This is a genomic window from Gordonia sp. NPDC003429 (genome assembly GCF_053588575.1).
Genome location: NZ_JBSFQF010000003.1, coordinates 56184 through 285429, shown reverse-complemented (window position 1 = coordinate 285429; position 229246 = coordinate 56184). Strand labels below are relative to the sequence as shown.

General features: G+C 67.4%; 190 protein-coding genes, 5 tRNA genes, 1 other RNA gene and 3 pseudogenes. 111 read left to right on the top strand and 88 right to left on the bottom strand.

Translation table 11 applies throughout. The annotated features are described in order from the left end of the window. Positions 1-426: pseudogene (locus ACWDSI_RS06560) on the top strand (hypothetical protein); the annotation flags it as partial. A gap of 18 nt (positions 427-444) precedes the next feature. Here ACWDSI_RS06560 and ACWDSI_RS06555 read toward each other — a convergent pair. From ACWDSI_RS06555 to ACWDSI_RS06540, 4 genes are all read right to left on the bottom strand, one after another. After that, positions 445-987, bottom strand: a complete 543-nt coding sequence (locus ACWDSI_RS06555) for a ferritin (RefSeq protein WP_449748447.1) — start codon at positions 985-987, stop codon at positions 445-447. Positions 988-1076: 89 nt separating this feature from the next. Further along, positions 1077-2363, bottom strand: a complete 1287-nt coding sequence (locus ACWDSI_RS06550; RefSeq protein ID WP_449756032.1) for an LCP family protein — start codon at positions 2361-2363, stop codon at positions 1077-1079. A 456-nt stretch (positions 2364-2819) separates the two neighbouring features. Then, complete coding sequence (locus ACWDSI_RS06545; protein WP_449748449.1) at positions 2820-3644, bottom strand: CPBP family intramembrane glutamic endopeptidase; 825 nt, start codon at positions 3642-3644, stop codon at positions 2820-2822. A 39-nt stretch (positions 3645-3683) separates the two neighbouring features. Continuing rightward, a complete protein-coding gene (locus tag ACWDSI_RS06540; protein WP_449756031.1) occupies positions 3684-5018 on the bottom strand; it encodes a hypothetical protein in 1335 nt (444 codons plus the stop codon). A 75-nt stretch (positions 5019-5093) separates the two neighbouring features. Between ACWDSI_RS06540 and ACWDSI_RS06535 the strand changes: the two genes are divergently transcribed. Continuing rightward, positions 5094-5714, top strand: coding sequence for a TetR/AcrR family transcriptional regulator (locus ACWDSI_RS06535; RefSeq protein ID WP_449756030.1), 621 nt, complete (start codon positions 5094-5096; stop codon positions 5712-5714). 53 nt (positions 5715-5767) lie between these two features. Here the strand turns inward: ACWDSI_RS06535 and ACWDSI_RS06530 are convergent, their stop codons facing one another. Beyond that, positions 5768-6544, bottom strand: a complete 777-nt coding sequence (locus ACWDSI_RS06530; RefSeq protein ID WP_449756029.1) for a DUF2470 domain-containing protein — start codon at positions 6542-6544, stop codon at positions 5768-5770. 140 nt (positions 6545-6684) lie between these two features. Here ACWDSI_RS06530 and pheA point away from each other — a divergent pair, with 140 nt between their 5' ends. Both pheA and ACWDSI_RS06520 read left to right on the top strand, forming a co-directional pair. Further along, positions 6685-7686, top strand: coding sequence for a prephenate dehydratase (gene pheA / locus ACWDSI_RS06525; RefSeq protein WP_449748453.1), 1002 nt, complete (start codon positions 6685-6687; stop codon positions 7684-7686). Next, positions 7686-8372 (top strand): histidine phosphatase family protein, encoded by a 687-nt coding sequence (locus ACWDSI_RS06520; protein WP_449756028.1) that lies wholly within the window; start codon positions 7686-7688, stop codon positions 8370-8372. Before pheA ends, ACWDSI_RS06520 begins: the two co-directional genes overlap by 1 nt. A 518-nt stretch (positions 8373-8890) precedes the next feature. Here the strand turns inward: ACWDSI_RS06520 and ACWDSI_RS06515 are convergent. Beyond that, positions 8891-9241 carry a metallopeptidase family protein gene (locus ACWDSI_RS06515; RefSeq protein WP_449748516.1) on the bottom strand — a complete coding sequence of 117 codons (351 nt, stop codon included), beginning with the start codon at positions 9239-9241 and terminating at the stop codon, positions 8891-8893. A gap of 16 nt (positions 9242-9257) precedes the next feature. Continuing rightward, positions 9258-10373, bottom strand: coding sequence for a septum formation family protein (locus ACWDSI_RS06510; protein WP_449748455.1), 1116 nt, complete (start codon positions 10371-10373; stop codon positions 9258-9260). A gap of 118 nt (positions 10374-10491) precedes the next feature. Here ACWDSI_RS06510 and serS point away from each other — a divergent pair, with 118 nt between their 5' ends. From serS to ACWDSI_RS06495, 3 genes and pseudogenes are all read left to right on the top strand, one after another. Continuing rightward, positions 10492-11748 (top strand): serine--tRNA ligase, encoded by a 1257-nt coding sequence (gene serS / locus ACWDSI_RS06505; protein ID WP_449748456.1) that lies wholly within the window; start codon positions 10492-10494, stop codon positions 11746-11748. Positions 11749-11766: 18 nt separating this feature from the next. Then, on the top strand, positions 11767-12750 hold the full coding sequence (locus ACWDSI_RS06500; RefSeq protein ID WP_449756027.1) for an EamA/RhaT family transporter: 984 nt from the start codon (positions 11767-11769) through the stop codon (positions 12748-12750). Continuing rightward, positions 12747-13338: pseudogene (locus tag ACWDSI_RS06495) on the top strand (hypothetical protein). Before ACWDSI_RS06500 ends, ACWDSI_RS06495 begins: the two are co-directional and overlap by 4 nt. A 48-nt stretch (positions 13339-13386) precedes the next feature. On the opposite strand, the gene ACWDSI_RS06490 reads toward ACWDSI_RS06495, so the two are convergent. Further along, entirely contained in the window at positions 13387-15138 is a 1752-nt protein-coding gene (locus ACWDSI_RS06490; protein ID WP_449756026.1) for a glycerol-3-phosphate dehydrogenase/oxidase, read from the bottom strand. A gap of 133 nt (positions 15139-15271) precedes the next feature. Between ACWDSI_RS06490 and ACWDSI_RS06485 the strand changes: the two genes are divergently transcribed. After that, complete coding sequence (locus ACWDSI_RS06485) at positions 15272-16279, top strand: sugar-binding transcriptional regulator (protein WP_449748460.1); 1008 nt, start codon at positions 15272-15274, stop codon at positions 16277-16279. On the opposite strand, the gene glpK (ACWDSI_RS06480) is transcribed toward ACWDSI_RS06485, so the two are convergent. Together glpK (ACWDSI_RS06480) and ACWDSI_RS06475 are read right to left on the bottom strand one after the other, a co-directional pair. Further along, the gene (gene glpK, locus ACWDSI_RS06480; RefSeq protein WP_449748461.1) at positions 16246-17763 is read right to left on the bottom strand and encodes a glycerol kinase GlpK; all 1518 of its coding nucleotides are present in this window, start codon (positions 17761-17763) and stop codon (positions 16246-16248) included. The two genes, ACWDSI_RS06485 and glpK (ACWDSI_RS06480), sit on opposite strands and share 34 nt — an antisense overlap. Positions 17764-17821: 58 nt before the next feature. Then, the gene (locus tag ACWDSI_RS06475; protein ID WP_449756025.1) at positions 17822-18691 is read right to left on the bottom strand and encodes an MIP/aquaporin family protein; all 870 of its coding nucleotides are present in this window, start codon (positions 18689-18691) and stop codon (positions 17822-17824) included. A 233-nt stretch (positions 18692-18924) separates the two neighbouring features. Here ACWDSI_RS06475 and ACWDSI_RS06470 point away from each other — a divergent pair, with 233 nt between their 5' ends. From ACWDSI_RS06470 to ACWDSI_RS06455, 4 genes are all read left to right on the top strand, one after another. Beyond that, positions 18925-19686 carry an IclR family transcriptional regulator gene (locus tag ACWDSI_RS06470; RefSeq protein WP_449756024.1) on the top strand — a complete coding sequence of 254 codons (762 nt, stop codon included), beginning with the start codon at positions 18925-18927 and terminating at the stop codon, positions 19684-19686. Continuing rightward, the gene (gene glpK, locus ACWDSI_RS06465; RefSeq protein ID WP_449748464.1) at positions 19683-21176 is read left to right on the top strand and encodes a glycerol kinase GlpK; all 1494 of its coding nucleotides are present in this window, start codon (positions 19683-19685) and stop codon (positions 21174-21176) included. The genes ACWDSI_RS06470 and glpK (ACWDSI_RS06465) overlap by 4 nt, the downstream gene beginning before the upstream one ends. Positions 21177-21340: 164 nt before the next feature. Next, the gene (locus ACWDSI_RS06460; protein WP_449756045.1) at positions 21341-22576 is read left to right on the top strand and encodes a lipase family protein; all 1236 of its coding nucleotides are present in this window, start codon (positions 21341-21343) and stop codon (positions 22574-22576) included. Between the two features lie 99 nt (positions 22577-22675). Next, positions 22676-24976, top strand: coding sequence for a hypothetical protein (locus ACWDSI_RS06455; protein WP_449756023.1), 2301 nt, complete (start codon positions 22676-22678; stop codon positions 24974-24976). Between the two features lie 33 nt (positions 24977-25009). On the opposite strand, the gene ACWDSI_RS06450 is transcribed toward ACWDSI_RS06455, so the two are convergent. From ACWDSI_RS06450 to ACWDSI_RS06440, 3 genes are all read right to left on the bottom strand, one after another. Further along, on the bottom strand, positions 25010-26260 hold the full coding sequence (locus ACWDSI_RS06450) for an arginine deiminase (RefSeq protein WP_449756022.1): 1251 nt from the start codon (positions 26258-26260) through the stop codon (positions 25010-25012). A 136-nt stretch (positions 26261-26396) separates the two neighbouring features. Further along, positions 26397-27995 carry a Rieske 2Fe-2S domain-containing protein gene (locus ACWDSI_RS06445; RefSeq protein ID WP_449756021.1) on the bottom strand — a complete coding sequence of 533 codons (1599 nt, stop codon included), beginning with the start codon at positions 27993-27995 and terminating at the stop codon, positions 26397-26399. A gap of 84 nt (positions 27996-28079) precedes the next feature. Next, a complete protein-coding gene (locus ACWDSI_RS06440; RefSeq protein WP_449756020.1) occupies positions 28080-28217 on the bottom strand; it encodes a hypothetical protein in 138 nt (45 codons plus the stop codon). Between the two features lie 50 nt (positions 28218-28267). Between ACWDSI_RS06440 and ACWDSI_RS06435 the strand changes: the two genes are divergently transcribed. The 4 genes from ACWDSI_RS06435 to ACWDSI_RS06420 all read left to right on the top strand — a co-directional run bounded on the left by ACWDSI_RS06435 (position 28268) and on the right by ACWDSI_RS06420 (position 32539). Further along, on the top strand, positions 28268-29035 hold the full coding sequence (locus ACWDSI_RS06435) for a lysophospholipid acyltransferase family protein (RefSeq protein WP_449756019.1): 768 nt from the start codon (positions 28268-28270) through the stop codon (positions 29033-29035). A 37-nt stretch (positions 29036-29072) separates the two neighbouring features. After that, the gene (locus ACWDSI_RS06430; protein WP_449756018.1) at positions 29073-29888 is read left to right on the top strand and encodes a lysophospholipid acyltransferase family protein; all 816 of its coding nucleotides are present in this window, start codon (positions 29073-29075) and stop codon (positions 29886-29888) included. Continuing rightward, entirely contained in the window at positions 29885-30754 is an 870-nt protein-coding gene (locus ACWDSI_RS06425) for an HAD hydrolase family protein (RefSeq protein WP_449748470.1), read from the top strand. Before ACWDSI_RS06430 ends, ACWDSI_RS06425 begins: the two co-directional genes overlap by 4 nt. Positions 30755-30973: 219 nt before the next feature. Further along, entirely contained in the window at positions 30974-32539 is a 1566-nt protein-coding gene (locus ACWDSI_RS06420) for a SpoIID/LytB domain-containing protein (protein ID WP_449756017.1), read from the top strand. 97 nt (positions 32540-32636) lie between these two features. Here the strand turns inward: ACWDSI_RS06420 and ACWDSI_RS06415 are convergent, their stop codons facing one another. Both ACWDSI_RS06415 and ACWDSI_RS06410 read right to left on the bottom strand, forming a co-directional pair. Further along, the gene (locus tag ACWDSI_RS06415; protein WP_449756044.1) at positions 32637-33308 is read right to left on the bottom strand and encodes a GAF and ANTAR domain-containing protein; all 672 of its coding nucleotides are present in this window, start codon (positions 33306-33308) and stop codon (positions 32637-32639) included. A gap of 41 nt (positions 33309-33349) precedes the next feature. Continuing rightward, on the bottom strand, positions 33350-34156 hold the full coding sequence (locus tag ACWDSI_RS06410) for a PIG-L deacetylase family protein (protein ID WP_449756016.1): 807 nt from the start codon (positions 34154-34156) through the stop codon (positions 33350-33352). A 186-nt stretch (positions 34157-34342) separates the two neighbouring features. Here ACWDSI_RS06410 and glf point away from each other — a divergent pair, with 186 nt between their 5' ends. The 13 genes from glf (at position 34343) to ACWDSI_RS06345 (ending at position 56714) form a co-directional block, all read left to right on the top strand. Next, positions 34343-35569 (top strand): UDP-galactopyranose mutase, encoded by a 1227-nt coding sequence (gene glf / locus ACWDSI_RS06405; protein WP_449756015.1) that lies wholly within the window; start codon positions 34343-34345, stop codon positions 35567-35569. Further along, complete coding sequence (locus ACWDSI_RS06400) at positions 35570-37642, top strand: glycosyltransferase (protein WP_449756014.1); 2073 nt, start codon at positions 35570-35572, stop codon at positions 37640-37642. Beyond that, positions 37623-38249 carry a phosphatase PAP2 family protein gene (locus tag ACWDSI_RS06395; protein WP_449748475.1) on the top strand — a complete coding sequence of 209 codons (627 nt, stop codon included), beginning with the start codon at positions 37623-37625 and terminating at the stop codon, positions 38247-38249. Before ACWDSI_RS06400 ends, ACWDSI_RS06395 begins: the two co-directional genes overlap by 20 nt. Then, positions 38246-39163, top strand: coding sequence for a decaprenyl-phosphate phosphoribosyltransferase (locus ACWDSI_RS06390; protein WP_449748476.1), 918 nt, complete (start codon positions 38246-38248; stop codon positions 39161-39163). Before ACWDSI_RS06395 ends, ACWDSI_RS06390 begins: the two co-directional genes overlap by 4 nt. Before the next feature lie 364 nt (positions 39164-39527). Then, the gene (locus ACWDSI_RS06385; protein WP_449756043.1) at positions 39528-41627 is read left to right on the top strand and encodes a hypothetical protein; all 2100 of its coding nucleotides are present in this window, start codon (positions 39528-39530) and stop codon (positions 41625-41627) included. Positions 41628-41936: 309 nt separating this feature from the next. After that, the gene (locus ACWDSI_RS06380; RefSeq protein ID WP_449756013.1) at positions 41937-42986 is read left to right on the top strand and encodes an alpha/beta hydrolase; all 1050 of its coding nucleotides are present in this window, start codon (positions 41937-41939) and stop codon (positions 42984-42986) included. A gap of 366 nt (positions 42987-43352) precedes the next feature. After that, positions 43353-44738, top strand: a complete 1386-nt coding sequence (locus tag ACWDSI_RS06375; RefSeq protein ID WP_449756012.1) for an alpha/beta hydrolase-fold protein — start codon at positions 43353-43355, stop codon at positions 44736-44738. 160 nt (positions 44739-44898) lie between these two features. Then, positions 44899-45441, top strand: coding sequence for a DUF732 domain-containing protein (locus ACWDSI_RS06370; protein ID WP_449748479.1), 543 nt, complete (start codon positions 44899-44901; stop codon positions 45439-45441). A 2-nt stretch (positions 45442-45443) separates the two neighbouring features. Beyond that, positions 45444-46448 (top strand): cutinase family protein, encoded by a 1005-nt coding sequence (locus tag ACWDSI_RS06365; RefSeq protein ID WP_449756011.1) that lies wholly within the window; start codon positions 45444-45446, stop codon positions 46446-46448. Positions 46449-46536: 88 nt separating this feature from the next. Then, positions 46537-47532, top strand: a complete 996-nt coding sequence (locus ACWDSI_RS06360) for an LLM class F420-dependent oxidoreductase (protein WP_449756010.1) — start codon at positions 46537-46539, stop codon at positions 47530-47532. A gap of 273 nt (positions 47533-47805) precedes the next feature. Then, complete coding sequence (gene fadD32 / locus ACWDSI_RS06355; RefSeq protein WP_449756009.1) at positions 47806-49707, top strand: long-chain-fatty-acid--AMP ligase FadD32; 1902 nt, start codon at positions 47806-47808, stop codon at positions 49705-49707. Between the two features lie 36 nt (positions 49708-49743). Continuing rightward, positions 49744-55101 carry a polyketide synthase Pks13 gene (gene pks13, locus ACWDSI_RS06350; RefSeq protein WP_449756008.1) on the top strand — a complete coding sequence of 1786 codons (5358 nt, stop codon included), beginning with the start codon at positions 49744-49746 and terminating at the stop codon, positions 55099-55101. A 59-nt stretch (positions 55102-55160) separates the two neighbouring features. Further along, the gene (locus tag ACWDSI_RS06345; RefSeq protein ID WP_449756007.1) at positions 55161-56714 is read left to right on the top strand and encodes an acyl-CoA carboxylase subunit beta; all 1554 of its coding nucleotides are present in this window, start codon (positions 55161-55163) and stop codon (positions 56712-56714) included. A gap of 7 nt (positions 56715-56721) precedes the next feature. Here ACWDSI_RS06345 and ACWDSI_RS06340 read toward each other — a convergent pair whose 3' ends face one another. From ACWDSI_RS06340 to ACWDSI_RS06320, 5 genes are all read right to left on the bottom strand, one after another. After that, positions 56722-57963: a DICT sensory domain-containing protein gene (locus tag ACWDSI_RS06340; protein WP_449756006.1), complete on the bottom strand. Its 1242-nt coding sequence runs from the start codon at positions 57961-57963 to the stop codon at positions 56722-56724. 73 nt (positions 57964-58036) lie between these two features. Next, positions 58037-58795 carry a VIT1/CCC1 transporter family protein gene (locus ACWDSI_RS06335; protein ID WP_449756005.1) on the bottom strand — a complete coding sequence of 253 codons (759 nt, stop codon included), beginning with the start codon at positions 58793-58795 and terminating at the stop codon, positions 58037-58039. A gap of 95 nt (positions 58796-58890) precedes the next feature. Beyond that, a complete protein-coding gene (locus tag ACWDSI_RS06330) occupies positions 58891-62178 on the bottom strand; it encodes an arabinosyltransferase domain-containing protein (protein WP_449756004.1) in 3288 nt (1095 codons plus the stop codon). Further along, entirely contained in the window at positions 62168-65587 is a 3420-nt protein-coding gene (locus tag ACWDSI_RS06325; protein WP_449756003.1) for an arabinosyltransferase domain-containing protein, read from the bottom strand. The genes ACWDSI_RS06330 and ACWDSI_RS06325 overlap by 11 nt, the downstream gene beginning before the upstream one ends. Positions 65588-65612: 25 nt before the next feature. Beyond that, positions 65613-68945, bottom strand: coding sequence for an arabinosyltransferase domain-containing protein (locus tag ACWDSI_RS06320; RefSeq protein ID WP_449756002.1), 3333 nt, complete (start codon positions 68943-68945; stop codon positions 65613-65615). 84 nt (positions 68946-69029) lie between these two features. Here ACWDSI_RS06320 and aroQ point away from each other — a divergent pair, with 84 nt between their 5' ends. Then, positions 69030-69506, top strand: coding sequence for a type II 3-dehydroquinate dehydratase (gene aroQ, locus ACWDSI_RS06315; protein ID WP_449756001.1), 477 nt, complete (start codon positions 69030-69032; stop codon positions 69504-69506). A 621-nt stretch (positions 69507-70127) separates the two neighbouring features. Here the strand turns inward: aroQ and ACWDSI_RS06310 are convergent. Then, on the bottom strand, positions 70128-70433 hold the full coding sequence (locus tag ACWDSI_RS06310; protein WP_449748491.1) for an antibiotic biosynthesis monooxygenase family protein: 306 nt from the start codon (positions 70431-70433) through the stop codon (positions 70128-70130). A gap of 133 nt (positions 70434-70566) precedes the next feature. On the opposite strand from ACWDSI_RS06310, the gene ACWDSI_RS06305 reads away from it, so the two are divergent. Both ACWDSI_RS06305 and ACWDSI_RS06300 read left to right on the top strand, forming a co-directional pair. After that, positions 70567-71016: an SRPBCC domain-containing protein gene (locus ACWDSI_RS06305; RefSeq protein WP_449756000.1), complete on the top strand. Its 450-nt coding sequence runs from the start codon at positions 70567-70569 to the stop codon at positions 71014-71016. Further along, a complete protein-coding gene (locus tag ACWDSI_RS06300; RefSeq protein ID WP_449755999.1) occupies positions 70997-71341 on the top strand; it encodes an ArsR/SmtB family transcription factor in 345 nt (114 codons plus the stop codon). Before ACWDSI_RS06305 ends, ACWDSI_RS06300 begins: the two co-directional genes overlap by 20 nt. A gap of 21 nt (positions 71342-71362) precedes the next feature. Here ACWDSI_RS06300 and ACWDSI_RS06295 read toward each other — a convergent pair whose 3' ends face one another. The 7 genes from ACWDSI_RS06295 to ACWDSI_RS06265 all read right to left on the bottom strand — a co-directional run bounded on the left by ACWDSI_RS06295 (position 71363) and on the right by ACWDSI_RS06265 (position 80176). Then, positions 71363-72106, bottom strand: coding sequence for an MBL fold metallo-hydrolase (locus ACWDSI_RS06295; RefSeq protein ID WP_449755998.1), 744 nt, complete (start codon positions 72104-72106; stop codon positions 71363-71365). A gap of 10 nt (positions 72107-72116) precedes the next feature. After that, the gene (locus tag ACWDSI_RS06290; RefSeq protein ID WP_449755997.1) at positions 72117-74111 is read right to left on the bottom strand and encodes a galactan 5-O-arabinofuranosyltransferase; all 1995 of its coding nucleotides are present in this window, start codon (positions 74109-74111) and stop codon (positions 72117-72119) included. A gap of 20 nt (positions 74112-74131) precedes the next feature. Then, entirely contained in the window at positions 74132-75727 is a 1596-nt protein-coding gene (locus ACWDSI_RS06285; RefSeq protein ID WP_449755996.1) for a DUF222 domain-containing protein, read from the bottom strand. 79 nt (positions 75728-75806) lie between these two features. After that, entirely contained in the window at positions 75807-76235 is a 429-nt protein-coding gene (locus ACWDSI_RS06280; RefSeq protein WP_449748497.1) for a TetR-like C-terminal domain-containing protein, read from the bottom strand. Positions 76236-76360: 125 nt separating this feature from the next. After that, a complete protein-coding gene (locus tag ACWDSI_RS06275; protein WP_449755995.1) occupies positions 76361-77122 on the bottom strand; it encodes a decaprenylphospho-beta-D-erythro-pentofuranosid-2-ulose 2-reductase in 762 nt (253 codons plus the stop codon). Between the two features lie 44 nt (positions 77123-77166). After that, positions 77167-78591, bottom strand: a complete 1425-nt coding sequence (locus ACWDSI_RS06270; protein ID WP_449755994.1) for an FAD-binding protein — start codon at positions 78589-78591, stop codon at positions 77167-77169. A gap of 22 nt (positions 78592-78613) precedes the next feature. Next, positions 78614-80176, bottom strand: coding sequence for a phytoene desaturase family protein (locus ACWDSI_RS06265; RefSeq protein WP_449755993.1), 1563 nt, complete (start codon positions 80174-80176; stop codon positions 78614-78616). A gap of 143 nt (positions 80177-80319) precedes the next feature. Between ACWDSI_RS06265 and ACWDSI_RS06260 the strand changes: the two genes are divergently transcribed. From ACWDSI_RS06260 to ACWDSI_RS06235, 6 genes are all read left to right on the top strand, one after another. After that, entirely contained in the window at positions 80320-81150 is an 831-nt protein-coding gene (locus ACWDSI_RS06260; protein ID WP_449755992.1) for an aldo/keto reductase, read from the top strand. A gap of 58 nt (positions 81151-81208) precedes the next feature. Continuing rightward, positions 81209-81706 (top strand): GtrA family protein, encoded by a 498-nt coding sequence (locus ACWDSI_RS06255; RefSeq protein WP_449755991.1) that lies wholly within the window; start codon positions 81209-81211, stop codon positions 81704-81706. Positions 81707-81710: 4 nt separating this feature from the next. After that, positions 81711-83177, top strand: coding sequence for a phytoene desaturase family protein (locus ACWDSI_RS06250; RefSeq protein ID WP_449755990.1), 1467 nt, complete (start codon positions 81711-81713; stop codon positions 83175-83177). Positions 83178-83396: 219 nt separating this feature from the next. Beyond that, positions 83397-85301 (top strand): glycosyltransferase, encoded by a 1905-nt coding sequence (locus tag ACWDSI_RS06245; protein ID WP_449755989.1) that lies wholly within the window; start codon positions 83397-83399, stop codon positions 85299-85301. Next, positions 85288-86793 carry a glycosyltransferase family 39 protein gene (locus ACWDSI_RS06240; protein ID WP_449755988.1) on the top strand — a complete coding sequence of 502 codons (1506 nt, stop codon included), beginning with the start codon at positions 85288-85290 and terminating at the stop codon, positions 86791-86793. Before ACWDSI_RS06245 ends, ACWDSI_RS06240 begins: the two co-directional genes overlap by 14 nt. Positions 86794-86981: 188 nt before the next feature. Next, on the top strand, positions 86982-88163 hold the full coding sequence (locus tag ACWDSI_RS06235; RefSeq protein ID WP_449755987.1) for an arylsulfotransferase family protein: 1182 nt from the start codon (positions 86982-86984) through the stop codon (positions 88161-88163). Between the two features lie 30 nt (positions 88164-88193). Here the strand turns inward: ACWDSI_RS06235 and ACWDSI_RS06230 are convergent, their stop codons facing one another. The 5 genes from ACWDSI_RS06230 to ACWDSI_RS06210 form a co-directional block, all read right to left on the bottom strand. After that, complete coding sequence (locus ACWDSI_RS06230; protein WP_449755986.1) at positions 88194-89072, bottom strand: TIGR03619 family F420-dependent LLM class oxidoreductase; 879 nt, start codon at positions 89070-89072, stop codon at positions 88194-88196. Positions 89073-89215: 143 nt separating this feature from the next. Beyond that, positions 89216-90151 carry a galactofuranosyltransferase GlfT1 gene (glfT1, locus tag ACWDSI_RS06225; RefSeq protein WP_449755985.1) on the bottom strand — a complete coding sequence of 312 codons (936 nt, stop codon included), beginning with the start codon at positions 90149-90151 and terminating at the stop codon, positions 89216-89218. After that, on the bottom strand, positions 90148-90966 hold the full coding sequence (gene wzt / locus ACWDSI_RS06220; protein ID WP_449755984.1) for a galactan export ABC transporter ATP-binding subunit Wzt/RfbE: 819 nt from the start codon (positions 90964-90966) through the stop codon (positions 90148-90150). Before wzt ends, glfT1 begins: the two co-directional genes overlap by 4 nt. Positions 90967-91002: 36 nt before the next feature. Further along, a complete protein-coding gene (gene wzm, locus ACWDSI_RS06215; RefSeq protein ID WP_449748510.1) occupies positions 91003-91866 on the bottom strand; it encodes a galactan export ABC transporter permease subunit Wzm/RfbD in 864 nt (287 codons plus the stop codon). A gap of 30 nt (positions 91867-91896) precedes the next feature. Continuing rightward, positions 91897-92478 carry a bacterial proteasome activator family protein gene (locus ACWDSI_RS06210; RefSeq protein WP_449748511.1) on the bottom strand — a complete coding sequence of 194 codons (582 nt, stop codon included), beginning with the start codon at positions 92476-92478 and terminating at the stop codon, positions 91897-91899. A gap of 96 nt (positions 92479-92574) precedes the next feature. On the opposite strand from ACWDSI_RS06210, the gene ACWDSI_RS06205 reads away from it, so the two are divergent. Both ACWDSI_RS06205 and ACWDSI_RS06200 read left to right on the top strand, forming a co-directional pair. Further along, on the top strand, positions 92575-93771 hold the full coding sequence (locus ACWDSI_RS06205; RefSeq protein WP_449755983.1) for a cysteine desulfurase-like protein: 1197 nt from the start codon (positions 92575-92577) through the stop codon (positions 93769-93771). An 81-nt stretch (positions 93772-93852) separates the two neighbouring features. Further along, positions 93853-94368: a MarR family winged helix-turn-helix transcriptional regulator gene (locus ACWDSI_RS06200; protein WP_449748513.1), complete on the top strand. Its 516-nt coding sequence runs from the start codon at positions 93853-93855 to the stop codon at positions 94366-94368. A gap of 26 nt (positions 94369-94394) precedes the next feature. Here ACWDSI_RS06200 and ACWDSI_RS06195 read toward each other — a convergent pair whose 3' ends face one another. Further along, positions 94395-95366 carry an NAD(P)H-quinone oxidoreductase gene (locus ACWDSI_RS06195; protein ID WP_449755982.1) on the bottom strand — a complete coding sequence of 324 codons (972 nt, stop codon included), beginning with the start codon at positions 95364-95366 and terminating at the stop codon, positions 94395-94397. Between the two features lie 78 nt (positions 95367-95444). Here ACWDSI_RS06195 and ACWDSI_RS06190 point away from each other — a divergent pair. Next, positions 95445-95530, top strand: a tRNA-Ser gene (locus tag ACWDSI_RS06190). A gap of 64 nt (positions 95531-95594) precedes the next feature. On the opposite strand, the gene ACWDSI_RS06185 is transcribed toward ACWDSI_RS06190, so the two are convergent. From ACWDSI_RS06185 to ACWDSI_RS06170, 4 genes are all read right to left on the bottom strand, one after another. Then, a complete protein-coding gene (locus ACWDSI_RS06185; protein WP_449748515.1) occupies positions 95595-96755 on the bottom strand; it encodes an IS481 family transposase in 1161 nt (386 codons plus the stop codon). Positions 96756-97156: 401 nt separating this feature from the next. Further along, entirely contained in the window at positions 97157-98635 is a 1479-nt protein-coding gene (locus tag ACWDSI_RS06180) for a hypothetical protein (protein ID WP_449747251.1), read from the bottom strand. Between the two features lie 431 nt (positions 98636-99066). Further along, entirely contained in the window at positions 99067-99717 is a 651-nt protein-coding gene (locus tag ACWDSI_RS06175) for an Abi family protein (protein ID WP_449747396.1), read from the bottom strand. Positions 99718-100074: 357 nt separating this feature from the next. Continuing rightward, complete coding sequence (locus ACWDSI_RS06170) at positions 100075-100458, bottom strand: DUF5997 family protein (protein ID WP_449747397.1); 384 nt, start codon at positions 100456-100458, stop codon at positions 100075-100077. A 49-nt stretch (positions 100459-100507) separates the two neighbouring features. Here ACWDSI_RS06170 and ACWDSI_RS06165 point away from each other — a divergent pair, with 49 nt between their 5' ends. After that, positions 100508-101272 (top strand): LysR family substrate-binding domain-containing protein, encoded by a 765-nt coding sequence (locus ACWDSI_RS06165; protein WP_449747252.1) that lies wholly within the window; start codon positions 100508-100510, stop codon positions 101270-101272. A gap of 73 nt (positions 101273-101345) precedes the next feature. On the opposite strand, the gene ACWDSI_RS06160 is transcribed toward ACWDSI_RS06165, so the two are convergent. Next, positions 101346-103154 (bottom strand): ABC transporter ATP-binding protein, encoded by a 1809-nt coding sequence (locus tag ACWDSI_RS06160; RefSeq protein WP_449747253.1) that lies wholly within the window; start codon positions 103152-103154, stop codon positions 101346-101348. Positions 103155-103234: 80 nt separating this feature from the next. Between ACWDSI_RS06160 and ACWDSI_RS06155 the strand changes: the two genes are divergently transcribed. Together ACWDSI_RS06155 and ACWDSI_RS06150 are read left to right on the top strand one after the other, a co-directional pair. Continuing rightward, entirely contained in the window at positions 103235-103708 is a 474-nt protein-coding gene (locus tag ACWDSI_RS06155; RefSeq protein ID WP_449747254.1) for a MarR family winged helix-turn-helix transcriptional regulator, read from the top strand. Between the two features lie 71 nt (positions 103709-103779). Further along, positions 103780-104124 (top strand): hypothetical protein, encoded by a 345-nt coding sequence (locus ACWDSI_RS06150; protein WP_449755981.1) that lies wholly within the window; start codon positions 103780-103782, stop codon positions 104122-104124. Positions 104125-104200: 76 nt separating this feature from the next. On the opposite strand, the gene ACWDSI_RS06145 is transcribed toward ACWDSI_RS06150, so the two are convergent. From ACWDSI_RS06145 to ACWDSI_RS06135, 3 genes are all read right to left on the bottom strand, one after another. Further along, entirely contained in the window at positions 104201-104686 is a 486-nt protein-coding gene (locus tag ACWDSI_RS06145; protein WP_449747256.1) for an SRPBCC family protein, read from the bottom strand. 5 nt (positions 104687-104691) lie between these two features. After that, positions 104692-105012 (bottom strand): ArsR/SmtB family transcription factor, encoded by a 321-nt coding sequence (locus ACWDSI_RS06140; RefSeq protein ID WP_449747398.1) that lies wholly within the window; start codon positions 105010-105012, stop codon positions 104692-104694. 66 nt (positions 105013-105078) lie between these two features. Continuing rightward, complete coding sequence (locus tag ACWDSI_RS06135) at positions 105079-110235, bottom strand: HAD-IC family P-type ATPase (RefSeq protein WP_449755980.1); 5157 nt, start codon at positions 110233-110235, stop codon at positions 105079-105081. 227 nt (positions 110236-110462) lie between these two features. Between ACWDSI_RS06135 and ACWDSI_RS06130 the strand changes: the two genes are divergently transcribed. Then, complete coding sequence (locus ACWDSI_RS06130) at positions 110463-110849, top strand: hypothetical protein (RefSeq protein ID WP_449755979.1); 387 nt, start codon at positions 110463-110465, stop codon at positions 110847-110849. A gap of 24 nt (positions 110850-110873) precedes the next feature. Here the strand turns inward: ACWDSI_RS06130 and ACWDSI_RS06125 are convergent, their stop codons facing one another. Continuing rightward, positions 110874-112445 (bottom strand): ATP-binding protein, encoded by a 1572-nt coding sequence (locus ACWDSI_RS06125; RefSeq protein ID WP_449755978.1) that lies wholly within the window; start codon positions 112443-112445, stop codon positions 110874-110876. Between the two features lie 14 nt (positions 112446-112459). Beyond that, positions 112460-113119 (bottom strand): hypothetical protein, encoded by a 660-nt coding sequence (locus tag ACWDSI_RS06120; RefSeq protein WP_449755977.1) that lies wholly within the window; start codon positions 113117-113119, stop codon positions 112460-112462. Between the two features lie 170 nt (positions 113120-113289). Here ACWDSI_RS06120 and ACWDSI_RS06115 point away from each other — a divergent pair, with 170 nt between their 5' ends. The 5 genes from ACWDSI_RS06115 to ACWDSI_RS06095 all read left to right on the top strand — a co-directional run bounded on the left by ACWDSI_RS06115 (position 113290) and on the right by ACWDSI_RS06095 (position 118597). Continuing rightward, on the top strand, positions 113290-113937 hold the full coding sequence (locus tag ACWDSI_RS06115) for a response regulator (RefSeq protein ID WP_449755976.1): 648 nt from the start codon (positions 113290-113292) through the stop codon (positions 113935-113937). A gap of 544 nt (positions 113938-114481) precedes the next feature. Continuing rightward, positions 114482-115600 carry an Ig-like domain-containing protein gene (locus tag ACWDSI_RS06110; protein WP_449755975.1) on the top strand — a complete coding sequence of 373 codons (1119 nt, stop codon included), beginning with the start codon at positions 114482-114484 and terminating at the stop codon, positions 115598-115600. After that, positions 115540-116703: an Ig-like domain-containing protein gene (locus ACWDSI_RS06105; protein WP_449756042.1), complete on the top strand. Its 1164-nt coding sequence runs from the start codon at positions 115540-115542 to the stop codon at positions 116701-116703. The genes ACWDSI_RS06110 and ACWDSI_RS06105 overlap by 61 nt, the downstream gene beginning before the upstream one ends. Next, positions 116700-117821 (top strand): beta-propeller fold lactonase family protein, encoded by a 1122-nt coding sequence (locus tag ACWDSI_RS06100; protein ID WP_449755974.1) that lies wholly within the window; start codon positions 116700-116702, stop codon positions 117819-117821. Before ACWDSI_RS06105 ends, ACWDSI_RS06100 begins: the two co-directional genes overlap by 4 nt. A 110-nt stretch (positions 117822-117931) precedes the next feature. Then, positions 117932-118597 carry a hypothetical protein gene (locus ACWDSI_RS06095; RefSeq protein ID WP_449755973.1) on the top strand — a complete coding sequence of 222 codons (666 nt, stop codon included), beginning with the start codon at positions 117932-117934 and terminating at the stop codon, positions 118595-118597. Between the two features lie 400 nt (positions 118598-118997). On the opposite strand, the gene ACWDSI_RS06090 is transcribed toward ACWDSI_RS06095, so the two are convergent. Continuing rightward, positions 118998-120065 (bottom strand): magnesium transporter CorA family protein, encoded by a 1068-nt coding sequence (locus ACWDSI_RS06090; protein ID WP_449755972.1) that lies wholly within the window; start codon positions 120063-120065, stop codon positions 118998-119000. A gap of 69 nt (positions 120066-120134) precedes the next feature. Here ACWDSI_RS06090 and ACWDSI_RS06085 point away from each other — a divergent pair, with 69 nt between their 5' ends. Next, positions 120135-121256 carry an acyltransferase family protein gene (locus tag ACWDSI_RS06085; protein ID WP_449755971.1) on the top strand — a complete coding sequence of 374 codons (1122 nt, stop codon included), beginning with the start codon at positions 120135-120137 and terminating at the stop codon, positions 121254-121256. A gap of 89 nt (positions 121257-121345) precedes the next feature. Then, on the top strand, positions 121346-122596 hold the full coding sequence (locus ACWDSI_RS06080; protein WP_449747399.1) for a hypothetical protein: 1251 nt from the start codon (positions 121346-121348) through the stop codon (positions 122594-122596). Positions 122597-122634: 38 nt separating this feature from the next. On the opposite strand, the gene ACWDSI_RS06075 is transcribed toward ACWDSI_RS06080, so the two are convergent. Further along, positions 122635-123081, bottom strand: a complete 447-nt coding sequence (locus ACWDSI_RS06075; protein WP_449756041.1) for an acyl-CoA thioesterase — start codon at positions 123079-123081, stop codon at positions 122635-122637. A gap of 165 nt (positions 123082-123246) precedes the next feature. Between ACWDSI_RS06075 and ACWDSI_RS06070 the strand changes: the two genes are divergently transcribed. Beyond that, positions 123247-124236 carry an alpha/beta hydrolase gene (locus tag ACWDSI_RS06070; RefSeq protein ID WP_449747267.1) on the top strand — a complete coding sequence of 330 codons (990 nt, stop codon included), beginning with the start codon at positions 123247-123249 and terminating at the stop codon, positions 124234-124236. Between the two features lie 355 nt (positions 124237-124591). Here the strand turns inward: ACWDSI_RS06070 and hisC are convergent, their stop codons facing one another. Beyond that, the gene (gene hisC, locus ACWDSI_RS06065; RefSeq protein ID WP_449755970.1) at positions 124592-125656 is read right to left on the bottom strand and encodes a histidinol-phosphate transaminase; all 1065 of its coding nucleotides are present in this window, start codon (positions 125654-125656) and stop codon (positions 124592-124594) included. Positions 125657-125818: 162 nt separating this feature from the next. Here hisC and ACWDSI_RS06060 point away from each other — a divergent pair. Then, positions 125819-125910: transfer RNA gene (locus ACWDSI_RS06060), tRNA-Ser, on the top strand. A 39-nt stretch (positions 125911-125949) separates the two neighbouring features. Next, positions 125950-126025: transfer RNA gene (locus tag ACWDSI_RS06055), tRNA-Arg, on the top strand. A 285-nt stretch (positions 126026-126310) separates the two neighbouring features. Here ACWDSI_RS06055 and nuoN read toward each other — a convergent pair. The 14 genes and pseudogenes from nuoN to ACWDSI_RS05985 form a co-directional block, all read right to left on the bottom strand. Continuing rightward, a complete protein-coding gene (gene nuoN, locus ACWDSI_RS06050; protein ID WP_449755969.1) occupies positions 126311-127990 on the bottom strand; it encodes an NADH-quinone oxidoreductase subunit NuoN in 1680 nt (559 codons plus the stop codon). Next, positions 127987-129627 carry an NADH-quinone oxidoreductase subunit M gene (locus tag ACWDSI_RS06045; RefSeq protein WP_449755968.1) on the bottom strand — a complete coding sequence of 547 codons (1641 nt, stop codon included), beginning with the start codon at positions 129625-129627 and terminating at the stop codon, positions 127987-127989. Before ACWDSI_RS06045 ends, nuoN begins: the two co-directional genes overlap by 4 nt. After that, the gene (nuoL, locus tag ACWDSI_RS06040) at positions 129624-131522 is read right to left on the bottom strand and encodes an NADH-quinone oxidoreductase subunit L (RefSeq protein ID WP_449755967.1); all 1899 of its coding nucleotides are present in this window, start codon (positions 131520-131522) and stop codon (positions 129624-129626) included. The genes ACWDSI_RS06045 and nuoL overlap by 4 nt, the downstream gene beginning before the upstream one ends. Before the next feature lie 31 nt (positions 131523-131553). Further along, positions 131554-131853: an NADH-quinone oxidoreductase subunit NuoK gene (gene nuoK / locus ACWDSI_RS06035; RefSeq protein ID WP_449747272.1), complete on the bottom strand. Its 300-nt coding sequence runs from the start codon at positions 131851-131853 to the stop codon at positions 131554-131556. Continuing rightward, positions 131850-132602, bottom strand: a complete 753-nt coding sequence (locus tag ACWDSI_RS06030; RefSeq protein ID WP_449755966.1) for an NADH-quinone oxidoreductase subunit J — start codon at positions 132600-132602, stop codon at positions 131850-131852. Before ACWDSI_RS06030 ends, nuoK begins: the two co-directional genes overlap by 4 nt. Then, a complete protein-coding gene (gene nuoI, locus ACWDSI_RS06025) occupies positions 132599-133177 on the bottom strand; it encodes an NADH-quinone oxidoreductase subunit NuoI (protein ID WP_449755965.1) in 579 nt (192 codons plus the stop codon). Before nuoI ends, ACWDSI_RS06030 begins: the two co-directional genes overlap by 4 nt. Beyond that, positions 133170-134501: an NADH-quinone oxidoreductase subunit NuoH gene (gene nuoH, locus ACWDSI_RS06020; RefSeq protein ID WP_449755964.1), complete on the bottom strand. Its 1332-nt coding sequence runs from the start codon at positions 134499-134501 to the stop codon at positions 133170-133172. Before nuoH ends, nuoI begins: the two co-directional genes overlap by 8 nt. Continuing rightward, complete coding sequence (locus ACWDSI_RS06015; RefSeq protein ID WP_449755963.1) at positions 134498-136921, bottom strand: NADH-quinone oxidoreductase subunit G; 2424 nt, start codon at positions 136919-136921, stop codon at positions 134498-134500. Before ACWDSI_RS06015 ends, nuoH begins: the two co-directional genes overlap by 4 nt. Further along, positions 136918-138959 (bottom strand): annotated as a pseudogene (gene nuoF, locus ACWDSI_RS06010) (NADH-quinone oxidoreductase subunit NuoF). Before nuoF ends, ACWDSI_RS06015 begins: the two are co-directional and overlap by 4 nt. Further along, positions 138956-140320, bottom strand: a complete 1365-nt coding sequence (nuoD, locus tag ACWDSI_RS06005) for an NADH dehydrogenase (quinone) subunit D (RefSeq protein WP_449755962.1) — start codon at positions 140318-140320, stop codon at positions 138956-138958. Before nuoD ends, nuoF begins: the two are co-directional and overlap by 4 nt. Beyond that, on the bottom strand, positions 140320-141012 hold the full coding sequence (locus ACWDSI_RS06000) for an NADH-quinone oxidoreductase subunit C (protein WP_449755961.1): 693 nt from the start codon (positions 141010-141012) through the stop codon (positions 140320-140322). Before ACWDSI_RS06000 ends, nuoD begins: the two co-directional genes overlap by 1 nt. After that, the gene (locus ACWDSI_RS05995) at positions 141009-141563 is read right to left on the bottom strand and encodes a NuoB/complex I 20 kDa subunit family protein (RefSeq protein WP_449747279.1); all 555 of its coding nucleotides are present in this window, start codon (positions 141561-141563) and stop codon (positions 141009-141011) included. The genes ACWDSI_RS06000 and ACWDSI_RS05995 overlap by 4 nt, the downstream gene beginning before the upstream one ends. 53 nt (positions 141564-141616) lie before the next feature. Beyond that, on the bottom strand, positions 141617-142027 hold the full coding sequence (locus tag ACWDSI_RS05990; protein WP_449747280.1) for an NADH-quinone oxidoreductase subunit A: 411 nt from the start codon (positions 142025-142027) through the stop codon (positions 141617-141619). 144 nt (positions 142028-142171) lie between these two features. Further along, positions 142172-142585 (bottom strand): hypothetical protein, encoded by a 414-nt coding sequence (locus ACWDSI_RS05985; RefSeq protein ID WP_449747281.1) that lies wholly within the window; start codon positions 142583-142585, stop codon positions 142172-142174. A gap of 265 nt (positions 142586-142850) precedes the next feature. Here ACWDSI_RS05985 and aqpZ point away from each other — a divergent pair, with 265 nt between their 5' ends. The 4 genes from aqpZ to ACWDSI_RS05965 all read left to right on the top strand — a co-directional run bounded on the left by aqpZ (position 142851) and on the right by ACWDSI_RS05965 (position 147073). Then, a complete protein-coding gene (aqpZ, locus tag ACWDSI_RS05980; protein WP_449747282.1) occupies positions 142851-143612 on the top strand; it encodes an aquaporin Z in 762 nt (253 codons plus the stop codon). Between the two features lie 107 nt (positions 143613-143719). After that, positions 143720-145420 (top strand): cation:proton antiporter, encoded by a 1701-nt coding sequence (locus ACWDSI_RS05975; protein WP_449755960.1) that lies wholly within the window; start codon positions 143720-143722, stop codon positions 145418-145420. A 408-nt stretch (positions 145421-145828) separates the two neighbouring features. Continuing rightward, complete coding sequence (locus tag ACWDSI_RS05970; RefSeq protein WP_449755959.1) at positions 145829-146341, top strand: hypothetical protein; 513 nt, start codon at positions 145829-145831, stop codon at positions 146339-146341. Between the two features lie 183 nt (positions 146342-146524). After that, on the top strand, positions 146525-147073 hold the full coding sequence (locus ACWDSI_RS05965) for a putative glycolipid-binding domain-containing protein (RefSeq protein ID WP_449747401.1): 549 nt from the start codon (positions 146525-146527) through the stop codon (positions 147071-147073). 12 nt (positions 147074-147085) lie between these two features. Here the strand turns inward: ACWDSI_RS05965 and ACWDSI_RS05960 are convergent, their stop codons facing one another. Beyond that, complete coding sequence (locus ACWDSI_RS05960) at positions 147086-148057, bottom strand: prephenate dehydrogenase (RefSeq protein ID WP_449755958.1); 972 nt, start codon at positions 148055-148057, stop codon at positions 147086-147088. 110 nt (positions 148058-148167) lie between these two features. Between ACWDSI_RS05960 and ACWDSI_RS05955 the strand changes: the two genes are divergently transcribed. From ACWDSI_RS05955 to ACWDSI_RS05945, 3 genes are all read left to right on the top strand, one after another. After that, a complete protein-coding gene (locus ACWDSI_RS05955) occupies positions 148168-148710 on the top strand; it encodes a tRNA adenosine deaminase-associated protein (protein WP_449747286.1) in 543 nt (180 codons plus the stop codon). A 56-nt stretch (positions 148711-148766) separates the two neighbouring features. After that, positions 148767-149219 carry a nucleoside deaminase gene (locus ACWDSI_RS05950; protein ID WP_449747402.1) on the top strand — a complete coding sequence of 151 codons (453 nt, stop codon included), beginning with the start codon at positions 148767-148769 and terminating at the stop codon, positions 149217-149219. A gap of 522 nt (positions 149220-149741) precedes the next feature. Then, entirely contained in the window at positions 149742-149903 is a 162-nt protein-coding gene (locus ACWDSI_RS05945) for a hypothetical protein (protein WP_449747287.1), read from the top strand. A gap of 22 nt (positions 149904-149925) precedes the next feature. On the opposite strand, the gene ACWDSI_RS05940 is transcribed toward ACWDSI_RS05945, so the two are convergent. After that, positions 149926-150873 carry a zinc-binding dehydrogenase gene (locus tag ACWDSI_RS05940; protein ID WP_449755957.1) on the bottom strand — a complete coding sequence of 316 codons (948 nt, stop codon included), beginning with the start codon at positions 150871-150873 and terminating at the stop codon, positions 149926-149928. A gap of 68 nt (positions 150874-150941) precedes the next feature. Between ACWDSI_RS05940 and ACWDSI_RS05935 the strand changes: the two genes are divergently transcribed. From ACWDSI_RS05935 to ACWDSI_RS05915, 5 genes are all read left to right on the top strand, one after another. Next, the gene (locus ACWDSI_RS05935) at positions 150942-151568 is read left to right on the top strand and encodes a TetR/AcrR family transcriptional regulator C-terminal domain-containing protein (protein ID WP_449747289.1); all 627 of its coding nucleotides are present in this window, start codon (positions 150942-150944) and stop codon (positions 151566-151568) included. Between the two features lie 103 nt (positions 151569-151671). Further along, positions 151672-151881, top strand: coding sequence for a hypothetical protein (locus ACWDSI_RS05930; protein WP_449747290.1), 210 nt, complete (start codon positions 151672-151674; stop codon positions 151879-151881). Positions 151882-152001: 120 nt separating this feature from the next. Further along, positions 152002-152211 (top strand): CsbD family protein, encoded by a 210-nt coding sequence (locus tag ACWDSI_RS05925; protein WP_449747291.1) that lies wholly within the window; start codon positions 152002-152004, stop codon positions 152209-152211. A 69-nt stretch (positions 152212-152280) separates the two neighbouring features. Beyond that, positions 152281-152368: transfer RNA gene (locus ACWDSI_RS05920), tRNA-Ser, on the top strand. A 276-nt stretch (positions 152369-152644) separates the two neighbouring features. Further along, complete coding sequence (locus ACWDSI_RS05915) at positions 152645-153814, top strand: Fic family protein (RefSeq protein WP_449755956.1); 1170 nt, start codon at positions 152645-152647, stop codon at positions 153812-153814. Positions 153815-153933: 119 nt separating this feature from the next. Here ACWDSI_RS05915 and ACWDSI_RS05910 read toward each other — a convergent pair whose 3' ends face one another. After that, positions 153934-155010, bottom strand: coding sequence for a D-alanine--D-alanine ligase family protein (locus ACWDSI_RS05910; RefSeq protein ID WP_449755955.1), 1077 nt, complete (start codon positions 155008-155010; stop codon positions 153934-153936). A 77-nt stretch (positions 155011-155087) separates the two neighbouring features. On the opposite strand from ACWDSI_RS05910, the gene ACWDSI_RS05905 reads away from it, so the two are divergent. Further along, positions 155088-156404, top strand: coding sequence for a UDP-N-acetylmuramoyl-tripeptide--D-alanyl-D-alanine ligase (locus ACWDSI_RS05905; RefSeq protein ID WP_449755954.1), 1317 nt, complete (start codon positions 155088-155090; stop codon positions 156402-156404). Positions 156405-156501: 97 nt separating this feature from the next. On the opposite strand, the gene ACWDSI_RS05900 is transcribed toward ACWDSI_RS05905, so the two are convergent. After that, positions 156502-156939 (bottom strand): hypothetical protein, encoded by a 438-nt coding sequence (locus ACWDSI_RS05900; RefSeq protein WP_449755953.1) that lies wholly within the window; start codon positions 156937-156939, stop codon positions 156502-156504. Positions 156940-156956: 17 nt separating this feature from the next. Here ACWDSI_RS05900 and tgt point away from each other — a divergent pair, with 17 nt between their 5' ends. From tgt to ACWDSI_RS05885, 3 genes are all read left to right on the top strand, one after another. Beyond that, complete coding sequence (gene tgt, locus ACWDSI_RS05895) at positions 156957-158324, top strand: tRNA guanosine(34) transglycosylase Tgt (RefSeq protein ID WP_449755952.1); 1368 nt, start codon at positions 156957-156959, stop codon at positions 158322-158324. A 172-nt stretch (positions 158325-158496) separates the two neighbouring features. Continuing rightward, positions 158497-159891 carry a hemolysin family protein gene (locus ACWDSI_RS05890; protein ID WP_449755951.1) on the top strand — a complete coding sequence of 465 codons (1395 nt, stop codon included), beginning with the start codon at positions 158497-158499 and terminating at the stop codon, positions 159889-159891. Continuing rightward, positions 159888-160907: a hemolysin family protein gene (locus ACWDSI_RS05885; protein WP_449755950.1), complete on the top strand. Its 1020-nt coding sequence runs from the start codon at positions 159888-159890 to the stop codon at positions 160905-160907. The genes ACWDSI_RS05890 and ACWDSI_RS05885 overlap by 4 nt, the downstream gene beginning before the upstream one ends. A 167-nt stretch (positions 160908-161074) precedes the next feature. Here the strand turns inward: ACWDSI_RS05885 and gluQRS are convergent, their stop codons facing one another. The 3 genes from gluQRS to ACWDSI_RS05870 are packed head-to-tail and all read right to left on the bottom strand — an operon-like array spanning position 161075 to position 164157. Beyond that, positions 161075-162022, bottom strand: coding sequence for a tRNA glutamyl-Q(34) synthetase GluQRS (gene gluQRS, locus ACWDSI_RS05880; protein WP_449755949.1), 948 nt, complete (start codon positions 162020-162022; stop codon positions 161075-161077). A gap of 55 nt (positions 162023-162077) precedes the next feature. Next, positions 162078-163397 carry a sensor histidine kinase gene (locus ACWDSI_RS05875; protein WP_449755948.1) on the bottom strand — a complete coding sequence of 440 codons (1320 nt, stop codon included), beginning with the start codon at positions 163395-163397 and terminating at the stop codon, positions 162078-162080. Positions 163398-163437: 40 nt separating this feature from the next. Then, on the bottom strand, positions 163438-164157 hold the full coding sequence (locus tag ACWDSI_RS05870; protein WP_449755947.1) for a response regulator transcription factor: 720 nt from the start codon (positions 164155-164157) through the stop codon (positions 163438-163440). A 113-nt stretch (positions 164158-164270) separates the two neighbouring features. On the opposite strand from ACWDSI_RS05870, the gene ACWDSI_RS05865 reads away from it, so the two are divergent. Continuing rightward, positions 164271-165077 (top strand): hypothetical protein, encoded by an 807-nt coding sequence (locus ACWDSI_RS05865; RefSeq protein ID WP_449755946.1) that lies wholly within the window; start codon positions 164271-164273, stop codon positions 165075-165077. 67 nt (positions 165078-165144) lie between these two features. Here the strand turns inward: ACWDSI_RS05865 and ACWDSI_RS05860 are convergent, their stop codons facing one another. Further along, complete coding sequence (locus tag ACWDSI_RS05860) at positions 165145-165417, bottom strand: hypothetical protein (RefSeq protein ID WP_449747302.1); 273 nt, start codon at positions 165415-165417, stop codon at positions 165145-165147. Positions 165418-165650: 233 nt separating this feature from the next. On the opposite strand from ACWDSI_RS05860, the gene ACWDSI_RS05855 reads away from it, so the two are divergent. From ACWDSI_RS05855 to ACWDSI_RS05815, 9 genes are all read left to right on the top strand, one after another. Then, complete coding sequence (locus ACWDSI_RS05855) at positions 165651-166703, top strand: ATP-dependent DNA ligase (RefSeq protein ID WP_449755945.1); 1053 nt, start codon at positions 165651-165653, stop codon at positions 166701-166703. Position 166704: 1 nt separating this feature from the next. Next, complete coding sequence (locus ACWDSI_RS05850) at positions 166705-167799, top strand: DNA polymerase domain-containing protein (RefSeq protein ID WP_449755944.1); 1095 nt, start codon at positions 166705-166707, stop codon at positions 167797-167799. Positions 167800-167868: 69 nt separating this feature from the next. Beyond that, positions 167869-168774: a DUF5996 family protein gene (locus ACWDSI_RS05845; RefSeq protein WP_449755943.1), complete on the top strand. Its 906-nt coding sequence runs from the start codon at positions 167869-167871 to the stop codon at positions 168772-168774. Positions 168775-168840: 66 nt separating this feature from the next. Then, positions 168841-169482, top strand: coding sequence for a trypsin-like serine protease (locus ACWDSI_RS05840; protein ID WP_449755942.1), 642 nt, complete (start codon positions 168841-168843; stop codon positions 169480-169482). 69 nt (positions 169483-169551) lie between these two features. Beyond that, positions 169552-169640 (top strand) — tRNA-Ser (locus ACWDSI_RS05835). A gap of 149 nt (positions 169641-169789) precedes the next feature. Then, positions 169790-169884, top strand: an RNA gene (gene ffs / locus ACWDSI_RS05830) — signal recognition particle sRNA small type. Between the two features lie 67 nt (positions 169885-169951). Beyond that, complete coding sequence (locus tag ACWDSI_RS05825; RefSeq protein WP_449755941.1) at positions 169952-171232, top strand: aminotransferase class I/II-fold pyridoxal phosphate-dependent enzyme; 1281 nt, start codon at positions 169952-169954, stop codon at positions 171230-171232. A 6-nt stretch (positions 171233-171238) separates the two neighbouring features. Continuing rightward, complete coding sequence (locus tag ACWDSI_RS05820; RefSeq protein ID WP_449755940.1) at positions 171239-172525, top strand: glycosyltransferase 87 family protein; 1287 nt, start codon at positions 171239-171241, stop codon at positions 172523-172525. Between the two features lie 163 nt (positions 172526-172688). Beyond that, positions 172689-174854, top strand: coding sequence for a DNA polymerase III subunit gamma and tau (locus ACWDSI_RS05815; protein WP_449755939.1), 2166 nt, complete (start codon positions 172689-172691; stop codon positions 174852-174854). Positions 174855-175348: 494 nt separating this feature from the next. Here ACWDSI_RS05815 and ACWDSI_RS05810 read toward each other — a convergent pair whose 3' ends face one another. Together ACWDSI_RS05810 and ACWDSI_RS05805 are read right to left on the bottom strand one after the other, a co-directional pair. Continuing rightward, positions 175349-176671 carry a class I SAM-dependent methyltransferase gene (locus ACWDSI_RS05810; protein WP_449755938.1) on the bottom strand — a complete coding sequence of 441 codons (1323 nt, stop codon included), beginning with the start codon at positions 176669-176671 and terminating at the stop codon, positions 175349-175351. Next, positions 176668-178065, bottom strand: a complete 1398-nt coding sequence (locus tag ACWDSI_RS05805; protein ID WP_449756040.1) for an FAD-binding oxidoreductase — start codon at positions 178063-178065, stop codon at positions 176668-176670. Before ACWDSI_RS05805 ends, ACWDSI_RS05810 begins: the two co-directional genes overlap by 4 nt. A gap of 96 nt (positions 178066-178161) precedes the next feature. Here ACWDSI_RS05805 and ACWDSI_RS05800 point away from each other — a divergent pair, with 96 nt between their 5' ends. The 8 genes from ACWDSI_RS05800 to ACWDSI_RS05765 all read left to right on the top strand — a co-directional run bounded on the left by ACWDSI_RS05800 (position 178162) and on the right by ACWDSI_RS05765 (position 184154). Next, complete coding sequence (locus ACWDSI_RS05800; RefSeq protein WP_449755937.1) at positions 178162-178602, top strand: SRPBCC family protein; 441 nt, start codon at positions 178162-178164, stop codon at positions 178600-178602. 44 nt (positions 178603-178646) lie between these two features. Next, entirely contained in the window at positions 178647-179615 is a 969-nt protein-coding gene (locus ACWDSI_RS05795; RefSeq protein ID WP_449755936.1) for a pseudouridine synthase, read from the top strand. Positions 179616-179620: 5 nt separating this feature from the next. Next, positions 179621-180001, top strand: coding sequence for a hypothetical protein (locus ACWDSI_RS05790; RefSeq protein WP_449755935.1), 381 nt, complete (start codon positions 179621-179623; stop codon positions 179999-180001). 23 nt (positions 180002-180024) lie between these two features. Next, a complete protein-coding gene (locus ACWDSI_RS05785; RefSeq protein WP_449747314.1) occupies positions 180025-180399 on the top strand; it encodes a YbaB/EbfC family nucleoid-associated protein in 375 nt (124 codons plus the stop codon). 42 nt (positions 180400-180441) lie between these two features. Then, positions 180442-181053, top strand: coding sequence for a recombination mediator RecR (gene recR / locus ACWDSI_RS05780; RefSeq protein ID WP_449747315.1), 612 nt, complete (start codon positions 180442-180444; stop codon positions 181051-181053). A 171-nt stretch (positions 181054-181224) separates the two neighbouring features. After that, positions 181225-182787, top strand: coding sequence for an alpha/beta fold hydrolase (locus ACWDSI_RS05775; protein ID WP_449747316.1), 1563 nt, complete (start codon positions 181225-181227; stop codon positions 182785-182787). Positions 182788-182902: 115 nt separating this feature from the next. Continuing rightward, entirely contained in the window at positions 182903-183400 is a 498-nt protein-coding gene (locus ACWDSI_RS05770; protein ID WP_449756039.1) for a uridine kinase family protein, read from the top strand. 16 nt (positions 183401-183416) lie between these two features. Then, the gene (locus ACWDSI_RS05765; RefSeq protein ID WP_449755934.1) at positions 183417-184154 is read left to right on the top strand and encodes a uracil-DNA glycosylase; all 738 of its coding nucleotides are present in this window, start codon (positions 183417-183419) and stop codon (positions 184152-184154) included. Between the two features lie 184 nt (positions 184155-184338). On the opposite strand, the gene ACWDSI_RS05760 is transcribed toward ACWDSI_RS05765, so the two are convergent. Both ACWDSI_RS05760 and ACWDSI_RS05755 read right to left on the bottom strand, forming a co-directional pair. Further along, entirely contained in the window at positions 184339-185061 is a 723-nt protein-coding gene (locus tag ACWDSI_RS05760) for a type 1 glutamine amidotransferase (protein WP_449747318.1), read from the bottom strand. Beyond that, positions 185058-186413: a MurT ligase domain-containing protein gene (locus ACWDSI_RS05755; protein ID WP_449755933.1), complete on the bottom strand. Its 1356-nt coding sequence runs from the start codon at positions 186411-186413 to the stop codon at positions 185058-185060. The genes ACWDSI_RS05760 and ACWDSI_RS05755 overlap by 4 nt, the downstream gene beginning before the upstream one ends. A gap of 83 nt (positions 186414-186496) precedes the next feature. Here ACWDSI_RS05755 and ACWDSI_RS05750 point away from each other — a divergent pair, with 83 nt between their 5' ends. Continuing rightward, positions 186497-187567, top strand: coding sequence for an alpha/beta hydrolase (locus ACWDSI_RS05750; protein WP_449755932.1), 1071 nt, complete (start codon positions 186497-186499; stop codon positions 187565-187567). Here ACWDSI_RS05750 and ACWDSI_RS05745 read toward each other — a convergent pair. The 4 genes from ACWDSI_RS05745 to ACWDSI_RS05730 form a co-directional block, all read right to left on the bottom strand. Further along, positions 187555-188676 carry a MinD/ParA family ATP-binding protein gene (locus ACWDSI_RS05745; protein WP_449755931.1) on the bottom strand — a complete coding sequence of 374 codons (1122 nt, stop codon included), beginning with the start codon at positions 188674-188676 and terminating at the stop codon, positions 187555-187557. The two genes, ACWDSI_RS05750 and ACWDSI_RS05745, sit on opposite strands and share 13 nt — an antisense overlap. 35 nt (positions 188677-188711) lie before the next feature. Further along, positions 188712-190034 (bottom strand): MinD/ParA family ATP-binding protein, encoded by a 1323-nt coding sequence (locus ACWDSI_RS05740; RefSeq protein ID WP_449755930.1) that lies wholly within the window; start codon positions 190032-190034, stop codon positions 188712-188714. Positions 190035-190156: 122 nt separating this feature from the next. Beyond that, complete coding sequence (locus ACWDSI_RS05735; protein WP_449755929.1) at positions 190157-191110, bottom strand: EamA family transporter; 954 nt, start codon at positions 191108-191110, stop codon at positions 190157-190159. 108 nt (positions 191111-191218) lie between these two features. Then, the gene (locus tag ACWDSI_RS05730) at positions 191219-192238 is read right to left on the bottom strand and encodes an LLM class flavin-dependent oxidoreductase (protein ID WP_449755928.1); all 1020 of its coding nucleotides are present in this window, start codon (positions 192236-192238) and stop codon (positions 191219-191221) included. 102 nt (positions 192239-192340) lie between these two features. Between ACWDSI_RS05730 and ACWDSI_RS05725 the strand changes: the two genes are divergently transcribed. After that, positions 192341-193225 carry a LysR family transcriptional regulator gene (locus ACWDSI_RS05725; protein ID WP_449747323.1) on the top strand — a complete coding sequence of 295 codons (885 nt, stop codon included), beginning with the start codon at positions 192341-192343 and terminating at the stop codon, positions 193223-193225. A 19-nt stretch (positions 193226-193244) separates the two neighbouring features. Here the strand turns inward: ACWDSI_RS05725 and ACWDSI_RS05720 are convergent, their stop codons facing one another. After that, positions 193245-194621 carry an FAD-dependent oxidoreductase gene (locus ACWDSI_RS05720; RefSeq protein ID WP_449755927.1) on the bottom strand — a complete coding sequence of 459 codons (1377 nt, stop codon included), beginning with the start codon at positions 194619-194621 and terminating at the stop codon, positions 193245-193247. A gap of 263 nt (positions 194622-194884) precedes the next feature. Here ACWDSI_RS05720 and ACWDSI_RS05715 point away from each other — a divergent pair, with 263 nt between their 5' ends. The 6 genes from ACWDSI_RS05715 (at position 194885) to ACWDSI_RS05690 (ending at position 202179) form a co-directional block, all read left to right on the top strand. Next, positions 194885-195361: a DUF6325 family protein gene (locus ACWDSI_RS05715; protein ID WP_449755926.1), complete on the top strand. Its 477-nt coding sequence runs from the start codon at positions 194885-194887 to the stop codon at positions 195359-195361. A 66-nt stretch (positions 195362-195427) separates the two neighbouring features. Further along, positions 195428-195742: an SHOCT domain-containing protein gene (locus ACWDSI_RS05710; protein WP_449755925.1), complete on the top strand. Its 315-nt coding sequence runs from the start codon at positions 195428-195430 to the stop codon at positions 195740-195742. 89 nt (positions 195743-195831) lie between these two features. Next, positions 195832-196233, top strand: coding sequence for a DUF7144 family membrane protein (locus tag ACWDSI_RS05705; protein ID WP_449747327.1), 402 nt, complete (start codon positions 195832-195834; stop codon positions 196231-196233). Between the two features lie 16 nt (positions 196234-196249). Then, complete coding sequence (locus ACWDSI_RS05700; RefSeq protein WP_449755924.1) at positions 196250-197683, top strand: DUF2252 domain-containing protein; 1434 nt, start codon at positions 196250-196252, stop codon at positions 197681-197683. Positions 197684-197694: 11 nt separating this feature from the next. Beyond that, positions 197695-199104 carry a hypothetical protein gene (locus ACWDSI_RS05695; protein WP_449755923.1) on the top strand — a complete coding sequence of 470 codons (1410 nt, stop codon included), beginning with the start codon at positions 197695-197697 and terminating at the stop codon, positions 199102-199104. 369 nt (positions 199105-199473) lie between these two features. Next, complete coding sequence (locus ACWDSI_RS05690) at positions 199474-202179, top strand: LuxR C-terminal-related transcriptional regulator (RefSeq protein WP_449755922.1); 2706 nt, start codon at positions 199474-199476, stop codon at positions 202177-202179. Here the strand turns inward: ACWDSI_RS05690 and ACWDSI_RS05685 are convergent. Continuing rightward, positions 202176-202631: a DUF6325 family protein gene (locus ACWDSI_RS05685; protein WP_449755921.1), complete on the bottom strand. Its 456-nt coding sequence runs from the start codon at positions 202629-202631 to the stop codon at positions 202176-202178. The two genes, ACWDSI_RS05690 and ACWDSI_RS05685, sit on opposite strands and share 4 nt — an antisense overlap. A gap of 288 nt (positions 202632-202919) precedes the next feature. Then, positions 202920-204773: a 2-isopropylmalate synthase gene (leuA, locus tag ACWDSI_RS05680; RefSeq protein WP_449755920.1), complete on the bottom strand. Its 1854-nt coding sequence runs from the start codon at positions 204771-204773 to the stop codon at positions 202920-202922. Positions 204774-205126: 353 nt separating this feature from the next. On the opposite strand from leuA, the gene ACWDSI_RS05675 reads away from it, so the two are divergent. After that, positions 205127-205555, top strand: a complete 429-nt coding sequence (locus ACWDSI_RS05675; RefSeq protein ID WP_449747333.1) for a hemophore-related protein — start codon at positions 205127-205129, stop codon at positions 205553-205555. A gap of 27 nt (positions 205556-205582) precedes the next feature. On the opposite strand, the gene ACWDSI_RS05670 is transcribed toward ACWDSI_RS05675, so the two are convergent. Beyond that, positions 205583-206155 carry a nitroreductase family protein gene (locus ACWDSI_RS05670; RefSeq protein ID WP_449747334.1) on the bottom strand — a complete coding sequence of 191 codons (573 nt, stop codon included), beginning with the start codon at positions 206153-206155 and terminating at the stop codon, positions 205583-205585. Positions 206156-206165: 10 nt separating this feature from the next. Next, the gene (locus tag ACWDSI_RS05665) at positions 206166-207701 is read right to left on the bottom strand and encodes an MFS transporter (RefSeq protein WP_449755919.1); all 1536 of its coding nucleotides are present in this window, start codon (positions 207699-207701) and stop codon (positions 206166-206168) included. 209 nt (positions 207702-207910) lie between these two features. On the opposite strand from ACWDSI_RS05665, the gene ACWDSI_RS05660 reads away from it, so the two are divergent. After that, positions 207911-208618: a TetR/AcrR family transcriptional regulator gene (locus tag ACWDSI_RS05660; protein WP_449747336.1), complete on the top strand. Its 708-nt coding sequence runs from the start codon at positions 207911-207913 to the stop codon at positions 208616-208618. Between the two features lie 197 nt (positions 208619-208815). On the opposite strand, the gene ACWDSI_RS05655 is transcribed toward ACWDSI_RS05660, so the two are convergent. Then, positions 208816-210117 carry a hypothetical protein gene (locus tag ACWDSI_RS05655; protein ID WP_449756038.1) on the bottom strand — a complete coding sequence of 434 codons (1302 nt, stop codon included), beginning with the start codon at positions 210115-210117 and terminating at the stop codon, positions 208816-208818. Positions 210118-210330: 213 nt separating this feature from the next. Here ACWDSI_RS05655 and ACWDSI_RS05650 point away from each other — a divergent pair, with 213 nt between their 5' ends. The 5 genes from ACWDSI_RS05650 to ACWDSI_RS05630 all read left to right on the top strand — a co-directional run bounded on the left by ACWDSI_RS05650 (position 210331) and on the right by ACWDSI_RS05630 (position 216688). Continuing rightward, positions 210331-211596, top strand: a complete 1266-nt coding sequence (locus ACWDSI_RS05650) for an aspartate kinase (protein WP_449747337.1) — start codon at positions 210331-210333, stop codon at positions 211594-211596. Positions 211597-211606: 10 nt separating this feature from the next. Then, positions 211607-212635, top strand: coding sequence for an aspartate-semialdehyde dehydrogenase (locus ACWDSI_RS05645; RefSeq protein ID WP_449755918.1), 1029 nt, complete (start codon positions 211607-211609; stop codon positions 212633-212635). 44 nt (positions 212636-212679) lie between these two features. After that, entirely contained in the window at positions 212680-213708 is a 1029-nt protein-coding gene (locus tag ACWDSI_RS05640) for a fused (3R)-hydroxyacyl-ACP dehydratase subunits HadA/HadB (RefSeq protein ID WP_449755917.1), read from the top strand. A 180-nt stretch (positions 213709-213888) separates the two neighbouring features. Further along, positions 213889-215115, top strand: a complete 1227-nt coding sequence (locus tag ACWDSI_RS05635) for a lipase family protein (RefSeq protein WP_449756037.1) — start codon at positions 213889-213891, stop codon at positions 215113-215115. Between the two features lie 121 nt (positions 215116-215236). Next, positions 215237-216688, top strand: coding sequence for a hypothetical protein (locus tag ACWDSI_RS05630; RefSeq protein ID WP_449755916.1), 1452 nt, complete (start codon positions 215237-215239; stop codon positions 216686-216688). A 28-nt stretch (positions 216689-216716) separates the two neighbouring features. On the opposite strand, the gene ACWDSI_RS05625 is transcribed toward ACWDSI_RS05630, so the two are convergent. Beyond that, a complete protein-coding gene (locus tag ACWDSI_RS05625; RefSeq protein ID WP_449755915.1) occupies positions 216717-218441 on the bottom strand; it encodes an APC family permease in 1725 nt (574 codons plus the stop codon). Positions 218442-218612: 171 nt separating this feature from the next. Between ACWDSI_RS05625 and ACWDSI_RS05620 the strand changes: the two genes are divergently transcribed. Then, complete coding sequence (locus ACWDSI_RS05620) at positions 218613-219287, top strand: hypothetical protein (protein ID WP_449755914.1); 675 nt, start codon at positions 218613-218615, stop codon at positions 219285-219287. A 5-nt stretch (positions 219288-219292) separates the two neighbouring features. Here the strand turns inward: ACWDSI_RS05620 and ACWDSI_RS05615 are convergent, their stop codons facing one another. The 3 genes from ACWDSI_RS05615 to ACWDSI_RS05605 all read right to left on the bottom strand — a co-directional run bounded on the left by ACWDSI_RS05615 (position 219293) and on the right by ACWDSI_RS05605 (position 223669). Further along, a complete protein-coding gene (locus tag ACWDSI_RS05615; protein ID WP_449755913.1) occupies positions 219293-220651 on the bottom strand; it encodes an amidohydrolase family protein in 1359 nt (452 codons plus the stop codon). 7 nt (positions 220652-220658) lie between these two features. Beyond that, positions 220659-221630, bottom strand: a complete 972-nt coding sequence (locus ACWDSI_RS05610; protein WP_449756036.1) for an isopenicillin N synthase family dioxygenase — start codon at positions 221628-221630, stop codon at positions 220659-220661. A gap of 248 nt (positions 221631-221878) precedes the next feature. Continuing rightward, the gene (locus tag ACWDSI_RS05605; RefSeq protein WP_449755912.1) at positions 221879-223669 is read right to left on the bottom strand and encodes a CocE/NonD family hydrolase; all 1791 of its coding nucleotides are present in this window, start codon (positions 223667-223669) and stop codon (positions 221879-221881) included. A 168-nt stretch (positions 223670-223837) separates the two neighbouring features. Between ACWDSI_RS05605 and ACWDSI_RS05600 the strand changes: the two genes are divergently transcribed. The 4 genes from ACWDSI_RS05600 to ACWDSI_RS05585 all read left to right on the top strand — a co-directional run bounded on the left by ACWDSI_RS05600 (position 223838) and on the right by ACWDSI_RS05585 (position 226000). Next, positions 223838-224281: a Fur family transcriptional regulator gene (locus tag ACWDSI_RS05600; RefSeq protein ID WP_449747408.1), complete on the top strand. Its 444-nt coding sequence runs from the start codon at positions 223838-223840 to the stop codon at positions 224279-224281. Between the two features lie 51 nt (positions 224282-224332). Beyond that, positions 224333-224764 carry an organic hydroperoxide resistance protein gene (locus tag ACWDSI_RS05595; protein WP_449755911.1) on the top strand — a complete coding sequence of 144 codons (432 nt, stop codon included), beginning with the start codon at positions 224333-224335 and terminating at the stop codon, positions 224762-224764. A gap of 191 nt (positions 224765-224955) precedes the next feature. Beyond that, complete coding sequence (locus tag ACWDSI_RS05590; RefSeq protein WP_449747346.1) at positions 224956-225435, top strand: Dps family protein; 480 nt, start codon at positions 224956-224958, stop codon at positions 225433-225435. A 52-nt stretch (positions 225436-225487) separates the two neighbouring features. Then, positions 225488-226000 (top strand): hypothetical protein, encoded by a 513-nt coding sequence (locus ACWDSI_RS05585; protein WP_449755910.1) that lies wholly within the window; start codon positions 225488-225490, stop codon positions 225998-226000. Positions 226001-226008: 8 nt separating this feature from the next. Here the strand turns inward: ACWDSI_RS05585 and ACWDSI_RS05580 are convergent, their stop codons facing one another. Further along, positions 226009-226968 carry a GlxA family transcriptional regulator gene (locus ACWDSI_RS05580; protein ID WP_449747348.1) on the bottom strand — a complete coding sequence of 320 codons (960 nt, stop codon included), beginning with the start codon at positions 226966-226968 and terminating at the stop codon, positions 226009-226011. 82 nt (positions 226969-227050) lie between these two features. Between ACWDSI_RS05580 and ACWDSI_RS05575 the strand changes: the two genes are divergently transcribed. Both ACWDSI_RS05575 and ACWDSI_RS05570 read left to right on the top strand, forming a co-directional pair. Next, a complete protein-coding gene (locus ACWDSI_RS05575) occupies positions 227051-227305 on the top strand; it encodes a hypothetical protein (RefSeq protein WP_449755909.1) in 255 nt (84 codons plus the stop codon). A gap of 188 nt (positions 227306-227493) precedes the next feature. Further along, a complete protein-coding gene (locus ACWDSI_RS05570) occupies positions 227494-228930 on the top strand; it encodes a hypothetical protein (RefSeq protein WP_449755908.1) in 1437 nt (478 codons plus the stop codon). The last annotated feature ends 316 nt before the right edge of the window (positions 228931-229246 follow it).

The window sequence follows — 229246 nt, the reverse complement described above, 5'->3', positions numbered from 1 at the left end:
AATCCCATGGTCGGCCCCAACCCCGGCCAATACACCACCCGCATCATCGACGACGGCCCCGACACCGGCCGCGTGGCCTGGCAACTCAACACCCAACCCGGCATGCCCGCCAACCCCGAACACATCAACCGCCACCCCGACATCGGCGCCGTATTCGCCGACACCCTCGATGCCGTCCGCGCCGACATCCACGGCCCACCCCCCGAGCAGCATTCGCCACCAGACGATCCACCCACCACACCCGACGAGGGCCTACCCGACGAGCCCCCACCCGCACACGAATCCGACATCGAATCCGAGATCGAAACCACCCTGGAATCGATGCTCTACCACCAACTGATCGCACACATCTCCACCCACAGCCACGTCACCTACACCCACACCCCCGACGGAACCGACATCGTCCGACTCCACCACGCCGGATAGCTCCAGAGTGCGGCCGGGTCAGAGGTTGCCGCCCGCCGCCGGTGGGGCGGCTGCCGCGGCCGATGCGGTCGAGTTGAATTCGCGCTCGACGAAGTTCTCCAGGTCGAACAGGTTGCCTTGTGCGCGTTCGGCGATTGTCTGCAGCGTGGTCATCGTGGCCACCTCCTCCACCTGCTCCTTGAGGAACCATTGCATGAACTGCTCGCCGAGGTAGTCACCCGAATCGCGGGCCGACTTGGCCAGGTCGACGATCTGCTGGGTGACCGAACGCTCCTGCGCCAGTGCCAGCTCGATCGGCGACTTGTAGTCGCTGAAAGTGGTTCGCGGCGGCTCGATCCCGGGAATCTCGACGTCCATGTCGCGATCCAGGAAGTACTGCACGATCATCATCGCGTGATTGCGTTCCTCGACGGCCTGCGAGTAGAAGTGCTTGGCCAACTGCGGCATGTCGTGGTTGTCGTAGTACACGGCCACCGCGATGTACTGCTGTGAGGCGAAGAACTCGTGGCCGATCTGGTCGTGGAGCAATTGGTGGAACTTGGTGCGCTCGGTACCGGTCATCTGTCTGATGGTATCGGCTCTCATGCGGCCGGAAAGATCAGTCATGGCTTACTGAGGCCAGGCTGGGCTTCGATGGGGCTGGGCCCCGGTCAGCCGATGGCGCCGCCGTTGTTGGAGATCAGATCCTCCGGGATCCGTTGGCCCGAGCGGATACTGGCGAAGAACCGTTCGGTGTCGTCGTCGACCAGCAGGGAGTCGCCGTCGTCGGTGGATGCCGAGCCGCCGTTCGGTGTGGTGGTGGTGATGGGGTCGCTGCGTAGCCACCACGCCAGGAAGGCCAGATTCCAGATGTGGGTGCTCTCGTCGACGGTGAGACTGTCGGCCGCTCCGCTGACGAACGGGAACAGCCGGAATGGGTTGAGCAGCACCGATGGACTGGTGGCCTTCGCCATCAGTGCGGCGAGGAACTTGCGTTGATTGACGACGCGCTCGAGGTCGGCGTTGGGGAAGGCTCGGGTGCGAACCAATCCGAGCGCCTGACGGCCGTTGAGTTTCTGGCATCCCTTGGGCAGGTTGAGGCCGGCCTTGGGGTCGTTCAGTGGCTGATCGAGGCAGATGGTCACTCCGCCAACGGAATCCACCAGGGTGTCGAAGCCGCCGAACCCGATCTCGGCAAAATGGTCGATGCGGATACCCGACAACTGTTCGACCGTCCGGGTGAGCAGCTGCGGGCCGCCGAAGTTGTAGGCGGCGTTGATCTTGTGTTGTCCCTGACCGGGAATCGGCACGTAGAGGTCGCGCGGGATGCTGATCAGCGCAGCCTTTCCCGACGGGGGCTTGTACACGAGCATGATGGTGTCGGTGCGGGACCCATCGCTGTCTCCGGTGGACAGGTCACGTTTCTGTTCGGCGGACAGATCCGAGCGGGAGTCGCTGCCGACGATGAGCCATGTGGTGCCGGGGGTGTCGGCGGGTCGCCCGGCGTAGCTCGGCAGCGCGTCGACCCGATTCAGCTGGCTGTCGTAGTAGAAGAGCAAACCGACCGTGCCGAGCACGATGACGAGCAACAGGATGAGGATGATGCGGCCCACGCGCCGCGGCCGGCGTAGCCGCGGCAGCCGGGCCCGCCGCCGCGGTGCGGGTGCAGGCGGTTCGGCGGGTCGGGTACCTCGTCGCGGTGACCTCGGCGGCGCGGCCGATCCTGCACGCGATCCGTCTCTGTGACGATCGGGTTCCCTGTTCGGTACGCGTTCACGCGGCACCGGCTCAGGCTTCTGGGTGGGCGCGTAGCCCACGGCCCCCGCCGACGCTCCGCCTCTCGTCGACCTGCCCGCCGCGGCCGACCCGCCCGGCGCGGCCGACCAGGCGCGAGGCGGGTGATAGTCGTCGTGGCGGCGCGGTGGCGTGCGCCGGGTGGGGTCGTCGCCGCCGGACATGACGGTCGGCGGCTCCGGCGGCAACGTCCGCTCGCTCCGGTGCACCGGTGGTCGTCGCTCCGGCGGCACCCGTGCGGGTGGTACACGCGGAGGCGGCATTCGGGGAGGCGGTACATGTCGGGTCGGGTCAGACGAGCCGTCCCGTCGCGTCTGCTGTCCGGGCGCCGAGTTTCTGGGCGCCGAGTGCCTGGGTGACTGATTTCCGGGCATCTGTCCCGGCATCGCATTCCTGGGCGGCTCTTGTCTCGGCGGCTCTTGTCTCGGCGGCTGATATCCCGGCGGCTGGTCTCGGGGCATCGAATGGCGGTGTGGCGGGGGTGGGGGAGCCGGATTGCGGCCAGGTGGGGGAGACGCAGCGCCGCCGCTGCGTCGCACCTGGCGCGGATCTGGCTCGTTCATCCCATCAAATGTACGCATGGCCCTTGCGCCGACCCGTCATTCAGGCAGCGGAGCATTTCAGCCCACCCAGCCGAGATGGTCGTGCAGCAGGGCATATCCGACAAAGGCCACCACATCCATCAGCGTGTGCGCGATCACCAGCGGCCACACCCGCGCCGTCAGCTGGAAATACCGTCCGAACACCACACCCATCGCGAGATTGCCCAGCCCGGCACCCACACCTTGATACAGGTGATAGCCGCCGCGCAGCACCGCGCTCGCGGCCAGCGACGAATTCTCCCCCCAGCCGAGTTGGCGCAACCGCGTGATGAAGTAGGCCACGACGACGATCTCCTCGGCCGCGGCGTTGCCGGCGGCGAGCAGCACCCACATCGGCCACCGCCACCACGCGCCCTCGACCTCACTGGGCACGAGATGGGCATTGGCGCCCAGCGCGCGGGCCAGTGCCACCAGGCCGAGACCGGGCAGTCCCACCGCAGCGGCCAGCAGTAGTCCCGGCGGCACGTCACGGCCGCGCGGTGGCCACGTCAACCCGACGCTGCGTAGACGTACCCCGCCGCGCCAGAGCAGATAGACACCCAATCCGGCGATCGCGACCAGCCGGACAACGCTCATCACCTGCCGGATCAGATCGATGGTCGATATGTCCGACCGGCGGGGGTTGAGTGCGACGGTCGCATTGCCCACGCCGCCCGCCATCTGCAGCTCGATGAGCGACAGCACCGCCGACAATGCCGAGAAGGCGAAGGTCAGCACGCCGACGATGACGAGCTCGACGATCAGCGCGCGGCGTTGCGTCCGATCATCGACGACCTCGACAACGCGCTGTTCCGGCGGCTGCAGTACCGCTCGCACCCGTCGGCTACGGCTACGTTCGGGCATGCAGAGCAGCGTAGCGACGAGGGTGGGATGGTGACGGGCTCAGGGCTGCCCGGCAGGCTTCGGGCACGCCGCACCCGGGAACGCCGGGATGCCGCGTCGGCAACCAACCGCGGTCACCGCGCCCAACCGCCGCGGACCGTCTTTCACCTGAAGCGCCAGCGTCAGCTCGTCGAGCACCGAATCGCGGGTCTCCGGATTCGTGGCCGTCGTAGCGAGGACGCCCCGAGCGCGTGCGAGTTCGACGAGCGCGTCGTAGACCGCGGGGAGCGCGGCCGACGTGGTGCGGTCGGGCGCGTCGAGCGAGTCGAACGGCACACCGGTTTCGTATGCGTGCCGCAGTGCATGAACTCCCTGATCGCACTCGGGATTGTTGAGGTCGACGACGAATCCGCCGAACTGTGTGCTCGGTGCCCTGATCCCCGAAGCGTCGAGGCAACGATGGTGCGATATCCGATCGGCGAGTGAATGCACGTAGATCCCCGCCCGGGCCTCGGGACCGTGGGGGCCGATGTAGCTGTCGAATTGGCCGGAGCGAATCGAACCGGACACGACCTGTGCCCCGGTTGATGTCGCGAACGGGATGGCTGCGGTCGACATGACGCTCAGCAGTCCGACGATGGGCACCGATCTTCCCGAAGTGTCTGTGTAGCAACGATTCCCGCTGGTGTAGTCCGCGTTCACCGAAGGGAGCGTGAGTCCCCCGGTGCACAGCGGCACCGAGGTTCCGGCACCGGCCAGAGCCCATCGGCGCAGGCCTGCGATCACGGGCTCGGTGCGTGCCGAGGTGACGGGATGCAATCCGTCGACCGGATGGCCGGTGGCCATCGGCACGGGAAAGTGGATGAGCAGACCGCCGGTGGGAAAGTTGGTGCGTACCAGACCGCTGATGTCCCGCGTGGTGCGCGCCGCAGCGTCGGGAACCGGTGTGCCGTCGGGGAACTTGGGGGTGAACGTGCCCAGATCGGTGGCCTCGTCGTATGCGGCGATCCAATACGCCGCGCTCGGATCGAACCCGACGGCCCGCGCCATGATGTAGGTCGAGTCGGTGTGTATGAGACTCCTTGCGCCACGCGGATTACGGGATGAGACGACTGTCGTGGTCACCACTTGTGCGAGACAAGTGGGCGGCACCGGTTCGTGCAGGGGGCAGTCCGCCGGCAGCGGTGTGCAGTTGTCGTCGTGGGCACCGGCGTAGCAGTAGTCCTCGGCGAACGCGTGCGCCCGTGGGGTGGTGCCGGCCATGATGCCGAGTGTTGCGGCAACGATCAGGGCGGTGAGCCACACCGTCCGCGCTCCTATGGCGCCGCGACGTACGCGGTATGAGTGCGGATGCGATGTGGTACCGACCGGCTTCACGTTCGGACTGCGAGTCACGAACTGAATGATTTATGAAAAGAGTCAGTTGTGCAACCGTTCGGGTCAGGGGGTTCGCATCGATAGACTGGGCCGGTGTCCATCGCAAGCACGCCTGCGGATTCGCGAGAAAGTGGGTCGCGGGCGTCCACGCGTGATCGATTGCTCGACGTGGCTGCGGCGCACTTCGCCGGCAACGGCTTCCGCCACACGTCGCTGGCCGCTGTGGCTCGCGAGCTGTCGATCACGCCGTCGGCGATCTATTTTCATTTCGCGAGCAAGGAGCAGTTGTTCTTTGCCGCCTACGATCGGCAGGCGGCGATGCTGGCCGATGCCGTGTTCACCGAGGACCCGGAGGCCGTCGGTGACGGGTATCTGAAGGCGCTACTGCTCTCGCTGCTGGCGGCGATGCCGGACTATCCGCTGGTCATGCGCGTTGTCCGTGGCGACGAGCCGGAACTTCTTCCTCGGCTGACGAACGGCGAGGTATCGCGTCGGCTGCGCACCGCGATCGCGGTGTCCTTGGACTACGGACAGCGGGCGGGCCGTGTGCGCGGCGAGATCGATGTGGAGCGGGTGTCGCTGGGGCTCGAGTCGATCATGATGGCGTTGCTGCTGACCGCGGTGCAGACCGGAGGGGTCGGCATGGAAGTTCGCGGCGATGCGATCTCCGATGTCATCCGCCTGGCAATCGCGAGCGAGCCGCCGGGTCGGTGAGGCCGCAGCCGTGCGATCCCGCAGCCGTGCGATCCCGCAGACGAGTGATTCAGTCAGTCGGGCAGGCTGTTGAGAAACGGGCACCCGGCCAGGGTGCGCAGTGCCCGGGAGAGTTCGGCGACGTCGCCGACAGGCCGACCGAACGGCAGCCGGACGTCGGAATCCCCGGTCGAACCCTCCACGCGGAAGCGGATGCCGAATCGATCGAGTCCCAGTGGCCGCACCCGGCCCTGGCGCAGGTGGCGGGGCAGTTTGCGGGCCAGCCGCTCGATCACGTCGGAGTGTGCGGCGTCGAGGTGGCTGATCCAGTCGTGCTCGTATTCCCAGAACGGGTCGGGGGCCGCGCAGGCGAGGTCGGCGGGGGCCACCGATCCCGCGCCCGCCCCGCTGGCGACCACTGCGGTGTCGATCTGCAGGCGCATCATCGAACGGCCGTGACCGATGTCGAGCAGTTCCTCGTCGGGATGGTCGGCGGCGATTTCGATGGCCAGTTCGCGCTCGAGGTCGCGCGGCACCGAGTGCAGGGTGCCGTTCAACCAGATGAACGAGCGCACCCGCTCCCGCAGGTCGATCGGCGCGCAATCGGTCACCTCCAGCATTGCCGGCAACCCGTCGGGCGCGGTGTCGGCGGCGGTCATGGCCGGCGAATCCGTCGGGACGAGTACGAAGGCCTGGGTGTCGAAGAGATGCACCAATCCGGCCGGGGCGGGGGACGCGAGTTCGGTCGACGGATCGGGGGTTTCGACGGCCAGCATGGCGCTGCCCGCTCGGCGGCACGCGGTGGCGATCACCTCGGCGTCCGACGGTCGGTCGGTGACGGCTCGTGTCATGCGATGCTCACTCCCAGCGGTATGCGCCTCACAGGCGTGCAGGTGAAGGCAATGTAGGTAACCCTAACCTAAAGCCAAGTCGCGGGTGGCGTCAACGCCTGCGGGCCCGCGCAGCGGTTGTCCTCGACTAAACTCTTGTCGTGTCAGTCTTCGCGTACTTCGGCCCAGCCGGAACTTTTACCGAGATGGCGCTGGACACGATTCTCGACGTCGAAACGCGCGTTGCGGGGGTGCCGCGCATGACCGATGACGATGAGGTTCGTAAGGAGTCTGCGTCGAGCCCGGCGGCCGCCGTGGCGATGGTGCGGAGCGGTGCGGCCGACTTCGCGTGTGTGCCGATCGAGAGCTCACTGGAGGGCTCCGTTCCGGCCACGATGGATGCCCTGGTGCCGGTGCCGCCGGGCGTCTCCGCCGGGGTGTCGCGGGTGCAGGTGGTTGCCGAGACCGTGCTGGACATCTCGTTCGCGATCGCCGCCACCAGCGCGCTCGACGCGTCGTCGGTGCGCCGGGTTGCGGCCTACCCGGTGGCGGCGGCGCAGGTACGACAGTCGGTGGAAAAGCTCTATCCGGGTGCGGAATTCGTCACGTCGTCGTCCAATGCCGGTGCCGCGCAAGATGTTGCCGCCGGGCGTGCGGATGCCGCGGTGACCACCATGCTGGCGGCCCGGCTCTCGGGGCTCACCGTCCTGGCCGATGGCGTCTGCGACGCGGTGGATGCCTCCACCCGATTTCTGCTCGTCGGTCGACCCACCGAACCGGCACCGCGTACCGGTGCCGACCGCACCGCGGTGATCCTCGAACTGCCCAACGAGCCCGGCAGCCTGATGTCGGCGATGAATGAATTCGCTTCCCGCGGAATAGATCTCACCAGGATCGAATCACGGCCGCGACGCGATCCGGCAACGAGGACCACCAATGCCGGGCAGTACCGGTTCTTTCTCGACGCCGTCGGCCACATCAGCGACGACGCGGTGGCCGAGGCACTGGGGGCGCTGCACCGGCGGTCGGATGCGGTGGTGTTCCTCGGATCATGGCCGGCGCATAGAGCGAACGGGTCCAACCCGCCGAGCCATCGTGAGAGCGCGGCGTGGCTGTCGGCGATGCGTCGCGGCGAACCCTACGGCGAGGAGGTCGGGGACTGATGGCGAGGTTGCATCTGGTGCGGCACGGCGAGACGACGTCGAATGTGATGCGACGACTCGATACCGCACTGCCCGGGGCCGCGCTCACCGACTTCGGCATCCGGCAGGGGGTGCGCTACGGACTGGAGAATGCACCGAGCGCGGGTGCGGTGCTGATCAGTTCGAGGGCGCGACGCGCGCAGCAGACCGCGGAACTGATCGGTTCGGTGTGGGGTGTGCGGTCCGAGGTGGTCGAGGGCATCCATGAGGTGCAGGCCGGAGAACTCGAGGATCGCAGAGACGACGACGCGCACCGCGCGTACCGCGACCTGCTCGATCGCTGGTACGGCGGCGAGCCAGAGTTGAGCGTCCCCGGTGGAGAGTCGCTGGACATGGTCTACGACCGGTATCTGCCCGTCGTGGACGAGGTTGCGCGGCTCTATCTGACCGGCGCGTCCACCACCGATGTCTACGTGGTGAGTCACGGTGCGGCGATCCGGTTGGTCGCTGCGCGGCTCGCCGGAATCGACGGCACATTCGCGGCGGAGACTCATCTGCCCAACACCGGGTCGATCGAGCTCGAATACACCGACGACGGGAAATGGGTCTGTCACCGCTGGGGAGCCACCATCGCGCCATTCGGTCAGCGAGAACTCGACCAACTCGACCCCACCGGCGAGGCGTTCATCGTCAACCCGATGGGTTGAGCGCCTCCCGCAGGTTGAGCTCCCTCCGCTGGTTGAGCCCTTCCCCGCTGGTTGAGCCCCTTCCGCTGGTTGAGCCCCCTTCCGCTGGTTGAGCCCCCCTCCGCTGGTTGAGCTCTCTCCGCTGGTTGAGCTGCCTCCGCTGGTTGAGCCCGTTCCGCTGGTTGAGCTTGTCGAAACCACCCCGCGGGAACCCTCCGCTGGTTGAGCTCTCTCCGCTGGTTGAGCCCCCCTCCGCTGGTTGAGCCTGTCGAAACCACCCCCCGTGGGGCACGGTCGACGCAGATCTGGGCACGGTCGACGCGGATCTGGGCACGGTCGACGCGGATCTGGGCACGCTCGACTCGGATCTGGGCACGCTCGACTCGGTTGTGGGCACGCTCGACGCGGATCTGGGCACGCTCGACTCGGTTGTGGGCACGCTCGACGCGGATCTGGGCACGCTCGACTCGGTTGTGGGCACGCTCGACGGGGATCTGGGCACGCTCGACGGGGATCTGGGCACGCTCGACGGGGTGGGCCTATCCCCAGCCGTGGGCGTGCAGCCAGTCGTCGTCGATGCCGAAGTGATGGCCGATCTCGTGGATCACGGTCACCGCGACCTCGTGGACCACCTGCGCGTGGGTGTGGCACATCGCGAGGATCGGTTCGCGGTAGATGGTGATGGTGTCGGGCAGGAAGCCGCCGTAGTCGTGGTCGCGGCTGGTCAGCGCCACCCCGTGATACAGGCCGAGGATGTGGGGTGACTCCGGGTTGATCGGTTCCACCAGGATCACCACGTTGTCGATGGCGTTGGTCAGTTCGGAGGGGATGGTGTCGAGGGCGTCGGACACCAGCATCTCGAACTCGTCGTCGGACATCGCGACGGGCATGGACTGCGACTCCTTCTCAGCCGCCACCGGCGGGGGCGGGAACCTCTTCGGGATTGGGCTGTACGCCCGGTGGCAACGGGACCGGCGTCGGCAGCACCCGACCGGGCGGCGCCTGCGGCGGCGGCGCCGGGATCTTGCCGTTGATCAGCAGCGTCGAGCGTGCGTCGCCCACCAGGGTCGCGAAACCGCCACGGTCGGGCAGTCCGAGATAGCACACCACCTTGCGGCTGCCCGCCAGCCAGCTCGGTTCACTGATCACCGACCACTGCACGTTCAGGGTGGTGGCCTCCAGCTTGTTCTTGCCGCCCAGGAACCGTTCGGCCTGCACCGGGCAGATCGTGGCGAGGAACGAGTTCTGGTCGGCCTCCTTGGGCCACGGCTTGCCGGAGTTCTTGGCGCCGAAGCGTGCGGCGAGGTCGACGATGCCGGTGGTCTGGAAGGCGTGCGGCTCGGTGCAGGCCACCACGGTCGCGGGCACCGTGGGACGCCGGGTGGCCTGGTCGATACCGATACACGTGCCCGGCGGCCACGCGAACGACTGATCGTTGTCGGCCACCCGGCCGGAGACCTGCTCGGGCGTGCCGTCCTTGCCGGTCTGCTGCAGCCCGCAGCGCAACTCGCGGGCACCCTTGTCCCACTGCGCCTGCGACGGGTACATCATTCCCACCGAGTACCGGCCCTGCGGATCGAGCTTGCCGGCGACGTAATCGTCGACGATCACCGGGCACTGCTCGTCGCGGATCTCGGTGAAGCGCTGCGGTCCGGGCCATGGCGCCGATTCACCGAACTCCGAGCCGGGTAGCACCGACGTGTCGAGCGGTCCGGCCACCTCGAATCGGTGCGGCTGATCGCAGCCGACCTTCGTCGGCTGCCCGGGCTGCCCGGCGGGCCAGTCCAGGCAATCACCCGCCACCGAACGGGTGAACGCGTTCTGGGTGAGGCGCTCGTTGGCGCCGATGTCGGTGCCGCCGACGCTGCCGCTGTCCTGGAAGGCGCCCATCGCGAAGGCCACACCACCGGCGATCACGGCACCGATCACAATGGCGGCCAGCACGATGCGCATGGGGTTACGCGCCAGTGTGGTGCGCACACCGCCGCGTCGTTGCTCGTCGGGATGGTCGTTCATCGGCATCCATCATGCCTGCTGTGTCGGCGACGCAGTGACGCGTGTGCGATCAGGGCGGTCGTTTTCGGTAGTCCGGTGCCCACGCACGCAGGTCGTCGGACGCGCTCAAGTAGGGTTTGAAGGCGTGATCGACCTGAAAATCGTGCGTGACGATCCCGAACTCGTCCGTGAATCCCAGCGCGTGCGGGGGGAGGACCCGGGACTCGTCGACGTGCTGCTCGACGCGGATGCGACACGGCGGGCGGCCATCGTCGAAGCCGACACCCTGCGATCGGAGCAGAAGGCCCTCGGCAAACAGGTCGGCAAGGCATCCGGGGACGAGAAGGCCGCACTGCTGGCCAAGGGCAAGGAACTCGCCGACCAGGTCAAGGCGGCCGTCGCCCGGCAGAGCGAGGCCGACGAGGCGGCCACCACCGCGGGACGGGCGATCTCCAACGTCGTCGAGGGGGCTCCCCCCGGCGGCGAGGACGATTACGTGGTGCTCGAGCACGTCGGCGAGCCCCGCGTGATCGAGAACCCACGCGATCATCTCGAACTCGGCGAATCGCTCGGCCTGATCGACATGGAGCGCGGCGCCAAGGTGTCGGGATCGCGGTTCTACTTCCTCACCGGCCACGGCGCGATGCTGCAGCTGGGACTGCTCACGATGGCCGCGCAGAAGGCCACCGCCAACGGGTTCACGCTGATGATCCCGCCCGTGCTGGTGCGTCCTGAGGTGATGGGCGGTACGGGGTTCCTGGGCGCCCACGCCGACGAGGTGTATCACCTCGACAAGGACGACGACCTCTACCTGGTGGGCACCTCCGAGGTACCCCTGGCCGGCTACCACATGGACGAGATCCTCGACCTGTCGGCGGGACCCAAACGCTACGCCGGCTGGTCCACCTGTTTCCGGCGCGAGGCGGGCAGCTACGGCAAGGACACCCGCGGCATCATCCGCGTGCACCAGTTCGACAAGGTGGAGGGCTTCGTCTACTGCACACCCGCGGACGCCGCGGCCGAGCACCAGCGACTTCTCGCCTGGCAGAAGGAGATGCTGGCCGCGATCGACGTGCCCTACCGGGTGATCGACGTCGCCGGCGGCGACCTCGGTTCGTCGGCCGCCCGCAAATTCGACTGCGAGGCATGGGTGCCGACCCAGCAGACCTACCGGGAACTGACGTCCACCTCGAACTGCACCACCTTCCAGGCACGGCGCCTGTCGATCCGGTATCGCGACGACAGCGGCAAACCGCAGGTCGCCGCGACGCTGAACGGCACCCTGGCCACCACCCGCTGGCTGGTGGCGATCCTGGAAAACCATCAGCAACCCGACGGCTCGGTGACACTGCCGCCCGAACTCGCGCGGTTCGTCGGCACCGACGTCCTCAAGCCCGTGTAGCCGGACGGTGCTCGTCGCATGATGCTCGGAATTGTCATCGCGGTCATCGGCTCGCTCGCCTTCGCCGGGGCAGCTGTGCTGCAGTCGATGGGCGCCGACCGCACCACGCGAAAGCTGGCCCGTCAGGACCCCTCCGAATCCGGGTGCGAGGCACCGACACCCACCTCCCATCCGTCGCTGAAGTCGACGCTCCTGACGATGGCCACCACGCCTTTCCTGATCGGACTCGTGCTCGACGTGATCGGGTTCGGCGCCACCATCGTCTCGGCCCGGCTCATCCCGCTGTTCCTGTCGCAGTCGATCATCGCCGCCCGCCTGGTGGTGACCGCGTTGTTGGCCTGGGTGGTCCTCAAAGTGGCTCTGCGGCTGCGGGACTGGATCGCCGGCACCGTGGTGATCGCCGCGCTGGTGTTGCTGGCCGTGGGTGCCGGCGCGGAAGGACACGACAACCACACGTGGATGCACTGGACCGTGCTGGGCGCGGGCTTTGTGCTGTTCGCCCTCGGGATGGGGCTCACGCGGGTGGTACGCCGACATATCGCCGCCACCACCGGACTGGTGGCCGGTGTGTTGTTCGGCATCATGGCCATCGCATCGCGAATCCTCTACGGCGTCAGCCCGTTCGACCCGGCCGCGCTGCTCACCGACCCGGCCCTCTACGCGCTCGTGTTCACCGGCGTCAGCGGCTTCTACCTGTTCATCGTGGCGTTGCAGACCGGCTCGGTGAACGGCGCGGCGGCCGCGCTGGTGGTCGGCGAGACGGTGGTCCCCGGAGCCGTCGGCATCCTGCTCCTCGGTGACCAGATCGCGCCCGGATGGGATGTGGTCACCGGGCTGGCGTTCACCGCCGCGGTGATCGGCGGAGTGGTGGTGGCGTCGTCGGGTGCGGTGCAGGCGGTGGAAACGGCCGATGCCGCGCATATGCCCGACGTCCGCAGACACCCCGATTCGGTCCACCGAGGCACCACGCGCCCCGACTCTGCCGACCGGGCCGCGAGATGATCCTGGGGGTCATCGCGGCGGTCGGCGCCGCCCTGGCCTACGGCACCGCGTCGGTTCTGCAGGCTTACGGTGCCCGCAGCGTCGACCCGAACGCCGCTACCGACATCGCCCCGACGTTGCGGTCGACGATCGCGGCGATGCTCACCGTGACCTTCCTGGCCGGGATGGTGCTCGACGCACTGGGTTTCGTCGGGAGTCTGGTGTCCGCGCGGACGCTGCCGCTGTTCCTGTGCCAGCCCATCATCAGCTCGAATCTGGTGGTGACGGCGGTGCTGGCGACGCTGGTCTTGCACGCGAGGCTGAGCCGGCGGGACTGGACGGCGATCGGGGTGGTGGTGGCGTCGCTGGTGGCCCGGCGGCTTCTACCTGTTCACCGTCGCGCTGCAGACCGGAGCGGTCAGCGCGGCGTCGGCGTCGATCGTGGTCGGCGAGACGGTGGTGCCCGGCGCACTGGGCATCCTGCTGCTCGGCGACACCACACGACCCGGCTGGGGTCCGATCACCCTGATCGCCTTCGTCGCCGCGGTCACCGGGGCGGTGGTGGTGGCGATGTCGTCGGCGGTGGAGACGGCCGAGTCCGCGGCCTGAATACGGCCGCGGACCCGGTGGAAAACAGACTCGCTGGAACGGTATCGATCACACGCTCGCGGTGGGCTGCGACGGCGACGAGATGGGTGCCTCGGTCAGCGTCACGAGATGATCTGTACGCAATCCCGCCACGGCATCCTCGATCTCGGACGCGCGGCGCTGGGCGTCCCAGCCGAGGATCTCGGCCATCGCGTCGGCGAGTTCGGCCAGCACGGCGGCATTCACCGCGCCGAGGAACGCCAGATCTGTTCTGCGGAGCAGGATGTCGGAGATGTGGACGGCCTGTTCCACCTCGATCATGTAGCGCAGCTCCGCCGTCGACAGTTCGCTCGCGGGCAACGCGGAATCGGGGCCGGCGGCGACGCGCTCGATGACCTCGGCGGCGCGGGTGCCGTAGCGGGTGAGGAGCTGATCGGCACGATCTGCGGGCATCTGGCCTCGTCGGCTGTCGACCCACGCGCGCCGCTGGGCATCGGTGGTGGGGAAGTCGCGCCCCCCGCCGATCGGAAGTCCGACCGTCGACACCTGGCGTTGGGCCCCGAGAATCTCCAGAATGCGGTCGGAGAGTTGCTCACCCAGTGCGCGGAAGGTGGTCCACTTACCACCCACGAGACTGAGCACGGGAACCGAAACCCCTGGCAGCTCGGTCTGTTCCACGTTGTAGTCGCGGGACACGAAACCCGGGGTGGTGTCGTCGTGGCGCGGCAGCGGGCGGATACCGGAGAACGTGTACACGATCTGGTCGGTGGACACCTCGATCTCGGGGAACACATGCTTGATGAGCTCGAAGAAGTACTCGATCTCGTCGTCTGTGCAGCGGGAGGGCTCCGCCGGGTTGGCGTCGATGTCGGTGGTGCCCACCAGGACCCGGTCCTTGAGCGGATAGATCAACACGATGCGGCCGTCGGAGTGCTCGAAGAAGATCTCCCGGCCGCGGGTCGCGGCGACGAGTTCGGGGTTATCGAGCACGATGTGCGACCCCTTGGTGCCGCCCATGTAGCGGGTGTCACCACCCAGGGCGTCGTTGGTCAGGTCGGTCCACGGGCCGCTGGCGTTGACGATCACCTCGGCGGACACGGTGAACTGGGTGCCGCTGACACGGTCGGCCAGCACCACGTCACCGCCACGGACGCCCACCGCCTCGAGATAGTTGGCGGCGCGGGCGTGCGGTCCGGCCGCCAGGCCGTCCTTGAGAACGTCGAGCGCCAAGCGCTCCGGATCATGCACGGACGCATCGAAATAGGTTGCGGTGTAACGCAGATCGGAGTTCAGGCTGGGCATGTCTGCGCGGGCGCGCTCGCCGGTGCGGAACTTGTGACGGGGTACGCGACGTTTGCCCGCACCCGAGAACGCGTCGTACATCACCAGTCCGGCCTTGATCAGCACGGCGCCACGCTCGTTCGGCTTGCCGGTGCTGTGGGTGAGGAAACGCTTGGGCGCGTTGAGGATTCCACTGAAGGTGGAAAAGATCGGCACCGTGGTCTCGAGCGGCTTCACGTAGTGCGGCGCGGTGTGCAGCAATCCGTTTCGCTCGTGCACCGACTCGCGGACGAGGCGGAACTCGCCGTTTTCGAGATAGCGAATGCCGCCGTGGATCATGTGGCTCGACGCCGCAGAGGCGCCGCTGACCCAATCGTCGCGCTCCACGAGCACGACGTCGACACCCTGCAGGGCCAGATCGCGGAAGGTCGAGATCCCGTTGATTCCGCCACCGATGATCAGGACCTGCGCGGACGGGCGGTCGGTGAGTGCGGCCACGGAGGCTCGTGTCGGGAGATGAGAGCTGATGTCTGCGGTCATGATTCAATCCTCGCGTAGCGTGCACAAACATTCAATGCTTGTGCACATATGTGCAAAATTGATCGCGGCTGGTAGAACGTGAGAGGTGAAGGAACGGCGCGGTGAAAGAACGTTGCGGTGAAAGAACGGTGCAGTGAAAGAACGTAGAGCGCCCGACGACCCGCGTCGGGCAGCCCAGGCGGTGCGCGCGGCACACCTCTACTACATGCAGGACCTCGACATGGCCGCGATCGGCCGCGAGATGGGGATGTCGCGGTCGTCGGTGTCGCGGTTGCTGGCCTTCGCCCGCGACACCGGGCTCGTCGACATCCGGATCAACGCCGCGGGCGGGCGTACCGGGGAGATCGCCGACCAGTTCGAGAGTGCCTTCGGGGTGCGGGCCCAGGTGGTGCCGACCACCTCGCAGATGACCGACGCCGACCGTCTCGACCGGGTGGGTCATGCGGCGGCCCGTGTCCTCGGTGAACTGCTCGAGGCGAATACGGTGCTGGGGATCGCCTGGGGGTCCACCGTCAGTGAGGTGAGCCGCCACCTGGTACCGCGCGAACTGTGGAACATGGAGGTGGTGCAGCTCAACGGGGCGGGAAATCCCACGACCACGGGTATCGACTACGCGAGCGAGATCCTGCGCAGATTCGCCACCGCGTACGGGGCGCGGGTGGAGCAGTTCCCGGTACCCACCTTCTTCGACGATCCCGCCACCAAGGTGGCCCTGTGGCGTGAGCGTTCGACCCGACGGGTCCTCGACACCCAACGCAGGATGAACGTCGCGCTGTTCGGGCTGGGTTCCCCCGACGCGGACGTGCCCAGTCACGTCTACATCGGGGGATACCTCGAGACCGCCGATTTCGATTCCCTGCGCGCCGAAGGGGTGGTGGGCGACGTCGCCACCGTCTTCTATCGTCACGACGGCAGCGATGCGGGCATCGAGCTGAACAAGCGGTCGTCGGGTCCCGGACTCAACACGCTGCGCGAGGTGCCCCGCCGGGTGTGCGTCGTCTCGGGGGAGTCGAAGGCCGCCGCCACCGAGGGGGCGTTCGCGGCGGAGCTGATCACCGACATCGTGCTCGACGAGACGCTGGCCCGGTTACTGCTGCACCGCGCCGGTCAGTCGACGTCCACCCAATCGAGCGTGCGCTGAACCGCCTTGTGCCACTGGGCATATGCAGTGTTCCGTTGCTCCTCGTCCCATTCGGGCTTCCACCGCTGGTCCTCGTCCCAGTTCTCTCGCAGCTCGTCGGTGTTCTTCCAGAATCCGACGGCCAGTCCGGCGGCGTACGCCGCCCCGAGTGCGGTGGTCTCGGCCACCACCGGCCTGCTCACCTCGACGCCGAGTACGTCGGCCTGGATCTGCATGCACAGCTGGTTGGCCGTCACGCCTCCGTCGACCTTGAGCACGTCGAGTGACACGCCGGAGTCCTTGGTCATCGCCTCGGTCACGTCGCGGGTCTGAAAGCAGATGGCCTCCAGCGTCGCCCGGGCCAGGTGCGCGTTGGTGTTGTAGCGCGAGAGCCCCACGATCGCCCCGCGTGCGTCCGAACGCCAGTACGGCGCGAACAGGCCGGAGAAGGCCGGCACGAAGTAGACCCCGCCGTTGTCCTCGACCTGGCGGGCCAGCGCCTCCGATTGTGATGCGCCACTGATGATCCCGAGCTGATCACGCAACCACTGCACGGCCGAGCCGGTGACCGCGATCGAGCCTTCGAGGGCGTAGACCGCGTCGTCGTCGCCCAGCTTGTACGCCACCGTGGTCAGCAGCCCCGACTTGGACCGCACGATCTCGGTGCCGGTGTTGAGCAACATGAAATTGCCGGTGCCGTAAGTGTTCTTGGCCTCGCCCGGGGAAAAGCAGACCTGTCCGACGGTGGCTGCCTGCTGATCGCCGAGGACGCCGGTGAGCCGTACCTCGCCCTCGAGCGGCCCGGTGGGATCGGTTACCCCGAAGCCGCCCGGACTCGATGACGGCAGGATATCGGGCAGCATCGCGCGCGGGATCTCGAAGATCGACAGCAGTTCGTCGTCCCAGTCGAGTGTCTCCAGGTTCATCAGCATCGTGCGGCTGGCGTTGGTGACATCGGTGACGTGCTCTCCGCCGCGGTATCCACCCGTGAGGTGCCAGGTGAGCCAGGTGTCGGTGGTGCCGAAGATCGCATCACCACGTTCGGCCGCCTCCCGGACACCGGGCACGTTCTGCAGAATCCACTTGATCTTGCCGCCGGCGAAATAGGTGGCCGGCGGCAGCCCGGCCTTGTGCCGGATCGTGTCACCGTGACCGTCGCGTTCGAGCGCCTTGGCGATCTTGTCGGTGCGCGTATCCTGCCACACGATGGCGTTGTAGTAGGGGCGCCCGGTCTTGCGGTCCCACACCACCGTGGTTTCGCGCTGATTCGTGATACCCAGCGCGGCAAGGTCTTTGGCGCTGAGACCGGCCTTGTTCATCGCGGTCTGGATCACCGACGAGGTGCGTTCCCAGATCTCCACGGGATTGTGCTCCACCCAGCCCGCGCGGGGCATGATCTGCTCGTGTTCGAGCTGGTGGCGTGCCACCTCCCGCCCGGAATGGTCGAAGATCATGAATCGGGTGCTGGTGGTTCCCTGGTCGACGGAACCGACGAATTCTGCCATGGGTTCTTCTCGTATCTCTCGTGATCGATCGTTGGATGGATGTGGGTGACGGCTGGGGTCAGCGGTCGTGACGGTGACCCGCGGTCACCCTGGGGCGGTCGGTGTCCCGGGCGGTGGGCTCGTCGACGCCGATCTCCTGACTCACGTTCTCCTCGACCGGCGGCAGGAAGCGTTCGATGCCGACCACGAAGAGCGCGCCCCCGATGAGTCCGCCGACGATCGGGGCGACGATCGGCAGCCAGAAGTAGAGTTCGGGCCCATTGGCCGAGTACATCGCATCACCGTAGCCGGTGACGAACGACGCGAGGCGCGGTCCGAGATCTCGGGCGGGATTGATGGCGTATCCGGCGTTGGTGCCCCACGCCATGCCGATTGCGACCACCAGGAAGCCGATGAGCAGCGGACCCATGTTGGCCAGCGGAGGATTGTTGATCGCGCTGGTCAGGGCGAAGATCACGGCCACCAGGATCGCCGTGCCGATCACCTGGTCGAAGAACGCGGTGGTCATCGAGACGCCGGGACCCGGGGACGTGGAGAAGATTCCCTGCGTCGCCTTGGTGTGGTCGGGATCGACCGCGTTGATCTGGTCGGCGTAGGCGAACCGGACGATCAGCGCGCCGAGGAATGCGCCGACGAGTTGGGCGCCGATGTAGGGCGCCACCTTGCGCCACTCGAATCCCTTGAATGCCGCGAGTGCGATGGTGACCGCGGGGTTGAGGTGGGCGCCGCTGAGGCGGCCGGCGACGTAGACGCCGAGCGTGACACCGAATCCCCATGCGAACGCGATGGAGTTGTGATCGCCCCCGCCAACGGATTTCGGGAATCCGCCGCACACCACCTGTGCCACCACGCCGCAGCCGAAGAGGATCAGGATCATCGTGCCGATGCATTCGGCGGACAGCTCACCTGCCAGCGGAACTCGTTTCATGATTTCACTCCTTTGTGCCGGGCCGATCGACGTGCGATCGGGATCAAGCCGGTGTGGGTGAAACTAGGCCGGAGTGTGACGCAGATCAATATCGGGCGTTCGACAATGTCGAACAGGCCCCCGGCGTTACGTTCGGGGAATGGTGTAGGCGGTCGTAGAGTCTGCCGGTACGGGCCGTCCACCCGGAGCGTCCGGTGCCGACCACGACGGCCGGAGCGTTAGGAGGTGACGGCATGCCTGGACCCATCCAGTCGATCCAGCGGGCCGCGGCGGTCCTCGATCTGCTCGAACGCACCCCGCGACCGCTGGAACTGCGCGAGATCGCCGACGAGCTCGAACTGCCCAAGGCCACCGCGCACGGAATTCTGCAGACGCTGGTCGATCTCGCCTACGTCGAGCACGACGAGGGCGGGGCATACACCCTGGGCGCGCGACAGCAGGGCGCCGGGGCGAGCGAACTCGACGGCAACGTGCTCCGGTCGGCGGCGATGGGGTGGTGCGACACCCTCGCCGCCATGGTCGGTGCGCAGGTGTGGCTCGGCGTGCTGCGCCTCGACGTGGCCGAGGTGGTGCACCACGTGTTCCGTCCCGACGATTCGCCGCAGCGGATGCGGGTGGGCGAGCACCTTCCGCTGCACGCCACGGCGGGCGGGAAGATTCTGTTGGCCAATTCCAGCAACCGGGAGCGGTTGTTGCGCAACATGATTCTCGAACGGTTCACGGCCGCCACGATCACCTCACGGTCGGTGCTGGGCGCGGAGATCGGCGCGGCCCGTCGCTCGGGGCTGGCGACCGAATCCGGCGAGTACGACCCGGACGTCGCGGCGCTCGCGGTTCCGGTGCACGGAAGGCGTCCGGGCGCGTTCGGTGCACTCGTGGTGGTCGGCCCGCGCGCCACCCTGTACCGCGTCGGCACCGAACCCCACGCCCGGATCGTCGAACAGATGCGGGAGACCGCGACGTCGATCGACCGGGAACTCGGTGCGGTGCGATGACCGACAACCGTGTGGTCGCCGCCGTCGACGTGGGCACCACGTCGTGTCGTTGCATGCTCTTCGATCGTCACGGGCGGATGGTGTCCATCGCGCAGGTGGAGCAGAAGCAGTCGTTCCCCCGGCCGGGCTGGGTGGAGCAGAATGCGCACGAACTCTGGGTCAACGTGCAGCGCGTGGTGCCCAAGGCGCTGTCGCTGGCCGGCCGTACGCCCGCCGACGTGGTGGCGCTGGGGGTGGCCAATCAACGTGAGACGACGGTGGTGTGGGACCGCCGCACCGGTCGCCCGTTGGCGCCGGCGATCACCTGGCAGGACACCCGCACCGGTCCGATCGTCGATCAGCTCGGCGCCCACGCAAGAGAGATCCGCGACGTCACCGGGGTGAACCCCGCATCGTATTTCGCCGCACCCCGGCTGCGCTGGCTCCTCGACAACATCGGCGGGCTCGAGGCTCGCGCCCAACACGGCGACGCACTGTTCGGCACGCTGGAATGCTGGCTGATCTGGCAACTCACCGGCGGACCCAAGGGCGGTATCCACGTCACCGACGTCACCAACGCGAGTCGCACGATGCTGCTCGACCTGCGCCGCCGCGAATGGAGCAGCAAGATGCTCCGCCTTCTCGACATTCCCGAGGACATGATCCCCCGGGTGGTCGGCAGCAGCGAGGTGTACGCGACCTGCACCACGGTGCTGCCCGGGGTCCCGATCGGCGGGGCGTTCGGCGACCAGCAGTCCGCGCTGTTCGGCCAGACCTGCTTCGAGCCGGGCGACGTGAAATGCACGTACGGGACAGGCGCATTCGCGCTGATGAACGTCGGCACAACGGCCGTGGAGTCCTCACGGGGACTGATTCCCACCGTCGCCTACAGTCTTCCCGGCGAAGACCCGGTGTACGCGCTCGAGGGGCCTATCGCGGTGACCGGCTCGTTGGTGCAGTGGTGCCGCGACCAGCTCGGACTCATCGACTCCGCCCCGGAGATAGAGACTCTCGCCCGCACGGTCACCGACAACGGTGGGTGTTACGTGGTGCCCGCCTTCTCGGGACTCTTCGCTCCGCACTGGAATTCCGAGGCGCGGGGCATCGTCGTCGGCCTGACGTCATACGTGACCAAAGGTCACCTCGCGCGCGCGGTGCTCGAGGCCACGGCCTGGCAGACGTGGGACGTGGTGGAGGCGATGCGTGCGGAATCGGGCGTCCGGCTGCAGCGACTCGCGGTCGACGGCGGGATGACCGCGAACAACCTGCTGATGCAACACATCGCCGACGTGCTCGACGTGCCGGTGGTGCGGCCGTTCGTGTCCGAGACGGTGTCGCTCGGTGCCGCATATGCGGCGGGCCTGGCGGTCGGTTACTGGGAGGGACTCGACGACCTCCGGCGCAACCGGCACGTCGCCGCATCCTGGACCCCGACGATGGATGCCCAGCGCCGGCGGCGGGAGGCGGCCGGCTGGCAGGCGGCGGTGCGCCGCGCAGTGGTCGACGTGTGACCCGCCCCGGTCGCCGATGACCGGTGGGAGCATCGGCGGTTCGGGGGCATCGGCGGTTCGGGGCATCGACCCTCGCGGGTGGCGGTACTGTCTTCGGCGTGATCGAGTTCTCGCGTGTGACGCGCCCCGCGAAGTTGCCCACGAAGCTGCGCGGCGTGAGAGTCGTGCTGACCCTCACGCTGATCCTCGCGTCCCTCGGATTCGCCGCGGCCCCGGCCGCGGCGGCCCCCGCACAACCTGGGGCGCAGGCACCCGTTGCGGCACCCCTGCTACCGCCCGCACGCGACCCCTTCTACACGCCGAAGGTGCCGATCGCCGGACTGCGGCCGGGCACCGTCATCGACTCACGCGTGGTGCAACTCGGCAGCAACGGCACCGCTCTGCCGGCCACTGCCAGCCAGTTGCTCTACCGCACCACCGACGAGCAGGGCAATCCGTCGGCGACGGTGACCACGGTGATCTCGCCGCCGGGCGCACGGCCCGGCACCACGCGACGCATCATCTCCTATCACGAGTTCTATGACGCATTGGGCAGCCAGTGCGATCCGTCGTACACCCTGCGCGGCGGCCCTTCTGAATCCGGGAACGTCGATCTCGCGAGCATCGCGACCATGGTCGCCGCGGGTTACACCGTGGCCGTCCCGGACTACGAGGGGCCCAATCTGCGGTGGACCATCGGGCGTGAGTCGGCGTACGCGGCACTCGACGGCATCCGCGCTGTCCAGCGGCATCTGCGTGCCCCGTCGTCGTCGCCGGTCGCGCTGTACGGGTATTCCGGCGGGTCGATCCCCACCGGTTTCGGCGCCGAGGTGGCCCCGAAGTACGCGCCGGAGCTCAATATCATCGGCGCGGCGGCCGGTGGGGTGCTGGTCGATCCGCGCCACAACCTCGCCTACGTCAACGGCACCGAGAAGTGGTCGGCGGTGATCCCGGCGCTGATGGCGGTGTACGACGAGACCTACGACATCGGACTCGCCAAGTACTTGTCGCCCAAGGGAACTGCGGTGATCGATCAAGTGCGCGGAGAGTGCATCCTCGACTTCATCGGAAAATACCCGGGTCTCACGGATGCGTCCCTGCTCAAGCCGCAGTATCCCTCGCTCCTCGACGTTCCGGGCATCTCGGCGGCCATGGCCCAGAACGTGATGGGTTCGGTGGGAACACCACGCGCCCCGATGATGCTCGGCGTCGGTGATGTCGACGGACGCGGCGACGGCGTGATGCTGGTGGCCGACGTGGCGGGGTTGGCCCGAACATATTGTGCACGTGGACTTCCCACGCAGCTGCGCGTCTATCCGAAACAGAATCACACCGACGCGTTCCTGCCGTGGGCAGCCGACGCGGTGGCCTACCTCAACGACCGGTTCGCCGGACGACCGGCGGGAGGCTGCGGGGCCTGACGGCTGGGCGCTTACGAGGCCTGACGGCCGGGGCGACTCGGTCGGCACCGGATCCACCCATCTGGGAGGATGGTCTGGCAGCGCTCACGCGGAGGTCTGGTGGATCGAGGTCGGAAAGTCGAGTTGCCCGCGCCTGCGGGCAGCTCGACCGATGATGCGCCGTCCGGTGGCGACCCGGTAGCGGACGTAACGGACCCACCCGGCTATTCCCAGGGACTCACCCGGGTGCTGCACGCCGCGTCACTCCTGGTGTCCGGGGCGCTGCCCGCCGCCGAGTTCCTCGCTTTCGTCGCCGACCCGACTTTCGGCTATCGGGCACTGGTGGTCGCCGTCTTCGCCGTCCATTGCGCGTGCTGGACGGCCACCGTTCTTGCCCGGGTGCCGCTGTCGGTGCGGACGCAGACGGCACTGCGGTGGCGGCCGTTGCCGGTGTGGGCGCCGGTGGTGAGCTGGGGTGTGTTCGCCGTCTGCCTTGCGCTGTCGGCGGCCGGTTCGGACCTGTCGGCCCCGCGGGTGGTGCTCAATGCGAGCATCGGAGTGGGCATCGCCGCTGCGATGGTGACGCCCGGGCGCCGGTCGGTGCTGATCGCCGCGGTGTTGTCGAGCCTCGCCGCCGTGTTGGTTCTGCTCGGGCTCTCGTTGTCGTCGGCCCCGGTGTGGCCGGGGCCGCTCATGGTTCCCGGCGGGGTGTACTACGCGCTGATCGTCCCGGTGTACACGGTGTGTTCCACCCTGGCGGTCGCGGTGACCGTCGGGGGGCTCGGTGACGTGGCCGACGCCGCCGATCGCCGGCTGCGCTCCTGGGGATGGAGTCGGCGCGCGGCAGCTCACAGTGCCGCCGCGGCGGCGGCGTTCGACCGCCGCTCGCGGGTATTGCACGACACGGTGATCAACACCCTGGCTGCTGTCGGGATGGGTGCGGTACTCAGCGACGCCGACCTCATCCGGGCGCGGTGTCGCGCCGACATCGAGGCCATCGACGACCTCACCCGCGTCCGCGCACGCCCCTCGGCGACGGTCGGGGAGGTCGTGGACTACGCACGGTCCCTCGACATCGAGTTCGCGATCACCGATGCGGCGGGACTTCAACGCATGCTCGCGCGGCAACCGGACTGGCGGCGCGGGGAGATCCTCGGACTGATCCTGGAGACGGTCACCAACGCGGCCAAGCATTCCGGCGCCGACCGGGTGACCCTCGAGGTCGATCAGGCCGCCGGCCGCATCGTCATCGGTGACACCGGCGACGGCACCGTGCGCACGGATGATCTGCGCAACGCCCTCGCCCAGCGCGCCGCCGATGCGATGGTCGACGTCGCCGTGGAATCGGCCCCGCGGCGGGGAACCACGGTGACCCTGACCGTTCCGCCGCTCGAGATGGTCGACGACCGCGGTGTGATGACCCGGGCCCTCGCCGAGATGGCGACCTACATGGCGGCCGTGCTGTACGCCGAATTCGTCGCCGTCGCGCTGATCGCCACCACCGCCCGCGGCGGCTGGACGGTCCGCTCGGCGATCCCTGCGCTCACGGTGCTGGTAATTGTCGCGGCAATTCTGTTGGTGCTCACCGCTGTCGGTCGTCGGGCGCCGACCCTGCCGGCATCGGTCGTCGCCGGGGTCCACGTCGCGATGGGGGTTGCGGCAGCGGTGGTCTTGGTGGCGACGCTGCGCGCACCGCCCGTCGACGCCGGTATCGCCGGTCCCGCTTCGAATCTCGATTGGGCGGGGGATTGCACGGTGGTGATAGTGATCGTCCTGGTCCTCGTGGACGGCCGGTCACGGGTGATCGCGCCGGCGTTGTTGCTCGCGGTGTTCACCGCCGCACCGGCCGGACTGATCGGTGCCCGCACCCCGGGACCGACGTTGTCGGTGTTGTTCACCGACGCCCTGCTGATTCTCGTGGCCGTTCTGGTGCGCCGTGGAATCACCCGCATGGCCGTCGACATCGAGCGCGCCCATCACGGGGAACTTCTCGCCCGCGAGGAACAGACCCGCCGACGGCTGGCGCGACGTGAGCAGACCGAACTCGACGCCGAGATGCTGGCGCCCTCGCGCGCACTGCTGACCGAGATCGCCGCCGACCCGACGCTGGTCACCGATCCGTCGGTGCGCGCAGCGGCGCGGGTGGAGGAGTCGTGCCTACGCACCGCGATCGTGCTCGGCGACCACCTCGACGAGGAGTGGATACGCGTGATCGCCGCCGCGCGTCAGGCCGGCGTACGCCTCGATCTGCACGTGCTCGGTCACCCCACCGACCGTGAGACGCAACGGTCGGCGAAGACGGCGGTGGTCGACGTGGTCGGCCACTGCGCACCGGCCGAACGGGTGACCGTCAGCGTGCGGGACGACGGAATCGACGTGGTGGCCGATTCGCTACCCGAGGGCATCCTCGAACTGAGGTGACACGACCGAGGCGACGCGACGGCCGGACCCGCCTCAAGCGGGCAGCGGATCGCGGATGATCGGGCAGGTCATGCAGTGGCCGCCGCCGCGGCCACGACCGAGTTCGGCACCCACGATGGTGATCACCTCGACCCCTTCCTTGCGCAGCAGCGCATTGGTGTAGGTGTTGCGGTCGTAGGCGAACACCACACCCGGCTCCACCGCGACGAGGTTGTTGCCGCTGTCCCACTGCTGCCGTTCCGACGCGTAGGCGGTGCCGCCGGCCTCCACCACGCGCAGCTTCTGCAGGCCCAATGCCTTCTCCACCACCTTGAGGAAGTGGTCGGTCTCGGCGATCACTTCGACACCGGGTTCGGAGTCGCTGGGCAGCAGGGTGAACGGGCGGACCGCGTCGATGATCGCCGGATACACCGACACCAGATCGCGGTCGGCGAAGGTGAACACGGTGTCGAGGTGCATGGCCGAACGGAGCTTCGGCATGCCGGCCACCACCACCTTCTCGGCCGCCCCGCTGGCGAAGAGGTCGCGGGCCACCTGTGTGATGGCCTGACGCGAGGTGCGCTCGCTCATCCCGATCAGCACCACACCGTTACCCGGGACGAGTACGTCGCCACCCTCGATGGTGGCTGTGCCCCAATCCTTCTCGGGATCTCCCCACCAGACGGTGGAGCCCACGAAGTCGGGATGGAACTCGTAGATCGCCTTCATGAGCAGTGTCTCGTCGTGTCGCGCCGGCCAGAACAGCGGGTTCAGCGTCACCCCGCCGTACACCCAGCAGGTGGTGTCACGGGTGTAGAGGGTGTTGGGCAGGGGCGGCATCAGGTACTCACCACGCCCGGTGGCCTCGTCGACGAGCGAAATGTACCCGGTCGGGCGCACCTCGGCCGGCAGGTCGGTGGTGGACAGACCGCCGATGAGGAACTTGGCGAGGTCGCGCGGGGCGAGTTCGTCGAGGAACTCGCGGGTCGCGCCGACGAGTCCGATGCCGGTCTCATTGGCGATGATCTTGCGGTCGAGCAGCCAGCTGCGGGCCTCGGGATTCTCGATGGTCTCGGTGAGCACGTTGTGCAGTTCCACCACGTCGACGCCGCGATCACGCATCTTGGTGATGAAGTCGAAGTGATCGCGCTTGGCATTCTGCACCCAGAGCACGTCGTCGAAGAGCAGGTCGTCGGCGTTGGTGGGGGTCAGCCGCTCGTGGGCCAGTCCGGGTGCGCACACCAGAACCTTGTGGAGTCGCCCGACCTCGGAGTGAACCCCGTAACTCGCTGATGGTGTTGTCATGTCGTGTCCTTTTGCTCGGGGGTGTGCCAGAGATACCGGGGTGTCGCGCGATCAGTCCGGGTGCGTTTGCGTGATCATCACCGGGGCCGACGAGACCTCCATTCGGAGGTCATCTCTGCCGCGGGTGGGTGCGGGGTCAGTCGTCGAGACGCGAGGCCCGCAGTTCGTGTCCCTTGGACGTCAGGCAGCGGCCGGTGGGCAGGTCCCATTGCCAGCCGTGCAGGTTGCAGGTGAGCTTCTCGCCCTCGATGACGCCGAACTTCGAGAGGTCGGCCTTCAGGTGCGGGCAGCGACGCTGAATCTCCCAGCCGTCCTTGGTGATCGACGAGGAGTCGTCGTGCGCTTCGGCGAACCAGCCGTCGGCGTAGGCGATCCGTTCGTCGGTCAGGCATTTGAAGAACGTGTAGAGGTATTCGTTGTAACCGCCGATGCGCCACGTGGTGAATCGGGTGGACAGGAAGATGGTGTTCACCCAGTCCGGTTCGTCGTCGCGCAGCACCGTCCGCACGAGCTCGGGGGCGATGCGGAAACCGTAGCGATACTTGCCTTCTCCCTCTTTGGGCTCACGCACGATCCGGTTGGGAAAGTCGAGGACCACGGTTTCGTCGCCCATCACCAGGCCCACCGGGTAGCCGATGCCGTCGCAGATCAGGTCGGACTGCACCATGATCGGCTCGAAGAGTTCCTTGAGTTGCGGGAGCAACGGGTCACCGTCGGCGGGTGCCCAGGTGGCCTTCTCCGCGGCGATGACCGGGGCGAACTTCTCCTTCATCCGCTCCAGATAGGCCTGCTTGTTCTCGCCGAACACGTCATGCGGCGGGTAGGGATGACTGACTTCGTCGAGTCTCGACCCGGTGAACTCGGCGACCGAACCCGACACCATCATCAGCCCGCGGTGGTGTTCGCCGTCATCGGTGCCGTGGACGCGCATCTGCTCCAGGAACGTCTCCTGGTCGGGGAAGATGGACGTCACGTCGCTCGGCCGCGCATTCTCGGGGAGATCGAGGCCGGAACCGAGGTCGTTGACCGCGAACAGGTCGTCGTCGAGGAACATCGGCGGGCCGGCCGACGGGATCACCCAGGTGGCGTCGACCTGCTCGATGTACGACCGCGCACGGTCCATGCCACGTTGCCGTTTCTGGGTGGCGAAGTTGGCCTTGGAGCGCCGCGGGATGTCGTAGACCATCGGGTACCAGATGGCCCCCGAGTACTGCAGCATGTGCACGTCGACGTGGCCGAACTGTTCGCCGATCACGTCGAGGTCGATCGGCCGGGCGTCGTTCATGTTGAAGATCGTGGTCTCGCCGTCGGACACCACCAGGCCCGAGTCGCCGATCGGGCCGTCGGCGGGTGCGCGCAGCGCGATGATCATGACGTCGAGCGGGCCCTTGGGACCCTCGACGGTGGTCTTGACCGAATCGGTGGTCTCCACGAACTTGGTGAAGCCGAGCTTCTCGAGTTTCCGCTTGAGGTCGGGCACCGGATAGTCGGGCAGCAGGACGGTGGCGTCCTTGCTGACGTTGTCGCGCAGGTTCTTGGCGTCGAAGTGGTCGAGGTGCAGGTGCGACACGTAGAGGTAGTCGCACTGCCCGAGGGCCTTCCAGTCCAGTTCGGAGTTGTCGGGGAACGGTATCCACGACGCGAAGTAGGCGGGGTTGGTCCACGGATCGCAGAGGATCGATCCCGCCTTGGTCTGCAGGTGGAAACCGGCATGTCCGATGCTCGTGATCTGCAACGTGGGGACCTTTCGTGGGGCGTGCGCGGGCTGGCGCGGGTGGTGCACTCGACTTACCAATCTATCGAGCGCCGCCGGTGGGCGTCATGGGCCTTCGGTACCGGGCGACCGGTCGAGCGTGCCCGCATCCGCGTTGAGCGTGCCCGCATCCGCGTTGAGCGTGCCCGCATCCGCGTTGAGCGTGCCCGCATCCGCGTTGAGCGTGCCCGCAACGGCACTCACCGCCGAATACGCGAATGGCGCAAGTGGACGCGCGGCTAAGCTCGTCAGCTATGGAACCCGTCTACGCCTCCGTGATCACCACCGCCCGACTGTTGTGGCTGGCCGAGGGCTTGAAGTTCGAGATCTCGGGGGTGGAGAACGTCCCGAAGACGGGTCCGGGGGTGATCGCGATCAACCACACCGGGTACCTCGACTTCACCTACGCCGGGATTCCGGCCTTCTTGCAAGGCCATCGCTACGTGCGGTTCATGGCCAAGAAAGAGGTCTTCGACAACAAGATCTCGGGTCCCATCATGCGGGCGCTCAAGCACATCCCGGTGGATCGGGCCGCGGGTGCCGAGAGCTACCGCGCCGCCGTCGAGTATCTCCAACGCGGTGAACTGGTGGGGGTCTACCCGGAGGCGACGATCAGCCGGAGTTTCGAGATCAAGGACTTCAAGTCCGGGGCCGCGCGGATGGCCCTGGAGTCGGGTGCGCCGATCATCCCGACGGTGATCTGGGGGGCTCAGCGGGTATGGACCAAGGGCTATCCCAAGCGGCTGGGCCGACACCACTACAAGATCATGATCGGTGTCGCCGAGCCGATCGAACCGGTCGGTGACCCCGACACCCTCACCGCGCAACTACACAAGGTGATGAGCGAGAAACTACTCGAGTTGCAGGACGCCTACGGCGAACATCCGCAGGGCGAGTTCTGGGTGCCGGCACGGCTCGGTGGGTCGGCGCCCACCCTCGAGGAGGCCAACCAGCTCGACGCCGAGGAGAAGGCTGCGCGTGACGCCGCCCGGCGCGCGGGTTCTGGAGACGAGCAACAGTAGAACCGGAGCCTCGCCGACCGGCCGATAAGCTGTGGACATGAGCACAGCGGCCAGATCGTCGGGTACTCGCCGGCAGCGCGAGCCCGTGTTCCGGACCCTCGAGATCATCGCGCACTCGCTCAGCTGGGCGCAGGGTCTCGACCTGCACATCAGTGGCGTCGAGAATGTCCCGCGCCGCGACGGCGGGGTGCTGCTGATCAATCACACCGGGTACGTCGACTTTCTGCCCGCCGCGATCGGTGTCTACCGCGCCGGTCGCCGCGTGCGTTTCATGATCAAGTCCGAGGTGATGGACGTGGCCATCATGCGGTTTCTGGTGACTCGCACGAAGACGGTGCCGGTGGACCGGTCACGCGGTGAGGACGCCTATCGCGCCGCAGTGGACTCCCTGAAAGCAGGGGAAATTGTGGCGGTCTACCCCGAGGCCACCATCAGCCGCAGCTTCGAGCTCAAGGAGTTCAAGACCGGTGCTGCGCGCATGGCGGCGGAGTCGGGCGTCCCGGTGGTTCCGACGATCGTCTGGGGATCACAACGGCAGTGGACCAAGGGCGGCACGCGGAACATGGGCCGCAGCAAGCTGCCCGTGCACGTGCGGTTCGGTACACCGATCACCGTGCCGGCCGACGCGAATGCCGGCACGGTCACCGCACAACTTCGAGAAACCATGCGCGAGTTGCTGTATGAGGTGCAAGACGATTACGGCCCGCACCCGGCCGGCGAGTTCTGGGTGCCCAACCGCCTCGGCGGTTCGGCACCGACCCCCGCGGAGGCGGCGGTCATCGAGAAGGAAGAAGCCGAGCGCAGGGCCGCCGCCCGCGAGCGTAAGGCCACCGGGGGGAAGGCATCACGATGACCGACGCCAGCGTGGCCGGCGCACCAGCCGTCGCGTTCGACGGCCCGCCGACACTCATCGCCAGCGACGTCGACGGCACGCTCATCGACGACCGCAACATCGTCTCGGGCTACACCCTCGACGTGCTGTCGGCGGCATGCGTATCCGGGGCCGAATTCGTGCTCGCCACCGGCCGTCCGCCACGATGGATCGCCGAGGTCACCGACCAGTTCGTCGACACTGGCGTGAGCGTGCGATTTGCGGTGTGCGCCAACGGTGCCATCGTCTACGACGTCGAACGCGACGAGGTGCTGCACTCGGCCCTGCTCACCCCCGACGAGTTGTGGGGGATGCGCTCGGCGATCGCACGATGCCTGCCGACGGCGGGTATCGCCGCCGAGCGCGTCGGTGTCTCCGCCCACGACGCGGCCACGCCGCCGTTCGTCGCCACCGCCGGTTATCGGCACGCCTGGCTCAACCCCGACCACGTGGAGGTCGGCGACGACGAGGTGTACTCCGAGCCTGCGGTGAAACTCCTTGTGCGCGAACCGGATATGACGAGCAGCGAAATGGCTGCCCGGCTGCGGCCCGAATTGGGTGAGGTTGCCCAGATCACCTACTCCACCGACAACGGACTCGTGGAACTCTCGGTTCCCCACACGCACAAGGCATCCGGGCTCGACACGCTGATCGAGATCGCGGGACTCGGGGCCGAGCGCACCATCGCCTTCGGCGACATGCCCAACGACATCGAGATGCTCTCGTGGGCGCACCACGGAGTGGCGATGGGACACGCGCATTCAGCGGCGCTCGCGGCAGCCGACGAGGTGACCGTCGGCAACAACGAGGACGGTGTGGCCAGGGTGCTGGCCCGCTGGTTCGGCTGAGCTGTCGCGAACAGACAGCACCGACGCCGACCCCGACTGATCGAACTCCACCCGCGGGGGTGCCCTGGAGCTTCGCGCGGACGCCGCCGGTACCGGCCAGGCGTTCGTGATGCGGTTGTTATGTCCTGTGGTTGCTGATTCTGTTGTGACTTCACTATCGTCACATAGGTCTCACTAGTCACAGTAGTAACAGCAGCGCGCGTGGAAGCGAGGACAGCCGTGTCTCGACTGTCGAACCCGTTCATCTCCAGGGTGCGCCCACGACGGCTTCATGACCGCAAGGTCTCCCTGGTGGCACTGGCCGTGGCACCTGCTCTGCTCGTCGGTGGCGTGCTGCTCGGCGGACCCGGCGCCCGCCACAGCGCCGACGGGATCGGACTCACCGCCGATTCGGCGATCGTGTTGATCGGACACGGCCACGGACACGGCCGCGGCATGGGACAGTGGGGCGCCTACGGGTACGCCAAACGTGGCTGGTCGGCCGCCCAGATCCTGCGCCACTTCTACGGCGGCACCACGCTGAGCAAGGCCGACAAACCTGACATCACCGTCAGGCTGAGCCAGCAGGGCGCGGTGAACGTGCTCGCCCCCGCGGGTGCGAACGTCGGCGGCAAGCCGGTCGCGCCAGGGCAGGCGGTGAGCATCTCCGGCAACACCGCCACCATCACCAACGGGTGCGGCGGCGCCGCCGCGGGCAGCGTCCCGGCGTCCTTCGTGGACCCGATCAACCTCGCGCCAGGGCGCCCGCTCAACGAACTGCTCAAATTCTGCGGCTCCAACGCCACCTATCGCGGCTCGCTGGGGCTCGACGGCGGACGCGTGGTGAACAAACTCAACATCGACGACTACGTCAAGGGCGTGATCGCCAAGGAGTCGATGCCCGGCTGGGGCGACTCCGGCGGCATGGAAGCGCTCAAAGCCCAGGCCGTGGTGGCCCGCAGTTACGCGCTTGCCGCGATTGCGGGCGGCAAGAAGATCGACGACACGCAGAACTCGCAGATGTACGGCGGCGTCGCCGGTGAGGACCCCCGCACCAACCGTGCGGCCGACGCCACCGCGGGTCAGATCCTGCGGCAGAACGGCCAGCCCGCCTTCGCCGAGTTCTCCGCCTCCACCGGCGGCTACACCGCGGGCGGCAGGTTCCCGGCGGTGGTCGACGAGGGTGACGTGCTCTCCCCCGACCACAACTGGACCGCCACGGTGAGCGCGGCCAGTATCGGGTCCGCATTCGGGGTGGGGGCGTTGCGCAGCTTCGAGGTGATCGAGGCCAACGGTCTCGGTCCGGAGAACGGCCGCGCGCTCAAGGTGCGGGTGTCCGGTTCCGGCGGCACCGTCGAGGCCACCGGCGAGGAGGCGCGCACCAAGTTGCAGCTGAAGTCCTCGTGGTTCGCGGTGAAGGGTCAGACGAGCAAACCCAAGATCGTCGCGCCGCCCACCGCGCCCGGCGGCGGTGGGCTCGACCTCGGCTGGCTCGATCCGGGTTCACTCGCGGGTCTCGCCGACAACCTGATCCCCGGTTCGTCGCAACTGCTCACCATCGCCACCGACGCGTTCAACGGCAAACTCGGCGACCTCGGTGGCGTCACCGGACCCCTCGGACAGGCGCTGGGGTTGCCCACCCTTTCGCCCGACGGCTCCGGCGTCACCCAGCTTTTCCAGCGGGGCATGATGTTCTTCTCGCAACGCACCGGCGCGCACGTGCTGGTCGGTCGGGGCCTGGCCGACTACCAGCGTCGCGGTGGCATTCCGGTGCTCGGCTACCCGAGGGCCGACGTGCTCCGGTGACCACGATTCCCGCGGAACCTCTCCGGTCGCGCGGACTGTCGACCACCCGCGCGAACCGAGAGCACCCGCGTGAACCCGGGGTCACGGGATGAGTCGGCTATCCGGGCCCGGCGTCGATCACCTTGCGCGCCACGTCGACGAGTTTGGTGTTGGTGTCCTGCGAGAGTCGCGCCAGCAGCGAGAAGGCCGCGTCGGCATCGAGCCGATAACGTTCCATCAGCATGCCCTTCGCCTGGCCGATGATATCGCGGCTGCCCAGCGCGGTGCGTAACTGCTCCTTCTCGCGTACCGCGGAGAAGGCGGTGGCCGCGTGCGCTGCGAACAGTCGTCCGACGGCCCGCCCGTCCTCGTCGAAGGCGTGCGGTTGCGGACTGTGCAGGTTGAGCGCCCCGAAGTCGTTGCCGTCGATGTAGAGGCAGAAGCACACCATCGACAGGATGCCCAGGTCGGCGGCGGCCGGGGCGAACGACGGCCACCGCGTCTCCGTCCGCATGTCCTCTACCCACACGGTGACGTCGTCGACCGCCGACCGCACGCACGGTCCTTCACCCAGTTGCGTCTGGAGCTCGTCGGACTGACCGGCGAGGTCGCCGACCATCACCGGGGTTTCGATGCGCCCGCGGGTGACCAGGGTGACGCTCGCGTACTCGGCCCCGTCGACGGTCTCCACCGCGGCCTTGGTGATGCGACGCAGCACGGTGTCGGTGTCGATGCTCTCGGCCTGTAACTGCCGGACCGTCTGCGCGACCTCCGACAAACTGCTCGACATCGCTTCGGTCACCGGACCTCCTTCACTCCCAAGCCAGGTGCTCACGAGATGATGTACTCCGTTCGCCGGAGCAGATGTGACGTGACATTACGCCCCAGTTCGGGCTGGGATTCGTCGGTTGGCAACCATGCGCGCTTCTGCGTGGCGAACGAGCGGGCGGCGGCATGTTTCACCGCGAGAACGGTCGGGTCGACGTCATGGACGCGAATCCGCGACCACGGCACCGCGGGATCGTCGGGGTGAGCCCAGTGCCACATCCGCACCGGGTACATCCACAGCGGCAGGCCCCGGCGGGCGGCCACCGACGCCGCAGCAGCCCCGGCGGCATCATGATCGGGCTCGCCGTCGTTCTCCCACACCGCGAGCAACCCCGTCGGTATGGTCGGCTTCTCCGCGACCGCGGCGTCGATGAGATCGACGAGCGCGTCGGCGAAATCACTCAGTGATCCGCTCGGGAGCCCGGCCCAACGGGGCGGGTGGAGGCCGAGGAGGGCAGCGGCGGTGTCCATCTCCACGTGACGACGGTCGGCGAGTTGTTCGGGCGAGGAGCCCGGATGAGCCGAACGGCCGTCGGTGAGGCAGATGGTGACCACTTCGACGCCCTGAGTCGCGGCGGAGAACACCACCCCCCCGGCTCCGAGCACCTCGTCGTCGGGGTGAGCAGCGATCACCACCAGCCGCTTGACGTCGAGATTCAGCGGCTGCCAGCCGTGGGGCAGTGCCAACCAGCGCAGCCACCCGGCCTCGGCGTGGGCGGCGTCGCCGGGGTGTACAGCCGCCAGCGGTGGAGCCGACTCGGCCGGAGTCGCGGGTGCCTCGCGCTCGGGCGGGGAAGGAGTTGTCGTCACGCTGCAGCCCTTCGCGATGTGATCGGTTGGATGGCCCGGTTGGCTGCAGGCCGATGAGAAGATGTTACGCCGAATGTGAGATCAAGCTGTGAATCGGTTGAGGATTACACCGCGTCCGGGTTCGGTGATGCCACGCGCCCGTGTGCCCGGAGGTCGAGGGGGCGTGGTCGGTTAGGCTGAACACCCGTGGCCACCAATAACAGCGTCGAGGCGGGCGGCACCTCTCCGGGTGCGGTCGACCTGATCGTCGTCGGTTCCGGCTTCTTCGGACTCACCATCGCCGAACGCGCGGCGACCCAGCTCGGCAAGCGGGTGTTGGTGATCGAACGGCGCCACCACCTCGGTGGCAATGCCTACTCCGAACCCGAGCCCGAGACCGGTATCGAGATCCACAAGTACGGTGCGCATCTGTTCCACACCTCCAACAAGAGGGTCTGGGACTACGTCAACGAATTCACCGATTTCACCTCCTACCAGCATCGCGTCTTCGCGATGTACCAGGGCCAGGCCTACCAGTTCCCGATGGGCCTCGGGTTGGTCAGCCAGTTCTTCGGCCGCTACTACAGCCCCGACGAGGCGCGTGCGCTCATCGCCGAGCAGTCCAGCGAGATCGACACCGCCCAGGCGCGCAACCTGGAGGAAAAGGCGATCAGCCTGATCGGCCGCCCGCTCTACGATGCGTTCGTCAAGCACTACACCGCCAAGCAGTGGCAGACCGACCCGAAGGAGTTGCCGGCGGGCAACATCACCCGACTGCCCGTGCGCTACACCTTCGACAACCGCTACTTCAACGACACCTACGAGGGTCTGCCGGTGGACGGGTACACCGCGTGGCTACAGAACATGGCGGCCGACGAGCGCATCGAGGTACGCCTGAACACCGACTGGTTCGCGGTGCGCGACGAGATCCGGACGACCAGTCCCGACGCTCCGGTGGTCTACACCGGACCGGTGGATCGCTACTTCGACTATTCCGCCGGCCGCCTGGGCTGGCGCACGCTCGACTTCGAGACCGAAGTGCTGCCCACCGGCGACTTCCAGGGCACCCCGGTGATGAACTACAACGACGCCGACGTGCCCTACACGCGCATCCACGAGTTCCGGCACTTCCATCCGGAGCGGGACACCTATCCCACCGACAAGACCGTGATCATGCGGGAGTACAGCCGATTCGCCGAAGACGACGACGAGCCCTACTACCCGATCAACACCCCGGAGGACCGCGCCAAGCTCGCCGCCTACCGGGACCTGGCCCGCGCCGAGACCGGCACCGCGAAGGTGCTGTTCGGCGGCCGGTTGGGCACCTACCAGTATCTGGACATGCACATGGCGATCGCGAGTGCGCTCACCATGTTCGACAACACGCTGGCGCCGCACCTGCGCGACGGGACGCCGCTGGCGGAGGTGGAGTAGATGAGCGTGACCCCGACCGAACAGGCATCGGGCGCAACCGGCGGCGAACCGCAACTGCGTCAGGAGACGGCACCGACGTCGAAGGCCGTCGAACTGCTGCAGCGAGTGATCTTTCCGCGTCCGGGTGAACCGCTGGACGTGCGGTCGCTCTACCTGGTCGAGTCGTGGAGCAACACTCGGCGGGCCCACTCGCCGTCGCGCACCTCCGTGCTGCTCGGCGCCGAATCGGAAGTGAGTTTCGAGAGCTACTTCAACGGTTTCGCGGCGTCGTACTGGCGACGCTGGACCGTGCTCACCTCGGTGGTGCTGCGCATCGAGGTGGTGGGCGCCTGCCGCGTGGATCTCTACCGGTCGAAGTTCAACGGCGCGCGGATCGGTATCGGTGGCGATCTGGTGCCCACCGACGAGAACGGCCACGGCGTCATCGAATTCGAACTCGATCTCGGTCCGTTCGAGGACGGCGGCTGGATCTGGTTCGACGTCACCACCGACACCGACACCGAAATCATCTCCGCGGGCTGGTATGCGCCGGTGGTTTCGACAAGCTCAACCAGCGGGGACGGCTCAACCAGCGGGGACGGCTCGACCAGCGGGGACGGCTCGACCGGCGGGGGCCGCTCGACCAGCGGGGACGGCTCGACCGGCGGGGGCGGCTCGACCAGCGGGGGCGGTGTCACCGTCGGTATCCCGACCTTCAACCGACCCACCGACGCGGTGAACGCGCTCGCCGCGCTGACGTCGGATCCGTTGGTGGATCAGGTGATCGACGCGGTGCTGATGCCCGATCAGGGCACGCGCAAGGTGGTCGACGAGCCCGGATTCGCCGAGGCCGCCGCGGCGCTCGGTGACCGGCTGCACATCTTCGACCAGCCCAACCTCGGCGGTTCGGGCGGCTACGCCCGCATCATGTACGAGGCGCTGCGGCTCACCGACAGTCCCTACATCCTCTACATGGACGACGACATCGCCATCGAGCCGGACTCGATCCTGCGTGCGCTGGCCATGTCGCGATTTGCCAAGTCCCCCATGCTCGTCGGCGGTCAGATGCTCAATCTGCAGGACCGCAGCCACCTGCACAGCATGGGCGAGGTGATCAACCACCACAACTTCATGTGGACCTCGGCACCGTTCGTCGAGTACGACCACAACTTCGCGCGCTACCCGCTGCGCGATCTGGAGAACTCGAAGAACCTGCATCGACGGATCGACGTCGAGGGCAACGGCTGGTGGATGTGCATGATCCCCCGCGAATGCGCGGAGCAGATCGGTCTGCCGATGCCGCTGTTCATCAAGTGGGACGACTGGGAATTCGCTTTGCGCGCAGCCAAAGCCGGGTACCCCACGGCGACAGTCCCGGGTATCGCGATCTGGCACATGGCCTGGAGCGACAAGGACGACGCCATCGACTGGCAGGCCTACTTCCATCTGCGGAACCGGCTGGTGGTCGCGGCGATCCATCACGACGGGCCCATCAAGGGCATTCTGCAGTCGATGGCCAAAGCCACCGCCAAACATCTTCTCTGCCTTGAGTATTCGACGGTTGCGATTCAGAACGAGGCGATTCGCGACTTCTTGGCGGGTCCCGACCACATCCGTGACCTGCTGCCCACCGCGCTGCCCAAGGTGGCGCAGATGCGCAAGCAGTTCCCCGACGCGGTGGTGCTGCCGTCGGCGCAGGTGCTGCCCAAGACCAGTGGTGAGGCCACCCACCTGGGCACCCACGTGCCCACCAACCCAGTGAGCAAGCTGCGGGCGCTGGCGGGCGTGGTGCGCAACAACCTGCGCCCGGCCGACCCTCGTCATCACGAGGTGCCGCAGGCGAACTACCCGCCGATCGAGGCGCGGTGGTTCAGTCTGGGCCGGGTGGACGGTGTCACCGTGACCACCGCCGATGGGCGCGGCGTGGTGTATCGCCAGCGCGACCGCGACAAGATGATCGCGCTGGCCCGAGAATCCGCGGCCCTGATCCGCGAACTCAACGAGAGGTTCCCGGACATGGCGCAGCAGTACCGCGCCAAGCACCGGGAACTGACCAGTAAGGAGAGCTGGGCGGGTGTCTTCGGAATCGAGTGACGGTGTGCCACAGCCGGCGGGGGACTCGTCACCTGCGCCGACAGGCGAGGTCGCGGCACTGATCGCGATCCAGCACGCGCTGACATCGAAGCCCGGCGTGCTGCCCACCGCCCGGGCGCTCTCACACTTCGGCGAGCACTCCCTGGGTTGGCTGGCGATCAGCGCGCTCGGCTGGGGCGTGGCCGCGCGCCGCGGCGACGAGCGCGCGCAGCGACGCTGGGTCGAGGCGGGCGTGGGCGCCTTCGGTTCTCATGCCGCGTCGGTCATCATCAAACGCATCGTCCGTCGCCCACGGCCCCACGACCCCCGCATCAGTGTGGGAGTGTCCACGCCGAGCAAGTTGAGCTTCCCGTCGTCGCACGCCACGTCGACCACCGCCGCGGCCATCCTGATCGGCCGGGCGGCCGGTTTGCCGCCCTACCTGCTCCCCGCTCTGCTGGTGCCGCCTATGCTCACGTCGCGGCTCGTTCTCGGCGTGCACTACCCGAGCGACGTCGCCGCGGGCGCCGCGATCGGCGCACTGAGTGCCGGAGCCGTCATCGCCGGCGACACGTGGATCGAGCGTGCCGCAGCCGGGCCGGCGACGAGGAACCGAGGAGAGGCATGAGCGAGGAGCCGATCGAGCACGGAAAGGTGCTCGGGCCACCCAAGAACTTGGCCGAAGGACTCATCAAGGCACTCCGCCCCCGACAGTGGGTCAAGAACGTCCTGGTGCTCGCAGCGCCGCTGGCCGCGGGCAACATCACCGACGTCAACGTGCTCTGGCACGCCGGGATCGCGTTCATCGCGTTCTGCCTGGCGGCGTCGTGCATCTACCTGATCAACGACGCGATCGACGTCGCGTCCGACCGCAATCACCCCACCAAGCGTTTCCGGCCGATCGCGGCGGGCGTGGTCCCGGTGCCGCTGGCCTACACCCTCGCGGTGGTCCTCGGCGTGGCATCGCTGGCGGTGTCGCTGGTGGCCAACTGGCAGACCGCGGTGGTCATCGCGATCTACCTGGTGGTGCAGCTCGGCTACTGTTTCGGCCTGAAGAACCAGGCGGTGCTCGACATCTGCATCGTCTCGTCGGGATTCCTGTTGCGCGCGATCGCCGGTGGTACCGCCACCGAGATCAAGCTCTCGTCGTGGTTCCTGTTGGTCATGGCCTTCGGCTCGTTGTTCATGGCCGCGGGCAAGCGCTACGCCGAGTTGCAGCTCGCCGAGCGCACCGGCGCCAAGATCCGCAAGGCGCTGCAGTACTACACCACCACCTACCTGCGGTTCGTGTGGACGCTGGCGGCCACGGCCGTGGTGGCCTTCTACGGGCTGTGGGCCTTCGACAAGAACTCCGGGCACGACACCAACGTGTTCTACGCCATTTCCATGGTGCCCTTCACCATTGCCATCCTCCGCTACGCGGTTGTCGTCGACGGCGGGTCGGCGGGGGAGCCGGAAGAGATCGCGTTCTCCGACCGTGTGCTCGAGGTGCTCGCCGTGGCCTGGATCGTGTGCGTGGCGGTCGCGGTCTATGCCGTCTAGAACGCCGCCGCCCGGCGCGCCTGTGGCCGATGCGGAGTCGCCGACCTTGGTCCTCCCGCGCGTGTCCGCCGGCCGACACCGTCTCCAGCACGACCCGGAGCCCGAACCCGACGAGCGTGCCCAGGATCCCGTCGAGCGTGCCCAGAATCCCGACGAGCGTGCCCAGAATTCCGACGAGCGTGCCCAGGATCCCGACGAGCGTGCCCAGGATCCCGTCGAGCGTGCCCAGGATCCCGTCGAGCGTGCCCAGGATCCCGTCGAGCGTGCCCAGGATCCCGACGAGCGTGCCCAGGATCCCGACGAGCGTGCCCAGGATCCCGACGATTCCGACGACGGTGCCGACACCCCACCGCCCAGCCGGCGCGTGACGGCGTGGCGTTCGTGGGGCCCGCGGGAGTGGACCGCTATCGGCAGTTTTTTCGTCGGTGCGATCGCGGTCACCACGTTCTTCGCCATCGGCGCCTGGCAACGCCGCTGGATCGCCGACGACGGACTGATCGTCCTGCGCACATTGCGGAACCTGTTCGCGGGCAACGGCCCCGTGTTCAACATGGGCGAACGCGTGGAGGCCAACACCTCGGTCGCATGGACCTATCTGTTGTGGTTCTGGGCCTGGGTGACCGACGGTCAGCTCGAATACGTGGCCCTGTGGGTGGCGCTGGTGCTCTCCGTGTCGGCGGTGCCGATCGCCATGTACGGCACCGCACGACTGTTGCGCACCCGGCTCGGCGGCCTCGACGGTACGGCGGTGAGCCTGCTGGTTCCGCTGGGTGCGGTGGTCTACATCGCGATTCCGCCCGCACGCGATTTCGCGACCAGCGGACTGGAGAACGGGCTGTGCATCTTCTGGGTGGCGGTGCTGTGGTGTCAGCTGGTGGCCTGGAGTCGACGGCCCCGCGGCGACGCCGCGACTGGCTGGGGGAGCGCGGCCACGCTGTTCCTGGCGTTCTGGGCCGGCCTCGCGCCCCTGGTGCGTCCCGAGCTCACCATCATCGGCGGGATCGCGCTGCTGGTGGTGTTCTTGGCCCCGCTGGGATGGAAGATGCGGATCGCGGTGATCGTGGTGGCGGCCGTCTTGCCGGTGGGCTATCAGATCTTCCGGATGGGCTATTACGCGCTGCTCGTACCCAATCCGGCCGTGGCCAAGGATGCGAGTGGGTCAAAGTGGCATCAGGGTTTCGTCTACCTCGGCAATCTGTTCGGCCCGTACCTGCTGGTACTGCCGGTGATCCTGGCGGTGGTGGCCGGTGTGCTGCTCGTCGTCGGCAACAGGTTGCGAGCCGACACCCGTACCGATCCTGACCCCGAAGCCCCCGACCCTGAGGCCCCCGACCTCGAAGCCCCCAATCCCGAAGCCCCCGACCTCGAGGCCCCCGACCCCGAAGCCCCCGACCCCGCGTCGCCGCCCGCGTCCCGGCGCGGCCTGCGCACCCGTTTGGCGGGCTGGTCGCAGGGCTTGCAGACCCCGACCGGGGTGGTGGTGGCGATTCTGCTCGCCGGACTGATCGTCGGCCTGTACTGGTTGCGTCAGGGCGGCGACTTCATGCACGGCCGCGTGCTGCTCACCCCCTTGTTCACCCTGCTGCTGCCGGTGATGGTGGTACCGGTCACGGTGCCCGGCCGGGCGGCGCTGCGCGCGGTGTTTGCCCGCTCGGCCGATCGCTCGGCGTCTCGCCCAGCGGATACCACCCGCCGTCGGCGCGCCCTGGTGCAGCTCGGCGGCGCCACCGTGATGGCGGCCATCTGCATCACCACCATCGTCTGGGCCGTGGTCAACCACGAGAATGAGCTGCCCAACGCCGGTATCGACATCGGTCGCAGCGGCATCGTCGACGAACGACGGTTCTACGTGACCAACATGGGCATCGAGAACCCGGTGACCGCCGCCGACTACCTCGACTATCCGCGGATGCGGGCCATGGTCGAACGCATCGACGAGTTCCGCACGCAGGGCGGCGTGGTGCTGCCCACGGCGAACTACGACGACTGGACCGTGGTGAAACTGCCCGACAACACTCCCGAGAGCAAGCGCAAGGTCACCGTCTACTTCCTCAACATGGGTATGACCAGCATGAACGCGCCGCTCGACGTCCGTGTCATCGATCAGATGGGACTGGCGTACCCGATCGCGGCACACACCGAACGTCTCGAGGACGGCCGCATCGGGCACGACAAGAACCTGCCCGCGGAGTGGGTGGTGGCCGAGGCGGGCGCCTATCCGCGTCGCCCGGTGCTGCCGCTCTCGCTCGACGAGGACGTCGTCGCGCAGGCCAAGGTGGCGCTCACCTGCCCGGACACGAAGGCGCGGGTGAAGTCCTACGAGGGAGTGTGGTCCTTCGCCCGGTTCAAACAGAATCTGAAGGACTCATTCACGTTCACCGACTATCGGATCATCCAGCGCAATCCCGAGTACGAGCTGCAGCGGTGCGGGCTACCGATCCCACCGCGAATCCATCCTCGATGAGTTTGATCTTTTTTGTCTCGAATCGGTAACGTCGGCACCTGAGGGTCCGATAAGAGGGGGGACCGGGCGACACCCGGAAGGCACCGTGCTGTTCACCAAGACAATTGCTGTGGCGAACATCACAGCAATTGTCGGCGTGGCAGACATGCAATAGGCTCGCCACTCGTCGGCCAGTGCGGCTGATGAGGCGGTTGTGCCGCATGTGACGGCTGCGATTCGGGGTCGACACGGTGTCGTAGACATAACGATCCGGCCGGCGGCGCATTCGTGCGAGTGCGTCGCCGCCGGTACCAGAGGAGAGTTCAGTCGATGGGGACAGGTGCGTTGGAGAACGGGGCGCGGCGCAAGCGCCGGTCGAGGAGCCGGGTGGGGCTGCGTAGCCGCCTCGTAGCGGCGACGCTCGCGATTCTGACCGTCGCGGGTCTGGCTGCGGTCACCGGCGGAGCGGGTGAGGCGCAGGCAACGATCAACGGCACGCGTGTCGGCAAGAACGATTGGACGATCGACGCCTGCGGGATGCCGACGAACGGTGCCTTCGGCAACAAGTCGATGCGTCCCGGCGTGGTCCGTGTGCGGTCGTGGTTCAAGCCGCAGAACCAGCGCACGGTGATCCTGCTCGACGGCATGCGCGCCCAGTACGACTTCAGCGGCTGGGAGATCAACACCAACGTCCAGGAACTGGTGAACCGCGGCGTCAACGTCGTCGAGCCCATCGGCGGACCGGCCAGCTTCTACACCAACTGGAACGCGCCGAGTAACTTCAACGGCCAGCAGCGTCGGTACATGTGGGAATGCGTCATCCAGAACCGCCTGGTGCCTGCCCTGCGTGCCCGCGGGTTCAAGGGCAAGAACGGCAAGTACGCGGTCATGGGTATCTCGTCGGGCGGCAACGCCGCGCTGGTTCTCGCCGCCAAGCGGCCCGATCTGTACTACGCCGCCGGATCGCTCTCGGGCTACGACTTCCTGAGCGCCCCCGGTATGCACACGATGTTGCGACTGGCCATGCTCGACGTCGATCCCAGGCCGTGGAACGTCGACGCCATGTGGGGTCCTCCGTGGGACCCGCGGTGGGATGACAACGACCCGTTCCTGCTCATCAACCGGATGCATCACCTGAAGGTGTTCACCGGATCGGGTAACGGACTGTTCGGCCGGTACAACGCGCTACCCAACGTGTTCGACGACCTGGTCAAGGGTTCGACGCTGGAAATGCTGGCCCTCTCGCAGCGTTTGGCCTTCCAGTTCGCGGCCTCCATCCAGGGCATCAACCTGATGACCTACGACGCCAACGGCACCCACGCGTGGGGCTACTGGCAGGACATGGTGTGGAACGCCTACGCACGAGGCTTCTTCCGCTAGATCCCACTCGCAGTACCTCGACGGCCCCGCCCGGATTTCACGTCCGGACGGGGCCGTCGCCGTTTCCCTTCCCTCCGTTGACGCCTCTCCGGTAAGCATCAATCACCCCACAAGTCACATAAATCTCATCAATCACAGCGTGGCGTCGCGATAACCCCCTCGTGGCCGTGTAAGAAACACCTGAGGCGTAATGAGGTTGCTGAGGCGTGTGTGACTGTTGGGGAAGCAGTCGACGGCCCGCTCCTCGAAGGCGACGCCACCGACAGGTGCTGAAGGAGCTGGAGAAGGATGCGGCGAGTGGTTGAGGGTGAACGGGTCGACCGTGGCGCGGGGCGCGGGTCGACACCTGTGAGACGTGTCGCGCGCATGGTGGCGACCGTGGCCACCACGGTGGCCGTGGTGTCGGGTGTGATGGTCGCGGGTGTGGCGTCTGCAGACCCGCCCGCAGCACCGCCCGCCGCCCCCGGTGCGCCGGCAAATCCGCCCGCGCCCGCGCCCGCCCCCAGCCCGGCGGCCGCACCCACCGAGCCGGCGCGGGTCACCAAGACGTACTGGTACACCGACCGCCGCGTCGCGCTGTGGGTGCATTCCCCGGCCATGAACACCGACATCCAGGTGCAGTTGCTGCTCGCGCGCGATTGGTGGGCCCGGCCTGACGCGAAGTTTCCGCAACTGACCATGCTCGACGGTCTGCGTGCACAGGACGATCAGAGCGGATGGGTGCTCAACACCAACATCGTCGACTTCTACAAGGACAAGAACGTCAACGTCATCCTGCCGATCGGTGGCGAGTCGAGCTTCTACACCGACTGGAAAGAACCCGACAAGGGCAAGAACTACAAGTGGGAGACGTTCCTGATCCACGAACTGCCGCCCATCATCGAGGGCCAGTGGCGTTCGACGGACGTCCGGGGTATCGAGGGGCTGTCCATGGGCGGCTCGGCCGCCATGATGCTCGCCGCCCGCAATCCCGGGTTCTACAAGTTCGCGGCGTCGTTCTCGGGCATCTTGCAGATGTCGTCGACCGGCATGCCGCAGGCCATCCAGTTCGCCGTGCGTGATGGTGGCGGGTACGACTCGATGAAGATGTTCGGCCCGCCCAGCGACCCGGCATGGAAGGAACACGATCCCTACCTGCTCGCCGACAAGCTACAGGGCACCAGTCTGTACATCTCGTCGGGCAACGGCATGGTGGGCCCGCACGACAAGCCGTCGGACATCCCGCTGCTGGCCACCAACTATTCGGGGGTGGGACTCGAACTGCTCAGTCGCGTCACCTCACAGCAATTCGCGATCAAACTCAACGAACTCGGCATCCCCGGGCAGGCCGTCTACCGGCCGTCGGGCACCCACACGTGGCCCTACTGGGAGTTCGAGATGGCCCAGGCCTGGCCGCAGGCGGCCGCCGCTCTCGGCCTCGCCGGCGACAAGGTGGCCTGCACGGTGTCGGGACCGTTCAAGAAGGTGGCCGACGCCAACCGGCTCGGCGGGTGCCTCACCCCGGAGTACGCCGTGCCCGGTGGGCGCGCGCAGGACTTCTACAAGGGCCGGATCATCACCGGGCCGAAGGGGCCGAAGGAGGTCACCGGCGCGATCGGTGGCGCCTATGTCTCGGTCGGAGGCCCGGGGGGACGGCTGGGACTGCCGCTGAGCGACGAACTGCCCACCCGCGACGGCAAGGGTCGGTTCAACCTCTTCCAGCGCGGCAAGATCTCCTGGACCCCCACCGGTGGCGCCCAGATCACCAAGTGACGCCGTCATGTTCGGTGTGCGGTGTGGCAGCCCTGAGATCTCTCTGTGGAATCCGGAGGTTTTCGCAGGTGGCGGGTGTGCGCTGGTCGGCGGACCACCCCCGCCGGGGTAGCCTTGCGCTCGGTGGGTCAGCCCATTGGCGGAGTGTGACGAGGAAGTGATGATGAGCAAGTTCTTTCGGGTCGGTGTGATGGTGGCGGGCGTGGCAATGCTCGTCGGGGCGGTCAGCGCGTGCTCCGACGATTCGACGGCGAGTGCCCCGATCACCAGCGATCCGATCACGACGACATCGATGTACTCGTCGCCGGCCGCGTCGTCGGCGACCTCTGCGGCGCCCGGCAGTACGACCCAGAAGGTCACCACTCCGGTGTCGGGGGCCACCAAGCTCCCCGCGACGGCTCCGACCACGGGCACCACCGTGCCGCCGAGCTTTCCCGGACCCAACGGTGAGCCGGTCAGCGCGAAGGGCCAGAAGTACCTCGCGGCACTCAAGGCGCAGAACGTCACGTTCATGGGCGACACCGACAACACCGTCGCGCTCAATGCCGCCGACTACGTCTGCGCGCAGCAGGCGAAAGGTGCCGATCCCACCACCGTGAAGGCGTTCGTCACCGCGCTGGTCGGTCCGGGGACCCAGAACGTGAACGAAGCGGGCGCCAAGGCCGACAAGGTGATCAAGGCCGCCCATGAGAACTACTGCTGAGCGTGAATGCCAAGCGAGGAGCCACTCGAAAGCGTAAGCGCCGAGGGCTCACCAGGTTCGCGCTGCTGATCGCAGCGCTCGCGGTCGTCGCGATCATTCTGGTGGTGATCCTCGTGATCACCCTTCTCACACCGGGACCACCGCGGATTCCGGGCGGCAGGGGGCCGTCGACGAGCGCCCCGCCCTCGCGGCCGGAAGCACAGTCGGCCGATTGTCCCGACGTGCTGACCCTGGTGGTCCCCGGCACGTGGGAGTCGGCTGCCGACGACGATCCGCTCAACCCGACGGCGAACAAGGCGTCGCTGATGCGTCGGGTCTCCACGGCGTTGCAGGACGAGTTCCCGAATTCGCGGACCGAGGTCTACACCGTGCCCTACGTGGCGCAATTCCGGAATCCGACCGTGCTCGGCGACCGCCAGGCCGACTACAACGTCTCGCGCGCACAGGGGTATCAGCGCGCCGCGGCGAAGGTGACCGAGACCAACAAGAAGTGTCCGCTCACCCGCTACGTGATCATGGGCTTCTCGCAGGGCGCCGTGATCGCCGGGGATCTCGCGAGCAACATCGGCAACGGGCGGGGTGTGCTCGACCCCGCCGACCATGACCTCGTGCTCGGCGTCGGCCTGATCGCCGACGGGAGGCGCGAGCGCGGCCAGCAGAACGACATCGGACCCAATCCCCCTGGGGTGGGCGCCGAGATCGCCCTCGGGGGGATGGGCTCACTGGTACCCGGCATCACCATGACCGGACCCCGCGACGGCGGGTTCGGCGACCTGCGCGATCGAGTCAATTCCATCTGTGCGCCAGGCGATCTCATCTGTGATTCACCGACCGTCGCCAATCCGATCGGGGCGGTGGGGCAACTCGCCGGCGCGATCAACAATCCGGTGCACGCGATGTATGCGACGCCGCGGTACTGGTCGCTCGACGGCGCCACCGCCACCCAGTGGATGTACGGCTGGGCGAGTTCGGTGATCGACAAGGCGCCCAAACCCGCGCACAACTGACTCGCGCACGCAAGCGGTTTGGGGCGGCCTCCGGTGCTGCACTAACCTGAGGTCCGGTCCGGGGTTAGCCGATACGAGGAGTGCACCGATGACGCAGGCCGAAGCCCCCGACGGGCTCCGCAAGTTCCGCTTCGGCGCCGGCGGTGAGGGCAACAAGGACGAGGGCGGTGCCCGCAAGTTCGTGAAGCTCGCGCAGACGGCGGAGGAATACGGTTACGACACCTTCGCGGTGCCCGATCACCTCGGCAACCAGGTGGGACCGCTGGCCGCGCTCGGGGCGCTCAGTCAGGCCACCGACCGCATCCGATTGGGAACATCGGTGCTGGCCAACGGCTTCCGGCACCCGGCGATCCTCGCCAAGGAGGCCACCACCATCGACGTGCTGAGCAAGGGGCGACTCGAACTCGGCATCGGTGCGGGCTGGATGAAGGAGGAGTTCGACAAGGCGGGCATCGCATTCGAGAGTCCCGGGGTGCGGATTCGCCGCCTCGACGAGTCGCTGACGATCCTCGACAAGCTGATGCGGGGCGAGACCGTCGACTTCGACGGCGAGTTCTATCAGATCAAGGGCCTCGAAGGCAGCCCTCGACCCCGCCAGGGCCCGCGACCGCCGATCGCGGTGGGCGGTGGCGGCCCCAAGATGCTGGCGCTGGCCGCCAAGCATGCCGACATCATCTCGATCGCACCGGGAACCACCCCCGAGGGCAAGATGAAGCTGTCGGACATGACCATCGAGGCCACCGCCGCGCGCGTCGACCGCATCCGCCAGGCCGCCGGCGACCGCTTCGCCGACATCGAACTCAACTGGACCATCGCGGTCATCGTGATCACCGACGACCGCGAAGCCACCGCGGAGATGGCACTCAAGGCGCTCGCGCAGGGCTATCCGCCGAACATCGAGCGCGACACCGACTTCACGGTCGAGGATGTAATGACTTCGCCGTACCTGGCGATGGGAACATTCGAGGAGATCGCCGATCAGATCCGCGAGGTGCGACGCCGCACGGGCATGTCCTACGTCGGGGTGTTCCCGACGCAGATGGACGCGTTCGCCCCGGTGCTCGCGCTACTGAAAGGGGAGTAAGGTTACCGGTCGGTAGGTGACTGAACCGCCAGGTGAGGAGCTGTGAATTCACCGACCGAAAGCTGCGGGTCGAGGACCGGTTTGCAGCCCGGTGAAGGCAGAATTCACCAGTAGTCACGAATTCGTAGGGTTCGGTGTCCGTGCGCTACCGTGTCACGCGGTGGACATGCGTGCACGCCACGCGAACTCAGTGGTGCCTGTGGGGGAGCACCACACAACCGCCGACCCGGCGTCCGACGCCGGGTGCCCCGAGGGGTCCACAGGAGTATTTGAATGCTGAACACTGAATTTGAGCAGTTCCTCGATGAGACGGGAAACCTGCACTTCACCGAGGACGCCACGCTGGTCGACTACGTCGAGCGCAACGTGCGCGACGAGGCGGACACCCTCGCGTACCGCTTCATCGACTACAGCCGCGAGCGCGATGGCGAGGCCCAGGACCTCACGTGGGCGCAATTCGGCAAACGGCTGCGGGCGGTGGCGGCGCGGCTGCAGCAGGTGACCAAGCCCGGCGACCGGGTGGCCATCCTCGCGCCGCAGTCCCTGGAATACGTGATCGGCTTCTTCTCCGCGCTCTACGCCAGCAACATCGCGGTACCGCTGTTCAGCCCCGACGAGCCCGGTCACCACGACCGGCTCACCGCGGTGCTCGCCGACTGCAAACCCGCAGCGATCCTGACCTCCACCAAATCCGCCGAGGCGGTCCGCGACTTCTTCGCCGGCGTTCCCGCCAAGGAACGGCCGCGCGTGATCGCGGTCGACGCCGTGCCCGATTCGGTCGGTTCGAGCTGGGTGGCACCGGTTGCGGGCAAGGACCACAACCGCGACACCGTCGCCTATCTCCAGTACACGTCGGGCTCCACCCGCGTGCCCGCCGGTGTCGAGATCACCTATGAGGCCGTGGCGGCCAACTGCCTGCAGATCTACGACTGCATCGAGATCGACCGCAACGCGCGCGGCGTCACCTGGCTCCCGATGTTCCACGACATGGGTCTGCTCACCGTGATCCTGCCCGCGCTCGGTGGCCGCTACATCACGATCATGAGCCCGCAGGCGTTCGTGCGGCGCCCCGGCCGGTGGATCAAGGAACTCGCGGCGGCCTCCGACGGCGCCGAAACCTATGCCGCGGCGCCGAACTTCGCGTTCGAGCATGCCGCGGTGCGCGGCCTGCCCAAGGAGGGCGAGCATCTCGACCTCTCCAACGTGATCGGTCTGATCAACGGGTCCGAGCCGGTCACGGTCAGTTCGATGAAGAAGTTCAACGACGCGTTCGGGCCCTACGGTCTGCCGAAGACCGCCATCAAACCGTGTTACGGCATGGCCGAGGCGACGCTGTTCGTGTCGGCGACGCAGCGCAACAACGAGGCCAAGATAATCTACGTCGACCGAGATGCCCTCAACGCCGGTCACATGAAGGTGGTCGATCAGCACGCATCGAACGCTGTCGCGCAGGTCTCGTGCGGTCAGGTCGCACTGAGCCAGTGGGCCGCGATCGTCGAACCCGAGACCGCCACCGAGAAGCCCGACGGCGAGGTCGGCGAGATCTGGCTGCACGGCCTCAACATCGGCGCCGGCTACTGGAACAAGCCGGAGGAAACCGAGAGCACCTTCCACAACACGATCCCCCATCCCCTCTCGCAGGGCAGCCACACCGAGGGCACGCCCGCGGATGCGCAGTGGATGCGGACCGGCGACTACGGTGTGTGGCTCGACGGCGAGCTCTACATCACCGGTCGCGTGAAGGACCTGGTGATCGTCGACGGCCGCAATCATTACCCGCAGGACCTCGAGTTCAGCGCGCAGGAGGCCAGCACGGCTTTGCGTCCGGGCTTTGTCGCCGCGTTCGCGGTGCCGGCCAATCAGCTGCCCGAGGTGGTGTTCCAGAACGCGGCCAGCGGCCTCAAGTTCGACGCCGACGACGCCTCCGAGCAGCTCGTCATCGTCGCCGAGCGCGGCCCGGGCAAGAAGAACGACCCGCAGGAGATCGCCGACACGGTGCGCGCTGCCGTCGCGCAGCGTCACGGTGTGATGGCCCGCGACGTGTTGCTGGTGCCGGCCGGATCGATTCCACGTACCAGCAGCGGCAAGATCGCCCGACGTGCCACCAAGACCGCCTACATCGACGGCAGTCTGCGTGGCGGATACAAGCAAGAGGCCTTCCCGGACCACGCGTGAGTGCGTCGGTAGCGCCGCCCGATACATTGGTTAGTGATGTCTGAACTGAATAACGACCAGCCTGTTACCGAGTCGACCGACGGCGAGACCGCCGGTGGCCTGACCGTCGGCGAACTGCGTGAGTGGCTGCGGGAATGGGTCTCGACCGCCACCGGCATCTCCGTCGATCAGGTTTCCGACGACCGGCCGATGGAGGAGTTCGGGCTGTCCTCGCGCGACGCCGTCGCCCTGGCCGCCGACGTGGAGGACAAGACGGGCGTGGTGCTCACCGCCACCGCCGCCTACAACCATCCGACCATCGCGTCGCTGGCCAAACGCATCATCGAGGGCGATCCCGACGAAGGTCTCGACCTCGACGCCGAGACGTTCTGGATTCGCGAACGCAGCAACGACGACGACATCGCGATCGTCGGTCTGTCCACACGCTTTCCGAAGGCCGGGCACACCCCCGAGTCGACGTGGGAGGCGTTGATCGAGGGCCGCGACGGCATCTCCGATCTCCCGGCCGACCGGTGGACGGAGTTCACCTCGGATTCACGCCTGGCGAAGGTGATCGAGGAGGCCAACGTCCACGGCGGCTACCTCGACGACGTGAAATCGTTCGACGCCGACTTCTTCCAGATGAGTCCGCGTGAGGTCGAGATGGTCGATCCGCAGCAGCGGCTCGCGCTCGAACTGGCGTGGGAGGCGCTGGAGGATGCGCACATCCCGGCCAGCGACCTCAAGGGCGCCCCGGTGGGTGTCTTCGTCGGCACCTCCACCAACGACTATCAGTTGCTGGCCGCGATGGGCCTCGACGAGGGCGCCAGCGACACCGCCGCGTACGCGCTGACCGGCACCTCCACGTCGATCGTGGCCAACCGTGTCTCCTACTTCTTCGATTTCCGCGGACCGTCGGTGGCGCTCGACACGGCCTGCTCGTCGTCGCTGGTGGCGGTGCATCAGGCGGTGCGCAGCCTGCGGTCGGGCGAATCCGACGTGGCGCTGGCCGGCGGGGTGAACATGCTGATCACCCCGGCGGCGACGCTCGGTTTCGACAGCATCGGCGCGCAGGCGCCCGACGGCCACATCAAGGCGTTCTCCGCCGACGCCGACGGCATGATCCGTGCCGAGGGTGGCGGCCTGTTCGTGCTCAAGCGGATGGCCGACGCGCGCCGCGACGGCGATGCGGTGCTCGCGGTGATCGCCGGGTCGGCGGTCAACTCCGACGGCCGCTCGAACGGTTTGCCCGCGCCCAACCCCGAAGCCCAGGTGGATGTGCTGCGGGCGGCCTACACCGACGCCGCGATCGATCCGCGCAGTGTCGACTACATCGAGGCGCACGGCACCGGCACCATCCTGGGTGATCCGATCGAGGCCGACGCGCTCGGACGTGTGGTGGGCAAGGGTCGCGCCGCCGATGCGCCCGCTCTGCTCGGGTCGGTCAAGACGAACTTCGGGCACATGGAGTCCGCGGCCGGTGCCGGTGCGCTGGCCAAGGTGGTGCTCGCCCTGCGCCACGACAAGCTGCCCGCGTCGCTGAACTATGCCGGGCCCAACCCGTACATCCAGTTCGACACCGGTCACCTGCGGGTGATCGACGAGGCCGGCGACTGGCCGCGCTACTCCGGTCACGCGGTCGCCGGTGTCTCCGGGTTCGGTTTCGGCGGCACCAACGCCCACGTTGTGGTGCGTGAGGTGCTCCCCACCGACCTCGCACCCGCTCCGCCGGCTGAGCCCCAATCGCTGGGTGAGTCCCACTCGCTGGGTGAGTCCCACTCGCTGGGTGAGTCCCAACCGCTGGGCGAGTCCCAATCGCTGGGTGAGTCCCAATCGCTGGGCGAGTCCCAATCGCTGGTTGAGCCTGTCGAAACCACCGACGACGACGAGGACTTTCTCACCGACGCCGAGCGGGCGGTGCTCGCCGCGCAGGCGACGAAGGCCCCCGAGCCCGCCGAGGTCCCCGCGGTCGATCCGGCCGACGGCTTCGCCCCGTGCGCGGTCGACGGTGCGGCGGCGCCGCTGGTGATCTCCGGGTTCCTCCCGTCGCGGCGCCGCAAGGCTGCCGCGGATCTGCTGGAGTGGCTGGAATCCGATGCGGGACAGCAGACTCCGCTCGCCGACATCGGCCGGGCGTTGGCTCACCGCAACCATGGGCGTTCGCGTGCCGTCGTGATGGCCCGTACGCATGAGGACGCGGTCAAGGGGGTGCGCGCCGTCGCCGAGGGCAAGGCCAATCCGCTTGTCTACTCGGCCGATTCGCCCGACACGGCGTCGGCGGTGTGGTTGCTCTCCGGTTTCGGATCGCAGCACCGCAAGATGGCCAAGCAGCTCTACCTGGAGAATCCGGTCTTCAAGAAGTACGTCGACCGGGTGGACGAGTTCGTGCAGAACGAGTTGGGCTACTCCATCGCGGAGATGTTCCTCGACGACGCGCAGACCTACGGCATCGAGACCGCTCAGGTGGGCATCTACACCATCCAGGTGGCACTGGCCGACACGTTGCGGCACTTCGGCGCGCAACCCGGTGTGCTGGTACCGCATTCGATGGGCGAGGCGTCGGCCGCCTACATCAGCGGCGGTCTGTCGCTGGAGGACGCCACCCGGGTGATCTGTCAGCGTTCGCGTCTGATGGGCGAGGGCGAGGCCACCCTCACCGGTGACGACATCCGGCTGATGGCGCTCGTCGAGTACAGCGCCGACGACATCACCGGCGTCCTGGCCGATTATCCCGATCTCGAGATCTGTGTGTACGCGGCGCCCACCCACACCGTCATCGGCGGCCCCGAGGACCAGGTGGATGCGATCGTGGCGCGCGCCGAGGCCGAGGGCAAACTGGGTCGCAAACTGCAGACCAAGGGCGCCAGCCACACCTCTCAGATGGACCCGCTGCTCGGCGAGCTCTCCTACGAGCTCACCGGCATCACACCGCAGCGACCCACCGTCGGCTTCTACAGCTCGGTGGACCGGGAGACGTACTACCGTCCCGGGCACGAGCCGGTGCACACCATCGACTACTTCCTCAAGGGTCTGCGGCACAGTGTCTGGTTCAGTCAGGCCATCGCCAAGGCCGTGGAGAACGGTCACCGCACCTTCCTGGAACTCTCGCCCAACCCGGCCGTGCTGATCTCGGTTGCCGCCGTGACCTTTTCGGCCGGACTGCACGACGCCGAACTGATCGAGACGCTGCGGCGCAAGGAAGACGAGAGCTACGGCGTGGTCAATGCGCTGATGAAGCTCTACGTTCACGGCCAGCCGGTCGATGTCGGATCGTTGTACGGCACCGGGAATTTCGCTGACATCCCACGAACACGGTTCGAACGCAAGGAATTCTGGCTCAAGGCCACCATCGCCGGCGGCGGTTCTTCTGGCCGCGTCCCCGGCTCCCACGTGGCGCTGCCCGACGGCCGTCACGCGTGGGAGGTCGACGCCGCGGCGGTGAACGACCCGCGCGAACTCGTGCGTGCCGCCGCCGCTCAGGTGCTGCGCGATGTGACGGTGGGGGCCGCGATCGCCCACGGGGAGATCCCGGCGTCCGGCACCCTCACCACCACGCTGAGCCCGCATCCCGGTGGCGCATCGGTCACCATCCACGCCAGAAGTTCGGACGCGTTGGCGGACAAGAACTTCCGCCTCCTGTTCGAGGCGGCCGTCGCCGGCGCGATCGACGACGCCGCACTCGCACCCGCACCGGCGGGCGAGCCCGCGCAGTCGGAGGCCGAGGTGTTCGCCGACAACCGGGTGGTCACCGACGACGATGTGGTCGACGACATCGGCAACAAGTGGAACCCGGAATCGGATGAGTCCGTGGGTGATCGGCTCGCGGTGATCGTCGGCGAGTCGATGGGCTACGACCCTGAGGACCTGCCGCGGGAGATCCCGCTGATCGAGCTGGGGCTTGATTCGTTGATGGCGGTCCGCATCAAGAACCGCGTGGAGTACGAGTTCGACATCCCGCAATTGCAACTGCAGGCGATGCGTCAGGCGAATCTGGCCGACGTGGAGAAGTTCGTGACGTTCGCGGTGACGCATCGTGATCAGCTCGACGATCTCTCCCAGAACGCCGCGGGCGGAGGGGAACTCGACACCGCCGCGCTCAACGCCTACATCGACGAGCAGAACGCGAAAGCCTCGGAGCCCGCCGCGCCGGCCGAGCCCGCCCCCGCGCCGGCCGAGCCCGCCCCCGCGCCGGCCGAGCCGTCGTCCTCGCTGGTTGAGCCGTCGTCCTCGCTGGTTGAGCCTGTCGAAACCGACCTCTCCGATCAGAAGGCCGTCGCAGAGGCCGCGGGCTCGGACGTGCCGCCGCGCGACGCCGCAGAACGTCTCACCTTCGGCGTGTACGCGGTGGTCACCGGGCGCTCGGCGGGGGGCATCTTCACCAAGCTGCCCGTGCTGGACGAGGATACGGCGCAGAAGCTCACCGACAAGCTCAACGAGCGCACCGGCGGCGACATCGACATGGAGGACATCCTCGACTCGGAGACCATCGAGGAGATGGCCGACTACGTGCGGCAGTACCTCGACGCCTCCGCCGACACCGACGGTTTCATCCGCTACCTGCGCCTGGCGAAGGGGGACGGGGATGAACCGGCGAAGAAGACCTACGACCCGTCCGCGGGAGATCCCGTGCCGGTGTTGCTCTTCCATCCCGCCGGTGGCAATACCTCGGCATACGAGGCGCTGCTCAAGCGGCTGCCCGCCGATCAGCCGGTGATCGGATTCGACCGTGTGGAGGGCTCCATCGAGGAGCGGGTCCGGCAATACCTGCCGCGACTGCGCGAGGTGCAACCGCACGGCCCCTACGTGCTGGTCGGCTGGTCGCTGGGCGGTGGCCTGGCCTACGGCTGTGCGCAGGTGCTCCGCGAAGAGGGTGAGGATGTGGCGTTCGTCGGCCTGATCGATGCCGTGATGCCCGCCGAACGTGTGGCGGAGACCCCGGACACGAAACGTGAACGGCTGGAACGCTGGAAGAACTTCGCGATCCGCAACTACGATCTCGATCCCGACGCGCCGATCCCGATGGACCGGCTGGTGGAGGCCGACGACGAAGGCCAGTTCCAGATCATCATGGAGATGGTGTCGATGTCCGGCACCAAGATCCCCGGCGGCATCATCGAACACCAGCGGACGTCGTTCATCGACAACCGCGCACTGACCAACATCGATCCCACGCATTACGACGGCACGGTGGTGCTCTACCGCGCCGACCGGATGCATGACGGCGCAATCGAATTGGAGCCCCAGTGGGCCAATGTCACCGAGGACGGCGGATGGGCGCCCCTGGCCCCCGACCTCGAGATCGTGCACGTCGGCGGTGATCACCTGTCGATCGTCGACGAACCGTTCGTGGCGAAGATCGGTGCCGACCTCACCGCCCGGCTCAGTCGGCTGGGTGTGACGGCCGCACATCGGTAGGGGCCCAACCGGTAAGCCAATCGGACAGGACACCGCGAACCAGCAGAAGTGAGGAACACGTGAGCGACACCACCACCGCGGGCAAGTTGGCCGATCTGCGCCAGAAGCTGGAACTCGCCCGGGAGCCGGGCGGTGAGAAGGCGATCGAGAAACGCGCGGCCAAGGGAATCTGTTCGCCGCGTGAACGTCTCGACATGCTGTTCGATCCGGGCACGTTCGTCGAGATCGGTGCGCTGGCCAAGATGCCGGGCGCCGCGCACACCGGATACGGCGACGGCGTGGTCACCGGTCACGGTCTGGTGCACGGACGGCCGGTGGCGGCGTTCTCGCACGATCAGACGGTGTTCGGCGGCACCGTCGGAGAGATGTTCGGCCGCAAGGTGTCCGCGCTGATGGAGTGGGCCGGCAAGATCGGCTGTCCGATGGTGGGCATCAACGATTCGGCGGGCGCACGCATCCAGGACGCGGTGACGTCGCTGGCCTGGTACGCCGAGATGGGGCGCCGCAACGAGCTACTGTCGGGACTGTCCCCGCAGGTGTCGGTGATCCTCGGCAAATGCGCGGGCGGCGCGGTGTACACCCCCGCCAACACCGACATCCTGGTGGCGGTGGAGGACAAGTCGTACATGTTCGTCACCGGACCCGATGTGCTCAAACAGGTCAACGGAGAAGACATTTCGGCCGAAGATCTGGGCAGTGCGCACAATCAGGCGCGCTGGGGCAACATTCATCACGTCGCACCCGACGAGAAGGCCGCGTTCGAGTGGGTGCGGGAGTATCTGCAGTACATGCCATCGAGCACGTGGGAGAAGCCCCCGGTGATCAATCCGGGCCTCGAACCGGAGATCACCGAGAGCGATCTGTCGCTCAACGACTTCATGCCGGACAACGACAACGCCGGCTACGACATGCACGACGTCATGATCAAGCTGTTCGACGACGGCGCCTTCCACGAGGTGGGCGAACTGTTCGCGCCCAACATCCTCACCGGCTACGCCCGGGTCGACGGACACGCGGTGGGTGTGGTGGCCAATCAGCCCAGTGTGATGTCGGGGGTGCTCGACACGGATTCCTCGGAGAAGGCAACACGTTTCGTCCGCATCTGCAACGCGTTCAACATTCCCCTGGTGTTCCTGGTGGACACCCCCGGCATCCTGCCCGGCCTGGCCGAGGAGCAGAAGGGCACCATCCGGCGGTCGGGCAAATTCCTGTTCGCCTACGTGGAGGCCGACGTGCCCAAGGTGACCGTGGTGTTGCGCAAGGCGTACGGCGGTGCGTACGCGGTGATGGGATGCAAGCAGCTCGGCGCCGACATCAACTTCGCCTGGCCCACCGCGAAGATCGCGGTGATGGGTGCGGAGTCGGCAGCCGCGGTGCTCACTCGCCGGCAGACGCAAGGCATGTCGGCGGCCGAGGCCGACAAGGTGCGCCGCGACTTCATCGACTTCTACAACGCCATGATGGCCACGCCCTACCTGGCCGCCGAGCGCGGCTACATCGACGCCGTCATCGAGCCCGCCGAAACCCGGCTTGAGTTGCGAAAGGCGTTGGCACAGTTGCGCGACAAGCAGATGATGCGCACTCCGCGCAAGGCGCTGCTGATGCCCATCTGATCACGGGTCAGACGAACCGCGACAGTATCGAGTGCACACACTGGGTCACGACGGTGCGGTCGTAGGACTGCACGAAGTCGAAGCGCCGGTCGAGTTCGGGTGCGTCGTCATGGCGGTCGCGGGCGGAGAGAACCGCGGCGAAGTGGGGTCCGAGCACGGCGACGGTCCACTCGTCGACGAGGTCGTCGCGGGGATCGAGTGGGGCGCGATGGACATTGCCGTCCCGGATGGCGGTGACCCCCACGCCGTACACCCCCACGAGACCGATCGTCTCCGACATTGCCTGCCAGCGGCGGGCGGTCGAGGAACTGAAGTTGCGCTCGAACTGAAAGGTGCCGAGCACAACCGCAGCGTGGGTGGCGTGCGCCTGCCGTTCGATCTCCTTGCTCATCGCCACTAGCAGTCGTTTGGTGGCCGGACGCGCGGCGATCGCGGCTTCGACGATCGCGAACGGCGTGGCCTGCTGCGGCGGCGGTGTGGTGCGGACCGGCAACTCGGGTACCGCGGCGGTCGGGTAGCGATCGAGTTCGGTGGGATCGGTCACCGGCGGATATAGCCCACCCATCCCCACCGCGGCGCCCAGGGTCTGTGCCGGCACCAGATGCTGCTCGACATCCACCCCCGTCGCGACGACGAGCGCATCGCAGCGTTCGGTGTGCGCCCACACGGCGTGCGCGAGGCGCGCTGCGTCGGGTCCGATCGGGCGGCGCAGGAGGTCGGGGCCGAGGAGCACCACGTCGGGTTCCAGCAGGACCAGCGCGGTCAGTGACGCGGTGGTGGCCGTCACCGGGTTCAGGCAGATGGTGGTGCCCTGTTCCCGGGCAGCGTCGACCACGCGGAGCACCTCGCGCGGCTGATCGGCGAGTGCCTGGGGCGTGATCGTCATGACCTGGTGGGGGGCGCGGGCCGTCGTGATCTCCAGCGGTGCCCAGCCGCTGCGGTAGAGCCCGATGTCGAGGCCGACGAACAGCGGAACCCGCGCGGCGAGCCCGCGCACCGGATCGGAGGCGAGGAATTTGCTCCGCCGGGCGTCGAGGATCGGCTCCTGCGCCATCATCCGCGCGGCGCGCCGCAGGGCGGTGGCCGAGGCGAGGCTGGTGCCCGGCGGTCCGTGCACCTCCAGTGTCGTCGCCACCAGCGCGCCGTCGGAGAGTCGGCACACCGGCGCGATCTGGGCATAGAGGCTGATTCCGTCCAGGATCGATCCACCCCCCGAATCGGGGGTGTCGATGAGATGATCCCGGGCCATTGCGTTCCCTCGGCGGACAGAGTGTGCAGGAATGAACCTACCCCGCTTCGCGCGTCGGCATCACCCCTGGCGGCTACGCGACCGCGTGGCCGACGAGGTGGCCGATGGCGAAGGTCACCACCATCGCGATGGCGCCGCCGACCACCACGCGGCACATCGGGCGCCACGGGCTCGACCGACCCAGCACCGCCCCGACCGCGCCGGTCAGGGCCAATGCCGCGATCACCGCAACGAACGTCACCGGTATCCGCCACGCCGTGGGTGGCAGCAGGATCGCGATGAGCGGCAGTAGCGCGCCGACGGTGAACGAGACCGCCGAGGACAGCGCGGCCTGCCACGGGTTGGTCAGGTCGTGGGGATCGATCCCCAGTTCCACGTCGACGTGGGCTCCGAACGCGTCGTGGGCGGTCAGTTCGTGTGCCACCTGGCAGGCCGTCGCGTGGCTGAGCCCCTTTTGTTCGTAGAGTCCGACGAGTTCGGCGAACTCTGCCTCGGGCTCCTCCCGCAACTCTCGCGCCTCCTTGGTCAGCAGGGCGCGTTCGGTGTCTCGCTGCGTGCTCACCGAGACGTACTCGCCGAGCGCCATCGACACCGCCCCCGCGGCGAGTCCGGCGATGCCCGCGGTGAAGATCGGTTCGCGGTCGGCGCTCGCGGCGGCCACACCCACCACGATGCCCGCGGTGGAGACGATTCCGTCGTTGGCCCCGAGCACACCGGCGCGCAGCCAGTTGAGCCGGTTCGCGAGCGAACCTGCATGCGGCTCACCGGTGTGCTGCCCGGGCACCTCGGTGTCGGCGCCGGGATCGTCGGCGGCCGATCGGTTGAAGGTCATGCGTCCCACTCAAGCCCGGAAGTCGCACGCGCGCAAGCAAGGTGATGGTTGCCTCACTGGCAGGCCCGTTGCTGCCGGGGGAGGGGGCAGTTGCGTCAGTAGCCGCTCGAGCGCATCGGTGCCGGGTTGTACAGCCCGGAGCGGCGTTGGGTGCCGATGTCGAGTTGGGCGGGCGGTGCCGGTTTGATCTCCGTGAAGCGTTGCAGCCCACCCCAATCGCGGCCCCAGTTGTTGCGCAAGTAGGTCGGCAGCAGTGTGGGCGTCAGCATCGCCTCGGTGATGCCCAGCGGACCACCGGCCTTGCCCGACATCCAGGTCTGACTGTTCTTCTGGGTGGCCTCGGCGTCGGGCATGATGCGCCACTGCGGCACCTGCAGCACGCCGTAGCGCACCTTCATCGGCTGCTGGCAGGGAAACACGAATCCGGGCAGCCAGTCGATGAACACCGGATCGGTGGTGCCCACCACGTCGTTGAGGGTGGCCAGCGTGGTGACCCGCGGCGGGGTGAACGCCACCCATTCCGCCGGCGCGCCGGCGGTGTCGGCCACCACCACCCGCGCCACGGTGGCGCGCGACGGTGCATCGGCCAGCGGGAAGCGCAGATTGCGCCAGGTGGGCGCCTTGGCCACGTCGATCGGCGACATGGTTCCCACCCGCACCACGGTGCCGTCGGGATTCACCCGGCCGAATTCGACGGTGACCTGCTGTCCGGGATGGACCACGCCGATCCCGTCGACGGCCTGCACCGAACCGGCCACCGACATGGTGAGCAGTGGTGCGGCGGCGCTGCGCGGCGGGAGGGAATACCAGTCGGTGGTGAGCGTGCCGGTGCCGCCCGGGGCGCCGTAGCTGCCGAGCACGGGGGTAGTCGCCGGGGCGAGGCCGAACGGCAGTCGCACCGTGGACCCGTTCACGCCACGCGCACCCTGGCCGCCTTCGGTGCCGCCCTGCGACGATTCGCTGGTCTGTTGCTGATCATCGGCGCCCGCGCCGGTGCCGGCGGAGTTCGCCGCACCCGAGGTGCTCGAGGTGTCGTCCTCGGTGGCATCCACCGACAGCTTGCCCGGCACCCCGTTCGGGGTGAATGCCGGTGCGGGCACGCCGTTCCCGATTCCCGCGAGCGCGTCGGAGATGCTGGGCGCCGCCCGTCCACCGACGGCGGCGGGTGCGAGTAGGCCGGTGTTGGGGTTGGCCTCCACCAGCACGTCATTGGCCAGGCCGCATTCGTTCCCGGTGAGCGCACGCGCGTTGGAGTTGAGCCACGACCACGAATCCCGTTGCACATAGGCGGCTTTGGCGAAAGAGGCGACCATGAACAGCACCATCAGCGCGGAGATCACCGGCAGGGGTGAGAACTTCAGCCGCGAGTACCAGTGGCCGGACCGGCCGGTGCGGGTGGGCTCGTCGGTGTAGTCGTCGCGCAGATGGAACCACAGGCCCACGCACGCGGTGGCGACGGCAAGGGCCACGACGATCCAGGCGATCCCGATTCCGCCGATGGCCGGTGGGCGGTCCCACCAAGGGATGCCGTAGCTGCCGACGAACCACCAGCCGTTGGTGCCGGCGAACGAGATACCGACCACGGCGAGCACGGCGGCGGCGAAGAAGGTCCGGTTGCGCCGCGACCGCATGATGGCCGGCGCCATCATCGCGCCCGCCGCCGCGGCCAGTCCGCCGGCGATACCGGCGTACACACCGAAGTGATGCGTCCATTTGGTGGGGGTGAACGCGATGAAGAACATGGTGCCGAGGGTCACTGCGATCAGCCGCCAGATGGGGGCGCGGGCGACGCCGTTGGGATGATTGCGACGCAGTAGCCGCAGCAGGACCACCACCAGGCACAGGATCATGATGAGCACGCCGTAACGGCGGGCCAGGGTACCGTCGGCGGTGGGCAGCAGCAGGTAGTAGTAGCGGATCGGCTCCTGCCACCACTCCAGCGTGGGTCCGACGTCGGTGGCCACCTTGTTGCCGGCGATCAGCGGGGCCAGCGGCTGATCGGCGAAGATCTGGAACAACACCGCTGTCCCCGCGGCCGCGATCGGTGCCAGCATCGGCACCAGGCCGTCGCGCCGGCGGCGTGAGACCACGGTCTTGACGATGGGCCGGATACCGGCGAGCAATGCGGCCACCGCCATCAGGCCGCCCGGGGCCAGCGCCAGGGTGAACGCCGCGGTCACCACGGCGATCGCATAGGGCAGCAGCCGCCGGGTGGCGATCGCGCGTTCCACGCAGCACCAGGTGAACAGGGCGCCCACCGCCTCGGCGGGTTCGGGCCGCAGCCCGTTGTTGAAGGGCAGCCAGATCGCCAGGAACACGAACGCCGCCGACCACACCGCGGGAGTGCTGGTGCGCACCGCGCGGCCCAGCCGCGGGATCACCTCCCGCGAGATCAGCCACCAGCCGAGCAGGCCCAGCGCGAACGCGGGCAGCCGCATCCACGGGGCGGCCAGGCTCACGTGCGTCATCGCGGCGATCACCTGGAAATGCCAGCCGAACGGATCCTGCGGCACGCCGAAGTAGCGGAAGTAGTTGTCGGCGTAGCCCGCGTCGCCGGTGATGCGGCCGACGATGAAGTTGTAGCCGTCGTCGGAGGTGTTGGCCCCGGCGAACCACCAGAACGCCAGGATCACGAACACCGCCACGTCGGGGCCGCGGATGGTCCACCAGCCTGCGGGCAGGAAACGCTTGTGTCTCCGTCCGTCTCGCTGATCGAGCATGCCGAGCGCGATCAGCGACAGCACCGTCATGACGATTCCGACGACGATCACCGCCAGCTTCAGCGGTGTCGGGGTGCTGACGTAGCGGGTGTCGATCGTCGCCCGCAGCGAGACACCGTCGGACATGGCGGTGCCGGGCAGATCGGTGTACACGCCGACGATCTGCGGCCGCATCTCCTGGTCGTCCACCGCATACGACAGGGTGCCGTCGCTGCCCGAGGCCAGGCCGTCGATCGACGCGGTCACACCAGTGCCGTCCGCGTGGAAACGGATGACGCATCCCCGGTCGGCTTGTGCTGCAGCCCGACCGGTACTGAGGATCACCACATCGCGATCGGTGACCGTCAGGCTGGTGGCGTCGGCCCGCACGAACAGCCCGCGGGCGCTGGCGGCCGCGCCGCCCGACGGGATGGTCGACAACAGCACGCCGCCCGCGGCGGGCAGATTGCGCGCAGAGTCGCAGGGCACCTCGACGTCCATGTCGACCGGTACGAACGCGACCAGCGGAGCGGAGACGCTTCCGCGGCCCTCCTGCGGCCAGTTCAGTTGTGCGGTGGTCTGATTGACCGGCAACAGCGGAGTGAGCACGGCCAGCAGCACACCGAGCAGACCCGTCACCGCGGCGACGATCTTGGCTGTGCGGGCGCGTGAGTCAGTCGTCATCGGATTGTGGCTCCACCCTGATCGAACCCGTTCGCGACCAACCCCAGCGGGCGACCTGCGCAGTGCTCACCGTGACCGCCGGTGCGCCGGGCACCAGGGGGGTGAGACGTTCGAGCGCTCCCCATTCGCGTGTCCACTCGTTCGACAGGTAGGTCGGCACCGCTTGCGCGGACGTGGTGGCCTCCGAGATGCCGAGCAGCCCGCCGTCGACCCCGGCCTGCCACGTCTTGGACTGGGAGTTGGTGGACGGGTAATCGGGCAGGATGCGCCACCGCGGCACCTGCGCGATCCCGTTGCTCACCTGCATCGGCCGTTGGCACGGGAAGTGGGCGGCCACGGTCAAGTCGATGAGCGTGGGCGACTGCGAACCGACCAACTGCTGCAGCGTCTGCAGCCGCGGCGCGCGCGGCGGCGTGATCCCGATGAACTGGTACTGCCCGAGGTTGTTGTCCAGCAACGACAGTCGCATCACGGTGGCCCTCGGTGGCGCGGCGGTCATGGGCACCCGCATGTTGCGCCACGGCCGGTTGGTGATCACCGGGCCGGGATCGATGGGCAGCACGTCGGGACCGGCCTGTTCGAACGTTCCGTCCGGTCCGGGCCTGCCGAACTGCACCACCAGTTTCTGACCGAAGTTGCGGACTCCGAAGGTGTCGATCGTCGACACTGCGCCGGCCGTGGTGAAGGCGAGCAGCGGTGTGGCCGCGCGGTCGGCGGGCAACTCGTACCAGCCGGTGGTCAGGCGCGCCTCGCCTGGGTAGCCGTAACTGCCCAGGACCGGCGTGGTGGCCGGGTCGAGTCCGTAGGGCAGCGCCACCGTCGACCCGTTGACCGTCTCGGGTCCGCGGCCGCCGGTGGTGCCCGCACCCAGGCCACCGGTGATCGCGAACGGGCGTGCCACGCTGGCCGACACGTTCATCTGGCCGGGACGTTGCGTACCCGGTTCGGGGGACAGATCGTCGGGAATCCCGTTGGGGGAGAAGCCCACCGGTGTCACGCCGCTACCCGCTCCGGCCAGCGTCGCCGACGCCGACTCCCCGCCGGCGGGGGTCAGCATGCCCGCATTCGGGTCGGGTTCGGCAAGCACGTCGTCGGCCATCCCGCAGGAATCCCCGCGCAACGTGTGCAGATTCTCGCCGAGCACCGTGGTCGCCGGATACCGGGTCACCACGGCCTTGGCGAACACGAGCAGTTCGGCGATCACCATGAGCCCGGCGATCACCGCGATCGGCGACGACGCGAGGAACAGGCGGCGGCGGTTGGCCCGCGACGCCTCGGGAGGTCCGGCGGTGTCGTGTTCGAGGCCCTTGTTGCGCACGTAGTCCAGACGAAGGTGCTGCCAGACCGCGATGGCTCCGGTGATCACCGCGAGGATGAGGAACAGCGTCGAGACCGGGCGTCCGGCGACCACCGGTGCGCGGTCGAACCAGGAGATCCCGTACTCGTAGGCGAACGGCCACGAGTTGTAGCCGGCCATGGCGGCGGCGAGAGCGAAGAACAGACCCGACACGAACACCGTGAGATTGCGGGTGGAACTGGCCGCCGCGGCCACCACGGCCAGGGTGGCGACCGCGGCCATCGCCGCGCCGAGTCCGGCGAACACACCGAACTGGATGGTCCACTTGGTGGGGGTGAACGCGAACAGCAGCAACGTGACGCCCACCGCGCCGATCAGCCGCCACGTGGGACCGGTCGCCACACCGGCGATGCCGGTGCGGCGCAACATGACCGCGACCGTCACCACGATCGCGGCGAGCAGCAACAACAGCGGCACCCGCCGGGTGAGTGCGCCGTCGTCGGTGACCACGGAGATGAAGTAGTAGCGCAGGAATTCCTGATGCCAGCTGATCACCGGGCCCACCGTGTAGCGGATCTTCATCGCCTCGCCCACGGTGGCCAGTGTCTGATCGCGGAACACCACCACCAGCACCACCAGCCCGGCCGCCACGATGGGCGCCACCGCGGCGAGGATTCCGTCGGTGCGGCGACGCTCCAGGAGAATGCGCAGCAGCGGGCGTGCGGCCACGATCAGGATGGCCACCCCGATCACGCCGTGGGGTGCCAGCGCCAGGGTGAAGCCGGCCACCAGCGCCGCGGTGGCCGCGGGCAGCAGGCGCCGGGTGGCGATCGCGCGTTCGACGGCCCACCACGTCAGCAGCGATCCGAGCACGATGATGCCCTCGCTGCGCAGACCGCTGCAGAACGGCAGCCAGAACGCGGTGAACACCGCCGCCGCCGACCACACCGGCCAGTTGCTGCGATACCAGCGGCGGCCGATTCCGCTGTTGACCGCGGGACCCAGCCGCGGCAACAGCACCCTGCTCAGCACGAACCACGACACCAGCCCGGCGATCAGCGGCGGGATATGCATCCACAGGATCGACGGCGAGATCGTCGCCCAGTGCGCGAGAAAACTGTAGTACCAGTCGAACGGCGCCTCGGCGATGCCGTACCAGCGGTAATAGTTGGCGAGATAGCCGAACGAGCCTGCCGTGCGGCCCATGTTCAGGATGTACCCATCGTCGGGGCTGCCCGCCCCCAGGAACAGCCACACCACCAGTACCCCGGTGACCGCCAGATCGGTGAGCCGGGGACGCAGCGTGTGCCACCAGCGGCCGGCCCGCAGGCGATGGGACCGTCCCGACGCCACGTCGAGCAGGTGCAGGGCGATCAGGGACACCACCACCGCGATCACCGCGAGCACCATCACGGCCACTTTGAGTGGCGTCGGGGAACTGGCGTACCGGTTGTCGATGCGCACGTCGGCGCGCAGTCCCGCGGCCGCGGCGGTCTTCGCCTGCGCAAAGGTCAGGTCGCTGAACATCCCCGCCACCTGTGGCCGTTTGCCGGGGTCGAGGTTGGTGGCCGGTCCCAGTCCGGTGAACTGCGCACCCGGGCCGGATGGCTCCGACCAGATGCGCAGGTCGGTACAGCGGGTCAGGGCGGCGCGCGGCGCCGACGCCGCGACCGAGTTACGGAAGGTGGCGGTGACCGCGTCGCGGCCGGCAGTCACGTAGAGGGCCGACGCCTTGCTGTCGGGGGCGTCGGTCGGCATCGTCGCGAGCACCAGGGTGGTGCGGTCGTCGGGCAGGTCGGCGAGCACCCTGCAGGGGATGCGGATGGTCATCGACTGCGCCGTCTGCGCGATCAGCGGAGCCATCACCGACGACGTGTCGGAGCCGGCTTGTTGCTGCGTCGGCCGTGTCTGGGGCCAGCTGAATGAGGCGTCGGTGGCCTTGACGGGCAACAGCGGGACGAGGACGCACAGAACCGCGCCGAGTATGCCCGAGACGGCCGCGACTATCCGCGTCACACGCGGCGTGGGAGTCCTGCGCGGCGTGCTGCCGGCCGCCTCGCGGTCGCGCGGTTGCGGCGCTCCGTGGTCGGAGGTCGTGGCTGTCGGCGGCACGGTGTCTGATCGTAGGCGATCGGACTCATTGGCGGATCGGCGCCGGACTCCACAGGCCGCTGCGGGTGGTGGTGCCGGTGGTGATCTCGGCCTTGGTGGTCACGTCCCCGTACGGTGTGTAGCGCTCGAGTGATCCCCAGTCACGTCCGATGTCGCCCTGCAGGTAGCTGGCCACCGTCTGCGGTTCCTGGGACACCTCGAGCCAGCCGAGCGGGCCGCCGCCGTAGGAGTCCTGCCATGCCGACACCGCCGCGGCGAGATCGGCGCCGGGTTTGATGCGCCAGGTGGGGATCTCCGCCACCCCGTAGTGGTGGGTGAACGGTCGCTGGCAGGGGAACACCAGACCCGACGTCCAGTCCACGTGCACAGGGTCGTAGCTGCCGACGTGCTCCTGCAGCGTCTGCATCTCCGGCAGCCGTGGCGGGGTCACCACGATGAAGCGGTCCGACGAGAGGTTGTTGTCGTCGGCCACGATGCGTACCGCGGTGAGGTTGTCGGGCAGCGACGAGGTGGTGATGCGCACGTTGCGCCACGACGGCCGCGGGCCGGGGTCGATCATCTCGGTCTCGCCGGTGGGCTCGAGGTCCGCGTCGCGGGTGGAGGGGGTGACGGGGTCGGTGGTGTACTGCAGCAGCAGATTGGGGTTGTCGTATTCGCCGGCCACCGAGAAGGTCAGCAGCGGACGACTCTTGTAGTCCTTGGGCAGTGCATACCAGCCCGACGTGAGGTGAGCGGGCACCTGATCGGTGGTGGAGTAGCTGCCCTCGACGGGGGTGCGCGCCGGATCCAGGAAGAACGGCAGACTCGCGTAGCTGCCGTTGACGCCGGGCGTGGACTCCCGGCCGCCGCCGGTGCCGCCGCTGTTCGCGTTGAGGACGTCGTTGGTGGAGGTGGCGGTGCCGGCCAGTACGCCCAGCGACCCGGCGCTGGCCTGGGTGGTGAGGTCGTCGGGCACCCCGTTGGGTCCGAAACCGCTGGTTGCGGGAAGCGATGAGCCCGAAGGAGCCTGTGCTGGTCCGGCCAGCGGATTCGGCAGCGTGCGATCGACCGGCGAGAGCATGTACTCGTTCGGATCGGGTTCCACCCACACCTTGTCGGCCATTCCGCACTGTTTGCCCGCCAGCGCCTCCAGGTTGGAGCGGGGCACCGAGTACGAACTGCTCTGCTGGATGCCGGCGAACACGGCGGTCACCAACTCGAAGATCACCACCGCCGCGGCCATGTAGGCCAGCGGTGCGTCGGAGATCGACGACCACAACCTTCGATACCACCGCGGGTGGACGGGTGCGTCGTCGGCGTCGTCCTCGTGGGGGTCGGTGCCCGCGAACGGTTCCCGGAAGTGGAACCACAACGCCAGCAGCAACAGCAGCAACGACGCATAGAGCAGCGCGTTGGCCAGCGAGAAACCGAACGACACTTGGTTGACGCCCCACGGCATACCCCATGCCGACGAGTAGTAGTACGAGTTGGGGGCGGTGAACGCCAGACCCGCGATGAACAGCACCAACGCGGCGAACAGCGTGCGGTTGCGGCGCGAGTGCATCGCGGAATGGCTCACCGCGATCGCCGCGATGGCCGCGAGCGCCGCGGCCAGGCCGGCGAACACCCCGAAGTGGTGGGTCCACTTGGTGGGCGTGAACATGAGGAATACCAGCGAGGCGAAGGTGATCCCGACGATCCGTCGCGCGGGTCCCAGCGCCGTACCGGGGATGCGGGACTTACGGATCAGGACCGCGGCCGCGGCCGCCATGCCCAGGATCATGGCGAGGACCGCGAACCGTCGGGCGATCGACCCGTTCGCGGAGAACTCGAACAGCGACGAGTAGCGGTCGATCTCGTTGTACCAGTGCATCGACGGACCGAGCGCGGACTTCATGCTCGACGACTCGCTGAACGCGCGGATCGTCAGGTTGGAGAACACCACGAAGATCACGAACGTGCCCGCGGCGACGATCGGCGCCAGCAGTGCGACATACGACCACACCCCACCGCCGATCGCGCGCACACGTTTGATCAGGGCCAGGATCATCGGGCGGGCGCCGGCGATCAGCGCGGCCACCGCGAGCAGGCCGGTGGGTCCGGCGGCGAGGCTGAACGCGCCGATGAGGCAGGCGATCGCGGCGGGCAGCAGGCGGCCGGTGGCGATGGCACGTTCCACCGAACACCAGGTGAGCAGCGCGCCGAGCGCGATGATCGGTTCGGGGCGCAGGCCGTTGTTGAACGGAAACCACGACGCCAGGAACACGAACGCCGCGGTCCACCCGACCGCGGGCCGGGTGGTGGCGGCCCGGCCCAGCCGGGGCAGTACCTCGTGGCTGACGATCAGCCACGACGCGATTCCGCACAGCAGTGCGGGTAGCCGCATCCACGGACTGGCCAGCGACACGTGCGAGAGCAGGCCGAACACCTCGTAGTACCAGCCGAACGGTGCCTCCGGGGCGCCGAACCAGCGGAAGTAGTTCGCGGTGTACTCGCTGTTCTGGGCCACCCGCGACATGGTCAGCAGATAGCCGTCGTCGGAGGTGTTGGGTCCGATGAAGTGCCAGATGATCAGCGCGGCGATCACCACGTAGTCGCGGGCGTTGAGCCGCCACCATTTGGCGGGGAGGATGCGGCGGTGCTTGCGGCCGTCGGTGGCGTCGAGCGCGGCGAGTGCGGCCAGCGAGAGCAGGGTGCAGACGATGCCGACGATCAGTACCAGCCACTTGAGCACCGTCGGGGCGGTGGAGTACCGGGAGTCGACGGTGACATGTGCGCGCAGGCCCGGCAGTTGCGCGGCGTCGCCCGACAGGTCGGTGAACAGGCCGGTGACCTGGGGCCGCTGGTCGGCGCTGTAGGTGTCGGATTCGCGGCCCTCGGTGGTCCCCATCAGGGGTTTGCCGTCGTCGCCGGTCATCCCCACGAACTCCGCGGTCACCGCGTCGGAGTCGGCGTGCACCACGATGTCGCGGCAATCCTGCGACCGGATCTGCGCGAGCGTCGCCGACACCAGCGGCACGTTTCGTACCACCACTTCGATGCTCTGCTTGTCGGGCGGGTCGGTGGGGCTGCCGGTGCGCCGGATGAACAGCCCGCGCTCGGTGGCCTTCGTGGCCTGCTTGGGTGTGGTGGACAGCAGCACCGTCTCGTCGGGGGACATCGACGTCGCCGCAGAGCAGGGGATCGAGATGTCGATGTCGACGGGGACGTAGGAAATCAGCGGCGCCGATACCGATCCCACGGTGTTGTTCTGCGGCCAGTTGATCTCCGCGGTGGTCTGCTTGACCGGCATGAACGGAGTGGCCAGAGCCAGCAGAACACCGAGCAGACCGGTGACGATCGCGACGATCTTCGCGCGTCGAACGGTCTGCGTTGGCACAAAGAGAGATGGTAACCGTTCGGTCGAATCTGCCTCTTCGACAGCCTGAGGTGTTGGTGGGGGCGGGACGGATAGGGTGGGGCCATGTCGACCGTTTCCGACGCCGCTCACGAAACCGGCGCCGAGCCGCTCCCGATCATGCTGCTCAACGGGCCCAACCTGAACACCCTCGGGGTCCGTCAGCCGCAGGTCTACGGGTCGGAGACGCTTGCCGACGTGGTGGATCTCGCCGAACGCACCGCCGCCGAACTCGGTTTCGGGTTGCGCGCGGCGCAGACAAACCACGAGGGCGAGATGATCGACTGGATCCACGAGTCCCGCGGTCGGGTCAGCGGCATCGTGATCAACCCGGGCGGCTGGACGCACACCTCGGTGGCGCTGGCCGACGCGCTGGTGATCCCGGAGGTGCCGGTGATGGAGGTCCACATCAGCAACGTCGCCGCGCGCGAACCCTTCCGCCACCACTCCTATGTGTCACCCATCGCGGCCGGCGTCATCGCCGGATACGGCATCCGGGGCTACGAGTTCGCCATCCGGCGGCTGGTCGACCTCGTCGGCTGAGCCGGCCGCAGCGGGTTCAGCGTGCCCACAACCACGTCGAGCGTGCCTTTCTGCTGGTTGAGCTTGTCGAAACCACTCCGGCGCGAATATGACTGTGGCGAGCGTGCTCTTCTGCTGGTTGAGCTTGTCGAAACCACCCCGGCGCGAGTATGACTGCGGCGAGCGTGTCCTTCTGCTGGTTGAGCTTGTCGAAACCACTCCGGCGCGAATATGACTGTGGCGAGCGTGCCCTCCTGCTGGTTGAGCTTGTCGAAACCACCCCGGCGCGGATATGACTGCGGGGAGGGTGCTTTTCTGCTGGTTGAGCTTGTCGAAACCACCCGGGCGCGAGTATGACTGCGGCGAGCGTGCTCTTCTGCTGGTTGAGCTTGTCGAAACCACTCCGGCGCGAATATGACTGCGGCGAGCGTGCTCTTCTGCTGGTTGAGCTTGTCGAAACCATCCCGGCGCGAATATGACTGTGGCGAGCGTGCTCTTCTGCTGGTTGAGCTTGTCGAAACCATCCCGGCGCGAATATAACTGCGGCGTATGCGCGACGCGAGAACAATAGTTGTCGTTGCCTCGCTCAGCCGCCGCATCTATATCTGTGTCGACAGGATCAGGCCGATGGCGCCTTCGAACTCACACGTAAGTGCCGAAGTCGCCGGTCACGCCGAGACGCTTCATGAACTCCGCTCTGTCGAAACCGGACTCGACACTGTGGCGACGCATCGCCGCGCCCGCCGATTCCAGCGCGGCCGGCGACTCCCACGACACGTGGGTGACCACGTTGAATGGGCTGTCGCCGTTGGCGAGGGTGAGCACCTCGTTGATCTTGATGCCGTTTTGTGTGGCGAGCACGAGATGCAATTGCCGGACTTGGTCGACGAACTCGTCGAGGTGCGCCACGGGTACGGAGAATTTGTCGATGCGGTGAAGTGTGTGCATCGGTCGAGTCTTCAACTTCAAGTCTGCTCGAGGTCAAGTGGACGACTCTTCTGCAACCCAGAGGTTGCAGTAGGGAGCCGGTATGTGCAACTATCGAGTTGCACATAAGCATCCAGCTACCGAAGGGCAACTGATGGATACCGACTTCGATCGTATCGAGCAAGAAATCGTCATCGACGCACCCGCGCAACGGGTCTGGGATCTGGTGAGCGAGCCGGGCTGGTATATCAACAACCAGGTGATCACCGAGCATCGGATCGAGACCAGGGGCGATCTCACCGTGGTCCACGATCCCGCCCATGGTTCGTTTGCGCTGCGGGTGCTCGACCTCGACGCGCCGCGCTACGCGGCGTTCCGCTGGCTGATCGACGCCGATGATCCCGACAGCTCGGCCACCCTCGTCGAATTCTGGTTGACACCAACCGATTCAGGAGTTCTGCTCAAGGTAGCCGAAAGCGGGTTCGCCGCGCTCGACGAACCGGAGGCCGATCGTCGATCCCGTTTCGACGACCATACCGACGGATGGCGCGTCGAACTGGGCCTCGCTCGTGACCATCTCGTCGATGCCGGTACCCGTGCCTGAGGGCACAACTCCCGTCGAGGTCTTCGCCGCACTCGCCGACGACAGCCGATGGCAGGTGCTCGTCGCCCTGGGGCGACGGCCCGCGTCGGCGTCGGCGCTCGCCGACGAGTTGCCGATCAGTCGGCAGGCGATCGCCAAACATCTGCGCGTGCTCTCCGAGGCGGGACTCGTGGCGGGGTCCAAGGTGGGTCGAGAGGTGCGCTTCGAGGCGGTGGGCGCGCGACTCAACGAGGTGGCTCGCCAGCTCGAAGGCATTGCGAGCGGCTGGGATCGGCGCCTCGCCCGCATCAAGCAGCTGGCTGAGGAGGCGGACCCGGCGAGGTGAGCCGTGCGTGAGCGATCGGGGTCAGCGGCTCAGCGCTTCGGCGGCCATGTCCGCCACCGACCCCTCTGCGCGTGGGCCATGCCCGGGGTACAGCGTGGTGGCGTCGAGTTCGGTGAACTTCCCGACGCTGCGCCGGTTGGCTGCGTCGTCGTGATTGAAGGCGCCGGGCAGGCATTGGCAACCCGTGATGGCCGACACCGGGTGTCCGCTGACCAGCGCGTCACCGGACACCAATACCTCGCCGTCGGCGACGAGATAAGCGCTGTGACCGTCGGTGTGTCCGTGCGCTGCGACCGGAAGGGGGCGGCCGGGAAGGTCGAGCGGTTCCGGAAAGGGTTGGGTTCCAGCGATTCCTGCCCGGCTGAGCACGCCCAGCGGTGTCACCGTTGCCAGCCAGCGCCACGCTCGCGGGCGATACGCGAAGGGCGCGATGTCGAGTGGACCGGCCTGCTGGAGGTAGTCGCGTCGGGCGTGTCCCACCTCGTCGGGATCGGCGTACACGGGAAAACCGAAGCGGTCGACCAGTTTCGCCATACCGCCGATGTGATCGACGTGGGCATGGGTGAGCAGTGCCCCCCGGATGTCCTCGGGTCGACGTCCGATCGCGTGGATCGATTTGAGGACGGTCTCGGCCTGGCCGGGATATCCGCCGTCGATCAGGGTGAGGTCCGAACCCTCCTGCAGCAGAATCCAGTTCACCGACTCGCTGTGCACGAGGTGTGCGGTGGTGGCGCCCGAATCGAGGCTCGAGATGACGAATTTCATTGTAGAACAGCTACTTTCGTACGACGAGAACGAACGGACCCACTTCCGTCACCTGGAATCGGGGGTCGGCGAACAGGGCTGGATCGAATGTCACGGTGTAGCGCTTGACATTCGGATCGTTGGGGTACACGTCTTGCGCCAGACGTAGCGCGTAGCCGTCGGCGGAGTAGCGGAACAGAAAGACGTTGGGCGGCGTCCACGGTGCGGTGTCGAGGTGGTCGATCAGTTCGGCGGGAGTCGACGACTTCGACCACTTCTCGATGGCTGCCGCCCGTTTGTCGAACTCCGCCAACGGATTCGCGTAGTGCGAGGTGAGTCCCTGGAATCCCCAGTAGGGGTAGATCGAGAGGAAGCCGTAGTCGGCGGTGAGCACCACGTTCTCCGTCGCCGGGCGGCCGGTCTGCCCGGCGATCAGGCGATGCAGCTCCGGGAAGTACGATTCGGCTCCCGGTGGCCGTTCGTCGGCGCGGTGCCCGTAGCCGTCGGTGTCGGTGTAGGCGGTGGTGATCTCGTTGGAGAGATACCCCGGAATGCCTTGGGCCAGCATCACCGCCGCGGCGGTGGCGATGACCCCGATCGCGATGCGGACGTCGCCGAATCTGCCGACCGCCCAGTGCGCCAGCTCGACCACCCCGAACACGCCTGCCGCCGAGAGCACCCCCACCAGGATCGGGTCGAGGCGAAACGACAGGAGTGTGGTGCCGGCCGCGGTCAGCAGCATCGACAACAGGCACACCAGATACACACCGACGGTGGCGATGCCGAGTGCCGCGGCGATGGTGCGTTCCCGGAACCGCAGCACGATCCAGATCAGCCCGATCATGGTGATCGCGCCGACGAGCGTGAGATGGAACATGGGCAGCGGCAGGATCGAACCGCGTTCGGGAAGGTAGTGCTCGGCGGTTCCGCCGCTCGCCGGTTCGTTGCGCAACCGTGCCAGCAGGTAGGGCGTCCACACGGTGAGCGCGATCAGCCCGGCGATCACCCCCATCACCGCGAGCCTGACGAGCACCGCGACGATCACGGCTCGTCGCCTCGCCGCCACCGTGCCGCCGGCCACCGCCTTGTTCCCCGCCAGCACCCATCCCTGCACGATGAGCACGAGCGCCATCAGTACGGCGACTCCGGCGAACAAGCCGGTGTAAAGGGTGTAGAAGGTGGCGCTGAGCCCGAGGAACAATCCCGCCGCCGCTACCGCGGGCCAACTCGTCGTCGCGCGCAACGAACCCGTGGGACCGTCGGCGTGCCGCGACCGGCCGCGCAGGGCGTAGAGCATCGGAATCAACATCGGTACACCGAGCATCACGAGCACCGCGGCGTACGGTTCGGGTGCGGCGTACATCAGGGTCACGGTGGTCACCGCCAGAGCGGTGGCAATACCGCGGTCGGCGCCGACCATTCGGTTCCACAGCACCACTCCCACCGCGGCTGCCGCCGACATCGAGATGATCGCCCACGGCTTGAACGCCTCCCAGCCGGGCATACCGAGCAACGACGCGTACCTTCCGCCCGCCCAGAACCAGCCGGCCGGATAGTAGGGCGGCAGGTGCAGGTAGGTCATGTCGGCCAGGTGCGGGCTGCTGGTCATCCGCGTCAGATACTCGGTGCGGAACTGCTGATCCACCGACAGGCCGAACAGGTAGAGCCGCGTCGCCCCCAGCGGCATTCCGATGGTCACCGTCACCAGGCCGGCGATCCCGACCGTCGACAGCAACGTGGTGACCGCACGGCCTCGTCCGTACCGGTAGAGCAGCGCCGCGACCACCAGGATCGCGATGGCGATCACCTGGCCCGTCGTGGTGAGTGCCCGGGTCACATTCGAGGAGTTGAACGCGGGCCACTGCACCGAGTCGATCACCTTGAGCCCGACGAAGGCCACCACGGCGCCGACGAGTGCGGCCACGACGATCTCGACGAGGTCGGCGACGCGGGAAGCGCGGGCGCCCCGCGTGGGCGACTCGGACGCGTCGTTGTCTCCGACGGCCGGGGTCTGCGTTGACGTCACGCCACTATTCTTAGCAGCCGTCAGAACGGTGGTGGACCCTCGAGACCGAGTTCGGATCGGCGGGCCGCGGTGGCGGCGCGGGCCTTCTCGACGGCGTCGCGGCCTGACGTGGTGAGCCGGGCGGCGACGCGGTGGTCGGGCGGTTGGTCGCGCTCGGCGAGTGATCGGAAGAGATCCCGTCCCGTGTACGCGTTGCCGACGAACATGTGGCCGGTGGGGCTCTCGAAGATGACGGTGCCCAACGGAGTCTGGTGATCGCGCCAGCCGACCGCGAAAGTTTTATAGCGGTGATGTCGACGGCAAAGCGGTTTCAGGTTGCGGCGTTCGGTTCGGCCGCCCTTGGTGGGATCGGTGTGGTTGAACGGGTCGGTGTGATCGAGATCAGCGGTGCGGACCTTGTTGGTGCAGCCGGGAAAGGTGCAACACAGTTCACCGGCCTGCACCAGCGCCTTCAGCTTCCGGGGGATGGGATAGCGGAACGAGGCGCGGGCACTGTTCTCGTGGTCGGGGTGGACGTAGTTGCGACGCGCTTCGGTCAGCAGCCTGCGGGCCGTGTCGGCGTCGATGAGGCCGTGTCCGTCGAGGAATGCCGGATCGTTGTCGTGGCCGAGCGCGGTCGACAGATTCACGACGATGTGGAAGGTGGGGCGGGGACCGTGTTCCGAGCCGCAGTCGGGTGCGGGGGAGGCGTCGTGGATTGTCGGGGACGCCGGGTCGGCGGGGCGGGATGCCGCGTTGGCGCACTCCGCGCATTCGCACGGGAGATGCTGGTGGCCGCGCGCGAGGGCGACGAGCGAATCGGCGCGACGCTGTGCGTGCGTGCGCGGATCGGCGGAGTGAACTCCGCCGACCATCTCGTTCAGCCGTGCGTCGAGCACCGCTGCCTGTGTTGCGGGCAATTGCCCGTCGATCGACGAGTGTCCGGGCTGATCGCGATGTGGCCGGATGGCGATGTAACGCCGCTTTTCAGCGGTTTCGCGGCGTCGCCGCGTGGCGTCGGGGTCGATACGTTCGACGGTCGCCTCGACCATCGTCCGCAGCCGCGTCGTCGACATGGGCTCGCGAGAGAAGATCAGATCGGCGAGGACGGCGTCGAGTTCCTTGATGTGAGCGTCGTCGACGAGCTCGGTGCGGGCAACGATGTCGGCGAAGCGGGCCAGGTCGATGCGGCCCACGGCCAGCGCCTGTCCGGTCAGCGGCAGGCGGTAGCGCAGGGAGCCGCCGAGTTCGATCGTGCGTTTAGCCTGCGCCGGCGTCATCGTGAGCGTGGCGCCGACCTCGCTGATGGCCGCGGTCAGACCGTCGGGCCCACAACTTGCCGCCGGGTCGACGTCCGGCCGGACGAACAGTCGGGCGAGTTCGGCAGGATCGGTGCACCCTTCGGGCGCGGCGATCTGGCGGGACCCCAGCAGTGCCTCCACCCGGGCCAGGTAGTCGTACTCGCGCAGTTCGTAGATGAGGACAGCCGCCTGCAGAATACGGTAGTCGGCAGAGGCCTTGCTCGCCTGGGAGTGGAAGAGCACCTCCACCAACTCGTCGGGTTCGAGGTCCTCGTCCTCGGCCAGTTGCGCGAGCAGTGCCTGGCGGGCATCGACTGCGGACTCGGTCGGGGTCATGATTAGAACATACATTCGGTCACCGACAAATCTGTTCGCGGAAGGCCGGGGGCCGGCCGGTTGGGCCTGGCGGAAGGCTTCAGCGCAGGCTGTTGCGCACGACCCGGTCGACAAGCTCGCTGGCGGGAATACCCGTGGCCGCAAGCTCCAACGCGCCCGTCGACGAGAGCATCGCGATGCCGTGGACGCTCGCCCATAGAGTGGCGGCGCGTGCCCTGGCGTCGCCGGCATCGGCGCTCGAGGGTTCCACCAGTGAAACTAGCCACTCGAACAGCGGCCGGGATACGTTTCGCAGCTCTTCGCCCGACCCTTCGAGGAGGTCGTGGCGGAAAATGAGAGTGAACATTGCAGGTCGACGACGAGCGAATGCGACGTAGGCGTTTGTTACTTCACCCAGATCGCCGTCGGATTGGCTATCAGAGCCGTCACCGACGAGCTGATGTCGAGAATCGCCGCCGCAACCGGGCAGGCGTATGTCGACGACTATGCGCGACAACGAAACGACCACACCGACGCATCCGGCGCGGCCTGACGGGCACGCTCGACCGGGATGTGGGCACGCTCGACGGGGATCTGGGCACGCTCGACCGGGATGTGGGCACGCTCGACGGGGAACTGGGCACGCTCGACGAGTTACACAGGCAGTTTGCGGAAGATCTTCCGGGGAATGTGGCGCAGCACCGTCATGATGAACCGGAACGGCCCCGGCACCCAGATGATCTCCTTGTGGGCGTCGACGGCCGAGGCGACGGCCTTGGCGACGTCCTCCTTGTTGACCGTGAGCGGCGCTTCCTTGACGTTCGCCGACAACCGGGTGCGCACCTGGCCGGGCCGCACCACCAGCACGTGCACGCCCGACGGCGCGAGTGCCTCGCCCAAACCGAGGTAGAAGCCGTCGAGTCCGGCCTTGGTGGAGCCGTAGAGGAAGTTGCTGCGACGCACACGCTCGCCGGCCACCGAACTCATCGCCACGATCTGGCCGTGCCCCTGCGCGCGCATCTTCTGGCCCAGCAGCACGCCCACGCTGACCGCGGCGGTGTAGTTGATGGTGACCTCGGTGACCGCCTTGGAGTGGTCCTGCCACACCTGCTCGTCGTCGAACTGCACCCCGGCCGCGACGATCGCCAGGTCGACGTCCCCGCCGGCGAAAGCCTTGTCGATCACCTCGGGATGCGTTTCGGGCTTGAGCGCGTCGAAGTCGATCAGTTCCACCGACGTCGCGCCCGCGTCCTTCATGAGCGCCACCGCAGCGTCGGCTGTGGGGTCCCCGGGAACCACGGCGAGGATCACCTTCGCCGGGCCGCGGTCGAGGAAGGCGGACGCGATGGCGAGTCCGATCTCGGAGCTACCGCCCAGAATCAGGATGGACTGCGGGGCACCGACGGAATTGAACATGACGAGAAGATCTCCAGAGTGTCGAGGATGAAGTGACCGGACGGTCAGAGGAGTTGCAGGCGGCGAGCCATGTCGGAGACGAACACATTGTCCGGATCGATCTCCCGACGCTTGGCGATGAAATTGTCGATCTGCGGGTACATCGCATGGAAATTCTCCGCCGACGTCCGGGAATCCTTGGCCGTGTAGAGCCGACCACCGATCGCCATCACCCGCTTGTCCATCTCGTTGAGGAACTCCGCGAGTCCCTTACGCAACGGGAAGTCGAGGCACACGTTCCATCCCTTGAACGGGAAAGACAGTGGCGCACGCGGATTTCCGTCGCCGAACAGCTTGATCACGTTGAGGAAGCTGATGTGACCCGACGCCTGGATGTCGGTGATGATCTGCTTGAACTCGGGCTCATTGCCGGTCGGCACGATGAACTGGTACTGGGTGAAACCGCCGCCCCGGCCATACGCGTTGTTCCAGTTACCGATGAGGTCGAGCGGGTGATAGAACTGCGGAAGACTCTCGATCACACCGCGTTTGTTGGAGCCCATCTTGTAGTAGAGCTCGCCGATCAGCGAGAAGTCGAGCTTGTTGTCGAGCCCCCGCGGGAACACGTTGGGCAACACCACCAGCGGCTTGACGTCGAAGCGCAGCGGGTCCTTCTTCAGCTTCTCCGGCAATTCGTCGAACTTCGCCAGATTGCCCCGGCTGAACGAGCCGCGACCGAGTTTCGAGCCGCCGCTGATCGTGTCGAACCAGCCCGACGCGTACTCGAATCCGTCCTCGTAACGCTGACCGAGGTGCAGGTCGATGGTCTCGTCGAGATTCTTCGTGGTGAAGGTGTCGGCCAGGAAGTAGGCGGTCTCGGTGCGCTTGAGGGCGATCTTGACCCGCAGGATGATGCCGGTGAGGCCGATGCCGGCGACGGTGCACCAGAACAGCGAACCGTCCGGGTCGTCGGCCGAGCCCTCCGGTGTGATGGTCAGTACCCGACCGTCGGCGACGAGGAGTTGCATTTCGGTGATGTGATCGCCGAATGCCCCGGTCGCGTGATGGTTCTTGCCGTGGATGTCATGCGCGATGGCCCCGCCGATGGTGACCTGCCGTGTACCGGGCATCACGGGCACCCAGAAACCGCGCGGCACCACGAACTTCATCAGGTCGTCGATCGACAGGCCCGCGTCGACGTCGACGATGCCGGTCTCCTCGTCGAGCGAATGGATCTTCGACAGCGGCGTCATGTCGATGGTCAGCCCGCCGCTGTTCTGTGCGGACTCGTTGTACGACCGGCCGAGACCGCGGGCGATCACGCCACGCTTGAGGTAATCGGGTTTGTCGGATTCGCGATCGGCAACCTCGGCGACCGCCTTGGCGATGAGTTCCACATCGGGTGTGGAGAGCACCTTGCCCACCGTGGGTGTGGTGCGCGACCACCCCTCCAGGGTCCGTGTTTCCAGAGGCAGATCATCTGTAGTCATCGGTTTCGACATTACCGCGCGTTCACCGGCCCAGAACTGCCGCGGCGGCATTGTGGCCAGGAATACCACTCACTCCGCCACCACGGCGTGCGCCGGCACCGGCCAGCATCAGTCGCGGATGACGCGTCTCGACGCCCCACGTTCCCACCTCCGATGCCGTCGGCGCCCACGGCCACTGCAGCGACCGGTGGAAGATGTTCCCGCCGGGCAGTCCGGGTGAGTCCGCCAGATCGAGGGGTGTCTTGGCCTCCAAGCACCGATTACCGTGCGCGTCGGTGGCGATGACCGACTGGATCGGCTCGGCGAGAACGGAATTGAGGGATTCGAGGGTGGCCTCGACGGCCGCGGTGGTCGCCCCCGGCGAGGTGAACAGCGCGGGCGGCATGTGCAGGCCGAAGAGTGTCAGCGTGTGCATGCCGTCGAGTTCGGGACCGAGGATCGAGCGGTCGGACAACGTGTGGCAATAGATCTCGCACGGCGGCAGCGACGGCACATGCTCGTCGCGCGCCTCCTGCCACGCGGTGCGCAACTGCGAGTAGGACTCGTTGATGTGAAAGGTGCCGGCGAACGCGGCGTCTGGGGAGACTCTGCTGTCACGTAGTGCCGGGAGACGGTCGAGCAGCAGGTTGATCTTCAGTTGCGCACCGGTCGGATCGGGTTCGGTGTCGATGGGGACGTCGAGCAACCGGTTGAGCGTGTCGGGAGCACAGGCCGCGTACAGCATCTCCGCGCGCGCCGAAGTGCGATCGAAGTCGACGGAGCCGTCGCCCGGATCGACCCCGGTGACGTGCACACCGGTGCGGATGTCGGCGCCCGCGGCGACCGCCGCCTGATACAGCGCCCCCGCCACCGCGCCCATCCCACCCACGGGTACGTCCCAGTCGCCGGTGCCGCCGCCGATCAGGTGATACAGAAAGCAGATGTTCTGGCGCAGCGAGGCGTCGTGCAGGTCGGCGAAGGTGCCGATCAGGCCGTCGGTGGCGACGATGCCGCGCACCACGTCGTCGTCGAAGTAGCGTTCGATCAGTTCGCCCAGTGGACGCTCGGTCAGCGACTCCCAGATGCCCGCCTCCGACGAATCCAGTCCGCGCGGTGAGTTCAGCCCGCTGACCAGGTCGTGCATCTCGTCGGCCGAGCGCAGCGGCTCGGTCAGGGTGGGGAACACGCGCTGCGCGATGGTGCCCATCCGGTCGTAGAACCACTGCCATGACGTGAACGCGGTGTCGGAGCCGGTGACGTCGCGAAACGACGCGGCGGTGGCGTCGTCGTCGTGGGTGTCCACCAGAATCCCGCGCGTGGGGTCGATGGGCAGCGGCGTGTACGACGAGTAGCGCCGACGTACGAGTTGGATGTCGAGATCGAGATCGGCCATGAGCTGCTGCGGCATCAGCGACACGAGGTAGGAATATCGCGACAACCTCGCCGGAACACCGGGGAAGGGTGTCGCCGACACCGTCGCGCCGCCCACATGGTCGGCGCGTTCGAGGACCAGCACCTTGCGCCCGGCACGGGCCAGGTAGGCCGCCGCGGTCAGACCGTTGTGGCCGGCGCCGATGATGATGTCGTCGTACTTCTCACTCGACATACCCCCACTAAACACCGCGGACCCGCTTCCCCACAGAGGAGTGAGACCCGGTAGCCGGTCGCACGGTCTCCGGTGTCCGCCGACCGGGGGATCGGTGACTCGGGTGACCGGTTTCGGCGGTCGCCGCGCGATACCCTCATCGGGTGGATATCCCCTCGGTCGACCTCTCCTCGGGATTCGCGTTGCCGCTTGTCGGTCTCGGCACCTACGACATGCTCGGCCTGCCCTGCGTCAACGCTGTGTCCCGTGCGCTGACGTCGGGGTATCGGCTGCTCGACACCGCCAGTCGTTACAGCAACGAGTTGAGCGTCGGCATGGGTCTGCGGGATTCCGACGTCAACCGCGACCAGGTGGTGGTGCAGACCAAACTCGGCGGCGGCGACCAGGGATACGACGACGCCATCAACGCGGCCAAGGAGAGCGCACGCAGGCTCGGCGTCAAGCACATCGACGTCTATCTGATCCACTGGCCGTGCCCGAGCCTGGGGCGCACCGTGGATTCGTGGCGGGCGTTGCTCACCCTCGCCGAGGAGGGTTTCGTCACCGTGCCCGGCGTCTCCAACTTCAAGGCACATCACCTGCAGATGCTCTACGACGAGACCGGGGTGTGGCCGCAGCTCAACCAGATCCAGTGTTCGCCGGCCCTCGCGCGCACCGAGCTGCGCGAGTTCATGGCCGAGCGGGGCATCCATGCACAGGCGTGGCATCCCACCGGCCGCAAGGAGGGTCTCCTCGGCGACGGGCAGATCATCCGGATCGCCCGCAAGTACGGCAAGTCGCCCACCCAGATCGCGCTGCGGTGGGCGGTGCAGCACGGGATCGGCGTGGTGCCCAAGTCGTCGCATCATGGTCGGCAACTCGAGAATGCCGACCTGTTCGATTTCGAGCTCGACGAGGACGACCTCGAAGCTCTCGCCGCGCTCGATCGTGGTGAGCGGGCGGCCCGCGACTCCGACGTCGAAGAGGAATTCTGACCGACCTGAGTGGGCGGCAACGAGGTGACCGGGCCGACGGGTCGTCTACGGTGACAGGGTGCACGACCCGACACCAGACGGCCACGAGCCCCGACACGAGGATTTCGCGACCCGCCACGCCCCGATGCCGGTGGAGTTGCCCCTCGACGACGCGGAGGCCTCGACCGACGTCCCGCTGGGAACGCAGATCTTCCGCTTCATCGTCACCGGTGTGGGCTCGGGTGTGCTCGATTTCGGTCTCACCGCGATCCTGCAGTACGCGCTGGGACTGCCCCCGGAATTCGCCAAGGCGATAGGTTTCATCTGCGGCACGGCCACCGCCTACTTCTTCAACCGGCGCTGGACGTTCCGCGCATCGCCGAGCGTGTCCCGCTTCGTCGCCGTCGTCGTGCTCTACTTGACCACCTTCTTCGTGAACGTGGGTGTCTACACCTGGCTCTCACACGTGTGGCCGGAGATGCTGCTGTGGAGTCTGCTGGCCTACGTCATCGCGCAGGGCCTGGCAACGGTCATCAATTTCGTCGTCCAGCACGCCATCATCTTCAAGATCCGCTGACGCGGTGCCGCGTGCCGTGGTGGTGGGCAGCGGACCCAATGGTCTGTGTGCTGCGGTCCGGCTCGAGCAGGCGGGGCTCGAGGTCACAGTGGTGGAGGCGGCCGACGAGATCGGTGGCGGTACCCGCTCGGGTGAGATCGACATGCCAGACGGTGCCGACTCAGGCCTGATCCACGATCACTGCTCGGCCTTCCACCCGCTGGGGTTCGCCTCACCGTTCTTGTCGACGTTGCCGTTGGCGCGCCACGGGCTGCGGTGGCGGTGGGCGCCGGTCGACTGCGCGCACCCGCTCGACGACGGCAGCGCCGTGCTGCTGCGCCGCGACCTCGAGCGCACCGTGGCCGAGTTGGATGCGGTTGGGTTGGATGCGGTGGGGTTGAATGCGGTGGGGTTGGATGCGGCGGGACAGCGGTGGCGCACCCTGGTCGGCGCGGCGAGCGCACGGTTCCCCGATCTGGCCACCGACGTGTTGTCGCCGATGGTCGCGCTGCCGCGCCACCCAGCGCTCATGACGCGGTTCGGGTTGCGGGCATTGCTGCCGGCCACGGCGGTCGCGCGCTATCTGGGGCCACGCGCGGGTGCCCTGTTCGCCGGGATCGCGGCGCACGGATTCACCCGGCTCGATCGGCCCGGGTCGGCGGCCGCGGGGGTGATGCTCGCCGCGGCCGGACATCACGGTGGCTGGCCGGTCGCCGAGGGCGGATCGGCGGCGATCGCGCACGCACTGGCCGGTCATCTCGCCGAACTCGGCGGGGAGGTGGTCACCGGCCACCACGTCACCCGGTTCGCGGAGATCGACGCCGACGTGGTGATTCTCGACGTGATGCCCGAGACCGCGGTACGCCTGCTCGGTGACCGGATGCCGCGGCGCATCTCGCGCGCCTATCGGCGCTGGCGACGCGGCCCGGCCGCCTTCAAGGTCGACTACGTCATCGACGGTGAGGTGGGGTGGACCGCGCCGGGCTGCGCCGATGCGGCCACGGTTCACCTGGGCGGTCCGGTCGAGATGATCGCCGCGGCCGAAGCCGCCGTGGTGGCCGGCAGGCTGCCGGCTCGGCCGTTCACACTGGTGGGGCAGCAGTGGGTGGCCGACCCGTCGCGCGCCGTAGGCACCCGAAAACCGCTGTGGGCGTACGCACACGTGCCGCAGGGGTACAGCGGCGACGCCACCGACCATGTGACCGCGCAGATCGAGCGTTTCGCCCCCGGTTTCCGTGACCGCGTGGTCGCGGTGCACGCCACCGGCCCGCTTTCGCTCGAACGGGCCAATCCCAATTACCTCGGCGGCGACATCGGAGGAGGTCGCAACGGACTCGGGCACCTCGTCGCGCGGCCGCGGCTGTCGCCGACGCCATACGCAACGGGCGTGCCCGGGGTGTATCTGTGTTCGTCGGCCACTCCGCCGGGCGGGGGAGTGCACGGCATGTGCGGGTTCCACGCCGCCGGTGCCGCACTGGCCGGCCTCGGGTAACCCGCACCCGAGACCCGGACTCGGCCCGAATCGCGTTGCCGCGCGCCGCAATACCGGCAGTCGGTGCCAATCGGTCAAACGGCCTACGCGCGAGGGTGTCGGCGGGCCAGGGTGCGCCGCGCCGGAAACGGGGTGGGTTAGGCTGGCGCTGCCAGGTATCGGTCAGGGACCTCGCAGGACCCGACGGGACGCAATGTATTCGAGACGACTGGGATCGCCATGACCACAGCCACACAGCAGGTAGGACCGTCACCGGCCGGGTCCGCCGCCGAAGGCCATGGCAGCGATTCGGGTGCGGCGGATTCGCGTGTCCTCGTCCAGCGGACGCTGTTCAGCTGCCCGCACTCCCGCGTGGAACCCGGGATGTACGTGGACGCCGACCTCGCGCGCGTGCGGCTGACCCGTACCGAGGCGGCGCTCGACCCGGGCGCCACCCTGAGCACCAACACCTATTTCGGACGGTTCGCCGCAGCCCAGTGGCAATGCCACACCCCGGTGCGCTCGGTGCGGCTCGAATTCGACCACGACTGCGCCCCCGACACCGTGCTGCGGGTGGACATCCGTGCCTCCGACATCAGTGGCCGCCCGCGACCCGTCGAGGTCGTCGAGTTGCGGGGCAGCGGGCATGTGTCGGCCGACCTCGACGTGCGCCGATTTGTCGACGGCGGCGCACTGTGGTTCGAACTGACCGCGATCGGTGGCGCGGCACGCGTCTGCGACGTCACCTGGACGGTGGACCGCAGCATGCGGCGGCGTCCGGTCGCGGTGGTGATGTGCACGCACAATCGTCCCGCCGACGCCGTGGCCACCCTGCGGACGTTGGCCTCCGACGACGAGGCGCTCAAACTCGTCGACTCGGTGTGGCTGATCGATCAGGGTACGCGGCGGGTGTCCGACGACCCCGGGTTCGCCGCCGTCGCCGACATCCTGGGCGACCGTTTGCACTACGTCACCCAGCCCAATCTCGGTGGTGCGGGCGGCTTCAACCGCGGCATCCACGAGGTGACCAAGACCGGCGACCGCAGCGTCGACATCGTCGTGATGGACGACGACATCCTCTGTGAACCGGAGTCGGTGCTGCGTCTGTCGGCCTTCGCGAACAACACGTTGCGGCCCACCCTGGTGGGTTCGCAGATGCTGCTCGCGTCGGAGACCTACCGGGTGCACATGACCGGCGAGTGGGAGTTGCTGGGAAAGCTGAAGGCCGGTGAGCCCGGTGCCTACGGCAAGAACGGGCTCGACGCCCTGCAGAATCAGCAGGACGCGCGCACCGACGCCGGATGGAACGGCTGGTGGTCGTGCCTGCTGCCGGTCGAGGCAGTCTACGAGGCCGGTATGTCGCTGCCACTGTTCTTCCAATGGGACGACATCGAATTCGGGATTCGCGCCCGACACAAGGGATTTCCGACGGTCACCCTGCCCAATGCGGGTGTGTGGCACGCCGACTTCCATCTCAAGGACTACGACGACTGGTCACGCTACTTCAGTTGGCGCAACGCACTGATCGTCGCCGCGATCCACGGCCCCTTCGACCCGCGGGCGATGGCAAGTGTGGTGGCCACCGAGATCGGCGAACACATCGTCTCGATGCGTTACGGCCTGGCCGCCACCTTGTTGCTGGCGGTGCGCGATTACCTCACCGGCCCGGCGGTGCTGGCCGACGGCGGGCAGGGCAAGCTCGCCGAACTCGCGCAATTGCGTTCTGCCTACCCGGATACCGTGCTGCGCGATGCCGCCGAGGTATTCGCCGAGTCGAGTTCGGACACACGTATCACCCGTCGCGGCGCAAAACCGGACGAGGACAAGCTCACCCAGGTGCTCGTCAAACGCGCCCTCGCCCAATTCCTCGGCCGCCTGCGATCCGCGCCGGTGTCGATCACCGCCGACGACGCGCGGTGGTGGCATGTGGGGCTGTTCTCGTCGGCCATCGTCACCGATGCGTCGCAACAGGGCGTCCGGGTTCGTAAGCGCGACAAGGACACCGCGATGCGCCTCGCCCGCGAGCTGATCGGATCGTGCCTCGAATTGCGCCGCCGCGGAGACGATGTCGCCGCACAGTGGCGTGACGCGATGCCCGATCTCACCAGCCGCGAGAACTGGACGAGACTGTTTGCCGACGACTGAGCGATCCCGCAGCATTCTGACCGCGATTGCGGTCGGGCTGCTGGGATTCGCCGTTTCGGTCTGGGCGAGTTGGCGTCCGTCCTTCTGGTACGACGAGGCGGCGACGGTCTCGGCGACCAACCGGCCGTTCGCCGAACTCGGCCACCTGGTGGCCCACACCGATGCGGTGCACACGCTGTACTACGTCGTGATGCACGTGTGGTCGTCGGTGTTCGGCTACTCGGAGTTCGCGCTCCGGTTCCCGTCGTCGCTCGCCGTGGGTGTGGCCGCCGGACTGATGGTGCCACTGGGAGAGCGGTTGTGGGACAACCGCTTCGGGGTGGTGGCGGGGTTGGTGCTGTTGTGCCTGCCGCGCACGTTGTGGGCCGGTGCCGAGGCGCGATCGTATGCGGGCACCCTGTGCCTGGCCGTGGCGGCGACACTGATGCTGTTCATCGCCGTCGACCGGGGCCGTTGGTGGTGGGTGCTGTACGCGGTGGTCTCGACCCTGCTGGTGTTCTGGTTCTTCCTGGGTGTCACCCTGCTGGCGGTCCATCTGGCGATCCTGCTCTACCGCCGCGCCCTCTCCCGGGGTTTCGTCGTCGCCGCCGTCGCGGTGGGGCTGATCGTGCTGCCTTTCGCGCGATGGGTGCTGGGGCAGCGAGGACAGATCGCGTGGATTCCGGAGATGTCGTGGATGACGCTGCGTCACTACGCGCGTTTCGAGTTCTTCGTCGGATCCTGGGTGTCGTTGTCTGCGGTCACGATCGTGTCGGTGCTGGGCGTGCTCGTCGCACTCCTCGCGGGGGCACGCGGCGGGTGGGGGCCGGCGATCGTCGGTGTCCTGTGGGTCGTGGTGCCGACCATCGTGGTGCTCGGCTGGTCGTGGCTGGTGTCGCCGGTGTACGTGCCGCGCTACCTGATCTTCACGCTCCCCGGTCTCGCCCTGGTGGTGGCGTGGGCGCTGATCCAGGTGACGCGCGGCTCGACGTGGTTCGTGGCACTCGGTGTCGGCGTGTTGGCGGCGTCGGCGGTGCCGTCCTATCTGGAAGGGCGCGGGCCGTACGGCAGGATGGGCGGCACCGACTACTCGGCGGTCGCCGACTACATTGCCGCGCACGCCCAACCCGGGGATTGTGTGGCGTTCGCGCGACCGCCGTCGTGGAGCCCGGTGTCGCAGCGAGTCGTGTTGCGCGCCAAGCCCGATGACTTCGCAGGACTGCGTGATATCGGACCGTCACGAGACCCGGTGCGGGCCGGTGTGCTGTGGGACGGCGACAAACCCGTCACGGCCTATCGGGACTTCGCGGCATCCTGTGCGGTCGTCTGGGTGCTCACGGACCGCGATCGCGATCGCGGATTCGACGCCTATCCGGGCGGGATGGAGCATTGGCATTTCGCCCCGTACCGATTCACGTCCACTCCGCTGTATGCGGCCCTGCGCGAGTCGGGGCTGCACATCGTGTCCACGATGCCGTTCAACAACTCTCAGGTCGTCGAGATGCGGCGCTGAATCGTCGGTGGCGCGGAACCGCGTCCCGCACGCGTGACGTGAGAGAGCGGTGAGAATCGGGCCCCGCGCGTTGTGATCGCCGGGCGCAGCGGCTGTGATGAGGACGATCCATCCAGACTGTGCCGCGGCCGGTCCGACGTAGGAGAACGAGAATGCGCCGAAGTGTGCCGTGGTCCGTCACGAAACGAATGCAGAGGTCGGTCATCGCAGCGGCCTGCGCGGCATCGGCGATGCTGCTCGCTACTGCGCCCGCATCGGCGGTGCCGCCGATTCCGTCGCTGCCGCCGGTAACGAACGGGTTCACCGTCCACACGAATGTTCCCGGTGGGCCCGGCGGTGCCATCTTCTACACCTCCGGCGCGAATGTGGCCATCCCGCTTCCCATTCCGGGTCTGGGCGAGGGCGCCGATCAGGGCCTGGTGATCGCCGACAAATCCGGCCACGTGCTCGCTCACCGGGCGGCACCGGCGGGCCAGGGCGTCGCGAACTTCCGCACCCAGATGTATCAGGGACACAAGGTGCTCACCTGGTGGCAGGGAAGTGGCATCGACGGTCACGGGACCGGGAGCGATGTCATCGCCGACGATCACTTCCGCGTCATCAAGACCCTCACCGCCGGCAACGGGCTGCAATCGGATGCGCACGAGTTCCGGCTCACTCCCGACGGGCGGGCGCTGATCACCGCCTACCGGCAGATCAACGCGGATCTCTCATCCGTGGGTGGCCCGGTGAACGGCACGATGATGGACTCGATCGCCAGCGTGGTCGATGTGGCCACCGGCCGGGTGTTGATGCAATGGTCCGCCAAAGCTCATGTGCCGCTCACGGATTCGTCGATGAGACCACGAGTCGGGGGTGCTGCCTCCTACGACCCGTACCACATGAATTCCATCGCGCTGGGCCCCGACGGCGACCTGCTGATCTCGATGCGCAACGTCAACGCGGTCTACGACGTCGACGGCCACACGGGCTCGGTCAACTGGCGGCTCGGCGGCAAGCAGACGTCGTTGCGGATGGGACCGGGTGCCGACATCTTCGGTCAGCACGACGCGGAGTTCGCCGACGCCCATACCGTGCGGGTGTTCGACAACAACGTCGACGGTGCGATCCCCCGCGGGCAGTCGTCCATCAAGTGGATCCGCGTCGATCCGGTGCGGCATGTGGCCACGCTGGTGCGTGCGCAGTTCCACCCGGGTGGACTGTCGGTGTTCGCGACGGGCAACGCGCAGGCCGTCGGCGACGGCTACGTGTTCGGGAGCTGGGGGACGAGTGGGCACATCTCCGAGTTCGCGCCGAACGGGCAGATGATCTACGACGCGAGCGTCCCGCACGGCACCTACCGGGCGTACCTCGACCAGTGGCCGTTCTAGTTGGGCCCACAAGACCCACGCGCGGCGGATTCAGCGATTGACCTTCGCGATGATGTTGTCGGCGTACCAGTTGAGGTGGTCGATCTTCTTCTGCAGGGGCTCGGTGTCGGGGCCGGTGACATAGGGCATCCGGAAACCGACGATCACATCGGTGATGCCCTTGTCGGCCAGGCGTTTGCACCCGTCGACCGTGTAGGCGTCGAGTGAGATCACGTGGATTTCGAAGGGGTCGTTGAGTTTTCCCTCCGCCTTGCGGATGTCGGTGATCTTCTCCAGCAGTGCGTCGAGTTCCTCGGGTGGTCCGCCACCATGCATCCAGCCGTCCCCGCGGATCACCGCACGGCGTAGCGCGGCGTCGGCGTGTCCGCCCACGAGCAGTGGGATCGGTTGCGTCGGTGCGGGAGTCATCTTGATGCGCGGGATGTCGTAGAAGTCGCCGTGGTACTCGAAGTACTCACCGCTGGTCAGGCCGCGGACGATGTCCATGCATTCGTCCATCCGTTTGCCCCGCCGCTGGAAGTCGACACCCATGAATTCGTAGTCCTCCGGCCACGGACTGGTGCCCACGCCGAGTGCCAGCCGGTTGCCGGTCAGGAAGGCTACCGACGACGCCTGCTTGGCCACCAGCGCCGGTGGCCGCACCGGGAGTTTCAGGACGAACGGGGTGAAGCGGATCGTCTCGGTCACCGCGCCGAGTGCCGCCGCGGCGATGAACGTCTCGATGAACGCCTTGCCGTCGAGGAACTCGCGGTTACCGTCGGGTGTGTAGGGGTAGGTGGCGTCGGATTCCTCCGGGTAGGCCAGCGAGTCGGGAATGGTGAACCCGTGAAACCCGGCCTTCTCCGCGGCTTGCGCCAGCGGCGCGTAGTAGCCCGGATCGGTCATCGCCTCGGCGAACGTGAACCTCATGCACCCAAGACTAGAACACGTTCTAGTCTTGGCGCGGGAGTCCGGTCAAACGCGGCACGAGCTGGTAGACGCGGGTGGTACACCATCCGCGTTTACCGATTGGAGCCGCGTTCACCCGACTGGAGCCGGCCGTGTGCCCGAGGTCAGGGCCGGATGAAGTGTTCGCGGCGCCCGAGGCGCTGCAGCCGCAGCCACTCGCGGAAGCCGTCCACGTCGTGCTGCTGCACCAGGAAGTACCACCCGAACCGGGCGTACTCCTGCGGCAGCAACCGCCGCAGGCCCGGCTGATTCATCAGGTACCCACGGTTTCGGTAGGTGAAGAAGCGTTTGGTGGGATTGTCGGGGTACTGGGTGTGCATGCGGCCACCGAGGATCGGCCGGAATTCGTCGGAGCCGTACGGGTGCAGGTACGCGGTGGTGAGGCAGGTGCCGAACTGCAGCCCCGACCGCACCAGCCTGCGGTGCATCTCCACCTCGTCGCCCCGGAAGAACAGCCGGAGGTCGGGAACCCCGATCTCCTCGAGTGCCCGCGCCGAGAACAGTGCCCCATTGAACAGCGATGCGATACCCGGCAGCAGGTCGTCGTCATCCGACGGAGTGCCCGTGTCGACGAAGAGTTCCGAGCGTTTGCGTCGCCACACCAGTCCGCGGCGCAGCGGAAACGCCAGCACATCGGGGTCGTCGATGTTGGCCACCACCGGCGACACCTCGTCGAGTCCGTGCCGGGCGGCGCACTCGAGCAGGGTGGCGAGCACGTCGGGCCCTTCCGGGCGGCCGTCGTCGTCGGCGCACCACACCCAGTCGGCGCCGAGCGCGAGCGCGTGCAGCATGCCGAGCGCAAACCCGCCGGCCCCGCCGAGATTGCGCTGCGAACCGAGGTAGGTGGTGGGAATGCGTTGTGCGGCAACGAGATCTGCCACGGCTTTTTCGTCGGCGTTGTCCACCACCACGAGATGATCCACCGGCCGGGTCTGCCCGGCCACCACCGCGAGCGACGCGGCGAGGAGTTCGGCGCGCCGGTGGGTCACCACCACGGCGATCACACGATCGTGCGACGCCCCGCCCGGTGCTGCGGTCATGCCGGCTTCGCGTCGGGATCGTCGAGCTTGGCGAGCACGTCCCGCACATGCTCGGCGGCGTCGGGCCCCTCGTAGGCACCCACCACCTCTTCGATGCCGCCGTCCATCTTGATCTCGCCGTGGTCGATCCACAGGGCGCGGTCGCACAGCTGGGCGAGGAACTCGTTGGAGTGGCTGGCGAACACGAGGATGCCCGACCGCTCCACCAGGGCTTCGAGCCGGGTGCGGGCCTTCTTCATGAACTCGGCGTCGACGGCTCCGATGCCCTCGTCGAGAATGAGGATCTCCGGGTCGATGCTGGTCACCACGCCCAGCGCGAGCCGCACCCGCATGCCCGTCGAGTACGTGCGCAGCGGCATCTGCAGATAGTCGCCGAGCTCGGAGAACTCGGCGATCTCGTCGATCTTGGTGAGCATTTCCTTGCGGGTCAGCCCCAGGAACATGCCGCGGATGATGATGTTCTCGTAGCCGGAGATCTCCGGGTCCATGCCGACGCCGAGGTCGAAGACCGGTGCCACCCGCCCGGTCACCTGACACACGCCGCGGGTGGGTTCGTAGATGCCCGACAGCAGCCGCAGCAACGTCGATTTGCCGGCGCCGTTGTGGCCGACGAGCCCCACCCGATCCCCGTGTTCGAGGTGCAGGTTGATGTTCTTCAGGGCTTCGACCACCACCACGTTCGACGCGTTGGCGCCGATCACGCCGCCCGCCGCGCCGATCACCGACTTCTTCAGCGACCGGGTCTTGGCGTCGAAGATGGGGAAGTCCACGCACGCGTCCCAGGTGTCCACGCGAACCGAACTCTTGGTTGCCACTTCTGCCTTCTCTCCGGTAGCCGCTCGTCCGCCCGGCTATACCCAGTAGGCCACGCGGGCCCGGTAGTTACGCATCACCACGAGCGCGAACAGCCATCCGACGGCGGTGCAGCCCAGCACGATCGCCCAGTGGTAGAACGCGACGGACTGTCCGAGCAGCGGGCCGCGCGCGATGTCGAGGTAGTGATACATGGGGTTGAGCTCCACCAGTTTCAGTCGCGACGACTCCTGGTGGGTGGTGCTGCTGAGGCTCTCGGTGGTCCAGATGATCGGGGTCATGAAGAACACCAGCTGCACCGCGGTGGTCAACAGCTGCCCGATGTCGCGGAAGCGGGTGGAAAGAATGCCGAACACCAAGCACACCCACACGCCGTTGAGGACGTAGAGGATGATCGCCGGAACCACGAGCACCACGGTCCAGTTCAGCGGCTGCGGGAACACGATCAGCACCACGATGTAGATCACGATGTTGTGCGCGAAGATGATCAGCTGCCGCCACACCATGCGGTAGACGTGCACGCTGATCGGTGCGGGCAGCTGTTTGATGAGGCCCTCGTTCTTGGAGAACACCTCGGCGCCCTCGAGGATCGAGTTCTGGATGAAGTTCCAGAAGATGAAGCCCAGCGTCACGTACGGCAGGAAGGTCGCGATGTCCATGTTGAACAGCTCGCCGTAGAGCAGGCCCATCGCGACGGCCGTGACGCCGGTGGCGATGGTGATCCACAGCGGTCCCAGCAGCGACCGGCGGTAGCGCTGTTTGATGTCCTGCCAGCCCAGGTGCAGCCACAACTGGGATGTGCGCAGACCGGTGTTCAGGTCGTCGAAGGCCCGACGCAGCGTCCGCGAATCCGAGCTCTCCGGGCGCGGCGGGATCGCTGTTTCGTTCACTACCGCTGACACGGGGACTCAGCATACAAGCGGCGACCGTCCCTACAGGTACTGACCCGTGCTGTGCCCGGGGCCGCCGCCGGGACCCACGATGCCCGGTGGCAGAGCGCCCTGCCGCATCTGTTCGAGTTGGGCGCGCGCCGCCATCTGCTGCGCGAACAGTGCGGTCTGGATGCCGTGGAACAGGCCCTCGAGCCAGCCGACCAGCTGTGCCTGCGCGATCCGCAGCTCGGCATCCGACGGGGTGGCGTCGTCGGAGAACGGCAGTGCGAGACGTTCGAGTTCCTCGCGGAGTTCGGGGGCCAGGCCGTCCTCGAGTTCCCGGATGGACGTCTGGTGGATGTCGCGCAACCGGTTGCGCGACGCCTCGTCGAGTGGTGCCGCGCGTACCTCCTCGAGGAGCTGCTTGATCATGGTGCCGATCCGCATCACCTTGGCCGGCTGTTCCACCATGTCGGCGACGCTCTGCCCGTCGCCACCGTCGTTGCCGTCGTTCCCGCTGGTACCGTCCGTGTGGTCGCCGCCGCCGACGATCACGATCGGTTCGGAGTCGGCGGCGGAACCGCCCGCCGGGTACGGGTCGGGGCTGCCGAACGCTGCTGGGGAGATCCCGTCGATGGCCATGGGCCCCATTGTGCCCAACAGCGTGCGCGGGGTCTCGGGAACCCCGCTGTCGGGAACCGTGCGGCGTGCCGATTGCGCACGTCTACTGTGGGCCACATGACTCTGGACGTGGCCGCGGTGCGGGGGCTGTTCCCCACGCTGGGCGACGGCTGGATCCACCTCGATCCGCAGGCCGGCATGCTCATCCCCGATTCGGTGTCCACCGCGGTGTCCACCGGGTTCCGGCAGCTCGTGTCGGCGCCGGGGGGTGTCTACCCCGACGCGCGGCGCAGCGGCGAGGCCGTGTCGGGTGCCCGCCGGGCGATCGCCGACCTCCTCTGCGCGCAACCCGCGGGGGTGGTGCTCGGGAGCTCGCGGTCGGCGCTGGTGTGGACCCTGGCCGAGTCGATCGCCCCCAATACGTGGCTCGGCGGCGACGTGGTGGTAAGCCGGCAGGACGACGAACCCAACATCGTGCCGTGGTTGCGTGTGGTGGACCGCTACGGCGGGAGGGCGCACTGGGCGGAGATCGACGTCGAGACCGGTGAGTTGCCCGTGTGGCAGTACCGCGAACTGGTCACCGACCGTACCGCGGTGGTGGCGGTGAGCCTCGCGTCGTCGGTTCTCGGCGCCGTCACCGATGTCGGGGCGATCGCCGAACTCGCCCACGCCGTAGGTGCGCTGGTGGTGGTCGATGCGACCAGTGCGGCCCCCTACATGCCACTCGACATCGGTGAACTCGGTGCCGACGTGCTGATCGTGTCCGCCGAGCGGTGGGGCGGGCCGCGGATGAGTGCGATGGTCTTTCGTGATCCCCGGCGGATCGATCGGCTGGTCCCGATGTCGATGGACCCCCGGGCCTCCGGTCCGGGCCGGCTGGAGCCCGAACCGCATCAGGGGGCACTACTGGCAGGCATCGTTGCCTCCGTGGAACACCTTGCCGGGCTTGACGAGTCGACGGTGGGAAAGCGTCGGCGCCGGGTGGTCGCCGCGTTGGAGTCGGTGTACGAGTATCTGCAGCGGCTGGGCTTCTACCTGGTGTCCTCGTTGGAACAGCTCAACCAGGTGTCGGTGATCGGGGCGCCGGAGAACCGGGTTCCCTTGGTGAGCTTCACCGTCGACGGGGTGCCCGCGGACAAGGTGGTGCGGCGGCTGGCAGACAACGGGATCTGCGCGCTCGCGGATGTGCCGTGCCGCGCGCTCGCGCGGATGGGTGCCGACGATTTCGGTGGCGCGGTGACCATCGGACTCGGCCCGTACTCGACTCCCTACGAGGTCGATCACCTCATCCGGACGTTGGGGTCGCTCGGGTAACGTGACGAAGGCCGCATCACTGTCGGTCGTTCGATCCAATCGGATCGGCGCTTGTCGGCATCGCCTATTAGGTTGGAGATCGTGGAGGAAATTCGCCCTGAGCAATCATCCGCCCGGACGAGCGCAGGGCAGGGAAACTCCGAGCGGCTGACCGGCGACGAGGTGGCGGTCTGGCTTGAGGTCGTCGACGGCGGCTGGGCGCTGATGGCGCAGGTGGCCGCCGGATTCAGCGCGCGCGGTCTGTCGGTGTCGGATCTACGACTGCTCGAGGTGCTCGGCACTCGTCGCGAGTTCGGGATCAGCGAACTCGCGGCTGCGGTCCACATCGGTGTGAGCACGTTGTCGCGACAGATCGCCCGGCTCATCGAGAGTGGTGACGTGGTGCGCGTGCGGTCGGACACCGACGGTCGGCACCGCCTGGTGCGGATGACGGAGGCGGGACGGCAGAACCTGGACCGGCACCTCGAGCTGCGTGACGAGCTCGTCCGGACCTACGTGGTGGACTCCCTGACTCCCGAGGAGTACCGCGCGCTCGGTGCGGCGTTCGCCAAGATCGCTGCCGTATGCGATCCCGCGTCGCAGGCCCGCCGAAGGTGATGCGCGCCGGCAACGGTCTCCACTCATCACACCGTGAGCAGCACCTTGCCGATCGCCTCTCCGCTGTCGAGCCGGGCATGCGCGGACTCGGCGTCGGCGAGATCGAAAACAGAGTCGATGACCGGCCGAATGAGGCCGTCGGCGATCTTCGGCCACGTGTGGGCGCGGGTGCGTGCGACGATCGCTGCCTTGCCGTCGGCCCCGTCCAGGGGCCGGGAGCGCAAGGTGGTGCCGAAGACCGCGGCGCGTTTGCTCAGCAGTGTGGCCAGCGAGAGTTCGGCCTTCGCACCGCCCTGCATGCCGATCACGACGAGCCGCCCGCCGGTGGCGAGCGCCGCCACGTTCCGGGCGAGGTAGGCCGCTCCGACGATGTCGAGGATGACGTCGGCACCCCCCGCGTCGCGGATGATCTCGACGAAGTCCTGGCTGGAGTAGTCGATGAGGATATCGGCGCCGAGTTCGGCGCAGCGTTCGAGCTTCTCCGGGGTGCGCGCGGTGACCGCGACCCGCGCTCCGAGCGCGTGCGCGAGCTGGATTGCGTGGGTGCCGATGCCGCTGGAGCCGCCGTGGAGGAGGACCAGCTCACCCTCGCGGAGCGCGGCAGTCAGCAGCAGGTTTGAGACGACGGTGCAGGCCACCTCGGGTAATCCTGCTGCCGACACCAGGTCCGCCGACGGTGGGATCGGTAGCAGCAGCGGTGTGGCCACCGCCACGCGCTCGGCGTACCCGCCGCCCGCGAGCAGTGCGCAGACCTCGTCGCCGACCCGCCAGCCGATCACATTCGGCCCGACCTCGCTGATCCGGCCGGACACCTCCATCCCGAGGATCTCCGACGCACCCAGCGGGGGCGGGTAGAGACCGCGGCGCTGCAGCAGGTCGGCGCGGTTCACTCCGGCGGCGACCACGTCGATCACCACCTCGCCGGGAGCGGGCTGTGGATCGGGGACTTCGGTCAGGTTCAGGTGCGAGGTGTCGGGGTCGACGGTGATGGCACGCATGCAGCCGATGGTAGGCGGGGTCGGCGATCATGCCCGCGCAGTCTTACCCGAAATCGCTGACGTACCCTTGTCCGGCAGGGAAGCGTGGCAGAGCGGCCGAATGCACTCGCCTTGAAAGCGAGCGTGCCTAAACAGCACCGGGGGTTCAAATCCCTCCGCTTCCGCAGTGTGATGAGTCGCGACATCTGTGACACCTGAGTCGCGTCATCGGTTACAGATTTACCCCGGCTATCGGCCGGGGTTTTTCTGTTGGTTGGGCCAGTAGTTGCGGTCGGGGTCGATGTGGTGGCTGGCGATGATTCGGTGATCGGTGCGGGCTACGACGATGACCGTGGTGGTGACAAGGATCAGGACTGGTGTCGCGGCGTGTTGGCGGCCGATGCCGAGGTGGTGTAGTCGGCTGGCGTGGCGCAGGGTGAGTTTGCCGAATTGATCGACGGTGTCGTGGCGTAGACGGAAGTGGTCGAGGTGGTCGGCTGCGGGGTGCGCTTTGGGTAGAGCGTGGTAGGCGATGGTTGGTGTCGTTACGTGGCGCAGCGCTCGATGGGGTCGTCGGGTGTTGAAGATCGTGGCGAAGCTGTCGAGCTGGGTTTGCAGGTCGGTGATGGTTGGTGCCGCGGGTTGGGTGTGGAGCCAGAGTTTGAGTGTGCGGTGGAATCGCTCGATTTTGCCTTGGGATTGCGGGTGGCCGGGGTGTCCGTTCTTCTGGATGATGCAGAGGCTGGCGAGTAATCGTTCGAAGTCGTTGTGTCCTTTGGTGAATCGTGAGGTGTAGATCGATCCGTTGTCGGTGAGTGTGGAGGACGGGAAGCCGTGGTGCTCGGCAGTGCTCAGGAATCCAGACACGACGTCGGGGCCGCTGACTCGTCGGTGGGCGCTGCAGCCGAGTAGGTAGCGGGAGTGGTCATCGAGCCAGGACAGGATCTCGACATCGGCGCCGGCGTCCAATCGCCAGTGGGTCATGTCAGATTGCCAGCATTCATTGGGTTGGGAGGCTTCGAATCGCCGGTAGGAGCTTTTCGGCCGCTTGCGGGGTTGGGGTGTGACCAGTGTGTGGGCGTGCAGGATGCGGCGGATGGTAGAGGTTGAGGGCACCGGAAGGTGTTGATTGCGTAGGTGCCATTGCAGGGTCAGCGGACCGGCGTCGAGTCCGTCGCGAGTCAGTTGCATGCGCAGCGTCACGATGGCGTCGATGACCTCTGCCGGGGTGCCTCGGGGGTTGCTCAGTGGTCGCCGTGAGCGGGGGTCGACCGCCTCGAGTCCATCTTCTCGGTAGCGAGCGAGCAGGCGGTAAATGTGTTGGCGTGAGATCTGGTAAGTCCGGGCAGCCTCGGTGACCGTCAACCGGCCAGAGACAACTTCGAGGACGACGACGCGCGCTTTCGACATCCATCAGGAGTGTTAACCATGTCGCGACTCATCAACCGTCGCCGCTGGTGTCACTCATGTCTCGACTCATGTGTCACCTATGTCGTGAACTCACACACTTCCGCTTCCGCCATAGACGCGTAGTTCAAACCCCGCGCGAACGAAAGGACTGGTGTCCGTCGTTCAGGGGTGAAGCTCAGGAGCACAGCCGTCAGGCTGGGCTCCTGTTGTGTTTGGTGGTAGCGCTGACCACGAGGGATTGGCTCGGCCTTGTTGGTCCTCGCGTTCGTGCTGTCGGTTCCGGCGTCCTGGTCGTTGCTCTTCGGCTTCGCCTGCTCGTGACGTGTCAAGGCGTCGTATGGCCTATTCATCCTCGAAGTTGATGCGGTCATTAACGGGGAGGGTTAGTCACAGAGTGAAAACTAAGGATTGCTAGCTGTGGCACGTACCTGATGCATTAAGTTGTCGATGTTAGCGAGAATATCGACTAAGTAGACGAGTGGAACGAGAGCGATATCAGCAGGTGCTCGGCCATTGTGCTCTGAGAGTATGTTGATATTCTCGCGATAGTTGTGGGTGGCGTTTCTCCGCGCAGTCCATAAGCTCTTCAGGCGAGCGTCGCGCGTAGTAGCGGAGTCGGGCATAAGAAAACCCTCATACATTTGTTCAGTGGCGGTGTGTGCTCTATTTAGAGGTAGCATAACCAACGTCTTTATTCGCTCTGGTAAACGTGGCTCGATCCGTGATATGCATTTTCCAACTGCGCGCGGTGTCATTAGCTCACCAACACCTTTGCCTCCGTAGAAGCTATCGCCAAGGATATCCATTGCAGTAAATGTAAGCATTAGTTGAGTCGTGGGGTCGGATGGATACCTTAATATTGCACTTACTCGACTAAGGAGTTGTTCGAAATCCAGCATCCACCTCTGATGCATCCCTGGGGAGTAGTGCCCATTTGCATCCGCGTACGTCACCGGATCATAAAGTTGTCGGATAGCGTAGTTCATTCGCATTGCCCACCACTCGACAGCATCAGAAAATGTAGCCTTGTGTAGCGAAGTCTCGTCGATGAATTCCTGGTTGTGTGGATATAAGTTGGATTGATGGGATAAGTGGTCTAGCACATCTAGCCGATCGGGACCCGAACCCGGATCATGTCCTGAGATTTGACGGCCGAACGCATACACAATTACCTGGCCGATTCTGGGTACTCCAAATCCCCACATTGTAGGCAATAGATTGCTGAGCAACGGCACGAAGTAACTTCCTCCGAATACCGCACCTTCAAGCAGCCCACCCGATGACTCGAAGAGGACTTTTTCAGGGTTGCTCTGTTGTTCGGCGATGGCCTCATCAACCGATTGGTGCCGCAGTCGCAAGAATATCTGGGGCATCTTAACCCATCGATAAAGGATCGGATTCAAGCGAATGTCGTGTACCGAGTGGTTAGGAAATAAGAGCGTTTCAGACCCGCTTTTGTCAAGTAAAATCAACGAACCAAGTGAATTGCTTCCCATACGAATTGTATCGGGCACGTCTTCGTCAGGAGCTGCTATGACTTCGCGAAAGATTCCTTCAAATTGGAGGCCAAGCGTCTTCTCGGCGGATCGCCGAAGGAAATCTTCTCGAAGCTCCCTGCCTAGGTTCTCGTCAACGCCGCCCGGCACCTCTGGAGTTGGAATAGTGCAGATATCGAACCGGCTCTTCTTCAGAGGAGGACCATGCAACAGCGACGATTTCAGAACTTCCTGTGTCGGCTTCGATGAGACTTGCCATATAGTCGAGCCGTTCGGTGGCGCGTGTGTAGCTTCGAGCCCAAGATACGATAGCAAACCCCCGGGATTGCCGCCGTATACAGCTGGGGGCAGGTCAATCTTGATGGAGTTCGTTGACTGCTTCACAATGATGGACTTTAGCTCTCAAGTCCGACACCATGAGCAACCTAACAACGCATTTTTTGCCTATCACCATGCTGGTGCATAGGTCTCTGTGGCCATCAGAGGCTTCCGGCATGATTATGTCCATCGCGATGCCCTCGATCGCTCGGTTGGAGCCTTCCCGTCAAGCAGTCTTCCAGTCGGACTACTGAGGTTCGATAGCCACGACGTTCCTTCCGCACTGTGATGAGTCGCGACATTGTTTACAAGCAGTGTCGCGACTTGTTGCGTTTGTGGGGGCTCAGCGGGTTGTGGTCGTTGGGGTGGTTGGTAGTCGCGGGTTCGGTCGATGTGGTGGGTGGCGTCGCTAGCGTCAAAGGGACACAGTATGTCCGATCGTCGGGGGTGTAGGCATCAGCGACGCGTTGGTCGGTCGGGCGAATGAGTGAGAGCGGCTACGTCGTCTCGGGGAAACCCATCTCAGTTGGGTCGCGGTGCGCACCGGCCGGGAACGAGTCGGCGATGAGCGCATCGACACTCGCTCGCCAGCCACTGCCGGGCTCGACGGCCTCAAGCAGGTAGGCGATGACGCAGATGGTGCCGAAGACGCGCTCGATCTGGTGCAAGTCGGGACGTTCGGGGTCGAGGGTCGGGACGAGCTCGGCGAATACCGGCAGGTGCTGGATTCGCACCGGGACGCCGAGCGGGGTGAGCTGGCGGTTCCACAGGCGTCCGTGGTGGGCGCAGATGTTGCGCACGATCGCCATGTGTTCGAGCCAGTTGGTCAGCGGAGGCTTTCGCGCCCATGCCTGGCGTGCCGACTTCGACGCACCGGGTTTCACCGTCACCCTGAACCACTCGGCGAGCGCCCGCTGGTCGCCCGCGACCATGCCGGCGTAGAGCTTCGACAGGTCCGAGAAATCCAACAGGTCGGTCAGCACCCAGATCGGTATCTCGCCGCCGTAGTGCTGGTCGTGATGGTCGACGGTCTCGTCGCGGCCCCGCGCCCGGCCGATGCGCCCCTTCGCGGTGTTCCACCAGTGCGTGCTCGGCCTGTGCGTGGCTGTCGATGACCATGCCCCGGTCGGCCAAGCGCTGGGTCTGATCGTCGATCGACAGCCAGGGCTTGAGTGGGCGCGTCACGCTGAATGTCCCTACAGAGAGAAATCCGGCCCGCTCCCAGGACAAGTCCTGGTGCGGGCCGAACGATTACCTAAAGGCTAGCACGGGTGTGGGACACGCCGGCACAGCGTGGGCAATGCTGGTTCGCTCGAGGAGGTGCGCGCTGCCGAGGAGGCGCTCGGTGAGCCGTTACCGCCGCGGTGGGTCGCCTACCTGACGGGGCCTAGTCAGCTCGAGTTCGTCGAGGGCGGATCCTGGCCCTCCGGCGCTGGTCGTCGTTGTTATCACGGGTGGCCACGGCGGTTGTCTCGATGCCTCCGCTTCCGCAGTCCGCCGATTCCTCAGGCGTCGTCCGAGTGCTCCTCGCGCTCGCGCTTCTGATCGGCATGCAGTGACCGCACCCGACGCTCTTCGCGGAGCACCTCGACATGTTTGGTGCGCTCTGCCTCGAGCCATTCAGGCATCTCCGCAAGGAGCGCATTGATCTCGTCGGTGGTGAGCGCCTCGGTGACCTCACCGCGGGCCAGGCCGGACCGGGAGATCCCGAGCTTGGCGGCGACGAGATTCTTGGGATGCGGGCCGTGGGCGCGGAGGTCGCGTAACCACTGGGGCGGATCGGCTTGCATGGCCGCCAGCTCCGCGCGGGTGATGGTCCCGGAACGGAACTCCTCGGGCGTCGCCGGCAGGTAGATGTCGAGCTTCTTGGCGGCGGTAGCGGGCTTCATCGACTGCGAGCTCATGGTCGCAGCGTATCTCCGGGGTAGCCTCAACCCGATGAGCCCGCCCGCAGATGCCGCCGACGAGCCCGGCTCGACGGTCTTCCGGCTGGCGTACGTACCCGGCACCACGCCGGGGAAGTGGGTGCGCATCTGGTCCGAGCGCCATCCGACGGTCGAGCTGGAGATGTCCGTGCTCGCCGTCGCCGACACCGCTGCAGCGATCCGGGCAGGCATCGCCGATATGGCCATCACCCGACTCCCCGACGCGCTCGCGCACGGCGATCCCGGTCCGCACCACACCATCACGCTGTACGAGGAGACGACGGTGGTGGTCATCCCCAAGGATCACCTACTCACCGCCGGGGACACCCTGACGCCGTCCGACCTGGGGGACGAGAACCTGCTCTGGCCACTCGACGAGCCGCTCGCGATCGACGATCGTCCCGGCCGCGCCGTCGACCATTGTCCGGCGACAACCTCCGACGCAATCGAACTCGTGGCGGCGGGGGTGGGGTTGCTGGTGGTTCCGCAGTCGCTCGCGCGGCTGCATCATCGCCGCGATCTGGATTATCGGCCGGTTGCAGGCCTCCCGACCAGTACCGTCGGGCTCTTGTGGCCGCAGCCGACATCGGAGTTGGCGGATGAGTTCATCGGCATCGTTCGTGGACGCAAGCCCAACTCGTCGCGTGGAACGGGCGGCCCCCCGGCGAAGCGGTCGGCGAAGGAGAAGGCGGCTGCAAAACGTGCCGCCAGGGAAGCGTCGGGAAGGGTGCCGCGGACACCGAAGGGTAAGGGCCGCAAGCCGAATCGCTCTCGTTGACCGCTGCGCATCGATCAAGCCCCGCACCCAGGCGTGCGGAAGTCTCGGCAATTGTGCGCGCACGGGTCTCGGCCTACGCGGCCACCGGTGCCTCGCCGCTCGCGAGAAGGTGTGCATAGCGCCCGCCACGGGCGAGCAGTTCGTCGTGGGTGCCGCGTTCGGCGATCCGGCCGTGGTCGAGCACCACGATCTGATCCGCGTCGCGGATGGTGGAGAGCCGGTGCGCGACGGTGATGGTGGTGCGGCCCGCGCTCGCGGCGTCGACGGCTGCCTGCACGGCGCGCTCGGTCTCGTTGTCCAGGGCGCTGGTCGCCTCGTCGAGCACCAGAATCCGCGGATCGCGCAACAGTGTGCGCGCCAGCGCGATTCGTTGTTTCTCTCCGCCGGAGAAGCGGTGTCCGCGGGCTCCGACGACGGTGTCGTATCCATCGGGTAGCCCGGCGATGAGATCGTGCACCTGCGCGGCACGCGCAGCGGCCTCGATCTGCGCGTCGGTGGCGTCGGGACGGGCATGGCGGAGATTGTCGCGAATGCTCGCGTGCAGCAGATAGGTCTCCTGCGATACGACGCCGACGATCCGTGCGAGGTCGGCGAGCGCGATGTCGCGCACGTCGACACCGTCGATGCGCACCGAACCGGTGTCGACGTCGTGCAGCCGCGACACCAATGATGCGAGAGTTGTCTTGCCCGAACCGGTTTCGCCGACCAGTGCCAACGAATCACCTGCGTGAACATCGATGTCGATCCCATGTACCGCGTCGCGCTCGGCGCCCTCGTATCGGAACGACACGTCGTCGAACTTCACGGCGCCACGCGGATGGGCCAGCGCCACAGGCTGTTCCGGGTCGGCGATGGACATCGGGAGGTCGAGATACTCGAAGATGCGGCTGAACAGCGCGAGGGAACTGGTGATCGTGACGCCGACGTCGAGCAGGCTCATGAGCGGCCGGAACAGCGCGGCCTGCAAGCCGGTGAACGCGACGAGCGTGCCGATGGTCATGCCGCCGGAGGTCGCCGGGAGCCCGGCCACCAGGTACAGCAACGCCGGAATGGTGGCGAAGATGATGTTCATCGTCGCCATCCGCCAGCGTCCGGAGAGCTGCGAACGAACTTCCAGATCGACCAAATGATGCGACGTGTCGGTGAATCGTGACGCCAATGCCGGGCCCGCACCGAGCGTCTTGCTGAGCTGGATGCCGCCGATCGACAGCGATTCCTCGATCTGGGTCTGCATGTCGGCGAGTGCGCTCTGACGCTTCGTGGTGATCTCGCGACGCATCCGGGCAACGGTGCGGGTGAGCCAGATGGCCGGCGGCAGCACGATGAGCGAGAGCAGCGAGAGTTGCCAGCTGAGGGCGACCATCGCGACAACGGTGCCCACCACGGTCGTGACGTTGGCGGCCACCGAGGTTGCGGTGGTGGTGACGACGGTCTGCATGCCGCCGATGTCGTTGGTCAGCCGCGACTGCACCTCACCGCCGCGGGTACGGGTGAAGAAGCCCAGCGACTGTCGTTGCAGATGGGCGAAGACGCGGGTGCGCAGGTCGTGCATCACCTGCTGTCCGACGGTGGTGGAGATCCAGGTCTGCAGTACGCCGAGTACCGAGCTGACCACGGTGATACCGATCATCGCGGCCACCGCCCAGGCCAGCAGCGTCACGTTCTTGTCGGGGATCGCGGTGTCGATGACGGCACGGACGAGGAATGGATTGGCGAGTGTGATGGTCGACGCCGCGACGATGAGGACCATCACGACGGCGAGGCGTAACCGGTAGCGGCTGAAGAGTGCGGCGATGCGTCGCAGGCTCACCGGGTTGTCGGCCAGTTGAGCGCGATCGGCGGGATCACGCCGCGTCGCGGGTGACGAGTTGCGGGGGCTCATTCGTGGAGTGCCCTCCCTTCGCAATATTACTGAGGTTTCCTCAGCACAGTCTAGCGGATTGCTGAGGTAGGCTCAATACCATGTCCGGAAGCCTCAACGACGGCGATCGCGAATCACTGCGCGACCTCGTCATGACCACCGCCCGCGCTCTGCGGCACCGGTGGTTCGACGCGCTCGGCCCGTGGGAACTGTCCCCGCACGAGGTGCGTGCGCTGACGGTGGTTGCGCGCAGCGAGCGCCCCAGGCTCGGTGAGGTGGCCCAGGAGCTTCGCATCGCGCCGCGCTCGGCCACCGAAGTGATCGACCGTCTCGAGGAGCGCGGCCTCGTCGAACGGGTTCCCGACGAGCAGGACCGCCGCGCCCGCTGTGTGCGTACCACCGACGTCGGCCGCGACCTGCTCGCAGAAATTCGGCAAGCCCAAGGTGTCGGGGCCGACGACTATTTCGGCGTCCTGAACGCCGACGAGCGTGAGCACCTCGCGCAACTGCTCCGCAAACTCAACGCCGCCCATGCCGGAGAAGGTCGTCGAACCGGGCGGCATCCGCACCACTGATGCCACCTGTGGATGAGGTCGGTGCCGACACCCCCGACCGCTGGCAGAATCCCGGTCTTATGAACAGACTGATGGCAATCGTGACGGTCGGCTGCGTGGCCGCGATGGGAATTCTGCTCGGCGCAGGGCACGCCGACGCACAGATCGACCGGGGTACCTACCGGTACTGCAACACCGAATATCAGGGCAACCGGGTGCCGGTGCCGTGGTGCTCAACCGCCACTGTCAGCGGTGGGCGATTCAGCCCCGGGCCCGGCGTGCGGGGCTATCCCATCATCCCGACGCGCGACGGCGGCTATGTCGAACTCGGCCGAGGCGACGGGCTGAAGATGCACACCACCGCACACGGATATGCGGGAGCCCAATACGTCGGCAATCGCGTGATCGCCAAGTTCGTGATGACGCGACTGCGCTGATTGAACGCCCGCGCTGATTGAACGCCCGCGCTGATTGAACGGCGCGCTGAACGAGCGGGCCACCGAGCTGCGCCGATCAGGCTTGCAGCAGTTCGTCGATCTGGTTGGTGGCCTGCGTTGCTCCCTCGACCATCCCCATGTCGAGCACCTTCTGCAGGCCCTCGGCGGTTTCGTAGGTGCTGACGTAGGTCGCCACGGTACGTCCGTCCTTCTCCACGAACGAGAACTCGTTGTGGGACATGGGCAGTGAATCGACGGGAGTGAAGTCCTCGTTGGCGAAGCCGTCGCGGAAGGTGAATCCGTTGGGCTCGTCGACGGTGTCGATGAGCCAGTACCCCGCAAACTTCTCGCCGTCGGGTCCGGTCATGTAGTACGTGACGCGGGCGCCGGGTGTGAGGCTGTGTTCGACGAATGTGGCGGGGTATTGCGGTGGCCCCCAGATCTTTTCGAGCTGACGGGGGTCGGCGTAGATCTGCCAGATGCGTTCCACGGGGGCCGCGAACTCGGCAGTCATCGTGAGGGAGCGCTGGTCGGGATTCTGGGTGACGTCGATGACGGGCATGGGGCCTACTCCTCATTCGGGGTCGCACGCGGCGGGTCCGCGGCGATCAGATCGTCGATGCGCTCGACGCGGCCGCGCCAGATCTGCTCGAGTTCGGTGAGCATCTCCGACACGGCGCGGACGGCCGTCACTTCACCGGAGGTGATCTGTTCTCGACCCCGACGGTGCTTGGTCAGTAGACCGGCACGTTCGAGCACAGCGACGTGCTTCTGGACGGCGGCAAAGCTCATGTCGTAGTGAGCTGCCAGTGTCGACACGGAGTACTCACCGGCCAGAACCCGACGCATGATGTCGCGGCGGGTGCGGTCGGCGAGCGCGTGGAACATGGCGTCGGCCTGTTCCTCGGTGGTGTCGCGCACCCACACAACATACAACCGATTGGTTGTATGTGTCTACTGCTGCTCGTTCGCCTGCTTGGCTCCTGCGGTCTTCTTGGCTCCTGCCGACTTCTTGGCGGTTGTGGTCTTCTTGGCGGGCGTCTTCTTCGCCGCCGTCTTCTTCGCCGCCGTCTTCTTGGCGGCGGTGCGCTTTTTCGCCGGAGCGGCCTTCTTTGCCGGGGCCTTCGGTGCGGCCGCCTTCTTCGCGGCAGCCTTCTTCACTGTCGTCGCCGGGCTATCTGGCGTGGATTCGACTGTCCCGCTCTGTGTTTCGTCATCACCGGTGGGTGGGGCGATGGCCGCCACCGGCGCCGCCTGCTCCACTGCGGCGCGCTTTGCCACTGCGACGCCGAGCCCCAGCGTGATCGCCACCGGCCATTCGATGGCGCCTCCGGCGGCCAGGGCGGCCAGCACCCCGTAGAAGGCGAGCTGTCGGGGCGGCGGTACCGCCACCTTTCCGACGAGCGGCAGGTTGATGGAGAACCGCTGCGCCTCGCGGACGAGCTTGGACACATCGTGGTGCCCGGCGAGAAAGCCGCGGACATCACCGAGGGCCGTGGCCCCGGCGCCGAGGACTCCAGCACCCGGGACCGAAGTCCCTATTTTCTCGTTCTTCGCCGATTCGTCGTCCCCGGTACTTCCGGAGGTCGCCGAAGTTGGGATACCCTTACCGACCATGACGAGATCACCCGCTCTCTCGGACCCGAGGCTCTCGTCGACTCGGGCGTCCGACTCGTCACTCCCGCGCTCGAGCACCTCTACACCGTGCTCGTCCGCGTCGGGATCCTCACCATCGAGGACTGATCCCGGCAGGCCACCGGCCAGCCGGTCGATCACTCCGGGCATCGTCGTGGCGACGCCCGCTGCGATGAACGCGGCGGCGAAGGCCTGCGCCCACCCCACCGGTCCGATCGGGGTACATCCGAACACCTGGCTGACGCCGGGAATGCTGATGATTCCCGCCATCACGACGAAAGTGCCAACGTTGGTGGCCACCACCAGCGGCCCGTGCGAATCCATCAGGGTTTCCATCATCTGCGTCACCACGAGACCCACCAGGCCGATCGTCGACGCGCGTGCTGCCCGGCCGCTGAGCCGGCCGAAGGTCCACGCCAGCGTGGCGCCGAGGGTGGTGAACACCCCGCGCACCGCCACCGCACGCCAGATCGTCGACTCGTCATGCGGACCGTGCACGTCCGGATCGCGTTGTGGGCTCACCGCCAGCGCTGCGGCGGGCAGCGCGTCGGTGAGCATGTTCACCAGCAGCATCTGACGCGCGTTGAGCGCGGGCGATCCGGAGAACAAGGTGGTGATCAGGGCGAAGCTGACCTCACCGACGTTGTGCCCCAACAACACCGACACCGCCGACTGCACCCGCCGCCACAGCTGTTCACCCTCGTCGAGCGCCGGGATCATCGCGGCGATGTCGCCGTCGAGCAGCATCACGTCAGCGGCCATCCGCGCGGGATCACTACCCTCGGACACCACCCCGACGCCCACCGCTGCCGCGCGGATCGCGGCGGCGTCGTTGGCGCCGTCGCCCACCATCGCGGTCACCAGACCGGCCGACTCCAGCGCCTGCACCACCTGCACCTTGTGCTCGGGCGACATCCTGGCGAACACCTGGTGCGTACGCACGGCCGCAATGCGCCCGTCGCCGTCGAGTTCGTCCCAGGCGGTTCCGGTCATCACCTGATCGGCGCCCACCGCCAGGCCGAGGTCGCGGGCCACCACCGCGGCGGTCACCGGATGATCGCCGGTGATCAGCCGCACCTCGATACCTCGGCTCGCCAACTCGGCCAGCAACGGCGCCGCACCCGGACGCAACGTATCCGACATTCCGATGGCGCCCAGCATGTGCAACGACGACGCGCACAGTTCGGCCATCAGATCCGGGTCGGCACTCGCCGCGGCGGCCTGCTCGGCGGTCAGCACGCGTTCGGCAACGGTCAGCACACGCAGCCCGTCGACCGCCATGCGATGCAACGTCTCGGTGAGCTCGGCACGCTGCCCGGGTTCGACGGCGGCCATCAGTGTTTCGGGCGCTCCCTTGACCATCAGACGACGCCCGGACAACGCCGCCGCGAACGGCCGGTTGGACTGGAAGGGAAGGAACGCGTCGAGTTCGGGGTATCCCAGGCCGGCCGCGACCGCCGCGCGGTGGATGGCGGCGTCGGTGGCGTGCTCCACCGTCCCCGACCTCGTCACCAGCATGGTGGCTCCGGCGGCGGTGAGCACGGCGTCGTCGTCGGCGCCGGTCGCCGGTGAGATCGCACGCACCCGCAGGCGGTTCTCGCTCAGCGTTCCCGTCTTGTCGAAACAGACCGTGTCCAGACGGGCGAACGCCTCGATCGCCCGTGCGTTGCGCACCAGGACCGACGATCCGGTGAGGTCGCGCGCCGACGCCGACTGTGCGAGCGTCACCCCCAGCGGCAGACCCTCGGGCACCGCGGCCACCGAGATGCCCACCGTTTCCGATGCCGTCTTGCGGACGGGAGTGCCGCGCAACAGACTCAACACGCCGACGAGAGCGCCGCCGGTGAGGCTCCACGGCAACGCCCGTTTGGTGATCTCGCCGAGTTGGGCGGCCAGTCCCACAGTGCGTACCTCGCGCGGCGAGAGTGCCAGGGCGCGACTCACCTGCGTGGCAGGTCCGGCCGCAGTGACGATTGCCCGCACCTTGCCCGCGACCACCGTGGTCCCGGCGAAGATCATTCCGGTCCGCTCGGCCAGCGGCGCTCCCGGGGTGTCGGCAGTGTTCTTGCCGACGGGAAGCGATTCGCCGGTCAGCGCCGACTCGTCGACCTCCACCGTGTCGGCGTCGAGGATGCGTCCATCGGCCGGCACCACTTCGCCCGATCGCACCTCGATCACATCGCCCGGACGCAGCAGGCTCGATTCCACCTCGTCGTAGCCGTCTGAGCCGTCGGGATCGGTGATATCGATCATCCTGCGCGCCAACGGTTCCTGACGGGCGAGCATGCGGTCGAGCAGACGCTCGGCGTGCAGCGACTGCTGCGCGGAGATCGCCGTGTTCAACACCAGTACCCCGCCGACCATCGCAGCGTCGAGCGGGGAGCCGAGCAGCGCACTCGCCGCCGCTCCGGTGGCCAGGATCGGCGTGATCGGATCGTCGAGCTCCTCGCTCATCGTGTGTAGGAAATCGGACCCCAAACCCCATGCGCGCAAGGCTGTTTGGCGGGCGAAGCGAATGGCGGGCGACGAGGCCGCAACCTCGATCGGACCGCTGGGCTCGGGCACACGCACCGGCCGGGGCAATAGCCGACGCACCTCGTCGAGTGGCATCGAGTACCAGTCGTGCCCCGACTCGGGGAGCGGGACGGGGTCGGTGAACACGCGATAGCCCGAACCGAACCCGGCCCAGAAACCGTACAGCGCCGACGCGGCCACAGACGTCGGACCGTCGCCCGGAACACCCGGGATGAGCATGAGGGCACCGAGCAGGGAGGCTCCGGTGGCCAGCGCGGTTCCGCGGAATGACGCATCTCGTGCGGCTGGCAGGGCGTGGACGATCCGCCAGGCGGCGGTGAGATCGGGGATCAGGATGTCGGCGTGCCACGGCAGTGCCGCATCGTCGCCCACCATGCCGATACTGAGATCGGCGATCTCGATCGCGTTGTCACCGGACACGGTCAGCAGCGCCAGGGTGGCGCCGTCGTCGTGCAGTTGCTGTGCGCAGGATGCCAGCGATGCCTCGAGATCGTCTGCGACGGGCATGATCTCGTCGAATCCCTGAAGCAACGAGTGCAAGCCCTCGTCGTGGATTCCGACCACGCGCACACCCGCTTGCCGGGCTTCGGCGAGTAAGGCGGTGGCCAACGGCCGGCGCAGATGGCTGACCAGCACCCGTGCTGCCGGGTCGGCGTCCGGGTCATGTCCGCCGTCGCCGGTGATGTCGGCAAGCCGGTTCCAGCCCGGCGAAAGGCGACCGTCGGCGAGCGCCGCGGTGGCCCGCTGCCATGCCGCGGACCGCGCCGAATCATCCACGCCGACAACGCGAGTGACAGCCAACTCATTGGTGAAGAGCACACGCGGATCCACCAGCAGCGTGTCCACCTCGTCCAGGCGGCGCAGTGCGCGCGGATTCATCACCAACGCTCCCTCGCGCTGGTGCAGGCCACGGCCGACCGACGCGCCGAAGGTCTCATGCACACTGCGCGCCGGGCGCGGCGCGGCCACCACGGCCGCCTTGGCGGCGGTCATCAGATCGGCGGCCACCGCGAGTATGGCGGCCCCGGCCAGCCCGGCGTCCATCGCGATCTCCTCGCGCGGCCGACCGCTGTTCTCGGTCGGTCGGGAGGGACGAACCGACGGCGTCGGGATCTGGTCGAACTTGCGGGCGTGGGCGGCAAGTCGCGGCTCGACGCGTTGCCAGGCGCGCATCCCGTTGAGGGTCTCGACGGTGCGGATCGCCTGTGCGCACGTGGTCACCAGGGCACTGGTCGGCGAGGCAGTGGCGGCCGCAGCGGCCGCCTGCAGCGTCGACAACAGCAGTTCGGCGCCCTCGTCGCCCAGCCGGTGCTCCAGCGCGCCGCGCACGCGCGGGTGGAAGTTGGCGACGGTGATCGGGGCTGCGACCACCTGAGAGAGCCGGACCACCGGGAACACGGTGGTGACGACGGACGCGGCGAGGAACATCCCCGACACCCCGGTGCCGACGAGATCCGCGGCGAGCACGGTGGCATCGCCGGGCAGCGACGGCAGCGCCGTGGGGCGCGGCTGTGCACCGGGAAGCGCACGACGCTCCGCCTCGGCGACAACCGTGGCGAGTTCGGTGGCCGACGGTCCGCCGGCGGCCACGGACACGATCACCCGCGAGAGCGGACCATTGACGTGGACGTCGGTCACCCCGGGCAGGTCGGTGAGTGACTCGTGCACCGCGGCCGACACCGCGTCGAAATCGCTGTCGAGCCCGCGGACCTCGATCCATCGCGTGTCGGGGGTTTCGGTGACTCGCCGGGCCGGTGACGCCCCCATCGCCTCGGCGACCATCGCCGCCGAAGTCCCAAGGGCTGAACGGATCTCGTCGGACGACGAGGTGATCGCGTCGGCGACGGCATCCCCGGCCGACCGTCCGGCCCTGACCGCGGCACCCGCGCCGAGCAGCGTGGCGCCGACCGCTATCCGGGTCGCTCTCGCAGAAACCGACATCACCGACATAACACCCTCCTCTTTCGACTTTACGGCCCGTGCCCGCCCAGGTCACCGTGAGGTCCGTCGCGCGAGGTCGCCGGTGTCCCCGAAAGTTGGGGCATGTGCCGATTGGCTGCTCTCTCTAGGGTTTTGGTTGACCGGGATCACCGGCACCCCGCACACCGGCACCTGCACACGGTCAGGTGCTCACCAAAGCGATCGGAGAACTCATGAAGAAGCTATCGGTGACCAAGCCATCGGTCACCCTGGCCGCGGCGCTCGCATGCGCGGGAGCCGCACTGCTGGTGGGTGCCCCCGCGCACGCCGACGTCGGGTCCATCACGGTGGCTCCCCCGTCCGGCGGCTCCTACGCGAGCAGCTGCACGTACCGCGTCACCGGAACCGCCACCGGCAACTCACCGGTCAGCCTGCAGCAACGGGTTCCGGGTGCAGGCGAGTTCACGCCCATCGGGGCCGGTGCCATCCCGGTGAACGGCCAGGTGGGGTTCTCCTGGACTCCCGCGGCGGCGGGCCACTACACGTTGAAGCTGGTGCAGGGGAGCACGTCGGCCACCGAGGACGTCGACGTGGTGAACGGACTCAACCTGGGCAGCCTGTGCATGGCCATCTGACACCATGGCGCGCGAGCACGGCGGTCAGCGAAGAGGGGCTTCGGTCATCTCGGTGACCGTCGTGCGCACGCGACCCGTGCTGTCGATGCCAGTCCACTCGCACCGCCGGCCGGTTTCGGCCACGACGGTCACCGCGACCGGTCGCCCCGACGGCATCGCGCGCACGCGCACTGCTCCGCTGGGGGTGCGCTCGAGGGCGTCGACGATCACGGTGCGGGCGTCTTCGTCGAGCGGGCCGGCCGCATCGATGCCCGGCCGGTCGAGGAGTCGGTCGTCGAGCAGGCTCACCGTGACGCCGCGACGGCGCGCCCTCTCCACCGCCGAGTCGACGTCGGGCGTACATAATGCTCTGGACCGCAACAGATCTCGCAGCCGTGATTCGGTGAGTGCGCACTCCGTTCGGGTGGCGGGATCAACCGGTGCGCCGCTGGCGAGGTGGAGCAGCAGCGGGCGGGCCAATGCGGTGACGGGTTCGAGTTCACGGGCACGTTCTTGTGTCGCCGCTCGTGCGGCGGCGGCCATGCCCGCGGCTTCGGTGGCGCGCCGCCGGGACTCGACGAGGTTGCGTGCCAGTGTCCGGTTCACGTTCGCGAACACGATCGAGATCGCGACGAATCCTCCCGACGGTCCGATGAGCAGGATGCCGGGAACCACGTCACCGACCTCGACGGACGACCACGCGCCCACCACGACCAAGGTCGCAGCGAATCCGGCCACCGCGAGAACCGGTCGCCTGCGCATCGCGAGGATGGACACTACCAGCGCGGGCGGCCCCGTCACCCACAGCGGAACAATCTCGACGTGGCCCGGCGCGAACAGATACACCGCGCACATGCAGGCCGGCGTGGCCGCGACGATGAGACTGCCGACGCGTCCCGGCCGATCGGTCCGGCCGGTCACCAGTATCGCCGCCGACACTGCCAGCAGACCGATGACCACGACCGGAACCCACCACGGCTTCTGTGCCGGACCGAGCGCTGCGGCGAATCCCATCGTGGCGACGATCAGCGCGGCAAGTAGCCGGGCGGTGGGGGACCGCAGGCCGAGGGGATCGGTCGCGTCGACGGGAACCGACTCATCGGGTTTGTGCCACGTCAGCGTGAGGGTGGTTCCGGACCCGGGCACGGAGACGATGGAGGCGTCGCCACCGGGCACCTGGCGCATCCGTTCCTCGATGGACATGGAGAGTCCGAGACGCTCACGGGGTGTGGCCGAACGATCGAATCCGGGGCCCTCGTCGGCGACGGTGACCTCGACCCGATGATCATCCACGACGACATGGCAACTCCGCCGGCAGTCGCGAGGCACGTGACGAAAGCAGTTTCGCGCCGCCTCCCCGGTGGCGCTGGCGAGAGCGGTGACCGCCGACGAGGGAAAGGTCTGTCCATGCCGGTCGCCGGCGGCGCTGCTGAACACCATGGTGGGGTCGTTGTGCCGAACGGCGTCAGCGATGGCAGCCCCGACACCGGCGGCGTCGGGGTCCATGTCCACAGTGGCCTCGCGCAACGTCGAATCCATTGCGGCCACCGTCGCGGCGGCGCGGTCGGGCAGGCCGGCAGACCCCGGATTGCGTGCCGCCTCCAGCAGGTTGGACATGATCTCGTCGTGGGTCAGGGCGCGGGCGAAGGCGCGTTCGGCGCTGCGCGCGCGAGCGGCCGCGGAGTGCTCGGCGAGTGTGACCTCGTGGCGGAGGTCCGGTCGAGTGCGGCGGCGGTGCGCAAACCCGACACCCCCAACGCGAACGGCACCACCGCGAAGGCCGCGCTGCAGGCCGCATCGGTGATCATCGTCGCGGGCGAAGACACCCCCTGCGCCACGTCACCGGTCACCTTGATGGTGACGGCTGCGGTGATCAGGTAGAGAGCGGCAGCGTTCGGTGCCCAGGCGATCATCGCGCAGATGCTGCCGAGCACGACGAACGGACCCAGCCAGAACACCGTGGCGTTGTCCAGCGGCCTGCCGTCCCAGGCGGGCCACCACAGCGCCGCCGCCACCAAGACGCCCAGGGCCGCCAGACGAGCCCACACACGAAGCAGGGCCGCCTTCGATGAGAACAGGCTGTGTATCCCTACGACGAAACCGGGTAACGCCGCGCAGATCAATGCCGCCGGCGTCCACCACGGTGCGGAGATCGCACGAGCCTGGGCGGCAGGCAACAGGAACGGGAGGAATACCGAGTAGGCGACGCCCGCGAAGAGGCCGTAGTAGCGCCGGGTGCGTGCGACCGCCGAGGTCGAGTCGGCGAGTCGGAACACCGACGTGGACAACATGTCTCGACGGGAACGAGCGAACCCGGCGCGTGTGGACCGATCTCCTCGCCGAGGCCGCCACGCGTTCACGGCAAGGATTATGCCCCCCGTCGTGTGCATTGTCCCGGTACTTTGCGAAAGGAAGGGTCACTGACAATGACGGATTTCGCTGAATCCGAAAGGGGAACGTGATGTGGCGAATTGGGGCTATCGACGATCACGATTCGGTGATCGAAGGCTTGAGGGCCTTTCTCGCGGATTCAGCGGATATGCGGTTGGAGAGGGGCGCGCACTCGGTGTCGGACCTGCTCGCGCAGCTCGGTTCGGATCGGCTTGATCTCGTCGTCCTCGATCTGCGACTCGGTGACGGGTCGTCTCCCGCCGACAACATCGATGTCCTGTCGGGCGCAGGTATGTCCACGTTGATCTACACGTCGGGCGACGAGCCCTACCTGGTACGCGAGGCTGCGGCCGCGGGCACGCTCGGCGTGGTGCGGAAGAACGCCACCAAAGCGGAGGTGTGCGCGGCCATCCGGGCCGCGGCATCGGGTTCTACTGTGGCATCGATGGATTGGGCGGCCGCACTCGACTCCGACCCGCACTTCGTGGATCTCTCGCCGCGGCTCCGAGAAGTGTTGGAGCTCTACGCCTCCGGCGGTTCGGGTGCGCACGTCGCCCGAGTCACCGGCCTCGCGCCCGACACCGTCAACGAGTACATCGAACGCATCCGCGCCAAGTACCGCGAGGTGCATCGAGACGCCCCCACCAAGACCGACCTGTACAAGCGGGCTCTTGAAGACGGCTGGCTGCCCATGCCGCGGCGGGACTCGGGCGACTAGCGAACAGCGGCGGTGTCCCCAAAATCTGGGGCTTTCCGGAAGTGTCGCTCACTGGGATCGTTCGGGTTGTGGCGCTTGGCGTCTCGGGCCTTCGGGCTCTCCTCGACGAGAAGGATGGGCGATGACCAGGGCAAGAGGGAACGGGTCTGCGCAGAGGGTGCGGGCGGCCGCGGCCGGTGTGGGGATCGGGGCGGTGCTGTTCTGGGGTGGCCAGGCCGCGCTGGCCCCGGCGGCGGCATGGGCCGAGCCCGCGGGATCATCGGACTCAGCAGGTTCATCGGACTCAGCAGGATCATCGGACTCAGCAGGTTCGTCGGGCTCGGCGGTGGGTGCGGACGGATCTGCCTCCGAAAGCGGGTCCGGTAGTGACACCGACCCGGCTCCCGCCGCCGGAGGCGAACAGTCCGGCACATCCGAACAGTCCCACACTTCCGGCGACGGGGTTGCGCCCGACACCGCACCCGAGGCATCTCCACAGCCGGAATCCCCGGATGCCACGCAAGTCGACTCGACACCCGCGGCCTCCACACCGCCGGTGGCTTCCATGCCACCAGCCGAACCGTCTCCGGTCATCGCGCCCCGGCAGCCCGAAGCAGGTTTGCCGAATCTGCCTCCGGTGCTCGGCAATTCGTCCCCGAGCGCCTCGCCCGCGCCGGTGGAGGTACCCACTCCCGCGCCCACCACGGCCCACGTTGCCGCGACTCACCCCGACACCGAGACGTCGACCGGGCTCGACGCGCCAACGGTGCAGAAGCCAACGGTGCAGAACGAGCCTCAGCAGGTCTCCGCCATCGGGTATGCCACCACCGAGATCGCTCAGCAGGGGATCGTGGTGGGCTCATCGCCGGCACCGACGACCACCCACCATGGCGTACCGGTGGTGAATGCGCCGACGAAGTTCGTTGCGACGGTGCTGAGTGTCTTGGGATTCAATCCGTTCGCCTCGCAGGATCCGAGTGCGCCGGCTCCGGCTCCCGCGCTGGTGTTCGCTTGGGCGGCATGGCAACAGGTCAATCGGCGCTTCTTCAATTCCTATCCAGAGCTCTCGCCGTCGACCCAGGTGGTCGACACCTCCACCGGTGTGGTGACCGGGTCGCTCGGCGCCACCGATCCCGATGGCGATGTGCTGACCTACACCGTGGTGACCCAGCCCGAACACGGCACGGTGGTGATCAACCCGGACGGCACCTACACCTATACGCCCGACCCCGCGTACGCGCACTCGCTCACCGACCCCGAGAGCACGGCGGCCACGACCGACTCGTTCACCGTCACCGTGACCGACGATTCGCCCTCCAACGCCCCGCACTGGCATCTGCTCTCGGCCACGTGCGCGTCGGGACAGAGTGCCTCGGTCACCGTGCCGATCACCCCGGAGAATCAGTCACCAACACTCACCGTCACCTCGACCACACTTCCCACCACCACAGTCCAGCTCACCCGGGCAGCTCCCCCAGCGGCGTCACGATCAGTGCGGACGGCAAGTATGCCTTCGTGGGTGAGACCAGCGGGGACAAGGTGGTCATCATCGACGCCGATCCCACCAGCCCGACCTACAACCAGGTTGTCGCGGAGGTACCGGTCCAGGCCGCGACCGGGGCGGTGGCCACCCCCGACGGCAAGACCCTCTACGCGGCGAGTTGGAGCGCGGCCAACACGGTGAGTGTGATCGACCTCGATCCCGCGAGCCCCACCGCGGGCACCGTCGTCGCGACCATCCCGGTCGACGACGAGCCGCAAGACCTGGCGATCAGTCCCGACGGCACCACTCTGTACGTCACCACCGACACCGGCGTCCGGGCCATCGACATCTCGGGCGGTTCGACTCAGGGGACGGTCATCGCGAACTATCTGCCGGGCCGCGGATTCACCGGGGCGGCGGTGAGTCCGGACAACACCAGGCTCTACCTCACCGGTGGAAGCGAGGTGTCGGTGATCGACATCGACCCGGACAGCAGCACCTACCAACAGGTGATCGCCACGATCCCCGCACCGGCGGCCACCGGGGCGGCGGTCAGCTCCGACGGCAAGACCCTCTATGTCAGCGAACAGAACGCCAAGACCGTCGTCGCGATCGACGTCGATCCGCAGAGTCCTACGTACAACCAGGTGATCGCCACCTACCCGCTCGACGCGAAACCCTACGACGTCGCGCTCACGCCCGACGGCACCCGCTTCTACACCGTCAATTCCGGCGACACCGTGACGGTCACCCCGACGGGCGTGCTGGCCGGAACCGCCACCGGCTCCGACGCCGACGGAGACACCCTGACGTATGCGATCAGCGGTGGGCCGACGCACGGCACCGCGACCATCGACTCGTCCACGGGCGCGTGGACGTACACCCCGGACACGGTGGGATCGGTGGTCGGCGACAGCTTCGTCGTCTCCGTCGACGACGGGCATGGCGGCGTCACCTCACAGACGGTCACCACCAACGCGGCGCCCACGATCACCGCCACACCCACGGAGCAGGGCGCCGCCACGGTGTACACGGTGCACACCTCCGATGCCGACGCGGAAGCGGTGACGGTTGTCGCGAGTACTGCGGCGCACGGCACCGTCGTCGACAATCACGACGGAACCTGGACGTACACACCGGACCCCGCCTACGCGCACCAACTCACCACACCTGGCTCCGACAGTGTCACCTTCACCGCGACCGACAACCGCGGGGGCACCACATCGACAACGGTCACCCCGACGATCAATCCGTCAACCACGCGCCGACGGTGGTCTCGTCGACCTCGACGAGCAGCGTGGTGAGTGCGTCGACCACCTTGGCGGCCGGGGAGGACCCCTTCGGTGTTGAGGCTCTCGGCCCGAATGGCGCCACGATCGCGGTAGTCGACTTCAGCAGCAACCAGGTGAGGATCATCGACGTGCGGACAGGGTCGTCGTCCTCAGTCCCGGTGGGAACGGCTCCGGCGTTCATCGCGGTCAGCCCCGACGGTGCCCAGGCCTATGTCACCAACGCCAGCACCGTGTCGGTGATCGACACGGCCACCGGCACCGCCATCGGTGCCAAGATTCCGGCGGGGAGCAACCTCTGGAGCGTCGAGGTGAGTCCCGATGGGAAGTACGTCTATGTTGCCGGGGAGAATTCCAACACGGTGTCGGTGATCGATGCCGCGTCGGCGCACGTCATCGCGTCGGTCCCGGTGGCAAGTCCCTACGGTGTTGCCGTCGCGCCGGACGGTTCACGCGTCTATATATCGAGCCCATCTGCGGGTACGGTCACTGTGATCGATGCCGCGACCAACACCGTCGAACAGACCATCTCGGTCGGCGGGTCCCCGCAGGGTGTGGCGGTCTCGCCGGACGGGAATGTCCTCTACGTCGCCAATTCCCAGTCCCAGTCGGTGTCGGTTGTTTCGCTCGATCCGGATGATCCGGCTACGTATCGCACTGTGACCGCGACGATCCCGGTCAGCGGTTCGCCGCTACAACTCGCGGTAAGCCCAGATGGGAAGAGGCTCTACACGACGGCGGGTAACACAGTGGCGGTCATCGACACCGAAACTCATGAGAACCTCGGGCAGATCAGCGTCGGTACCAACCCTATGGGGATTGCGCTGAGTCCCGACGGCACCACCCTGTACGTCGCCAACTCCGGCGATAACACCGCCACCGTCGTCCCGATCGGCGTGACCGGCACCGTCACCGCGACCGACGCCGACGCCGACCCAGTCACCTACGCCGTGACCACCGAGCCGACCTCGGGCATCGTCACTCTCGACCCGGCCACCGGAAAGTGGCTGTACACCAGCGACACTCCGGGCACTTTCGCCGCCGACAGCTTTGTGGTGACGGCGTCGGACGATCATGGACTGTCCACCTCGACAACGGTGACCATCCCGTCGACGGGTGCGGTGAACACCTGATCCCGGCCGTCATTCGACTGCCCGACGAACGTAACCGGCGGCGACTGCGGCTCGAATAGTCCGGTGTGAGGGTGCGGCACCCGGCCGCCCCGCGAAAACCGGGAGACACCATGAGGCGACTCGTCACCCAACCGCGCACGACGCAACATCGCGTTGCCGCGTTCGCTCTGGCCGCCGCAGCCTGCACGCTCGGTCTGACCGCATGCAACGCCGACACCACGTCGGCGGCACCGAGCACGACCACCCAGACCACCTCGGTGGTCACCGTGACCACCACCGTCGCCGCACCCGCGCCCGGGGGCGGGGAAGGTGACACCGGTTCGCCCACAACCGGTTCCGATGCCGGCGGGTCGGGAGGGCAGGGCGGCCGAACCACGGTCCACACCGGCGGACAGACCACCGCTCCCCCTGTTACGCCCGGAAAGGATGTGAACGCATCGGCGTTCGTCGGCGAGTGGCTACGACACGCCAGTCACCTCGATATCAACGGCGACCGCACCGGCGAGCTGGTGATCGGTTCCGGCGCCGTCGACGTGGAGACGTGGTCGCTCACCTGGGTGCCGCTGGGGCGCGGGATCGTGCTGACGATGGGGCATCAGATCTCGAAAACCGGTGCGGGCGTAGGCGACATCACCTCGGGTCAGACGGTGACCGCCCATCTGTCGACCGGCGCCCACGACGGCGCCACCCTGGTGACCAACGGCCTCGGCGACACCGGCGGGCCGCTCACCTGGTGCAGCGAAGCATCGGCGGGCACACCGGAATGTGGTGCATGAGAAGCGCGGGAGGCGGATACTCGGGTGCATGGGTAAGGCTCTGGCCGCTGCGTGCGTAAGCGTCGCCGTCCTGGCCGGAATCGTTACCGGCCCTGGGCAGGCGGACGCGAAGGTGGCTGCCGGAACCTACCGGTGGTGCAACATCACGGAGAACCACGTCAGAATGCCGGTGCGAATGTGCCACGTCGTCACCGTTCGCAACGGGCGCGTGTACCTCACCCGCGACATGTCCAGCCGGATCACGTCGACGCCCACCGGTGGTTATTCGGATTGGCCGGGGGTCAGGTGCGTCGTCCGTCGGACGTACTTCGGCTATCGCGGAACGTGTTTCAGCAGCGTGCCGCGGATGTCGGACACGTTCGTCATGACCAGGATTGCGGGCTGAACCCGCTCGATCCGCCTACAGCCAGTCGCGATGCCGGAAGTTCACGTAGAGCGCAGTCACGATCACGACGATGAGCACGGAGCTCACCACGAACCCCGACCACTGCGAGAAGCCGGGGTAGGGCACGTTCTGCCCGTAGAAGCCGGTGATCGCAGTGGGCACGGCGATGATCGCCGCCCATGCGGTGAGCTTCTTCATCACCGTGTTCAGCCGTGCGTCGGCCAGCGAGAGGTTCGTTTCGAACACCGTCGACACCATGTCGCGCAACGATTCCGTCCACTCGGCCGCCCGCAACGTGTGGTCGTAGAGGTCGGCGTAGTGCGGATCGAGTTCCGAGTTCGCATGCTCCCGTGCGCGATGCCGTTCGATGGTGGCCAGCACCTCCCGCATCGGCAGGATGACGCGCCGCAGCACGACGAGGTCCTTACGCAGATCGTAGGTCCTCATCTGTAGTGCGCGGTTGGGGATCCTCTCGTCGAACAGCATCTCCTCGAGGCCCTCGATCTGATCGTCGAGACGCTGCACGGCGTCGAAATGACCGTCGACCACCACGTCGAGCAATCCGTACAGCAGTGCGCTGGGGCCGAGTCTCGCCGCATCGATCTCCTCCCAGCGATCGACCACCGCATCCATGTCGAATCCCGGCCGCAGTCGCACGGTGATGAACGCGTTGCCCTTCATGAAAATCGAGATCCTGTGTAGTGAGAAGGATTTCGATTTTCGGTCGCGCGCGATCGGGCCGGCGACCACCGGCGGTGGTGCGTCATCGTGGTCGCCCTGCTGCTCGGTGAGCGGGTGGTCGACGTCGCTGACGCGGTCCACGGCATAGACCATGACGAACACATGGTGCGCGTAGGTGACCGCCTTCACGCGCTCTGCTGCCGCAATGGTGTCTTCGATGGCAAACGGGTCGAGGTCGAGTTCGTCGGCCAGATCGTTGAGGGTCTGGTGCGAGGGGCAGTCGAGATCGGCCCAGACCAGTGTGTCCGGTTCGTCGATGAGGTCGGAGATCGATGCCAGATCGAATCCGTCGACCTTCTCTCCGTGACGCCAGATCTGACCTCGCACGTGCTCGGCTCCCATGGCGCCATCGTGCCACGCACGCGCAGGCCTCGGGCGTGACCGGATCGGGCGACCTGCCATGATCGGCGCATGGCCCAGCGCATCGCCTCACTCACCGGTGTCCGGGCGATTGCCGCACTCGCCGTCTGCTTCACCCACGCCGCGTTCTGGACCGGGCATTACACCGACGACTACCTCGGACGCCTCTCCGCCAGGTTCGAGGTGGGCGTCACCGTCTTCTTCGTGCTCTCCGGCTACCTGCTGTTCACGCCATGGGTGCGCGCGGTGCGCGCCCACACGCCCACACCCGACACGGGTCGCTACCTGTGGCATCGCGCCCGCCGGATCCTGCCGGCGTACTGGATCACCGTGATCGCGGTCTACCTGCTCTACGCGGTCTACCTGCCGGGCGGTGAGGCGCCGCAGACCGGTACCGGCTGGTCGGGATTCTGGCGCAACATGACGCTCACCCAGGTCTACGGGCTCGGACACCTGCATTCGGGCTTGACCCAGATGTGGAGCCTGGCCGCCGAAGTGGTGTTCTACCTGCTGCTGCCGATTCTCGGCTGGCTGCTGATCGTCGTGATCTGCCGCCGCCGCTGGCGCCCCGACCTGCTGATCGGGGGGCTGGTGGCGGTGGCGATGATCAGCCCGGTGTGGGCAGTGGTGGTGGCCGGCAGCGAGGGGGTCAATCCCACGGCACGACTGTGGGCGCCGGCGTTTCTGAGCTGGTTCGTCGTTGGGATGGCGCTCGCGGTGATCGCTCCGCTGGTCAGGGCCTGGCGCACGTGGACGTGGCTCGCCGCGGCGGGCATCGCGTTTCTGGTGTCCGGGTCGGCGATCGCGGGGGAACCCACCATCACGCCGACCACCGCGTCGGCGACGATCGTCAAGCACGTGCTCTATCTGGTCGTGGCCATCGGACTGGTGGGGCCGCTCACTTCAGCCGACCAATCCAGCGGCTGGGCCCGCCTCTGCGGCAGCCGCATCGTCGAGTGGCTCGGCGAGATCTCCTACGAGTTCTTTCTCGTACATGTGATCGTGCTCGAAGTGGTGATGGATGTGCTGGGGTGGCGGGTGTTCACCGGCAACATCGTGGTCGCGTTCGTGCTCACCACCCTGGTCAGCGTGCCGATCGCCTGGGCGTTGCACCGTGCCACCAGGCCATTGTGGGCGGCCCGAACCCCGAAACTGCTCGAACAGCGCAGGTAGAGTGGATATACGGGTGAGTGATCGCAGTTCACCCACTCTTTCCCATACCCACCGGCGCAACCGAAGCCGGTCGAGTCGAGAGCAACGTGATGGCCCAGAGCAGTATCCCGGACCCCGGTGCCGGTAGGCCCGTGCCACATCGGAATGTGACGGCCGCCGACATCCGCGCGTGGTGCGACCGCTCGTGTGTGCCCGGCGATCGCGGCGAGCTGTCGGATATGAGCGCGTTGCTGGTGGCGTCGGGCTACCTGACTCCGGGGGGCCGGGCGATCCTGGTGCGGCGCATCTCCACCGGCCTTCCCGTCCCCGACCTGCCTGGCGGATTCTCCGAGCTGCGTCGCCTGCAGCGGACGATCATGCAACTCGAACACCAACTCGACGGTTCGATGGTGCCCGGCGTGGTGGCGGCCGTGATGCGAAACCGGCTCAACGGACTGGTGCGACGCCGCGAGGAGGCACGCAAGGCGGTCGTGACCGCCAAGGGTGTGTTCGCCGGCAGCACCCGGGCGATCCGCAGGGAACGCCGCGAGAACGTCTACCTCGAGATCAACGAGCGTGAGCGACTGTTCGCCGGACTGCTGTGCACGCCCACACCCAACGTCAACACGGCACACCCGGTGCGACGTGCCGGCAACGTCGCCGTCGAACGGATCGCGGGCGTGGTGGGTCAGGTCGCGAGCAGATCCGGCTATCCGCAGGCGGAACAGTGGGCCGCGCAATTCGCCAACAACTCCGCGGCCGACGGACCCGTGGGCAGCCCCGGCTCGTCGTACTTCGTGGACGGCTACGAGACGCTGCTGTTCGTGGCGGCCCACTACTACGACCGCATCGTGATCAACCCGGCCTGGCGTTCGGATCACTTCGAGGTGCAGCGCACCCAGGTGAATCTGCACGCCGAACTCGCCGAGATCGCCGCGGACGTGATCGCACTGCGCGCGGTCCGGATCGACCTGGACCGTGCCAAACGCAACGGCGGATTCGATCGGGCGTTCGCCGAACAGATCGATCAGCGGGAAACCGTGCTGCGCCCGGTGTGGACGGAACTGATCGACCGGGTCCAGGCGCTCGCCGAGGTTGCCCACGTCGTCGAATCCGCTGCGGTGGAACTGCAGATCCTGGCCGAGTACAACAAGGCCGCCACCATCGACGACCGTATCGATGCGCTCATCGCGCGTTCGGGCGACCGGGAGATCTCGGTGGACAACGCCAAGCGGCTCACCGAACAAGTGCGCAGCGGCGAGGAGCAACTGCGGATCTACCGCGATGTGCTGCAGGGAAACATCGCACGCATCTCGCCTGCGGTTCCACGCGAACTGCCCGCGCGGTACGAACCGTCCTGAGGGGCGTCAGCGGTCGCGTGCCGGATCGGCGTTACCTGTCAGCGCGACCATGATCTCAAGTAGTCCTTCTCGGTCGCGGTGAGACGACGCAGACTGTGGGCCTCGATGTCGACCACGGCCATCTGCGTGCTCGCCACACAGGCCGCCCGCTGCGCATCGGGTGCCTCACGGCCCCGGATCTCGTAGCCGATGGTGAAATCAACCGACCGAAAACCCTTGATCCACATGCCGATTCGCAGTGGGGAGTCGTCGTGGCGTAGCTGGCTCTGGTACCGGATGTCGACGTGCACGATCATCGCGCTCTTGATCAGCGGAACGTACTCGTCACCCGCGGTGAGCAGCCACTGGATGCGGGCTTCCTCCATGAGGGTGACCATCCGCGCGTGGTTGATGTGACCAAACGCATCCATGTCCGACCAGCGCACCGGAATCTGCGCGGTAAAGGCGAACTCACCGGCGCCGAGGCCGCCGCCACCTGCGGGTATCGCAGACCCACCAGAATCATTCGACGTCGTCACGGATCTCAACTCTATGTCGATCCGGTGCGGACGGAACTCGCGGGTTTGACGCGTCGTTCACGGTCAGTACGCTGGGCGGCGTACCCAACCCTGTTACGTGTGGGGCTGGTGTGACTATCGGAAGAGGTTCCCATGGTGAGGCGCGTGCTGGCGGCGGTCGCGTTGACCTGTGCCGCGCTCGCCGCCGCGCCCGGCCTCGCGCAGGCCGCGCCGAAGCCGCAGCCGGTTGCCAAGATCGCCAAGATGCAGACGCTGAGCCCCCTGCGCACCGACATCTGGGTGTATTCGCCGTCGATGAAGACCCGTATCAAGCTGTCGGTGCTCACCCCGGCGTATGCGTCCGGGCCGCGCCCCACCGTCTACATGCTCGACGGGGCCGGTGCCGACGGGGATGTCAGCGACTGGATCACCAAGGGCCATGCGGGCCGGTTCTTCGCCGGCCAGAACGTGAACGTGGTGCTGCCCACCGGCGGAAAAGGCAGTTTCTACACCGACTGGCAGAAGGTCGACCCCAAGGTCGGCAAGCCGATGTGGGACACCTTTCTCGCCAAGGAGCTACCGCCGGTCATCGACAAGCAGTTCCACGGCACCGGCCGTAACGCGGTGATCGGTCTGTCGATGGGTGGGCAGGCGGCGTTTGCGCTCACCGTGCGTCATCCGTCCCTCTATCGCGGTCTGGCGTCGCTGTCGGGTTGCCCGCCGGTGTCGGGTCCGGCCAATGAGGCGTATGTGCGGACCACCGTCGGCCGCGACGGTGGCAACGCCACCAACATGTGGGGACCATTCGGTTCGGCCGGCTGGAACGCGCACGATCCGGCGCAGCATCTCGATGCGCTTCGCGGCAAAGACATCTTCATGTCCGCGGGCTCGGGTGCCATCGGCCCGCTGGACCTGCAACGCAAGATCGGCCCCGATGAGGGTCCGCCGGAAGCGGTCACCGCCTCGTCCTCGGCGCTCGAACTCGGCGCCTACCGGTGCTCGCTGGAGTTCGCGGTGACATTGCGTTCCAACAACATTCGCTACACCGACGGCTTCCGCCTGATCGGAACACACACCTGGGCGTACTGGGAGCAGGACCTACCCGCCGCGTGGCGCACGGTCTCCCGCAGTCTGTACTACTGACTTCCCGTCGAGCGTGCCCGGATCTCTGTCGAGCGTGCCCACATTCCCGTCGAGCGTGCCCACATCCGCGTCGAGCGTGCCCGGATCTGTGGTTTCGACAAGCTCAACCAGCGGGCGGTGGTTTCGACGAGCTCAACCAGCGGGCGGTGGTTTCGACAGGCTCAACCAGCGGGCGGAGGAGTCGAGCGTGCCCGGATCTCTGTCGAGCGTGCCCGGATCGGTGGTTTCGACAGGCTCAACCAGCGGGCGGTGGTTTCGACGAGCTCAACCGGCGGGCGGTGGTTTCGACCAGCTCAACCAGCGGGCGTGGTTTCGACAAGCTCAACCGGCGGGTGGTGGGGTTGAGCGTGCTTGCTTAGTGCCGCGAGGCCCAGTCCTCGGCGAAGGCCAGGAACACGTCGTTCTCGCCGATGTCGGTCACGGTCACGCGCACACCGTCGCCGGCGAAGGGGCGGATCACCACACCCGCTTCGATCGACGCGGCCGCGAAATCGAGTGTCTTCTCGCCGAGGTCGATCCACACGAAGTTGGCCTGCGAGTCGGGCACCCGGTAGCCCGCAGCGCGCAGTCGCTCGGTGACCCGGGTGCGCTCGGAAACCACGTCCTCGGTACGGGTCAGCAGTTCGTCGCCGGCCCGCAGGGAGGCCACCGCGGCGGCCTGAGCCACCGAGTTCACCGAGAACGGCACATGCGCTTTGCCGAGTGCGACGATGACCGCGGGATCGGCGACCGCATATCCCACGCGGAGCCCGGCCAGTCCATACGCCTTGGAAAAGGTGCGCAGGACAACGAGATTCGGAAACTCCACACGCAGCTGCATCGCGTCGTAGCGTTGCGACGACGTGGGCCGCATGTACTCGTAATACGCCTCATCGAGGGCGACGACGATGTCGTCGGGCACGCGTTGCAGGAAAGCGCGCAAATCGTCGGCGTCCACGACGGTGCCGGTGGGGTTGTTGGGGTTGCAGACGAAGATCAGTCGGGTGTGCTCGGTGATCGCGTCGGCCATCGCGGCGAGGTCGTAGGTGAGGTCGCCGGTGAGCGGAACCTGGACGGGTGTGGCACCCACCAACCGCGTCGCCAACGGATAGGTTTCGAAGGAGCGCCACCCGAACAGCACTTCGTCGCCGGGGCCGCTGGTGATCATGATCAGGTTCTGACACAAGCTCACCGAACCGCATCCCACCTGCACTTCGGCTTCGGTGACCCCGAGGTGCTTGGCCAGCGCGGCGGTGAGCTCGACCATCCCGTTGTCGGGGTAGCGGTTGACGTCGGCTGCCGCGGCGGCGATCGCAGCACGCACGCTGGGCAGCGGGCCGAAGGTGACTTCGTTACTGGCCAGCTTGATCGCACCGGGAAACGTCTTGCCGGGCACGTAGGCGGGCAGGTCGTCGAGGTCGGGACGGATGCGCAGGCTCACCCGTCAAATGTAGGCGTGCGCGCGCAGAGGCTCAAAAGTGATCCGGTGAGGGGGCGGCTCACCGGGTCGGCCGGGCATCGGGAGCGCGCGACAAGGCGGTTTGCTTCGGGCCGCCGACGGTGTGTAACCTAACGCTTCGGCAGTTCGAAAGGACTCCGCCAAGGAGGCGTGCCAGAGCGGCCGAATGGGACTCACTGCTAATGAGTTGTCTCGCTAAAACGGGACCGGAGGTTCAAATCCTCTCGCCTCCGCCACCGCGGTCACGCTGAGCGCGGACAACTGAACAACGCTACGCGCCCGTAGCTCAACGGATAGAGCATCTGACTACGGATCAGAAGGTTTGGGGTTCGAATCCCTACGGGCGCACCATGAGAACCCGGACACACAGTGTTCGGGTTCTTTATTTCGGCCGGTCCCGTACCGCTGGTTGTCGGTGGTGATCACGCAGGAGTCGCGCAGCGTCGCGAACGAGGGCTATGGGCACGCTCGACTGGCGGTTGGGCACGCTCGACGGGGATCTGGGCACGCTCGACAGAGATCTGGGCACGGTCGACAGAGATCTGGGCACGCTCGACGGGATTGTGGGCACGCTCGACTGGCGGTTGGGCACGCTCGACGGGGTTGTGGGCACGGTCGACGGGATTGTGGGCACGCTCAACCGAGGAAGCGGGCGGCGTGTTCGGTCAGGTCCAGCAACGGCTGCGGGAAGATGCCGAGCACGATGGTCACCAGGGTGCACACCGCGATCGACGAGGTGGTCAGTGCGCTCGGGGTCACCACGTGCGGCGCATCGACGGGCACGTCGGCGAAGAACATCGCGACGATGATCCGCACGTAGAAGTAGGCGGCGATCGCGCTGCTCAGCACGCCGATCACCACCAACACCCCGGCGCCGCCACCGGCTGCCGCGGCGAAGACATCGAACTTGGCGATGAACCCGCTGGTCAGCGGGATACCGGCGAAGGCGAGCAAGAACATCGAGAACATCGCACCCACCAGCGGATACCGTTTGCCCAGCCCGGCCCACTGAGTGATGTCGGTGGCCTCCCGGCCCGACAGATGCGGACCCGACGGCCGATCGGGTTCACGCACCACGGCCACCGTCGCGAAGGCACCGAAGGTCGAGAAGGCGTACGCCGCGAGGTAGAAGAGGGTCGCGGCCAGGCCGGCGGTGTCGAAGGCGATCACGCCGAGCAGGATGAATCCAGCGTGCGTGATCGACGAGTAGGCGAGCATCCGCTTGATGTCGGTCTGGGTGACCGCCAGCAACGCGCCGACCACCATCGTCAGGCTCGCCACCACCCACAGCACCGGCTCCCAGTCCGATTGCAGCGCGCCGAAGCCGACGTAGAACACGCGCAACAGCGCGCCGAACGCGGCCACCTTGGTGGCGGCCGCCATGAACGCGGTCACCGGGGTGGGTGCCCCCTGGTACACGTCGGGAATCCACGAGTGAAACGGCACCGCCCCGACCTTGAACAACAGCCCCACCGCCAGCAGCCCGAGCGACACCACCCCCAGGGTGGTGTCGGCGCCGGGGGCGGCGAGGGCGCGCCCGATGTCCGACAGCCGCAGCGATCCGGTGGCCCCGTACGCAAAGGACGCCCCGAACAGGAAGAAGCCCGAGGAGAATGCTCCCAGCAGGAAGTACTTGAGTGAGGCCTCCTGCGAGATCAGCCGACGCCGCCGCGCCAGCCCGCACAGCAGATACAGCGGCAACGAGAACACTTCGAGGGCGACGAACATCGTCAACAGATCACCGCACGCACCGAACAGCATCATGCCGCCGACCGCCAGCAGCGTCAGCGGGAACACCGCCGTGGTCACCGCACCCGCCCGGGTGACCTCGTACTCGGCGTCGGTGTTGGGTACCGCCGCCCCGGACGGCGTGAACATGTCCGCGCGCACCGAGCCGAGGGCGGTCGCGGCGGCGGCACCGGGACCGTCGCTGAACCGCCGCGGCGAAGCCGACGTGGGGGGCACCACCCGTTCGAGCCGTCTCTCACCCATGAACGCCACCGAGAGAACCGCGATCAGCAGGATCAGTCCCTGCAGGAACAGCGCGGGCCGGTCCATCACCACCGCCCCCGACATCACCGTCTCACCCAGCCCGCCATCGCGTGTGTGGGCCACCGTCACCACCACCAGCGCCGCGAACGCGGCCACCAGGCCGCCCAGCGACAGCACGAGCTGACTCACGTAGCGCCGACCGCGCGGCACAAACGCCTCCACCAGCACGCCGAGCACCGCGCACCCGAAGACGATCAGCATCGGCGAGAGCACACCGTAGGCAATGCTGGGTGATGAGATCGCCGCCAGGACCTCGGTTCTCACTTGTGCCCTCCCTGCCCGGCCGCCGGTACAGCAGGCGCCGGATCGGTCTGATGAATGGTCGTCATCGTGTGTTCGACCGCGGGATCGATGCGGTCGAGCAGAGGCTTGGGGTAGATGCCGAACAACAGCAGCAGAGCGAGCAGCGGCGCCACCACCACAATCTCGCGGCCGTGCAGGTCGCGGACCTTCCGGGTGGCTGCCCCGGGCCCCTCGACGGCGCGCACCGGTCCGCCCGTCATTCCGCGGACTGGTCCGCCCATGATTCGTTGGTAGGTCCACAGAATGTAGATCGCCGACAGCACCAGAGCACTCGACGCGACGACGGCGGCCACCGGATACCGCGTGAATGTGCCGACGAGGACGAGGAACTCGCTGATGAAGGGAGCCAGACCGGGCAGCGAGAGCGTGGCCAGGCCGGCGATCAAGAAGGTGCCCGACAGTACCGGCGCCACCTGCTGCACCCCGCCGTAATCGGCGATGAGCCGGCTACCACGCCGCGACACCAGGAATCCGGCGATGAGAAACAGTGCCGCCGTCGACAATCCGTGGTTCACCATGTACAGCGTCGACCCGGACTGGGCCTGTGTGGTGAGCGCGAAGATGCCGAGAATGATGAACCCGAAGTGGGATATCGACGTGTAGGCGATCAGCCGCATCACATCGGACTGGCCGATCGCGAGTACGGCTCCGTACACGATGCCGATCACCGCGAGCGCCGCTATGAGGGGTGCGAAGTAGCGCGACGCATCGGGAAAGATCTGCAGGCAGTACCGCAGCATCGCGAAGGTGCCCACCTTGTCGACCACCGCCATCATCAGCACCGCACCGGCGGGGGTGGCGACCACGGCCGCGTCGGGCAGCCACGAATGGAACGGCCACAGCGGGGCTTTCACCGCAAACGCGAACATGAAGCCGAGGAACAGGATCGCGAGCAGGCCGGAACTCGCATCGAGCTTGCCCGACGCCGCCGCGTCGACCACCACCCGCAGATCGAACGTTCCGCCGCCGAGATCCGACCGCGCCGTCACGACGTACAACCCGATCACCGCGGCCAGCATGATCAGACCGCCGAACAAGTTGTACAGCAGGAACTTCACCGCCGCCCGCGACCGCGTGACACCGGTGGCGCCGGTACCGAATCCCCCGATCAGGAAGTACATGGGGATCAGCATCGCCTCGAAGAAGATGTAGAACAGCAGGATGTCGAGGGCGACGAAACTCATCAGCACCATCGCCTCCACCGCGAGCATCAACGCGATGTAGGTGTGCGGGCCCTTCTGACGCCGACCGGCCGAATGATCCAGTGAGCCCGAATGATCGGCGTCGCGCCACCCCGCGACGATCAGCAGTGGCAGCAGTACCGTGGTCAGGACCACCAACACCAGGCCGATGCCATCGAGTCCCAGCGTGTAGCCCGTGCCCAGCGACGGAATCCAGGGGTGGTCCTCGACGAACTGATACCGCGCACCGCCCGTGTCGAACCCCACGGCCAGGCCGAGCGACAGCACCAGCGCGGCCACCGAGACGCTCAGTCCCAGCCACTTCGCGACGTCGGGCCGGGTGTTGGGAACGGCGAGCACCGCGACGGCGCCGACGGTGGGCAACACCCACAGAATGGTCAGCCACGGGACGCTCATCGCACCGCCACCACCATCAGGGTCGCGAGGATCACCGTGGCCCCGGCGAACACCGACAACGCGTAGGAACGGACAACGCCGTTCTGCCAGTTACGTAATCGTTGCGACAGTGCGGTGATCGCCGCGCCGACACCGGTCGTCACACCGTCGACGCCGTCGTTCTCCACGGCGACGAGCGCGCGGGTCGCCCGCCGGCCGGGCCGCATCAGCACGTCCTCGTTGAACGCGTCCCCGTACAGGTCGCGGCGTGCTGCCACGGTCAGCGCCGTCACGTCGTCGGGTGCCTGCGCGGGCACCGGTGCCGCCCCGTACTGCCGCCACGCGACGGCCACCCCGATCGCGACCACCGCGAGGATCGTCACGGTGACCACCCAGGTGGGTGCCGCCAGTTCGTGATGGGTGTGTCCCACAACGGGTTCGAGCCAGTCGACCAGACTGTCACCCCACGCGAACGCGGCGCCCGCGGCCAGTGAGCCGATCGCCAGGATGATCATCGGCCACACCATCAACCCGGGCGACTCGTGCGGATGGGCGTCGGACCGCCATCGACGGTCACCGAAGAACGTCAGCAGCATCACCCGCGTCATGTAGAACGCGGTGATGCCAGCACCGAGCAGTGCGGCACCACCGAGGAACCAGGCGCCCACACCGCCGGAGGCGAAGGCGGCCTCGATGATCGGGTCCTTGGAGAAGAACCCGGAGAACGGGGGCACTCCGATGATCGCCAGATACCCGAATCCGAAGGTGACGAACGTGATCGGCATGACGCTCCGCAGTCCGCCGAAGCGGCGCATGTCGGTCTCGTCGTTCATGCCGTGCATCACCGACCCGGCGCCCAGGAAGAGTCCGGCCTTGAAGAAGCCGTGCGTGAGCAGATGCATGATCGCCAGCGCGTAGCCGGCGGGGCCGAGTCCGGTGGCGAGCACCATGTACCCGATCTGGCTCATGGTGGACGCGGCCAGCGCCTTTTTGATGTCGTCCTTGGCGCAGCCGATGATCGCACCGAACAGCAGGGTGACCGCACCCACCACGGTCACCGCGGCCCTGGCGTGGGGTGCGAGGTCGAAGATCGGCCCCGACCGGGCGATCAGGTAGACGCCCGCGGTGACCATCGTGGCGGCGTGAATCAGCGCCGACACCGGCGTCGGGCCCTCCATGGCGTCGCCGAGCCAGGCTTGCAGCGGGACCTGCGCCGATTTGCCGCATGCCGCCAGCAGCAGCATGAATCCCAGTGCGGTGAGCACGCTTTCACCGGCGCGGCCGGCGGCGCCGAACACCGCCTCGAAGGAGACGGCCCCGAAGGTCGCGAACATGATCATCAGTGCGATGGCCAACCCGATGTCGCCGACACGGTTGATCACGAAGGCCTTCTTCGCGGCGGTCGCGGCCGCGGGCTTGTACTGCCAGAAACCGATCAGCAGATACGACGCGAGGCCCACGCCCTCCCAACCCAGATAGAGCACCAGATAGTTGTCGGCGAGCACCAGCACGAGCATCGCGGCCAGAAAGAGATTCAGATAGGCGAAGAATCGCCGACGATCCGGGTCGTCGGCCATGTACGCCACCGAATAGATGTGGATCAGTGATCCGACCCCGGTGATCAGCAACACGAACACCATCGACAACTGGTCGAGCCGAAGACCGAAGTCCACCTGCAGCGATCCGACGGGCACCCAGGAGAACAGCGACTGGTGTACCGCTCGGTCGCCGACGTCGCGGCCGAGCATTCCGACGAACATGGCGAGTCCGAGAGCGAAGGCTCCCAGTGCCATCGCGCAGGCGAGCACATGACCCCACCGGTCGGTGCGGCGCGCAAGGATCAGGAGGATCGCCGCTCCCGCCAACGGCAGGAACGGCAACAGCCACAACAGATCCGCCGACCAGTCGGTGCCCATCGGTCCTCCTCACCTCGTATGCCCGGCGACCTCAGCGTCGCAGCAGATCCGCGTCGTCGACCGAGGCCGAACGCCGCGCCCGGAAGATGGTCATGATGATCGCGAGGCCCACGACGACCTCGGCCGCGGCGACCACCATGGTGAAGAAGGCGATCACCTGCCCGTCGAACGAACCGTGCATGCGGGCAAAGGTCACGAACGAGAGGTTCGCGGCGTTGAGCATCAGCTCCACACACATGAACACCACGATGGCGTTGCGCCGCAACAGCACTCCCGACGCGCCGATCGCGAACAGCAGGGCCGACAGATACAGATAGTTCTCCGGGTTCATCGCGATCCCTCCGGTCCCGACGACGCCCGGGTCCGCAGTATCGGGCTCACCGACGCGTCCGACGGTGTGCCGTCGGGCAGCAGGGCCGGAACGTCGACGGCGTTGTGCCGGGCGAACACACCCGGGTTGGGCAGCGGGGTCATGTCGACTCCGGTGCGGAAACGCTCCTGCGACAGCTCACGCTGAGTTCGCCGTGGCCCGAACCGTTCCCGGTGGGTGAGCACCATGGCGCCGAGGGTGGCGGCGATGAGTAGTGCGCCGGTGAGTTCGAACGCCCACAGGTAGCGCACGAAGATCAGTTCGGCGAGCGCGGCGATGTCGGCGTTGCCGCCACCGGCACTCGGGGCACCGGCGAACACCGCGAGCGACGCATTGGCGATCGCGGCGATGAGCAGCACACCGAACCCGATGCCGAGCACCGCGGCCGCAATACGCTGTCCCCGTAGTGTTTCCACCAGTGAATCCGACGAGTCGACGCCGATGAACATCAGCACGAACAGGAACAGCATCATCACCGCCCCCGTGTACACCACCACCTGGACCACACCGAGGAACAGGGCGCCCTGCGCGACATAGAAGACGGCCAGCACGATCATGGTGGTGGCCAGGAAGATCGCCGAGTAGACGGCCTTGGTGGCGAAGACGACACCGAGGGCGCCGAGCACGGCCACCGCACCGAGCACCCAGAACTGCACTGCCTCACCGGTGGAGGTGCGGGTGAGTTCCGCCGCGGCAAGGACGGTGCTCATGAGTCCGGCTCCACCGCGGGCCCGCTCGTGTTCGCGCGGGCGGTGACGTGGCCGTCGGAGGTGATCTCCCCGCGGTAGTAGTTCTCCTCGGTGGAGCCGGGTGCCATCTCGTGCGGCGGCGGGGTGACCCCGTCGTCGAGCGGTGCGAGAAGCTGGTCCTTCTCGTAGATCAGGTCCGCGCGGCGCTCGCCGGCGAGTTCGTACTCGTTCGTCATCGTCAACGCCCGGGTGGGACAGGCCTCGATGCACAGTCCGCACCCGATGCATCGCAGGTAGTTGATCTGGTACACGCGACCGTACCGTTCCCCCGGGGAGTACCGCTGCTCGTCGGTGTTGTCGGCGCCCTCGACGTAGATGGCGTCCGCCGGGCACGCCCAGGCGCACAGCTCGCAACCGATGCACTTCTCCAACCCGTCGGGATGGCGGTTGAGTTGGTGCCGACCGTGATAGCGCGGCGCGGTGGGCACCTTCTGCTCGGGATACGACTCGGTGATCGTCGGCGCGAACATGCCCGCGAACGTCACCTTGAGGCCGCGCAGCGGCTTGGCGCCGAGATTCTTTCGGAGTTCAGGCATCGGTGGTCTCCTTTGCCGTATCGGAGGCGGGCGGAACGGACGAGTTGCCGGTCGGGCGTCCGGGCAACTGCTGACCGGGCAGGGGAGGGACCGGGAAGCCACCTGCCATCGGGTCGAAGGCAACGGGCACCGACGGCGGCGCGGGCACCGGAGGCGGACGCATCAGCCGCCACACGGTGAAGGCGATGAGTGCGGTGAAGACGAGTCCCGCCGCCGCCGACACCAGCGACCGCGCGAGGTTGTCGGCATCCATCACCACCCGGATCAGCGCGACCACCATCACCCACGCCAGGGAGATCGGGATGAGCACTTTCCAGCCGAGATTCATGAACTGGTCGTAACGCAGCCGGGGCAGGCTGGTGCGCAACCAGATGAACACGAACAGGAACACCCACACCTTGAGCGTGAACCACAGCACGGGCCACCACCCGGAGTTCGCACCCGACCACAACGTCACCGGCCAGGGGGCCTGCCACCCGCCGAGGAACAAGGTGGTGGCCAGCGCCGACACCGTGACCATGTTGATGTACTCGGCGAGCATGAACATCGCGAACTTCAACGACGAGTACTCGGTGTGGAAGCCGCCGACCAGTTCGCCCTCGGCCTCCGGCAGATCGAAAGGCGCGCGGTTGGTCTCGCCGACCATCGACACCGCGTAGATGACGAACGACGGCAGCAACAGCAGCACATACCAATGGCGGTGCTGGGCGGCGACGATCTCCGACGTCGACATCGTCGCGGCGTTGAGGAACACCGCCGCGAAGGTCAGGCCCATCGCGATCTCGTAGGAGATCACCTGTGCGGTCGACCGCAGACCGCCCAGCAGCGGGTACGTCGAACCCGACGACCAGCCGGCGAGCACGATGCCGTACACGCCGACCGAGGTGACCGCCAGCACGTAGAGCACGCCGACGGGAAGGTCGGTGAGCTGCAGCGGAGTTCGATGCCCGAAGACCGACACCATCGGACCGAAAGGGATCACCGCGAACGCCATGATCGCGGGCACCACCGCGATGACGGGAGCGGCCAGATAGATCAGTTTGTCGACGCTGACCGGGACGATGCCTTCCTTGAGCGCCAGTTTCACACCATCGGCCAGGCTCTGCAGCATCCCGTGCGGACCCACCCGGTTCGGTCCGATTCGGGTTTGCATGCGGGCCATGATCTTTCGTTCGGCCAGGATGGCCACCAACGGATTGGCCACCAGGAAGCCGAAAACGGCGACCGCCTTGACGAGCACCAGCCAGAACGGATCGTGGCCGAAGTCGGCGAGTGTCGGGTAGTTGTCGGGGGCCGCCCCGGCGGCCAGTGATACCGCGCTCATCGGGTCGCCTCCGGCGCTCGCCGTGCCGTCTCCGCAAGAGCGATCGCCACCACGTCACCCGGACCGGCGGCCAGCCGCGTGTTGACCGACGCGCCAGGTGAATTCATCGGCACCCACACCACGTCGTCGGGCATCTCGGTGATCGTCAGCGGTAGGTCGAGATGTCCGCGGTCGGTACTCACCCGGACCGTCGACCCGTCGGTCGCACCGATCGACGTGGCGGTGGCGGCCGACAACCGCAGCACCGCTGTCCGGGCGGTGCCCGCAAGGTGGGGTTCGCCGTCCTGCAGACGGCCGGCGTCGAGCAGCATCCGCCACCCTGCCAACCTCGCGAGTCCCGGCGAGTGTGACTCCGGCGTCGCGGCCGGGCGACGGTGCTCGCCCGAGGTGCCACGTGCGCCGTCCCACAAGCCGATGCGGTCGATGTCGGCGCGGATCGTGGCCACGTCGTCGCATCGCAGATCCACCCCGAGCTGGTGTGCCAGTGCGTGGAGCACCCGGTGTTCGGGCACTGTGCCGTGCTCGGTCAGCGCGGCCGCGAATGGCCGCGCCCGGCCCTCCCAGTCGACGAAGGTACCCGCACGTTCGGCCACCGCTGCCACCGGCAGTACCACGTCGGCGTGGTCGGTGACCTCGCTGCGCCGGATCTCCAGGCTCACCAGGAACCCGGTGGCGCACAGGGATTCGAGTGCGGCGGCAGGGTCGGGCAGGTCGGCGGGCTCCACCCCGGCCACCAGCAGCGCACCGAGCTCTCCGGTGCGGGCGGCGTCGAGAATGGCTGCGGTGTCGCGACCCGGGTCGGTGGGCAGGTGCGCCGCATCCCACGCGGCGGCCAGCTGTGCGCGGGCGCGGTCGTCGCTCACCGGGCGCCCACCGGGAAGCAGATCCGGCGCCGCTCCGACCTCGAGCGCGCCGCGTTCCCCGGCGCGCCGCGGAATCCAGGCCAAGCGCGCACCCGTACGCGCCGCGAGCCCGACGGCGGCATCGAGCCCGCCGGGCACGGTGGCCAGGCGTTCGCCGACGATGATGACCGACCCCGGCAGGTCGACAGCAGTCGCCGCCTCGGCCGAATCCAATACTGCCGCTTCATCACCCGGCACGGTCGGCAGCAACGCGCCGTCGAGTTTGGCGACTCCGCGACTGCGCCAGGACGCGATCGTGGTGACCCGCTGCCGTGCGGTGCGCACCGCACGGCGCATCCGGAGGAACACCATCGGCGACTCCTCCTCGGGTTCGAAGGCCACCAACAACACTGCGGGCGCCGCCACCAGTTCGCGGTAGGTGACGTCGTCGCCGCGCGCCGCCACATGCCGTGCCAGGAAGGCGGCCTCTTCGGCGCTGTGGGCACGACTGCGGAAGTCGATGTCGTTGGTTCCCAGCACTGTTCGAGCGAACCGCGAATACGCGTAGGCGTCCTCCGCGGGGAGCCGGCCACCGGTCAGCACGCCGGTGCGCGCGCGGTGGGCAGCCAAGCCGCTTGCCGCAGCCCGCAGGGCGTGCGCCCACGACACCTCCGTCAGCTGCCCGTCGGCGCCGCGCACCATCGGCGCGGTCAGCCGGTCGGGTGCGGCGGTGTACGCGAAAGCCCAACGGCCCTTGTCACAGTTCCACTCCGCGTTGACCTCCGGGTCGTCGCCGGCCAATCGGCGGAGAACTGTGCCCCGACGATGATCGGTGCGCTGCGCGCAGCCGCCGGCGCAGTGCTCGCACACGCTCGGTGTCGACACGAGGTCGAACGGGCGGGCGCGGAACCGGTAGGCGGTGCCGGTCAGCGCGCCAACCGGGCAGATCTGCACCGTGTTGCCGGAGAAGTACGATTCGAACGGCTCGTCGGCGTAGATCGACACCTGTTGCAGCGCACCGCGATCCTGCAGGCTGATCAGCGGATCGCCGGCTACCTGGTCGGCGAATCGGGTGCACCGGGCGCACAGCACGCAGCGCTCGCGGTCGAGCAACACCTCCGACGACAGCGGCACCGGCTTGGTGAAGGTCCGCTTGACCCCGGTGAACCGCGACTCGCCGCGACCGGCCGACATGGCCTGATTCTGTAGCGGACACTCACCGCCCTTGTCGCACACCGGGCAGTCGAGCGGGTGATTGATCAACAGCAGTTCCATCACACCGCGCTGTGCCTTCTCGGCGATCTCCGAACTGCGCTGGGTGTGGGCCACCATGCCGTCGGTCACCACCGTGGTGCACGACGCGAGCGGTTTACGTTGGCCCTCCACCTCTACGAGGCACTGCCGGCACGCACCCACCGGATCGAGCAGCGGGTGGTCGCAGAACCGCGGGATGGAGATGCCGAGGGATTCCGCGGCGCGGATCAGCAAGGTGCCCGGCGGCACCGACACCTCGAGCCCGTCGATCGTCGCCGACACCATCTCCGGTGCCGCCGTGTCGGCGTCGTCGACGGCGGTCATCGCCCCTCCCGCGGAGCAGAGGCCGCGTACACGGTCGAGGCGTGCGGATCGAAGGGGCATCCGCCGTTCAGATGGGCGAGGTATTCGTCACGGAAGTATCTGAGCGAGGACACGATCGGGCTGCCCGCACCGTCACCGAGGGCGCAGAACGATTTGCCGACGATGCTGTTGGTGACGTCGGCCAGCGTGTCGAGGTCGGCGGCGTCGGCGGCGCCGGACTCGAAGCCGCGCAACAACTGGACCAGCCAGTAGGTGCCCTCACGGCAGGGCGTGCACTTGCCGCACGACTCGTGTGCGTAGAACTCGGTCCACCGCAGCACCGCGCGCACCACGCAGGTGGTGTCGTCGAAGATCTGCAGCGCCTTGGTGCCGAGCATCGACCCCGCCTCGCCGACACCCTCGTAATCCAGCGGCACATCGAGGTGATCGGCGGTGAACATCGGTGTCGACGACCCGCCCGGGGTCCAGAACTTGAGCCGATGCCCGGCCCGCACGCCGCCGGCGCGGTCGAGCAGTTCGGCCAGCGTGGTGCCGAGCGGGGCCTCGTACTGACCGGGACGCGTCACGTGACCCGACAGCGAGTACAGCGTGAATCCGGGTGACTTCTCGGTGCCCATCGCCCAGAACCAGTCGACCCCATTGCGGATGATCGGTGGCACACTCGCGATGGATTCGACGTTGTTGACCACCGTGGGACTCGCGTACAGGCCGGCGACCGCGGGGAACGGCGGACGCAGGCGGGGCTGTCCGCGTCGTCCCTCCAGCGAATCGAGGAGCGCGGTCTCCTCACCGCAGATGTAGGCGCCTGCACCCGCGTGGACCACCAACTCCACGTCGACACCCGAGCCGAGGATGTCACGCCCCAGATAGCCTGCGGCATAAGCCTCGTCGACGGCGGAGCGCAGCCGCCGGATCACCGACGCCACCTCGCCGCGCACGTAGATGAACGCGTGCCGCGCGCGGATGGCGTATGCGGCGATGATCGCGCCTTCGATCAGGGCGTGCGGGGTGGCCAGCATCAGCGGCATGTCCTTGCAGGTGCCGGGTTCGGACTCGTCGGCGTTGACCACCAGATAGTGCGGGGGCACAGAGGAATCGGCGCCGTCAGCGGTCCGGTCGGGTTGCGGGATGAACGACCACTTCAGGCCGACCGGGAATCCGGCACCACCGCGACCTCGCAGGCCCGACGCCTTGATGGTGTCGATCACGTCGTCGGGCTCTCGCTGCAGCGCCGTGCGCAGCGCGGTGTACCCGTGGTGCGACTCGTAATTCTGGATTCGCCATGACTCGGGCTCATCCCAGTAGCGGCTCAGTACCGGGGTCTCGGCCGGCTCCACGTCGCCGGGCAGCACCGCGGTCACGGTCGCGGGCCCTGTTCGGGCAGCCCGGCCAGCAGGCGTGCGGTCTGCCGGAACGAGCACACCCGGCCGGTCCCTCGGTCGGGTGTCGCGGCGACCCCGGCGCGCAGATCCTCGACGAGTTCGATTGTGCCCGAGGGAGTCTGCGCGTCGAAGAACTCCCAGTTGACCATCACCACCGGGGCGTGGTCGCACGCGGCGTTGCATTCGACGTGCTCCAGTGTGATCCGGCCGTCGGCGGTGGTCTCGCCGGGTGCGATACCGAGGTGCTCGCGCAGCGCGGCGAGGATCTCGTCACCGCCGAGCACCGCACACAGCGTGTTGGTGCACACGCCCACCAGGTACTCGCCGGTGGGGCTGCGGCGGTACATCGAGTAGAAGGTGGCCACCGCGGCCACCTCGGCCGCGCTCAGATCCAGTTGTGCGGCACAGAAACCCACCCCGGCGCGGGTGATGTAGCCGTCGTGGGATTGGACGAGGTGCAGCAGCGGCAGCAGCGCCGAGCGGGCCTGCGGATAGGGGGCGATGATCGTCGCGGCCTCCCTCGCCAGGGTGTCGGTGACGTCGCGTGGATAGGTCGTCGGCCCGTCGAACGTGATCTCCGGGTGCGGGGCCTGCGGGATTGCCGGCGCGCCGTCGCTGGGCGGCGCACCGAGTTTCACGAACACCGGATCGGTCATCGGTCGACTCCTCCCATCACCGGATCGATGCTGGCGACGGCGGTGATCACGTCGGCAACCATGCCGCCCTCGCACATCGCGGCCACGGCCTGCAGATTGGTGAAGGACGGATCGCGGTAGTGCACGCGATAGGGCCGGGTACCGCCGTCGCTCACCATGTGGACCCCGAGTTCGCCGCGCGGCGACTCCACGGCGACATAGCATTGCCCGGCCGGCACCCGCATCCCCTCGGTCACCAGCTTGAAATGATGGATGAGTGCCTCCATCGAGGTGCCCATGATCGCGGCGATGTGCTCGGGCGAGTTGCCGAGCCCGTCGGGTCCCAACGCCAGGTCGGCCGGCCAGGCGAGCTTGCGATCGGACACCATCACCGGCCCGGGCCGGAGCCGATCGAGGCACTGCGCGACGATACGCGCCGACTCGCGCATCTCCTTGACGCGGATGAGATACCGACCGTACGAGTCGCAGGCGTCGTCGGTGATCACGTCGAACTCGTAGGTCTCGTAACCGCAGTAGGGCTGGGACCTGCGCAGGTCGTGGGGGAGGCCGGTGGAACGCAGCACCGGGCCGGTGATCCCCAGCGCCATACACCCGGTGAGGTCGAGGAATCCGACACCCTGGGTGCGTGCCTTCCAGATGTAGTTGTCGTTCAACAGGTCCTCGAGTTGATCGAGGCGTTCGGGCAGCGCGTCGAGCACCGCGGCCACGCGGTCGGCGCCGTCGGGCGGAAGATCCTGTGACACACCCCCGGGCCTGATGTAGGCGTGGTTCATCCGCAGGCCGGTGACGTATTCGAAAAGGTCGAGGATCATCTCCCGTTCGGCGAAGCCGAGGAACATCGCGGTGACCGCGCCGAGTTCCATGCCGCCGGTGGCCAGGGCCACCAGATGCGAGGAGATGCGGTTGAGTTCCATCATCATCACCCGGATCACCGAAGCACGTTCGGGGACGTCGTCGGTGATGCCGAGCAACCTCTCCACCCCGAGGCAGTAGGCGGTCTCGTTGAAGAACGGCGACAGGTAGTCCATGCGGGTGACGAAGGTGACGCCCTGTGTCCAGTTCCGGTACTCCAGGTTCTTCTCGATCCCGGTGTGCAGGTAGCCGATTCCGCACCGTGCCGAGGTGACCGTCTCGCCCTCGATCTCCAGGATGAGCCGCAGCACACCGTGGGTGGAGGGATGCTGGGGTCCCATGTTCACGACGATGCGCTCGTCACCGGGTTGTGCCGCGGCCCGCTCGGCCACGGCGGTGACAATCTCGTCCCAGTCCTGCCCCGACACGGTGAAGGTGGTCGGCGGCGGATAGCGAGACGGGGCCTGCTCGCTGCGCTCCCGGCGTTCGGGGTTCTCGGTGGCGGTCATCAGGTGTAGGACCTCCGGCGGTCGGGTGGCGCGACGCGAGCACCCTTGTACTCCACCGGAACACCGCCGAGTGGATAGTCCTTGCGCTGCGGGTGTCCCTGCCAGTCGTCGGGCATCTGGATGCGGGTGAGCGAGCGATGTCCGTCGAAGACGATGCCGAAGAAGTCGTAGGTCTCGCGTTCGTGCCAGTCGTTGGTGGGGTAGATGTCGCACAGGCTCGGGATGTGCGGATCGTGGTCGGGACAGGACACTTCGAGGCGAATCCGCCGATTGTGCGTGATCGACATCAGCGGATAGACCGCGTGCAACTGCCGGTCGGCGTCATCGGGATAGTGAACACCGTTGACTCCCAAGCACAATTCGAAACGCAGCGACGGCAGATCGCGCAGTGCCGAGGCGACCTCACGCAGATGGTCGCGTCGCACATGCAGTGTCATCTCGTCGCGGAAGATCACCACCTTCTCGATCGCGTCGCCGTAGGGATCGCGCGCGGACGGATTGTGTTCGAGCAGACCCGCGGCGAGATTGTCGGCCACCTCGTCGAAATAGCCGCCGTAGGGCCGAGATGAACTGCCCGGCAAAGTAATGGCCTGCACCAGACCGCCGTAACCGGAGGTGTCGCCGCTGCCGTGCGCGCCGAACAGTCCACGCCGTTCGCCGATCCGTTCCGCGTCGTCGCCGCGCGGGCTCACCGCAGGAGTCCCTTCATCTCGATCGTCGGCCGCGCGTCGAGGGCGGCTCGCTCGGCGGCCCAGATGGCCTCCTCCCGATTCACCCCGAGGGGCATCTTGCCGATCTGTTCGTGCAGTTCGAGAATCGCGTGCAACAGCATCTCCGGGCGGGGTGGGCAGCCGGGGAGATAGATGTCGACTGGTACCACGTGATCGACGCCCTGCACGATCGCGTAGTTGTTGAACATGCCGCCCGACGACGCGCAAACCCCCATCGCCAGAACCCATTTGGGTTCGGTCATCTGGTCGTAGATCTGGCGCAAGACCGGGGCCATCTTCTGGCTGACCCGTCCGGCGACGATCATCAGATCGGCTTGGCGGGGCGACGCGCGGAACGCTTCCATGCCGAAACGGGCGAGGTCGTAGCGTCCCGACGTGGTGGCCATCATCTCGATCGCGCAGCACGCCAGTCCGAAGGTTGCCGGCCAAAGGGAACCCTTGCGCATGAAGCCGGCCAGCTGCTCGACGGTGCTCAGAAGGAAGCCGGAAGGCAGTGACTCTTCGAGTCCCATACTCGAACCTCCTTCGTGTACTTCCGGTTTCGGGGCATACCCGAGCGCCGGGGCTATTCCCAGCTGAGTCCTCCACGTCGCCACTCGTAGGCGTAGGCCACCGATACGTTGACGATGAACAGGGCCATGGCCGCGAGGCCGAACCAGCCGAGGGCGTCGAACGCGACTGCCCACGGGTAGAGGAAGACGATCTCGATGTCGAAGATGATGAACAGCATCGCGGTGAGGTAGTACTTCACCGGGATTCGCTGGATGACGCGCTCGGTGCGTGCAGCCGTCGAGAGTGTGCCCCGTGTGGCCGAGACCGCGTGGGTTTCGGTGAGCGGTTCGATGCCGCATTCGTAGGGCTCGAGCTTGGCCCGGTTGTGGCGTTTCGGTCCGACGAGCATCGCGACCGCGACCGAGAACACCGCGAATGCCATGGCGAGAGCCCCGAGAACCATGATCGGGACATAGACATTCATGAGCGGGGCGCATTCATCGTGATGTGGCCTCCTTGGCTGTCGGCCGCCGCACTCACCAGGCTGATGTGAGCTATGACACACACCCTACAAGCGACGAAGCGCGCCCCGCCAAGTTTTCCCCGACGTGTCGGCACCGCCGCAGGATCAGTCCCCGATGCCGCGGATGAGATCGACGAAGGTGGCCGACAGTGCGATCGGGTCCACCGGGAGTGTCGCGGTGGCGTCGGCTCGTGACCAGTCTGCGAGCCACCGGTCGTCCGCTCGCCCGAGCAGCAACAGGATCGGCGGGCAGGGATCGATCTCGTCGCGCATCTGCTTGGCCACACCCATGCCGCCCACCGGTGACGCCTCGCCATCGAGAATCACCGCGTCGATGACGCCGGCGTCGAGCTGACCGAACACCATCGCCGCGGTGGCCACCTCGACAAAGCTCACGTCCGGCAACTGCGCGTCCGGGCGGCGCCCGATGGCCCCGATCACTTGCGCGCGGGTGTCGGCGTGGTCGGAGTAGACCAGCACGCGTACTGCCGACGATCGCGGCACCCGGTGGTCGGTCACCCGCACGACATTACCGTCACGCTGTCGCGATTCGTGGCGCACATCATCGACACGGATCAGCATTGGGTCTCGTCGAGGTCACCATTGCGATTCGAGGGCGGAAAGAATGCTGCCCGGAGTGCTTCACTGGCGGTACGGAAGTTTCAGGAGTGACCAGATTGCACACGCCTGCTCCGTGATTGACGACGAAGACCAAGCGAGACGACCAAGCGAGACGACCAAGCGAGACGACGACCAAGCGAGACAACCGAGAGAAAGGCCTACTATGCCCTCCCCATTCGCAAAACTCGGCGCCGAATTCTTCGGCACCTTCTGGCTCGTGTTCGGTGGCTGCGGTACCGCGATCTACGCGGCCAAGGAAGTGGCGGTCGGCGACGACGTCGGAACCAAGGTGCAGGTCGGCGTGGGCTATCTCGGCGTCGCGCTGGCATTCGGCCTCACCGTCGTCACCATGGCCTACGCGGTAGGCCATATCTCCGGCGGCCACTTCAACCCCGCCATCACCCTTGGCGCCTGCGTGGGCGGCCGCACCCCGTGGAAAGACCTGCCCGGCTACTGGATCGCGCAGGTGGCGGGCGGTTTGGTCGCGGGTCTGGCGCTGTGGGGTATCGCGAGCGGCAAGCCGGGCTGGAACCGCGTCGGCAACATGGCCGCCAACGGATTCGGTGAGCACAGTCCCGGTAAGTACACCCTGGCGGCGGTGATCGTCGCCGAAATCCTGTTGACGGCGTTCTTCCTGATCGTGGTGCTCGGTGCCACCGACACCCGTGCGCCGAAAGGTATGGGCCCGCTGGCCATCGGACTCACGCTGACCCTGATCCACCTGATCTCGATCCCGATCTCCAACACGTCGGTCAATCCGGCACGCTCGACCGGCGTCGCGTTCTTCAACGGGAACGGTGCACCGGGACAGCTCTGGGTGTTCTGGGTGGCCCCGCTGGTCGGCGGAATCATCGGTGGGCTGCTCTACCCGCTGCTCTTCGAGGAGGGCAAGTTCAAATTCTCTCCCGCGGCCAACCCCATGTAGCCCCCGACAACCCTCGATCGATTCCACTGCGGCCGGTCACACCCAGCGTGTGACCGGCCGCGCCCGTATCCGGCAAAACCGGCGCCGACCTGCCAGAATCTCTGCTCATGGAATCGCTGATCCTCGTGCTGGTCGGCGCGATCATCGTCACCGCGTTGGCCGACCGCCGGGGAATGCAACCCGCGTTGATCATCGTGCTGGTGGCGCTCGCCGCGTCGTTCATCCCGGGGATGCCGCGCGTCGAACTCGACTCCGACGTCCTGCTCACGGTGGTACTGCCACCGCTGCTGTACTCGGCGGCACTGAACTTCTCCGTCCCGCAGTTCATTCGCAACCTCAAACCCATCCTCGGTCTCGGTGTCGCGATGGTGGTGATCACGGCCGTCGCCGTCGGATTCGTCGCTTCGTGGCTGGTGCCAGAACTGACCTTCGCCACGGCGTTGCTGCTCGGGGCGATCGTGGCACCGCCCGACGCGGTCACCGCTGTGGCCATCGGCCGCAAACTGGGCCTGCCCAAACGGCTGATGACGATCCTGACCGGCGAGAGCCTCGTGAACGATGCCGCCGCGCTGTCGCTGTTCGCCATCGCGATCTCGCAGATCGCCGACACCCACGCCTTCATCGACAACCCGCTGCTGCTTTTCGGCTACAACGCGGTGCTCGGGCCCGTGGTCGGTGCGATCCTCGGCTATCTCACGCTGTGGATTCGACGTCATCTGCGCAACCCGGCGCTGGAGACCGTCCAGGGATTCGTGGTGCCCTTCGCGGCCTATCTGAGTGCCGAACACGTCCACGCGTCCGGGGTGCTGGCGGTGGTTGTCGCCGGCTTCGTCGTCGGGTCCGGATCGGTGCACGCGGGGTATCGGACCCGACTGCAGGAACGCTACGTGTGGAACTCGGTGGATGTGCTGCTCGAGGCGTTCGTCTTCGCCTACATCGGGTTGCAGCTGCGGTTCATCATCGAGGACCTGCGTGAGGCGCACGAGTCGCTGGTCAAGGTTGCGGTGGCGTCGCTCATCGTGCTCGCGGTGGTGCTGCTGATCAGGCCGATCTGCGTGTTCGCGATGTTCGGTCGTGGCGTGGTGAGCCGGCACATCGAGGAGAACGCGCCCACCGAGATCGCCGCGCAACCGCGACGCCACACCTCGGCGCGTGCCCGGCGCGACGGGCGGATGCAGAGCCGATGGCGGGCGTGGCGCTCCCAGATCGACAACCGTCCGCTCACCTGGCAGGAGACAACGGTGGTCGCGTGGACCGGGATGCGCGGAGTGGTGACGCTGGCGGCGGCGTCGGGTATTCCGCTCACCGTGGCCTCGGGAGCGCCGTTCCCCGAGCGCGCCGCGATCCAGGCGATCGCCTTCGTCGTGGCGGTGGGCACCATCCTCATCCAGGGCCCCACCCTGCCGTGGCTGATCGCGCGGCTGCATCTGCGCAACGACGATGAGGAGTCCTACGACCACGCGCAGACCGACCGTGCCGAACAGATCGTGCTGACCGCCGGCGATGCCGTGATCGACGAGTTCGTGCGACATCCGCCGGATGGTCTCGACGCCGAGACCATCCGATACATCAAGGAGTCGGTGGCCCGTCAATCCCGCGACGCCGAGGAGATGCCCGATCCCGAGGCACACACCGCGCGCACCGACGCGTTCGCCGGTCTCTACCGCGACGTGCTGCAGGCCCAGCGGGACGCGCTGGTGGATCGTCGCGACGCGGGGGAGGTCGACGACGAGGTGGTGCGGGGGATGCTCGAGCGGCTCGACCTGCAGGAGGCGGGACTGTCGGCGCGACTCGAGAGCCGCTTCTGATCCCGAGTCCGTATCGTCGGAAAGGTCGGTAGCCGATCTCTCCCAGCGGGTCGGCGTCGCGCAGCGGAGGAGGTAGGTGCGGATGGGTCAGCCGGACGAGGCCACCCGTGGCGCCTCGCGGCCTGCGGCGGGTGCTGTGCCCCCGCGCCCGTCGTCCCCGCGCCCGTCGTCCCCGGCCCCGCCGTCCTTACCCGCGTCGTCCCCGGCCCCATCTGTCGCCGATCTGTATCGCCGGCCGCTGCTGCCCGGTCTCTACCCGCCACTGGGGCACGCACCCGACGGCACCGCGCGCTTCGTCCCGGCCCACCCCCGCCGGGACCTGCGGTTACCGGTGCTGCACCCGCGGGGACACCCGGGACGTCGCACAACCCCGCCGACACCGCGACGACGCCGCACGGAGGCGATGTCGTGCCGGCGGGCACGCGGCGTGGCGGAATGGGCCGCACCGCCATCGTGTTCGCCGTGGTCGCCGCCGTGGTGGTGGGCCTGGTGCTCTACGGGGTCACCCAGTACCGGCAGACGACCACCGCGTCGAGCCCGTTCGACGAGCCCCGGCTGACTCTCGTCGAGCCTCCCGTGGCCTCGCCGACCGCCCCACCGGCAATGCCGCCGGGAGTGCCGCCCACTGTCCCCGACACCCCTGCTCCCGGACTCCGCGCCGGCCAGACCGTGACCTACGACGCGACGATCGACGGCAGCGGCACCATCCTGTACGTCGACGATCAGGGGCTGCGCAGCGAGTTCATGCCCCCGCCCACCTGGCATCTGCAGTTCATTGCCGGCTCCAACCCGCTGCGGCTGCTGGTGATCGCCGGCGCGGGCAGCTCGGTGACCTGTGAGATCGCGGTCGGCGGGCGGGTCATCGCGCGTGACCGCGTGGACGCGGAAACCACGCGGCGCACCGCATCATGCACCGCGTGAGGTGGGCCGTTCCCGTCCGCTGTGATCGCACGCACTTCGGGACCCCGATTGCGGCGCTGTCTATCAGGTGTGTGCGTGTGGCCCGACATCGCTAACGTGTACAGAGTGAGTATTTCGCCAGCGCAGGATCCTGCTCCGTCGTCGGGTGGCACGACGGAGACCGCGACCCCGGATTTCAAGACCATGATCACGTGGCGCGGAGTGGGTGCCGATCGGCTCGAGCAAGTCCGTCTGCACGTGAACGGTGCACGGATCAAGGCCTACGGACGCATCATCGCCGCTGCCACCGCCCAGCAGGAGGCGTTCTCCGCTTCCTACGAGCTCGTCACCAACGACGCGGGTATCACCAAACGCCTGTCGATCCACCTGCTGCGCGCCAGCGGTGAGAATCAGTACGGCATCTCGCGCGACGAGGAGAACCAGTGGTTGATCCACACCGACGGTGAGACCTTCCGCGGCGACTTCAACGGTGCACTCGACGTCGACCTCGCGTTGTCGCCGATGTTCAACGCGCTACCCATCCGTCGGCTGGGTCTGGCCGGCGGGGCCGGCGAGTTCGACGTCCCGGTGGTCTACGTCTACCTGCCCAGCGGAGCGGTGGAGCCGGCGACACTGCATTACTCGAGCGGTGCGGACGGCCCCACCGTGGTGTCCCCGGTGGCGACCGCTGACCTGACCGTCGACGCCAACGGCTTCGTGATCAATTACCCCGGGCTGGCCGAACGGGTCTGAGGGCTGCTCGACTCAGCCGAGCCACACCTTGCCCTGGTGTGCCTGCCGGCGAAGCTGCGCTTGCCATCCGTCTTCGCCGACGGTGACCCCGACGATGTGGTCGCGGTTCGCCTGTGCCATCCGCTCGTAGGCCAGGCGCGCGCGATACCCGTCGTCGATGAGAGCGGCGACGTTGCCGTGATCGCGCAGATCGTCGCGGGCGGCGACGAGCCGGTCGATCACCTCGCTGAGCGCGTTGAGCACGGCGACGTCGTTGGCTTCGATCATCGCCCGCTGCAGCGCGGGCGCCGAGGCCGCGACTCGGGTGCCGTCGCGGAAGCTGCCTGCGGCCAGCCGCAGCGCCAGATCGCTCTCGCCCGCCCCGACGGCAGCGGTGGCGGCCGCGGTCAGGTGCGGGACGTGCGAGATGGCGGCCACGGCGCGATCGTGGGCGTCGGGTGCGGCGGGAACCACCATCGCACCGGTCGACAGTGCGAGGTGGGCCACCGCCGACCAGTCGTCGGCGCCAGTGTGATCCTCGGTGGTCACCATCCACATCGCGTCGGTGAACAGCGACGGGTCGGTGGCCGCCCACCCCGAGCGGCTGGTGCCGGCCATCGGATGCCCGCCGACGTAGCGCGCCCCCGGATGCACTCGTGAAATAGTCTCCGCCACAGACTGTTTGACGCTGATGACATCGGTGATCAGGCAGTGCGGAGCGGTGTCGGCGATGGCGCGCACGAGTGGTTCGATCGTGGTGACCGGGGTGGCGAGCACGATGATCGCATCGGCGGACGCGGCCCGGCGCAGGGTGGCGTCGAGGTCGGTGGACGCGTCGTAGCCCGCATCCGTGGCCGCGGCCACCGTGTCCGGCGACCGGTTGTAGCCGAAACACTCGCGGTGGGCGTCGGCCAGGGATCGCAGCAGCGACCCACCGATCAGGCCGAGACCCAGGATGCACACCGGACGTGCGGAGCGGGCGGCATCTGCGGCATCAGCGGTCACCACACCAGATTCCCACATCGTGGTGCCCTTGCCGCCCGGCGGTGGCCGGTGAAAGCGGGGTGGACTGCAGGGGTTTGGGTAGCCGAGGTTCCTCGGCTACCGTGACCTGCATGGCAGGCGCCGGCGCCGGAGTATCTGGCTCGAACAAGCAGCAACTGACCGATGAGGTCGAGGGATTTGCGGTGGCGGTGATCCGCGAGGACGGCGCGTGGCAGGTCAAGGCGCTCGATCCGGCCGCCCTGATCGATCTGGCCGCCGCCGAACGTCAACTCCGGGAACTGCGCGCGGCCGGCGCGGTGTTCGGTCTGCTCGACGTGGACGACGAGTTCTTCATCGTGGTCCGGCCCGCTCCCGGCGGGGCGCGGTTACTGATCTCGGATGCGACCGCCGCGATCGACTACGACATCGCCGTCGACGTGCTCGACGCCATCAACGTCGATGTGCCCGACATCGACCCCGACGACCTCGACGACGTGGACCCCTGGGAAGAGGGCGACCTCGGGGTGCTCTCCGACCTCGGGCTGCCCGACGCGGTGATGGGTGTGATCGTCGGGGACACGGACCTCTACGCCGACGAGCAGATCGGGATGATCGCGGCGCGACTCGGTTTTGCCGACGAGTTGTCGAAAGTTCTCGACTCGCTGGGGCATTGACCGGTCACCCGCCGCGGACCGAAGAGCCCGGCTGGGGACCTGCGGTGTGGGAGTCGATGGTCGACGCCGCGCTGGACGCCGCGGTGGGATTCTCGGGCCCCGATGACGTGCCGATCGGTGCGGTGGTCTTCGACCCGTCGGGAATCGAACTCGCCCGCGCGGGCAACCGTCGGGAGGCCGACGGTGATCCCACCGCACACGCCGAGGTGCTCGCGCTGCGTGCCGCGGCGGCGGCCTTCGGTGACGGGTGGCGGTTGCCCGGATGCACCATCGCGGTGACCGTCGAGCCCTGCACGATGTGCGCGGGTGCGATCACGCTGTCGCGGGTGGACCGCCTGGTGTTCGGTGCCTGGGAACCCAAGACCGGTGCGGTGGGATCGCTGTGGGACGTCGTCCGTGACACCCGGCTCGCCCACCGGCCGCAGGTGCGCGGCGGGGTGCTCGAGGAGCGTTGCCGGGAGCTGATGGTCGACTTCTTCGCCGGCCGCCGCCCCGACCCCGCCCCCTGACGTCGAGCGTGCCCACATCCGCGTCGAGCGTGCCCACATCCGCGTCGAGCGTGCCCGCATCCGCGTCGAGCGTGCCCGCGGGGTGGTTTCGACAAGCTCAACCAGCGGGGAAGCTCAACCAGCGGCGGGAAGCTCAACCAGCGGGGCGGTTTCGACAAGCTCAACCAGCGGGGAAGCTCAACCAGCGGCGGGAAGCTCAACCAGCGGGGCGGTTTCGACAAGCTCAACCAGCGAGGGAAGCTCAACCAGCGGTGGGGAAGCTCAAGCAGCGGGGGTGGTTTCGACAAGCTCAACCAGCGGGGGGAAGCTCAACCAGCGGGGGAAGCTCAACCAGCGGCGGGGAAGCTCAACCAGTGGCGGGGAAGCTCAACCAGCGGGGGGCGGGGGCGGGGGCGAGCCCGGGCACCGCACCACGCGCCAGCATCCCGACCATTCGCGACGGCGCGTCCCGATCTTGGTTACGGTCGGTCTCCAGGGGGCGAGAATCGAAAGGTCAAACGATCAAAACCCAAGGAGTGGAAGATGTCTGAGGCCGACAAGATCTCGGAGACCGTCAGCGACGCGGTCGATAGCGTCAAGGACAAGCTCGGCGATCTCGCCGACAATGCGAAGGTGCACGACGTCGTCGAGGACGCCAAGGAGAAGATCGGCGACCTCAAGGACAAGTTCCTCGGCAATCACTGATTGCCCCTTCACCGGACGGCCGTCAGGGCGTGACAACCGCCCGGGCCGGTCCGTCGTGCGTCCAGGCGCTCTCGATCTCGGCGAGGCGGTAGGCGCGATAGGGAACCCGCAAGCCGCCGTTGGCAATCTGCTCGATCACCGCGGGGATCGACGCCATCGACTGTGCTGCCGATACCGATCCGGCCCCGCTGCCGGACACGGTGATGTTGCGCGAACGCAGTAGCGCTGCGGGAACCGATGACGTGAGGCCGGCGAGTGCGCCGATCTGCACGTACGAGATCTCGGTGTCGTCCTCGTCTAATCCATGTCGGGCAAGTGCGGCGAACGCGGCCTCGGCGACGGGACCCCAGAGGTAGTCGAGCACCAGGTTGGGCGGGGAGTCCGCAATCGCGTCGGTGAGCGCCGACACCGGGTCGTCCACGGTGAGAGAAACCGCGGTCGCGCCTCGGCTCGCGAGGTCGTCGAGCACCGCCCGGTTGCGCCCGACGGCCACGATCGACGACGCCCCCAGAAGCTGTGCGGCCTGCACCGCGAGTTGTCCCGACATTCCCGTGGCGCCCAGGACCAGCACGGACCCCACCGCACCCCGCTGGTCGCGGTGACGATGCAGCGGTAACCAGCTCGAGCCCGCCGGGTTGACACCTGCCGCGACGGCCAGCGGATCGGCATCGTCGGGGACCGGAAAACCGCCGGCCGCTGCCATACGTTCGGCCATCGTGCCCCACGGCGGTGTGATGCGGCCCGTGTACACCAGGCCGCCGTCGGCGCCCCGGGCCACCGCGTCGATACCCACCACATGTGGGTAGACCCCGCTGCTGCCGTAGTGAGTGCCCGACGCCAACGACCGGACGACGCGATGAACCCCGGCGCCGACAAGATCGAACACCTCGGTCCCGTCGACGCGTTGCGGCTCGGCGAAGTCGCCGTATGTCGGGGCCCGATCGGGGCCCTGGATGACTGCTGCCTTCATGACGACTCTCCTTAACTAAGTTAAACAAGCTTGCCGCAAGGTTCCCTTAACTTTGTTAAGCTGTCAAGGTGCCTGCCGGACGTGCCAAGGGGCTGAGTGTCGAAGAGATCGTCGCTGCCGCCCTCGACCTGCTCGATGAGCAAGGGGTCGACGCGGTGACCGTGCGTGCGGTGGCGAGTCGCCTCGGAGTCAAGGCGCCCGCCCTGTACTGGCACGTGAAGAACAAGCAGGCACTTCTCGATGAGATGGGCACCGAGATTCAACGACGGGTTGTGCGCGAGCTGGGCTCGGCTCCCTCGGCGCCCTGGCCCGAGTCGCTGGCCACCTACGGCCGGGTGCTGCGTCGGGAGTATCTGGCCCACCGTGACGGTGCGCGCACCTTCAGTGGCACCAGGCTCACCGATCCCGAGGTGATCCGAGCGCAGGAGCCATGGCTCGCGTCCGTGACATCAACCGGCGTCAGCCTCGACAGTGTCGTCACGGCCGCAGAACTCGTGACGTGTTTCGTGGTGGGGTTCGTCATCGAAGAACAAGAACGCGGCCAGTCCGAGGATTCCAGATACTCACTTGCAGAACGTGATTCGAGGACAGGAGCTGACCATCCGCTGGCCGTTGCCGCCGGCCGAATCCTGTTCGGCGACCCCGACGCACGCTTCGAGAGACACCTCGCGGCAATCATCGCCGGCGTCGGGTGATGCGGTAGCCAACACTGCTCCCGTTTCATCCGGCCGCCACCGGTCCGCTGTGGCACATTGGTCGTGGCAGGGCCGCCGGCCCGGGTAGACCGAGGAGTACGTGATGTCCGATTCAACCGACAAGATCAACGACGCATTCGAGACCGTGAAGGGCAAGGTCGCCGAGTTCGCCGACAGCGAGAAGGTCCACGGCGCCGTGGATGCGGCGAAGGAGAAGTTCACCGAACTCGCCGACAACGAGAAGGTGCACGACGCCGTCGGCACCGCGAAGGAGAAGTTCTCCGAGATCAAAGACAAATTCACCGGCCACTGACCTCGGTTCTCCTAGTCGGCAGTCTGCGCATGCCGCAACCTTGCCGTTCGGCGCTGTGTACGGTGGATTGCGGCCGCGAAGAAACCCGCGGTCGCTCGACCAACACGCGAGGAGTGACTCATGGGAATCACCGACGACGCCAAGAACAAGACCGAAGAGCTCAAGGGTCGCGGCAAAGAAGCTGCCGGCGACATCACCGACAACGAGGATCTGAAGTCCGAGGGCAAGGGCGATCAGGCTCAGGCCCAGGGCAAGCAGAAGATCAACGAGGTCGCCGACACCGTCAAGGGCAAGGTCGACGACCTCAAGGACAAGCTGACCGGCAACTGATTTCGCCGGGCTGCAACCCGGTGACCAGCTAATTTAGCTCCGGACGCGCTCTGCGGTACAGTCTTCCGCGGTGGCGTGTCCGAGCGGCCGAAGGTGCAGCACTCGAAATGCTGTGTGCGGTAACCCCGTACCGAGGGTTCAAATCCCTCCGCCACCGCAGCGAACGGCCCCTCATCCTTACAGGTGAGGGGCCGTTTTCGTGCCTAGGGCGTGGTGGCGGTGGTTCCCTCTGCCTACACTTTGCCCACGACACCGCCAGGCTTGCCGTCGTGTGCCTCAGGTCGTGCGGAGTGATGGCCTGCACCTTGGTCCTGGAAACTTTCGCGGCGTGGTCGTGCCCAGAGTCCCAACCTTGAAAACTGGGCACCCAATTTCAAGGTTCGCACTGTAACCTTTAAATTACATAGTTGGTTTTCAAGGTTGGGCGCTGGCAGTGGACATCGACAAGTTGAAGCACAGTCGGGTGGGACAACTCGCCCCGATCTCCGGCTACGACCCCAGATTTGGTGAAGAGTACGACTACTTCGGGTTCGTTCCCGATCCGCTTCCTGGCAACTTCGATCTCGACGGATCGACATACTCCGTTGTCATCGACTCGGCCGCGGCGCTGGCTCGCGCCGACCAAGCCGCTTCTCTCTTACCCAACCCAAGCCTTCTGGCTAGACCCGCAACGCGACGTGAGGCCGTCAGCACTTCAGCGTTGGAGGGAACCTACGCGGCGCTTTCAGACGTGTTCGAGGCAGACTTCCTCAACGATGAGGATCTGACTCGGCCGGTGAGTGAAGTGCGCAACTATGTGATCGCGGCAGAGCGCGCGTACGACTTGATCACCCAGGGGCACGAGATTTCGATCAGAATGCTTGAGGACCTTCAGGCTGAACTCCTACGAGGCACCGCTAGCGACGGGCCTCATGCAGGCAGCATCCGGACCTCGCAGGTCTTCATCGGCGTCGGCACCAGAAGGGTCGAAACTGCACGGTTTGTGCCGCCTCCAGCGGACCATCGTTTGACCGACGGCCTACAGGCGTGGCAAGACTGGGTACGCGGCAATAAGAACATACCGACGATCATTCGGGTCGCGGCCGCACACTACCAATTTGAGACTCTTCACCCATTCCACGACGGGAACGGTCGCCTTGGCAGGCTGGTGGCCGCTCTTCAGCTGATGAGCGCCGGTGACCTCAAGTACCCAGTCCTGAACATTTCGCCGTGGCTTGAGCAACGCCGGTCCGAGTACCAGGACGGACTCCTCAAGGTGTCGCAGACTGGAGATTGGAATGAGTGGATCTGCTTCATCGCCACAGCCATCCATGCAGAGGCGCTCGAGGTTGTGGCACGCGTCGATCGGCTGCTTGCGCTGCGTGAGAGCTTCCAGATGACGCTCCAAGGTTCAAAGGGTGTTTCACTTCGAATTGCTGACGATCTAGTCGGCTACCCCATGATCACCGCCACGTTAGCCGCCAGGTTGTACTCGGTCTCCTACCAAGCAGCCAACTCCGCGATCGCGAAGCTCGTGGATCTCAGGATCCTCAGACAACGAACGTCCGGACGCTACGACAGGATATTCCAGTGCGACGCGGTGCTGTCGGCACTGGAGTCCTAGATCGTTGTGCCCACAATTTGCCCACAAATCCCTCCGCCACCGCAGCGAACGGCCCCTCATCCTTACAGGTGAGGGGCCGTTTTCGTGCGATCAGTGAGCCTTGCGACCAGTGAGCGAGGTCAGTGCTCGGTCGAAAACCCCGTCCGACGACGATGCACCTCGATCGCCAGCGTCACCAGCCGGTCGATCAGCTCGGGGTAGGAGATCCCGGTGGCCTGCCACAGCTTCGGGTACATCGAGCCGGGTGTGAAGCCGGGAATCGTGTTGACCTCGTTCAGTAGCCAGCCGCGACCGGATTCCTCGTAGAAGAAGTCCACCCGCGCCATGCCCACACAGCGCATCGCGACAAAGGTGCGCGCGGCCAGCTCACGCACGTCGTTGGCGGCCTTGCCGGTGAGCGGCGCCGGGATCACCAGCTCGGCCGCGCCGGTCACGTATTTGTCCTCGTAGTCGTAGAACTCACTGCCGGGCCGGATCTCGCCGGGCACCGACGTCTCGGGCCGGGTGTTGCCCAGTACCGCAACCTCGACCTCACGTCCGTCGACGAACTCCTCGATCACCACCACGTCGTCGTAGCGCAGCGCCACATTGATCGCGGTGTCGAGTTCGGCAGCGTTGTGCGCCTTGGTGATACCGACCGATGAACCGAGGTTCGCGGGTTTGACGAACAGCGGCAGTCCGAGTTCCTCGATGGCGCGGAACGCGATGGTCCGGGCGTCGTCGACACCGTCGCGGAACTCGATCCAGCGGCACTGCGGGATGCCCGCCTGCGCGGCGATGGTCTTGGCCATGCCCTTGTCCATGCACGCCGCCGAACTCAGCACGCCGGCGCCGACATAGGGCAGGCCGAACAGTTCCAGCAGACCCTGAATCGTGCCGTCCTCGCCGTGCGGGCCATGCAGCAGTGGCAGCACGACGGTGATCGCGGTGGTCGACCCGTTGCGCAGTTCGGTCAGCGGATCGATCGCGGTGCCCGCGGTCTCCAGCGAATCGGGCAGTGGCGTGCCGTCCGCGAGAGAGGCGATCGCCTTGTCGTTGCGCAACCAGGTGCCGTCCTTGGCGATGCCGATCGGCACCAGCTCGTACTTCGCGCGGTCGGCCGCAGCCAGCACATGCGCCGCGGTGACACACGAGACATCGTGCTCGGCGGAGACTCCGCCGTAGAGAACCACCAGGCGCAGCAGGGGAGAAGGCATGGGTGCCACGATACGTCCCACACGATTACCGCTCTCCCCCCGCACACGACGGTTCGGGACTCCTTTAGCGTTGAGGCGTGCGTGTTCAGGTGAGCGAGATCGCCGAGGCGGTCGGAGGACAGCTGGTGGGGGCCGATGTCATGGTCGACGGTGCGAGCATCGACTCGCGCTCGATCCGGCCCGGGCAACTGTTCGTGCCGATCGTCGCGGCCCGTGACGGCCACGACTTCATCGAGACGGCCTGCGCCGACGGGGCCACGGCATATCTGACCTCCCGAGCGCCGATCGAGAGTGTCGACGCGGCCGCCGTCGTGGTCGACGACACCGCCGTCGCGCTCGCCGACGTCGGCCGACTCGCGCGGCGCCGACTCCCCGAGCGGGTGGTCGGCGTGACCGGTTCGGTGGGCAAGACGTCCACCAAGGACCTGCTGGCAGGGCTGCTGAGCACCACCTACCGCACCGCGGCCAGCGAGAAATCGTTCAACAACGAGCTCGGGCTGCCGCTGACGCTGTTCAACGCTCCCGACGACACCGAGGCCGTCGTGGTGGAGATGGGTGCGCGCGGTGTGGGCCACATCGCGCTACTGTGCTCGATCGCGCGGCCGACCGTCGGCATCATCACCCGCGTCGAGGGGGTTCATCTCGAACTGTTCGGCAGCATCGACGCCGTCGCGCGCGCGAAGGGTGAACTGGTGGAGGCACTTCCCGCCGACGGCGTTGCCGTCCTCAACGCCGACCACCCGCTCGTCGCGGCCATGGCTGAGCGCACCTCGGCGCAGGTGATCACCTACGGACTGACCCCCGCGGCCGACGTCTCGGCCGCTGACATCACGCTCGACGACGAACTACGCGCGTCGTTCCGGCTGCACACCCCGTGGGGATCGACCGACATCCGCCTCGCCGCACGCGGCGAACACCAGGTGCCCAACGCGCTCGCCGCAGCGGCAGCGGCCGGAGCCCTGGGCGTGCCGGTGGAGTCGATGCCCGCCGGTCTGCTGGGCGCGGCACTCTCGGGCCTGCGCATGGAGCTCTCGACCACCGCGTCCGGGGTCACCATCCTCAACGACGCGTACAACGCCAATCCGACGTCGATGTCGGCGGCGCTGACCTCCCTGGCCGCGCTCGCCGGGCATCGGCGCGTCGCGGTACTGGGCACCATGGCCGAACTGGGCGACGATTCGGCCGAGCAGCACGCCGCCATCGCGGGCAGAGCCCGTGACCTGGGCATCGAGGTGATCGCCGTCGACGAACCCCACTACGGTCCGAGCGCCCGGCACGTGCCCGACATCGACTCCGCAGTGGCGGCCCTCGCCGACCTCGGCGAGGGCGATGCGGTGCTGGTCAAGGGCAGCCGCGTCGCCGCGCTGGAACGGGTTGCCGACCGTCTGTGCTGATCAGACAGAGGTGAATACGTACAGAACGGGCGCTTCAGAAGGGTTCGAGGTGCACAGGTAGCGGTCGGCACCCGCTGAGCCGCCGATTGTGTACGGGTTACGGCGCGAAGGTCACCTCGGCGTCGTCCTTGGTGCAGCTCGCGAGGACGCCGGTGGTCTGCGACGGTCCGCACTTCCATCCGTTCACCGTGTGCGGCTCGCCGGTGGCGATCTTGGGTCCGTACTCCTTGGCGAGTTCCATCGCGGTGCTGCAGTTGAGGCTGCCGCTGACGATGAGGACGCGCAGCGCCCCGTCGGGACCGGAAATCTTGCCGCACTGCTGCGCGCCCGGTTCGGTCTCCTCGGGTACCGACGTGGCCGGCGACTCCGGCCGGGGGCCACCCACCACCACCGGGCTCGTCGAATCGGCAGGTTCCGACGCCGTTCCCGGGCCGCTTGCCGACTCCTGCTCCGAACCGCATGCGGTGAGCAGCAGGGCGGCACCGACGACGGTGCCGGACACGGCCAGAAGGATGCGATCACGGCTGCGCGACATGGCCTCAACCGTAGCGAATGCGCACACCGGCGTCGGCGGGTCGCCGCGTCGCCGGTTTGGGCGGCGGCTCACCAGCCTGCGAAGATGCAGCGGTGACCTCGCACGACGGCGGTACGCCCGCAGCCCACCTCGAACCCGACCACGCCTTCCGCGTGGGCACGCGGCTGCCGGATTCGCTCGGCCGTACCGGCGTGATCGCCACGCCGCACGGCGAGATCCACACCCCCGCGTTCGTGCCGGTGGGCACCAAGGCCACCGTCAAGACGGTGCTGCCCGAGGCCGTCGCCGCACTTGGCGCGCAGGCCGTGCTGGCCAACGCCTATCACCTCTACCTGCAGCCGGGACCGGACATCATCGACGCCGCCGGCGGGCTGGGTGCCTTCATGAACTGGCCGGGACCCACCTACACCGACAGCGGCGGCTTCCAGGTGATGTCGCTGGGCGCGGGATTCAAGAAGGTCATCTCGATGGACGTGACCGGCGAGCAGGACGACGACAAGATCGCCGAGGGCCGCGAACGTCTCTCCCGGGTGGACGACGACGGGGTGACGTTCAAATCGCATCTGGACGGCTCGTTTCACCGGTTCACGCCGGAGGTGTCGATGCAGATCCAGCACCAGCTCGGCGCCGACATCATCTTCGCCTTCGACGAACTGACCACACTGATGAACACCCGTGGCTATCAAGAGAATTCGCTCGAACGCACCCGGCAGTGGGCGATTCGCTGTCTGGCCGAACACAATCGACTCTCCGTGGAGCGCAGTCACCGCCCGCAGCAGTCGCTGTGGGGAGTGGTCCAGGGTGCGCAGTACGAGGATCTACGCCGCAAAGCGGCCCGCGACCTCGTCGAACTCAGCCGCATCGATCAGCGCAACGGCGGAAAAGGGTTCGGCGGCTACGGAATCGGGGGAGCGCTCACCAAGGACGAGCTCGGCACCATCGTCGGCTGGGTCAACCAGGAACTGCCCGAGCAGGCACCCAAACATCTCCTCGGCATCAGCGAACCCGACGACATCTTCACCGCCATCGAGAACGGCGCCGACACCTTCGACTGCGTGTCACCCACGCGGGTGGCGCGCAACGGCGCCATCTACTCGTTCGACGGTCGCTACAACGTCACCAATGCGCGTTACCGCAACGATTTCGGGCCCCTCGACCCGGAGATCACCAACTACACCTCGCAGTACTCGCGTGCCTATCTGCATCACCTGTTCAAGGCCAAGGAGGGTCTGGCGGCCACCCTGGCCACCCTGCACAACGTCTCCTTTGTGGTGCAGATGGTCGACGGTGCGCGCCGCGCCATCGACGCCGGTGAGTACACCGCCTACCGCGACGAGTTCCTGGGCCGCTACTACCGGGGTCGACACAACGGGGACCGGACCTAAGGGCTGCGCGGAGGGCAGGGAACTCCACCGCTGTCCGATTCGTTGGATTCGCGAAGTACCACGTCCACGATCAGAAAGCAGCGATGAACCGCGCCCGGCGCAAACGAGCGAAACCTCGACGAACCGGCCCCCACCCGGGGGCATCCACACCTGAGCGCGCGGCGGTGATCGCATGGTGACCGCCCTGGGCATTCTGCTCGGCATCGTCGTCGTGATCGCCATCACCGCGCTGACCGGCTATTTCGTGGCGCAGGAGTTCGCCTACATGGCCGTCGACCGGTCCCGCCTCAAGGCGCGCGCCGCCGACGGCGACGCTGCGGCCGCCCGCGCGCTGGGCGTCACGCGCCGCACCTCGTTCATGCTCTCCGGTGCGCAACTCGGCATCACCGTCACCGGACTGCTCGTCGGCTATGTCGCCGAACCGCTCATCGGTAGCGGTGTCGGCGAGATCCTGGGCGACGTGGGCATCCCGCTGGCCGTCGGTGTCGTGATCGGCACGGTGGTGGCCGTGCTGGTGTCCACCGTGGTGCAGATGGTGTTCGGCGAGCTGTTCCCGAAGAACCTCGCCATCGCCCGGCCCGAGCCGGTGGCGCGTCGTCTGGCGTTGTCCACGAGCCTGTACCTGACGATCTTCGGCCCGGTGATCCGGGTTTTCGACGCGTCGTCGAATTTGCTGCTCAAGGTGCTGCGGATCGAACCGGTGCACGACGTGGAGCATTCGGCCACGCCGCGCGACCTCGAACACATCGTGGCGCAGTCGCAGGCTCTGGGTGAGCTGCCGCCGGAACTGGCGGTGCTGCTCGACCGCGTGATCGACTTCCCCACGCGCACCGCCCAACACGCGATGATCCCGCGGCCCCGCGTGGATCACGTGCGGGCCGGCACATCGCTGCCGGACTTGACTGAACTGATGGCCGGCGGCCACACCCGCTATCCCGTGATCGGCGAGCGCGCCGACGACGTGATCGGCATCGTGCACCTGCACGACGTGCTCGATGCACTTCACGCCGCCGAGTCGGTGGACACCGGTCCGGACGTGCCCGACGGCGCGGTCACCGCGGCCGATCTGGCACGACCCGCCGTCGTCGTGCCCACCACGCTTGCGCTCCCCGACGTCCTCGCCGCGTTGAACGAACGCGGCCACGACGACCGGATGGCCGTGGTCATCGACGAATACGGTGGTGTGGCCGGCGTGATCACCGTCGAGGACATCGCCGAGGAGATGGTCGGCGAGATCGACGACGAGCACGATCCGCAGACCAGCGCGCCGATCGAGATCGTCGACGACGGCTGGCTGATCAGCGGCAGCACCGCTCTCGACGAGGTGTCCCGGGCCATCGGACACGACCTGGTGGAGGGTGACCACGAAACGCTCGGTGGTCTCGTGATCCACGCGGCGGGTGGGCTGCCCGCGGCCGGCGACCGGGTGACGCTGCCGGTGGAGCCAATTGCCGTGCCCGACGATGGATCTCATCGGACGACGGTGTCGGCGACGGTGGTCGGTATCGACCGCCGCGTTCCCTCGTTGGTGCGTGTCGCCGTCGACGAGCTGGGAGCACACCGATGAGCAACCCCTGGGTGGTGCTGGCCGCCACCATCGTCCTGATCGCGGCCAGTGCCTTCTTCGTCGCGGTCGAGTTCTCGCTCATCGCCGCCCGCCGCCACCGACTCGAAGACGCGGCCGCGCACAGTCGCGCGGCGCGCGCGGCGGTCCGCAGCGCGGGCGAACTGTCCGTGCTACTCGCCGGGTCACAGCTGGGCATCACCGTGTGCACGTTGGCGCTCGGTGCGGTGACCAAACCTGCTGTGCACCACTGGCTCACACCGGCCGTCGAATCATTGGGCGCGCCGCTGTGGCTGGCCGATATCGCCGGTTTCGTGCTGGCGCTCATCATCGTCACCTTCTTGCACCTGGTGGTCGGGGAGATGGCACCGAAGTCGTGGGCCATCGCCCATCCCGAGAAATCGGCTGTGCTGCTTGCGGTTCCGATGCGCGCGTTCATGTGGCTCACCCGCCCGCTGATCATGCAACTCAACGCGATGGCCAACTGGTGCCTGCGCCGCGTGGGTGTGCAACCGGTCGACCAGTTGTCGGAAGGACAGGACCCGGACACGCTACGCGAACTCGTCGACCATTCGGCGCAGACTGGGACGCTGGACGCGGAGTATCACGCGCGTCTGTCGAGTGCGCTCGCACTGGAGTCGCTGACCGCCGGCGACGTGGTCACCGACTCGCCGCTCGCGGTGATCGATTCCGGTGCCGGCCCAGGCGAGATCCGCGCGGTGTCCCGCGAGAGTGGGCACTCGCGTCTCCTGGTGAGGTCCGGCGGATCAGGCCGCGACGCCGACGCCCTGAGCGGCGTCGTCCATGTGCGCGACAGCCTCGCCGCTCCATCCGGCACCACCGCAGCCGATCTCGCGCGACCACTCGCGCGGGTGGCGGCCGACCTACCGGTGCACGAGGTGCTGCGCCGCATGCGCGAGACCCGCGGTCATCTCGCGCTGGTCACCGATGGCGACCGGGTGCGCGGCGTGCTCTCGCTCGACGACGTGCTGACCCCGCTGGTCGCCTCGGCAGGCTGATCGAGCTGTCCTCCGCTGATCGACCTGCCCCCCGCTGATCGAGCTGCCCACCGCTGACAGAGCTGCCCATCGCTGATCGAGCTGCCCTCCGCTGACAGAGCTGCCCACCGCTGACAGAGCTGCCCACCGCTGATCGAGCTGCCCACCGCTGATCGAGCTTGTCGAGATCACTCCCACTCGGCGTCGGTGAGAATCCACGGGTCCCGCGGCAGCGTCGCGGGATCGTAACGGGCGACGAGATCCGCCGGCGCCACCCGCTCACCCGGGGCGGCCAGACCCAACGACACCGCGATGTGGTCGAGCACCGTCGCCGCGTCGACACTGCGCGCGGCCAGGTCGGTCAGCGTCACCGCGCCGTCACGCTTGGACAACCGGATGTGGTTCTCGTTCAACACCATCGGTACGTGCGCGTAGATCGGCGGGCGGTGGCCGAGCAGGGTGCACAGGTAGGCCTGTCGCGGGGCCGACGACAGCAGGTCGTCGCCGCGAACCACCTGATCGATACCCTGCTCGGCGTCGTCGACCACCACCGCCAGGTTGTAGGCCGGTGTGCCGTCGCCGCGTTCGATGACGAAATCGTCCACCGCCCCGACGTATTCGCCGTGCAGCACGTCGGTGACCGCGAATTCGGTGACGTCGGTGATGATCCGGGTGGCGGGTACTCGTCCGCTCGCACGTTTCTCGGCACGCTGGGTGTCGGTGAGGTGGCGGCACGTCCCCGGATAGGCGCCCGGCGGTGTGTGTGGTGCGCTCGGTGCCTCCAGGATCTCGCGGCGGGTGCAGAAACACTCGAAGGTGCGGCCGCGGGCGCGTAACCCGTCGATCACCGCGCGATAGTGGTCGAGACGATCACTTTGATAGATCACCGGAGAGTCCCACTCGACGCCGAGGGCATGGAGGTCGTCGATCTGGCCCCGGTCGGCACCGACGGCCGTGCGGTCCAGGTTCTCCATCCGCAGCAGAAAACGGCGACCGGTGGTGCGCGCGAACAGCCACGACAGCAGCGCGGTCCGCAGGTTGCCCACATGCAGTTCGCCCGACGGCGACGGTGCGAACCGGCCCGCGGCACTCACATCCACCGATGCAGGTGCGGCCGATCGATCCGGGGAAGACATCGCATCGAGCCTACCGCCGCGCCGCCGGGACACCCCGACCGACGATCGGCAGTCCTCAGATCGGGGCGCCGAGCTCGATCACCAGCCTGACCCCACCGAGTGGACTGTCCTCGAAATACGTCTGGCCGCCATGGAGTTCGGCCTGCTGCGCGATGAGGGCGAGTCCCAGACCCGAACCCGACGCCGCCGCGGTCGATCCCCGGACGAAACGCTCGAACACGCGCCGGCGCTCCTGCGGTGCGATGCCCACCCCGTCGTCATCGACCATCACCGCCACCGACCCGGCCGGTTCGCGTCGGCCGCTGATCTCCACTCGGTGCGCGCGTCCGTGTTTGACGGCGTTGGTGATCGCGTTGTCCAGGGCGAGACGGATGCCGTCTCCCCATCCGGTGACGATCAGCGGGTCGTCGCCGAGCACGGTGACGGTGATGCCGGGGTGGATGCGGGCCGACTCCGCGGCGGCCTCATCGGCCACCTCCAGCACGTCGACCGGTTCGCCGGGGCCGCGCCGCAGGTCGCCCGCCGCGAGGTTCTCCAGGGCTTGCAGCGTCGCCTCGATCCGGCCCTGAGTGTGGAGGAGGTCGGTGAGCAGCGCGTCACGGTCGGCGGGTGCGAGCCGCGCCGAACCGATCACCTCCAAGTCGGTACGCATCACCGTCAGCGGGGTGCGCAACTCGTGTGCCGCGGCGGCGGCGAAACCGCGGGCGGTCTCCAGTGCGGCCCCGGTTTCCTCCTGCGCGAGGCGGATACGCGCCAGCATCCCCCGAATCGCCGACGCGAGTTCATCGGTTTCGCGTGCGCCCGTCGGGGCGTCGTCCACGTCCGGTGGCGTGGCCGAGACCTGCCCGGTGAGCCGCACCAGCGGCCGCACGGCCCGGCCACCGAAGACCCAGCCGAGCAGGCTGGCGGCGATCACCGCGACCGCCCCGGTGACCCAGACGCGGCGCTGCTGGGTGCGGGTGATGGTGCGCGCGGTGAGCGTGGGTGCCGCCACCGAGACGTCCACCCGTTCTCCGGTGGCCAGCGTCGCCGACCCCGTGTCCACCCGGTATTCGGTGCCGTTGATGTCGACAGTGTGAAACCCGTACGGCTGCCGCGGGATTCGCGTGGTGGTTCCGGCGACCACGGTGTCCCCGTTACGCAGGGTCACCGCGAGGGCACCCACATCACCGATCCGACCGAGGTCGGCCTGTGCCACGTCGATGTTCAGACTCACCAGCCGGCTCGCCGTCTCCAGTTGCCGATCGAGATGGTTCAGATTGTTGCGCGCGATCTGATACGAGATGAAACCGGCCAGGGCGGTCACGATGATGAATGCCCCGGCCGACGCCGCCGCGGCCACCCGGACCCGCAGTGAGAAGGGCCGTCGCGGCATCACCGTCGCGGACCGCCGTGTGTGGTCGAGAGCCCCGACCTCACGTCTCCTCGTCCCGCAGCACGTAACCGATTCCCCGGACGGTGTGCAGTATCCGCGGGCGCCCGTCCACCTCGGTCTTGCGTCGCAGGTAGCCGACGAAGACGTCGGCGACGTTGGTGTCGGTGGCGAAGTTGTAGCCCCACACGGTTTCGAGGAGTTCGGCGCGGCTGAGCACCCGGCCATGATTCTGTGCGAACGTGGCCAGCAGGTCGAACTCGCGGCGGGTGAGATTGAGTTCGAGGTCGTCGCGGAACGCGCGGTGCGCGGCGAGGTCCACCCGCAGCGGGCCGGCCTCGAGGGGCTGCTGGCGAGACCGCGGCACATGCGGGTCACGCCTGCTGCGCCGCAGCAGGGCGCCGAGCCGCGCGGTCAGTTCGGCCAGCACGAACGGTTTCACCAGATAGTCGTCGGCGCCCGCCTCGAGCCCCGCGATCCGCGCCTCGGGTGAACTGCGCGCGCTGAGCACACAGATCGGCACCGTGCTGCCGCGGTCGCGCAGCTCGCTGATCACACTCATCCCCGAGCGGTCGGGCATCGTCATGTCCAGCACGATCGCCTCCACCTGGTCCTCGTCGAAGATCCGAAGTGCCTGCGTGCCACCGCTGGCAACCTCGACGTCGAAGCCGAAGACCTGCAGTCCGCGGCTCACCGACGCTCGTATCGCGTCGTCGTCGTCCACGACGAGAACTCGTGCCCGGTGCTCCGGTCCGCTGACCATGGTCCTCAACGGTACGGCGTGTGGGCCTGTTCGACGGACGTGAACCGATGAGAGATCGGTGAGAGTCACGCGTGACGATCTACCCGCCGCCCACTGCTGGCTAGGGTGTCAGTGTGCATCGCGTGGTGACGGTGGGTGTCCTCGGATCGAGCGCCCTGCTCGGCTTGGCTGCACTCCTCGGTGGCTGCGCCTCCAATGATCAGGTGTACGTGGCGCCGTCGACGTCTCTGGTGGTCCCCGCGGCGGCGACGCTGGTGGGGGAGGTGTCCGCGATCGGGCCCGACGACCTCGCGGTCGACGCCGGACTGGCCCGACCGGTGTCGGTTCGCCTGGCCGCCATCGTGCCGGTGGTGTGTGCGGGGGGACCGGCGCCGGCTGCCGCGCACTCCGATCTCTCCGCCGCGCTGTCGCGCACCGTCGCCGTCGGTACACCCGTGGTGGTGGCGCGCGTCGCCGGCCGCGACCCGAACGGCGACGTGCTGACCGGTTACGTGTTCCCCCGTGCACCGCGATCCACCGATCCGAGCGGCCCCAGCATCAACGAACAGCTCCTGCGTGCCGGTGAGGCACAGGTGCAGCCGCCGGTGCGTCATGGCGGGGACGCGCCACCGGTGGACAAGCAGGTCGCATCCGCGGTCGCGGACATGCCGCAACCCGGGCGCACGCTGTACCCGCGCCTGGTGGCCGCCGAATCGGACGCGTGGTCGGCGAAACGGGGACCGATCGGTGGATGTGCGCGCCACCAGCAGGTGCTCGACGATCAGGCCGCCGCATCCCGCGCGGCCGCCGCGACCACCACGCCGACCACTGCGCCGACGTCGACCCCCCGACCGCCGTCGTCGACGCCGACGAACGAGCCGGTGCCCACACGAGAGCATCCGATCCTCACCCGGATCTGCAAACGCATCGACATGTGCTGACGTGCACGCGTGAACGGCCCCGCGCATGCGCGGGGCCGTTCGGTCGGGGTTCGGTGCAACCCGCTGCTCAGTTCAGCGGTCCGGGGCAACGCCAGTCGTGAATTCCCGGACCCGGCTTGCCGACTCCGGGGCCGGGATCACCGTGCTGTTGCTTCTTCTGCGGGAGTCCGGGGCATCCCCAGTCGATGACGCCGGGACCCGGTTTGCCGATGCCGGGGCCCGGGTCGGCGGCGTGGGCGCTGCCGGCCCCGGCCATCAACGGAAGTGCGGTGAGGGCGCCGGCGGCGGCGACACCGGCGGCAAGGCGGCGGATTCGTGTCGAACGTGTGGTGATGGACATGGTCATTTCCTTTCCGTGGGACTTCAATTCGGTTGTTTCGCCCTGCGTCGGGCACCACCGACGATGCGGGCCGGGCGTGCTCACGACAACGCCTCGACGTCGCGCCTCACCGGTTCCTCATGCGCGTCGTGTGCCGAACTGCGCAGATGCGGATCGACGTGTGAACAGAGTGAGAGTCGCGCCGGGATACGGGGGTCGTTGCGGGAATCGAATCCAGTAGGGACGATGGGGTGGTGGACCTCCCGGTGATGCCGCCCATCGCGCCGATGCTCGCCAAGGCGGTCGATGCCGTCCCCGAACAACCCGACGGTGAGCCGGAGTGGTCATATGAACCCAAGTGGGATGGGTTCCGCGCGTTGATTTTTCGCGACGGCGACGAGGTGTACATCGGTTCCCGCGGCGGTAAGGATCTGGCCCGCTACTTTCCCGAGATCGTCGACGCCGCGCGTGTGGAACTACCCGCCAAGGTGGTGCTCGACGGTGAGATCGGCGTGCCGGCTCTGTTGGGTGACACCCATCGGCTCGACTGGGATTCGCTGGCCCAGCGCATCCATCCCGCCGAGTCACGGGTGCAGATGCTCGCGGAGAAAACCCCGGCCATCTTCATCGGATTCGATGCGCTGGCTCTCGATTCCATCTCCGTGATCGACGAGCCGTTCGCCCGGCGCCGGGAGGCGCTGCTGAACGCCGTCGGCGACGACGAGGCGGGACGACGGATCCGTGTCAGTCGCGTCACCACCGATGCCGCCGAGGCCCACGAGTGGTTCTCGGCGTTCGAGGGCGCCGGACTCGACGGGGTGGTGGCCAAACGTCTGGGCGGTCGTTACGTGCAGGGCAAACGGGAGATGCTCAAGGTCAAGCACAAACGCACCGCCGACTGTGTGGTCATCGGCTATCGCGTACACAAGAGCGGCACGGGTCTCGGGTCGATGCTGCTGGGTCTCTACGCCGATGGTCAGCCGCGGATGGTCGGCGGCGCGGGGGCGTTCACCGACCGCAAGCGAATCGAGTTGCAGCAGATGTTCGAACCACTGCGTCTCGATCCGGAGGCACCCGCCGCGGGGCAACCCACGCGCTGGCGGTCGGAGAAGTCGGAGGAGTGGATCCCGATCCGCCCAGAACTCGTCGCCGAAGTGGCGTATGACCAGATGGAGAACGGTCGGTTCCGCCACACGGTCAAGTTCCTGCGGTGGCGACCCGACCGCGATCCCGCCGGATGCGGCTACGACCAGCTCGAGGTGCCGCTGACCTACGATCTGCACGACGTGCTGGAAGGCGCTGACTGACATGGCATCTCGTTCGCCTGCCGAAGAACTCGCCGTCGACGGCGTCGCGGTACGCCTGAGCAACCCAGACAAGATCTACTTTCCGCAACTCGGTGAGAACGGCGGCCGCAAACGCGATCTGGTCGGCTACTACCAACGCGTCGCCAAACACGTGGCGGGCGGGAAAGCCGGTGGCGACGGGCCGATGATGACCGCCGTGCGCGATCGCCCGACCTTTCTGCAGCGATTTCCCGACGGCGTCGACGGTGACGAGATCTACCAGAAGCACATCCCCAAGAAGCGTCCCGAACACGTGCTGTCCACTCGCATCACCTTTCCGTCGGGGCGCACCGGAGACGCGCTGCGGCCCACGATCCCGGCCGACGTCGTCTGGGCCGCCAACCTCGGGACGGTCACCTTCCACACCTGGCCGACGATCTGCACCGACAACGACCATCCCGATCAGCTCCGCATCGACCTCGACCCGCAGCCGGGCACCGACTTCGACGACGTGCGGGCGGTCGCGCTCGACGTGCTGGCCCCGCTGCTCGACGAACTCGGGTACACCGGATTCCCGAAGACGTCCGGCGGCAGGGGGATTCACGTCTACATCCCGGTGGAACCGCGGTGGGACTTCATCGCCGGACGGCGCTGCGTGATAGCGCTGGCCCGCGAGATGGAACGCCGCAAGCCCGACGCGGTGACCATCTCCTGGTGGAAAGAGGAACGCGGACAACGCATCTTCATCGATTTCAACCAGAACGCCCGCGACCGCACGATGGCGTCGCCGTACTCGGTGCGACGCAGCGCCACCGCCCGGGTGTCCACGCCGGTCACCTGGGCCGAACTCGCCGACGTGAATCCCGACGACTGCACCATCTCCACCGTGCCCGACCTGCTGGCCAAGAGGGGAGATCCGATGGCCGACATCGCCTCTCACCGTCGCGGGCTCGAACCCCTGCTGGAACTCGTGCAGCGTGACGACGCCGATGGTCTCGGCGATATGCCGTATCCGCCGAGCTATCCGAAGATGCCCGGGGAACCGCCGCGGGTGCAACCGAGTAAGAAGGTCGGCGCACACTGGGATTCCCACGGTAACCGCATCACCGGAGGCTGAACCCGCCGTTGTGATCGCCGTCCACCGAACACCGGTTGCTCGACGCCATCCGACCACGAAGGAGATCCGATGCCTGCCACGCGCGAACCCCATCCCTGGCCCGAGGTGCCGGTGGCCGAATGGGAAGACACCCGCGACACCGTGCAGTTGTGGACGCAGATCGTCGGCAAGACGCGACTTGCCTTGTCGCCGCCGGAAAATCACTGGTGGAATGTCGCGCTGTATGTGAATTCGGTGGGACTGACCACGTCACTGATGCCCTACGACGGCTACGGGGTGGAAGTGGTGTTCGACTTCACCGCCGACGTTCTGGAGATCGTCACCACTCGCGGCGAGCGACGGCAGGTGCGGCTCGAGCCCCGCACCGTCGCCGATTTCTATGCCGATTACCTCGCCCAACTGGGCTCGCTGGGCATCGAGTTCCCGATCTACCCCAAACCCGTCGAACTTCCCGAGGCCATCCCGTTTCCCGACGACACCACGAACGCCGCCTACGACGCCGACGCGATGCGCCGGTTCTGGACGTCGATGGTCAGTGCCAAGCGGGTGTTCGACACCTTCCGCGGACAGTTCACCGGGAAATGCAGTCCGGTGCACTTCTTCTGGGGCGCTTTCGATCTCGCGGTCACCCGTTTCTCCGGACGTGGCGCACCGCTGCATCCCGGCGGCATACCCAACTGTCCCGACTGGGTGATGCACAAGGCCTACGACGCGCAGTTGTCGAGCGCGGGATACTGGCCGGGCGGCGGTGCGGAAGGGGCGTTCTATTCCTATGCCTATCCCGGACCCGACGGATTCGGTGACGCCGTCGTCGCTCCCGACCCCGCCTACTTCGACGAATCGCTCGGCGAGTTCCTGCTGCCGTACACGGCGGTGCGCAGTGCGTCGGACCCCGATGCACTGGTGCTGGAATTCTTGCAGTCGACCTACGACGCGGCGGCCCGCCTCGCCGATTGGCCGCTGCCGCTGCGCTGAGAAGGACGTAGGGTGATTGATCGCCGGTGCGTCAGGTCGTGCTGGACCGGATTCGAGGTGGGGACATTGAAGAAGACCGCTGTGATGGTCGCGATTCTCGGCGCGGTCGTCGCGACGCTGCTGGCTCCCGCGGCCACCGCGCGCGCCGCCGTCCTACCGGTGCGGTCCGGCATGGAGATCGAGGTCCCGCAGACACTCGTCACCGCCGCCGAATGCACCCTCGGCGCCGTCGTCTCGGCCACCGACGCCCTGACCGCAGGGCATTGCGGCAACGTCGGTCAAGACGTCTACACCGGCGGGGGCAAGCGCATCGGGACCATCCGCGCCAACGGCATCAACCAAGGTCTCGACATCGCGATCATCCGCCTGGCGCCCGGCACCAGGGCTGTCGTCGACCCGATCGACTGGTCGTCGGGCTTCCGGAAGGGGCAGACCGTGACCAAGTTCGGTGTGACCTCGGGATTCGGCCGCGGAGTGATCACCGACCCCCGACCCGAGGTGCGCAGCGCGCGCGGCTTCTCGCTGGCCCCGCCGTTCCTCATCCTGCACGACACCGTCAGCGTGGAGTCGAGCCTGGTGTCGCGATCGGGCGACAGCGGGGCGGGTGTCCGCGACGCGAGCGGGCGAGTGATCGGCATCCTGTCGGCGGGGTCGGACACGGCCACCCTGATCGCACCCGTGTCGTTGATTCCCGGCCATCCGCGCTGACCAGGACACCCACCTGCGGCCGCACGCATTTGGGTAGCGGGCGCGACGCCCGCTATCATCGCTGAGCCTGGAGGATTCGCCTAGTGGCCTATGGCGCTCGCCTGGAACGCGGGTTGGGTTAACAGCCCTCGGGGGTTCGAATCCCCCATCCTCCGCCAAATCGTCGAACGCGGTGCGAGTCGGTGAACGCTGGTGGTACAGCCACCGCGTCTACCGGTTCGCGCCGCGTTTTCGCGTTGAATCCGGTGATGGTGTGCGTCGACCAGGGCCGGTGTGCTCGTTGGGCGCACGCCTGGTTAGAATTGACGACGGATCCCGCGCGGCGTGCATCCTGTGAACTCCCCCAGGGCCGGAAGGCAGCAAGGGTCAACGGGCTCTCTCGGGTGCGCGGGGTCCCCCATCACAAGGTCACCAGCGCCGTCGGGCCGCGAGAGCCAAAGCCGCGTCGGCCCGGCGAGAGGGCTTCGCGTTGAACTACCACTCGATGAGTGCCGACCAGCTCCGCGCCACCCAGGACGACCTGCGCAAGCTTTACGACGCGCTCTGTGCGGCCGGCCTGAAACTCGACCTGACCCGCGGGAAACCCGCCGCCGATCAGCTCGATCTCTCCAATGAACTGCTGGCCCTGCCCGGCGCCGACGACTTTCGGGACGCCGCGGGCACCGACACCCGTAACTACGGCGGCATCGCGGGCCTGCCCGAACTGCGGGCGATCTTCGGTGAACTGCTCGCCGTGGACCCCGCCAATCTCATCGCTTTCGGCAACTCGAGCCTGGAGCTGATGCATCAGCTCACCGTGTTCTCGCTGTTGCGTGGCAACCCGGACTCCACGATCCCGTGGGGTGCGGCACCCATCAAGTTCCTGTGCCCGTCGCCGGGCTACGACCGGCACTTCGCCATCACCGAGCACTACGGCATCGAGATGATCCCGGTGCCGATGCTGCCGAACGGCCCCGACGTCGACGTGTGCGCGGAACTGACTGCTGCCGATCCGAGCATCAAGGGCCTGTGGGCGGTGCCCACCTACTCCAACCCGACGGGGGCCACCTACACCGAGGAGGTCGCGCGGGCGTTGATGTCGATGCCCGCCGCCCCGGACTTCCGCATCTACTGGGACAACGCCTACGCGGTGCACACCCTCGTCGACGCGCCCCCGCCGCCGCTGCCGATCATCGACATCGCCGCGCAGGAGGGCAACCCCAACCGGGTGTACGTCCTGGGGTCCACGTCGAAGATCACGTTCGCCGGTGCCGGCGTCGCGTTCTTCGGTTCCTCGCCGGCCAACGTCGACTGGTTCACCAAGAACCTGTCGTTCTCGACGATCGGGCCGGACAAGATCAACCAGCTCCGGCATACCCGGTTCTTCGGTAGTGCCGCTGGCGTGCACGAGCACATGGCCCTGCACCGCGCCCTACTGGCGCCGAAGTTCGCGCTCGTGCTCGAGATCCTCGCCGACCGTCTCGCCGACTCCAAGGTCGCGGCCTGGTCGGAGCCCGAGGGCGGCTACTTCATCAGCCTCGACGTGATCGACGGCGCGGCCAAGCGGACCATCCAGCTGGCCAAGGAGGCGGGTATCGCGCTGACCGCGGCCGGGTCGACCTACCCCTACAAGGACGATCCGTACGACCGGAACATCCGGCTCGCGCCCACCTTCCCCGGCATCGACGAGTTGCGTGCCGCGATGGACGGCGTGGCCACGTGTGTGCTCCTCGCGGCCACCGAGACGTTGCTCTCGGCCGCCGACTCCTGAGCCGGGATGAGCAGAGTGTCTCGCCGGTGGCTGGTGGCCGCCGGGTTCGCGCTCGTCGGGGTGCTCGCGCTGTGGCTGCAGGACGTTGTGGTGCCCTACACCACACCCTTCTGGGGTCTGTTCGACAATCAGCTCGATCTCGACGTCTATCGTGCCGGCAGCCAGACCGTGCTCGACGGTGGGAGTCTCTACGACGCCAAACTGCTCGGGCAGATGGACTACACCTACGCGCCCATCTCCGCCATCATCTTCTTCCCGTTCGCGTGGATGCCGTTCGAGGCCGCTCGAATCATCTGGACCGCAGGCATTTTCATCGCGCTCTACCTGGTGATCATGCTCAGTTTCCGCTCACTCGGCCGGCGGGCGAGTTGGCCGCTGCGGGTCATCGCGGTATCGCTGGTGGCGGTGTCGCTGCTGCTCGAACCGGTGCGCACCACCATCTGGTACGGGCAGATCAACGTCTTCCTGATGCTGATCGTGCTCGCCGACCTGCTACGACCCGACCGCAGCCGTGTGATGGGAGTCGGCACCGGTATCGCCGCAGGCATCAAGCTGACGCCGCTGATCTTCATCCTCTATCTGGGTCTGCTGCGCCGTTGGCGGGCGATGCTGGGCGTGATCGCCGGGTTCGTCGGCACCATCGTCGTCGGATTCATCGCATTGCCCGCGGAATCGTGGGCGTACTGGACCGACAAGCTCTTCGACTCCAATCGTGTCGGCGCCCCGCAGACGGTCGGCAACCAGTCGATCCGCGGGTGGCTGGCCAATCTGATCCACACCGACCATCCCAACGGGCTGCTGTGGCTGGTGCTGGTGCTGGCCGCGCTGACGCTGGGGATGTACGCTGCGGTTCTGGCGCACCGCAACGGTCAGGAGTTGCTGGCGTTGTCGCTGGTCGGGATGACCGCCTGTGCGATCTCCCCGATGTCGTGGGGGCATCACTGGGTGTGGTTCGTTCCGGTCATGGTGATCTGCGTGCACCTGGCGTTGCGGACCGACCTGTCGGCGCCGCGGCGCGTCGCCGCGGGGCTCGGGCTCGCCTGCCTGATCCTCGTCGCGTTCTCGTGGCGGACGTATCTCGCGCATCCGATCTGGTTCGTGAACAAGACGGTCCCCGACGCCTACCTCATCGGGCTGTTCTTCAAGCACGGCATCGCATGGCTCGAATGGTTCACCGTGTACCCCTACAACGCGGTGTTCCTCGGGACGTCGATCGCGACGATCTTGGTGTTCCGCACTTCGCGGACATCTCCCCTTCCCAGTGCCGACACCGAGCGCGACCCGGTCGGGTAGCCCGTCGAGCGTGCCCGGATCCGAGTCGAGCGTGCCCAGATCCGCGTTGAGCGTGCCCGGTTTCGGGTTGAGCGTGCCCGGTTTCGGGTTGAGCGTGCCCGGGGTGTCGCCCCCCTGTGGGGCAGCGGCTTGGTGTGTCGGCACCCGCCGGTAGTCTCGACGCGTGGCTCTGTATCGCACCTATCGCCCGGCAACCTTCGCCGAAGTCGTGGGTCAGGAACATGTCACCGATCCGCTGAGCCGCGCGCTCGACAGTGGCCGGATCAACCACGCCTACCTGTTCTCCGGCCCGCGCGGGTGCGGTAAGACGTCGTCGGCGCGCATCCTCGCCCGATCGCTGAACTGCGAGCAGGGCCCCACGTCCACGCCGTGCGGCGTCTGCTCGTCCTGCGTGGCGCTCGCCCCCGGCGGACCGGGCAACCTCGACGTCATCGAGCTCGACGCGGCCAGCCACGGTGGCGTCGACGACACCCGTGAGCTGCGTGACCGCGCCTTCTACGCTCCGTCGGAGTCGCGGTACCGCGTGTTCATCGTCGACGAGGCGCACATGGTGACCAACGCGGGCTTCAACGCGCTGCTCAAGATCGTCGAGGAACCACCGGAGCACCTCATCTTCGTTTTCGCGACCACCGAGCCGGAGAAGGTGCTCCCGACCATCCGTTCGCGTACCCATCACTACCCGTTCCGGCTGCTCGCCCCGCCGGTGATGCGGGGCCTGCTCGAACGCATCTGCGCCAAAGAAGGTGTCACCGTGGCACCCGACGTCTTTCCGCTGGTCATCCGTGCCGGTGGCGGCTCACCGCGCGACTCGCTGTCGATTCTCGACCAATTGCTTGCCGGCGCGTCGGACGAAGGCGTCACCTACGACCGCGCCCTCGCACTGCTCGGCGTCACCGACATCGCGCTCATCGACGACGCCATCGACGCACTCGCCACCGCCGACGGGGCGGGGTTGTTCGCCACCGTGGAGAAGGTGGTCGACGCCGGCCACGACCCCCGACGTTTCGCCGTCGACCTGCTCGAGCGACTCCGGGATCTCATTCTGCTGCAGGCAGTTCCGGACGCAGCACAACGAGGACTGGTGGAGGCGCCCGGCGATCAGCTCGCGCGGATGAATGCCCAGATCGAGAAACTCGGGCCGGGTGGACTCACCCGATTCGCCGAGATCGTGCACACCGCACTCGGTGAGATGCGCGGTACCACGTCGCCTCGGCTGCTGCTCGAGGTGATGTGCGCGCGGATGCTGCTCCCCGCGGTCTCCGACGACGAAGCGGCGGTGCTCCAGCGCCTCGAACGGCTCGAATCCGGTGTGCGACCGGCCGCGCCATCGGCACCCACAGTGAGCCCACGTGGTGAGGGCAGTGCCGCGCCTCCACCATCCCCTCCGTCCGACGATCCGCCGAAGTACGTTCGGCCGTCGCAGCGCAAGGCCGAGCCCAGCCCCGAGCCCGTCGAACCCCCTGCCGAGACTCCGACGGCACCGGAGCCGGTGGCCGAGAAGCAGCCGGTGGCCGAGAAGCCCGTGGCACCACAGCCCGTGGCACCGCAGCCGGTGGCCGAGAAGCAGGCGGTGGCCGAGAAGCAGCCGGTGGAGAAGCCACCCAGTTCGCCGCAACCGCCCGCTGTCACGGTCGACGACGACATCCCGCTACCCGAGGAGCCCGTCGACGAGTCCGCTGCGCCGCCGGACGAGCCGGGTGTCGCGCGTCGGTCGGCCGCGCAGGCCGCGGAGCCCGTGTCGGAGTCACCGCCGCCGACCGACACCGGCCTTGACGTCGACACCGTGCAACGGCGACTGCAGGAGGTGCGATCCGCGGTTCGGGAGCGCTCCAAGAGCATCGAGCCGATGCTGTCGGCCGCCGTGATCGTCGACCTCGACGACGACGTCGTGGTATTCGGACATCCGGTGGAGGTGCTGGTCGGCAGGCTGTCGGCGCCACACGCGGTGTCGATCATCCGTGAGGCGTTGCGTGAGGTCTTCGGCACCGACCTCGACGTTCGAACCATCCACCAGGCGCCCGGTGCGGCAGCTCCGTCGGCGTCCGCAGCGCCGACCAAGTCCACACCCAACCGTCGAGCACAAACCTACGCGCGGCCGAGCCGTGCTCGCGGACAATCAGATTCGGGCGAACGGCCCGTCGCGCAGCCCGAATCGGCCGCTGAACCCGAGGAACCCGAACCGCCGCGTCCCGACGACGAGATCCCCGACGCCGAACGCGCCGAGATGGTGGCGGAGGCCCATCGCGGCGGACCTGGCGTCCGTGTCGATCAGGACAAACTCGCGATGGAGCTACTGCAGAACGAACTCGGGGCGCGCCCGCTGGAGTGACACCCGCCGTCCGCTGGTTGAGGGTCGGTCCGCTGGTTGAGCGTCGGTCCGCTGGTTGCGCGTCGGTTCGCTGGTTGAGCTTGTCGAAACCACTTGGTGGGCAATGTCCGTTGGTTGAGCTTGTCGAAACCACTCGGTGGGCAATGTCCGCTGGTTGAGCTTGTCGAAACCACCTGGTGGGCACGCTCAACCCGGATCTGGGCACGCTCAACCCGGATGGTCCGCTGGTTGAGCGTCGGTCCGCTGGTTGCGCGTCGGTTCGCTGGTTGAGCTTGTCGAAACCACTTGGTGGGCAATGTCCGCTGGTTGAGCCTGTCGAAACCACCTGGTGGGCACAGTCATCCGGAATCTGGGCACGCTCGACGCGAATCCGGGCACGCTCGACCGAGATCTGGGCACGCTCGACCCGGATCTGGGCACGCTCGACCGGGATCTGGGCACGCTCGACCAAGATTTGGGCACGCTCGACCCGGATCCGGGCCCGCTCGACCAGCCTAGGGCTGCCACCACGGGCGCAGCGGAAGGTCGCTGCGGCCTTTGGCGTCGAGCTTGGTGGCCAGCACGTGATGAAGCTGAATGATGTTGCGTTCGAATCCGATCCGGCAGCCAGCCATGTACAGGCCCCAGAGGCGCGCGGTGCCCTCCGACACCTCCGCGACCGCCTCGTCCCAATGCTCGACGAGATTACGGTTCCAGTCACGCAGGGTCATCGCGTAGTGATCGCGGAAGTTCTCTTCGTGCAGCACCTCGAGACCGCCGATGTCCTGGATCTTGGAGATGATCTTGCCCGAACCGGTCAACTCTCCGTCGGGAAACACGTACCGGTCGATGAACGAACCCGCGCGCGCGTTCTTGAAGTTGTCCGGCCGGGTGATGCAGTGGTTCAACAACATTCCGCCCACGCGCAGCTTGTCTCGCATGAACGAGAAGTACGACGGATAGTTGCTCACCCCGATGTGCTCGGTGAGGCCGATCGACGACACCGCGTCGAAATCACCCTCCACCACGTCGCGGTAGTCGCTGTGCCGCACCTCGGCGAGGTCGCCGAGACCCTCGTCGACGATGGCCTGCTTGGCCCAGGCGGCCTGCTCGGCGGAGAGCGTCACGCCCAGCGCCTTGACGCCGTGCCGCGCGGCGTACCGCACCATTCCGCCCCAGCCGCAACCGATGTCGAGTAACCGGTCACCGGGCTTGAGTCGCAATTTGTCGAAGATCAGGCGGTACTTGTTCTCCTGGGCGGTCTCCAGCGACGCCTCGAGGTCGGGGTACACCGCGCACGTATACGTCATCGACGGCCCCAGCACCCACTCGTAAAACGTGTTCGACACGTCGTAGTGATGGTGGATCACCTCCGCGTCGCGGGCCTTGCTGTGCCTCAGGCCTTCGGCGAACCGGCGCCACCGAGGCAGTGCCTCCTGCGGCGGCGGGGCGATCGGACGGAAATGCTCGAGTCCCAGGGAGCGGGCCACGTGGGCCAGGGTGAGCGGAGACGGGCGTTTGAACTCGAGGTCGGCGGCAAGCGCTTGGAGCGCCTCGTACGGATCGCCGGGGTGTGCGCCCACCAGTTCCAGATCGCCGGAGACGTATGCGCGGGCCAGTCCGAGATCGCCGGGGGCGGTGACCAGATAGGTTGTGCCACGCGGAGTCTTCAGGTTCAGTCCGTACTCGGCGTCGGCAGGACCGGCGGCGCTGCCGTCGTAGGCGGTGATGCGGATGCTCAGGTCGCCGCCCACGATCGCCTCGAAGACCTGCGCCAGGGTCAGTTTGCCGGCGGGTGCCTCGGCCGAGGCCGGTGAACCTTCTCGGAATGTGGTCACTGCTGCTTCACCGCTTTCGCATAGAGGTCGAGAAGTCTGCCGCGTGGGTCGTAGCGCTTCTTGAGTAGCCGATAGTTCTCGCCGCCATACAGCTCGTCGAACTCCTCAGGAGCGTAGAACGATTCGGAGTACAACGACTTGTGGCCGTCGAGTTCGGCCACCTTTCGCTCGATGAGCTTGTTGGTGTGTCCGGGGTCGCCGGGTGTCACCGGGACCGCCGACCAGAACCCCACATTCACATAGGTGCGACGGGGCTCGAGCGGATACAGCGGCCAGGGACGCACCGCATCGGCGCCGGGCAAGGCCGGCTCCCGTAACCGCAACGGGCACAACCAGAGCGGTTCGATCGGCACATTCTCGAGGAACCACTCGAGGTAGTCCGTGGTGTGCTCGAGGGGAACCTCGATGTCTTGCACCACCCGCTCGTTCGCGGGTAGCCCCTTGCGCCGGTTGAGGCGGTCGGCGATGTCGAAACGCTTGTCGTAGCCGATGAGCTTCCAGTAGAAGCTGCTCCGCAGCAATCTCTTCGGCCACACGCGGCGGATTCTGGGGTTCTGCGCACCGAAGGCTCGTGAACACCAGAACCAGTCGGTGTCCCAGCGCCACAGGTAGTCGCCGATGGTCAGCCGGTCGCGCTTGGGGGTGGCCGACCGCGCATGCTGGATCGAGCGGTAGTAGATGTCCATGCCGGTGTAGTCGCTGACCGGTCCCGGCTCGTCCGTGCGGCGGCCCAGTGTGAGGTACGCCTCGTCGGAGGTGAACACGGTTCCGTCGAGATAGTCGACGGCCTCGCCGTCATGGCTGCGTTCGGTGACGATGGTGCTCATCGTCGCCTCGAGTTCGCGTAGATCGGTGAAACGGATATGCCGCAGTGCGACATACGGCTCCACCCGCTCCAGTTCGATCTTGAGGCGAACCGAATAACCTAGCGTGCCATAGGAATTGGGGAATCCGAAGAACAGGTCGGAGTAGTCGTTGGTGGGGGTGGCGGTCACGATCTCGCCGTCGCCGGTGAGGATGTCGATCTCCAGGACCGATTCGTGCGGCAGACCATTGCGGAACGAGGTGCTCTCGATCCCGAGTCCGGTCACCGCGCCGCCGAGCGTGATGGTCTTGAGCTGCGGAACCACCAGCGGCGCCAGACCGTACGGCAGCGTGGCGGCCACCAGATTCTCGTACGTGCACATCCCGGCGACATCGGCGGTGCGCGCGTCGGGATCCACCGAGATCACCCGGTCGAGACCCGACACGTCAAGGCCGGGGTAGGGGTTCTTGGCGCGGGTACGGAAGAGGTTCGACGTCTTCTTGGCCAGACGTACGGTGGCCTGCGGCGGGATGGCGCGATAGCTCGCCAGAAGCCTCGAGACTCCTGCGTCGAATGCCTGTGCCCCCATCTCCAACCGTGCCGAGTTCACCCGGCTAGCCTAGGACCTGTTCACCAGACCCGCCAATCCGTTGGTTGGTTGTTCATCCGAAAAGGAGTACCCGTCGTGGGTGAGATTTCCGCTACCCATTCGATCGAGATCGACGCCACACCCGACGCGGTGATCGGTGCGCTGGCCGACTACAACGAGGTGCGGCCGGCGATTCTCCCGGAGCAGTATCGGGACTACGCGGTGATCAGCGGCGGCAACGGCGACGGCACCGTGGTGCACTGGATTCTGCAGGCCACCTCGAAGCGGCAGCGTGACGTCAAGGCGGTCGTGTCGGTCACCCCCGACACCGTCACCGAACGCGACGAGAATTCCTCGATGGTGACCAGCTACCGCGTGAGCCCCGCGGGTTCGGGCAGCTCGGTGCGAACCACCACCACCTGGACCAGCAACGCAACCGGCGTCGGGGGATTCTTCGAGAAGAGATTCGCGCCGAAGGGTCTCGCCGCGATTCAGGCCGAGGTGCTCGGCAATCTGAAGAAGCGGCTCGAGAAGTAGGCGATTCGAGAAGTCGACAGCGCGAGAAGTACTCGGCGGGCGTCGTGCGCGGTGATCAGCGGCCGCGTCGTCGGGGCCGTGCACGCCCGTCACCGCTGCCGCCGCGCGACGGTGTGGACGCCACCCGGGTGGTGCTGCGTGACGGACCCGAACGAACGGTGCTGCGGTGCCTGCTCGACACGGACTCACTGTCGGGCCTGACCGAAACCGAACTGCGCAGACGTGCCGGACGCGGCGAGATCGTCGACGCCGACGGTGCCCCGGTCGATCTTGATCGACCGGCTCGCCGCAACACCTCGCTGTACCTCTACCGCGACCTGCCCGACGAGGTGCCGATCCCCTTCGAAATGCCGGTTCTCTACCGCGACGAGAACATCGTCGTCGTCGACAAACCCCACTTCCTCGCGACGATGCCGCGCGGCAGGCACGTCACCCAGACCGCGCTCGTCCGGCTGCGGCGCGAACTCGGCAGCGACGAGGTGGCCCCCGCGCATCGCCTCGACCGGCTCACCGCAGGGGTGCTGCTGTTCACGCTTCGCCCCGAGGTGCGAGCGGCCTACCAGGAGTTGTTCGCGGCGCGTCGGGTGCGTAAGCAGTATCGCGCGCTGGCGCCGGTCGACGACCGCCTCGCCGACGGGGTGACCGTGCGCGATCGCATCGAGAAGACCTCGGGCGACCTACGCGCGCTGGTGGTCGACGGCCCGGTGAACGCGATCAGCGACATCACGTTGCTGCACACGGTGCGGCCCGGACCCGAGGCGCTGGGCGTCTACCGGCTGATCCCGCACACCGGCCGCACCCATCAGTTGCGGCTGCACATGGCCTCGCTGGGGACCCCGATCGTCGGTGATCCGCTCTATCCCGAGGTGCGCCCCGACCTCGCTGCGCGACCCGACCACGGCGACTTCGACCACCCCTTGCGGCTCGTCGCGCACTCGCTGGAGTTCGAGGACCCGATCTCGGGGGAGCGCCGACTCTTCCAGTCCCGGTACCGCGTCGACGAACTACCCTGAGGTCCGTGACCATCCGGGCCTCCTACGAGCGGCACCCCGACCTCGGCTGCGAGGCGGTGGTGTTCATCGACGACGAGTCGATGGCCTGCTTCCAGATCCAGCGCGAACTGCTCGCCGACACACAGGCCGCGGGGACCCGGACGGCCGGGAACCCGGAGGGCGGTGATCGGCGCCGGCACCAGCACTGCGTGACAACCGGGGCGAGCGCCCCGATCTACGGGGCCGTCCTCGAGTGGCGCCGCGTCGACGGCAACCGGCTCGAATTCGCCCTCACCCGCCGCGCGGGCATGCTGTTCGGCGAACCGGAACTGTCCTTCGAGATCACACCGGTGGGGGATGCGACGGTCGACGAGATCGTCGAGCATGTCGAGCGGCTGCTCCGCTGAACCCACCGACTACCCTGGACCGCGTGACTCAACCTTTCGATCCCAGCTCCCTGTTCGGCGGTGGCGGCGGTGACGACAACCCGATGGCCGGGCTGCTCGCCCAAGCACAGCAAATGCAGGCCCAGTTGCTCGCCGCCCAGGAGGAAATCGCCGCCGCCGAGGTCACCGGTTCGGCCGGCAACGGACTGGTGAGCGTCACCGGAACCGGCACCGGCGAGATCACCGCGGTGTCCATCGACCCCAAGATCGTCGACCCCGACGACGTCGAGACCCTGCAGGATCTGCTGCTCGGCGCACTGTCGGACCTCGCCGCCAAACGCGACGAACTGACCAGCGAGAAGATGGGCCCGCTCGCGGGCGGACTGGGTGGTTCGGGCGGGCTGCCCGGCCTGGGCTGATGGCGAGTCAGCCGACGGCACCGCAGATGTGTGCGTGCATCCATGTATGAGGGACCGATCCAGGACCTCATCGACGAGCTGGCCAAGCAGCCCGGGCTCGGCCCCAAGGGTGCCCAGCGCATCGCGTTTCACCTGCTTGCCGGCGAGAAGGCCGACATCGACCGCCTGATCGCCGCGCTCGGCAGGGTTCGCGACGATGTGACCTTCTGTGCCGAATGCGGCAACGTGTCGGCCGACCGGCTCTGCCGGATCTGCGCGGATGCGCGACGCGACGCCACCAAGATCTGCGTGGTGGAAGAACCCAAGGACGTGCACGCGATCGAACGCACCAAGGAGTTCCACGGCCGCTATCACGTTCTCGGCGGGGCGCTGGACCCGTTGTCGGGCATCGGTCCCGATCAGTTGCGTATCCGCGAGCTGCTGCGCCGCCTCGCCTCTGCCGACGACGGCGTAGAGGTCAGCGAGGTGATCGTGGCCACCGACCCGAACACCGAGGGCGAAGCCACCGCCACCTATCTGTTGCGGATGCTCAAGGATTTCCCGGGGCTGTCGGTCACCCGCCTCGCGTCGGGCCTGCCGATGGGTGGCGACCTCGAGTTCGCCGATGAACTCACCCTCGGTCGTGCCCTGTCGGGTCGCCGCATCCTCACCTGAACGGGCATCCTCACCTCAACGACGTACTTCCCGGCGAACGACGGCGTGCGACCGCGGCCGGCTGCGGCTTGTTGTCCCACATCCGGTCGAGGCGTCTGCTACAGATGGTGGGTGCCACCCAGGGGAACTCGTCCACGCCCATCGGTCCGGTGCCTCGGGCTGCTCGTCGCCGTGGCCACCTTGATCGCGTTCGCGGCGACCGGCGTGGCGAACGCTCCCGCCACCGCCTCGCCGACGCTGAGTTGGGGCCCGTGCGCACCGATCCACGGTGCCTCCAAGGAGACCCGGTGCGCGACGCTGCGGGTTCCGCGCGATTACGCCGACCCGTCCGGACCCACCATCTCCCTGACCATCAGTCGGCTTCCCGCCCGCGACCAGGCGGCCAAGCGCGGTGTGATCGTCGGGAACCCCGGCGGTCCCGGCGGCGACGCCATCGGGATGTTCAGCGGGCTGACGCCGCCTGCGGCGATGCGCGACGAGTGGGACCTCGTCGCGGTGCAACCGCGTGGCCTGCTCGGCTCCACCCCGGTGCAGTGCAGCGATACGGTGCCCGTCGGCGCCGAACTCGAAATCGGGCGAGCCGGCCGCGAGTCGTGCGAACAGAAGACGCCCGGTTACACCAAGACGATCACCACCGAGACCACCGCTCGCGACATCGAGCAGGTACGACGCGCCCTGGGCGTGAACAAGGTGAGTCTTTACGGCATCTCCTACGGCACCCTGCTGATGTCCACTTATGCGACGCTGTTTCCGCAGCACACCGATCGGCTCGTACTCGACTCCGCGGTGAATCCGGCGTGGATCTGGAACGACGTGCTCGCCGAGCAGACCGCGGGATACAAGGCGCGGGTGAATGCCATGATGACGTGGATCGCTCAGCACGACAACGTCTATCACCTCGGCACCACACCGCTGGCGGTGTATCGGCGCTGGAGTGACCGGGTGACGCTCGAGGCGGGCGTTCCCCCGTCGCTCGCCGCGCCACCGGCACAGGTGGGCGACGTACCGCCGGCCTTCGCGGCCATCGCGCAGCAGTACATCGCCGGGGTGAACCTGACCGCCGAGGCGCGGGCACAACTGGCCAATCTCATCGCGACCCTGGTGGTTCCCGATGGGGTGCAGACCAATTCACGTCTGCTGCTGTTGACCCGGGAAGCCGCACCCGACCGGAACGCCTGGCCCGTCGTCGCCCTGCTGACCTCCGGGCGGTACAAGGCGAAACCGCCGAGCAAAGATGTCGAGAAGATTCTCACCAATCTGCAGCAGATGCAGCAACTCATCCTGTGCAACGAGAATCAGGCACCGGCCCAGCCCGGACTGATCCCCGCCTCGCTCTACGCCAACTTCCTCGTCGGTGACGTCTTCACCGGCCCCGGACTGATCTATCAGTCCGGGATGGCTTGTGCCGGAGCGCCTCCGGTGACCAAGCCGGTTGCCATCGCCAACCGGGGTCTGGCCGTGCAGCCTCTGCAACTCGACAGTGTCGGCGACCCGCAGACCCCGTATCAGGGGTCGCTCGCCACTCAGCGGGCCATGCGCAGTCACCTGATCACCGTCGGGGGCGGCGATCACGGTCAGTTCGGCCGCGACAACGCACCGGTGGACAACGCCATCGTCGAATACCTCCGCACCGGGCGCACCGGGGTCACTGAGGCCCCGCAGGCCCCGATCACCACACCTCTGGTGCCCAAGCTGCCGTCGGCGCCCACGCGTGGCTCCGGGGTGATCTGGTGATCGGAGCAGTATGAGTGTGCAAGTGACTCAAGACCATTCGCCGACTCCCGCGCAAGGCGCGGCGGGAGCGATCGACCCGTATGTCGACGCCCAACTCGACGAGCTCGCCGCCGAGATGGTGTCGGGGATCGTGGCCATCGACGGACCTTCGGGCGCCGGAAAGTCGACGGTCGCCGATGCGCTGGTCGCGAAACTCACCGCCCGCGGCACCGGTGTGGTCCTCGTCCGCACGGACGAATTCGCCACCTGGGACAACCCCGTGGCGTGGTGGCCGGAACTGGAATCGGATGTGCTGCACAGCTTTGTGCGCCGACGTGACTACCGGTACCGCCCGCGGGTGTGGGTCGACGGCGAACCCACCGTCGGCAGCCGGGTCTGGTACCGGTGGGAGCCCTTGTTGATCGTCGAGGGCGTGTCGTCGGCACGACGGCGCATCGCCGACCGCCTCACCTACGCGCTGTGGCTCGACGGTGGGACGGCGCCCGAACGGATCGAACGGGCCGTGGCCCGCGACGGCGAGGCCTCTCGTCCCTTCCTGGAACGGTGGCAACAGTTCGAGCGCGGCTGGTTTGCCGTCGACCGCACCCGGGAACGGTGCCGCGTCCTCGATTGAGCGAGAGCGAAACACCATGTCCTACAACAGTATCAGTGCACTCGACGCCGACCTCGTGGAGTGCCGGGCCTGTCCTCGGCTGGTGCGGTGGCGCGAGCAGGTGGCCCGCGAGAAGCGGGCGGCCTTCGCCGACTGGCATTACTGGGGACGGCCGGTGCCCGGATTCGGTCCGCCCGACGCCGCCATGCTCATTCTCGGTCTTGCCCCCGCCGCCCACGGCGCCAACCGGACCGGCCGGATGTTCACCGGCGACCAGAGCGGCGACGTGCTGTACTGGGCGCTCTACGACGTGGGGCTCGCCAACCGACCCACCGCGATCTCGGCCGATGACGGCCTCACGCTCGACGGAGTGCGGATCACCGCACCGGTGCATTGCGCACCGCCGCAGAACAAGCCGACCCCCGATGAGCGGGACCGATGTGCGCACTGGCTGCATGACGAACTCGACCTGCTGCTGCCGACGCTGCGTTCGGTGGTGGTGCTCGGCGCGTTCGGATGGCGCAGCGCACTCACCGGATTCGCCGACCTGGGCTGGGAGGTCCCGCGACCGCGACCGCGCTTTGCACACGGTGCGCGCACCACCATCGTCCGGGACGGCCGCGAGCTGTCGGTGTTCGCCAGCTACCACGTGAGCCAGCACAACACCTTCACCGGCCGGCTCACGCCGGCGATGCTGCGCGCGGTGCTGATCGCCGCCGGACGGCATGCGGGTCTGTCCGTGACCGGAGATGACTACGATGGCAACGATGAGTGACGTGATGCGCCGGATGACCGGTAGGGCACCGGAATCGGCCTGCCGGTGCGGACATTCACGAAGTGCGCACCAGCACTACCGTTCGGGTACCGACTGCTCGCGGTGCGGGGCACAGGACTGCGCGCGGTTCCGCTTCGCACCGTGGCGCCGCCCTGTCGACTAAGGCGGCCGGCCGAGAAAAGCGTCAGCCCCGGCGTCCGGCGGCGAGTCGTTCGCGGCGCAGCAGATCCACCTCGGGCAGATCGAGCGGGGCCAACGAATCGACCCCGATGGCCCGCGCGAGCAACAGATCGGCGAGTTGGGGATTGCGGGCCAGTGCCGGGCCGTGCATGTAGGTGCCGATCACCGACCCCTGGACCACTCCTTCGGTGCCATCGCCGACGCCGTTGCCGACGCCGTGCCGGACCCGCGCGAGAGGCTTCGCGTCGGACCCGAGAGTGCTTCCGCCGCGGTGATTCTCGAATCCGGTCAACGGATCGGTGAGCTCCGGTTCGACAGGGTCGGTGACGAGTTCGCCGATGCTGCGGGTGGCCTGCGGTGAGGTGGTGAGATCGAACAGCGAGATCCCGTCGACCCGTTCACCCGCCGACGTCTCGTACCAGTGGCCGAGAACCTGGATCGCCGCGCAGATGGCGAGCACGGGACGTCCGGCCGCCGCAGCCCGCTGCAGTCCCGGAAAACGTGCGAGATGCCGGGTGGCCAGCCGTTGCGCGTAGTCCTCGGCGCCACCGAGGGTGTACACGTCGAGCGAGTCGGGTACCTCGTCGTCGAGGGTGATCGAGACCACCTCGGCGTCGATGCCGCGCATCCGCGCCCGCTGCCGCAGCACCAGCGCGTTGCCACCGTCGCCGTAGGTTCCCATCACGTCGGGCAGTACCAATCCGATCCGCAGCGTCGACTCACTCACGGCTGCCCCTTCCGCGCGCGTTCGGCCCGATCCATCGCGATGCCGAGGTCGCGGAACGCGGTGTAGTTGGCCAGCACTTCGACGCGGCCGGGCGGGCACGATTCGATGGCCTTCATCGGGTCGGGGATGGTGGTGTGTTCGGCACCTGCGTAGAGCAGCCGCACCGACAGGTCGGCGGCCCGCTCACCGGCGGCCACCACTGCCATGGTCTCGAACGCCTCGAACCGCACGTCCCACAGCCACGAGAGGTCCTCGCCGTCGGGAACCTGCCCGTTGACGGCGATCACCAGTCCGTCGGCGTCCTGGTCGATCATCGACAGTGCTTCCTGCCAGCCCGCGGGATTCTTCGCGAGCAGAGTGCGCACGGAGTGGTTGCCCACCTGGTGGATGCCGTAACGCCCGGCCACCTCGCCCACGGTGCCCACGGCCGCGACCGCCTTCGCCGGGTCGGCGCCCATCGCGACCGCCGCCGCCACCGCCTGGGTGGCGTTGCCCCTGTTCGCGCGGCCCGGCACGCTGAGCGTCATCGGGGCGACGAAGCCGCCGGGTCCGTAGATGTTGTCGTCGTCGAACCACCACTCGGGTGTGGGACGGCGGAAGCTCTCGTCGCCGGTCGAGTACCACTCGACACCGGTATGGACTGCCGGGACCGCGTGTTCTGTGGTTGCCGTCGGGTCGGTGGTGGCGCGGGCGATCGGCTCGCCGGTACGTGGACAACTCACCGAGTCGCCCACCCAACTCGAACCGGCCGCCACCCACACCACCTTCGGTGCGTCGAACGCCGCCGAGGTGACGAGCACGTCGTCGCAGTTGGCCACCACCGTCATCTGCGGATGGCGGGCGATGCCCGCGCGCAGCCTGCGTTCGATCATGTTGATCTCGCCCACCCGGTCGAGCTGGTCGCGCGAGAGGTTCAGCATCACCAGCACCTCGGGGTCGGTGGCGTCACTGACGTGCGGCACGTGCAGTTCGTCCACCTCCAGTGCACAGATAGGTGCCGATCGCTGCAGGCTGAGGGTGGCGATGATGCCGGCGTCCATGTTCGCACCGTCGGCCTGGGTGGCAACCTCGCCGAGTTCGGAGAGCGCGGCCGCGGTCATGCGTGTGGTGGTGGACTTGCCGTTGGTGCCGGTGACCAGTGCGGTGCGTTTGCCCGCGGCGAGGCGGCGCATGATCTGCGGATCGATCTTCTCGGCCACCAGGCCACCGATCATCGACCCCTTGCCCCGTCCCGCGGTGCGCGAGGCCCACCGGGCGGCCGACGCGGCGCCCAGCGCCACGGAAGTGCGGAGCGGGATGCGGGTGGTTGGGCGGGCGGGTGGGAGACCCGGAAGTGACGCTCGATCGGGCATGGGGAGAGTCTGTCACAGCTGCCCCAGGGGTGCCGTGAGGGACGGCGTCGTGGCCGGTGCACCCGCCCGGTAGTCTCGGCGCCGTGAGCCGCGCCACATCCTCCACACTGCCCCTCCCGCTGCGTCCGATGCGTTCGGTCCTGCTGGGCACTGGCCGCATTCCGGCCCCGGTGTTCGACGCCGTGTCCCGATGGTGCCCGGTGAATGCCGACGGCGAACACGTGAGCCCGGAACTCGCGGCCATCGGAGTGGTCACCAGGCTGCTGCCGGCCGTCGGGTTGGGCGACGACGACGTCGATCAATCCCGTGCCGGCATGGAGATCGGGGCGGCGCTGACCACCGAGAAGCCGGTTGCGTTGGCGGTGGAGGAGGATCTCGAATTCGACGGACCGGGTGGTCCGGTCCCGGCGACCCGATACCGCTTCGGTGTGGACACCACCGGCGTGATCCTGTTCTTCCACGGTGGCGGTTTCACCCTGGGTAGTCGTTCCTCCCACGACGGGATGGCGCGGCGTCTCGCCGTCGACACGGGGGCCGACGTGGTGTCGGTGCAGTACCGGCTGGCTCCGGAGAATCCCTTTCCCGCCGCGCTCGACGACGCGCTGGCCGCCTGGCGTGGCGTGGTGGCGGCCGCGCCGGGATGGGGAGTGGGCAGTGACCGGCTCGTCGTCGCCGGCGACAGTGCCGGCGGCAACCTTGCCGCGGTGCTCGCCCAGCAGGTCCGCGGCCAACCCGTGACGCCGGCACTGCAAGTGCTGATCTACCCGATGACCGACATGTCACGGGAGCATCCGTCGATGCACGAGTTCGCCATCGGCTACCTCCTCACCCGTGAGCGGATCGAGTCGTTCAACGACTCGTACGTGCCCAACCTGGGGCAGCGGGCAGATCCGCGCGTGTCACCGCTTCGCGCGGAAGACTTTTCGGGTCTCCCGCCGGCCATCGTGGTGGTGGCCGGATTCGATCCGCTCCGCGACGAGGGCATCGCCTATGCCGACGCGCTCACCGCAGCCGGAGTACCGGTGACCCTGCAGCGCGCGGGTTCACTCATTCACGGCTTCGCCAATCTGACCGGCATCAGCCCGATTTCGTCGCAGGCGGTGAGCAGGTACACCGCCGCGATCGCCGTGGCGCTGTCGGCTCAGCCGGGCTGACCCGCGCGCTGTTCGCGGTGTGCGGTGTTCGGGAAGTCGCCGGCAACCACGGCGGCGAGTTCGACAAACGCGCGACGCGTGCGCTTGTGCAGCAGTTCGAGATCCACCTCGGCGCCCTCGGCCAGATGGTCGTCGAAGGGAATCTGCTGTACGGCACGGCTCTTGGTGAGGAAGTGCTGCGAGAGCTGGTCGAGATCGATGGTCGACGACCCGGCCCGCGACGAACCGATCACCACCACCGACTGTGCGGCGAGGGCGCCGTAACCGTGCGCGTGCAGCCAGTCGAGTGTGGCGGCCGCGCTGCGCGCGCCGTCGATCGCCGGTGAGGTCACCAGGATCAGCATGTCGGCGTGATCGAGCACGCCGTTCATCGCGGAGTGGCTCAGTCCGGTGCCGCAGTCGGTGATGATGATGTTGTAGTGCCGCCGCAGGATCTCCATCACCTTGCGGTAGTCGTCCTCGCTGAACGCTTCGGCGGTCGCCGGATCACGTTCGGAGGCAAGAACTTCCAGCCGATTCGGGGCCTGCGAGGTGTGTGCGCGGACGTCGGAGTAGCGGGTGACGTTCTCATCGGCGATCAGGTCACGCACCGTCGACGACGTCTGCTGCGGCACCCGCTGGGCGAGGGTGCCCAGGTCGGGGTTGGCGTCGACGGCGATCACCCGGTCGCCCCGCAGCGAGGCGAGGGTGGCGCCGAGTCCGACGGCCGTGGTGGTCTTGCCGACGCCGCCCTTCAGCGAGAGCACGGCGATGCGGTAGTCGCCGCGGATGGGTTGGTTGACCCAGCGGACAAGTTCCGCGTAGTGCAGGTCGTCGGGCGAATCGCCCGGGTTGATCTTGCCTCCCGACGCCTTGTAGAGCATGCGTCGCCATCCGCTCGCCGGCGCGTGCTGGGCGCGGCGCAGCAGGGGCACCTCGTCGAGCGACGACACCGGACGAGGGCCGGGAGGCATCGGCGGGGCCATCGGGGGCGCGGTCCGGGGCGCCACCGGCGGCCCATATCCGGCCGGTGGACCGGCCTGGACCGGCGGTACCGCAACGGGCTGGGATTCGGGTTCCGGGGCCGGAATCCAGCTGGGCAGTGGCTGATTCGACTGATCGTCGGGCATGTGTGGGTGTCCCTCGTGCTCAGATGGTGGTGTGCTCAGGCGTTGGGCGGCCAGGGCATGGGCGGTCCGGACGGTGGACCCGGTTGCTGCGGCGGACCCGGGTAGTGCATCGCGCCCGGATGGGGTGCGGCGTGGACCGGTGGCGCCGGGGCGAAGGAGTCGGCCACCGTCGCAGCGAGTTCGAGGAACGCCGTGCGCGTGCGGCGGTGCATGTTGTCGAGTTCCACGTGCGACCCGGTGGCCAGGTGATCGTCGAACGGGATGATCTGCACAGCGCGGGTGCGGCCCAGGAAATGCTGGGTCAGCATGTCCAGGTCGATGGGTGCGCTGCCGGGTTTCGACGCGGAGATCACCACCACCGCCTGTTGCGCGAGATGCGCGTAGCCGTGTGCATTGAGCCAGTCCAGGGTGGCCGACGCGCTCTGGGCGCCGTCGATCGCCGGAGAGGTCACCAGCACCAGCGCGTCGGCGGAGCCGAGCGCGCCCTGCATGGCCGAATGCACCAGACCGGTGCCGCAGTCGGTCATGATGATGTTGTAGAAGTTGTCGAGAATCGACACCACCTGCCGGTACTCGTCGGCGTCGAATGCCTCCGAGATCGCCGGATCACGTTCGGAGGCAAGAACTTCCAGTCTGCTCGACGCCTGGCTGGTGTGCCGGCGCACATCGGGGTAGCCGACGATGCCCCGATCGTGCAGCAGGGTGCGCACCGTGGAGACGGTTTGTTGGGGCACCCGGTTGGCGAGGGTCCCCAGGTCGGGGTTCGCGTCCACCGCGATCACGCGGTCACCACGCAGCGAGGCGAACGCCGACCCCAGGCCCAGCGTGGTGGTGGTCTTGCCGACGCCACCCTTCAGCGACAGCACCGCGAGGTGGAACTGGCCGGTGATGGGCCGGCGGATACGCGCGATCATGGCGTCGAGTTGCTGCTGGGACTTGCTCTGGCCGAGGTTGATCAGTCCGCCCGATGCCGTGTGAACGGCGCGGCGCCATCCGCTGGTGGGCGGTGCGGTACGTCCCTGCTCGGGTGACATGGCGTATCCCGGCGGCATCATGTGCGCAGGCGGATAACCCGGCGGTGGGTTCATCGGCGGGGGGCTCATCGGCGGGGGGCTCATCGGCGGGGGCCCCATCTGCGGTGGATTCACTTGTGGCGGAGCGGCATACCCCGGCGGCGGCACCGGCGCGACGGGCATGGGCGGATATGGGTGAGCGGGCGGAGGGGGCGGATGGGCGGCGGGGGTCTGCGGCGGGAAGCGGTCGGTGTCGACGGGGGCGGCGTACACCTCACCCGGCGGGTTGTCGGCGTCGGTGTGCAGCCAGGGCGGCTGCGCGCCCTCGGCATCGGCGTGCGACATCGGTGTGACTGTTCCCCTCGTGCGGTCCCCCCGGCCCGAAGGACCGCGTTCGAATCACGATAGTAGGGCGCCCACCCGCCGACGGCTCGGCGGGTACCACAGATGTGGTGGAGTTCTGCTCGTCACGCGGAAGTCGACGCCTTCTCGGGATGCGCCGACCCCCCGCGACGATCGGCCGTCGGAACCGGCCGGGAGCGCGGGGACGCGAGCACCCCGGCCGCGCACCCGGCAATCACCAGTGCGGCACCACCGAGTTCGATCACGGTGGGCACCTCACCCAGGATCAGCCATGCGGCGGTGATGCCGACCACGGGTACCAGCAGCGACAACGGCGCCACCCGACTGGCCGGATGCCGTTGCAACAGCGTGGTCCACAGACCCGACCCGGCGATGGTGCCGAGCAACACCACATACGCGAGGCCGGCGAGGGCGAGCAGGCCCGCCGGCGTGCCGACGGTGACCACGGCATGGAATCCGGCCGACGGCCCCTCGATCACCAGGCTGAGCAGGTACAGCGGGATCGGTGGCACCACCGACATCCAGAGCGTCATCCGCAGGGCGTCGTCGGGCCGGGCCAGCCGGCTGCCGATGTTGCCGAAAGCCCAGGAAAGACCGGCGAGCACGGTGAGCACCATCGGTATCAGGATGCCCAGACCGAGCGTGCTGTGTCCGGCGCGGTCGATGCCGATCAGCACGATGCCGACCACCGCCACCACGATGCCGATGATCTGGGCGGGCACCAGACGCTCACGCAGGAACAGCACCCCGAGCAGCACCGTGAACGGGGCGGACGTCTGCAGCACCAGGGAGGCGAGTCCGGTGGGCATCCCGAGGCTCATCGCGAGGAACAGGAAAGCGAATTGCCCCACACCGAAACCGAAGGCGTACAACAGGAACCACCGCAGCTGCACACGCGGGAAACGCACGAACATCATCACCGGCACCGCCATCACCGCGAACCGCAGTGCGGCGAAGAAGAACGGCGGGAAGTGGTCGAGCCCCACCCTGATGGCGATGAAGTTCAGACCCCAGAGCACCACCACGGTGAGACCCAGAAGACGATCGCGTGTGGACATGACTCCATGATGTGGGGATCATCGATGAAGAACAATCGAATTTAACTGGATGGACAATTCAGTTGTGCTTCACTGTTGGTTCCGAAGAGCACCCCCGGCCCGCGCGACTCACCGCCATCCCAGGGCGGGGGCGACGTCGGTGAGGATGGACTCGATGACGTGCGCGTTGTACTCCACGCCGAGCTGGTTGGGAACAGTCAGCAACAGCGTGTCGGCGGCCGCGATGGCCTCGTCCTCGCGGAGCTGCTCGATGAGCTTGTCCGGTTCGTCCGCGTACGAGCGGCCGAACCGTGCGGTACCGCCGTCGATCATGCCCACCTGGTCGCGGTCGTTGCGATCACCGCCGAAGTACATCCGGTCGGTCTGCGTGGTCAGCGGAAAAATGCTGCGGCTCACCGACACCCGCGGTTCACGGGTGTGGCCGGCCTCGGCCCACGCGTCGCGAAAACGGTCGATCTGCTCGGCCTGCAACTTGTGGAACGGGATGCCGGTGTCCTCGGTCAGCAGCGTGGAACTCATCAGGTTCATCCCCTGCTGGGCGGTCCACTCGGCGGTCGCGCGACTGCCCGCGCCCCACCAGATGCGGTCGCGCAGACCGTCGGACTGCGGCTCGATGCGCAGCAGACCCGGCGGGTTGGGGAACATCGGCCGCGGATTGGGTTGCGCGAACGCGGTCCCCTCGATCACCTTGAGGAACACGTCGGTGTGCGCACGCGCCATGTCGGCGTCGGTTTCACCCTCCGACGGGGTGTAGCCGAAGTACTTGTAGCCGTCGATCACCTGCTCGGGTGATCCCCTGCTGATGCCGAGCTGCAGACGTCCGCCAGAGATGAGGTCGGCGGCGGCGGCGTCCTCGGCCATGTACATCGGATTCTCGTAGCGCATGTCGATCACGCCGGTGCCGATCTCGATCGTGCTGGTCTTCGCGCCGATCGCGGAGAGCAGCGGAAACGGCGAACCGAGTTGGCGGGCGAAGTGGTGCACCCGGAAGTAGGCGCCGTCGGCGCCGAGTTCCTCTGCTGCCACGGCCAGGTCGATCGACTGCAGCAATACGTCCGACGCCGTGCGCGCTTGCGACCCCGGCGACGGCGACCAATGTCCGAACGAGAGAAAACCTATCTTCTTCACAGAGACTTCAACCGGACTGCGGTCCGGATTGTTCCCGGCCGCACGCAATGAGTCTATGAAGCAGATCCGAATTGATCGGCTCCCAAACCTTAGTATTGCTATATGGAGGTCAAGCGCCTGCGGTTGCTCCGCGAGTTCGCCGATCGCGGATCGGTGGGCGAGGTGGCCGCGGCCATGCACATGACGCCGTCGGCGGTCTCCCAGCAACTCAAGGTGCTGGCCAAGGAGGCCGGAGTCGACCTGCTCGAACAGGACGGCCGCCGGATCCGGCTCACCGGCGCCGGACGGGCCCTCGTGCTGCGCGCCGACGAGGTGATCGCCGCGGTGGATCGTGCCCGCGAGGAGATGGCGGCCTACCGATCGGGAAACGCGCAGGTGCGCCTTGCGATGTTCCCCTCGGGTGCCACCCTGCTGCTCCCCGACGTCCTCGAGCGCGCCGCGGCCGAGCACATCGACATCGTCGCTTCCCATCTCGACGTCGCCTACGCCGACGCCCCGCCCGCGCTGGCCGATTTCGACGTGGTGGTGACCCACCGTGATGAACGGATGCCGCCGGTGACCGACCCACGGGTCCGGGTCACCGAACTGATGCGCGAGCCGCTCGACGTGGTGGTGTCGGCGGCCTCGCCGTTGGCGGTACGGAACTCGGTGTCGGTGTCCGAACTGGCCGATCACGACTGGATCAGTGTGGAGGGCGGATTCCCGGTGGACGACGTGCTGCTGTCGATCTCCGCGCTCACCGGAGTGGCGGCGCGCGTGACGCAGCGGATGCTCGATTTCACCACCATCGAGGCACTCGTGGCCGCCAACCACGGCATCGCGCTGATGCCACGATTCGCGGTGCGCCACCCCGGGGTGCGTGCGGTGGAACTCAAAGGGGTTCGTGCGGCACGGGTCTACGAAGCGCTGACCCGATCGCGAATCGGAACGGCCGTCGACGACGTGGTCGCGGCGTTGCGGTCGGCTGCCGCGGGTCATACCCGCTGAGTCGAGCATCCGGCGAGACTCACATCCGTTCTGCCACACGGCGTGCGGCGAGTTGCACCGCCTCCCACACCGTAGCGAAGGGTGGGGCGTAGGCCAGGTCCATCTCGGCCAGATCATCCACCGTCATCTCGCCCCACAGCGCGGCGGCGACCGTGTCGATCCGTTTGCCCGACGCCGGGCCGCCGACGATCTGGGCGCCGAGGAGTCTGCGCGTGGACCGGTCCGCGGTGATCAGCGTGGCGATGGGGGCGGCGGCGGACAGATAACCGCTGGCGGTGTTGCTTTCGGTGATCAAGGAGAAGACGTCGTAGCCGAACCGGTTGGCCACCTCCGTGCTCAGGCCGGTGCGTGCGATCTCCAGATTGGTTGCACCGGAGACGAATCGGGTGATCGCGGTGCCGAGCACGCCGGGGAAGCGACGGTCGTCGCCGGCGACGTTGTAGCCGCAGACGCGGCCCTGCTTGTTGGCGTGAGTGCCCAGCGGGGCGTAGATCCGGGTTCCGGTGATCCGGTCGACGACCTCGCAGCAGTCACCGGCGGCCCACACGTTGTCGGCGACGCGTTGCCGGTCGTCGGGCAGGTAGCCGCCGTGCACGCCGATGGGAATCCCGGCGGCGGCGCCCAGCGACGTCGACGGGCCCACGCCGAGCGCGAGCACCACCACGTCGACCGGGATCTCACGTCCCGAGGCGGTGGTCAGCGACCGGATGGTGCCCGACGTCGACGTGTCGGCGCCGGTGACGACGGTGCCGGTGAGCACCTCGACACCGGCGGACACCAGGCCCGATTCGATGCGCGCACTCATCTCGGGGTCGAGTTTGCTCATCACCGTGGTTCGGGTGAGGAGCGTGGTGTCGAAACCGCGTTCGGCGAGCGCCTCGGCCATCTCCAGGCCGATGTACCCACCGCCCACCACCACCCCGCGCCGTCCGCTGCCGATCAGCAGATCGAGCCAATAGCGGGCATCCTCAAGCGTTTTCGCCGGATGGACTCCGTCGATGAGCGCGCCGGATCTGTCGCGTGCCCAGGGCGGAACGGTGGCGTCTGCGCCCGTGGCGAGGACCAGCTCATCGAAGTGCAGTTCCGATTCGACGCCGTCGTCGGTCCAGGTGGTGACCGTCTGCGCGGAGATGTCGAATCCCGTGACGGTGGTGCCCAGACGCAGGTCGACCCCCATCTCGCGGTGCTGGGCGGGAGTGCGGGCGGTGAGGTCGTCGGTCGAATCGACCAGTCCACCGACGAGGTAGGGGATTCCGCAGGCGGAATACGAAGTGTCGGAGGTCTTTTCGAGTACCACCACGTCGACGTCCCGACGCTTCGTGCGGGCCGTGCGCAGTGCCTGGTGAGCGGCACTCATTCCGGCAGCATCGCCGCCGACCACCACGATCCGTTCCACCCGCGCCACCCTACCCGCGGCCCGAGCCTCGGATGGTCGGTCGGTGTCGGGCGCTGGTGCCGTAGTTTCGCTAGTGCCGTAGTTTGGTGTCACCAGATGACACCAAACTACGGCACTATCATTCTCTGCCCGTCAATCCATTCTCTGCCGTCAATCCATTCTCTGCCGTCAATCTCCGAGTCGACGCGGTTCTGCCACGATTTCATGCCGATTCATACCGTTCGGGTGATGGCTGCCGGCATACCGGGTGTAAGAGTCAGAGTATGGACGATTCCTCTGTGGACAGCGACGTCGACACCGATGTCGAAATGGGCCCCATCGATTACCTGCTCGTCGAGTTTCCCGCCGATCACGAGCCCGACGGCTCGGCGCTTTCCCTGCTGCTCGACCTGGTTGATGCCGGCACCATCCGGGTCCTCGACCTGGCGATGATCCGCCGGGAGCCCGACGGGTCGGCGGTCGGAGTGGACTTCGCCGACGTCGACTTCACCGGCGATATCGACACCGGTTTCCTGGCCGAGGCGTCGAGCGGTCTGCTCGACGAGACCGATCTGGCCGAGGCGGCGTCGGCGCTGGAGCCGGAATGCCTCGGCGTGCTCGTCGTCTACGAGAATCTCTGGGCTGCTCCCTTGGCCACTGGTCTGCGTCGCAGCGGGGCGCAGCTCGTGGCGTCCGGCCGCATCCCCGTCAACGCCCTCATCGCCGCGCTCGACGCGGTCGAGGAAGCAGCGGAGGACTGACGCGCAGGGCCGGAGCTCGACTCACGCACACGATCGACCACTCACACCGAACGAAAGCAGGGACCCATGCCAGGACTACTACGAGGGGTGGCCCGCACGGCGGTCATCGCCGGAACCGCCACCTCGGTCTCGAACCGCGTGTCACGCCGACAGGGGGAGCGCTGGGCGCGCCAGGAAGCCGCGGCCCAACCCGTCTACCAGCAGCCCCAGCCCGTCTACCAGCAGGCACCGCCGGCGTATGCGCCCCCGCCGCAGGCTCCGCCGGCCGCATCGACCGAGGACCGCATCGCTGCACTCAAGCAACTCGGCGATTTGCGCGCGCAGGGAGTGCTGACCGACGCCGAGTTCGACGCGGAGAAGCGTCGCATCCTCGGTTCCTGACCATAAGCATTGCGCCGAACAGGTTTTCGCCCAGTAGGTATGTGTCCGGTCGGCAATTCGCCGAGTGGGTAGTCACAGAAAGGGATCAGATGAGTTACCAAGACCCGTCGACGGAGCAGAAGTGGGCCGGCGGTCTGTCCATCGCGGCCGCCGCAATACTGCTGATCGTGGGCATCCTGGAATTCTTCCAGGGCGTCTCGGCCGTCGCCGCCGACAACCTCTTCGTCGTCGGACCCAATTACATCTACAAATTCAACCTCACCACCTGGGGCTGGATCCACATCGTCATCGGCGTCATCATCGCCATCACGGGGCTCATGCTGTTCTTCGGCTCCACCCTCGCGCGTGTGCTGGCGGTGGTGTTCCTGGCACTGTCGGTGATCGCCAACTTCCTGTGGATCCCCTACTACCCGTGGTGGTCGATCACCTTGATCGCGCTGGCACTGGTCGGCATCTGGGCGGTGTCCGTCTGGGACACCGACGAAGAGTGATGAGTCCGGATTCACCATGAACGCTCCGACCACCGACAGCGAGCTCGTCACCGCCCCCGCCGCGTCGTTCGCTACGGTCGCGGACCGGCAGGCACAGGGCATCGACGCCCGTGAACGTCTACCGCTGTCGTCGGTGGGAGATCTCGACGAGGAGGCCGATCGGGACCCGATCGGCCTCCTCCTCGAGCAGGCGACTTCTCGGGTCCCCGAACTCGTTCCGGTTCGCCACGGCCGAATGGCGCTGTCTCCCTTCACTTTCTATCGGGGTGCGGCGCTCGTCATGGCCGACGACCTGAGCCGCACGAGGAACTCGGGTCTCACGGTGCAGCTCTGCGGTGACGCCCACCTCTCGAACTTCGGCCTGTTCGCGACCCCGGAGCGCCGGTTGGCCTTCGACGTCAACGATTTCGACGAGACCTACCCGGGACCGTTCGAGTGGGACGTCAAGCGACTGGCCGCCAGCCTCGCCGTAGCGGCCCTGCAGAACGGGTTCGAGCGGAGGGCGGCCAAGGAAATCGCCCGCTCATGCGCCCGCGAGTACCGCGAAACGATCGCCCAGCAGTCCGAGATGGGCACGTTGCAGAGCTGGTACATGCGCGCCGAGCCGACCCGCAAGCTCGTCAACATGCGTGACATGATCGACGCGGCCACCGCCAAGAGCATCCGGAAGCAGATCGACAAGGCGTGGCGGCGAGACAGCCTGTCGGCGCTGACCAAACTGACCACCGTGGTCGACGGCGAGCTGCGATTCGTCAGTGCCCCACCGCTGATCGTTCCGATCGAGGAACTGTGGAGCTTGGAGAGCTCGCGCGATATCTACGCCGAGTTCGGCGACCGCCTCACCGCGTTCCGCGCGACGATGGAACCCCGACATCGTGTTCTGCTCGACAAGTTCCGGCTCGAACGGGTGGCCCGCAAGGTGGTGGGCGTGGGCAGTGTGGGCACCCAGGCCTGGGTGCTGCTCTTCCGTGGTCGTGACGAGAACGACCCATTGATCCTGCAGGCGAAGGAGGCGCAGGAGTCGGTCCTCGCGCGCTACCTCGACGGCCCGACCTTCGACAATCAGGGTCGGCGCGTGGTGCAGGGGCAGCAACTCACCCAAGCGGTCAGCGACGTCTTCCTCGGCTGGGACTCGGGCCGCGGACACGACGGTGTGTCGCGCGACTTCTATCTGCGCCAGCTACGGGATGCCAAGGGCTCCATCCTCATCGACGGGCTCGACCAAGGCGGTCTCGATGCGTACGGGCGTGCGTGTGGCCGCGTGCTGGCGTATGGACATGCCCGCTCGGGTGACGCGGTGGCGATCGCCGCGTACCTCGACGACGCCGAAGAGTTCGACAAGAGCATCATGCGCTTCGCGTCCAGATACGCAAAGCGCAACATGGCAGACCACGCCGTCTTCGTCGATGCCATCACCGCGGCCAAGATCCCCGCCATCACCGACATCTGAAAGCGACCCACGTGTCCGACGACGCCTCCGGCTCGATCGATGAGCCATCACCGAATGCTGCCGACAGCATCCCCGATCCGTTGAGCACCGACGAGCGCGCCGAACTCGAGTGCCTGCGCGCCCAGGTGGCCGAACTCGCCGCAGGTGGCGACACCGCCGTAGCTGCCGCAGCATCCCCACGCCGCCGGGTGAACTGGCGCGCGGTGGGAGCCATCACGCTGGTCATTCTGTGCGCTGTGCTGGCGCTGCTGTCGGTGACCACACGGTTTGTGCGCAGCCAGATCCTCGACACCGATCACTACGTCGCCACAGTAACGCCCCTCGCGTCGAATCCTGCTGTGCAGCAACAGGTCACCAACGCGATCGTCGACGAGATCAACGGCCAGGTGAACATCAAGCAGATCACCACCGATGCGCTGACAACTCTGACGGAACTGACTCCGGCCGACCGGCCTCGCGTCGACCAAGCCGTTGTGGGGCTGGCGCCGGTGATCGCCGGCCAGGCCGAGGCCTTCATTCGCTCCACCGTGGCCGAGTTCGTCGGATCCCAGCAGTTCAAGGAACTCTGGGTCACCGCCAATCGAGAAGCGCACGCGGCAGTGGTCGCCGCCGTGACCGGCGACACCCGCCACGGCGCGATCCAGGTCGACACCGACAACGGGTCGATCAGCATCCAACTCGGACCGATCATCACCCAGGTGAAGCAGCGGCTGACCGAACGCGGGTTCGCGTTCGCCGACAGGATCCCGGTGGTCAACAAGGACTTTGTGATCTGGCAGTCCAAACACCTGGTCCGCGCCCAGAATCTCGTCAGCGCCCTCGACAAGGTGGCCGACATTCTGCCGTGGCTGACCATCCTGGTGATCTTCGCCGCGGTGGGTGTTGCGGGGCGCGGTCGCCGGATGCGCACGCTGGCCGCCGTAGGCGTGGCGGTGGTGCTGGCCATGCTGGTGCTGGCGCTGGCAGTCCTGGTGGGACGGTCCATCTATCTCAGCGAGATGCCCACAGATGTGCTGTCCCAACCGGCCGCACAAGCCATCTTCGACACCGTGATCAACCCGATGCGCTTAGCACTGCGCGCAGTCGCGGTGGTCGGCCTTGTGCTCGCTCTCGTCGGGTTCTTCGCAAGCGGATCCCGATCCGCGCTCGTGGTGCGCGCCTGGATTCGGCGCGGATTCGGTGCGATCGACGCCCGACGGAAGGATCGCGCGCCCTCCGTGGTGGAACGAGGCCTCTGGCAGGCGCGGCTACCGATCCGGATCGGCGTGCCGACCGTCGGTGCCCTGATCCTGATGTTCTGGCATTACCCGACGGGCATGGTGGTGTTCTGGGTGGTGCTGGTCGGGGCGCTGGTGTTGATCGCCTTCGAGTTCGCGGTCGCGCCTGCCCGTCGCGCGGCGCACACGGCTGTGACCGCCTGAGCGCGCCGCCGGCGTCAGTTCTCGTCAGCGGCCGTCGTGCGTCTCGCCGGTGCGTGCCCGCGTCGGCGAATTCCGCGTTCGAGGATCTCGACGGCATCGCGGTGTTCCGCGTTTCGCGCCACGGGATGACCGATCACGGCTCGGCGGTGTGTCCGCCCCCAACGCATGGCCATCGCAACCCTTTCCGTCGACGTCCGCAGCCGAGGCCGCAGCCTTCGGACCACTCCGATCCGAATTCCCCCATTGTGCTGCCACCTCAAACGCGGATGCGTCATGCGAACGGGGTGAACAGCGCCACCCCGACCCCATCACCGCCGGTACCATTCTGTCGAGACGCGTGGAGCAGCCCGCGCCGAACGAAGGTATGACGTGGCGAAGAACGACGCTGCGGAGGTGCCCGGCACCCTGCGCCTGAGGACATCGAGTCCTGCGTTGCCGCCCGGCTTCGTCCCCCGGCCACGCCTCGATGCCCTGTTGTCGCGCGGCGAGAGCGGAACGCTCACCCTCGTCTGTGCGGGACCCGGATACGGAAAGACATTGGCCGTCGCGGCTTGGGCGCGACAACCGGCCCGACGTGGGCGGGTCGCGTGGCTGACCGTCGGCGAGGGCACCGACGTACCGGCATTCTGGCTGGAGGTCATCACCGCACTTCGCACTCTCGATCTGGTGGCCGCCGACGCCCGGATCGCTCAGTTCATGCCCGGCCAGCAATTCGGCGGCAGTGACGTCGACCGCCTCGCCGATGCGCTCGCCGATTTGCCGCAGGAGGTCATCCTGGTCGTCGACGACTGCCATCGGATCGTCGACGACGACGTGCGTGACTCGCTGAATGCCTTCGTCGACGGTGGTATGCCGAATCTGCACCTGGTTCTGGTGGGCCGTGAGCAGCCACAGATTCCGTTACGCCGACTCCAACTGACCGGTCGGCTGGTCGAAATCGATAGCGCGGAACTGGCTTTCACGCAGACCGAGGCGAGGGAGTTCTGCGCGCGCGCCGGCCTGCCGATCGGTGAGGCCGCACTGGATCTGCTGGTGGAACGCACTCAGGGGTGGCCCGCCGGCATGCGGCTGGCGTTGCTGAGCAGTCCGTCGTCCGACGGCGACCCGGGGGAGGCGCTGCGCGGCTTCGGCGGACAGAACCGGCTCGTGGCCGCGTATCTGCTCGAGGAGATCCTCGCCCGGATGTCGCCCAGTGACCAGAGATTCCTGCTCGCCACGAGTGTGGCCCCGATGATTCACGCCGAACTCGCCAAGGTGCTCACCGGAAGAGCCGACAGCCGCGCTGTGCTCGACGACCTGGTGGCACGCAACGCGCTGACGGTGCGGTTGTCGGAGCGTCCGGACTGGTTTCGTTTTCATCCGCTCTTTCGTGAACTACTCCTCGACCGGCTCGGTGCCGAGAGTCCCGAGAGCATTCCCGATCTGCACCGGCGCGCCGCCGACTGGTTTCTGGGTAAGGGTGAGTCCATACCGGCAGTTCGGCATCTCGTCGCCGCCGGGGACTGGAGGCGGGTCGCCGAGATCGTCGGGACCTCGGCGCTGCCGTTGATCGTCACCGTCCATGCCGCGGCATTGGCCGGGGCGCTGGTTCCCGCGGTTGCCGAGGCCACGCACGATCCCAGCCCGGAGGTGCTGCTGTTGGCATGCGTGGTGGCCCACTACCGTCGCGACTACGACACTGTGCGACGCAATTCGCACGATGCGCAACGTCAACTCGCGGCCCGCGGTGGCGACTGTCCGGTGTGGGCGCAGGCCATTCTCGCGAACGTGCGGCTGGTGCTGGCCCGGGTGGCCGGGGTGGCCGAACTCCACGAGGCGTCCACCGAACTGATGCGGCTCGCGGCGGACACGCCGCGAGCCGAGCTCCCGGCGGCCGGGTCCTACGCTCTCATCGGTCGCAACAACGTCGCCATCAGCCTGGTGCTGGCCGGCGATCTCGGTCTGGCACGGGCCCAACTCGACGAGGTGCGAGTGGTGGCCGACCGGGCGGGCATGGCGATCACCTCCTCCGGTGCCGACGCCTACCTGGCGATGCTCGATGCGATCGAGGGGAAACTGCCCGACGCCGGGCGCCGGTGTGCCGCCGTGATCGGATTGGTCGCCCGCCGCGGCTGGAGCCGTCAGCCACAGTTCCTGGCCGTGCATGCCGCCGCCGCGCTGAGCCACCTATCGCGGGCGGACTGCGACGCGGCCGCCGAGGACATCCGCTTCGCCCGGCCGCTGGCCGATGCGGGGTCGGACCGGGCCGCGGCGGCGGTGGTGGAGATCGTTGCGCTGGGGTTGGCGGCGGCTCGTCGAGACCTGCACGCCGCGGGTCTCGCGCGTGCTCGCCTGCAGGCGATGCGCCGGCACTCGGGTGGTCTCGGTGACCTGATCGATGCCTGGTCGGTGGTGACGTCGGCCCACGTGGACATGCTCGGCGGTGACTTCGACGCAGCCCGGGAATCGCTGGATTCGGTGCCGGAGGCGATCGGATTCATCGCGGCGCTCGTGCGGATTGCCCGGGCCCGAATCGCACTGTCCACCAACCGGCCCGCGGACGCGCTGCAGGTTCTCGGCGAGCCCGCACGCTACGCCGAGTTCGCGGTACTCCGCGTGGAAGCCGGTGTGCTGTCGGCGGTGGCCGCCGATCGTCTCAGACGCGATGCGGTAGCGCTCGTGCGCATCGGTGACGCGATCGGCACGGCGACGCCGATCGGCGCGCTCCTGCCCTTCACCGAACACGGCGGTGAGTTGCGGAACCTGCTGACCCGCGTCCGGCACTTATCGACGGACCTGTCCGTCGAGGAGCGTTCGCTCATCGATCGTGTGATGGGCGAGATCTCCGACGTCGTCCCTCGTGCGCACGGGACCGTTGCCGCCGCGGACACCCCGTCGGCCCACGAGGCGCTCACCGAGCGCGAGATGGCGGTGCTGCGGTATCTGCCGACGATGTACAAGGCCGCCGAGATCGCCTCGCACCTGTTCGTGTCGGTCAACACCGTGAAGACACATCAGCAGTCGATCTACCGTAAGCTCGGTGCCTCGTCGCGGCGCGAGGCCGTTGACCGCGCGCGTGAGCACAATCTGCTCTAGGCCTCCTCGTCGCCGATGAGGGTTTGCACGATGGCCTGCGTGGGAATGCGGCCCTGCGCAACGAGTTTCGCGCCCGACATGTGTGCGGCGGTGGCAAATCGGCACGCCCAGTGGTTCTCCCACACCAGGATCAGTGCGCTGCTTCCGGGAGTGATTGCCGCGGAGAGATTCTCGAGGTCTTCTTCGGCGAGGATCTCGGCGAGGTTGTCGCCGAGGTGTTCGGGAAGACGACCGCCGAGATCTTCGCACTCCAGAACGTCGAGCGTGCCGTCGACAGCGCGGTGCAGGCTCAGCAGATCCAACACGCGAACGGTGCCGTCGGCGAGCAGCACGGTGAGCGCCTCGGTGAGCGGGCCCTCGAACCCGCCGAATCCATCCGGCAATTCGACGACGACGTAGTCCACTGGGCCCAACCCGTGGTCATGTCGGCTCAACCCGTGGTCGCTGTCCAACGGGCGCCTCCTCGACTCGGCCAATTCGACTACGTCGAGTGTGCACCCGAGGACGGTCGAGACCGTCATCCGATCAGGGTGAGCGGCGTGCGCACACAGGGCCGGTGGTTCGTGGCGCCGACAGGAATGGGCCGGACACCCGGGGATCGCTCGGTGTGTCCGGCCCATGCCCGGCACGCGCGCGGCAGAGGTCATCGGCCGCGGTGCGGGTTCATTTCTCATCCCTGCGTGCGTGCCACCGGCGTGGCGCAGGGGGATTGGGATGAGGGGGATGGGGAGAGGGTGTGCTCAGGGAGCCCAGGTGCGTGGCGCGGTGCCCGCCTCCTCGACCGACGGTGCATTGACGCGGTGGGCGCGGTTGACCGCGGACACCACCGCCCGCAGGCTTGCCGTCGTGATCGACGATGCGACTCCGACGCCCCAGACGGTTTCGCCGTTCACCTCGGTCTCCACGTACGCCGCGGCACTGGCGTCGCCGCCGGCGGTGAGCGCGTGCTCGCTGTAGTCGAGCACCCGCACGTCGAAGCCGACGGTCGCGAGTGCGTCGACGAACGCCGCCAGCGGACCGTTGCCGCTACCCGAGATCTCGCGTTCGACGCCGTTGACCTTCACCACCGCGCTGATGTGATCCTCGCCGCCGTCGACCTCGGCCGCATCGACGCGCTGCCGCATCCGCTCCAGCGGGCGGATCGGGTGCAGGTACTCGTCGGCAAAGACATCCCACATCTCCTTGGGCGACACCTCGCCACCCTCGCCGTCGGTGATCTTCTGGATCTCGCGGCTGAACTCGATCTGCAGGCGTCGCGGCAGGTTCATGCCGTGGTCGGCCTTCATGATGTAGGCGACGCCGCCCTTGCCCGACTGGCTGTTGACGCGGATGACGGCCTCGTAGTTGCGGCCCACGTCCTTGGGGTCGATGGGCAGGTAGGGAACCTGCCAGACGATGTCGTCGACGTCGGCGTCCGCGGCGTCGGCGTCGAACTTCATCTGATCGAGGCCCTTGTTGATCGCGTCCTGGTGGCTGCCCGAGAATGCGGTGTACACCAGGTCGCCGCCGTACGGGTGGCGCTCGGGGACGTTGAGCTGATTGCAGTACTCGACCGTGCGACGGATCTCGTCGATGTCGGAGAAGCTGATCTGGGGATCCACCCCGCGGCTGAACAGGTTCATGCCCAGGGTCACCAGGCATACGTTGCCGGTGCGCTCGCCGTTGCCGAACAGGCAGCCCTCGATGCGATCGGCGCCCGCCTGGTAGCCCAGTTCGGCGGCGGCGACGGCGGTGCCGCGGTCGTTGTGGGGGTGCAGGCTCAGGATGATGGAGTCGCGACGGGCCAGGTTGCGGCTCATCCACTCGATGGAGTCGGCGTAGACGTTGGGCGTCGCCATCTCGACGGTCGCGGGCAGGTTGATGATCATCGGATTCTGCGGTGTGGGCGCGATGATCTCGGTGACCGCGTCGCAGACCTCTTTGGCGTAGCTCAGTTCGGTGCCGGTATAGGACTCCGGGGAGTACTCGTAACGCCAGTTGGTGTCCGGGTAGCGCTGCTGCTCCTCGAGTACCTTGTGCGCCGCGTGCGTGGCGATCGCGGTGATCTTGTCCTTGTCGGCGCGGAACACCACGCGACGCTGCAGCACCGACGTCGAATTGTAGAAGTGCACGATCACGTTGGCCGCCCCGCGGCAGGCCTCGAAGGTGCGCTCGATCAACTCGTCGCGGCACTGGGTGAGCACCTGGATGGTGACGTCGGCGGGAATGGCGTTGTCGTCGATGATCTCGCGGACGAAGTCGAAGTCGGTCTGGCTCGCCGACGGGAAACCGACCTCGATCTCCTTGTAGCCCATGCGGACCAGCAAGTCGAACATGCGGCGCTTACGCGCGGGGCTCATCGGGTCGATCAGCGCCTGGTTGCCGTCGCGCAGGTCCACCGCGCACCACAGCGGGGCGCGGGTGATGGTGGTGTCGGGCCAGGTGCGATCGGGTACCGACACCGTCTCGACCTCGTCGGCGAACTGGCGGTAGCGATGTACCGGCATCGCGGAGTTGCGCTGGGTGTTCCAGGAGGGCTGGCCGTCGGGGATGGGGCCGGACGGTTCGACGATGCGACTCGCGCCCGAAGTAAAGGTGTCTGCTGCTGGTGCCATGATGGTCGATCTCCGAGTGGATCTAGGGGGAGGTGACCGGCACGTCGAAAGGCCCGCGGCGGAGGGCCGGTCGTGTCAGACCCCGCCGCGGCATCCGAGAAGGAGCGCGCGATGCATGGGTGTGAATGTACTCCTCGGGCCGGTCGCGGATCAAATGCCCGTCGGTCGTTCGTTGAGTGACGGGGTACTGACGGTCTCTTTGGGCGGGCATTACTGAGGGCATTTCTGGGTGAATTCTCAGCCGGCACAAAGAAATCTAGGGTTGTCTTCGTTCTCGTCGAGCTCGATTCGACACGATGTCCCCGCCGGTCGCGGCGGGTGTTCGGTGGACGAAAGGTGAGTGCATGTCTCGTATGACTTCAGGAGTAGTGGCCCGACGGATCGCAGTGGCGATCGCGGGAGTGGGCGCCGCGACGGCCATCGCCGCCGGAGGTGTTGCCAACGCCGCACCCGCACACCCGCACAAGGCAGCACCCGCGCCCACCACGATGGTGCCGGGTACCGCATGCACGCTCGCGCAGGTGGAGCGCGCGCTCGGTGCCGAGGACCCGCAGCTATGGCACGAGATCTCGAGTCATCCGCGCGCCAAGCGTCACTTCGAGGAGACCATCGTGCTCACCCCCGAGCAGCGCAAGCAGCGCCGGCTGGAAGCCGAGAAGCATCATCCCGAGCGCGCCGAGATCATGAACTTCCTGCGTGACCACGGCATCGGCAAGAAGGATCGCACCGAGCACCGTGCCGCGATCAAGAAGGCCATGGAGACCTGCGGCAACTACAAGTGATCGACCACAGGTGACCCACCGGTGGGGTCAGTCGGCGGCGTCGAACGACTGACCCCACCTGCCGGTGAACGCGATCTCGGAGAGCGGTAGCCGTTCACGCGGCCACGAGTCGCGTTCGCGGATCGCCTCGGTCAGCGTCGAGGGGTCTGTGGCCAGGCGTCCCACGGCCAGGATCACCATCGGTTTGTGTCCGTCGGGAATCGCGAATGCCGCACGCGCGGCGGCTTTGTCGAAGCCCTCCATGGGGTGGCCGTTGAGTCCGAGGGCCTCGCACTGCAGAGTCATCTGTCCCAGGGCCAATCCGAGGTCGACCGCGCCGTAGGTGTCGGGGGCCGGATCGTCGGGAGTGTCGGTGGTGGACAACAGGATCAACGCCCCGGCCGCCGGCGCCCAGCTCTTGTTGCCGCGGTTGAGCGTCTCGACGAGGGTGTCGAATGTGTCGTCCCCGCGCACCCCGACGAGGAACCGCACCGGCTGGATGCGACCCCAGGTGGGAGCCCACCGTCCTGCGTCGAGGATCTCGGTCAGTTCGTCGGCGGTGACGGTGGACTCGGGGTCGAACCCGCGGGCGCTCCAGCGCTGTCGGATCAAAGGATGCACGAAAACGACGCTACTGCGGGTCGATGATGTCCTCGCGCACGGAGGCGCGGGGTGTGCGCATCACCACAGCCAGGACCACCGACAGCACGGTGAGAGCGATGACCGATGCGAGTGAGGCGGCATGGATGCCGTCGACGAAAGCCGACTTCGCGGCATCGGCCAGCGGTGCTCCGGTGGCGCCCATTCCGTCGGCCGTGTGCAGCGTGTCGCCGAGGGTGTCGCCGAACGCCCAGCCGTTGGTGTGCTCGCGGAACACCAGCGTGGCCAGCGATCCGAGCAGCGCCAGGCCGAGCGCGGTGCCGAGTTCGAAGCTCGTCTCCGAGATGCCCGACGCCGCGCCGGAACGCTCCGGCGGTACCGATCCGACCACGACGTCGGACACCAGACTGAACTGGATGCCGTAGCCGATGCCCGCGATCGACGTGAACACCAGATAGATCCAGATTGGACTCGTCATCGACAGCCACAGCAATCCGACGTTGCCGACCGCCGCGAGGACGAGTGACCCGACGAATGCGGTGCGTGCGCCGATGAGTGCGGCCACCCGGGTGGCGCCGATGGAGAACACCGCCACGGCCACGGCCATCGGAAGTCCGGCCAGCGCCGCCGTCAACACGTCGAACCCGCGCACCGATTGCAGGTAGACGCCGGTCAGGTACGACATGCCGCCGAGCGCCATCATCCCCACCAGTGCCACTGCGATCGACGCGCTGAACACCACGTTGCCGAACAACTGCAGGTCGAGCAGCGGGTGGGCGGCGCGCCGTTCGTGGCGCAGGAACAGCACGAACATCAGCATCCCGAACGCGCCGAGCGCGATCACCGGGCCGTGCACTCCCTCAGCGGCCAGCGTCTTGACCGCGTACACCACCGGCAGGATGGCCAGCATCGACAGCGCCACGCCGAGGAAGTCGAACGGGTCGCCGCTACCGGTGCGGTATTCGGGCACCAGACGCGGTGCCAGCGCGAACAGCACGGCGAGCACCGGCACGTTGATGAGGAACACCACGCCCCACCAGAAGTGGTGCAGCAGAACCCCGCCGACCACCGGGCCGATCGCCGATCCGCCGGCAAACGACGCGGTCCACACACCGATTGCGCGGCCGCGTGCGCGGGCGTCGGGGAACATGTTCGCGATGAGCGAGAGGCTCGACGGCATCAGGGTGGCACCACCGATGCCCATCAGTGCCCGCGCGGCGATCAGCACGCCCGCGGTGGGGGCGAACGCGGCGATCACCGAGGCGATACCGAAGATGGCCGCACCGGCCAGCAGGATGCGGCGCCTGCCGATCCGGTCGCCGACATTGCCCATCGTGATCAACAGGCCCGCGATCAGGAAGCCGTAGATGTCGAGGATCCAGAGCTGCTGGGTGGCGCTGGGGTCCAGCGCGTTGGTGATCGACGGAATCGCGAGGTAGAGGACGGAGAAGTCCATCGAGACCAGCAACACGGGGAGGGTGAGCACCGCCAGTCCCCACCAGGCGCGTCGATCGGCGGCCGAGTGGTCCCGGGTGCGCTGATCGGACGGCCGGACGGCGACGGACATGATGACTGACTCCTTGGTGGACGTGCTTCGGTTTGGTGATGGACGTGCTGCGGTGACTGTGTTTCGGTGGTCGGGGTTTCGGTGGTCGGGCGAATGCGGCGCGTACGCCGTACGCCATTCGACGGTACGGAAGTGAGTACGCTGTACGCAAGAGCTTTATTCCGGACGTACGTCCTGATCCAGGCCACGTTTCTCGGGAGTGATGGCGTTTGACCACGCAAACGGCCAAGTTGACCGCGTCGGCCATCGTCGACGCGGCCATCGACGTGGCCGCTCGCGATGGGCTCGACGCGTTGTCGATGCGTCGGATCGCCGACGAACTCGGGGTCGGGGCGATGTCGCTGTACCGCCATGTCTCCGACAAGGACGCCCTGCTCCAGGCGATGGTCGTCGAGATCGGTCGCAGATATCCGTATCCGGTCCGCGACGGGGTGTCGCGGACCTGGCGGGAGCGGGTGGCCGTTGCCGTCGACATCGACTGGGAGCTCTACCAGCATCATCCGTGGGTGGTTCTGGCGTACTCGGTGCCGCGGTACGGCCTCGGGGCCGATTGTCTCGAGGGTCTCGAGTGGCTTGCCGAGGGATTCACCGAACTCGGCGTCGACGGCGCCCGCGCGGTGGAGATGGTGCTCACCCTCTGGAACTTCATCAACGGTGTCGCGCTGATCACGGTGAGCGAGCAGTTGTTGCGAGCCGAGGCGTCCCCCGACGTCACCGGTGGTGTCGCCGACCTTCTCGACGGTGGCGAGGATGCGGCGTCGGACCCGCGGCTTGCGCAACTGCCCATTCTCGCCGCGCTGGCCCGACGGGGTGGGGTGGCGCAGCTCGCCGACCCCCGGGTCGGACTCGATGCCGGCGTCGCCTATCTGTGTGCCGGTTTCGAGGCGAGCGCGGGCGCGACGACCACCGAAACGTGACGGTCGGGGACTGCCGCGAGCGGTCGAGCGTGCCCAGATCCCGGTCGAGCGTGCCCAGATCTGGGTCGAGCGTGCCCAGATCTGGGTCGAGCGTGCCCAGATCTGGGTCGAGCGTGCCCGGATTCTCGTTGAGCGTGCCCGGATCTGGGTCGAGCGTGCCCAGATTTTGGTTGAGCGTGCCCGCGGATGGTCGGGTCTCACATGGCGTGCGGGTACACCGTGAGCATGTGTGCGCCGAACCAGGCGGAGCCGATGACCATTGGAATCACCACGGCCATGGCCGCCGACGTCCGCCACCGCGCCAGCACGATCGCCAGCGGGAGCAGCAGCACGAATGCGGGCAGCAGAAGTCGGGCGCGGCTGATCATGAGGCCACTCGAGAGCAGGATCGACGCCACCACCAGCGTGCCGTAGAGAAGCACCGGCCACGGCAGCCGCGACCAGACGGCGACCATCACCAACACCACCGTGGCGATGATGATCCAGGCGGTGGCCACCGGAGCCACCTCGCCGGAGTTGACCAGCGAGTCGTTGACGAAATTGAACGTGACCGCCCCACCGTCGAACCGGGTGTCCCAGCCTTCGGTCTGGATGCGGAACCAGCCGGTGGGTGATCCGGTGTGCGCCCAGACGACGGCAAGGTAGCCGAGATACCCGAGCGGACTGAGCACGATCGCCGCCCAGATCCGTGCGCCCTCGCCACGGAGCGAACGCGTCGCCGGATCCGTCACCAACGCCACGATGGCCGCCGCGACGACGACAGTGATCACCACGATCGCGGTCGGCCGGACGGCGCCGGCCACGAGTGCGGCCACCCCGGCCAGCAGCCAGCGACGCTCCAGGACCCCGACCAGCGCCCAGACCGCCAACGCACAGAACATCGCCTCGGTGTAGGCCATGTTGAGTACCACCGACATGGGGGTGGCGGCGAAGATCGCCACCAGAAACAGTCCGACACGCCGGGGGGCGACGTCGAGGTCGCGAACGAGTGGCGATCGGTGGGCCATCAGACGCACCGACCGGGCGCCCAGCCGGGCGGTGCCGGCGGCGGCCAGGCAGCCGAACAGCAGGCTCAGGGTGAGCGCCGCACCGAACGGACTCACCAGCGGAAGCCGCGCCAGCGCACCGACGAGATACGGGTAGCCGGGAAAGAACGCGTAGGCGGTGTCGGCGGTGTGCAGCCCACGGGCATCGGTGAGGTCGAACGGGATGTCGGCGTAACCGTGCTCGGCGATGGCGAGCATCCACTTGCCGTCCCACACCGTCAGTGCGCGGCCGAGCGTGGTGTCGCGCAATGCGGTGAAACGCCACAGCACGAGGACGCCGACCAGGCGGATGACCAGAAACACCCCGACCGCGAGGACCCAATCGGGAACACTCCCCGTCGCCGACCCCGCGTCGCGGGCCGAGCGACGCGGCGCATCGGCGTCGGGGCCGGACCGTGCGGACCGCGACCGGTGGCTCTTCTCGTCCTGGGCCCTGCCGTTCTGTCCCGACAGCGCCGGTGCGGTCGACTCGCGCGATGGCGACCCGGGTTGGCGTCGCGGTCGCGTGGCGCGCGCGCCGGTATCACTGGACACGAAAGCGATGGTAGGGGACCGCTGCAGGTCGGGGGCACCGCGGATCGGTCGGCCGACGGTGGCGCCGGTAAGGTTGTTGCGGCAGACAGATCAGTAATCCCGATCCGACCCAACGCCTGGAGGTAGTCGAACGTGGCACTCGTCGTGCAGAAGTACGGTGGATCCTCGGTCGCAACGGCCGAGCGCATCCGCCGTGTCGCCGAGCGCATCGTCGAGACCAAGAAGCAGGGCAACGACGTGGTCGTGGTGGTCTCGGCCATGGGCGACACCACCGACGAACTGCTCGACCTCGCCCATCAGGTCAACCCCGCACCGCCGGACCGCGAGATGGACATGTTGCTCACGTCCGGGGAGCGGATCTCCAATGCGCTCGTCGCGATGGCGATCAGCTCACTTGGTGCGCGAGCGCAGTCGTTCACCGGTTCGCAGGCCGGTGTGATCACCACCAGCAGCCACGGCAAGGCCAAGATCATCGATGTGACGCCCGGGCGGGTGCGTGCCGCACTCGACGAGGGCAACATCGTGCTGGTCGCCGGATTCCAGGGTGTCGCGCAGGACACCAAGGACATCACCACGCTGGGGCGCGGCGGCTCCGACACCACCGCGGTGGCCCTCGCCGCGGCGCTCAAGGCCGATGTGTGCGAGATCTACACCGATGTCGACGGCGTGTACACCGCCGACCCGCGGATCGTGCCCGACGCCCGCCGGCTGGAGACGGTTTCCTTCGAGGAAATGCTGGAGATGGCCGCCTGCGGCGCCAAGGTCTTGATGCTGCGGTGCGTGGAATACGCCCGCCGATACAACGTTCCGGTTCACGTGCGCTCGTCGTACTCGACCAAACCCGGCACCCTGGTGGCCGGTTCGATGGAGGACATTCCCGTGGAAGAAGCCATTCTGACCGGTGTGGCACATGATCGCAGCGAGGCCAAGATCACCGTGGTCGGACTCGACGACAAGCCCGGCTACGCGGCCAAGGTGTTCCGCGCCGTCGCCGATGCCGAGATCAACATCGACATGGTGTTGCAGAACATCTCGAAGGTGGACACCGGCAAGACCGACATCACGTTCACGCTGCCGCGCGAACTCGGGCCGACCGGCGTGGAGAAGCTGACCCGGCTCCAGCACGAAATCGGTTTCACCGAACTGCTTTACGACGATCACATCGGCAAGGTGTCGCTGGTGGGCGCGGGCATGAAGAGCCATCCCGGCGTCACCGCCACATTCTGCGAGGCGCTCTCCGACGCCGGGATCAACATCGAACTGATCTCCACCTCGGAGATCCGGATCTCGGTGCTGTGCCGTGACACCGAGCTCGACGACGCGGTGCGCGCGCTGCACACCGCGTTCGATCTCGGTGGCGACGAGGAAGCCGTCGTCTATGCCGGCACCGGTCGATAGGGGGAGTGTGATGGGAGCACGTATCGGAGTAGTGGGTGCGACCGGTCAGGTCGGTGGGGTGATGCGAACCCTGTTGGCGGAGCGGAAGTTTCCTGCCGACGAGATCCGGTTCTTCGCGTCGCCGCGCTCGGCCGGCCGAAGACTGCCGTGGGGAGATGGCGAGATCGTGGTGGAGGACGCGGCGACCGCCGACCCCACCGGACTCGACATCGCCCTGTTCTCGGCGGGCGGCACGATGTCGCGCGAGCAGGCACCGCGCTTTGCCGCCGCGGGTGTCACGGTGATCGACAACTCGTCGGCGTGGCGCAAGGATCCCGATGTGCCGCTGGTGGTTTCGGAGGTCAACGGCGAGTTGGCCCAGAATCCGCCGAAGGGGATCATCGCCAATCCGAACTGCACCACGATGGCCGCGATGCCGGTACTCAAGCCGCTGCACGACGCGGCCGGTCTGCAGCGCCTGATCGTCTCGTCGTATCAAGCGGTTTCCGGTAGCGGACTGGCCGGTGTCGAGGAGCTCGCCGGCCAGGCGCGGGCGGTGATCGACGACGTGGAGAAGCTCGTCTACGACGGGTCGGCGGTGAGCTTTCCGGCGCCGAACAAGTATGTCGCGCCCATCGCGTTCGACGTGATCGCGCTGGCCGGTTCGCTGGTGGACGACGGGTCGGGTGAGACCGACGAAGATCAGAAGCTGCGCAACGAATCGCGCAAGATCCTGGGTGTGCCCGACCTGTTGGTGAGCGGTACCTGCGTGCGGGTTCCGGTATTCACCGGTCACTCGCTGTCCCTCAATGCCGAGTTCGCGCAACCGCTTTCGGTCGCCGACGCCACCGAGATCCTGTCCGGGGCGCCCGGTGTCGCGCTGGCCGACGTGCCGACGCCGTTGGCCGCCGCCGGTCGTGACGAATCGCTGGTGGGCCGTATCCGGCAGGATCCCGGTGTGCCGGACGGTCGTGGACTCGCACTCTTCGTCTCCGGTGACAATCTCCGAAAGGGAGCGGCACTCAACACCATTCAGATCGCCGAACTCCTCGTCTCCTGACCTTCGACCCCTTCTCTGCGACCCCCTCCGATAGGTGATGCCCAATGTCCACGCCCACTGACTCCCCGGCGCTGGCCGACCGACTCGGCCACTATTACCGCGTCGACGACACCTACGTGGTGGGGCGCGAGAAAGTCCGTGAGTACGCCCGCGCGGTGCAGGATCGGCATCCGGCCCACAAGAACGAGGCCGCCGCTGCGGTTCTGGGCTATTCGGGTTTGGTGGCGCCGCTCACGTTCACCGCGATCCCGGCGATGACGGCCAACCGGCAGCTTCTCGAGACGATCGTCGTCGGCTACGAGACATTTGTGCAGACCGAGCAGGTCTTCGAGCAGCACCGGCCGATCGTCGTCGGCGACGAACTGAGTACCGACGTCGAACTGACCGGTGTGCGGCGCATCGCCGGGCGCGACATGTTCACCATCACCAACACATTCACCGACGCCGCAGGCGAGACCGTGCACTCCATGCACACCACCGTCGTGGGAGTCGGGGGCGACGACGTCGACCCGGCCATGACTGCCGCCGCGCGCGCCATCATGGTGCACGACGTGAGTGTGCCTTCCAAGGACATCCTCGACGAGGAGTACCACAAGACGGTGCGACCCGAAGGGCTGCAACGGATCTCCGCTGTCGGTACCGAGCGGACACCTGGCACCCCACGCTTCGAGGACGTGGCCGTCGGCGACGTGGTGCCGCTGTACGACGCGCGCATCTCGCGTGGTGATCTGGTCAACTATGCCGGTGTGTCCGGCGATGGCAACCCCATCCACTGGGACGAGCCGATCGCCAAGCTCGCCGGCCTGCCCGACGTGATCGCGCACGGGATGCTCACGATGGGACTGGCCGCAGGCTACGTGTCCGCGTGGTCGGGCGATCCGGGCGCGCTGACCCGTCTCGCGGTGCGGTTGTCCTCACCCGCGGTGGTCCCCGCCGCCGGCGGCGACATCGAGTACACCGGCAAGATCAAGTCCCTCGACCCGGAGACGCGCACCGGCGTCCTCATCGTGGGCGCAAAGTCGTTGGGACGCAAGATCTTCGGTCTGGCCACCGCGACCATTCGGTTCAGCTGACCGACGCTACGCAGTTCATTCTGGTGGATGGCTTGATCCGGATCGCGAACCGTAACACCACCCATTGCTGAGATGCCCCTCACGTAACTCGCCTACTGTGGGGTAGGTTACGGACCTATGGATAACTGTCGGGGTTTGAAATCTGTCCTGTCCTTCTTCTTGACGCGACGTCGGCTGACGTTGGCTGCGGCGACCTTCGTCGCCGCAGTGAGCGCGACGACCGCGGTGGCGGCGCCTGCGCATGCCGCCGACTTCTACACGCCGCCCGCCCGGTTCGCCGAGACACCCGGTGCGGTGATCCGCAGCGAGCCGAGTCCGCTGTTGCTGCAGATACCGGGCCTGCCGAATCAGTGGCCGGGCACCGCCACGCGCATCATGTACACCTCGCGCTACCAGGACGGAAAGCCCGCAGCGGTGACCGGCACCGTCGTCGAACCCACTGCGCCGTGGCGCGGAAAGGGACCGCGGCCCACGGTGGTGATCGGCCCGGGCACCGTCGGTCAGGGCGACCAGTGCGCCGGTTCCAAACTGATGAGTTTCCCGATGGCGATCGATCCCGCCAAACCGAGCATCGCGTTGAACTACAGCGGTCTGGAGATGAACCTGCTGCTGATCAACGGTGTGCGCGTGGCGATCACCGACTACATCGGCATGGGCACGCCGGGTGTCCACACCTACGTCAACCGGCTCGAATCCGGGCAGGCGATGATCGATGCGGCGCGTGCGGCGCTGCGCGTCGCCAAGGTTCCGCAGAACTCGCCGGTGGCGTTCTCCGGGTATTCGCAGGGCGGCGGCGCATCGGCGTCGGCGGTGGAACTCGCCCCGACGTATGCCCCCGAACTCAACGTCAAGGCCGCGTACGCCGGGGCACCCCCGGCCGACCTGACCAAGGTCATCGATCAGATCGACGGCACCTTCATCGTGGGTGGGATCGGCTATGCCATCAACGGTCTCGAGGCCCGCTACCCCGCACTCGCCACGGTGATCGACAAGGAAACCAACGCGCGTGGCCGTGGGGCGCTGCGGCAACTGTCCACTCAGTGCATCGGTGACACCGGTCTGACCTTCGGATTCCAGCGCACCAGCTCGTGGACGCGGTCGGGACAGCCGCTGTCCGCGGTGATCAAGCGGTATCCGGCCGTCGCCAAGATCGTCGACGACCAGCGGATCGGGCGACTGCGCCCCACGGCTCCGGTGCTGCTCGAGGGTGGGATCAACGACGACGTCATCCCCTACGGGCAGGTCGCGCAACTCTACCGGGACTGGCGCGCACAGGGCGCCGACGTCTCGATGGTGACCAACACCATCCCGCCGATCTTCCCGGGGCTGGTGGTCAACCATGGCCTGCCGTTGATCACCACACTGCTGCCCGGGACCAACTTCTTGCTGACACATCTCAACAGCTGATCGGGGGTCGGCCGAAATCATCGGGCGCGCAATGGTTGCCCGTCGGGCGGGGATGTGGTTGCTTCGTTCGATGCCGACAAATCCGAGGCCCCGCCGGGGACTGACGCGAACAACGCTGATCATGGTGACGGCGGGACTTCTCGCGGCAGTGGGCGCGCTGGTCGGAACGGGCTCGGTATCGGCCGCGCCCGGTGCGTGGACCACGTATTCGGCGGCACCCGCTCCGGGCCCGGCGACCGGGTTGGGACCGGCGGGCACATCGCTGATGCACGGGGATCTCTGGTCGACCGACAGCACGCAGAACCCGGGTCCGGGCGCCGGCGCGCACGTCGCGGCGTCGTCGGTGCCGGGTGGGGCGTGTGCGGCGACTTTTCTCGGCAGCGACGGGATGCCGGTGGCGTTGTGTACGCAGTTCGTCAGCACCGCGCCCCCGGCGGTGGTGATCCCGACTGTGACGCTGTTCGATCCGCGGACAGCCGCGCCCCTTGCGCGGCTGGCACTAACGAAGGGACGTGGCCTGCTCGGCGGCGTGTACGGCTATCTCGACGATCGGGACCGGGTGGTGGTCGGGGACGCGTCGGGCACGGTCCTGCGAGTCGCACATCGGCGCACGGCCGCCGGGTGGCGGTTGTTCGTGTCGCAACGCATCGATGTATCGCGGTGGGTGCCGGCCGGCGACGGGATCACGGCGCTGGCGCCGGCGTGGCCCTCACACGGCGGAACAGGACGCAACCAGGTGTGGTTCGCCACCACCCACGGTGTGGTGGGCATCGTCGATGATGCCGGCCGGGCCCGGACGATCCGGTTACCGCGCGGCGAGGATCTGGGCAACGGGCTGTCGGTGCGCGCGGGTGGGGTCTCGGTGATCACCACGCATGCGCTCTACGAGGTGCGCACCGGCGGCGATGGTGCGCCACAGATCGTCTGGCGACGTGCCTACGATCGTGGTCCGGCTCGTCGGCCGGGGCAGCTCACCTGGGGATCTGGCACCACGCCAACATATTTCGGGCCGGGCGGGGATGGTTGGGTGGCCATCGTGGACAACGTGGAGCCGCCGAATCTGATCGTCTACCGCAGCGCGGACGGGTCGCAGGTCTGCCGGATGAGGGCGTTCGGAACGTCGGGTCCGGGCACCGAGAACTCTCCGATGGCGTGGGGTGATTCCCTCGTGATCCCGAGTACCTACGGATACGAGTACCCACCGCAGGCCGTCGACGGTCCGAGTGTGCCGGCCCGGGCAGCTTTCTCCGGTGGCGCCACCCGAATCGACGTGAGCGCGCACGGTTGCCGGCGGATCTGGGAGAGCAGCGACCGCCTGGCGTCGCTGCCCAAGCTGTCCCGGGCCGACGGACTGATCCACGCCCTCGGGTACGGACCCTACGTGCCCGGCGCGATCGCGCACACCGGCCCCGTCTTCTACGTTGCCATCGACTTCGCCACCGGACGGCGGGTGATGAACCGACAGGTAGGTGTCGCGCCCGCAGACGAACCGCTTCAGCTGACGGGCACGATCGGTCCGGATGGGTCGCTGTGGCAGGCCACGATCGGCCGGATGCTCAAGGTCGCCCGCTGACCGTCGTGTCGCACACGGCGGCAGGCGGTTACGCGATGCCCGACGGTGCCTGCAACTCGATGCCCGCATCGTGTTCGAGGTCGGCGGCCACCTCGGTCTCGATGTCGCTGCGCTGCTGGACGGTGTTGATCACCACGTAGTACAACACCAGCGCGAACACCGCCACGATCAGCGCGTCCCAGTCGTCGGGCAGCTTCTTCGCGGAATGGTCGCCGTAGTTGCCCAGATAGCTGATGACGAGGATGCCGGCGAACCATGCCCACATCCAGATGCCCGAACTCCACCGCGCGCGCGAGAGATCGACCGATTTGGCTCCGCCCAGGCCGGCCAGTCCGAAGATCGCCTGTCCGATCAGCAGGCCGACGATCAGTTTCCACGTGGTGTCCCAGCCACCCCAGTAGATGATCAGATTGGCGAAGATGAAGCCGAGTGGCAGCATCACCTGTGGTGCCGGCAGACGGTAGGGATGAGTGCGGCCCGGGTCGCCCTTGCGTAAGGCGCCCAACGATATCGGTGCGAAACCGTACATGATCGCGGTGGCGCCGGTGATCACGGACACCAGTTGCTGCCAGCTCGGCGCCGGAAGCAGGAACAGGATGCCGAACACCGTGGCCACGATGATCGACCACACCGGGACTCCGCGCTTGGATACCTTGGTCATCGCGGATGGCAGGCCGAGTGCGTAGGAGATGCGCGCCGTTGTGCCGACATAGATCAGTCCGGTACCGCCGGGTGAGACGATGGCGTCGATGATGAGGATGACGGCCAGCCAGGTGACCCCGGCGGAGATGGCCAGCGTGTAGTAGGGCCCGTAATCGCCCTTCCCGATCGGGTTTGCCCAACCGTTCTGGGCCAGTTGTGCCGGATTGAGCGCGCCCACGAACGCGATCTCGAGGCCGATGTAGACGAGGGCGCCGATGACCATCGCCAGGATGATCGCCTTGGCGACGTCCTTCTGCGGGTTCTTGGCCTCACCGGCCATCTGTGTCGCCTGCTCGAAGCCCTGGAGTGCAAACACCACACCTGCCGGGAGTGCGGCGAAGATGCCGTGGAAACCGAACGGGGCGAATCCACCTCCCGCGGTGAAGTTGGAGATGTGGAAGTTGAGTGCGATCAAGGTGACGATCGTCAGCACCGGAACGAAGATCTTCCATAGGACAATACCGGTGTTGCTGTCGGACAACAGTTTTGCGCCGCCAAGGTTGATGAAGGCGAAGATCCCCATCGCGATCACGCCGATCACGATGCCCGCGACGGTGAGCGTGCCGTCGCTGTGTACCAGTGGGAAGTTCTTACTGACGTCACCGATCGAGTTGACGTAACTGAGGGACGCCTCGACTTCGAGGGGCGCGATCGCCACGGCCTGCAGATAGGTGGTCCAGCCCGCCGTGAATCCGGCGAAGCCGCCGAAGGCGTAATGCGGGTACCGGGAAGTGCCACCGGCCACGGGGTAGGCAGCACCGAGGTCGGCGTGGATCAGCGCCAGCACCATGAGCATCACCGCCGCGAGCACCCATGAGATCAGCGACCCGCCACCGCCCGCGATGGATGCAGCGGTGAGTGCGCCGAGAAGCCAGCCAGAACCGATGATGGACCCGAGTGACACGAACGACAGCCCCCAGAAGCCCACGGTACGGCGTAACTGGGTGGATTCGCCCGCAGACGATTCGACGATGACCTCGGACATGCGGAGCCCCTTGGGTGTGGTGCGGAAGCCGTCGACACAGCAGACGGTGGACGTGGCGTCAGTCAAACACCGCAGCACGCACCAGTCATCGGTCAGCCCGGGAAGGGTAACGTGAAATTCACGTAGGAGCGGATTCTTCAAGGCGCGGTTGGCAATTCGCAAACGGATGGTCAAAGCGGACATCGAATGCGCAGATCGGGCATATCGCCGACGCCCACGCGTGGCAGGATCGGGCATATGACCGATCCGTCGACCGCCCCGGGCGCCGGGGACTCCGAGCACCGCCCGACGCAAGCCGAGCTCGACGCCGAGGATCTCGCGGAACTGCGGCGCACGTCGACCGATCGGGATCGAGCCGAGTTGTATCCCCGTCCCCGGTCGGAACCAGGTGCGCCGCCCGCGGCGCTGGTGACACATGCGCGAGTGGTGTGGTGGGCGGCGGCCATCGCGTGCCTGGTCTGCGTGGTCTACGGATTCGCGCACCTGGGTCAGATCGAGGAGTTGCTGCGCGCGCGACTTCTCCAGGGTGCTGCACAGGGCTCATCGTCGAATCGGCTGACGCCCGAGAAGGCCGACAGCCTGGCGCACACCCTTCCGGTACCGATGTTGATCGCGGCGGTGCTGTTTCTGGTGGTGGAGTACATCACGCTCGTGGCGACTGCCACACACCACAGCCGCGGCAGCCGCAGTGTGTTCCTCACCCTGGTGGTGGTCAACGTGCTGTGCATCCCGATCGGCCTCGACCTGCTGTTCCGCTACGACGAGCTGTGGTCGGCGATCGTCGTCATCGGCTGGATGCAGGCAGCGCTGCTGGTGGTGGCAGCGGTGATGACGTTACGGCGTTCGGTGGATCGGTGGCTGCCCGAGTCCACGCGCATCCGGCCCGGCCGGATGATGCGCAACCGCACCTGACGTCGTCAGGAGCGTGCGGCGATCTCCTTGAGGAACGCGGCCTCGTCGATGCGGGTGCTGCGACCGTCGGCGATCACCACCTCGCCGTCGACCATCACCACGTCGACGATCGACCGCGATCCGGTGGTGAGCAGCGATGCTCCCGGGTCGCGGACCGGCAGGGTGGCGTAGTCACGGTCGAACCGGATCAGGGTGAGGTCGGCCGGGCCACCGACGCTGACCCCGCCGATCACCTCCGGCAGCCCGAGCGCCACATTGGCTCCGCCGCAAGCGATGTCGAGCATCTCGCCGAAGCCGAGAAGATCGGCGCGACGATGTACCGCGCGCTGCAGGTAGGCGCCGATGCGGAAGGTCTCGAGCATGTCCTGGGTGTCGTTGCTGGCCGCGCCGTCGACACCGAGCCCTACCCCGAGTCCCCGATCGAGCATCGCCGGGATCGGCGCCACACCACTGCCGAGTCGCATGTTGGACAACGGGTTGTGCGACACCGCCACCCCGCGCTCGGCGAGGATGCGCTGGCCCACCTCGTCGAGTTCCACGCAATGCACCGCCAGCACGCGATTCCACAGGAAACCGTTGTCGTCGAGGTACTCCACCGCGCCGACGCCGGCGTGCTCGAGGCACATCCGGTCGTCGGTGGGTGTTTCGAGCAGATGGATCGACACCGACATGTCGCGGGCCTGGGCGAATTCGCGCAGCCTCACCATGCCCGGTTCGGTGAGCGAACGCGGGTTGGGTACCGCCAGGGCGATGTCGATCACCGAACCCGACACCTGCTCGCGGAGATGATCGACGTGGTCGAGTACGTCGTCGAGCGGCTGCATCAGCCGCGGCTCGAATCCCCACTTGCGAGTGGCGTCGGGCCGGTCGGCCACGCCACGTCCGAGGACCGCGCGGATCCCGGTGTCGCGCAGGGCCGAGATCACCGCGCCGTGCACCTCGGGTGACGGGTGTGGCCACATGTGCTCGACCACCGTGGTGGTCCCCGACCGCAGCATCTCCAGGCATGCGGCGACCGCAGCGGTGTAGGCCCGCTCCGGTGTGATCGCCACCGACTCCTCGCCGACGGCCAGCAACCATTCGAGCAGTGGGGTGCACTCGGCGATGCCCCGCATCAGCGATTGCTGCAGGTGGGTATGTGTGTTGACGAAGCCGGGAATCAGGAATCCGCCTGTCGCAGTGATAGTTTCACTGCTTCCGGCGTCCGGGGAGCCGGCGGCGTCGATGGCTGTGGCGTCGATGGCCGTGACAACACCGTCGACAACCCGTACGTCCCGATGCGGCAGCCAGGTGCCGCCCGAGTAAACGGTCACATCACTGAATGTGGTGGGCCGCCGCTCCGGCAGCACCTGGTCCGCTGTCATCGGTGGGTCACTTCTTGTCGAAGTTCGCCGACAGGCGCTGGGTGATGTAGTCGGCGGCGGTGATCGGCGGGTAGGTGCCGGCCGCGCTCTCGATCAGCACGTCGGTGTTCGCCTGGGCGAAATAGGCGATGGTGTAGCGGGGTCCGCTGTACTCACCCCGTCGCGGCGCGCGCACCCGGTGGAAGTTCGACGGCAACCGGTCATCGCTCCACCGCATCAGCATGTCGCCGATGTTGCAGGTGATCGCATCATCCGACGGCTCGACCGGCGTCCATGCCTGGCCCTGCGCCTCGGCGCCCGGCAACACCTGCAGCCCGCCCTGCCCGCTGCGCTGGAACAGCAGCGTCAGCGCATCGAAGTCGGTGTGCGCACCGGCGCGCCACACGTTCTCCTGGTCGAGCATCTCGTCGGGGAACGCGTAGTAGTGCAGCAGGCGCAGCGTGCTCTGGTAGGTGGGTGACTCGGGATCGTGTGCCCGGGTGAAGAAGTCGCGGTCGAGGCCGAGTTTCTCCGCGAAGCAGCCGAGCAGGTTCATCGCGATCTGCCAGCACTTGTGCTCGAAATCTTCGATGGTGGAACGGAATCCGGCCAGTTCATCCTCGCTGGGCCACAGACCTTCCATGCGGGGACGGGTGAACTGGTAGGACTCCTTCTGGTCGGGGGTGCCCACCGACGGCCGCACCTGACTCATGAACTCCCAGCCGGCGTTCTGCCCCTTCTTGAGCGGGTACTGCTCCTTCACCTCGCGCGGGAGGGCGAAGAACTTGGCCGACATGTCGAAGGCGTGTGCCACCTCGGCCAGGTCAATGCCGTGGTCGACCACCTGGAAGAAGCCGATATCGGTTGCCGCGGACCAGAGTTCGTCGGCGATCTCACTGCGCCGGCGATCGAAGTCGGCGAGGCTGATGCGGCGGACCTCCCGGTCGGTGGTCTCGGTACCCAGGCCACCCATGGCGGCCTCCCGGTTCAGTTCGGTCATCGCGTAGTCCGACTCGTGTGCCGAGTCGGCGGAAGGGGCGGCAGAAGTGCCGGAAATGCTGGTGTCGATCATGGGTCTATCTCTCTCTGCGAAATGAGACCGCATGCGCTTTTCGACGCGAGACCGGAGAGAAGGGCCCCGCGGACGCGAACACCGGGACTCTTGCCCACTGTTACACGCGACCTCGTGGCGACGAGCTTACGGCAGGTGTCCCCGACGCGCCACTCGAACGCGAAACGATGCGGGTGTCAGGTCGTCGGGAGTGTCAGCACCTGGCGGTCACCCGACGTGATCGACACGGGTATCGACGGCATCGAGCCGCGGTAGTTGGTCGATCCTGCCGAGATGAGCAGCCGGATGCGATGCCCGGGGGCAAAGCGGTGGACGAAGGCAGGCATCGTCATGGTGAACGGTCGGTTCACGTCGGGGATGCGCACCGGGGCGACGAGGTTGCGCACCGTGGTGGCACCGCCCGCCGGGTCGACGTCGACGATGCGGCCGAACAACACCAGCTTGTCGCCGATCGGTGCGTTCGGCGCGACCGGCGCATTCACCTTGACGGTGACCGTCGGCGCCCCGACCACGACGACACCGGTGTCGAGGGGCGCGGTGTCCCACTGTGCGTACGTGCCGGGAATGTCGTTCTCCGGCAACGAGATCAGCCCGAGGGAATCGGGCTTGTCGTGTGTGGTGGGCAATCCCAGCGGCGCGGTGACGAAACGCGCGGTGGCCGGAAGGGCCGGCGCGCCGGCCGGCGAGAGCGACGTCCCCGACAGCACGTACCGTCGCGGGCTGCTCACGTCGATGGCGTCCGCGGTGGCGTAGGCGGGGGTGGCGCTGCCCTGATACGAGATCCAGTCGCGGAACCAGGCGAACCGGGGGCCCACTGCCGCATCGGTGTCCTTGAGGTAGTGATCGGCCCAGTCGACCATTCGGCGGACCGTGTAGCCCGAGTAGGGATCGGGCGCCGAGATGTCGAGATCGCCGGGCGCGGGATTGCCGGAATGACCTCCGCTGTACCAGATCATCCGCACCGGCACCCCGCGTGCGGAGAGCCCGCGATAGGTGGCCACCGCCTCGTTCAGGTTGAACAGTGTGTCTTGCTGCCCCTGGATGAGCAGCGTCGGAATCCGGATGCGGGAGAGATAAGTCGAGACCGAACTCGTTCTGAGGTAGTCGACGACATTCTGGTTGATCGAACCGGTGGTGATCATGTCGGCGAATCCCTGACAGATCTCCACGGGGTAGTCGGGACAGCCGATCAGCCGCGCGGGGTCGACATCGGCGTACTTGATGCCGGATGCGATTCCGCCGATTCCCAGCGACGCGTTCCAGTTGATCTTGGCCGAGCCGGCCAGTGCGCTGGTGACGCCGGTGACCCGATCGGTGTTGTTGGGCGCCAACGAATACGAGAGATCGTTCCACGTGATCATGGGCATGATCGTGTCGATGCGGGGGTCGACGGCGGCGGCCGCGAACTGGATCTGACCGCCGTAGGAACCGCCGACCATGCCGACGCGCGGGTCGTCGGGGTGCGGCACGCCCAGGTGATCGACCCGGTCGTGCTGCACGATGGTGAGCGGGGGTGCGGGTGCGGTGTGTGCGGCGTCGGTGAAGGCGATTCCCGGTGCGCCACCGAGGTAGGAGACCAGGCGCGCGGCGGTGACGCCGTCGGGGTTGCGCCGATCGAAGCTGATTTTGCACCCTGATCCACCGAAGCCGAGTCCGGAGTAGGAGAGCACCACGTAGCCGCGCTGTGCGAAGAACTTCGCGAACGGGGCCTGGGTGTCCTTGGAGCCCGCGAAGCCGTTGGTGGTGAGGATCGCCGGTGCCTGGTTCGATGCCGACGCTCCGGCCGGCCGGTACACGTCGCCCACCACATCGCAGGTGCCCGCGGAGGTTCCGGTGACCTTGAAGTGCAGGGTGGCGACCGAGTAACCCGTCGCTGCTGCCGCGACGTCCGGGGTGATGGTCATCGACGACACGGCACCGACAACGGCGGCGACCGCTGCCAGTGTCCATCGAAGCGATCTGTGCATGCCATCTCCTTCTCGGCCGACCCGTGCTCCCGACCGTCGGAGTTTGGCAGACACGGCCCTGCCGCACGAGAGAACGGCCGAATTCGGCCCGACCTGCGCCGATAGCCGAACTTGCTGGATCTGTTCCAATAACTGGACTAATTCCAGAAAGGGAGTAGCGTGGAAATCATGCAGGACGGCCGGACATTTCAGCGCCGCTTGCGGGCAGCGGGCATGCGAGTCACCGCTCCCCGTCTGGCGGTTCTGGAGATCCTGCACGAAAGTCCGCACTCGACAGCCGATTTCGTTGCACGAGGCGTGCGAGAGCAACTCGGAGGTGTGTCCACACAGACCGTGTACGACGTTTTGCGGGCATGTACCGAACGTGGGTTGCTCCGCAAGATCGAACCCGCAGGATCGCCGGTGCGATACGAAACGCGAACCGGAGACAATCACCACCACCTGGTGTGTCGATCGTGCGGGCAGATCGTCGACGTCGACTGCACGGTCGGTCGGGTGCCGTGTCTGGCGCCCGATGACGACCACGGATATCTCGTCGACGAGGCCGAGGTCATTTTCTGGGGTCTGTGCCCGGCCTGCCGGGCGCGAACGGGTCCTGACGTTGCCGAGTAGTGAGTTCCCTGCCCGCGGTTCGCGCAGGCAGACAATACGAAGGAGACAGTGATGGCAATCGAACCGGCATATCGCATTTCATCCAAGGCCGCCGGCGGCGGTCGAGACGGCGAAGTGGTGTCCGACACCGGCCGAATCGATCTCGACATGCGTCCGCCGACCGAACTCGGCGGCAGTGGCGAGGGCAGCAATCCCGAGGAGTTGTTCTCGGCGGGATATGCCGCGTGCTTCCTCGGCGCCCTGCGTGCCACCTCCAAGTCCGCGGGCTCGCCGGTTCCCGACGAGTCGACCGTCACCGTGACCGTGGGGATCGGCAAGGACCCCGCCGACGGCGGCTTCGGACTGGTCGTCGACATCGAGTCGTACATCCCCGGCGTCGACGAGGCCAAGGCGCTCGAACTCGCCCAGGGGGCGCACGCCTTCTGCCCCTACTCCAAGGCCACCAAGGGCAACATCGACCACAACGTCACCGTCCGGGTGTGAGGTTTCGACAAGCTCAACCAGCGCGAGGAAAGCTCAACCAGCGCGAGGAAAGCTCAACCAGCGCGAGGAAAGCTCAACCAGCGCGAAGCGAGCTCAACCAGCGCGAAGCGAGCTCAACCAGCGCGAAGCGAGCTCAACCAGCGCGAAGCGAGCTCGACCAACGAATCCGCTCAACAAGAAGGAGTCAGCACATGACAATCAGCACCCCCATCACCAGCACGCTCTCCGACGAGCAGAAGGCCGTGACCGGCCGCGCGTTGCAGGAAACCCTGGTCGACCTGATCGACCTCTCACTGATCGCCAAGCAGGCGCACTGGAACGTCGTCGGCCGCAACTTCCGGTCGGTTCACCTCGAACTCGACGAACTGGTCACGGTGAGCCGTGACTTCACCGACGACGCCGCCGAACGTGCCACCGCGATCGGCGTGTCTCCCGACGGTCGCGCAGAGACGGTCGCCAAGACCGCTGCGACGACGGGTTTCGGTGACGGCTGGACCTCGGATGCGGATGTGGTCGCGGCGATCGTCGACAACCTCAAGGCGGTCATCGCGGGTCTGCGCACCCGGATCGAGCTGACCGAGGAGGCCGACCCGGTGACCCAGGACCTGCTCATCGGCTTCGCCTCGAAGCTCGAGCAACTGCACTGGATGTGGCAGGCGCAGGTCGCCTGAGCCCGACGCCGCCGATCCGGCAGCCGGCGGCGGGGTTGTAGCGTGTGATCCCGTGGATAACTGGGGTGTGATGGCCGGTTTGGGCCTGCTCGCGGCGACCATCGCGGTTATTGCCTACACGCGGTCGCGTGAGCGCGATCCCGAACGGTTGCGCTCCGGTGTGCAGTTGGCGCGCGATTTGCGTGCCCTTGCCGGTGACGACGCGGTGCGGCTCGCGGCCGTCGACGAATTCGAGGTCACGCTCTATCAGCGGCTGTTCCACAGTTCGGTGGTGGCGCCGCGTGTCCGCGCCGCGGTGTGGGCGCTACTCGCGGCGGTTCTCTTCGCCGCGGGTGCGCTCGCCACCCGCGGTGACGGGCTGCTGACCGCGACGGTGCACGTCGCCGCGGTGGTGGTGGCCATTCTCTTCGCGCTCGCGGCGCTCGGTTTCGCCGGTGCGGCACTGCTCCACTTTGCGACCACGCCCCGGGTTTCCTTCGACGAGTCGTACGAGAACGCCGACGAGACCGCGGACCCCGCTGTGCCCGATCCCGCTGCGCCCGACCCCACTGCGACCGACGATTAGTGACGCGTTCAGTCGGTGGTCGACGCCGCGAATCGCCGCCGATAGGTGGTCGGTGACACGCCCACCGCGGCACTGAAGTGATGGCGCAGCAGCGTCGCCGACCCAAACCCGACCGCCGCTGCCACCTCCTCGACCGGTAACGAAGTGGTCTCCAACAATTCCCGGGTGCGCAGGACGCGTTGCTCGACAAGCCATTTGTGCGGCGAGACCCCGACCTCGTCGACGAATCGTCGCGCGAACGTGCGTGCCGACATGTGCATGCGATCGGCCATCTCGTCCACCCGGATCTCGCGATCCAGGTTCTCGATGAGCCACGTGAGCGTCGCGGCGAACCCGTCGGACTCGCATGTCGGCATCGGCATCTCGACGAACTGGCGTTGCCCGCCGTCGCGGTGCGGGGAAACCACCATCCGGCGTGCGATCCGGTTGGCCGCCTCGTGTCCGCATTCTTCCCGTACCAGGTGTAGTGCCGCGTCGATGCCCGCCGCGGTGCCCGCGCTGCTGGTGACCGGTCCGTCGTCGACGAACAGCACGTCGATGTCGACGGACGCGCGCGGGTACATGCGCGCCAGCTTCTCGCCGTACCGCCAGTGCGTGGTGCAGCGCCTCCCGTCGAGGAGTCCGGCGGCTGCCGCGACGAACGCTCCGGAACAGACGGTGAGCACGCGCGCCCCGTTGGCCACCGCACCGCGCAGCGCATCGAGGACCTCGCCGGGGTACTCGCCCGACGTGCTCCCACCGGGCACCGCGACGAGGTCGGCGTCGAGGCAGCGGTCGAGTCCGTGCGGGGCGATCACCGTCGCGCCGTTGCCGATGCTCAGTGGCCGGCCGGGCTGAATGGAGCACACCCGGAAGTCGAAGGCGGGCACACCGTCGTCGGTGCGATCGAGCCCGAAGACCTCGTTGATCACCCCGAACTCGAAGAGCGCGACCTCGGAATAGAGCAGAACGGCGACACTCCTGAGCACCCGACCAGTATGGCAGAAATTTGTCGATGGTTGTCATTGATGCCACTGGTGGCTGGATATGCTCGGGCAAATAATTTCTGTCATGAACCTCGCGCAGAACATCGTCCTCTGCCTCATTCTCGCGCTGGTCGTCACGCCGGCGATCTACGCGGTGGTCCACCTGCACTGGGATCGCGACCTTCCCGCGATTCCCTTCGGGTTCGACCACGCGGGATCGGGTCTCGACACCCCGTCTCTGGGCGAGCACGGCGGTCCCGACGCCGACCGGATCGGCCAGGAGCTGCGGGTGCTGGCCCTCCACCGGCGTGATGGCCTGACGAGCGCCCCCACCCCGTGATGACCCACCGCCGGGCGCGGCGTCGAGGTGTTCGATGACGTGTCGGCACGGGCCGTGCGATTGCTATGTTGGGACACGCATCACGATGGTCTTCGTGTGGTACTCGGTCTCGCAGTGGTGCACGGTGAAGCGGGCACCGCGAGCGGAGGGGGGCGGGAGTGGGTCACCGCGCGCGCATCGTGTGTGTCGTGGTGGCTCTAGCCCTGGTCGCTTTGTTGACCACCGCGTCGACGGTGGTGCGCACATCGACGGGGACCCAACAATTCGCCTCCTTGTCGTCGGTGCCCACCGTGCTCGAAGGGTCCGGCGCACCGGCGATCACGCTCAGCGCACATCTCTTCCGCGGATCGGCCGAGGCGATCGTGATGACCGCGGGTGCTCGACCGGCAGACCGTGACCGCGTCACCGCAGTGGCGCGGGCGCGGCATGTGCCGGTGTTCGCCGCCGCCACCGACGACGTCGGGCGAGGACGTCTCGAGCAGGAACTTCGGCGACTGGGCACCCGGGCGGTACACGTGGTCGGCGGTGGATCGGCCGGCGTGCCCATCACCACGACGCCGGGGCTCGACGACGTGATCGGCAACGATGCCCCGTCGGGTCCGGCTCCGCTCGTCTACGTCACGGGTACACCCGACCCGAGTACATCGGCCACCGCGGCAGCCGTCGGTGCCACGGTGATTCCGGTTCCGGTGCCCGATCCGCGCGCCACCGGCGAGTCGATCGGCGCGCTTCGCCCGGCGACTCTCGCGCATGCCCCGGTGCTCGCCCTGGGTGCAGCGTTCGGTGACGACAACCTCTTCCGCGAACGGGTACGCGAAGCGCTGTCGCTGCCCGAGGTGCCCGGGGGTGGTCAGCTCGTGGTCCCCGGGAAGCGAATGGTCGCGCTGTACGGTTCGCCGGGGTCGCCGTCGCTGGGACCGCTCGGTCGCCAGGATCTGCGCGCCTCCATCGCGCGCGTGCGAGCACTCGCCGCAAGCTATCAACGGGTCAGTCGCGAACTGGTGGTGCCCGCGTTCGAGATCATCGTGACCGTGGCGTCGGCGTCGCCCGGGCCGGGTGCGACGTATTCGTCGATGATCGACCCGGCGGTGATACGGCCGTGGGTGGAGGCCGCCGGGCGCGCCGGGATCTACGTGACCCTCGATCTCCAGCCCGGCCGCACGGACTTCCTGACGCAGGCCAAGAGATACGCCGAGTTCCTTCGGCTTCCGCACGTCGGGCTCGCGCTCGATCCGGAGTGGCGACTCAAGCCCGACCAGGTCCACCTCACCCAGATCGGGTCGGTGAGCGCGGGTGAGGTCAACCGGACCGGCGACTGGCTCGCCGAACTCACGCGGAACGATCGGTTGCCCCAGAAGCTCTTCGTCCTCCACGAGTTCGACACCGACATGCTCGCCAATCGGCAACAGATAATCACCGGGCGCCCGGAGCTCCAGACGGTGATCCACGCCGACGGGCACGGCATCCCGTCGGTCAAGATGGACACGTGGCGCAGGTTGCTGCTGGATCTGCCGCCCGGCGTCGTGATGGGGTGGAAGAACTTCTACACCGAGGACACGCCGACCCTCACTCCGGCGCAGACGATGCTGGTCAGACCCCGGCCCTTCTTCGTCTCCTACCAGTGATCGGGTGGACTCCAACACCGTGACGGTCCAGCGAAAAAATCGTGCCACAATGTCCCACTTTCGCGCTTGTTTTGCGTAAACGCGACCTAATCTGAGATCGGAAGTAGGGACCGGTGCCCTATCGCGGGTGCTGCACGCCCTCACGGCGTGGCCATTCTTGCTGGTCGATTCGGATACGGCGAGTCGCCGCGGCCCGGCCCCAAACGGCAACCTTCGGGTGGACTTGTGTTGCCCGAAAAGTATTCCACCGCAACGACTTTCATCCTTGCTGCAAATCTGTGTTCGGATGTCACAGAAATGGACATGGGCGCAATTC

What these genes read in the sequence shown, in the direction of transcription:
- ACWDSI_RS06555 (WP_449748447.1), bottom strand. Translation starts at nt 987, where the DNA reads ATGACCGGTACCGAGCGCACCAAGTTCCACCAATTGCTCCACGACCAG.
- ACWDSI_RS06550 (WP_449756032.1), bottom strand. Translation starts at nt 2,363, where the DNA reads ATGTCCGGCGGCGACGACCCCACCCGGCGCACGCCACCGCGCCGCCAC.
- ACWDSI_RS06545 (WP_449748449.1), bottom strand. Translation starts at nt 3,644, where the DNA reads ATGCCCGAACGTAGCCGTAGCCGACGGGTGCGAGCGGTACTGCAGCCG.
- ACWDSI_RS06530 (WP_449756029.1), bottom strand. Translation starts at nt 6,544, where the DNA reads ATGACACGAGCCGTCACCGACCGACCGTCGGACGCCGAGGTGATCGCC.
- ACWDSI_RS06520 (WP_449756028.1), top strand. Translation starts at nt 7,686, where the DNA reads ATGGCGAGGTTGCATCTGGTGCGGCACGGCGAGACGACGTCGAATGTG.
- ACWDSI_RS06515 (WP_449748516.1), bottom strand. Translation starts at nt 9,241, where the DNA reads ATGCCCGTCGCGATGTCCGACGACGAGTTCGAGATGCTGGTGTCCGAC.
- ACWDSI_RS06510 (WP_449748455.1), bottom strand. Translation starts at nt 10,373, where the DNA reads ATGCCGATGAACGACCATCCCGACGAGCAACGACGCGGCGGTGTGCGC.
- ACWDSI_RS06500 (WP_449756027.1), top strand. Translation starts at nt 11,767, where the DNA reads ATGATGCTCGGAATTGTCATCGCGGTCATCGGCTCGCTCGCCTTCGCC.
- ACWDSI_RS06490 (WP_449756026.1), bottom strand. Translation starts at nt 15,138, where the DNA reads ATGACCGCAGACATCAGCTCTCATCTCCCGACACGAGCCTCCGTGGCC.
- glpK (WP_449748461.1), bottom strand. Translation starts at nt 17,763, where the DNA reads ATGGCAGAATTCGTCGGTTCCGTCGACCAGGGAACCACCAGCACCCGA.
- ACWDSI_RS06475 (WP_449756025.1), bottom strand. Translation starts at nt 18,691, where the DNA reads ATGAAACGAGTTCCGCTGGCAGGTGAGCTGTCCGCCGAATGCATCGGC.
- ACWDSI_RS06470 (WP_449756024.1), top strand. Translation starts at nt 18,925, where the DNA reads ATGCCTGGACCCATCCAGTCGATCCAGCGGGCCGCGGCGGTCCTCGAT.
- glpK (WP_449748464.1), top strand. Translation starts at nt 19,683, where the DNA reads ATGACCGACAACCGTGTGGTCGCCGCCGTCGACGTGGGCACCACGTCG.
- ACWDSI_RS06450 (WP_449756022.1), bottom strand. Translation starts at nt 26,260, where the DNA reads ATGACAACACCATCAGCGAGTTACGGGGTTCACTCCGAGGTCGGGCGA.
- ACWDSI_RS06435 (WP_449756019.1), top strand. Translation starts at nt 28,268, where the DNA reads ATGGAACCCGTCTACGCCTCCGTGATCACCACCGCCCGACTGTTGTGG.
- ACWDSI_RS06430 (WP_449756018.1), top strand. Translation starts at nt 29,073, where the DNA reads ATGAGCACAGCGGCCAGATCGTCGGGTACTCGCCGGCAGCGCGAGCCC.
- ACWDSI_RS06425 (WP_449748470.1), top strand. Translation starts at nt 29,885, where the DNA reads ATGACCGACGCCAGCGTGGCCGGCGCACCAGCCGTCGCGTTCGACGGC.
- ACWDSI_RS06415 (WP_449756044.1), bottom strand. Translation starts at nt 33,308, where the DNA reads ATGTCGAGCAGTTTGTCGGAGGTCGCGCAGACGGTCCGGCAGTTACAG.
- ACWDSI_RS06400 (WP_449756014.1), top strand. Translation starts at nt 35,570, where the DNA reads ATGAGCGTGACCCCGACCGAACAGGCATCGGGCGCAACCGGCGGCGAA.
- ACWDSI_RS06390 (WP_449748476.1), top strand. Translation starts at nt 38,246, where the DNA reads ATGAGCGAGGAGCCGATCGAGCACGGAAAGGTGCTCGGGCCACCCAAG.
- ACWDSI_RS06380 (WP_449756013.1), top strand. Translation starts at nt 41,937, where the DNA reads ATGGGGACAGGTGCGTTGGAGAACGGGGCGCGGCGCAAGCGCCGGTCG.
- ACWDSI_RS06375 (WP_449756012.1), top strand. Translation starts at nt 43,353, where the DNA reads ATGGTGGCGACCGTGGCCACCACGGTGGCCGTGGTGTCGGGTGTGATG.
- ACWDSI_RS06370 (WP_449748479.1), top strand. Translation starts at nt 44,899, where the DNA reads ATGATGAGCAAGTTCTTTCGGGTCGGTGTGATGGTGGCGGGCGTGGCA.
- ACWDSI_RS06360 (WP_449756010.1), top strand. Translation starts at nt 46,537, where the DNA reads ATGACGCAGGCCGAAGCCCCCGACGGGCTCCGCAAGTTCCGCTTCGGC.
- fadD32 (WP_449756009.1), top strand. Translation starts at nt 47,806, where the DNA reads ATGCTGAACACTGAATTTGAGCAGTTCCTCGATGAGACGGGAAACCTG.
- pks13 (WP_449756008.1), top strand. Translation starts at nt 49,744, where the DNA reads ATGTCTGAACTGAATAACGACCAGCCTGTTACCGAGTCGACCGACGGC.
- ACWDSI_RS06340 (WP_449756006.1), bottom strand. Translation starts at nt 57,963, where the DNA reads ATGGCCCGGGATCATCTCATCGACACCCCCGATTCGGGGGGTGGATCG.
- ACWDSI_RS06335 (WP_449756005.1), bottom strand. Translation starts at nt 58,795, where the DNA reads ATGACCTTCAACCGATCGGCCGCCGACGATCCCGGCGCCGACACCGAG.
- ACWDSI_RS06330 (WP_449756004.1), bottom strand. Translation starts at nt 62,178, where the DNA reads ATGACGACTGACTCACGCGCCCGCACAGCCAAGATCGTCGCCGCGGTG.
- aroQ (WP_449756001.1), top strand. Translation starts at nt 69,030, where the DNA reads ATGTCGACCGTTTCCGACGCCGCTCACGAAACCGGCGCCGAGCCGCTC.
- ACWDSI_RS06310 (WP_449748491.1), bottom strand. Translation starts at nt 70,433, where the DNA reads ATGCACACACTTCACCGCATCGACAAATTCTCCGTACCCGTGGCGCAC.
- ACWDSI_RS06305 (WP_449756000.1), top strand. Translation starts at nt 70,567, where the DNA reads ATGGATACCGACTTCGATCGTATCGAGCAAGAAATCGTCATCGACGCA.
- ACWDSI_RS06300 (WP_449755999.1), top strand. Translation starts at nt 70,997, where the DNA reads ATGCCGGTACCCGTGCCTGAGGGCACAACTCCCGTCGAGGTCTTCGCC.
- ACWDSI_RS06295 (WP_449755998.1), bottom strand. Translation starts at nt 72,106, where the DNA reads ATGAAATTCGTCATCTCGAGCCTCGATTCGGGCGCCACCACCGCACAC.
- ACWDSI_RS06285 (WP_449755996.1), bottom strand. Translation starts at nt 75,727, where the DNA reads ATGACCCCGACCGAGTCCGCAGTCGATGCCCGCCAGGCACTGCTCGCG.
- ACWDSI_RS06275 (WP_449755995.1), bottom strand. Translation starts at nt 77,122, where the DNA reads ATGTTCAATTCCGTCGGTGCCCCGCAGTCCATCCTGATTCTGGGCGGT.
- ACWDSI_RS06270 (WP_449755994.1), bottom strand. Translation starts at nt 78,591, where the DNA reads ATGACTACAGATGATCTGCCTCTGGAAACACGGACCCTGGAGGGGTGG.
- ACWDSI_RS06265 (WP_449755993.1), bottom strand. Translation starts at nt 80,176, where the DNA reads ATGTCGAGTGAGAAGTACGACGACATCATCATCGGCGCCGGCCACAAC.
- ACWDSI_RS06245 (WP_449755989.1), top strand. Translation starts at nt 83,397, where the DNA reads ATGACCACAGCCACACAGCAGGTAGGACCGTCACCGGCCGGGTCCGCC.
- ACWDSI_RS06235 (WP_449755987.1), top strand. Translation starts at nt 86,982, where the DNA reads ATGCAGAGGTCGGTCATCGCAGCGGCCTGCGCGGCATCGGCGATGCTG.
- ACWDSI_RS06230 (WP_449755986.1), bottom strand. Translation starts at nt 89,072, where the DNA reads ATGAGGTTCACGTTCGCCGAGGCGATGACCGATCCGGGCTACTACGCG.
- glfT1 (WP_449755985.1), bottom strand. Translation starts at nt 90,151, where the DNA reads ATGACCGCAGCACCGGGCGGGGCGTCGCACGATCGTGTGATCGCCGTG.
- ACWDSI_RS06210 (WP_449748511.1), bottom strand. Translation starts at nt 92,478, where the DNA reads ATGGCCATCGACGGGATCTCCCCAGCAGCGTTCGGCAGCCCCGACCCG.
- ACWDSI_RS06205 (WP_449755983.1), top strand. Translation starts at nt 92,575, where the DNA reads ATGACTCTGGACGTGGCCGCGGTGCGGGGGCTGTTCCCCACGCTGGGC.
- ACWDSI_RS06195 (WP_449755982.1), bottom strand. Translation starts at nt 95,366, where the DNA reads ATGCGTGCCATCACCGTCGACCCCGACACCTCGCACCTGAACCTGACC.
- ACWDSI_RS06185 (WP_449748515.1), bottom strand. Translation starts at nt 96,755, where the DNA reads ATGTCGAAAGCGCGCGTCGTCGTCCTCGAAGTTGTCTCTGGCCGGTTG.
- ACWDSI_RS06170 (WP_449747397.1), bottom strand. Translation starts at nt 100,458, where the DNA reads ATGAAGCCCGCTACCGCCGCCAAGAAGCTCGACATCTACCTGCCGGCG.
- ACWDSI_RS06165 (WP_449747252.1), top strand. Translation starts at nt 100,508, where the DNA reads ATGAGCCCGCCCGCAGATGCCGCCGACGAGCCCGGCTCGACGGTCTTC.
- ACWDSI_RS06160 (WP_449747253.1), bottom strand. Translation starts at nt 103,154, where the DNA reads ATGAGCCCCCGCAACTCGTCACCCGCGACGCGGCGTGATCCCGCCGAT.
- ACWDSI_RS06155 (WP_449747254.1), top strand. Translation starts at nt 103,235, where the DNA reads ATGTCCGGAAGCCTCAACGACGGCGATCGCGAATCACTGCGCGACCTC.
- ACWDSI_RS06150 (WP_449755981.1), top strand. Translation starts at nt 103,780, where the DNA reads ATGGCAATCGTGACGGTCGGCTGCGTGGCCGCGATGGGAATTCTGCTC.
- ACWDSI_RS06145 (WP_449747256.1), bottom strand. Translation starts at nt 104,686, where the DNA reads ATGCCCGTCATCGACGTCACCCAGAATCCCGACCAGCGCTCCCTCACG.
- ACWDSI_RS06140 (WP_449747398.1), bottom strand. Translation starts at nt 105,012, where the DNA reads ATGTTCCACGCGCTCGCCGACCGCACCCGCCGCGACATCATGCGTCGG.
- ACWDSI_RS06135 (WP_449755980.1), bottom strand. Translation starts at nt 110,235, where the DNA reads ATGTCGGTTTCTGCGAGAGCGACCCGGATAGCGGTCGGCGCCACGCTG.
- ACWDSI_RS06125 (WP_449755978.1), bottom strand. Translation starts at nt 112,445, where the DNA reads ATGTCCAACCTGCTGGAGGCGGCACGCAATCCGGGGTCTGCCGGCCTG.
- ACWDSI_RS06120 (WP_449755977.1), bottom strand. Translation starts at nt 113,119, where the DNA reads ATGTTGTCCACGTCGGTGTTCCGACTCGCCGACTCGACCTCGGCGGTC.
- ACWDSI_RS06115 (WP_449755976.1), top strand. Translation starts at nt 113,290, where the DNA reads ATGTGGCGAATTGGGGCTATCGACGATCACGATTCGGTGATCGAAGGC.
- ACWDSI_RS06110 (WP_449755975.1), top strand. Translation starts at nt 114,482, where the DNA reads ATGCCACCAGCCGAACCGTCTCCGGTCATCGCGCCCCGGCAGCCCGAA.
- ACWDSI_RS06095 (WP_449755973.1), top strand. Translation starts at nt 117,932, where the DNA reads ATGAGGCGACTCGTCACCCAACCGCGCACGACGCAACATCGCGTTGCC.
- ACWDSI_RS06090 (WP_449755972.1), bottom strand. Translation starts at nt 120,065, where the DNA reads ATGGGAGCCGAGCACGTGCGAGGTCAGATCTGGCGTCACGGAGAGAAG.
- ACWDSI_RS06085 (WP_449755971.1), top strand. Translation starts at nt 120,135, where the DNA reads ATGGCCCAGCGCATCGCCTCACTCACCGGTGTCCGGGCGATTGCCGCA.
- ACWDSI_RS06080 (WP_449747399.1), top strand. Translation starts at nt 121,346, where the DNA reads ATGGCCCAGAGCAGTATCCCGGACCCCGGTGCCGGTAGGCCCGTGCCA.
- ACWDSI_RS06070 (WP_449747267.1), top strand. Translation starts at nt 123,247, where the DNA reads ATGGTGAGGCGCGTGCTGGCGGCGGTCGCGTTGACCTGTGCCGCGCTC.
- ACWDSI_RS06045 (WP_449755968.1), bottom strand. Translation starts at nt 129,627, where the DNA reads ATGAGCGTCCCGTGGCTGACCATTCTGTGGGTGTTGCCCACCGTCGGC.
- nuoL (WP_449755967.1), bottom strand. Translation starts at nt 131,522, where the DNA reads ATGGGCACCGACTGGTCGGCGGATCTGTTGTGGCTGTTGCCGTTCCTG.
- nuoK (WP_449747272.1), bottom strand. Translation starts at nt 131,853, where the DNA reads ATGAACCCGGAGAACTATCTGTATCTGTCGGCCCTGCTGTTCGCGATC.
- ACWDSI_RS06030 (WP_449755966.1), bottom strand. Translation starts at nt 132,602, where the DNA reads ATGAGCACCGTCCTTGCCGCGGCGGAACTCACCCGCACCTCCACCGGT.
- nuoI (WP_449755965.1), bottom strand. Translation starts at nt 133,177, where the DNA reads ATGCCTGAACTCCGAAAGAATCTCGGCGCCAAGCCGCTGCGCGGCCTC.
- nuoH (WP_449755964.1), bottom strand. Translation starts at nt 134,501, where the DNA reads ATGAGCGCGGTATCACTGGCCGCCGGGGCGGCCCCCGACAACTACCCG.
- ACWDSI_RS06015 (WP_449755963.1), bottom strand. Translation starts at nt 136,921, where the DNA reads ATGACCGCCGTCGACGACGCCGACACGGCGGCACCGGAGATGGTGTCG.
- nuoD (WP_449755962.1), bottom strand. Translation starts at nt 140,320, where the DNA reads ATGACCGCCACCGAGAACCCCGAACGCCGGGAGCGCAGCGAGCAGGCC.
- ACWDSI_RS05995 (WP_449747279.1), bottom strand. Translation starts at nt 141,563, where the DNA reads ATGGGACTCGAAGAGTCACTGCCTTCCGGCTTCCTTCTGAGCACCGTC.
- ACWDSI_RS05990 (WP_449747280.1), bottom strand. Translation starts at nt 142,027, where the DNA reads ATGAATGTCTATGTCCCGATCATGGTTCTCGGGGCTCTCGCCATGGCA.
- aqpZ (WP_449747282.1), top strand. Translation starts at nt 142,851, where the DNA reads ATGCCCTCCCCATTCGCAAAACTCGGCGCCGAATTCTTCGGCACCTTC.
- ACWDSI_RS05975 (WP_449755960.1), top strand. Translation starts at nt 143,720, where the DNA reads ATGGAATCGCTGATCCTCGTGCTGGTCGGCGCGATCATCGTCACCGCG.
- ACWDSI_RS05965 (WP_449747401.1), top strand. Translation starts at nt 146,525, where the DNA reads ATGATCACGTGGCGCGGAGTGGGTGCCGATCGGCTCGAGCAAGTCCGT.
- ACWDSI_RS05955 (WP_449747286.1), top strand. Translation starts at nt 148,168, where the DNA reads ATGGCAGGCGCCGGCGCCGGAGTATCTGGCTCGAACAAGCAGCAACTG.
- ACWDSI_RS05950 (WP_449747402.1), top strand. Translation starts at nt 148,767, where the DNA reads ATGGTCGACGCCGCGCTGGACGCCGCGGTGGGATTCTCGGGCCCCGAT.
- ACWDSI_RS05945 (WP_449747287.1), top strand. Translation starts at nt 149,742, where the DNA reads ATGTCTGAGGCCGACAAGATCTCGGAGACCGTCAGCGACGCGGTCGAT.
- ACWDSI_RS05940 (WP_449755957.1), bottom strand. Translation starts at nt 150,873, where the DNA reads ATGAAGGCAGCAGTCATCCAGGGCCCCGATCGGGCCCCGACATACGGC.
- ACWDSI_RS05930 (WP_449747290.1), top strand. Translation starts at nt 151,672, where the DNA reads ATGTCCGATTCAACCGACAAGATCAACGACGCATTCGAGACCGTGAAG.
- ACWDSI_RS05925 (WP_449747291.1), top strand. Translation starts at nt 152,002, where the DNA reads ATGGGAATCACCGACGACGCCAAGAACAAGACCGAAGAGCTCAAGGGT.
- ACWDSI_RS05910 (WP_449755955.1), bottom strand. Translation starts at nt 155,010, where the DNA reads ATGCCTTCTCCCCTGCTGCGCCTGGTGGTTCTCTACGGCGGAGTCTCC.
- ACWDSI_RS05900 (WP_449755953.1), bottom strand. Translation starts at nt 156,939, where the DNA reads ATGTCGCGCAGCCGTGATCGCATCCTTCTGGCCGTGTCCGGCACCGTC.
- tgt (WP_449755952.1), top strand. Translation starts at nt 156,957, where the DNA reads ATGCGCACACCGGCGTCGGCGGGTCGCCGCGTCGCCGGTTTGGGCGGC.
- ACWDSI_RS05890 (WP_449755951.1), top strand. Translation starts at nt 158,497, where the DNA reads ATGGTGACCGCCCTGGGCATTCTGCTCGGCATCGTCGTCGTGATCGCC.
- ACWDSI_RS05885 (WP_449755950.1), top strand. Translation starts at nt 159,888, where the DNA reads ATGAGCAACCCCTGGGTGGTGCTGGCCGCCACCATCGTCCTGATCGCG.
- gluQRS (WP_449755949.1), bottom strand. Translation starts at nt 162,022, where the DNA reads ATGTCTTCCCCGGATCGATCGGCCGCACCTGCATCGGTGGATGTGAGT.
- ACWDSI_RS05875 (WP_449755948.1), bottom strand. Translation starts at nt 163,397, where the DNA reads ATGCCGCGACGGCCCTTCTCACTGCGGGTCCGGGTGGCCGCGGCGGCG.
- ACWDSI_RS05870 (WP_449755947.1), bottom strand. Translation starts at nt 164,157, where the DNA reads ATGGTCAGCGGACCGGAGCACCGGGCACGAGTTCTCGTCGTGGACGAC.
- ACWDSI_RS05860 (WP_449747302.1), bottom strand. Translation starts at nt 165,417, where the DNA reads ATGTCCATCACCACACGTTCGACACGAATCCGCCGCCTTGCCGCCGGT.
- ACWDSI_RS05850 (WP_449755944.1), top strand. Translation starts at nt 166,705, where the DNA reads ATGGCATCTCGTTCGCCTGCCGAAGAACTCGCCGTCGACGGCGTCGCG.
- ACWDSI_RS05845 (WP_449755943.1), top strand. Translation starts at nt 167,869, where the DNA reads ATGCCTGCCACGCGCGAACCCCATCCCTGGCCCGAGGTGCCGGTGGCC.
- ACWDSI_RS05820 (WP_449755940.1), top strand. Translation starts at nt 171,239, where the DNA reads ATGAGCAGAGTGTCTCGCCGGTGGCTGGTGGCCGCCGGGTTCGCGCTC.
- ACWDSI_RS05805 (WP_449756040.1), bottom strand. Translation starts at nt 178,065, where the DNA reads ATGGGGGCACAGGCATTCGACGCAGGAGTCTCGAGGCTTCTGGCGAGC.
- recR (WP_449747315.1), top strand. Translation starts at nt 180,442, where the DNA reads ATGTATGAGGGACCGATCCAGGACCTCATCGACGAGCTGGCCAAGCAG.
- ACWDSI_RS05770 (WP_449756039.1), top strand. Translation starts at nt 182,903, where the DNA reads ATGGTGTCGGGGATCGTGGCCATCGACGGACCTTCGGGCGCCGGAAAG.
- ACWDSI_RS05765 (WP_449755934.1), top strand. Translation starts at nt 183,417, where the DNA reads ATGTCCTACAACAGTATCAGTGCACTCGACGCCGACCTCGTGGAGTGC.
- ACWDSI_RS05755 (WP_449755933.1), bottom strand. Translation starts at nt 186,413, where the DNA reads ATGCCCGATCGAGCGTCACTTCCGGGTCTCCCACCCGCCCGCCCAACC.
- ACWDSI_RS05745 (WP_449755931.1), bottom strand. Translation starts at nt 188,676, where the DNA reads ATGCCCGACGATCAGTCGAATCAGCCACTGCCCAGCTGGATTCCGGCC.
- ACWDSI_RS05740 (WP_449755930.1), bottom strand. Translation starts at nt 190,034, where the DNA reads ATGTCGCACGCCGATGCCGAGGGCGCGCAGCCGCCCTGGCTGCACACC.
- ACWDSI_RS05735 (WP_449755929.1), bottom strand. Translation starts at nt 191,110, where the DNA reads ATGTCCACACGCGATCGTCTTCTGGGTCTCACCGTGGTGGTGCTCTGG.
- ACWDSI_RS05725 (WP_449747323.1), top strand. Translation starts at nt 192,341, where the DNA reads ATGGAGGTCAAGCGCCTGCGGTTGCTCCGCGAGTTCGCCGATCGCGGA.
- ACWDSI_RS05715 (WP_449755926.1), top strand. Translation starts at nt 194,885, where the DNA reads ATGGACGATTCCTCTGTGGACAGCGACGTCGACACCGATGTCGAAATG.
- ACWDSI_RS05710 (WP_449755925.1), top strand. Translation starts at nt 195,428, where the DNA reads ATGCCAGGACTACTACGAGGGGTGGCCCGCACGGCGGTCATCGCCGGA.
- ACWDSI_RS05705 (WP_449747327.1), top strand. Translation starts at nt 195,832, where the DNA reads ATGAGTTACCAAGACCCGTCGACGGAGCAGAAGTGGGCCGGCGGTCTG.
- ACWDSI_RS05700 (WP_449755924.1), top strand. Translation starts at nt 196,250, where the DNA reads ATGAACGCTCCGACCACCGACAGCGAGCTCGTCACCGCCCCCGCCGCG.
- leuA (WP_449755920.1), bottom strand. Translation starts at nt 204,773, where the DNA reads ATGGCACCAGCAGCAGACACCTTTACTTCGGGCGCGAGTCGCATCGTC.
- ACWDSI_RS05675 (WP_449747333.1), top strand. Translation starts at nt 205,127, where the DNA reads ATGACTTCAGGAGTAGTGGCCCGACGGATCGCAGTGGCGATCGCGGGA.
- ACWDSI_RS05665 (WP_449755919.1), bottom strand. Translation starts at nt 207,701, where the DNA reads ATGTCCGTCGCCGTCCGGCCGTCCGATCAGCGCACCCGGGACCACTCG.
- ACWDSI_RS05645 (WP_449755918.1), top strand. Translation starts at nt 211,607, where the DNA reads ATGGGAGCACGTATCGGAGTAGTGGGTGCGACCGGTCAGGTCGGTGGG.
- ACWDSI_RS05640 (WP_449755917.1), top strand. Translation starts at nt 212,680, where the DNA reads ATGTCCACGCCCACTGACTCCCCGGCGCTGGCCGACCGACTCGGCCAC.
- ACWDSI_RS05630 (WP_449755916.1), top strand. Translation starts at nt 215,237, where the DNA reads ATGGTGACGGCGGGACTTCTCGCGGCAGTGGGCGCGCTGGTCGGAACG.
- ACWDSI_RS05620 (WP_449755914.1), top strand. Translation starts at nt 218,613, where the DNA reads ATGACCGATCCGTCGACCGCCCCGGGCGCCGGGGACTCCGAGCACCGC.
- ACWDSI_RS05615 (WP_449755913.1), bottom strand. Translation starts at nt 220,651, where the DNA reads ATGACAGCGGACCAGGTGCTGCCGGAGCGGCGGCCCACCACATTCAGT.
- ACWDSI_RS05610 (WP_449756036.1), bottom strand. Translation starts at nt 221,630, where the DNA reads ATGACCGAACTGAACCGGGAGGCCGCCATGGGTGGCCTGGGTACCGAG.
- ACWDSI_RS05605 (WP_449755912.1), bottom strand. Translation starts at nt 223,669, where the DNA reads ATGCACAGATCGCTTCGATGGACACTGGCAGCGGTCGCCGCCGTTGTC.
- ACWDSI_RS05600 (WP_449747408.1), top strand. Translation starts at nt 223,838, where the DNA reads ATGCAGGACGGCCGGACATTTCAGCGCCGCTTGCGGGCAGCGGGCATG.
- ACWDSI_RS05595 (WP_449755911.1), top strand. Translation starts at nt 224,333, where the DNA reads ATGGCAATCGAACCGGCATATCGCATTTCATCCAAGGCCGCCGGCGGC.
- ACWDSI_RS05590 (WP_449747346.1), top strand. Translation starts at nt 224,956, where the DNA reads ATGACAATCAGCACCCCCATCACCAGCACGCTCTCCGACGAGCAGAAG.
- ACWDSI_RS05575 (WP_449755909.1), top strand. Translation starts at nt 227,051, where the DNA reads ATGAACCTCGCGCAGAACATCGTCCTCTGCCTCATTCTCGCGCTGGTC.